A 229294-nucleotide genomic window follows, 5' to 3' on the forward strand; every position below is an offset into this window, starting at 1 on the left:
ACGAATTCGACGTGCAAATCACCTCGCCGCACTACATCGATGACCCGAAAGAATCGCACGTGGTGCCGCCGGAGGACTGGTTCAGGGCGCCGGCGCACAAGCCGGAGGACGGGGCCAGGTAAGGTCGCGCGGCATGATGCTCGGCCATGGCGCTCCACATGAAATACCAGTGCCAGCCCGTGGTGTCCTGTGGTATTGGCCAGGCGCAAGGCCTGCGCGCTTGCGTTAAGATGCCGGCGTTTCGAAAAAAAGAAAGAGAACCATGTCCAGCCCATCGCCCGCCGACACCTCACGCACCGCCCGCAGCCTGGCCGCCGCCCTGATCGGCGATCCGTTCTACCGCACCGTCACGGTGGCCTGTGGTGACGACGAAACGGCGCGGCTGGCGATGCTGGAAGCCTACTTTGCGCTGGCGCTGGCCGAGGGCGGGCAGGCGGGTCGCGTCGACCTGGCCGGCGATGTGTGCAATGAGGCGGGCGCTGGCGCCGCCATCTGGACGACGGACACGCCGGCGGCCCTGCGCCAGGCCGCGTATGCGCAGCGCGAAGCCGCCTTGCGCAAGCTGCTGGGGGAGCAGGGTTTTGCCCATTTCACGGCCATCGTCGGAAACATGGAGCACGCGCTGGCGCCGCATGGTCTGCAGGGCGCATGGTATCTGTCGCTCGCCGGCATCGCGCCCGCCGCGCAAGGGCAGGGCTTGGGCGCGTCCGTGCTGGCGCCTGGCCTGGCGGCCGTCGATGCGGCCGGTGCCGCGTGTTTCCTGGAGACGTACAACGAACGCAGCCTGCCGTTCTATGCCCGCCTGGGCTTCGTCGTGGCAGGGCGCTACGCGGAAGGCGTCACGGGCTGCGATTACTGGCTGATGGTACGGCCCGCAGCAGGAAACGCGCACGCTGCCTGATTGACCATTTTGCCAATTTCTATACACTCGTCTTTTCATTCATTCACTGAAAGACCTGGAGATGGAAATGCCGACCCTGCCCTTGCGCCGCACCCTGCTCACGTTCGCCTGCCTGGGCGCCCTCGGTTGCGCCCATGCCGATACGGTCATCGACAATGCCAACGGCTACACGCTCGATGCACATGGCAAGGTGGTGCGCTTCACGGCGCTGGCCTTTGACGATGCGGGCAAGCTGCTGGCCGTCGGCAGCGCCGCGCAGGTGAAACGCAAGGCGGCCAAAGGCGCGACGCATGTCGACGTGCAGGGCAAGACGGTGCTGCCTGGCCTGATCGATGCGCATGGCCACGTGTTTGGTCTGGGTACCATCGCCAGCGGCGTGATGCTGTACGGTTCCGCGTCGCTGCCGGCCGCCGTGCAAGCCGTGGGCGACTTCGCCCGCGCCCATCCGGAACGCAGCTGGATCATCGGCAGCGGCTGGAACCAGGAAATCTGGAAGCTGGGGCGCTTCCCGACAGCGGCGGAACTCGATGCGGCGGAAAGCGCGCGGCCCGTGTGGCTGCGCAGGGTCGATGGCCACGCGGGCTGGGCCAACAGCCGCGCGCTGGCGCTGGCCGGCATCACGCGCGCCACACCAGACCCGGCCGGCGGCAAGATCGCGCGCGACGCGGACGGCAACGCCACCGGTGTGCTGGTCGACAACGCCATGGACTTGATGGACGCCGTGCTGCCCAGGCCGGGCGACGTGGAAAACCGCGCCGCCCTCGATGGTGCGCTGGCGCAGCTGTCGCAGGCGGGCCTGACCAGCGTACACGACGCGGGCATCGGCCAGATGCAGGACCGATTGTTCCGCGATTACGCGGACCATGGCAAGCTGACGGTGCGCGTGTATGGGATGATTGCCGATACGACGGAAGACTTCGACGCGCTGGCGAAAAACGGTCCCTTGACCAGCTACGCGCGCGACCTGTACGCGCTGCGCGCCGTGAAACTGCTGTCCGACGGCGCCCTGGGCAGTCGCGGTGCGGCACTGCTGGCGCCCTACAGCGATGATCCGACAACCAGCGGCCTGCTGTTTTATAAAGACGACGCCATGCGCGCGAAGATGGAAAAAGCCATGCGCGCCGGCTACCAGGTCAACGTGCACGCCATCGGCGACGCGGGCAACCATCAAATTCTCGACGGCTACCAGGCCTTGATCGCGCAGTACCACAGCGTGGGCCTGCGCCACCGCATGGAGCATGCGCAGGTGGTGCAACTGAGCGACATCCCCCGTTTCAAGCGCTTGGGCATCGTGCCGTCGATGCAGCCGACGCACGCCACGTCCGACCAGAACATGGCGGAGCAGCGCGTTGGCCATGAGCGCATCAAGGGCGCGTATGCGTGGCGCACCTTCCTCAAGCAAGGTTCGCGCATCGCCTGCGGATCGGACTTCCCCATCGAGTCGCCGAACCCGTTCGAAGGCATCCACGCGGCAGTCACGCGGCAAAACAGCGAAGGATTCCCGGCCGGCGGCTGGTATCCGCAGCAAGCCATGACGATCACCGAGGCGCTGCGCTGCTTCACCCTCGACGCGGCCTGGGCGGCGCACCAGGAAAAAGCCATCGGCACGCTGGAAGCGGGCAAATGGGCGGACTTCATCGTCGTCGACCAGGACCTGTTTACCGTGGCGCCAGCGGCCATCGGCAAGACGCAGGTGCTGCAGACGTGGGTGGCGGGCAAGCGCGTGTTCGAGAAAAAATAAAGGCTGGGGTCAGACCCGGCGGGTCTGATCCCAAGGAAAAACCTGTTGACTTGGTTGTATAGACAACCTATGCTGGGAGCACCAGAGCGGACCACGCATGTCCGCTCGCACCCTACGAGGAGACAGCATGAACAGCACAATGGACACCGATCCACGCTTTGATGCCAGCCGTACCATCCGCGCGCCGCGCGGCACGGTCATGGCTTGCAAGAGTTGGCAGGCCGAGGCGGCCTACCGCATGTTGCAAAACAATCTGGACCCGGAAGTGGCGGAAAATCCGCAGCACCTGGTCGTCTACGGCGGCATCGGCCGCGCGGCCCGCAACTGGGCCTGCTTCGACCAGATTCTCGCCTCGCTGCGCGAACTGGAAGACGACCAGACCTTGCTGATCCAGTCCGGCAAGCCGGTGGGCGTATTCCAGACCCACGCGGACGCGCCGCGCGTGCTGATCGCCAATTCCAACCTGGTGCCGAAATGGGCCAACTGGGAACACTTCAACGAACTCGATCGGCAAGGCCTGTTCATGTATGGCCAGATGACGGCCGGCAGCTGGATCTACATCGGCACGCAGGGCATCGTGCAGGGCACGTATGAAACCTTCGCCGAAGCGGGCCGCCAGCATTTCGGCGGCGACTGGACCGGGCGCTGGATCCTGACGGCGGGCCTGGGCGGCATGGGCGGCGCGCAGCCGCTGGCCGCCACCATGGCGGGCGCCGTCTCGCTGAACATCGAATGCCAGCAAAGCAGCATCGACTTCCGCTTGCGCACGCGCTACCTGGACAAGCAGGCCGCCAGCCTGGATGAAGCCCTGGAACTGGTCAAATATCACACGGAACGCAAGGAAGCCATTTCCATTGGCTTGCTGGGCAACGCGGCCGAAGTGCTGCCGGAACTGGTGCGCCGCGCCAAGGCCGGCGGCCTGGTGCCTGACCTGGTGACGGACCAGACGTCCGCGCATGACCTGGTCAACGGCTATCTGCCGCGCGGCTGGAGCGTGTCGGACTGGAAGGCGGCGCAGCAGGATCCGCAGCGCCATGCGCGCCTGACGGTGGCCGCCGCCGATTCCTGCGCAGCCCATGTGCAGGCCATGCTCGATTTCCACGCCATGGGCGTGCACACCGTCGATTACGGCAACAACATCCGCCAGGTGGCGTTCGATCAGGGCGTGCAGAACGCTTTCGATTTCCCCGGCTTCGTGCCCGCGTATATCCGCCCGCAGTTCTGCGAGGGACGTGGCCCGTTCCGCTGGGTGGCCCTGTCGGGCGATCCGGAAGACATCTATAAAACGGATGCGAAGATCAAGGAGCTGTTCCCGCAGCACGCGCAGGTGCACCACTGGCTGGACATGGCGCGCGAGCGCATCGCCTTCCAGGGCCTGCCGGCGCGCATCTGCTGGCTGGGACTGGGCGAGCGCCACATCGCCGGCCTGGCCTTCAACGAGATGGTGCGCACGGGCGAACTGAAGGCGCCCATCGTCATTGGCCGCGACCACCTGGACACGGGGTCCGTCGCCAGCCCGAACCGCGAAACGGAAAGCATGAAGGATGGCACCGACGCCGTCTCCGACTGGCCGCTGCTGAACGCCATGCTCAATACGGCCGGCGGCGCCACCTGGGTCTCGCTGCACCACGGCGGCGGCGTGGGAATGGGGTATTCTCAGCATGCGGGCATGGTCATCGTGGCCGACGGCAGCGAAGCGGCGGCGAAGCGCCTGGCGAGAGTGCTGGTCAACGACAGCGGCTCGGGCGTGATGCGCCATGCCGATGCCGGCTACGAAACAGCGGCCGCCTGCGCCAAGCGTAACAATCTGAACCTGCCGATGCTTAATACGAAGTGAAAGCAAACATGACACTGCACTCCAAAAGTTGGACCCTGAAACCGGGCGCGATGACCCTGGCCGACCTGCGCGCCGTCTGGGCCGCGCCGGCCAGACTGATACTCGCCGCCGAGGCCTATCCCGTCATCGAGGCATCGGCCGCCGCCGTGCAAGCCATTGTCGCCAAGGGCGATGCGGCCTACGGCATCAACACGGGTTTCGGCCTGCTTGCCAAGACGCGCATCCCCGATGAAAAGCTGGAACAATTGCAGCGCAACCTGATTTTGTCGCACTCGGTCGGCACGGGCGAACTGCTGTCGGACGCCGTCGTGCGCCTGATCATGCTGATGAAGATCGGCAGCCTGGCGCGCGGCTTTTCGGGCGTGCGCCCGCTGATCGTCGATACCCTGATCGCGTTGTACAACGCGGGCATCATGCCGGCCATTCCCGCCAAGGGTTCCGTCGGCGCCTCGGGCGACCTGGCACCCCTGTCGCACATGACCCTGGCCATTCTGGGCGTGGGCGACGTGCGCGTGAACGGCGAACTGATGGCGGCGCCACAGGCGCTGGCGCAGGCGGGCATCGCGCCCGTGGTGCTGGCGGCAAAAGAGGGGCTGGCGCTGATCAACGGCACCCAGGTGTCGAATGCGCTGGCGCTGCATGGCCTGTTCATGGCCGAGCGCCTGCTGGAAGCGGCCATGGTCACGGGCGCGCTGTCGCTCGACGCGGCCAAGGGCAGCGATGCGCCGTTCGACGCGCGCGTGCATGCGGTGCGCGGACAACCGGGGCAGATCCTGGCCGCGCAGATGTACCGCCAGCTGGTGGCGCACAGCGCCATCCGCGCCTCGCACCTGGAAGGCGACGAGCGCGTGCAGGACCCGTACAGCCTGCGCTGCCAGCCGCAAGTCATGGGCGCGTGCCTCGATTTGCTGGGCAATGCGGGCCGTACCTTGCTGATCGAAGCCAATGCCGTCACGGACAATCCGCTGATCTTCCAGGATGGTCCGAACGGGCAGGCGGAGATCGTCTCGGGCGGCAATTTCCATGCCGAGCCTGTCGCCTTTGCGGCCGACACACTGGCGCTGGCGATCGCTGAAATCGGCGCGCTGGCCGAGCGCCGCATCGCGCTGCTGATCGACGCCACCTTGTCCGGCCTGCCGCCGTTCCTGGTGCGCGATCCTGGCGTCAATTCCGGTTTCATGATCGCCCACGTGACGGCGGCCGCGCTGGCGTCTGAAAACAAGTCGCTCGCGCATCCGGCCAGCGTCGACAGCCTGCCGACGTCCGCCAACCAGGAAGACCACGTAAGCATGGCCACGTTCGCCGGGCGCCGCCTGGACGACATGGCGCACAACACGGCCGTCATCGTCGGCATCGAGCTGCTGGCCGCCGCGCAGGGCATCGATTTCCACCGCCCGCTGAAAACCTCGCCGCACCTCGAGCACGTGCATCAACAGCTGCGCCAGAAAGTGCCGTTCTTCGACGCCGACCGCTTCTTCGCGCCCGATATCGAAGCGGCCAAACAGATGGTCTTGCGCGGTGAGTTGAGCAGCACCTGCAAGAGCCTGTTCGCGCCGCTGTACGCCTAGAAAACCGACGCCCGGCCGGCCTGGGGCAAGCGCCGGGCGCAAGGAGACAAGCATGGATTTCCGTTTCAATGAAGGCAGCATTCCCCTGCTGGTGTCGATGCCCCACGTGGGCACCGACATACCCGACGATATCGCCGCGCGCATGACGCCGCAGGCCTTGCTCAAGGCCGATACGGACTGGCATTTGCGCGAACTGTATGGCTTTTTGCACCAGATGGATGCGTCCGTGCTGTCGGCGCGCTGGTCGCGCTACACCATTGACTTGAATCGCCCGCAGGAGGATACGAATCTGTATCCGGGCCAGGACACGACGGGCTTGCTGCCCAGCGATACCTTCCACCGCGAGCCGCTGTACCTGCCGGGCCGCGAACCTGATGCGCAGGACGTGCAGCAGCGCCTGCAGCGCTACTGGGCGCCGTATCACCGGCAGCTGCGCGCGGAGCTGGACCGGCTGCTGCGCGTGCATGGCGCCGTGGTGCTGTGGGATGCGCATTCCATCGCCTCGCACGTGCCGCGCTTTTTCGACGGCAAGCTGCCCGACCTGAACTTCGGCACGGCCGATGGCGCCAGCTGCGATGGCGGCCTGAAGTCCGCCGTGGTCGATATCGCGCGCGCGCAGGACCAGTTCACGGTGGCGCTGAACGGCCGCTTCAAGGGCGGCCATATCACGCGCCACTACGGCCAGCCGCCGCAGCGCGTGCATGCGATCCAGCTGGAGATGTGCCAGTGCCTGTACATGAATGAACCTGGCATGGATGACGCGGCGCCTTTCGGCTACCGGCCCGACCTGGCGGCACAGGTGCAGCCGCTGCTGCGCCAGATGATGGAAGCGGCCGTGGCGTGGGTGCGGCGTTGAGTTCCCGTCTGTTTGCGCGCCACGCGCTGCTGCCGCAGGGCTGGCGCCGCGACGTGCTGCTGGAATGGGACGCGGCCGGCGATTTGAGGACCGTGACGGAGAACGCCGCGCCGCCCGCCGGCGCGGAAGTGGGGCAGTACGTCTTGCCCGGCATGGTCAACCTGCATTCGCATGCGTTTCAGCGGGCGCTGGGCGGCATGACGGAGATGGCAGGCGATGGCCCTGACAGTTTCTGGACGTGGCGCGAGCTTATGTACCGTTTCGCGCGCCATATCACGCCGGAGCAGATGGAAAGCATCGCCGCGCAGCTGTTTGCCGAATGCCTGCGCCATGGCTACACGGCCGTGTGCGAATTTCATTACCTGCAGCGCGATGCGGCCGGCGCGCTGTATGCGCGCCCTGCGGAAACGGCGGAACGGGTGCTGGCCGCGGCGCGCACCAGCGGCATCGGCATGACCATGCTGCCGGTGCTGTACAGCCATGCGGGTTTCGGCGCACAGCCCCTCAAACCCGAACAGGCGCGCTTCCGCACCGGTGCGGATGACGTGCTGCGCATCATCGAGGCGCTGGCGCCGCTGCGCAATGGACAGGTGGAGGTGGGCTTTGCGCCGCATTCGCTGCGTGCGGCCGGCGTGGCGCAGATCCGCGAGGTGGCGCAAGCGCTGCCGCAGGGCCGTCCCATCCACATCCATATCGCCGAGCAGCAGGGCGAGGTGCGCCAGTGCCTCGATGTCAGCGGGCGGCGCCCGGTGCAATATCTGTACGATCACCTTGACGTCGACGCGCGCTGGTGCCTGGTACACGCCACGCACGTGCAGGCCGATGAGGTGGCGCGGATGGCCGCCAGCGGCGCCGTGGCGGGCCTGTGCCCGACGACGGAAGCGAACCTGGGCGACGGCCTGTTTCCGCTGGCCGAATTCATCGCCGCCGGCGGGCGTTTCGGCATCGGCAGCGACAGCCATGTGTCGCAGTCGCCGGTGGAGGAATTGCGCTGGCTCGAATATGGCCAGCGCTTGCAGCGCCAGCAGCGCAATGTCGCCGCGACGGCGGATGAACGCCGCGTGGGCGACTACCTGTGGCAAGCGGCCCTGCAAGGGGGCGCGCAGGCGGCCGGGCGCAAGCTCGGCGCGCTGGCGCCTGGCTGCCGCGCCGACCTGCTGGTGCTGGACGACGCGCACGTGAACCTGTGCGGCGTGGCCATCGAGAATGTGCTGGGCAGCGTGCTGTTCTGCGGCAACGACAACCTGGTGCGCGACGTACTGTGCGGCGGCCAGTGGCAGGTGCGCGGCGCACGCCATGTGGCGCAGGACGCCATCGCTACCGCCTACCGGCGCACGCTGGCGCAACTGAGGACGCTCTGATGGCCACCTTTCTTGCCCACGAATGTCTGCGCGCCGCGCCGTGGAAAAACGGCGGCGGCAGCACCATGGAAATCGCCATTTTCCCGCCCGAGGCAGGCCTGATGGCATTCGACTGGCGCATCAGCCTGGCGACCATCACGGCCGACGGGCCGTTTTCCAGCTTTCCCGGCATCGACCGCAGCCTGATGCTGGTCGATGGCGACAGCGTGCAGCTGACGCTGGATGGCGCGCGCAAGGTGGTGTTGAATGCAGCGCAGCCCATGCTGTGGTTTCCCGGCGAAGCGGCCGTGCATGCGCAGGTCAAGGGCGTCACCACGGACTTCAATGTGATGACGCGGCGCGACCGCTGCCGTCACCAGCTGGAAAAGATCACGGCGCCCGCCAGGCTGGTGCGGCGCAGCGGGATGACTTTGCTGTTCGTCGCTGGCGATGGCGCCGTGCTGGCGCGCGGTGGCGAGCAGCAGTTCGCGCTGGCCCGCCATGATGCGCTGCTGCTCGATGCCGACGATGCGCAGGAGTGGCGGCTGGAAGCCTTGCAGCGTTCGGCCGTGTTGCGCGTCGACCTGTTCACCTGACAAGGACATAGCATGCAAGACTGGGATATGGTCATCCACAACGTCCACCTGGCCACCATGGAGCAGGGCTACGGCGAACTGCTGGATGCGGCCATCGCCGTCAAGGATGGCCGCATCGCCTGGTTCGGCCCTGGCGACGAACTGCCGGCCAGTGGCGCGGTGCTGATTGACGGCCAGGGCTGCTGGCTGACGCCCGGCCTGATCGACTGCCACACGCACATCGTCCACGCGGGCAACCGCAGCGACGAATTCGAAGCGCGCCTGAATGGCGCCAGCTATGAAGACATCAGCCGCGCCGGCGGCGGCATCATGTCCACCGTGCGCGCCACGCGCGCGGCCAGCGATGATGAACTGCTGCGGCAAAGCCTGCCCCGCGTGCTGGCGCTGCTGGCCGAAGGCGTGACCACGCTGGAGATCAAGTCCGGCTATGGCCTTGATGCGGACAGCGAAGCGAAGATGCTGCGCGTGGCGCGCAGGATAGGGCAAGAGCTGCCCGTATCTGTGCGCACCACCTTCCTTGGCGCGCACGCGCTGCCGCCCGAATTTGCGGGCCGCGCCGACGCATATATCGAGCTGCTGTGCGGGCAGATGCTGCCCCAGCTGGCGAGCGATGGACTGGTTGATGCCGTCGACGCCTTCTGCGAGCGCATCGGCTTTACGCCAGCGCAGACGCAACGCATGTTTGACGCGGCGCAGGCGCTGAACCTGCCCGTGAAACTGCATGCGGAGCAGCTGTCGGACCTGGGCGGCGCGGCCCTGGTGGCGCGCTACGATGGCTTGTCGGCCGACCACCTGGAGTTCCTGTCGGCCGATGGCATCGCCGCCATGGCGCAACACGGCACGGTGGCCGTGCTGCTGCCGGGCGCGTATTATTTTCTGCGCGAAGTACAGCAACCTCCTGTCATGGCCTTGCGCGCGGCCGGCGTGCCGATGGCCGTGTCAACCGATTGCAATCCGGGCACCTCGCCGATGACGTCCCTGCTGCTGGCGATGAACATGGCGTGCACCCTGTGGCGCTTGACGCCGCAGGAAGCGCTGGCCGGTGCTACCTGCCACGCGGCGCGCGCGCTGGGCCTGCAGCGGGAAACGGGCAGCCTGGCGGTGGGCAAGCGCGCCGATTTCGCCCTGTGGCGCATCGCCCGCCCGGCCGACCTGGCGTATGCGCTGGGCCTGAACCCGTGCGCGGGCGTGGTGCATGGCGGTGTCTGGCGCGCGCCGGTGGTAAGCTTGCCGGATTGATCATCCGTCCGGAGCGCCGCGTGCGTCTTGCCTACTTGCTGTTGTTACTTGTCTTCGCCGCCGCTCCCATGCCGTCCCATGCCATGGATGGCGGCACGCTGAAGGTGGGCTCGAAGCGCTTTACGGAATCGTATATCCTCGGCGAGATCGTCATGCAGAGCGCCGCACCGCACGTCAGGGCGGAACATCGCCAGGGACTGGGCAACACGGCCATCGTGCTGGCCGCGCTGCAGGCGGGCAGCATCGACGTGTATGCCGAATACATGGGCACCATCGCCAGTGAAATCCTCAAGCACGACAAGCCGATTGACCTGGAGCAGATGCGCCGCGAACTGGCGCCGCTGGGCCTGGGCGTGGCCGTGCCGCTGGGCTTTAACAATACCTATGCGCTGGCCATGCGCGGCGATGATGGTTCGATCACGCAACTGGGACAGCTGGCCGGCCAGCCCGCGCTGAAATTCGGCCTGTCGCATGAATTCATCGGACGTGTCGATGGCTGGCCGGGCCTCGCCGCCCGCTATGGCTTGCCGCAGCGCCCGCGCGGCCTCGATCACGGCATCGCCTACGAGGCGCTGGCGCAGCGCCAGGTGGACGTGATCGACATCTATTCGACGGATGCGAAAATCCGCCAATACGGCTTGCGCGTGCTGGCCGACACGCAGCAGTATTTTCCCCGCTACGACGCCATGCTCTTGTACCGCCTGGATCTGCCGCCGCGCTTTCCCGCCGCCTGGCAGGCTTTGCAAGGCCTGCAGGGGCGCATCAGCGAGAGCGCCATGATCGCCATGAATGCGGCCGTGGAAATCGATGGCAAGACGTTTGCGCAGGTGGCGCGAGGGTGGCTGGCCTCGGGTGCGCCGGCGAGCGCGCCGGTCGCCGCGCGCAGCAGTTTGCTAAATAAAATCATCGGCGACGATCTGTGGACCCTGACGCGCCAGCATCTGACCCTGGTGCTGCTGTCGGTGGCCCTGGCCTGCGTGATCGGCATCCCGCTGGGCGTGCTGGCGGCGTTTTCCGCGCCGCTGCGGCAAACGGTGCTGGCGTTCGTCGGCGTGCTGCAGACGGTGCCGTCGCTGGCCTTGCTGGCGATATTGATACCCGTGCTGGGCATGATCGGCACCGTGCCGGCGCTGCTGGCGCTATTCGTGTACGCGCTGCTGCCCATCGTGCGCAACACGTGCACGGGCATCTTGCAGGTGCCGCAAGGCTTGCGCATGGCGGCCCTGGCGCTGGGCTTGAGCAAGCGTGACCGCCTGCTGCACGTGGACTTGCCGCTGGCCTTGCCGGTGATGCTGGCGGGCATTAAAACGGCGGCCGTGATGAGCGTGGGCACGGCCACCATCGCCGCCTTCATCGGCGCGGGCGGCTACGGCGAACGCATCACCATCGGACTGGCATTGAATGACAACGACATGCTGCTGGCCGGCGCCATCCCCGCAGCCGTGCTGGCCCTCTTGACGCAAGGCTTGTTCGAGCTGGTGGAGCGCTGGGCCGTGGCCGGCCGGCAGCGCTGACGGCACCACGGCTACAGCGAGTGCAGTTTCGAGCGCACCGAGACGACGGCCTGGTGCAGGATGCGTTCGGCCTGGAAGTCGTTTTCGCGCTGTTCCGCGATGGCTTGCAAGTCGCGCGTGTAGCGTTCCAGGCGGGAACGCAGATAGGCGCGGTACAGTTTCATGACGAGCGGTTTGGCAGAGACATTCATGATGAGGCTCCAGTGCGTAGCGATTCGTTCATTTTGTGTGAGCGGAATGCCGCCATTTTGCGGCGTATCAAACACGGTCCGGCCGCCAAATAGGCACGTTTGATATTCCGCAATGCCCCACTGGCCGAAGATGCCACACTGAATCTTTCCTGCTGGCCAAGTCATGATTCAGCCGCAGACCCTGATACCCAAAAGCACATTCAAGGAGATCGTCGCATGGTCATTTTTGCCGTGGTTGCTGGCTGCATCGCCTGCCTGACAGTGTACCAAATCCATAGAAAATCGCAGGGTAGCAATGGGCTTGCGCCACAACATATCGGCTTGCATGGCACATTGATTGAGCCACGGAAATAAAGTGTGGCAAATGATGGACAGTTACTTGCCAACTGTCACTTTAAGGAAAATGTAAGGCCCGGTAAGCAAATGTAAAGGTGGGCGCGGTAACAAGTCGTAGCGTTTATATTGATAACCGTTGATTGCATTCTCCCCCTCCCACTTGACAATGGGTTCCACCCCGCGGTGCCGCTAGCCCGCGGGGATTTTTTTTGGCACTTACGCTTACCGTTCCCGCCAATCAGGCAAGCTTTGGAATGCCTGCCGACAATTGCGTCAATGCATCGCCAGCGACGCGGCAGATGCGCCAGTCCGGCATCACGTCCGCGCCCATGCCCTTGTAGAAATTGATCGCGTTCTCATTCCAGTCCAGCACCGACCATTCGAAGCGGCCGCAGTCGCGCTCGACGGCCAGTTGCGCCAGGGCCACCAGCATCTGCTTGCCATAGCCCTTGCCGCGCACCGACTGTTTCACATACAGGTCTTCCAGGTACAGGCCCTTGCGGCACAGGAAGGTGGAAAAATTGTGGAAGAACAGGGCGAAGGTCACGACCGTGCCGTCTTCCTCGCCGACCAGCGCTTCGCACGCGCGATGCTGGCCGAACAGGCTGTCGTGCAGCATGGATTCCTTGGCGATCATCATGTGTTCGAGTTTTTCAAACACGGCCAGTTCGTGGATCATGCCGAAGATGGCGGCCACGTCGGATGCGGTCGCGGGACGGATGGCGAGGGTGGAAGTGCTCATGTTGCCTTTGCAGAGGAAGGGGTGGAAAGGGAGGCTGCGGCCGCTGTCTTGCGGGCGCCCGAGGTCAGTGCCCAGGCCACGCTGGACAGGCACAGGGCCATGCCCAGCCACTCGATGGGGGCGGGCCGGTAATGCTCGAACTGCACCGACAGCAGCACGGAGATGACAGGCGTAACGACGCCGATATACACGGTCTTTTGCGTGCCGATGCGGGCGATTAAGGTGAAATAGGCGCTAAAGGCGATCACCGAACCGAAGATGGCCAGGTACAGCAATCCCAGCCAGTAGCTAGGGCGCGCCGGCAGCTGCCAGGACTGGCCCGTGGCGATGGCCCAGGCGGCCACCATCAAGGTGCCCCACAGCATGGTCCAGGCCATGGTCAGCATCACGTTGCCGGAGTGGGCGCGCACTTTCATGACGAGGGCGTTGCCTGCCGTGCTCGAGATGGTGGCAACCAGTGCCAGCATGAAGCCCAGCAGGAAATGCCCGTTGCCGCCGCCCAGAATATCTTGCAGCGCGGCGCCGATCGACTGGTAAAACAGCAGCACGATGCCGCAGATGGCGACCATGGCCGCGCAGCAGGTGCTCCAGGTGATCGGTGTGCCGAAGGCGAGGCGGTTAAGCAACGGCGTCCAGAACACCATCAGGGCGAACAGCACGCTGACGAGGGCCGAGACCAGGTACTGTTCCGAGCTGTAGGTGCACACATAACTGAGCGCGAACGAGGCCAGGCCTTGCAGCAGCATCCATTTTTGCGCGCGCCAAGGCAGGCGCAGGGTATCGCCGCGCAGCGCGCACCAGGCAAACAGGGTGGCGGACGCGAGGCCGAAGCGGTAGACCACGGAAACGGCGGGGGCCACATCGCCCAGCTGCAAGGTGATGGCCCAGAAAGTGGAGCCCCAGATCAGGCAGGCAATGATGAAGAGGAAAGGAGAGGACATCGCGCAAGTATACGGGCATCGCGCGGGGATGGCGAGTGCCGGTCGAGCTTGCAACGAGCTTGCCGCTTAGAGACGGGGAAAACTGGTGGCGCGGTACGCAGCCAGGTGCCGGCATTGAGCCAGCGCAGTGCTTCAGGAAAATATTGAATTTATGAAAATATTTACATTATGATTAATTAACTATTTTCCCAATTGCATCGCGAAGTGCCTCGCCCAAGGAGAATGCCATGCCAGCCTCACTGCAGATCAAAGTATGGAGCGTGCTCGTGTATGTGATCGTCGCTACAGTGATCGCCATCTGGCTGCATGAGGGCATGTCGCCCTCGGCCCTGCTGCTCGCTGCCGGCGCATTCGGCTGAGCGCATGCGCCGGCAAGCGGATCAGTGCGTCACGCGGGTCTTGCGGCCATCCGACAGCAGGCGCACACGCTCGCCTGGGCGGAACAGTTCATCGGCATCCTGCACGATGGCGCGCATGTCGCCATTGTCCAGACGCACGGTGATTTCCAGGCCAAGCTTGTTCGAGGCATTCGCTTCGATGCTCTGGCCGGCGATGCCGCCTGCGACCGCGCCGAGGATGCTGGCCGCGATGGCGCCCTTGCCGCCGCCGACAGCCGAGCCGGCCACGCCGCCCAGCGCCGCGCCAGCCAGCACGCCGGTGCCGGTTTCGCCCTTGTCGATGGTTACCTGGCGTACGGATTCAACCGTACCCATGCGGACCGATTGCTCATTTTGCGCCTGGCGCGCATTGTAGACATTGGCCGAGTTCGGTTGTACGGCGCAGCCGGCCAGTGTGGCCAGCAAGGCCACGGCAATAATTGGTGCTTTCATATGGAACTCCCTTGGACAAAAGTTGGTGTGCCGATTACGTCGACCGGCAGGAAAATTCTGGTATTACTTATCATAAGGACACTTGCTACAGATAACTAGTTGCGAATAGTAAGAATCTGTTACCGCGCATTCGCCATCAATAGACAAGCCGCAGGCGCCGGTACAGGAAGCCCAGCACGAACAGCGGCCCCACCAGCAGGAAACGCAGGTCGTCCAGGAACGACGGCTTTTTGCCTTCGATCTGGTGGCCGATGAACTGGCCGATCCACGCCAGCACGAAGACGGCCAGCGACACGGGCAGGATGGTCAGCGGCGGCATGATCAGCAACACGCCGAGCATGACGGCCAGCATCAGCAGCATGCCTGCGGCAAACGGACGCGACAGTGTGTAGTAGTATAAAGCCAGAATACTGCCGAGCAGCGCCACGCTGGCGTGCACGCTCCACAGCAGGCCCAGCAGGCTGAACACGATCAGCGGCACGCACACGATGTGTACCCATTCATTGACATGGTTGCGGTGGCTTTCGCCATACCGGGCCAACAGGGTGTCGATGGTGCGCATGGGCGTCTTTCTATTGTGACGTTCTGGCTGGAAATTCTACACCGGAACCCAAGTGGGCGAACGCGGTGAATCGCTGCGGAATTGTTGTATTGGTAATTGTAGGATATTATTTCCTATTGGAAATATTTCTACACATTACATACATTCACTAAAGGCATCCGTGACATTGCAAGCCAGCCAACCTGACTACCAGCGCTATTCGATGGCGTCCCTGCAGCAAGCCCTGTCCGGCGCCGACGGCGCCGATGCGGCACGGCGCCAGCGCATCGAAGCAGAAATTGCCCAACGCCAGCAGGATGACGAGGCGGCAGCACAGCGCCAATGGGCGGCGCGGCCGCAGGACAAGCCGCTCGATCCCGCCACCGCGGCACTTGCGGAAGCGGCCGCCCCATTCTTGCGGTCCGCAGGCTACGTGCTGTTGTTCGCCTGGGTGGTGCTGCGCGCCGCAGGCTTGCTAGAAACCTTGCAGACGGGTATCCGGAGCTATGTGTTTGCCTATCTCGGTTTGCTGATCTTTGGTGTCTGCCTGCTGCGCGGCAAGCTGCGCGCGGCAGTATGGCTGCGCTGGCTGGCGGTATTCTGGATCGTGCCCACCGTGCTGGCGCTCGACTTCCTGTTCCTGCAGCCGCTGTCCCTGACGGTGATGCAATTCAAGCTGGCGCCCGGCTATCGCCTCTGGTCGGTGCTGGAAGCCGTGCTGTCATTGTGGGTCATTTATTATTTGTATCGCCAGCTGGGTATGCCTGCCGTGGTGGCCGCCTGCGATGCCAGGGGCTACACGCGGCGCGACCTGCGCATCCCCGCCATCCTCGGCCTGATCCTTGGCATGGCTGGCGTGGCGTTCCAGCTGCATGCCTCGCACGGTGATGTAGCCATGCAGGCGCGCACGATCGTGGCGCAACGCTATGGACCTGGCTACGCCTACCATGTCAGCGGCGTTGGCCAGAGCGTCACGCCGCAGCGCACATTGCACACGGCACTGGTGCAGGTGTGGGATGACAAGCGCATCTTGCAGGTGCCGGTGCGGTGGCCACAGTAAAATACGCAACCTCCATCGCACAGGACGCCACTTTTGAGTCTGCATCTAAGCCGCGCAGCGGCAACTTCCGAGCCCCGCAAGCGCTGCTTCGATCCGGTCGTCGACGCCAACACGCGCTTGCTGATACTGGGTAGTTTGCCCGGCGAAAAATCCCTGGCGCACAGCCAGTACTATGCGCATCCGCAAAACAAGTTCTGGATGCTGGTCGGCGCAGTGCTGGGCGTCGACCTGGCCAGCCTGCCTTACGACAGCCGCCTGGCGACCTTGCTGGCGCACGGCGTGGGCCTGTGGGACGTGGTGGCGCAGGCGCAGCGCGCGGGTAGCCTCGACAGCAACATCCGCGCACGCGACGACAACGACCTGGTGGCGCTGGCGGCCAGCCTGCCACGGCTGCACACGATCGCCTTCAACGGCGGCACGGCTGCCAAGCTGGGCATCAAGGTGCTGGGCGAGCACGCGCGGCGCTACCGCATCGTCAGCTTGCCGTCGAGCAGTCCGGCGCACACGCTTGCGTATGCGCAAAAGCTGCACGCGTGGCTGCAGTTGCACGGCCAACCGGAGCCGGCCGCGCCTTGAGCATGTCGCCAGCTTACGCCGGCGCGTAGGCCTGCACTTCCAGCGGCTGGCCCTTGGCATCGAACTTCAGCGCCACCGATAATTGCGTCACGCCGATGGTGGCCAGCGCGTCGCAGATGTCGTCGACTTCGTCCTGCAGGTCGGCGGCCAGGTCGAGCGGCTTGTCGGCGCTGTGCAGCAGTGCGCCATCCGCCGCATACACATTCACGCGCAACAGCATGTCGCCGTGCTCGTCGGCCGGGCCGGCCACCACGGCAACGTCGGCGGCGTCCAGCTTGTTTTCTGCCAGGGCATGGTTGATGCCGGACATCATTTGCAGCATGGTATATTCGCTCATGCCTTGTTCCTTGCCGCCGTGGAACAGATCCTGGTACAGGAAGCTCACTTCCAGCGCATTGCCGGCCGGCGCCAGACAGCGCTTGACGAGCTCGCCCACTTCCGTCGTCCACTGCTGGTAGCGCGCCATGCGCGCGTCGAACCAGGCGTCAAGCGCCGCTTCGTCCTTCGGTTCCACATAGAAGGGATCGTCCACGCGCTTCAGGGCAAAGCCCAGCAGGAAGCGCAGTTCGACGGCCGTGTCCTGCGCACCGAAGGCCGTCTCGCTCCAGCCGGCGATGCTGCGTTCCAGGCCCGGCGTGGCGGTGATTTTCTTGTCCGTCATCGAGCTGTAGGCGTCGCGCACCATTTCATGCAGATGGCTGTAGGTGATGCGGTCGATCTCGTCGAGGTCGTAGGCATGGCTCATCAGGACAACCTTGGCCTTGGCGCTTTCCAGCTGCGCCTGCTGGAAACTTTTCACCAGCGCCTCGAACGCCTCCTGGTCCTGGAAGCCGTCCGCTTCCTTCAGGCCGCCCGTGCTTTGCACCAGCAGGGGCACGACGAAGGCATTGATTTCCATGGCGGGCGCATTGTCGCGGCGGATCACGGCGATGGATGCGGCCTCCTCGACATGGCTGCGCAGGTACTGGTAGGCGCCCACGTCTTCGTATTTCGCCCGCTCGACGGCGTCGTACAGCACTTCATCTTTCTTTTGATTCAAGGCCTTGCGGATCAGGCGGCCAAATTCCACGGCTTGTTCGGCCAGCACCGTGCCCTGCGAATCGCTGTCTTCCTGCTCCGCCAGGTTCAGGGCCATGGTGCACAGCATGCGCGTGACGGCTTCATCCTTGTCTTCGGGCGTGTTGGCGGATTTACGGGGAACAGGGCGCTTATTTTTGGGCATGGCGATCAACAGGTTAAGTAAAACGGGTCAGGCAAACGGAAACGGGCGCCAAGGCTCTTGCCTGGCGCCGGACAGATCATACAGGCGGACGCGGCCGCCAGATACATCAATGGTCGGTATCGAACATCTCGTGCAGCTCGTCGAGCAGGTCGGCCGCTTCTTCTTCCGACAGGCCGAGATGCTGGCAGGCAAGGCTACCGCCCTTGTCCCACTCCAGCGAGGTACTGTTGCCATGGTAGCGCTGAATGCCCTTTTCGGCCAGCAAGGACAGGGCAACGAGCGAGCGGATGGCGTCGTCCGTGGACGGGTCGGCCAGTACCGTGTAGTCGTGGTGGTGCAAGATGGCCCAGGAGACATCGGAGGACAGGCCCCAGTTGCGCGCCAGCAAGCAGCCGATGGCCGCGTGGTTGGTCTGGTGGCGCGCATCTTCCAGTGTCGTAAAACAATTGTGCGCATCGTTGGCCGCCGCCGCGTACGTGTTGACGTAGTCGGGGAAGCGGTTCATCAAGAGGGGCACGCCGATATCGCAGAACAGGCCGAAAGTATGCGCGATGTCGGGCGGGGCGATGCGCAGCTTGCGCGACGTAAATACCAGGGCGCGCGCGCGCTTGGCGGAGACATCCCAGAAATTGGTCAGCTCGACGCCTTCCGCTTCCAGCGCCTGGCGCGCCAGCAAGCCCGTCATCATGGCGCTGCACTGGTTGATGCCCAGAAAATTGATGCCTTGCTCGACGGACTTGGCCTTGCGCGCGGCGCCATAGAACGGCGAATTGGCCAGTTTGAGCAGGGCGCCCGACATGCCGACGTCATCGGCGATGATGCGCGCGATGCGGCGCGGTGACGGGTCGTCTTCGGCCAGTTCGCGCTGCAGGTCGACCAGCAGGCTGGGGCGTGGCGGGATACGGATGGAGCGCATCAAGGCGTCAACCGGATCTTCCTGCACTACCTGCACTTGCGCTGCCGCTCTCATCATCATTGCCTTGCCTGGTGGTTATCGTGTTGCGCGACTGCTGCCCTCGCATGGGCGGGCTGTGCAGTGCCGGACGATTATCGCTGTTTATGGATGGCAATAGTTCATCTCAGCAATAGATTGTCGAAAAAATCCCCACTTTTTGCCATTTTGTGGCGGTCGGGACGGTGATTTTCATGGTTGAAACAGTAATTTTTATTTGTTTTCAAGTGGCCAGGCGGCGTGCGGCGGCCGGGGTGGCGCTACAATTGCTGCATGAAAAACATCCTTGCCGGTATCGATTTCGCGGACGATTCCCATGCCGTGGCGCGCCAGCTGATCGGCGTCACCGTGCTGGTCGACGGCGTGGGCGGACGCATCGTGGAAACGGAAGCGTATGACCGGCTGGACCCGGCGTCGCACACGTATGGCGGCTTGACGCCGCGCAACGCGGCCATGTTCGGCCCGCCCGGCCACGCCTATGTGTACCGCTCGTACGGCATCCACTGGTGTCTGAATTTTGTGTGCCGCGAACCGGGCCATGGCGCTGGCGTGCTGATCCGCGCCATCGAACCGCTGGCGGGCATCGATGCCATGCGTGAACGGCGCGGCGTGGCGGACTTGCGGCTGCTGTGCTCGGGGCCGGGCAAGGTCTGTCAGGCGCTGGGCGTGAGCCATCTGCACAATCGCCTGGCGCTCGATGCGCCACCGTTCGCCTTGCGCGCGCGCGAGGAAGCGGTGGCGGTGCAGGCGGGACCGCGCATCGGCATTTCCAAGGCGATGGAGACGCCGTGGCGTTTCGTGCTGGCCGGGTCGCCGTATTTAAGCAAACCCATGCGCGTGCCCGCCGCGTAGCGAAGGGCTCAGGTGGCGCGCTGCTTGCGCGCTGCGCCACCTGCGGCCTTGCCGTGGGGCGTACCGCGCAGCGCACTGTGCAGCGCGCGGCGTTCCGCGTGTGTGCCGCGCGCGGCGCTGGCCGGGTCCTGGAACGCCTGCTCATCCGCGCTGCCATGCGCGGCCGGCGCCTGGCTGTCCAGGGTAAACACGGCCACGGCCGCCGACAGTTTCACGGCCTGATCCTGCAGGCTGGCCGCGGCGGCGGCGGCCTGTTCCACCAGGGCCGCATTTTGCTGGGTGACATCATCCATTTGCGTGACGGCCTGGTTCACTTCCGTGATGCCCGACGCCTGCTCGGCGCTGGCCTGTTTGACGCGCTGGATGATGTCGTTGACTTGCTGCACCGAGGCCACGATGGCGCCCATGCGCTCGCCCGCCTGCTGCACGGCCACGCTGCCGCCATCGATGGTGGTCACGGACGTGGCGATCAGGGTCTTGATTTCCTTGGCCGCCTGCGCGGAGCGGTGCGCCAGGGTGCGCACTTCGGAAGCGACGACGGCAAAGCCACGGCCCTGTTCGCCCGCGCGCGCCGCTTCCACCGCCGCGTTCAGGGCGAGGATGTTGGTCTGGAAGGAAATACCGTCGATCACGCCGATTATGTCCACGATCTGGCGCGAATTGGCGCGGATGGTCGCCATCGTCGCCACCGCCTGCTGCATCGCCGTACCCCCTTGCACGGCCAGGTCGGACGCTTGCGCCGCCAGGTCGCAGGCCAGCTGGGCATTGTTGGCATTGTCGTTGACGGCTTCCGTCAGGGTTTCCATGGCGCTCGACGTTTCTTCCAGTGAACTGGCTTGCATTTCCGTGCGCGCCGACAAGTCCAGGTTGCCGCTGGCAATTTCATGCGAGGCCGTGTCGATCGATTGCACGGCCTCCATGATGGTGCGCAGCGTCTGGTTCAAGTTGGCGATGGTCTGGTCCAGCACGCGCGACGTGTCGGCGATCTCGTCATTGCCCTGCTTGGGCGCGCCGGCCGTCAGCTTGCCGGCCGCCAGGTCTTGCACGGCGTCGGCGATGCCGCGTATCTCGGCCAGCATGGCGCGCCGCACCAGCATGGTCACCACGATGGACAGCACGATGGACAACAGCACGGTCAGCAGCAAGCTCCAGCCCAGGCTGCGAAATTCCGCGCTGGCCGTCGCGTGCGCCTGGCTGCTGAGGGTGGTTTCCAGCGCCGACAGCTGCGCCAGCTGTGCATTGAACTGGACGAACTGCGTCTCCGCCTTGAGCATGGAATTGGTGGCGATCGATTGATCCATCTGCGCCATTTCCATGGTTTCCAGCACCGCTTTGCGGTAGCCGGCCAGCGCCGTGATGGCCGCATCGACCAGGCTGCGCTCGGCGCCCGTGGCCGTGCCGCGCAGCGCCGCCAGCTGGGTGCCGATGGCGGCGTGGCGCAGCTTGATCTGCTGCTCCAGCGTATCGATACGGGCCTTGGCGAAACTGCCATTGGTCCATGACAGCAGCTGGTACATATTGCCGTGCACATGCTTGGCGTCGCCCGCCACGTCGGCGGCGGCCTTCAGGTGCGTGATGCGTACCTGCACCATGTTTTCCAGCGAGGCATTTTGCCGCACCATGCCATACCAGGCGCCGGCCGAACTGAGTATCAGCAGCAGCAGGACCAGCGCGGGCGCCAGCAGCAATTTTGGTCCGATGCGTAGTTTATTGAGCATGTCTGACTCCTGCCAGTGGCTGTGCACGCCGCAGGGCCGCGGCAGCCAGCCGCCGCGCCCGCACTGCGCCGGGGATGGCTATTTTTTGTAGATGCCCGCTTCCAGCACCACGTCGTTGACGCGCAGGATGTAGGTGGTCTTCGGCTCGATCTTGCCGCTGGTGGGATTCTTGTACTGGTAATCGACCCAGCCCTTGCCCTGTTTTTGCGCCAGCTCGATGATTTCACGGCGATACTTCTTGCCATTCGCATCCGGCACATCCGTCAAATCCTTACCCACGATGGACGGGTTGATGGGATGGGCCAGCACGATGCCTGTCTTGATGTCGCGCATGTCCACATACAGCGAACCCTGGACGAAATCGGGATCCTTCGCCGTGATTTTCTTCATCATTTCTTCCTTGCCATGCGCCTTCATGTAGGCGGCACCCCGTTCGGCCATGGCGATGGCATCTTTTTCCGTGGGCTCGACGGCGGCGCTGGCGCTGGCAAATGCCAGGCACAGCAGGCTACCCGTGAATAAGCGTTTCATGAAAGCTCCTTGTGAATATCGATGGATGTGTTGCCAAGCCGTAATTTACGTCGCGCTGGTCCCCCTCAAGTTGCGCTGGCACAAACTAAGGTGTTGCTCACAGGCAGCTTGCGGCGTATTGCCATGGTTGTTGATATGCGGCAATTTGGTTCCGCATGGCAAGAACTATGATGACTTTCGCAGCATGCCAAGTATTCGCCGCATGCGGAAAAATAGGCTGGAACTGGCCGGAATCGGGCCGGTTTCATGGAAGTTATCGATCTTTACTGGCAAGGAGCCGACCGTGTCCGCACTCATTACCGAGCCGTTCTCACCCAAGTTCAAACCATATACGCGGCAAACCATCCAGCAGGCGCGGCAGTGGGCCTGGATGCCGGACGAGCAGCGCGAAGCCGTGCAAGTGGTCTCGCATGTGTTGCCATTTCGCACGAATGAATACGTGCTCGACCAGCTGATCGACTGGAACAATATTCCGGACGATCCCATCTATCGTCTGGTCTTTCCCCACCGCGACATGCTGCCGCCCGAGCAGTACGCGCATTTGCGCGAGCTGGTGCTGGTCAAGCGGGACAAGGCGGCCATTGATGCCTATGTGCACGGCTTGCGCCTGGGCATGAATCCCCATCCGGCCGGGCAGATGACGCACAACGTGCCACGTGTCAACGATGCGCCCGTGCGCGGCCTGCAGCATAAATATGCGCAGACGGTGCTGTTCTTCCCCAGCGCCGGCCAGACCTGCCACGCATATTGCACTTTCTGTTTCCGCTGGCCCCAGTTCGTCGGCATGGACGATATGAAGTTCGATGCGCGCGAGTCGCATGAGCTGGCCGCCTACCTGAAGCTGCATCCGGAAGTAACGGACGTGCTGATCACGGGCGGCGACCCGATGATCATGAACACGCGGCAACTGGCCGCCTATCTGGAGCCGCTGCTGGAGCCGGGTCTCGAGCACATCCAGAACATTCGCATCGGCACCAAGGCGGTGGCGTATTGGCCGCAGCGCTTTGTCTCCGACCGCGATGCGGATGATTTGATGCGCCTGTTCGAGCGCATCGTCAAGGCGGGCAAGAACCTGGCCGTGATGGGGCATTACAGCCATGCTGTCGAGTTGCGCCAGGACATCGCCCAGCAAGCCGTGAAGCGCATCGTTTCCACGGGTGCCACCTTGCGCATGCAGGGGCCGCTGATCCGCCACATCAATGAAGACCCGAACAGCTGGGCCGAACTGTGGCAGACGGGCACGCGGCTGGGAGCGATTCCGTATTACATGTTTGTCGAACGGGACACGGGTCCGCGCGGCTATTTCGAGTTGCCCCTGGCAAAAGCGCACGAGATTTTCCAGGCTGCCTACCAGATGGTGTCCGGCCTGTCGCGCACGGTGCGGGGACCGTCCATGAGCGCGTTTCCCGGCAAGATCGTCATCGACGGCATCGTCACCATCAATGGCGAAAAACTGTTCGCCCTGCAGTTCTTGCAGGCGCGCAATCCGGACTGGGTGCGCCGGCCGTTCTATGCGAAATTCGATGCGGAAGCGACGTGGATGGATCACTTGAAACCCGCGTTCGGCCACGATAAATTCTTCTTCGAGACGGATGAACCTGTGCCACAGGTGCCGCATAAAGTCATCCGCCTGGCGCAGGCTGCCTGAGCATGCACGGCGGCGCAGCAGCGCGCCCCGGCGTGGCCGTGTTTTGCCTGGTGTTCCTGCCGTTCGCGCTTGGGCATTATCTGTCGTGCCTGCTGCGCGGCGTGAATGCCGTGCTGACGGCGGAATTGCTGGGCGCCATCGCCCTGACGCCTGCCCAGCTGGGACTGCTGACCAGCGCCTTCTTTCTCGCCTTTGCACTGGTGCAATTGCCGGTTGGCATGGCGCTCGACCGCTACGGTCCCCGCACCGTGCAAGTGTGGCTGCTGGCGCTGGCGGCCGCCGGCGTGTGGCTGTTTAGCCGGGGCCACAGTTTTACCGAACTGATGTGGGCGCGGGCCATGATGGGCGCCGGGCTGGGCGGCTGCTTCATGGCGGCCGTGAAGGCGATCTCGTGCGCCATCGCCCCCGCGCGCCTGCCGTCCGTGCATGGCTACCTGATCGCCGTCGGCGGCCTCGGCGCGGCCACGGCCACCATGCCTGTCAAGCTGGCGCTGCATTACACGGACTGGCGCGGCATCTTCCTGGGGCTGGCGCTGGCGGTGCTGGCCATCGGCTTGCTGATCCGTATCTTGTCGCCGGCCACGCCCGCGCCTGCCGCCGCGGTCAACAAGGCCAGCGTGTGGAGCGTCTACCGCGACCCGGCTTTTCGCCGCACCATCGGCTTGATCCTGTTGCCGCACACGGTGTTCTTTGGCGTGCAAGGCTTGTGGATAGGTCGCTGGCTGGCCGATGTGGGCGGCCTGTCCGACGACAATGTCGCGTATCTGCTGTACCTGGGCATGGCGGCCGTCATCTTCGGCGCCATCGGCATGGGCATGCTGACGGAGTGGGCGGGGCGGCGCGGCATGGCGCCCATGCAAGTGGCCGCCATGGGTATCGTCCTGTTTGTCGCCGTACAGGTGGCCATGGCGTGCAATAGCGTGCCCAGCCTGCCCTTGCTGTCCGTGCTGTTTACCTTGCTGGGCACGGTGACGGGCCTCGAGTATGCGATCGTCGCGCAAAGCATGCCGGCCAGCTTGACGGGCAGGGCGGCCACCTGCCTGAACTTGCTGATTTTTACGGGCGCTTTTCTGGTGCAGGCGGGCTTTGGCCTGATCCTTGGCTGCTGGCCCCTGAACAGCCAGCTGCAGTATCCGCCGCAGGCCTACCAGGCGGCGTTTGGCGTGCTGGCGGCCTTGCAGCTGCCGGGACTTGCGATGTTTTTCATCCACCGCTACAGGCGTGCCGGGCCATCCGGTAAAATGGCAGACTGCACAGCGGCAATGATCAACTCCAAGGAAGACTATGAAACTCGTTCGTTATGGACGTCCAGGCAAGGAAAAACCGGGCCTGATCGATGAAGAAGGCAAACTGCGCGACCTGTCCGGCGTGATTGCCGATATTGACGGTGCACAACTGTCCGACAAGGCCTTGCGCAAGCTGGCCAAGGTCGATGAAAAGACGCTGCCCCTGGTGCGCGGCAATCCACGCTTCGGCGTGCCGCTGGCCAAGGTCGGGAAATTCATCGGCATCGGCCTGAACTATGCGGACCACGCGGCCGAATCCGGCATGCCGATTCCCGCCGAACCGATCGTCTTCATGAAGGCCATTACCTGCCTGAATGGCCCGGACGACAATGTCGTGCTGCCGAAAGGTTCCAGGAAGACGGACTGGGAAGTGGAGCTGGGCGTCATCATCGGCACGCGCGCGCAGTATGTCAGCGAAGAAGATGCCCTGAAATACGTGGCCGGCTATTGCGTCGTCAACGACATTTCCGAGCGCGCGTACCAGCTGGAGCGGGGCGGCCAATGGGACAAAGGCAAGGGCTGCGACACTTTCGGCCCCGTCGGCCCATGGCTGGTGACGCGCGATGAAGTCATCGACGAGCAAGACCTGGACCTGTACCTGGAAGTCAACGGCAAGCGCATGCAGACCGGCAATACGCAAACCATGATCTTCACGGTGGCGCAGATCGTCAGCTACCTGTCGCAATTCATGACCCTGGAACCGGGCGACGTCATCGCCACGGGCACGCCGCCGGGCGTTGGCCAGGGCCGCAAGCCGCAGCGCTTCCTCAAAAAAGGCGACAGCATGCGCCTGGGTATCGCCGGCCTGGGCGAGCAGCAGCAGGACGTGGTCGCCTGGACCGCCTGATGGCTGGTAGCGCTATCGACCGCCTGCCCGCGCTGCCGCTGAAGCAACTGGATCCGCAGCAGCGCGCCGCCGCGCAAGCCATCATCGACGGTCCGCGCGGGGCGCTGTACGGCCCCTTCGTGCCGCTGATCCGCAGCCCCGAGCTGATGGAAACGGCGCAGCGCATGGGCGAGTATTTGCGCTACCGCAGCGCCATCGGCACGCGGCTGTCGGAACTGGCGATCCTGGTGACGGCGCGCCAGTGGGACCAGCAGGTCGAGTGGGCCATTCACGCGCCGCTGGCCGTGCAAAACGGCATCGCGCAGGCGGCCGTGGACGCCATCGCCGCGCGGCGCGCGCCTGTTTCCTTGAAAGAGGACGAGCAAGCCGTGCACGATTTTTGCATCGAGCTGCAGCAAAACAAGCGGGTCAGCGACGCCACGTATGCGCAGGCGCTGGCCCTGTTTGGCGAGCACGGCGTGGTGGACTTGATGGGGATCAATGGCTACTACACCTTCCTGGCCATGGTCATGAATGGCGCGCAGACGGCGGTGCCGGCATTGGGCGTGGCGCCGTTGCCGGAGTAGCGGCGCTCTTCGCTGGAAGATGGACAAATTGTAATGATTTTGCAATTAATCAATATATAATTTTGATTCCCTTCCATTGCGAAAACGCCCAATGAAAACTCGTTCGTGCTTCACCCTGATGGGCCGTGCCTTGCTGGTACTGGCCTTTTCTTTTTGCCCGTTGATGACAGGGCGTGCACTGGCTGCCGAGAGCGCCGCCGCCAGCGCTTCGGCCCTGGAGAATTCCGTCGTCAAGGTGTTTTCCACCTTGCGCGGCCCCGACCCCTACAAGCCGTGGAGCAAGGCGGCGCCGCAATCGGTGACGGGATCGGGCGTGGTCATCGATGGCCACCGCATCCTCACCAACGCGCACGTGGTGGGCTATGCCAGCCAGGTGCAGATCCAGGCCAATGGCGCCGGCGACAAGATAGGCGCCACCGTGCTGGCCATTTCGCGCGGCATGGACCTGGCCTTGCTGCAAGTCGAGGACGAAAGTTTTTTCGACAGCCACAAGCCGCTGCCGCGCGCCAATGTCCTGCCTGACGTGCGCGATGCTGTGCTGGCTTATGGTTATCCGACGGGCGGCACTTCGCTGTCGATCACCAAGGGCATCGTCTCGCGCATCGAATTCGTGCACTACAACTTTCCCGTGTCCGGCTTGCGCATCCAGATCGATGCGGCCATCAATCCGGGCAACAGCGGCGGGCCGGTGGTCGCCGGCGACAAGATGATCGGCCTGGCGTTTGCCGGCATGCTCAACGCGCAAAATATCGGCTACATTATTCCTAACGAGGAAATCGAATTGTTCCTGCGCGACCAGGCCGCTGGCGCACCGAAGGGCAAGCCGGCCATGCGCGACGTGACGCAGACCCTGGAAAACCCGGCGCTGCGCAGCTACCTGAGGCTGGCCAAGGGCGTCGAAGGCGCGGTGGTGATGAAGCCGGCCAGCAAGGATGCGCAATATCCGCTCAAGGAATTCGATGTCATTACGCACATCGGTGAATTTCCCATCGATAACCAGGGTATGGTCAAACTGAATAGCAATAGCCGCGTGCGTTTCCAGTACCGGGTGCAGCAATTGGCGAAAAATGGCATGCTGCCGCTGACGGTCGTGCGCCAGGGTGCACCGCTGAAAGTCAGCTTGCCCGTGTCGGCCGAGCACCCGATGCTCATTTCCGGCCTGCAGGGGAATTACCCCTCGTATTTCATCTTCGGTCCGATGGTCTTTTCGCGCGCCACGACGGAATTCATGGCCGCGCCAAACGGCAATGCACCCATGTTGTATGGCATGAGCTTTGCCGGCAATCCGCTCGTCACGCGCCGCGGCGATGCGCCCGATGCCGAGCGCGAGGAACTGGTGGTGGTCGCCGCACCATTTTTCCCGCACAAGCTGATGAATGGCTACAGCACCCGCTTCTTCTCCGTCATCGACTCCATCAACGGCGTGCCCGTGCGCAGTCTGGCGCACCTGGTGGCTTTGCTGCGCGACCAGACGGATGAGCTGCTGACTTTCCGTTTCCAGCAGCGCGATGCCGAGCTGGTCGTCGTGCCGCGCAAGGACATGCTGGCCGCCACGGAATCGGTGCTGACGGATAACGGCATCCGTTCGGAAGCGTCGCCCGACATGCTGAAGGTCTGGAATCAAAAAACGCCGGCGAACTGATCGTTCCCGGCGTTCGGCAAAACAGCAGGCGCGGCGCACACCGCGCCTGTTTTATTTTAGGCCAGCACTTTTTTCAGCCAGGCGCCGATGGCGTCGATCTCTTCCTGGCACAGCGAGTGCTGCATCATGTACTCGTGCCATTCCACCTTGTAACCCATACCGGTCAGCAAGTCGCGCGACTGCTGCGCGCGGGCGATCGGCACCACCGGGTCGGCCGTGCCGTGGGCCATGAAGATCGGCGTCTGCAGGCTGGCCGGCGTGCGTTCAAGCGCCGTCTTGTCGGCCAGCGGCAGATAGCCGGACAGGCACATCAGGCCAGCCAGCGGCTCGGCGTGGCGCAAGCCCGTTTGCAGGGTCATGGCGCAGCCTTGCGAGAAACCGGCCAGGATGATGCGGCTGGCGGGAATGCCGCGCGCTGTTTCGCGCGCGATCAGCGCTTCGATCTGCTGCTGCGAGGCGCGCAGGCCGGCTTCGTCTTCGCGGCGCACCAGGTCGCTTACGAGGATGTCGTACCAGGCGCGCATCACATAACCGTTGTTGATGGTGACGGGCATGGTGCCGGCGCTGGGGAAAATGAAACGGATGGCGGGGCAGCCGCGCAGGTCGAGTTCTTTGACCAGGGGCACGAAGTCATTGCCGTCGGCGCCCAGGCCGTGCATCCAGATGATGGAGACGGTGGGATTCGGTGCGCTGTCGAGTTCGATGGTTTCCAGCAAAGTGCTCATGTGTTTTCCTCAGGTAAAGGTTGCGCCGGACGCAGCGCCGATTTGGGGCGGAAGGCCTTGCAGATGGCCGGGTCGGTTTCCATGTAGGGGCCGCCGATGAGGTCGATGCAATATGGCACGGCGGCAAAGATGCCGTTGACCAATTGATTTCCATCAGCATCTTTCAGCCCTTCCAGGGTTTCCTTGATGGCTTTCGGCTGGCCCGGCAAGTTCATGATCAGGGCGGCGCGCTCGGGCGTCTCGCGGATCACGGCCACCTGGCGCGAGAGGATCGCCGTCGGCACGAATTGCAGGCTGATCTGGCGCATCTGTTCGCCGAAGCCGGGCATTTCCTTGGTCCCGACGGACAAGGTCGCATCCGGCGTCACGTCGCGCCGCGCGGGACCCGTGCCGCCCGTCGTCAGGATCAGGTGGCAATGGTTCAGGTCGACCATGTCGATCAGGGTGTTTTCAATCTGCGAACGCTCGTCCGGGATCAAGCGCTTTTCCAGGCGGAATGGCGTACGGATGGCGGCAGCCAGCCAGCTTTCCAGGGCCGGGATGCCCTGGTCTTCATACACGCCGTCGCTGGCGCGGTCCGAAATCGACACGAGGCCGATAATCAATTCGTCTTCTATCGTGGTCATGGGGCACCTGTTTATGTCGTAAAAAAACCGGGCTGATCCCGGTTTTTAGCTACTTTCGGGGTCAGACCCGCCGGGTCTGACCCCAGTTTTTACTCGTCGTCGTCGCCTTCAACGTCATCTTCGTCGGCATCTTTCTTGCCGCCGTTGTTCTTCTTGGCGATCTCTTTCAAGATCTGGAAGATTTCACGGTAGGCTTTTGGCGGCTTGTTCTCGGCCTGCTCCTTGCGGGCATTGCGGATCAGGGTGCGCAGGTGCTGAACGTCCAGTTCCGGGTTTTCCGACAGCAAGACGGTCAGCGCCTTGTCGTCCGTCAACAGCTTGTCGCGGCGGCGTTCCATCGCGTGCATATTCGCCGTGTCGGCTTTCGACAAGCCTTTCCAGCTATCGATGGTGCGTTGGATGGCGGCAACTTCTTCCTCGTCCAGGGTGCGCATTTTCTTGCCCACGTATTGCAGCTGGCGGCGGCGGCCTTCATGATCCTTGATCTGCTGGCACTCGAGAATGGCGTCGCGCACGTCTTCCGGCATCGGAACGCGCTTGACGCGGTCACGTGCCTCATTGACAAGTTCTTCGCCCAGCTTTTGCAGGACGGTCATCTGGCGCTTGAGTTCCGACTTCGAAGGACGTTCATATTCCTGTTCGAATTCGGTGGATTGGAAGCCGCAAGCTCCCCGGTTTGGATTTGGCATGATATAAAGGCGGGAGAGGACTTGTGGACCGCTCCTGTAAACTGTAAACGACTGCTATGATAACCGTTTTAGCGGCTTTCCGAAGAAAACAGCGCATGAACGACTCCGTATTTACCCATAGTCAAGAGCAATTGCAGCAACTGGCCCGTGATGTGTTGTCTTTTGCGCGGGAAGCGGGCGGCACTGATGCCGCCGTCGAAGTCAGCGAAGGCGGCGGCCTGTCCGTGTCTGTCCGAAAAGGCAAGATCGAGACGATCGAGCAAAACAAGGACAAGGGCATGGGCGTGACCGTGTTTGTTGGCAAGAAACGCGGCAATGCCAGTACCTCCGATTTTTCCCCGTCCGCCCTGCGCGCCACGGTGGACGCCGCCTACAACATCGCCCGCTTCACGGCCGAGGACGATTGCGCGGGCCTGGCCGACGCCGAGCTGCTGGAAATGGCACCGCGCGACTTGCAACTGTATTACCCGTGGCTGATATCCGCCGAGGAAGCCGTGGTGCTGGCCCAGCGGGCCGAAGCGGCCGCCTTTGCCGTCGACCCGCGCATCACCAACAGCGAAGGCGCGGGCGTGCACGTGCAGCAATCGCACTTTGTTTCGGCCAATTCGCGCGGTTTCATCGGCGGCTATCCGTTCTCGCGCCACACCCTGTCCGTCGCGCCGATTGCCGGCAAGGGGGCGAAAATGCAGCGCGACGACTGGTATTCGTCCGTGCGCGATGCCTCCACAATGTCGAGTCCTGAAGCCATCGGCCGCTACGCCGCCGAGCGCGCCCTGTCGCGCCTGAACGCGCGCAAGCTCGGTACGCGCACCTGTCCCGTGCTGTTCGAGGCGCCATTGGCTGCCGGCTTGCTGGGTACCTATGTGCAAGCCACCTCGGGCGGCGCCCTGTACCGCAAGTCCACGTTCTTGCTCGACTCCCTGGGCACGCAGGTGCTGCCGTCGCACGTGCAGATCTTCGAGGACCCGCACGTGATCGGCGGCGTCGGCTCGGCGCCGTTCGACGAGGAGGGCGTGAAAACCGTCAGCCGCGACGTCGTCAAGGATGGCGTGGTGCAAGGCTATTTCCTGTCGACCTACACGGCCCGCAAGCTGGGCATGCAGACCACGGGCAACGCCGGTGGTTCGCACAATCTGTACCTGACCTCGACAGAGACGGCCGCCCATGACGGTTTCGTTGCCATGCTGAAAAAGCTGGGTACGGGCTTGCTGGTGACGGAATTGATGGGGCAGGGTACCAACTACGTGACGGGCGACTATTCGCGCGGCGCTTCCGGTTTTTGGGTGGAAAATGGCGTGATCCAGTATCCGGTGGAAGAAATCACCATCGCCGGCAACATGAAAGACATGCTGCGCAACATCGTTGCCGTCGGCGCCGACGTGCTGCGCCGCGGCACCAAACAGACCGGTTCCATCCTCATCGAGAGCATGGTGGTGGCGGGCGGCTGACGTCGTTACTTGCTCCACTACAGGCGCCGCTGGCGCCTTTTTTCATGGGCGTGTGGTTTTTCGCAGCACCGATCAGCTCGTCATACGGATGAAACATTGCCTTCGTATGATGACGCCATCTGACGTTATCTGCGCAATTTAGATGCTTTTAATGTAAGTAAGCCGAACTTCGTGATATTTCATGCAAGATGCGAGTCTTGCCGTGACGCGTCGTTGTTGATCCAACCTGCCAAGTGACTCCCCATGACCTATTTCCGTACCCGCATCGCCCGCGCGGTGGCCCTGATGTGTGGCATGACCGCCGTGTTCGCCAGTCAGGCGCAAGCGCATGGCGATGCGCCCGCCGCCGCTGCCGCCAGCGACTCCCTCGAGGCCCCGCAAGCCGTGATCGTCACGGGCACGCGCGGCAGCAACCGCACGCAATTCGACACCATGGCGCCCGTGGATGTATTCAACCGCGAAGATATCGGCGCCGTCGAGTCGTCGGACTTGAACGATGTGCTGGCGCAACTGGTGCCCTCGTACGTGGTGCAGCGCCTGCCGATGGCCGATGGACAAGTGTTCGTCCGTCCCGCCACCTTGCGCGGCCTGTCGCCGGACCAGACCCTGGTGCTGGTCAATGGCAAGCGCTTCCACCGCAGCGCGCTGCTGGGCGCGCGCGGCGCGCAGGCGCCCGACCTGGCGCAGATTCCCGTTGCCGCCATCAAGCGCATTGAAGTGCTGCGCGACGGCGCCTCGGCGCAGTACGGTTCCGACGCGATCGCCGGCGTGATCAACATCATTCTCGACGACACGGTCGGCACGGAAATTTCCGTACACCACTCGCAATATTCGGAAGGCGACGGCAAGGCCAATGAACTCAACCTGAAGACGGGCTTTGCGTTTGGCGAGACGGGCAAGGCAACGCTTTTCGGCGCGCTGGCCCAGTCCGATCCCACCTCGCGCACGCGTCAGCGGGCCGATGCCATCGCCTTCCAGAATGCCCATCCTGAACTGAAGGTGCCGAATCCCGTGCAGCGCTGGGGCCAGCCTGAGCTCGACAGCAAGCGCATCGGCTTCAATGCCAGCATGGCCCTGTCCGACACGGCGGAACTGTATGGCTTCGGCCTGTTCAGCCGCAGCGACGGCACCTCGGACTTCAACTGGCGCAATCCCGATACCAGCACGGGCGCGTACAAGACCAGCACCCTGTTCCCCGGCTGGGACTTGCGCAGCATCTATCCGCTCGGCTTCAGCCCCAGCTATTCGAACGACCAGGATGACGTACAGGTGGTGGCCGGCGTGCGCGGCCATTTCAACGAGCGCTTCGGCTGGGATGTGAGCGCTTCCTGGGGCCGCAACCGCATCGATTACCACCTGGCCAATTCCATCAACGCCTCGATGGGACCGAGCAGCCCGACGGCGTTCTACCTGGGCCAGTTGTCGCAGACGGAAAAAATCCTCAACGCCAACTTCAACTATGAATTGCCCGTGGCATCCCTGCCGCAGCCGGTGAACATCGCCTTCGGCGCCGAAGCGCGCAATGAAACCTATGGCGTGAAGGCGGGCGATGCGGCGTCCTACCTGGTGGGACCGGGCGCGGCCATCGGCCTCGACGCGAACGCGAACGGCGCCCCCGGCTTCAGCGATCGCCAGGCGGGCAGCTGGGGGCAGGACAGCTATGCGGCCTACCTGGACGTGGAAGTGCCCGTCAGCAAGGCGTTGAGCCTGGGCGGCGCGGCCCGCTATGAGCATTTCTCCGAATTCGGCAGCACCGTCAATGGCAAATTGTCGGCGCGCTATGCGCTGAGCGAGGACATGGCCTTGCGCGGCTCCTACTCGACGGGCTTCCGCGCGCCTACGCCTGGCCAGTCGAATACCAACAGCACCAACCAGGGCCTCGATACCAAGACCCTGCTGCTGTTTACCAGCGGCCGCCTGGCCAACAACGATCCGCTGGCCATGCTGCTGGGCGCCAAGGCCTTGAAGCCGGAAAAATCGAAAAACCTGTCGCTGGGTTTTACTTGGAAGACGCCGGCGGGCTTCTCCGGTTCCGTGGACGTATATGACATCAAGGTCAGCGACCGCTTCAGCACGTCCGCCGCATTTGCCGTGCCGGCCGGCGTGGCCAATCCGCTGCGCTACACGTCCATCAGCTATTTTACGAATGACTTCGATACCACCACGCGCGGCATCGATATCGTCGGCAGCCACCTGAGCCGTATCGGGGATGGCAAGCTGAACCTGACCCTTGCCTACAACTACAACACGACCAAAGTCGATGGCGGCAATTCCAGCCTGGTGACGAATCCGGCCCAGCGCCAGGTCTTCGAGGAACGCCTGCCGCGCCAGAAAGCCACCATCAGCGGCAACTATGACCTGGGCAGCTGGAATACTCTGGCCCGCGTGCGCTACTATGGCGCGTGGACGGACAATTCGGGCAATGCCACGGGCGACATCTTCCAGCGTTTTGGTGCCATGCAATTCCTGGACCTGGCGGCCAGCTACAAGATCAGCGACAAGCAGTCGCTGCGCATAGGCGTCGATAACGTGCTGGATAAATATCCCGATGAAGCAACGTTCCAGGCCAGCCGCGGCTTGATTTATTCGCGCAATGCGCCGTACGACACGGATGGCCGCAACCTGTATGTCGAGTACAAAGTGAAATTTTAAGGGGAAACTTTGAAAATGAATCCACAACGCCGCGCGCTGCTGTGCGCCAGCTCGCTGGCCGCCGCGCTGCCCTTTGCCGCAGGCGCTGCGGACGCCGCGCCGCCGGCCGCCGCCTTGCCGCCGCTGCCAGCCGTGCCGGCCGGCATGACACCGGACATGCTGGCCACGCACCAGGCCTACTGGCAGGCGGTGGTCGCGCAGTACGACACGACGGACGCGGTGATCCAGCTCGACAATGCCTTCTGGGGTTCAATGGCCAGGCCCGTGCTGTCGCATTACGAGCAGCAGCTGAGCATGGTCAACCGCGACAATGCCTGGTATGCGCGCATGCGCTTTCCTGCGGACTTCGAGGCGGCGCGCGCGGCAGCCGCCAGGGCGCTGGGCGTGGGCATCGATGAAATCGTGCTGACGCGGGGCGCGACGGAAGCGCTGCAAGTCTTGATCGCCGGCTATAACCGCTTGCGTCCCGGCGATACCGTGCTCTACGCGGACATCGATTACGACAATATGATCACCGTCACGCGCTGGCTGCGGCAGCGGCGCGGCGCCGAGGTGGTGTCGATCGCCATCCCGGAACCGTTTACGCACGATAGCGTCGTGGCCGCGTATGTTGCCGCCATGGAGCGCCATCCGAAGCTGAAACTGATGCTGCTCACGCATGTGAATCACCGCAATGGCATGGTCTTGCCCGTGGCCGAGATCAGCCGCCTGGCGCGCGAGCGGGGCATCGATGTCATCGTCGACACGGCGCACGGCTTTGGCCAGCTGGACATGACGATACCCGACCTGCAGGCGGACTTTGCCGGTATCAACCTGCACAAGTGGATCGGTGCGCCCGTGGGCGTGGGCGCCATCTACATCAAGCGGGGCAGGGTGGCCGACATTGACCCCTTTATGGGCGAAGTGCGGGACGAAACTGCGGGCGACGACATCCGCACCCGCGTGCACACGGGCACGGTGAATTTCGCCGCCTACCTGAGCCTGCCCACGGCGCTGGACTTGCATGCGCACATCGGCGTGGCCAACAAGCAGGCGCGGCTGCGGCTGCTGCGCAACCGCTGGGTGGAGGCGGCGCGCGGCATCGACGGCATCGAGGTGCTGGCGTCAGCCGATCCACGCCTGACGAGCGCTATCGCGTCGTTCCGCTTGAAAGGCAAGACGAGCGTGGCCGATAATTTTGCCCTGTCGAAAAAACTGGTGCAGGAGCACGGCATCTTTGCCGTGCCGCGCGATGGCCTGGCCAACGGCGCGTGCGTGCGCGTGACGCCGGGCATCTTTACGCCGGAGTCGCATCTGGACAAGCTGGTGGCGGCGCTGCGCAAGGTAGCCAAGGGCTGATGAAGAGGGAAACGCAGGGGAACGCGGCCCGCCTGCGACAGGCGGGCCGCGTGATGGCGGCGCTGTTAATGCATCAACGCTGCGAATACAGCGATCAAGCGCGCAGGGTCGCCAGGATCGGTTGCAGTACGGCAGCACCCAGGGCGGCGCTGCGGGCACCGCTCCAGCCCGTTTGCGGGTCGGGATCGTTAGCATTGTCCTTGAACGGCAGTTCCAGGGTCAGGGCCAGGCAGCCGAAGGCGTGCGTGATGTGGGGCGAACCCATGGTCAGCACTTCCGGCGTGAACGGGCCGTCTTCATAGCCGTACACATCCTGGAAGTCGGGGCTGGCCACCTTGAAATCGGCGATGAAGCGGTCTTGCTCGGCTTTTTGCGCCGGCGTGAAATTCTCCAGCGCATCGCTGCCGGCCACGAATACGTAAGGCAAACCTTCGTCGCCATGCACGTCGAGGAACAGGTCGCAGCCAATTTCATGCATCTTCTGTTTCACCAGGAACACTTCCGGGCTGCGTTCCATCGACGGCGTCATCCATTCACGGTTCAGGTTGGCGCCAGCCGCGTTGGTGCGCAGGTTGCCATGCACGGAACCGTCCGGATTCATGTTCGGCACCACGTAGAAGACGGCGTCCTGCAGGCATTGGCGGGCAAACGGATTGGCCTGGTCCAGCAATGCTTCGAGCATGCCTTCGACAAACCATTCAGCCATCGTTTCACCGGGGTGCTGGCGCGCGATGACCCAGACTTTCGTCTCGGCATCGGCATCGCCCACCACCAGCAGATTCATGTCGCGGCCTTCGACAGTGCTGCCCAGGTCGATCAAGCGCACCAGCGGCGACGCTTGGGCGCTGTCGATCAGGGCCAGGTGGCGGTCCCATGGATACGGCTCGAAGTAGGCGTAGTACACGCTTTCTTCTTCCGGCGTGTGTTCGATGGTCATCACCGTGCCGTCATAGCTGGTCGGCACGCGGAACCACGTTTCGCGGTCGTAGCTGGCGACAGCCTGGTAGTCTTTCCAGCCGTCCGGGTAGGCCGACTTGCCCGCATTCATGAAGCGGATCGTGCACGCCTCGCCCTGCGCGCCTTGCAGGCGGAAGTAAAACCACTGCGTGATGTCGGCGTGGGAATCCTTGCGGATGTTCAGCTCGATGGATTGGGCATCGTCGGCGCGCAGCACCTCGATCGCGCCGGCATCGAATTGCTGGCTGATTTTAATGGTCATGTGTGTTCCTGATAAAAACGTATGGGTTTTGCATCGTGTGCAATGGCGCGATGATACCCGTTTTAGCCGCGCCTTTGTGCTGGCGCAAACGGCGTAGTGCATGCTTTGCTAAGGTGATAGCTCCAACATGGGGAGAGCATCATGGACGACAACGGCAACCACATCCGCGAGCTGGAAAAGAAAGTCAGCGCCCTCAGCGACGCCCTGGCGCATCTGGGCAAGGGCACCACCTTGCAGGAATTGCTGCGCATCCTGCGTTTTCCCGGCTACACGACGCCGGCCGAGTTCACCTTCAACGCGGCCATCCTCGACACCATGCTGGTGCAGACCAATGCGCTGGAAAAGCTGGGGCAGGATTTGCTGGCAGGGGCCAAGCAAGTGGTGGCGAAGCAGTGAACGCCTGAGAAAATGTCCATGGCGGCGTTGCGTTGCCTTGGCGTACTAGTCGTACTGCCTGCGGCCACGCGCCTGGCCCTGAACATTTTTCAGACGTTCAAGTAGTCAGGCCGCCAAAACGTTCAAAAAACCACGGCTCGACGTCGGGGGCATGCTCATCCTCGCGCCGCAATGTCGCCAGGATATGTTCCTCGGCCGCCGCATACGTGATGCGGTACAGGTCGCGCGCCAGCGCGTAGGCTTGCGTGCCGGGCCACGGTTCGGGCAGCAGCTCGACGGGCAGTTGCGGGTCATGCAATTGCACGCGGCGGTAGGCGTGCGTCAGCAGCGAGCGGATGACGAACGCCTGCTCCGCGTCGAACACGGGTTCTTGCTGCAACACGGTCAGCAGCGGCTGGAAGCTGGCAATGAATTTTGCGTAGCCGGCCATCACTTCCGACAGATCCCAGCATTCACCGACCATGTCGCGCAGGGGGCGCGCGCTCACGCCCGGCAATTCCGTGGTGTGGCAGACATACAGCTTGCCTTGGACCTCGTTGCGCACAAGAATGTCTTCCAGCGCTTCCGCATTGCTGGCCGGGTGGCCAAAGATGCCGGGGGAAATCAAACCATAGCCGGCCCACAATAATTCCTTGCGCAGTGCGCCCCGTTCCGCGGCGCCGATGCTGCCGGCCGGGCCGATCACCAGGGTCCAGCTGCCATCCCAGTGCACTACCAATGGCGCATAGATGCGGCGGTAGGCGCGCTCGAAGCGGGCCAGCGCGTCCGGACGTATCGTGTAGGCGCTGCGGCGGCCATCCCTTTGCGAGCTGAGCCAGCCTTCCTGCGCCAGGCGGAACACGCTGGTGCGCAATAGCCGGTCATTCACGCCGAACGGCGCCAGCAGGTCGATCAGACTGCCCAGCCAGATGGCGCCGCCGCGCGGCACGATGGCGTCGCCAAAAATCGTCATCACCAGGGACTTCGAGCGCGGTGGGTCGCTTTCCAGGAAATCGGCTATCCATGCCGTGCAGCGGGTGTTCTTCATGTGGTTCCGGTCTGGCCGTGTTGCGGTCGATTCAATAAAAGCAGCAGTTTACTTGGCTGCGCGGGTAGCGCGTCAATAATTTGCCGGGCGCGCTGGTAGCGCTCCGGAGTGTTTTCTCATAAGCAATATCATACGCACAAAAAAGCTGCACAAGATACGATTTTTTAAAATGATTCACATCAAGTGTATGCAAATTGTTTTTTGTATCGTATTATTACTTCATCGCGCTGCGCTGCTGCGCAACATCAAGACATGGGAGACACATCATGTACGCACAAATGGTTGAAACCGGCCTCAAAAATGTCCGCTCCATCGATGACATGGGGCAGGAAGAACGCGCTTTCCAGGCGCGCATCGACGAAGGCATCAAGATCGAAGCCAAGGACTGGATGCCGGACGCCTACCGCAAGACCTTGGTCCGCCAGATTTCGCAGCACGCGCACTCGGAAATCGTCGGTCAGTTGCCTGAAGGTAACTGGGTCACGCGCGCCCCGACCCTGAAACGCAAGTCCATCCTGCTGGCCAAGATCCAGGATGAAGCGGGCCACGGCCTGTACCTGTATAGCGCTGCGGAAACCCTGGGCGTGTCGCGCGACGATCTGCTGGCCGCCTTGCACTCGGGCAAAGCCAAATATTCCAGCATCTTTAACTACCCCACCCTGTCGTGGGCCGACATGGGCGCCATCGGCTGGCTGGTCGACGGTTCCGCCATCATCAACCAGATTCCCCTGTGCCGCTGCTCGTATGGCCCGTATGCGCGCGCCATGATCCGTGTCTGCAAGGAAGAATCGTTCCATGCGCGCCAGGGCTACGACATCATGATGTCGCTGTGCAAGGGCACGCCGGCACAGAAAGCCATGGCGCAAGATGCCTTGAACCGCTGGTGGTGGCCGTCGCTGATGATGTTCGGCCCGTCCGACGCCGCTTCCGTCAACAGCGCCCAGTCGGCGCAATGGCGCATCAAGCTGTTCTCGAACGACGAATTGCGCCAGCGCATGGTCGACCAGACCGTGCCGCAAATTGAATACCTGGGCTTGACCGTGCCCGATCCCGACCTGAAATTCAATGCCGAAACGGGCCACTATGAATTTGGCGAGATCGACTGGTCCGAGTTCAACAACGTCCTGAAGGGCAACGGCCCGTGCAACCGCGAGCGCCTGCAAACGCGCGTGAAAGCGTATGAAGATGGCGCATGGTTCCGCGATGCCTTGGTCGCGTATGCAGACAAGCAAGCCGCTAGCAAAGCGGCAGCCTGAATATAAATACACAGATAGGGGATAGCAACATGAGCAAAGAATGGCCATTGTGGGAAGTTTTCATCCGCAGCCAGCACGGCCTGGCGCACAAGCATGTGGGCAGCCTGCACGCGTCCGACGCCACCATGGCGGTCAACCATGCGCGCGACGTCTACACGCGCCGCAATGAAGGCGTGAGCATCTGGGTGGTGCGCGCGGCCGATATCGTCGCCAGCAGCCCCGGCGACAAGGGCGCCCTGTTCGAACCGTCGAACAGCAAGGTGTACCGCCATCCCACCTTCTTCCCGATGCCGGAAGAAGTCAAGAACCTGTGATGGGAGCGCCTGTAATGGATGACAAGGTCAATTATCTTTTTCGCCTGGGCGACAACGCCCTGATCCTCAGCCAGCAGCTGTCGCAGCTGTGCGGCAAGGGTCCGGCGCTGGAAGAAGACATGGCGCTGACCAACGTGGCGCTGGACTTGCTGGGCCAGACGCGCTTGTGGTTCAGCTATGCGGCGGAACTGGAAAACGCGGGTCGCGACGAGGACGATATCGCCTTTTTGCGCGACGCCCATGATTTCAAGAACTGCCTGCTGGTCGAACAGCCGAACGGCAATTACGCCGACACCATGATGCGCCAGTTCTTCTTCGACAGCTGGCATTACTTCCAGCTGCTGGAGCTGCTGAAATCGACGGATGGCCGCATCGTCGAAGTGGCGCAAAAGTCGATCAAGGAAGTCACGTACCACCTGCGCCGCAGCGGCGACCTGATCGTGCGCCTGGGCGATGGCACGGCGGACAGCCACGCGAAAACGCAAGCCGCCGCCGACAAGCTGTGGATGTACACGGGCGAGATGTTCAAGTACGACGCCGTCGACCAGGCCATGGTCGCTGCCGGCATCGCGCCGCCATCGGACATCCTGCGCCAGGCCTTCCTCGAACACGTGGCCGAGATCTTCGCTGAAGCCACCTTGACCATGCCGGCGTCCGACGCCTGGATGCAAAAAGGCGGCAAGCAGGGCACGCACACCGAGCACCTGGGTTTTATTCTGGCCGAGATGCAGTTCCTGCAGCGCGCCTATCCCGGGGCGGAGTGGTAATGAACACGGCCGCTGGCGCCGCGACGCTGGATGCCGCCCAGGTCTGGGCCTGGCTCGGCGACGTGCCGGACCCGGAAATTCCCGTCATTTCGGTGGTGGACCTGGGCATCGTGCGCGCCGTCGACGTGGTCAGCAGCGAAGAGTGCATCGTGACGATCACGCCCACGTATTCGGGCTGCCCGGCCATGCAGGTGATCGCCGATGCCGTCACCGAGGCCTTGCGCAGCCATGGCGTGGACAAGGTGACCCTGGTGAACCAGCTGTCGCCCGCCTGGACCACGGACTGGATGAGCGAAGCGGGCAAGGCCAAGCTGAAAGGCTATGGCATCGCCCCGCCGCAGCAGCAGGTGATCGACATCAGCGGCCTGCGTAGCGGAACAGCGGGTGGCGTCAAGCGCCAGCCCATGCCGAAGCTGGACGTGATCTGCCCGAACTGCGGCTCGACGCATACGCAGCTGACCAGCCAGTTCGGCTCCACGCCGTGCAAGGCGCTGTACAAATGCATCGATTGCCGCGAACCGTTTGATTACTTCAAGTGCCACTAAAAAAACCAGGCACACGTTCCGAAGAAACTGGAGATGAAGCATGAGTAAATTTTATCCGCTGTGTGTGGCCAACGTGCGCAACGAAACGCGCGACACCATCGCCGTCACGTTCGACGTGCCGGCGGAACTGCAGCAGCAGTTCCGCTTCCAGCAGGGCCAGCACCTGACCCTGCGCGCCAATATCAACGCGGAAGACGTGCGCCGCTCGTATTCCATCTGTTCCGCGGTGCAGGACGGCAGCCTGCGCGTGGCTATCAAGCGCACGCCCGGCGGCGCCTTTTCCACCTGGGCGAATGACACCCTGAAAGCCGGCGCCACCATCGACGTGATGCCGCCCATGGGCCACTTCAACGTGCCGCTCGACTGCGTCAACCGCAAGCATTACCTGGCATTCGCGGCCGGCAGCGGCATCACGCCCATCCTTTCCATCATCAAGACCACCCTGCTGACGGAACCCCTGAGCCGCTTCACGCTGTTCTACGGTAACCGCGCCTCGTCGTCCGTCATCTTCAAGGAAGAATTGACGGACTTGAAGGACGTGTATCTGGAGCGCCTGAACCTGGTGTACGTGATGAGCCGCGAGCAGCAGGATATCGAATTGTTCAACGGCCGTATCACGCAGGAAAAATGTGAACAGTTCCTGCAGCACTGGATCAAGGTCGAAGACTACGACAACGCCTTCATCTGCGGCCCGGAAGACATGATGCTGGGCGTCTCCGCCGCCCTGCAGGCGGCCGGCATGCCCAAGCAGAATATCAAGATCGAACTGTTCGCCGCCAGCATCCCGAAAAACCTGCATAAGCCGCGCGCCCAGATGGCTGCGGACGCCGTGCAGGAAACGGAAGTGACCGTCATCATGGATGGCAACCACACCACCTTCACGATGGACAAGGACAAGGAATCCCTCCTCGACGCCGGCCTGCGCGCCGGGCTGGACATGCGCTACTCATGCAAGGGCGGCGTATGCTCGACCTGCCGCTGCAAGATACTCGACGGCAAAGTGGAAATGGACGTCAACTACGCGCTGGAAGACTACGAAGTGGCGCGCGGCTTTGTCCTCAGTTGCCAGAGTTTTCCGCTGACCGACAAGGTGGTGGTCGATTTCGACCAGGCTGAATAACATCAGACCCCAAGCGAAGACTGGGGTCGGACCTTAAGGGGGTATTCGGCCCAGTGGGCCGAATAACGATTCCGCAGGACCGACCTTTCTGATCCTTGGGTTGAAAACTAAAAACCGAGACACGCCATGACCTACCAAAATATCCTCTTCACCATCGAACAGGGCATCGCCACCCTGACCCTGAACCGCCCCGACAAACTGAATAGCTTCACCCAGGCCATGCACGAGGAAGTGCGCGATGCGATTGCCAAGGTCAACGCGGACAATTCCGTGCGCGTCTTCGTGCTGACGGGTGCGGGCCGCGGCTTTTGCGCGGGCCAGGATCTGTCCGACCGCGCCGTGGAACCGGGTTCCAAGGGCGTGGACCTGGGCGAATCGGTGGAAAAGAACTATGCGCCGCTGGTGCTGGCCCTGAAAGCCCTGCCGATGCCGGTGATCTGCGCCGTCAATGGCGTGGCGGCCGGTGCGGGCGCCAACCTGGCGCTGGCCTGCGACATCGTCATCGCCGGCAAATCGGCCAGCTTCGTCGAAGTGTTCTGCAAGCTGGGCCTGATCCCGGACACGGGCGGCACCTTCTTCCTGCCACGCCTGATAGGTTCGGCGCGCGCCATGGGCCTGGCCATGCTGGGCGAAAAACTGACGGCGGAAAAAGCCGAAGACTGGGGCCTGATCTGGAAATGCGTCGACGATGCCCATCTGGCGGAAGAAACGCGCAAGCTGGCCGTGCACTTTTCCACCGCGCCGACCAAGGGCCTGGCCTACACCAAGCAGGCATTGGCCGCCAGCGGCGCCAACACCCTGCCGCAGCAACTGGCGCTGGAAGCGCGCATGATGAGCGATCTTGGTAACAGCGACGATTACCGCGAAGGCGTCGCCGCCTTCATGGAAAAGCGCGCACCGCAATTCAAGGGACACTGATATGGCAGCTCTGGACAACAACAGCATCGTCGCCGTCATCGGCAGCGGTGCCATGGGCGCGGGCATCGCGCAGGTGGCGGCCGCCGCCGGCTACCGCGTCAAACTGTACGATACGCGGGCGGAAGCCGTCAGCAAGGCGCTGGCCGACATTGGCAAGATGTATGCGAAGCTGGCCGAAAAGGGCCGCATGACGGCCGATGAAGCCACGGCCGCCACGGCGCGCCTGCAGGCGGCCGGCAGCCTGGCCGATGTGAGCGATGCTGCCCTGGTGGTGGAAGCCATCGTGGAAAACCTCGACGTCAAGCGCGGCCTGTTCGCCGAACTGGAAGCGCTGGTCGGCGACGACTGCATCCTGGCGACAAACACGTCGTCGATTTCCGTCACGGCGATCGCCGCCAAGCTGCGCCGCCCGGAGCGCCTGGTCGGCATGCACTTCTTTAATCCCGTGCCCCTGATGGCGCTGGTCGAAGTGATCAGTGGCCTGGCTACCAGCGCGCAAGTGGCCGCTACCGTGTATGACACCTCGATCGCCTGGGGCAAGAATCCCGTGCATGCGAAATCGACGCCGGGCTTCATCGTCAACCGCGTCGCCCGTCCGTTCTATGCGGAAGGCTGGCGCTTGCTGAACGAACAGGCGGGCGACGCCGCCACCATCGATGCCGTGCTGCGCGAAGCGGGCGGTTTCCGCATGGGGCCTTTCGAACTGATGGACCTGATCGGCCACGACGTGAATTTCTCCGTCACCCAATCCGTGTTTGGCGCTTATTTCAACGACCCGCGCTTCACGCCTTCCGTGCTGCAGCAGGAAATGGTCAATGCCGGTTTCCTCGGCCGCAAATCGGGCCGTGGTTTTTACCCGTACGGCGAAGGCGCGAGCGCTCCTGTGGCACAGGCGGAAAGCGCACAGGCGACCCCGGAATTTGTCGCCCTGGCGGCGGCCATCGGCGGCGATGGCCGTGGCCACAGCGGCATCATTCACAGCCTGGTGCAGCGCCTGGAGCAGGCCGGCATCACCGTCAGCCGCCGCGTCATGCAGGAAGGCCAGGCGCATGACGAGGCGCCGGCCCTGCATTGCAACGGCGCCGCGATTTACCTGAGCGATGGCCGCAGCGCCACCCAGCGCGCGCACGACAACCAGCACCCCGATACGGTGCTGTTCGACCTGGCACTCGACTATGCCGGTGCCAAACGCATCGCCGTGGCGCGCGCCGACCAGTGCAGCGATGCCGCCTACTCGGCCGTCGTCGGCCTGTTCCAGGCGGCCGGTTTCACCGTCACGCGCCTGGACGACGTGCCCGGCCTGGCCGTCATGCGCACGGTCGCCATGCTGGCCAACGAGGCGGCCGACGCCGTCAACCAGGGTGTGTGTACCGTGGCCGCCGTGGATATCGCCATGCAGAAGGGCGTCAACTATCCGCGCGGACCGCTGGCCTGGGCCGATGCCGTCGGCGTCCAGCACATCGTGACCGTATTGCAGCACCTGGCGCTGGGCTATGGCGAAGACCGCTATCGCGTCTCGCCGCTGCTGCGCCGCAAACTTGCCAATGGAGCCCGCTTTCATGCCGAATGATATGTCAGACAAGAACCACAATCTGAGCGCGCAAGCGCTGGCCGAAGCGGCCGCCGCCTCCATGCTGTCGCGCGATAACGCCACCGCCGCCATGGGCATCGCCCTGGCCGACGTGGGCCCGGGCCATGCGCGCATGACCATGACGGTGCGCGCCGACATGCTCAATGGCCACCAGACCTGCCACGGCGGCTTCATCTTTGCCCTGGCCGACAGCGCCTTCGCGTTTGCCTGCAACAGCTACAACATGAATACCGTGGGCGCCGGCTGCACCATCGACTACCTGGCGCCGGGCCGCGAAGGCGACGTGCTGACGGCGCACGCCGTCGAACAGGCGCTGGCCGGCAAGAGCGGCGTCTACGACGTCAAGGTCAGCAACCAGGAAGGCCGCGCCATCGCGCTCTTCCGCGGCAAGTCGATCCGCGTGGCGGGTGAAGTCATCAGCAATTGAAGTGACAAGAGCAGGCTTGAACTGCCGCAACGAATTACATAGTTAAAGAACCGATTCAGGAGACAGAGATGGTCCAGAGAACCCCAGCACCGAATGACCTCGAGCCGATCGAGCGCGCCAGCAAGGATGAACTGCAGGCGCTGCAGCTCGAACGCATGAAATGGTCGCTCAAGCACGCCTATGACAACGTGCCCCATTACCGCGCCGCTTTTGACGAAGCGGGCGTGCATCCGGACGACCTCAAATCGCTGTCCGACCTGGCCAAATTTCCGTTCACCGATAAAAAAGTCTTGCGCGACAATTATCCGTTCGGCCTGTTCGCCGTGCCGCGCGAGCAAGTGGTGCGCATCCACGCGTCGAGCGGCACCACGGGCAAGGCCACGGTGGTTGGCTACACGCAGAACGATATCGATACCTGGGCCAATGTGGTGGCGCGTTCGATCCGCGCCGGCGGTGGCCGCGCGGGCGACATGGTGCACATCTCCTACGGCTACGGCCTGTTCACGGGCGGCCTGGGCGCGCATTACGGCGCCGAGCGTCTCGGTTGCACGGTCATTCCGATGTCCGGCGGCCAGACGGAAAAGCAGGTGCAATTGATCCAGGATTTCAAGCCATCGATCATCATGGTCACGCCGTCCTACATGCTCAACATCATCGAGGAATTCACGCGCCAGGGCCTGGACCCGGCGGAATCGTCGCTGAAGGTGGGCATCTTTGGCGCCGAGCCGTGGACGGACGCCATGCGCTCGGAAATCGAAGCGCGTGCCGGCATCGACGCCGTCGATATCTACGGCTTGTCGGAAGTGATGGGCCCTGGCGTGGCCTCCGAATGCATCGAGAGCAAGGACGGCCCCGTTATCTGGGAAGACCATTTTTACCCGGAGATCATCGACCCTGAAACGGGCGAAGTGCTGCCGGACGGCGAAGAGGGCGAACTGGTGTTTACCTCGCTGTCGAAAGAGGCGCTGCCCATCATTCGCTACCGCACGCGCGACCTGACCCGCTTGCTGCCGGCCACCTCGCGCTCGATGCGCCGCATCGGCAAGATCACGGGCCGTTCCGACGACATGCTGATCATCCGCGGCGTGAACGTCTTCCCCACGCAGATCGAGGAACTGATCCTCAAGATGCCGCGCCTGTCGCCGCAATACCAGCTGGTGGTCACGCGTGACGGCCATCTGGACAAGCTGGAAGTGGTGGCCGAACTGCGCATCGACCTGACCGCTACCATCTCGGCCAGCGAGACGGATGCCCTGGCGCGCGAACTGGAACACCGCATCAAGACGCACGTGGGCGTGAGCACGCGCGTGCGCCTGGTCGCCGCTTCCGGCATCGAACGCACCCTGACGGGCAAGGCCCGCCGCGTGATCGACCAGCGCCCGAAAATTTTCTCCTGATAGCCCGAACAAGGAAGCAGACATGAACGAAGCCTTTATTTGTGACGCCGTACGCACACCGTTTGGCCGCTATGGCGGCGCGCTGTCCAGCGTGCGCGCCGACGACCTGGGCGCGCTGCCGATCGCCGCGCTGATCGCCCGCAACCCGTCCGTCGACTGGTCCGCCATTGATGACGTGTTTTATGGTTGCGCCAACCAGGCGGGCGAGGACAACCGCAACGTGGGCCGCATGGCCGCGCTGCTGGCCGGCTTGCCGGCGGCCGTGCCGGGCAACACCATCAACCGCCTGTGCGGCTCCAGCCTGGACGCCGTCGGCATGGCGGCCCGCTCCATCAAGGCAGGCGAAGCGGAACTGATCATCGCCGGCGGCGTGGAAAGCATGACGCGCGCGCCGTTCGTCATGGGCAAGGCCGACAGCGCATTTTCGCGCGCGGCGAAAATCGAAGACACGACCCTGGGCTGGCGCTTCGTCAATGGCAAGATGAAAACGCAGTACGGCATCGACACCATGCCGGAAACGGCGGAAAACGTGGCCGTGGAATTTGGCATCAGCCGCGCCGATCAGGATGCGCTGGCCTTGCGCAGCCAGCAGCGCTGGGCAGCCGCCCACGCCGCTGGCGTGTTCGAGCGCGAGATCGTGCCCGTCGCCGTACCGCAAAAAAAGGGTGATCCGAAAATGGTCATCAGCGACGAACATCCGCGCCCGGACACCTCGATCGAGATGCTGGCGAAACTCAAGGGTGTAGTGAAAGCGGATGGCACCGTCACGGCCGGCAATGCTTCGGGCTTGAACGACGGTGCCTGCGCCATCCTGCTGGCGTCCGCCGCCGCCGTCGACAAATACAAGCTGACGCCGCGCGCAAAAGTGCTGGGCATGGCCACGGCTGGCCTGGCGCCGCGCATCATGGGTTTTGGACCGTCGCCAGCGTCGCGCAAGGTGCTGGCGCAGACGGGACTCACCATCGCGCAGATGGATGTCATTGAACTCAATGAGGCGTTTGCGGCGCAGGCCCTTGCCGTGACGCGCGACCTGGGTCTGGCTGACGATGCGGCCCACGTGAATCCGAATGGCGGCGCGATCGCCATCGGCCACCCGCTGGGCGCATCGGGCGCGCGCCTGATGATGGCCGCGTTGAACCAGCTGGAACGGACTGGCGGGCGCTATGCGCTGTGCACCATGTGCATCGGCGTGGGGCAGGGTATTGCTGTAGTAATTGAACGCGTATAAAAACGAAAATAAAAGGCGCAGGCTTGTAAAAAAGCGCCGACCATAATTGACCGTAGTGCCAACCTGGTGGAGACCATAATGATTGCCAATATCTTCAAGAAAACCCTGATCGCCGGCGTGCTGGCCATGTCCGCCGCGGGCGCGTATGCGGCCGATAACATCAAGATCGGTTCCGTGCTGTCTGTCACGGGCCCGGCCGCCTTCCTGGGCGACCCGGAACTGAAAACCCTGCAGCTGTACATCGAGAAGATCAACGCTGCCGGCGGCGTCCTGGGACGCAAGCTGGAACTGGTGCATTACGACGACGGCAGCGATGCGGCCAAGGCCAACGGCTTTACCAAGCGCCTGATCGAGTCGGACAAGGTCGACGTGCTGATCGGCGGCACCACCACCGGCGCGACGATGGCCATGGCGCCATTGGTCGACCGCGCCAGCATGCCTTTCATTTCGCTGGCAGGCGCCGTGGTGATCATCGACCCGGTCAAGAAATGGGTCTTCAAGACGCCGCATACGGACCGCATGGCGGCCGAGAAGGTATTCGAGGACATGAAGAAGCGCGGCATCAGCAAGGTGGGCCTGCTGTCGGAAACGAGCGGCTTCGGCGCCTCGGGCCGCAAGGAATCGCAGATCGTCGCCGCCAAATACGGCATCACCCTGGTGGCCGATGAAACCTACGGTCCGAAGGACACGGACATCACGGCGCAGCTGACCCGCATCAAGAATACCAAGGGCGTGCAAGCCGTCTTCGTCTTCGGCCTGGGCCAGGGCCCGGCGGTAGTGACCAAGAACTACGGCCAGCTGGGCATGGCCGCGCTGCCGCTGTACCAGTCGCATGGCGTGGCGTCGGACGAGTATCTGAAACTGTCGGGCAAGTCCGCCGAAGGCGTGCGCCTGCCGACGCCAGCCCTGCTGATTGGCGCCATGCTGCCGGACAGCGACGCGCAAAAGGCCGTCGTTGTCGGCTACGACAAGACGTATAAAGAGCGCTACAAGATCGATCCGTCGACCTTTGGCGGCTATGCGCTCGACGCCCTGAACCTGTCGGTCGACGCCATCAAGCGCGCCGGCGGCACGGACCGCGAAAAAGTGCGCGCGGCGCTGGAGTCGACCAAGGGATTTGTCGGCACGACGGGCGTCTTCAACATGTCGGCAAAAGACCACATGGGTCTGGACCTGTCGGCCTTCCGCATGGTCGAAGTGAAGAACGGCGAATGGCAATTGTCGAAATGATGTAAGCCGGAAGCACCTGTGCGAGGCCGCCCTCGAAGGCGGCCCGCGCGTAGCCGAACATAATGGAGACACCATGGAAGTCGCTCAATTTCTGCAATTTTTGTATTCCGGGATGACGGTCGGTTCCGCCTACGCGCTGGCGGCGCTGGGCTTTACCATCATCTACAACACCAGCGGCGTGATCAATTTCGCCCAGGGCGAGTTCATCATGCTGGGCGGGATGCTGGCCGCCGTGATGTCGGCCGCCGGCGTGCCGCTGCCGCTGGCCATCATCCTGGCCGTCATCGCCACCGGCATCGTGGGCCTCTTGATGGAAAAAACCGTGATCGAACCGGCGCAGAACGCGCAGGTCATCACTCTGCTGATCATCACCATCGGCGCCTCGCTCGTGCTGCGCGGCCTGGTGCAAATCTGGCTGGGCAAGGATACGCATTCGCTGCCAGCCTTTTCCGGCGACGCGCCGATCGAATTCCTTGGCGCCAGCCTGCTGCCGCAAAGCCTGTGGGTGCTGGGCGTGACGGTCGTCATCGTGCTGGTGCTGGGTTGGTTCTTCGGCCGCACTCTGATGGGCAAGGCCATGCTGGCCACCTCGCACAACAAGCTGGCCGCGCAACTGGTGGGTATCAACACGCGCAAGGTGCTGCTGTTCTCGTTCGGCCTGTCGGCCCTGCTGGGCGCGGCGGGCGGCATTCTGGTCGCACCGATCACGTATACCTCGTATGACGCGGGCATCATGCTGGGCCTGAAAGGCTTTGTCGCCGCCGTCCTTGGCGGCCTCGGTGGCGGCGCCGGCGCAATCGCCGGTGGCCTGATCCTCGGCATCGCCGAAGCCATGACGGCCGGCTACATCTCGTCCGCCTACAAGGACGCGGTGCCGTTCGTGCTGATTCTGTTAATCCTGTTCTTCCTGCCGCAAGGCCTGTTTGGCGCTAAAAATTCGGAGCGTGTATGAGCAACTTTTTGACACGTTCGCGCCACGGCGGCTTGATACTGCTTGCGCTGATCCTGGCCATCCTGCCCCTGTTCCTCAGCAACGCCTTCTACTATGACGTGGCGATCCGCATCGCCCTGAACGCCATCGTCGTCATCGGCCTCAATCTTTTGATGGGCTACACGGGCCAGATCAGCCTGGGCCACGCCGGTTTCTATGGCCTGGGCGCGTATGCGTCGGCCGTGCTGACCACGCACTACGGCTGGCCGCCGCTGGCCGCGCTGGCCGCCGGCGCCGTCGCCACCGGTCTGCTGGCGCTGCTGCTCGCCCGTCCGGTGCTGAAACTCAAAGGCCATACCCTGGCCATGGCGACCCTGGGCCTGGGCATCATCATTTCCATCGTCATCAACAACGAGACGCAGTGGACGGGCGGCCCGGACGGCATCGGCGTGTCCGCCTTCACCTTGGGCGGGCTGGAAATCGCCGGTGAAAAATCCTGGTACCTGGTGTGCGCCGTGCTGCTGTTGCTGGTCACGTGGCTGGCCCTGAACCTGATCGATTCGCCTGTCGGCCGCGCGCTGCAGGCGATCCACGGTTCGGAAGTGGCGGCCCGCGTGGTCGGTGTCGACACGACCCGCTTCAAGGTGCGCGTGTTCGTGCTGTCGGCCGTCATTGCCAGCATCGCGGGCAGCATCAGCGCCCATTACATCGGTTTCATCACGCCCAACCTGGCCGGCTTCTTCCACTCGATCGAGCTGGTGACGATGGTGGTGGTGGGCGGCATGGCGTCGATCTTCGGTTCCATCATCGGCGCGGCCCTGCTGACGATTCTGCCGCAACTACTGTCCAGTTTTGAAGGCTGGGAAACGGTGGTGTTTGGCGTGATCCTGATGGCCACCATGATCTTCATGCCCAAGGGCCTGGTGCCGAGCCTGGCCAGCCGTTCGCGCAAGCGGGCAGGGCTGCCGCAGGCACCCAAAGCCCCTGAAGGCGCGGCAAAACCACCGGCACAGGAGGTGTGAGATGCTGACGATTAATAATCTGAGCAAAAGCTTTGGCGGCGTGCACGCGGTGCAGGATGTCAGCTTCACGGTCAAGGAAGGCAATATCCATTCCGTGATCGGGCCGAACGGGGCCGGCAAGACGACCCTGTTCAACCTGATCACGGGCGTGTACACGCCGAGCAAGGGCGAGATTTTGCTCAATGGCGAGAACGTGGCCGCCATGCCGCCCGATGCGCTGGCGCGGCGCGGCATGAGCCGCACCTTCCAGAACCTGCAAGTGTGCATGAACATGACGGCCATCGACAATGTGATGGTGGGTGCGCATCTGCGCCTGAACCAGAACCTGTTCGCCTCCATGCTGCGCCTGCCGTCCGTGCGCCGCGCCGATGCGGCCTGCCGCGACGAGGCGGCGGGCCTGATGGAGTTTGTCGGCGTGGGCCGGCACATCGGCGACGAGGCGGGGCAGATGTCGTATGGCGCCTTGAAACGCCTGGAAATCGCGCGCGCGCTGGCAGCCAAGCCGAAAGTGCTGCTGCTCGATGAACCGGCGGCGGGCCTGAACCACACGGAGACGGGCGAGATTGAAGCGCTGATCCGCAAGGTGGCGCAGTCGGGCGTGACGGTGGTGCTGGTTGAACATGACATGAAACTGGTGATGAATCTGTCGGACCATATCCTGGTGCTCGACTATGGCAAGAAGCTGGCCGAAGGGACCGCCGCCGAAGTGCGCGCGAACCCCGACGTGGTGGCGGCGTATCTGGGAGTGGCGGCATGATGAAGATGGAAAAACCTCAGACACCGCTGGTGCTCGACATCCAGGGATTGACCAGCCACTATGGCCGCATCCAGGCCCTGCACGGCATCGACCTGCAGGTGCGCCAGGGCCAGCTGGTGGCGCTGGTGGGCGCCAACGGCGCCGGCAAGACGACCCTGCTGCGTGCCATCTCCGGCGTGCAGCCGATCAGCGCCGGCAGCATCGCTTTCGCCGGCCAGGACGTCAGCCGCATGAGCGCAGACAAGCGCGTGCGCAGCGGCATCTGCCAGGTGCCGGAGGGCCGCCAGGTGTTCGGACCCATGACGGTGGAAGACAACCTGCGCCTGGGCGCCTTTACGCGCCCGCCGCAGGACGTGGTGGGCGACATGGAGCGCATGTACGGCCTGTTCCCGATTCTGAAGGAAAAGCGCTTGCTGCTGGCCGGGACTTTATCGGGCGGACAGCAGCAGATGCTGGCCATGGCGCGCGCGCTGATGGGCCGCCCGCAACTGCTGCTGCTCGATGAGCCGAGCATGGGCCTGGCGCCGCTCCTGATCGCGGAAATCTTCCGCATCGTGGCCGAACTGCGCGACCAGGGCATCACCATCTTCCTCGTCGAGCAAAACGCCCACGCGGCCCTGTCGATCGCCGACGTGGGTTACGTGATCGAGACGGGCGCCATCACCCTGTCCGGGCCGGGGCCTGAATTGCTGCATAACGAGCAGGTGCAGAGCGCCTACCTGGGCATGTAAGGACGTAGGTCGGATTAGCGCGTAGCGCGTAATCCGACAACATTGTTGGCGCTACAGGTGTTTGTCGGATTACGCCGTTCCGGCTAATCCGACCTACGCACATGGCACGATAGTTAAAAGGAAAACACCATGGTCAAAGTCTACGAAATCAACGGCGTCACCCCCGTCGTCCACCCCAGCGCCTACGTGCATCCGTCGGCCGTGCTGATCGGCGACGTGATCATCGGGCCGCGCTGCTATATCGGCCCGCTGGCGTCGATCCGTGGCGACTTCGGCCGCTTGATCCTGGAAGAAGGCGCGAACCTGCAGGACACCTGCGTCATGCACGGTTTCCCCGGCTGCGACACGGTGGTCGAAGTCGATGGCCATGTGGGCCATGGCGCCGTGCTGCATGGCTGCCGCATCGGCCGCAATGCGCTCGTCGGCATGAATGCCGTGGTGATGGACAACGCCATCATCGGCGAGGAATCCATCGTCGCCGCCATGAGCTTTGTGAAGGCAGGCATGATCGTCGCGCCGCGCAGCATGGTGGTCGGCACGCCGGCGAAAATCATCCGCGCGCTGACCGACGATGAAATCCAATGGAAAAGCTCGGGCACGGGACAGTACCACGAACTGGCCGTGCGCTCGATGCAGACGATGCGCGAGGTGGAAGCCCTGACGGAAGTCGAGGCAAACCGCCAGCGCCTGAATTTTGAATCCGCATTGCCGCTGCATTTGCACAAGAACGCCGCCGCGCAATAAGCAATATGGGCGTAGGTCGGAATAGCGGGGCCAAGCCCCGCGTAATCCGACGCCACCGCCAACATCATTTATGGAGAAAAAAATGGCTCATGTTTCAACCCTGCAAAGCCTGATCGCCGGCCGCTGGCTGGGCGACAGCGCCGCCGTGCCACTGCACAGCGCCTTGAATAACCGCGTCATCTATCACACGCACGCGGAAAAGATCGACTTCGACGAAGCGGTGACGTATGCGCGCAGGACGGGCGTTCCGGGCCTGATGGCGCTGGACTTCCAGCAGCGCGCCGCGCGCCTCAAGGCGCTGGCCCTGTACCTGGTCGAGCGCAAGGAAGAACTGTATGCGATCTCGCACCTGTCGGGCGCCACGCGCGCCGACAGCTGGGTCGATATCGAAGGCGGCACGGGCACCCTGTTCGCCTATGCCAGCATGGGCAGCCACGAGCTGCCGTCGTCGAACGTGCTGCACGAAGGACCGGCCATCGCGCTGGGCAAAAAAGGCGGTTTCGCCGGCACGCACATCCTGGTGCCGCGCGGCGGCCTGGCCGTGCACATCAACGCCTTCAACTTCCCCATCTGGGGCTTGCTGGAAAAGTTCGCGCCGAGCTTCCTGGCGGCCATGCCCTGCATCGCCAAGCCGGCCACGGCGACGAGCTACCTGACACAGGCCGTCGTGCGCATGATGCATGAATCGGGCTTGCTGCCGGCCGGCAGTCTGCAGCTGGTGATCGGCTCCACGGGCGACTTGCTGGACCGCCTGAATGGCCAGGATTTCGTCACGTTTACAGGGTCGGCCGCCACCGCCGCCAAGCTGCGCACGAATCCGAACCTGATCGCCCAGTCCGTGCCTTTCAACGGCGAAGCCGATTCGCTCAACTGCGCCATCCTGGCGCCGGACGTCACGCCCGACGACGTGGAATTCGATCTGTTCGTCAAGGAAGTCGTGCGTGAAATGACGGGCAAGTCGGGGCAGAAATGTACGGCGATCCGCCGCATCATCGTGCCGGAGCACCTGATGGATGCCGTTGGTACGCGCCTGCGCGAACGCCTGGCCAAGGTGGTGGTGGGCGACCCGTCCATCGAGGGCGTGCGCATGGGCGCGCTGGCCTCGAAAGAGCAGCAGAACGACGTGGCCGAGCGTGTCGCCACCCTGTCGCAGGGTAATGAAGTGGTGTTCGGCGCGGCCGACGGTTTCAGTCCTTTGGGCGATGGCGCCCATGACGGCAGCTTCTTCTCGCCGACCCTGCTGCTGTGCCGCGACGCGTTCGGCAACGACGCCGTGCACGACGTGGAAGCATTCGGCCCTGTCAGCACCATGATGGGCTACAAGGACATCGACGAGGCGCTGGCCCTGGCCGCGCGTGGCAAGGGCAGCCTGGTGAGCACCCTGGTGACGCGCGATCCGAAGATCGCCGCGCGCGTGGTGCCGCAAGTGGCCGCCACGCATGGCCGCGTGCACGTGCTCGAACGCGTGGCATCCGTCGATTCGACGGGCCATGGCTCGCCCCTGCCGCAACTGAAGCACGGCGGCCCTGGCCGCGCGGGCGGCGGCGAGGAGCTGGGCGGCGTGCGCGCGGTGCGCCATTACCTGCAGCGGGCGGCCGTGCAAGGCTCGCCCACCATGCTGGCGGCCATCACGGGCGAATACGTGCGCGGCGCGGACGTCAATGAAAGCCCGATCCACCCGTTCCGCAAGCACTTCGAGGACTTGAAGACGGGCGACTCGCTGCTGACACACCGCCGCACCGTCAGCGAAGCGGACATCGTCGCCTTTGGCGGCATCTCCGGCGATTTCTTCTACATGCACTTCGACGAAATCGCCGCCAAGGAATCGCAGTTCGGCAAGCGCATCGCCCACGGCTACTTCGTGCTGTCGGCCGCCGCCGGCCTGTTCGTCTCGCCTGGCGTCGGCCCCGTGCTGGCCAACTATGGCCTGGATAATCTGCGCTTTGTCGCGCCGGTGGCGATTGGCGACACCATCCGCGCGCGCCTCACATGCAAGCGCAAGGTCGACCGCAACCGCAAGGACGTGTTTGGCGTGGGCCAGGGCGTGGTCGCGTGGGACGTGCAGGTGACGAACCAGAACGAGGAACTGGTCGCCAGCTATGACATCCTGACCCTGGTCTCGAAGCGCGAATAAGCGTTAGCTACAGCACTGCCAGCACTGGCGCCGCCCGCGATCTGTTACGCGCGGGCGGCGTTTTTCATGGCCGAACGGCAGCCAGGTGCCGGTCAGGTCATTTTGTCTTGAATTATCCATAAGTGTATGAAAAATATAGCGAAAGTGTGGTTTTGCACCGCGTGCTATTTAGATAAAACCCTCTAGAACGCGTGCTTTTTCCTGGAAAATGGGGGAAATCTCTCATTGCCTCAAGAAAACTTTCCTAAGCAAAACCTTTTCTCTGTAGCATGGTTTGACTCACTGGTCACACGCCATGCACGCCTCCAGGGGCGATGGCGGCGCGAAAAACGGACCCGGCCTGCCACGGCCGGTGAGCCACCGACCTCGAGTCCAATTCCACGATTATCGTTCACCGCTACGGGTATTTAATTACTATGAATAAACACGTCCTGATTTTACTGCTGGCCATGCCCCTGGCCATCAGCCATGCCTATGCCGAAGAAGTCGATGGCCCCGCGATCAAGATCAGCGGTTACGGCACGGCCGCGCTGACCATGGCTGACACAGACAATGCACAGTTTGCGCGTCCGAACCAGGCCAGCGGCGCCGGTCGCACCGCGCGCACGGGCGTCGATTCCAATGTGGGCCTGCAGGCCAACGTCACCGTCAATCCCTGGCTGTCGGCGACGGTACAGGGCCTGGCGCGCAAGGATGGCGAAAACGACTTCGGCGCCGAACTGGCGTGGGCCTTTGCCAAGGCCAAGGTGTCGGACAGCTTCAGCGTGCGCGTCGGCCGCATGGGCCTGCCCGTCTTCATGATTTCCGACTACCGCAATGTGGGCTATGCGAACACCATGCTGCGTCCTCCCGGCGAGATGTATTCGCAGGTGCCGCTGAACAGCATCGACGGCATCGACGGCACCTACCAGTTCAGCGCGGGCGACACCACCGTGACCACGCAGCTGGCGCTGGGCCGCACCAAGGCTACCCTGGCCACGGGCCCCGATTCGACCGTGCATGTGGAAGGCAAGTCCATCGTCGCCCTCAACGTGGTGGCTGAACACGGCCCTGTGACGCTGCGCTTCGGCCGCGCCGAGACCAAGTTGAGCATCAACGATTCGCCCAGCCTGAATACCCTGATGGGCGGCTTGCGCGCGGCTGGCAGCGGCTACCGGATCGCCCAGCTGGGCGCCCTGGCCGATGCGCTGGAAGTGAAGGACAAGAAGGCGTCGTTTACCTCCGTCGGCCTGGGCCTGGACTGGAACAATGTGCTGGTGCAGTCCGAATATGCGAAGCGCAAGACGGACAGCTATGTCAGCGACAGCACCTCGTGGTACGTGATGGGCGGCTACCGCATGGGCGCCTTTTTGCCCTACTACAGCCACGCCAGCCTGAAGGCCGATGGCCGCGTCAACAACAGCGTGCCGGCGGCCTGCCCTGCGGGCTACCCGGCTGCCTGCACGCCGACCCTGCGCGCCCTGTCGGCCGGAGTCGACACCCTGGCTTACACGCGCAACCAGCTCGAGCAAACGACGCATAGCATCGGCGTGCGCTGGGACTTCCACCGTTCGGCGGCACTGAAAGTGCAGATCGACCGCATCAAGCCAAAAAATGGCCCTGGCCTGTTCGTGCAAGCCAAGCCGGGCTTCCATGGTCCCGTCACGGTGGCTGCCGCCGCCATCGATTTTGTTTTCTAAGGAGCGCCGCATGAAACCTATTATTTTTGCGGCTGCCTTGCTGGCCCTGTCGAGCGCCGTTCCTGCCATGGCCGAAGTGGTCGTGGTGGTCAATGCTAAGAGCGGCGCCGGCGCCATGACGAATGAACAGGTGGCGCAATTCTTCCTCGGTAAATCGACGGCCATGACGCCGATCGACCAGCCGGAAAGCGCTCCCGTGCGCGCCGAGTTCTACAAGAAGGTGGCGGACAAGGAGCCATCGCAGGCCAAGGCCCTGTGGTCCAAGCTGGTCTTCACGGGCAAGGCCACCTTGCCGAAAGAGGTGGCGAATAGCGCCGATGTGAAGAAGGCCGTCGCCGCCGATCCGAAAGCCATCGGCTACATCGAGAAGAGCGCTGTCGACGGCAGCGTCAAAGTGGTGCTGACGGCGCCATAACGCCGTCCCGGGCCGCGCGCCCTGCCGCGGCCCGATACAAATAGATCAGGAGACAGCAATGAGCATCAAACGCAAGATATGGGCGCTGCCTGTCGTCTCGGCCGTGATTTTCGGACTGGGCCTGGCCGTCAGCGCCTATCTGTCGACGGCCACGCTCAATTCCATCCACGCCACCGAAAGCGCCGACTATCCGGTGCTCGACCTGGCCAAGTCGCTGACCCTCGACCTGGCCGCCGTCGGCGACGCCTTGCGCGATGCCGTCAGCGAAGGCGACAAGGAGCGCATCGGCCAGGTCGATGGCCAGGCCGTCAAGCTGCGCGAAAAACTGGCCGCCTTTGCGGCCATCCCCGGTCAGCGCGAGCACGGCGCGCGCCTGGCCAAGGAATTCGATGCCTACTATGCGCCTGCCCTGGGTGCGGCGCGCATCATGCTGGAGATGGAGGAAGGCGATCCGCAAGCGACGGTGACGCGCATGCAGGCTGCGCTGGCCGTGCTCAATACGGACCTGGCGAAGACCAACGAACAGGCGCAATTACAGTTCAAACAGGGCATCGAGCGCAGCGCCGCGAACGTGCGCAATGCCCTCAATACCAGCATTGCCGTGGCGCTGGCCGTCATCGTCTGCCTGGTGGCCGTGTCGCATTTCGTCGTGCGCGCCATCTGGCAGCAGCTCGGTGGCGAGCCCGAATATGCACGCCAGATCGCGCGCGCCGTGGCCGACGGCGACCTCTCGATGGAGATCGCCACCGAGGCGGGCGACCAGGCCAGCCTGCTGGCGGCGCTGAAGGAGATGCGCGGCCGGCTGGCCGGCATGGTATCCGGCATCAAGGCTTCGGCCGAAACCATCCAGGTGGCCAGCGCGGAAATCGCCCAGGGCAATGCGGACCTGGCCGCGCGCACGGAATCGCAGGCGGGCAGCCTGGACCAGACGGCGCGCAGCATGGACAGCCTGACTTCCACCGTGCGCGACAACGCCGCCAATGCGGGCCAGGCGCATGAACTGGTGGTGTCCGCGTCGTCGGTGGCGGTGAAGGGTGGGCAGGTGGTCAGCCAGGTGGTCACCACCATGGGCGAGATTAACGATTCATCGAAACGCATCGTCGATATCATTGGCGTCATCGACGGCATCGCTTTCCAGACGAACATCCTGGCCTTGAATGCGGCCGTGGAAGCGGCGCGCGCGGGCGAGCAGGGACGCGGCTTTGCCGTGGTGGCATCCGAAGTACGCAACCTGGCGCAGCGCAGCGCGGCAGCGGCGCGCGAGATCAAGCAACTGATCGGCGACTCGGTGGCCAAGGTCAACGCGGGCTCGAAGCTGGTCGACGAGGCGGGGCTGACCATGGGCCAAATCGTCGATTCCGTGAAAAAGGTGGCCGACATCATGGCCGACATCAGCGCCGCCAGCCAGGCGCAGAGCGCCGGCATCGGCGACATCGGCGTGGCCATCGGCAGCATGGACCAGATGACGCAGCAAAATTCCGCGCTGGTGGAAGAAGCGTCGGCGGCGGCCGAATCGCTGCAGGAGCAAGCCGTGCAACTGGGCACGGCGCTGGCCGTGTTCAAGCTGGCGCAGGGCGCGGTGGTGACGGATTACGCGCGCAGCGCACCTGCGGCTTACCTGGCGTTGCGGTGATGTCGGATTGCGCGCAAGGCGCTCCTGCGGCTTGTCCGGCATTGCGGTGATGTCGGATTACGCGCTACGCGCTAATCCGACCTGCCTGACATTACAGTTGATTGGATTAGCGCAGCGTAATCCAACAAAGGAACATCAAGCTAGCTAGCGGTAGGTTGGATTAGCGCAGCGTAATCCAACAAAGGGACATCAAGCTAGCGGCAGGCTGGATTAGCGCAGCGTAATCCAACACTCGGCCTAAGCCTGCAAGCCGAACGGATCGTCGATGCTGTGCGCCGGCTGCGTGAACCAGCGCGGACCGTTTTCCGTCATGTAGAAATGGTCTTCGTGGCGGATGCCGAATTCGCCGGGGATGCAGATCATCGGTTCGTTCGAGAAGCACATGCCCACGTCGAGCGGCGTGGTGTCATTGCCGACCAGGTAAGGCCATTCGTGGATATCGAGGCCGATGCCGTGGCCGGTGCGGTGCGGCAGGCCTGGCAGCTTGTAGCCGGGGCCGAAGCCGTCCGCTTCCAGCGAGACGCGGGCGGCGCGGTCCACGTCGCCGCAGGGCACGCCCAGCCGGGCGGCGGCAAACGCCGCGGCCTGCGCCGCCTTTTCGCTGTTCCACACGCTGCGCTGTCGCTCGCTGATGGCGCCAAACACATAGGTGCGCGTGATGTCGGAGATGTAGTTCATCACCTGGCAGCCCGTGTCGATCAGCACCGTGTCGCCCGCCTTCAGGGTCTGCACGTAATTCACGCCGTGCGGATACGCCGTCGCCTCGCCGAACAGCACGATGCAGAAATACGAGCGGGGCGCTCCCACCTTGCGGTGCGCGCGCTGGATGAATTCTTCCACTTCCACCGTCGTGATGCCTTCATGCAGCATGCTGGCCGTGGCCACGTGCACGGCCAGGGTCATGTCCATGACGCGCTGCATCAGGGCGATTTCCGCGGCTGACTTGCGGCTGCGGCAGTACGCGGTGACGGTGCGCGCATTTTCCAGCGCGTAGCCGGGCGCCAGCGGCTTGATGCCGTCGTAGATGAAGAAGGCGGCGCTTTCGCAGATGCCCACGCGCGGCGGCGTAGCTTCATCCTGGACGACGCCCATGCGCGCCAGCACGTCGACGAACAGCTGGTACGGACTTTCGTGCTCCTCCCAGCAATTGACCTTGCCTGCTATGACCATGAAACCTGTCAGGGTACTTTCTTCGAAGGCGGGCGCGATGTATTCGATGTCGCCGCTGGCTGGCAGGATGGCGCCGACCATGCGTTCGCTGGCATACCATTTGGTGCCCGTGAAATAGGTGAGGTTGGCGCCCGCGTTCAGGTAGATCGCGGCGATGCCCTGCTGGCGCATGAAGGCCTGCGCCTTTGCGATGCGTTGCGCGTGTTCGTCCTTGCCGATGGCGACCATGCCAGACGTCATGTCCGACAGCGATGCCAATGCCTGTTCGATGGAAGTGCCGCCTATGCTCATGCCTGTTCCTTTGTCCTGTGCGTGCCGATGAAAGACGCATGATATCAGTTTGCGCCTTTCGGCTTGAGGCCAGGCGTACCGCCTGCCGCATCGGGCGGCGCCAGCACCAGGTCGTGCGGATAGGTAAATTGCCAGTCCGCGTAGCGCTGCTTGCGGCGCAGGCTGGCGTCTTCATCGAGAAAATTGTCCTGCTTGATGGGCAGCTGCGGCGACAGCGAATGAATGCCGACGATGCGTCCCTCCTGCCGCAGCAGGCCCCATTCCGCCTTGCCCGTGACGGGGTCGGCATACACGCGGCGCAAATGGCGCCGGGCATTGGCGAAGCGGGGATCTTTCAGCAGTTCCTGCAGGGTCAATGGATAGCGCGGGCGGCCGTCGGCCGGCGTGCTGTCATAGTAGCGCCCCAGCGCATTGCGGAATTCATGGCCGATGAACAGCAGTTCGCGCTCCTTGTCGCGCCGCGCGGCCGTGGCAAACAGTTCGCTGGCCACGACCAGGCCGACGCCCATGAAGGCCACCAGCAGCAGGGTCCAGATGTAGGCGAAGCCCCGCGCGCGGTATTGATAACTAGAGCTGCTCAAAGGGGATGCCCTCGCGCGTCTTGCCCTTGGCGCCGCTGCGCACGTCGGCCACGCCGCTGATTTCGCCATTCGGCGACGGCACCAGCCGCCACGTGGCGCTGGACTCCGTAACGGGGTCGAGCGGCACGCTGCGGAAGTAATGGTGGGTGACCAGGTCGGCCAGCGCGGCCGGATACTCGCCCTTGTCGGCATAATATTGATCGAGGCCGCTCCTGAGCACTTGCAGGTTTTCCTTCAGGGCCACTTCCTTTGATTTTTCCACCGAGCCGAAATAGCGGGGAATGGCGATCGTCAGCAGCAGCGAAATAATCGCCAGCACCACCAGCAGTTCGACCAGGGTAAAGCCGCGCCGCAGGGCAGTTGAATGCATGGGCATCACCATTGGTTGAGCGGCACGCCGTTCAGGCCCGCCCTGGTTGCGTGCGAGGCGACGTCGAACACGTCTTCGCCTTCACTGGGGTTGTCGGGTGGCGAGGCGTAGGCGCGCTTGCTCCAGCTGTCGGCCGCGCTGCCTTCTTCCCTGGGCTGGAACGGGTCGCGCGGCAGGCGGCGCAAAAAATAGATGTTCTGTTTGGATGGACTGCGCTGGTCGGGCACGCCCTCGACCAGCTCATCGAGCTTTTTCGGATAGCCGGAGCCTCCCAGCGACAGCTTGATGCGGCCATTGTCCGAGGCGCGCTTGTAGCCGTCGATGGCTTCGCGGATCTCGATCAGTGCGCTGCGCAGTTCATGTTCCTTCGCGCGTTGCAAGGCTACCTGGGCCATCGGCACGGCCACCGTGGCCAGGGTCGCCATGATCGCCAGCGTAATCATCAGCTCGATGAAGGTAAATCCCTGCTGCCTCATTGGCCACCCTTGACGGTGGCGGTGGCGGTGGGCGTGGCGGCAGGCTTGTCGCCAGCGGCGGGTGCTTCGTCGCCGCCCGTCATCGGCGAACCGGCGCGCGGCGTGGCCTGCTCCGGCGCGGCGATGGCTTCGGGCGCGCCGCCCACGCTGCCACGCCCGCCCACGGCCGCCTCGGTGCCGGAATTGAATTCGGCCGTCATCAGGTCGGGGCGGCGGATGCTGCGCAGCAGGCGCGGCGTGATCGACAGCACGATCTCGCTGCGCATGGCGTCGTCCTTCTGGCTGCCGAACAGGCGGTTCAGCACGGGCAATTCGCCCACGCCTGGCACCTTGTTGGCCGTGCCCCGGTCCTCGTCGCTGATCAGCCCCGCCAGCACCTGCGTCTCGCCATCCTTCAGGCGCAGCACGGTCGACGCGCTGCGCGTACCGATCTGGTAAGCCTGCGTGCCCGTCTTGCTGATGACTTCCTTGACGACGTTCGACACTTCCAGGTTGATCTTGATGGCCACTTCGTCGTCCAGGTACACGTTCGGTTCGACGTCGAGTTTCAGGCCCACGTCGATGTAATTGACGCTGTCGGAACTGACGCCGTTGTTGGTCGTGACGGTAATCACGGGCACGCGGTCGCCGATGAGGATCTTGGCCTTTTCCTTGTTGCGCACGCGGATGCGCGGGTTGGCCAGGATATTGCTGTCGCTATCGGTCTTGTTGGCGTTCAGGGTCACGCCGCCGATGCCCAGGTTGATATTCTCGCCATTGATGCGGCGCAGGTCGGCCACTTTCAGGCCGCCCAGGCCCGTGCCGCTGCCGGCCAGGGTCAGGCTGGCCTGGTCGGGCCAGCGGATGCCCAGTTCCATCAGGCGCGTGCGCTTGACTTCCAGCACCTCCACTTCCAGCATCACTTCCGGGTCGGCCAGGTCCTGCACGTTGATGATGCGTTCGGCCATGCGCACCATTTCCGGCGTATCGCGCAGCATGATGATGCCCAGGCGTTCATCGGTGACGACATCCTTGGCCTTGAGCAGGGTCTTGATGGAAAACGCCACCGTCTTGACGTCCGCATTGGCGAGGAAGAAGGTGCGCACCACCAGCTGCTGGTAATCCTTCACCTTTTGCGGCGTGTTCGGGTAAATCGTGATCGACTTGTCGCTGGTGACGCTTTGCTCCAGCTGGTTCGCCCCCAGCAGCATGGCGATAGCTTCCTCGATGCTGGTGTCGCGCACGGAGATCGTGGCGCGCAGGGCGGGATCGACTTCCTTGTCGAAGACGAAGTTCAGGCCCGAGACCTTGCTGATGAAATCGAACACGGAGCGCAGCGGCGCGTCGCGAAATTCCAGGGTCACGGGTTTGCGGTAGGCGGCCGCCAGCTTGCCGCCGGCCGGCCTGGCCTTGGCCTGCTCATCGCCGATGCGGCTCTTCAAGGCCAGCGCCTCGCGCTGCGCGGGACGCTCCTGCAGCACCTGGCGCAAGGCTTCCTGCGCCTGCGCCACATTCGCTTCGCCGCCGCGCTGGTAGCTGGCCTGCGCTTCCTGCACCAGCTTGCGGTGCCGCTCATCCTGCGCCACGCTGGCCAGGCCCCGCTGCGCCACGTCATCGCTGGCGTCGATGGCCAGCGCTTGCCGGTACAGCGTTTGCGCCTCGGCCAGGCTGCCTTGCTGGCGCAGCGCTTCCGCGCGGCCATTCAGGCTGTTCAGCGCGCGCATCTTGCCGTTGGTGACGGCGATGCGGTACTTGGCATTCGTCGGTTCCGCCTGCGCCGCCTGTTCCAGCAGGGCCAGTCCCTGTTCCGTGCGGCCCGCACCCAGCATGGCCTGGCCATCGTTGTAGGCCTGGTTGCCGGCGCAGGCGGCCAGCAGGGACAGCAGCGGCAGCAGTTTGATGAGATTGCGAGGCATACGTGCGGCGCGTCGTTTCAATTGAGGTCCCCTACGGCGAGTGTCTGTTTCAGGTTGAGCGGCAGATAGGTAAATTGCAGGGAACCCTGCACCACGCCGTCGAAGCGGTAGCGCTCTTCCAGCATGTCGCCGGGCCGCGCCACCACGTTGCGTTCGCCCGCCTGCAGGAAGTAGGCGGCCTTGCCTTCGTCGGCGAAGCGGCCGAGGAATTGAAAGGGCAGCGGTGGCGGCGCGTGCGCGTCGATGGCGGCGACAGTGCGGCTGGCCTGCGCCGCCTGCTGGTCGAGCATGATTTTTTTCGGTGTCTCGGGCTGCCAGCTTTGCTTGGCAAACAGGGTCGCCGCCTCATCATCGTCGAGCGCCCGGCGCCGCTCGATGACCAGCGCCGCACGGGCAGGCGGGGCGCTGGCCGGCGTGACGAGGGCCGCTAGCGCCACGCGGTCCGCCTGGCGCGGCGTGGCAGTGGCCGGCCCGACGATGCTGCCTTCGTCCTCTGGCGCGAAGAGGGCGGCCAGCAGGGTCGCCACGGCCGCTGCCGCCAGCACGGCTTTTTTCATGGACGCACCTCCGGCTTTTTCACCAGCAGGATGAACTGGATGCGCGCATCGATCTCGCCGGCCTCGATCTGTTCGCGCTTGAACAGCACGGAGTCGAGCGTCAGGGTGGGCAGTTCCTGCAGGGCGTCGACGATGAAGGCTTGCAGCTGTGCGTATTCGGCCTTTACGGGCAGGGTGATCTGATAGCGCAAAAAGGCGGCGTTGCCGTCTTCCTGCGGCTTGTAGTCGGCCTTGGCCAGGGTGACGCCGCTTTTTTGTGCCACCTCCAGCAAGGTTTTCAGCTGCTCGGGAATGCTGTCATGCCGGGGCAGATAGGCGTGGAAGGCGGCCAGGCTATCGGCGTCCGCATCGAGCGTGGAGGCGGTGGATGGCATGGCAGACTGCCTTGCCGCTGCCGCCAGCTGCGCCGTCAGTTGTTGCTGGCGCAGCGCCAGCGCCTCGCCCTGCTGCACGGCGACGACTGCCAGCGCCAGGCTGGCGGCACCGATGGCGCAGGGCCAGCCCAGCTGGCGCCACAGGCGCTGCGCTTCCCACCGCAGGCGCGGTGGCATGCGCAGTTGCAGCCGCGACCGCGCCGGGCGCGCTTGCACTGTCAACACGGGTTTTATTGCCGCCATTGTGCCTCCAGCTGAAAACGGTACGGATGTTCCGGGGCGTCCGCGTTGCTGCTCATCTCGTGCTTGAGCAGATACACGGAACTGAACATGGGTTGCTGGTTCAAAAAGGCCAGGTAGTTGAGCATGTCCTGTGGCGTGGCCGCTTCGGCGGCGATCTTGAGGGCGCTGGCGCCATCCTGGCCCTGCTGCGCGTTCAGGTCCAGTCCCAGCAGGGCCACGCGCACGTCGCGCGGCGCCTGCACCGTCCTGACCAGGCGCGTGACGGGCAGGTTGAGCTGGCGCACGGCGACGGCGACCTGTTTCAGTTCGATGTCGCGTTCGCGCTGGGCGCTGGCGGACAGCGGTGCGCGCACGGTGCGCGCCGGTTGCAGCTGCGCCAGCTGCGCTTCCAGGCGCCGCGTTTCCTGCGCCTGCACCAGCCAGTACACGGCGGCCGGCAGCAGCGTCAATGCACCCGCCAGGCACAGGATCAGGCGCCAGCCACTGAAGGTCTGCGCCGCGCTGGCGGGCAGGAAGTCGATGCGGCTCAGGCCCATGCGGCCTCCCGCATCAGGTGCGCGGCGCTGGCCACCGGCATGGCCTGGAAGCGCGCCGGCAGGTCCGGCTGCGGTACGCCGCTCAGGTTCAGCAGCGCCACGTGCTCGATCGTGTCGAGCTGCGGCGCGCGCAAGTTCCAGCGCCGCCATGCCCGTTCCAGTTCAGCGCCCCAGGCCGCGTCGCAGGACTGGCTGTGCAGGGCCGTGATGCGCCCGCCGCCGCTGGTCGCCAGCAGCAGCCGTCCCGCTTCCACCAGGGCGAAGGCGGCGGGTTTGCCAGCGGCGATGCTGCGCCAGGCCGGACCCACGATGGGTTCGACGGACAGGCAGCGCCGGCCTTGCGCGCCGGCTGCGTCCTGCACGCCTTGCAGCAGGGCCGCATCGATGCCGCAGGCCAGGCGCGGCTGGCCAAAGGGGGCGTCGTCGGCGGTCAGGCGCCAGGCGCGCGCACTGTCGCCGTAGACGGCAGCGAACTGGCCATGCAAGAAGCGCTGTGCGCTGGCCGTGTCGAGCAGGGCGCCGCTCCACGGCACGATCAGCATGGCGCACCAGCGGCTGGCCAGGCTGACGGCCAGCGGGAGTTTTTTGCCGCTGTCTTGCTCCAGCCAGCCGCACAGGGCGGCCAGTGCCACTTCCCAGCTGGCGCCGGGGTTCACGATGGGCAGGTGGAAAGCGCTGCCGGCCACGGGACGGCCGGCGCGGCGCTGCACGCCGTGGAGCGCGTGCGGCGCCAGGTGCAGGCACACGGTGGTGCGGGCAAGGCGTTCAATAAGTGACACGATTGAGCTCCGCTAACGTGGTTTCACCGCGCCGTACCAGATCCAGGCCCGCTTCGCGCGCCAGCCTGAAACCGTTGCGCGCCGCTTCTTCCTTCATCTGGCTCAGGGGCGCGCGCGTGCAGATCAGTTCGCGCATCGCGTCGCTGAGCATCAGCACTTCGGCCACGGCCTTGCGGCCCTTGTAGCCGGTGCCGCGGCAATGCCCGCAGCCCTTGCCGGCCATGAATTGCCAGTCCTGTACCTGATGCAGGGCCAGGCCGCTATCGCGCAGTTGCTGTGCATCGGCCAGCACCTCGGCGCTGGCGTCGATGGCGCAATGGGCGCAATTGAGGCGCAGCAGGCGCTGCGCCACGATGCCGTTCAGGGCCGCCGTAAAGCTGTAGGCGTCCACGCCCATGTGCAGGAAGCGTCCCACCACGTCGAAGACATTATTCGCGTGCACCGTGGTAAACACCAGGTGGCCCGTTAGCGCCGCCTGCACGGCGATCTGCGCCGTCTCGTCGTCGCGGATTTCGCCGATCATGATCTTGTCGGGATCGTGGCGCAGGATGGAGCGCAGGCCGCGCGCAAAGGTCAGCCCCTTTTTTTCATTGACGGGTATCTGCAGCACACGCGGCAGCCGGTATTCGACGGGGTCTTCGATGGTGACGATCTTGTCGCGTCCCGTGTTGATTTCCGTGATGGCCGCATACAGGGTGGTGGTCTTGCCGGAACCCGTGGGACCCGTCACCAGCAGCATGCCGTGCGGCTTGGCGGCCAGGCGGCGTATCTGTTCGATGGCGTCCTCGTTCAGGCCCAGGCTTTCCAGGCGCAGCGCCTGCGCCGCTTCCGTCAGCGCGCGCCGGTCCAGCAGGCGCAGCACGGCATCTTCGCCAAAGATATTCGGCATGATGGAGACGCGGAAATCGATCTCCGCCCCTTTCACGCGCACCTTGAAGCGGCCGTCCTGGGGGATGCGCCGTTCGGCGATGTCGAGGTCGGCCATGACCTTGATGCGCGAGATAATCTGTTCGGCCATCTGCAGCCCCTGCACCTGGCCCGCCTGCACCAGCACGCCGTCGACGCGGTACTTGATGACAAGGCTGGCCACGTCGCATTCGAGGTGGATGTCGCTGGCCTGGAATTTCAGGGCGTCGTAGATGGTGGAGTTCACCAGTTTCACCACCGGGCTGCTGTCTTCGCTGATGCGGATCAGCGAGATATCCTCGATGCTCTGGTCGAGGCCCGGCACATCATCACCGTGCTGCATTTCCTGCATCGCCTGCTGTACGCTTTCCTGCTGCAGCAGATAGGCGGCCAGGTCGTCCGGGTGCGCCAGCGCCACCGTGAACGGCGTGCGCAGGGCGAAGTCGGCCCACTGCAGCAGGTCTTCGGCAAACGGGTTGCCGATGATGAGCACGGGCGGCGCGTCCGGGACACCGGCTTGCAGCAGCACGCAGTCGCGCTGCGCGCAATCGGTGTAGGGCAGCAGGCCAAAGGCGGGCAGGCTGGCCTGCAGCTCGGCCATCGTCCACGCCGGGTAGCGGAACAGGGCGGCCAGCTGGCGCAGGAAGACGTCGGGTGGCAGGGCTGCCGTTTCCTGCAGCACGGCCATCTGCGGGCGGCCCTGTGCCAGCGCGCTGGCGTGGGCCTGGCGCAGCATGGCCGCATCGAGCACGGCCCGTTCTTCTTCGCGCGCGTTCATGGCAGGCACCGCATGGTCAAGACCCTCAAGATAAACTCCCGGCCAGTTCAAAGATCGGCATATACATCAGCACCACCACGCCGCCGATGACGACGCCGATGATGGTCATCAACAGCGGTTCGAGCAGGCGCGAGGCCCAGTCCACCCAGCGGGCGAATTCCTCGTCGTGGAATTTGGCCGAACGTTCCAGCATGTCGCCCAGGCGGCCCGTGTTCTCGCCCACTTTCAGCAGCGACTGCGCCACCGGCGTGGCCATCCCGGCCTGCTCCAGCGCGGTGGAAAACGGCATGCCTTCCTGTACCGCGCGGCGCGCCTGCGCCAGCTGCTCCTGCTGCGCCGGCAGCAGCATGGGCGCGACCATGGCCAGTGCCTTGTGCAGCGGGATGCCCGCATGCAGCAGCAGGCTGAGGGCGCGGTAGAAACGCGCCAGGCGAAACTCGGCCGCCTTCTCCGCCAGCACGGGCAGGCGCAACAGGCGCAGCACCAGTGCCTGGCGCGCGCCGGCATTGCCAGCGCCGAACAGCACGGCGGCCACCACGCCGGCCAGGGCGCTGGCGCACAGCAGCGGATGCGCGGCCAGGGTCTGGCCAAAGCCCAGCAGCATTTGCGACATCCACGGAATGTCGCGGCCCGAGCTTTCATACACGACGCTGAACTTCGGCACCACGTAGCCGAGCAGGAACAGGGTCACCAGGCCGCCGACGACGAGCAGCATGCACGGGTAGATGGCGGCGGAAATGAGTTTCTTGCGGATGGCGTCGAACTGCAGCTGATAGCCGACGAAGCGCGCCAGCGCCTCGGGCAGGTTGCCCGAGCGCTCGGCCGCATGCACGGTGGCGATGTAAATGTCGGGGAAGATATCGGGGAAACCGGCCAGGGTGTCGGAAAAGCTTTGCCCTTGCTGCAGGGTGAGCACGATGGCGGCCAGGGTCGCCTTGGCGCCGGCGCGCGTTTCCTTGTTGTGCAGGGTGGCCATGGCCTCGCCCAGGTTCAGGCCCGCTTCGAGCAGGGCCAGCAGCTCCTGGCTGAATTGCAGCAGGGGCAGGCCCTGCTTGCCCGTCCGCGCCACGGTGCCCGTGCCCGTGTCCAGGGCAGTGCTGTCATCGACGGCCAGCACGCGCCAGCCGCCGCGCACGGCCGCGCGGATCGCCTCGGCCTCGCTGGCGGCGTCGATGGCCAGCGCCTGGCTGCCCGCCGGGCCCTGCACCTGGAGGTGGAACTGCATCGTCGGCTCAGGCGAGCATGGTGAGGGCCTTGGGCGTGAAAACGGGGTGAGATGAAAAGGCGAAAGCGCGTGCGGACAAGGTCGAAGTAGGCATCGGTCAGGAACAATCCAAAAAAAGTTCAATGCGTCGCGGGTACCGGCAGCAAAAGTGCAATCACTGCCTCAGGGTAGACTGGAATTGCCAGAAAATCAATCGTGCGGTGCGGGCAAGCCTTGTATCGACGGCTTGCCCGCATCTTCAAGCGCTTACTGCGTGACCAGGCTGACCTTGTCGATCACGAACGAGGTTTGCAGCGAGGCGTCCTCGGTCGCGGCAAACGACAGCTGCACCGTCTGGCCCTTGTAGGCGATCAGATCAAAGGTGCGTATCTGGTAGCCGGCCGCCTTGTTCACGTTCGAGTACGTGGCCAGGGTGCCCAGCACGGTGCCGGCGCTGTTCTTCACCGTCACCACCAGCTTGTCGTACACGGTGTTGCCCGTTTCGGCCGTGTCGATATGCAGCGCGAACGTCAAGCTGGCGGCGGTGGCGGCGGCCGGAATGGCCACGCTTTGCGTCAGCGATTCGCTGGCCGTGGTGCCATTGCCGCCCAGCCAGGCGTACTTCGTGCCTTCATACGCGGTTTGCCCCGTGAAGGTGCCGATGGCGCCGGTGGTGCCGCTCCAGCCCGTGGCGCCCGACTCGAAGCCGCCGTTCGTCACTCGTTCCGTGGCCGAACTGGTGCCCACGGTCAGGGTGGCGTTGTTCGACGTTGCCGTCACGGCGGGCGACGAGGAATCCGTCACCGTGGCCTTGAAGACGGCGCCGCTGTCGGCCGCCACGGTCGTGAAGCTGTAGGTCGGCGAGGTGGCGCCGCTGATCACGGCGCCGTTGCGGAACCACTTGTAGGTGTACGGTGCCGTGCCGCCACCGGCGCCGACGGCGAACGAGGCGCTGGCGCCCGGCGCGACCGTGATGCTGGCCGGCTGGCTGGTGATGGTGACCGCGCCGCCCGTGGTCGATTCATCGACGTCGGTGCCCACGTTGATGGCCGCATACGCGCGCTTGACGGCGGTCGCTTCGGCGCTGCCCACGCCATACAGTTCCTCGGCTGACTGCAGCACCTTGTTGCGCGCGTCGGCGTAGTTGGTCGACGAGGTGAACTTGGTGGTGGCCGCCTTGAACCAGATGCGGTAAGCCTTGTCGCTGCCGATACCGGTCATGGCCAGCGGGCTTTTGTTCAGGTAGGAGCTGTAGTAGTCGCTGCTGGACGTGGAGTTCGAACCTTGCGACAGGAAGTAGAACATGCGGTTGTTAGGGCCGCTGCTGTAGTGGACGTCGAGGTTCTTGATGGTGCTGCTCCACGCATTCGGGCTGCTGCCATCCTTGCTAGGCTTGTACAGCCAGCGCAGCGGCTGGCCATTCTTGGCGATTTCCTTGCCCGTCATCCAATCGTTGCCCGTGTTGGGGATGCTGGTGCCCGTGCCGCCGGCGCGCGCATACGCTTCCACCATTTCACCGGCGATGTCGGAGCTCGATTCATTCAAGCCGCCCGACTCCTGCGAGTAGATCAGGCCCGAGGTGGCGTCCGTGATGCCGTGGCCCATTTCATGGCCGATCACGTCGATGGAACCGAGGTTGTTGAACGAGCTGCCGCCGTCGCCGATGTACATGCACTTGCAGCTGCTGTCGTAGTAGGCATTGTCGTAGGCCGTGTTGACGTGGGCGGCGATGTGGGTGGCCGTGTTGTTGCCGTCCAGGCTGGACCAGCCCAGCACATTCTTGTGCGTGTCGTAGGTGTTCATCAGGCCCCACATGGCGTTGACTGCCGCCGTCTGGCCATTGGCGTTGGTGGTGCTGCCGCCGTTGATGTACTGCTGGCCATCGCCCCAGGTATTGCTGGTGCTGCTGTACACGCTGCCCGAGGAGGTGCCGTGGTTGGCGTTGGTGATGGCCATGCCGCCGAAGCTGCCGCCGGTGCCGCGGCTCGGGTCTTTCATGGTGTAGGTGCTGCCGGTCAGCGTGGTGTTGAGCGGCACCTGGCCGTTGTACTGGCTGTTGCCGATGCCGGCCACGGTTTTCAGGGCTTTCCACTGGCGCAGGATGCGGCCATCTTTGGCGCTGACGACGGTGTCGTAGTAGATCGGCTTGTTGCCGCTGATCATGCGCGTCTGCACCAGGTAGGCCAGTTCGTAATGGTCGACGACGTCCTGCACGTCGAGGGCGTTCAGGGCCGCTTCCGATTTGTTTTCGGCGCCGGCCACGCGCACGGTTTTCATGACGGGGTAGATCAGCAGCTGCGCCTGTGGCGGCACATGGTCGACGGCGCGCACGCCGATGTTGTCGACGGCGGCGGCGATGGCGGCGGCCGCGCTGATGGCAGGCGTGGTGTCGATATCGGTGGTGGCGCTGCGGGTGACGGAATTGACGCCGCCGCTACCGAGGCCGGAAGCGCGGTCCGACACCGATTCGCTGACGATGTCGCCGGCGCTGTTGCTGACCACGACTGTTTCGGAACCGAAGACGGGCAAGCCCTTGTAGGTGTGCTGCACGCGGCTCACGCGCGTGCCGCTCACGCCAGGATGCTGGGCGCCGACGGCAAAGCCATGCTCGGTGTTCAGGCCGCGGCTGCGTGCCTGTGCCGCCAGTTTATTGACCAGGCTGGCAGTCTCTTGTGGCGACGCCAGGCTGACCGGGGCGGCCATCAGGGTAGATGGCAGCGGCGTGGCGGCATGCGCCGTGGTGGCCATCAGCGGCAGGGCGGCGATGGATGCGGCAACTATCGTCAAACGTAAATTCATTTCTGCTCCAGGGTATCGGTTAGGAAAATGGTGAATGAACTGGCCGCGATTGTCTGATGGCCACCCCGGCGTGCCTGGCGGCGGGCGGATAGCCTGCCGTTGTTGTAATGGGATGGCGCCGGGTAGAGCGACACTAAACTTGTCGATATCGCCATGTCAAAAAATTCAAAAAATGGGTCACGGGGCGTTTATTTGTTAAGAATTGAACATTTATCCGTGATTTATGCAGCGAAGGTTTGATCTGTCGCAAGCCGTAACTTTTGTTTTGGACTACTCCCTCTATTGGGCCGTTCTGTTGGCAAAACACTGTTGCGTTTTTTAAATGTTGCGATCTACACTAGGTCGTCGCATTGCCCCCAGCGGGCAAGGCGACGACAAAAAAAGCGCACGCGGCAATGACCGCGTTCAGGTAGCGCATCGGGAAAAAAAATCGGGAGTCTTCCATGACGTCAGTACTGTTCTCTGCAGTTGGTTTCAGCCATTTCCCCTCTGGAGCGGCGCTGATGCTGCATCCGCCTTCCTAGCCGCCATCACCTGACCCGGCGCCCGCAAGGGTGTTTGTCCAGCTGTGCGGCCCCGCTTCCAGGCGTGGCCGCGGGAGTAGTGCGTCTTTTTTTTAAGGAAGGGTTGCCGGCTCCTGGTGCGTGCACCGGAATCGCCGGCCCGCGGAACTATGCTTTCGATAGCGACTAAAGTGGAACAGATCGTGATGGAATCGGCCTTTCTCAGCGAGGGACTGGGACGGGGCTTGCTCAACCTGTCGGAGCTGGCGCGCCAGCTGCAGCCGCAGCTGGAGACGGACTTATGGAAGCCCGTGGGACAGGCCGCCGTGGTCATGGCGCTGCGCCGCCTGGCCGAACGGATGCCGCCGCAGAAGAGCGGCGAGATCGTGCTGGCGCACCGCGCGGGAGAACTCTCCACGCGCAGCGAATTGATGGTGTTTACTTACCGCTATTCCGACCAGACCTATGCCTGCCAGCGGCAGCTGCTGGCGCTGGCCGCACCGCAGCGGGGCACTTTCATCACCATCACGCGCGGCGTCAACGAGGTGATGGTGATCTGCAGCCGCACCCTGCACGCGCTGGTGGAGGAAGTCTTCGGCAGCGAGCAGGAACTGGCGCGCCTGGAACGGGTGACGGCCGTGACCCTGCACCTGGCGCCGGAAACCTGCTACACGCCGGGCGTGTACCACGCCATCCTGCGGCGCCTGGCGTGGGACCGCATCAACCTGATCAACATCATCTGCACTTACACGGAGCTGACCTTGCTGCTGGAGGCATCGCAGACGGGGGCGGCGTTTTCCGTGCTGTCGAAAATCGCCGCGCAATGAAAAGCGCCCCGCTGCAGTGCTGCAGCGGGGCGCTTTCAGGCGTGAGCCGGTCTTACTTTGCCAGCTGCGTGCGCACGCGGGCAATCGCGGCGCGCACCTGCTTAGGCGCGGTGCCGCCCACGTGGTCGCGCGCGGCCACGGAGCCTTCCAGGGTCAGCACTTCGAACACGTCTTCGCCCGTCAGTGGCGAGAAGGCGCGCAGCTGCTCCAAAGACAGGTCGGCCAGGTCGCAGCCCGCGTCGACGCAGGCGCGCACGGCCAGGGCCACGGCTTCGTGCGCATCGCGGAAGGGCAGGCCTTTCTTGACCAGGTAGTCGGCCAGGTCGGTCGCCGTGGCGTAGCCTTGCAGGGCGGCCGCGCGCATGGCTTCCGGTTTCACCGTGATGCCGCCGGCCATGTCGGCGAAGATGCGCAGGGTGTCGATGACGGTGTCGACGGTGTCGAACAGCGGTTCCTTGTCTTCCTGGTTGTCCTTGTTATAGGCCAGCGGCTGGCCTTTCATCAGGGTCAGGAGGCCAGTCAGGTGGCCGTAGACACGGCCTGTCTTGCCACGCGCCAGTTCCGGCACGTCGGGGTTTTTCTTTTGCGGCATGATCGACGAGCCGGTGCAGAAGCGGTCGGCGATGTCGATGAAGCCGATGCGTGGGCTCATCCAGATCACCAGTTCTTCGGCCATGCGCGACACGTGCATCATCAGCACGGCGGCGGCGGCGCAAAATTCGATGGCGAAATCGCGGTCCGAAACGGCGTCGAGGGAGTTATGGCAGACGTCGTCGAAGCCGAGAGTCTTGGCTACGCGCAGGCGGTCGATGGGGAAGGTGGTGCCGGCCAGCGCGGCGGCGCCCAGCGGCAGGCGGTTGACGCGCTTGCGGCAGTCGGCCATGCGCTCGGCGTCGCGGCCGAACATCTCGACATACGCCAGCATGTGGTGGCCAAAGGTGATCGGCTGCGCCACCTGCATGTGGGTAAAGCCCGGCATGATGGTGTCGGCATGCTGCTCGGCCAGGTCCGTCAGCGCGCTGCGGAAGGTCGCCAGCAGGGTCGTGATGTCGTCGATGGCGGCACGCACGTACAGGCGGATGTCGGTCGCTACCTGGTCGTTGCGCGAACGGCCCGTATGCAGGCGTTTGCCCGCATCGCCGACCAGTTCCGTCAGGCGTTTTTCAATATTCAGGTGGACGTCTTCCAGGTCCAGCAGCCATTCGAACTGGCCGTTGGCGATTTCCTGCGAAATTTGCGCCATGCCGCGCTGGATTTCAGCGTAGTCGGCCGGGCTGATGATGGCTTGCGCATGCAGCATTTCCGCATGGGCCAGCGAACCCTCGATATCGAACAGCGCCAGGCGCTTGTCAAAAAATACAGAAGCGGTGTAGCGCTTGACGAGGTCCGAGACCGGTTCGGAAAACCGGGCCGACCAGGCTTCGCCCTTTTTGGAGAATTGATCAGTCATGAAAGAAGTCCTTTAGTGTAGGGCGATTATAAACAAGGTTGGCCCGCGGTAGGGCTTTTAGGGGCGCGCAAGGCGGGGAAATGGCGCGCAATGGGGCTTGCAGGCGTCAGATGGGCGCGGCTGGGGGCCATTCGCCTTCCATCGCGCGCTTTTGTATTCTGTCCCGCCAATCGTGCGTTTTGTCGCAATCCGGTGGTAGTGCAGGGACGATCGGCCTACAGTTCAATCATCGCAGCACACAACCAGCCACCTAAAGGAAAACATCATGAACATCGCCAAAAACATGGAAGCCATCTTCGTCGCCATCATCGCCATCGCCGCTGCCACCAGCCTGGCCACGGCCGCCGTGCCGAAGTTCCGCGCCGCGCCAGCCGCCCCTGCCGCCCTCATGGCCAGCGCCGATAACGTCACCATGCACACCGTGTATGTGAGCGCCAAGCGCTTGAGCGCCGCGGAAAAAGCCGCGCTGTAAGCGCGGTTATGGCATGCCAGCAGGACCAGTAGTCATCAAGCAGTAGTCAGCAAGCAGCAAGCAGCATCAGTCACAGCATCAGCTCCAGCCATACGGCATCATCGGCAGTCAGGACGGGCGGCGCCCCCGGTCCTTGCCAGCCACCACGCATGCATTCCCTGGCAAGCACACGCCGGCCCGGCGGCACGCACACCTTGTTTCGGCAGTTGCCCCGCATCGCCATTATTTTCCCCCATCGTGCAAGTTTTTTCCGCCCATCCGTACTACCTGTCCATTGATTCAGGCCTGGCGGCCGCGCCACGATCCTGCCAGTTTCCGCGCTTGCCGGCGCACCCGGAAAATCTCGGCAAGAAAAAACGCCACGGGGAGCATGGCTCGCCGTGGCGTTTTTTTACTGCCAGTGCATCAGGCAGGGAGGAATCAGCAGCAGCAGCGCCAGCACCAGGTAGATCAGCTGCAGCGGGATCATCCACTTGGCCCAGGTGATCCAGGGTACGCGCGCCAGCGCCAGCACGCCCACGGTGATGCCGGAGGTGGGGATCATCGGCGTGGTGAATTCGCCGAACTGGAAGGCCAGGATGGCCGTCTGGCGCGTCACGCCCACCAGGTCGGCCAGCGGCGCCATGATCGGCATGGTGAGCGCCGCCTGGCCGCTGCCCGAGTGGATGAAGAAGTTGATCACCGACTGCATGAAGAACATCTTTTGCGCGGCGAAGACGGGGCTCGACGACGCCACCAGCGGCGTCAATGCGTGCAGCATGGTGTCGATGATCTGCGCGTCGCGCGCCAGGATCATGGTGCCGCGCGCCAGGGCGATGACCAGCGCCACGCTGACCATGTCGCGCGCGCCCTGCACGAAAGCGGCCACCAGACTGTCCATGTCGAGGCGGCCGACCAGGCCGACGACGATGGCCATCACCAGAAACAGGGCAGCGATTTCATCGATGAACCAGTCGTACTTGACGACGCCGACGACCATGGTCAGCAAGGTGCCCAGGAAGATCCACAGCACGGCGCGGTGCGTGCGCGTCATACCGGCGAAGCTGTCCAGATCCAGCGTGTGCTCGCTGCGCTTTTCGATGTCGAGCAGGTAGGTCGGGCTTTTTTCCGGGTGGCGCTTGATGCGCGCCGCGTACCACATCAGGAACAGGATGCTGACGGCCGTGGCGATGGCCCAGACGATCAGGCGGTAGCCGATGCCGGAAAAGATCGGCACGCCGGCGATGCCTTGCGCGATGCCGACGTTGAACGGGTTCAAAAAGGCGGCGGAAAAACCCACTTGCGAGCCGATGAAGGGAATCGACACGCCGGTGATGGTGTCATAGCCCAGGGCCAGGGCCAGCGGCACGAAGATCAGGATGAAGGGAATGGCCTCCTCGTTCATGCCGAAGGTGGCGCCGCCCAGCGAAAACATGGTGAAGAAGACAGGGATGATGGCGGCGCGCACGAAGCGCGAGCTGGTGTGCGCCTTGGCTATGGCCTTGATCAGCGAATCGAAGGCTTCGGTTTTTTGCAGCACGGCGAAGGCGCCGCCGACGATCAGCACGAAGCCGATGATCAGGCTGGCGTCGACGAAGCCCTTGATGGGCGCCATCATCAGCGCGGCCAGGCCTTGCGGCTTGTTCTCGACATAGTGGAAGGTGCCGGGAATGATCAGCTGCTTGCCGTTCACCAGCTGGGTGTCGAATTTGCCGCCGGGTACCAGCCAGGTGGCCAGCGCGATCATGGCCAGGATGCCGCAGAGCAGGACGAAGGTATTGGGGAGCTTGAATTTTCTCATGGTGCCTGGGTTCTTTATTGGCTGAGCAGGCTGCCGCCGCGGAAGGCGACGGCACCGGCGACCTTGCCGACATTCATGCCGCGCAGGACGTGGCGGTGGGCGCTGCGCGCGAAGAATACACCAGCGACGGTGCAGCGCAACGTCGTCGTTTCGCCGCTGACCGGGTCGATCAGGTCGGCCAGCGCATCGCCGGCGGCCAGCATGTCGCCCATTTCGCGCAGGTACACCAGCACGCCGTGATGCGGCGCGAGGATAGGCTCCACACCGGCCAGCGGCGTCGGCTCGCATTGCGGCGCGGGCAGGCCGTCGCCGGCGCCGGCGATTTCCAGCACGCCTTCGATGGCCAGGAAGCGCAGCAGGGCGGTGGCGTCGCGTTCTGCCAGGGCGTAGCTCACTTCCACTTCGCCGCGCAACTCGACGGTGGTCGACAGGCAGGCGGCGGGAATCGGGAAGCGGCCGCCAAAGTGCGCGTCGAGATCCCACCACAGGCGGCTGCACGCTTCATCGAATGGTTCTTCGCCGGCCGCCAGTTCCAGCAGCACGGCGCGCGCGCCCAGCAGCGCGGAGAGGGGCGCGATCTGCGCCGCCAGCGGCGTGCCCGTGTAAATGTGCAGGGCCGCCTCGTTATCGCAATGCAGATCGAGCACGATGTCGGCATCGATGGCCATGCCCAGCAAGGTTTTCTTCAGCGTTTCCGCGTCCGTGCCGGGCCGCCAGGCGGCGACGGCGTCGCGCGCGTGTTCGCGTATCAGGGCCACGTTGGCTTGCGCATCCTGTCCCAGCTTGCCAGCGAGCGTGGTTTTCAATTCATCGGCCACGTGGCGGTAGGCGCGGTTGAAATTGATGCCCGTGGTCAGGTCGAAGCGGCCGAACGGCGCGCCATGGATGGCTTGCGCCAGGCCGAGCGGATTGGCGGCCGGCACCAGGATGATTTCGCCATGCACCTTGCCCGCCGCTTCCAGCGCCAGCAGTTCGCGGCGCAGGAATTGCGACACCAGCATGCCCGGTACCTCGTCCGCATGCAGCGCCGCCTGGATATACACTTTCTTGCCGCTGCGGCTGTCGGCCGCCGCGCCGCCGAAGTGAAAGCTGCTCAGTTGGCAGGACACGCTGGCGTGCGGCGTGGAGATCGGATGCTGTTGTACTTGCATGGTGGGTGCCCCGGAAAGGTGCATGGTTGGTGGATTTCGGTCGATTATGTCGCATTATTTTCACTAAGTAAATCAATGAAAATCCATTTACAAAAATTTGTTGAGTTTTCTTTTTGATATGCGTACAGTGAGTTCCAGTATCCATTTTTTATGCAGCGGCACCGCTGCGCCGCACAGACAAGCACAGGCCGCCAGTGATATGAAAGCATCCGCCAGTCCTGCCCGCAGCATCAAGCGCACGCCACGCACGCCGGCGCTGTCCGGCGCGCTGGCGTCGCCCGACGCCGCGTTTGCGCAGTCGCCGCTGGGGCAGGCCTTGATGCATGTACTGGGTGGCGGCTCGGCGTCGCAGCGGCAGATCGCCGACTACCTGCTGCGCAACCAGATGCGCGTCACCGCGCTGGGCATCGAGGAGCTGGCCGACAGCTGCCAGGTGTCGACGGCGACCATCAGCCGCTTCGCGCGCGACATCGGCCAGAAAAATTATTCCGCCATGCGCAGCGCCATGGCGGAAACCCTGCAATCACTATTGCAGCCGGTCGACAAATTGCGCCATACGATAGAGCGGCGCGCGCGCGCCACCTCGCCCATCACGCAAAGCCTGGAATATGCGGCCGCGAATATCGCCGCCACCTCGGGCGCCCTGTCGCTGCCGGAGATGCACGCCGTGGTGCGCCGGCTGACGCGGGCCAGGGTGGTGTATGTGATGGGCTTTGGCCTGTCGGCCAACCTGGCCGGCATGCTGGTACAGCATCTGCAGCCATTTTGCCCGCACGTGGTGGAAGTGGTGGGCATCGGCGGCTCGGAAGTGGCGGCTGGCCACCTGGTCAACCTGACGGCGCACGACGTGCTGGTGGTGATCTCGTTTCCCCGCTACACGCTCGACTGCATCGGCCTGGCCAGCTTCGCGCGCGACCGCGGCGCCTGCATTGTGGCGCTCACCGACTCACCCGCATCCCCCTTGGCCGAACTGGCCGACCACGCGCTGTACGCGCAAAGCACGCATCCCGTCCTGCCCAGCAGCGCCAGCACGGCACTGGCCATGATCGAGGCGCTGGCCGTGGCGCTGATGGTGTCGAACAAGGACAACGTCGACAAGGCCGCCCGCCTGAGCGAGGTGATCGCCGCTTACCTGTATGGCGGCGAGCATGGCATGCAGGGCCCCCGGAAAACAGCAGTCAAGCAGCGCAAGGCAGTGCATAAAAAGCAGTCACTATAAAAAATCAGGGTTAACATCATCGGGAGAGTTGCAATGCATAGGGAAAAACAACACGGCCGCCGCGCACTGCCACGCGAAGCGGTACTGGCACATGCGGTGCGCCTGGCAGTGGCCGCCTTGAGCGTGACGGCGGCGCTGGGCATGCTGGGCAATGGTGCGCTGGCGCAGGAACAGGGCACGGATGCGGAACCGGTACAGAAAAAAATGCAGCGCGTGGAAATCACGGGTTCGGCCATCAAGCGGCTGGAGTCCGAGACGGCGCTGCCGGTGCAAATCATCTCGCGCGCCGACATCGAAAAGGCGGGCGTGACGACGGCGGCCGAACTGATGGCGCGTGTCTCGGCCAACGTGGGCGGCCTGACCGATGGCGCCAGCATCAACGTGGGCGGCGACCAGCGCGGCTTCAACAGCGCCAACCTGCGTGGCGTGGGCACCTCGTCGACCCTGGTGCTGCTCAATGGCCGGCGCATGGCCAACTTTGCTTCTCCCGGTGACGACGCGGGCGTGGACTTGAACAATATCCCCGCCGCCGCCCTGCAGCGCGTGGAAGTGCTGCTCGACGGCGCTTCAGCCCTGTACGGCACGGACGCCATCGGCGGCGTGATCAATTTCATCACGCGCAAGGATTACCAGGGCGTGGAGTTGAATGTGTATGGCAGCGGCACGCAGGAAGGCGGCGCCGGCAAGCGCACTGCCAGCATCACGGCAGGCACGGGCGACCTGGCCGCCGATGGCTACAATATCTTTGCCGTCGTCGACCTGCAGCAAACCGACCGCCTCAGTTCCTCGCAGCGCAAGTTCATTCCGAAGCTGCAGATACCGCAGCGCCTCGGGCATTTGCTGTCGAGCTTTACCAGTCCGGCGAATATCCGCCTCAGCGGCGCCCAGCGCACGCACTTGCAGGACAACGATTTCCAGCTCAACGGCCAGCCGATCACCAACCGGCAGATCAATTTTTCGATCCCGAACTGCGCGCCGCCGGCCAATCTGTACCTGCCGGCGGGGACGGGCGGCGTCGATGCCTGTACCTACGACTACATGGGCGACACGGAGCTGTATCCGAAGACGGACAAGCAGAACCTGCTCACGCGCGGCGTGCTGAAACTGAATAACGAGCACCAGCTGTATGCGGAGGTGGCGTTGAGCCGCTCGCGCAGTTACTACGTGGGTTCTTCCGCGCGCGTCATCGGCTATCTCGATTACAGCAAGGTACCGCAGCTGGCCAATGCGGGCTTCGATACGGCGCTCGATGAGGATGGCGAACCGGTGGGGCGCGAACTGGAACTGCGCATGCGCCTGAATGAGGCGGGCATGCGCACCAGCCAGCTGACCAGCGAGAGCCAGCGTTTCGTGGTGGGCGCCACCGGCACGCTCGCCGGCTGGGATTATGACGTGGGCCTGAACCACAGCGTCAATATGGTGAAGGACAAGGATACGCATGGCTATGTCCTGTATGACAAGCTGTTGGAAGGCATCGCCGATGGCCGCATCAATCCCTTCGGCCCATCGGGCGCGGAAGGCAAGGCGCTGCTCGACAGCATCCAGGTGAACGATGAGGTTCGCCATGCGCGCGGCACCATGGACTCGCTGGATTTCAAGGCATCGCGCGCGCTGATGGCGCTGGGTGGCGGCGACATGGCGCTGGCCGTGGGCGGCGAAGTGCGCCGCGAGCGCACGGAGTTCCGCCCATCGGCCTTGCTGATGAGCGACAACATCAACAACGACGCGGCGCCCGAGGGCGGCGTGGCCACCAGCGACAGCCGCAATGTGCAAGCGATCTACAGCGAATTGCTGCTGCCGTTCAGCAAACAGTGGCAGGCGCAGTTGTCCGGCCGTTACGATCATTACCAGCAAGTGGGCGGCGCCCTGAGTCCGAAGATCGGCCTGACCTACATGCCCAGCAAGCAGGTGCTGCTGCGCGCTTCGGCCGGCAAGGGCTTCCGCGCGCCATCGATGTCCGACCTGCACCGGCCCACTGCCTACAGCAGCACGGCGACCTTGCCCGATCCCGTGTATTGCGCCAGCGAGAACAATGATTACTCCGTCTGCGCCGACAACTGGGATACGCGCCGCTACAGCAACGACAAGCTGAAACCGGAACGCAGCCGCCAGTTCACGGCCGGCCTGGTACTCGAACCGAGTCAGCACTGGACCCTCAGTGCCGACTACTGGAACATCAAGCGCACGAATTTGATCAGTGAAATCGGTGACGACATCATCCTCGCCAACCTGTCCAAATATGGCGACCTGGTACACCGCGATGAAGACGGCTTGATCGACTATATCGAGCTGCGCAAGGAAAACCGCGGCGCGCAAAAAGCGGCGGGCATCGACATCACGGCCGACCTGCACGGCGTGAAGACGGCGTGGGGACGTTTCGGCGGCCACCTGAGCGGCACCTATGTGCTCGACTCGAAGATCCAGACCAGTCCTGGCGATAGCTTTATCAGCAATTTGAACAAGTTCGTCACGGATGGCGTGGTGCAGCGCTGGCGCCACACGATCACGCTGGACTGGGACAACGGCCCGTATTCGGCCAGCCTGTCGAACACCTATTCAAGTGGCTACGACGACCAGAATTCGGCCATCAACGTCGACGATGGCAGCGTCGTCAAGCAGAACCGGGTGAAGGCCTACACGATCTGGGACATGTCGGGCGCCTACGCCGTCAGCAAGCAGTTCAAGCTGCGCGCGGGCATACAGAACCTGTTCAATACCAGCCCGCCATTTTCGAACCAGGCGTACTTTTTCCTTTCCGGCTATGACCCGACCTACACGGACCCGCGCGGCCGGCGCTTCTATGCCAGCGCCAATTACAGTTTCAAGTAGGATGTTTCATCAAGTCGGGAGATACCGCAATAACGCTGCCGTGTGCGGCAAGTAGTATCGTAGTTCGATGGAGTTGGGTTGCAAGCAGCAGTATCGGCAGCAATGGCGCATGCCTGCATCAACCAGCATGCGCCACTTTCCTTGTATTCGAAAGGCACCATGAAATCATCCGCAAGCCTGTATCAACAACTCTGTGCCGCGCTGCTGTTCGCGCTGGCGTGTTGCAGTATCCCCGCCGTGGCAGCGCCCGCCGGCAGTGCCATCGGCACGGCGCCGCAGGGCACCCTCGTCATCATCGGCGGCGGCCTGCGGGCCGACAATGCCGAAGTCTGGCAGCGCATCGTCGCCCTCTCTGGCGGCAAGGGCGCGCGCATCGCCGTGCTGGCTTCGGCCGCGATGAACCCGGAGAAATCCGGTGAAAGCATCATCAGGAAGCTCAATCAGTACGGCGCCGATGCGTTTTTCGTGCCGCTGGCCGTGAAACTGCCGAATAGCGATTACCGCAAGGCGGCCGAGGATCCGTCCATCGTCACGCAGATCAAGTCGGCCACCGGCATTTATTTCGCCGGCGGCGACCAGGGGCGCATCACGCAAGCCTTGCTGCGCCAGGACGGCAGCCGCACGGCCGCGCTGGAAGCCATCTGGTCGGTCTACCGCAATGGCGGCGTGATCGCCGGTTCCAGCGCGGGCGCCGCCATCATGAGCACCACCATGTTCTACGATGCCAAGCCGGTGCTCGACATGCTCAAGATGGGCGTCACGGACGGCCGCGAAATCGCGCCTGGCCTGGGCTTCATCGGCAGCGATGTCTTCGTCGACCAGCATCTGCTGGTGCGCGGCCGCTTCGCCCGCATGATTCCCGTGATGCTGAAGAAGGGCTATCACCTGGGACTGGGTATCGATGAAAACAGCGCCATGGTGGTCGACGCCATGCGTGACGTGGAAGTCATCGGCTACAGCGGCGCCCTGCTGATCGACCTGTCGGGCGCCATCAGCGACCGTGGCGTGAAAAATTTCAATATCAGCAATGCCGCCATCAGCTACCTGGACCGGGGCGACAAATTCAACCTCGTCACGCGCGTGTTTACGCCGTCGCCGGACAAGGCCGACAACAAGCTCGATCCGAATCAGCCGGACATGCGCGAACCCGTGTTTACCAACGATATCCTCGGCAATAATGCCGTGCTCGACCTGATGGGCAACCTGATCGACAATGCGCAGCAGGAAGCCATCGGCATCGCTTTCGGCAACCCGCGCGATCCGTATCCGGACCTGGGCTTCGAATTCCGCTTCAGTAAAACGGTCAACAGCGTCGGCTACAGCTCCACCGAGGCGGAAGCGTATTCCGTGCTGAAGCTGCGCCTGGATATCCGCCCGATCCAGCTGCGCCAGCCGCTGTATCGCTACAAGTAAGCGGCAGCTTACCGCCGCCAGCGCGGCCAGGCGGCGATCGTCAAGGCCCTGAGCAGCCATTCGACGGGGCCATAAGCATGGCGGCGCAGCCACCAGCGGCTCAGTGGCAGCTGCAGGCAAAAGATGGCGGCGGCCAGCGCCAGCGCGCCGAGCGGCGAGACGCTGCCCATCAGCCTGGCGCCATACGCGAGGAAGAGCCAGGCGCAGACGGCCGACTGCAGCAGGTAGTTCGACAGGGCCATGCGGCCCGTGTCGGCCAGCAGGGCATACAGCCCGCCATCGCGCAGGCGCTCGAACAGGGCCAGTGCGATGGCCACGTAGGCGCCGGCCAGCAGTGGCGCCGTCGCCAGGCCCACGGCCAGCCCTGCCACCTGCCATGCCTGGCTGTCGCCATACACGGATGTCCATGCATAAAACGCGGCGCCAGGCAGCCCTGCCAGCGCGCCTGCCCACTGCAGGCGGCGGCGCAGCGGCAGATAGTCAGCGGCATGCAGCAGCAGTTCGCGCTTGCCGGCGGCCAGGCCGCACAGGAACATGGCCAGCGCGCATGGCGCCTGTACCAGCAGCAGCACAATCCAGATTTCACCCAGTTCGCGCACATGCTGCGCCACCACGCTGGCCGGCGTGCCACGGTAGGCCGCCAGCGCGGCCGCCGCTTTTTGCGCCATCGCCAGGGCATGTTCCGCGCCGTCCGCCGGCTGCATGCCTTGCAGCCAGGCCAGCGCCGCCCAGAATGCCACGCAGGCGCCGACCAGCATCAGGGCCAGGCTCAGGGCGGCCCGCTCGCCGCAGCGGTGCAGCGCCAGCAGCACGATGCCCAGCACGGCGTAGGTGGTGAGTATGTCGCCATGAAACAGGACGACGGCGTGCAGGATGCCGATCAGCCACAGGCCCGTCTGGCGGCGCAGCATGCGCGGCGCGAACGGTGCGCCGGCACGCGCGGCCGCCTGCATCTGCAGGGTAAAACTGTAGCCGAATAAAAAGGAGAACAGCAGGTAGAACTTGGTCTCGAACAGCAGCGCGACGAGGAAATGCGTGGCGCGGTCCACGCCGCCGTGAAAGGCCGGGTCGGTCAGGCCCAGGCCGAACCACGGCGTGGCGAAGGCGCAGATATTCACGACCAGGATGCCGAACAGGGCGCAGCCGCGCAGGGCGTCGACGTCGGCGATGCGCACCGGTGCGACCGTCATGGCGGCGCTCATGCCAGGGCAGGGCGCAGGAAGCGCGCCAGCAGTACGTGCAGGCTGTCGCGCTGCGCCAGCGGCGCGTAATGCGGGTCGACGGCGACACGGTTGAAGATGCCGTCGACCAGCGTGGCGATCCAGCTGGCCGTTTGCGCCATGTCGAGCGTGGCATCGGCCTGGCCTTGCGCGGCCGCGTTTTCCAGCAAGGCTTGCACGCCGGCGCGCAAGGTGGCGTCGTTGCGCGCCACGCGGGCGGCGATATCCGCGTCGCGCAGCGCTTCGGCGGCAATCTCCAGTGCCAGACCGGCAAAGTCGCCGTCGGCCGCCAGCGCCAGGACCATGTCCATGAAGTCGAGCAGGGCGCCGTAGGCGTCGGCGCCGCCTTGGCGTTCGTCGAAATACGCGGCCGTCTCGCTGCCTTCCTGCTCGACGATGGCGGCGATGATGGCTTGCTTGGTGGCGAAATAGTGGAACAGGTTGCCCGGGCTCATGCCCGCCTGCGCGCAGATGCCGGCCGTGCTGGTCTGGTGAAAGCCCTTGCGGGCGAAGCAGTGGCGCGCCGCCGCCAGGATGGCGGCGCGGCGCGCGGCGTGCTTGCCGGGATCGATGGTGCGCATGCTGCTTTACTCCATTAGTAGACTGGTCAATCTAATATAATCCGGCCTTGCCGGGAGGTCAAGGACATCTGCTGCAATGGAGGCTTTGCAGGCCTCCAAGCTGTCGCTACAATGTGCCGCAGCGGTTTTTCGCAGGCCCGCCGGCAGGGCCGCCGATTGTTCGGGAAACCGCTCCCTTCACCTGTTTTTCTACCGTTTTAGGAATGCCATGCAGCTGACACCGATCCGATCCTTCCTCTGCGCGCTGGCGCTGGCCGCGGGTATGATACCCGTTGCGCAAGCTGCCAATGGGGCTGCCAATGCGGCGCAGCCGGCCACCATGCGCCTCGATTACCAGCACAGCGGCAATGCGCTGGGCGAACATTATGCGGTCGAGCGCGTGCTGGTCGAACCGCTGCCATGGCCTGGCAACATGGCGCGCACCATCGATGACAGCAACCGTGGCAACAACCTGCTGGAAGTGGTTGACATCAAGTCGGGCAAGGTGCTGTACTCGCGCGGTTTTTCCACCATCTTCGGCGAATGGGCCAGCACCGATGAAGCCAAGACCACCACGCGCGCCTTCCAGGAATCGGTGCGCTTCCCGCAGCCGCAGCAGCCCGTGCGCGTGCGTATCCTCAAGCGCGACGAGCGCGGCCTGTTTTCCATTGTGTGGAGCACGGATGTCGACCCGGCCGCGCAGGACGTGATCCGCAAGCAGCCGCCCGCGCCCGTCAAGCCGATCCCCATCCGCATCAGTGGACCGTCGCCCGACAAGGTCGATCTCCTGATCATGGGCGATGGGTACACGGCGGCTGAAATGGGCAAGTTCGAGGCGACGGCGCGCAAATTGGCCGAGCACCTGTTTACCGTCTCGCCATTCCGCGAGCGCGCCAAGGATTTCAACGTGTGGGCCATGGCCGCGCCGACGCAGGAATCGGGCGTGTCGCGCCCATCGACGGGCGTGCACCACGCTTCGCCGCTGGGCACGCGCTACGACATCTTTGGCAGCGAGCGCTATGTGCTGACGACGGACAACCGCGCCCTGCGCGACCTGGCGCAGTACGCGCCCTACGAATTCATCGAAATCCTCGTCAACAACGATACCTACGGCGGTGGCGGCATCTTCGGCCAGTTCAGCACGGCCGCAGCCAACAGCGACTGGGCCGACTACCTGTTCGTGCATGAATTCGGCCACCATTTCGCCGGCCTGGCCGACGAGTACTACACCTCGCCCGTGGCCTACCAGTCGAATGGCGAGCGCCAGGAACCGTGGGAACCGAACGCCACGGCCTTGCGCGATCCGGCCAGGCTGAAATGGAAAAGCCACGTGAAGGCCGGCACGCCGCTGCCGACGCCATGGCCGAAGGAAGCCTACGACAGCCATGCGCGCGAGTACCAGCAGCAGCGCGCCGCCCTGCGCGCTGCCAATCGTCCGGAAAGCGAAATGAGTGCGCTGTTCAAGGCCGACCTGGCGTACACGCAGCAGCTGTTTTCCAAGGCGCCGCAGCGCCATGCGGTGGGCGCCTTCGAGGGCGCGAACTATGAATCGTCCGGCTACTACCGGCCCGAAATGCAATGCATCATGTTCGACCGCAGCGAGACGTTCTGCTCCGTGTGCCAGGATGGCATCAGCACCATCATCGACCTGTATACGCGTCCGGCCACCGTGCGCTAAGCGAGAATAGTTCCTGCAGTAATCAATGGGATGCCATGTTGCATTGCAATAGCATGGCACCCATTTTCATTTCTTCCGCTCAATTTCCCTCCTGCAATACCATTGCTTCCCCTATTTATACGGCAATACCACTTTGCGTGGCGCGAGCAATTTTCCTTCTCGCCGCACTACAATAGTTATTAAATAAATACCGCGATTCGATTGCTTACAATTTGTTTCATTTAAATACTATTGAGGTAGAATTTGATGTACATCAATGTTGCATCGCCGCAATCGCACTTATAGTTGACCTCGCTCAAAGCCTTCTGCATGCGGATCGGACTTCTTGTAAATCTCGCGTCTAAATGCTGTAGAGTAATTTTCGCCCCGTACCAGCCGCTACACGGCGTGGTGCCGGCCTCGAATTTCAGTGACGGAAGCCAGATACATGAAGATGCATATCCCCGCGCCTGACGCATGCAGCACCCTCCATCCCCACACGCCCATCGTACTGCCGTATGCGCGCGCCGGCGGCGTCACCCTGGCCACCTGTGCCGCTTCCGTGTGCGCCGGCGCCGTGCAATGCGTGAATGCCGCCACGCCGTGGCCCGCGCTGCGTCCGAGCAAGCCGTGAGCGCGCCCTTGCCGCAGTCGCTGCCCTTGCAAGGAAAACGGGGGCTGGTGGTCGGCATCGCCAATGCGCAAAGCATCGCCTGGGGCTGCGCCAGCGCGTTGCGCGCGGCCGGCGCCGAGCTGGCCGTCACCTGGCTCAACGACAAGGCGCGCCCGCACGTGGAACCGCTGGCCCTGCAAGTGCAGGCGGCCATCATGGCGCCGCTCGATGTGTCCGTGCCGGGCCAGCTGGAAGCCATATTCGCGCAGATCGAACGGCAGTGGGGGCGGCTTGATTTTGTCGTCCATTCGATCGCCTATGCGCCGAAGCAGGACTTGCATGGCCGCGTCACGGACAGCTCCGCCGACGGTTTCGCGCAGGCGATGGACATTTCCTGCCACTCCTTCATGCGCATGGCCAAGCTGGCCGAATCCCTGATGCCGCACGGCGGCAGCTTGATGACCATGAGCTATCTGGGCGCCGAAGAAGTCATCGCCGATTACGGCATGATGGGTCCCGTCAAGGCGGCGCTGGAAGCGTCCGTGCGCTACCTGGCGGCGGAGCTGGGCCCTGCCGGCATCCGGGTCAACGCCATTTCGCCGGGGCCGCTCGAGACACGGGCCGCTTCCGGCATCGCCCATTTCGACCGCCTGATGGCCGACGCCATCGAACGCTCGCCCTTGCGGCGTCTGGCCACGATCGAGGACGTGGGCGCGCTGTGCGCCTTCCTCGCCGGCGACGGCGCGTGCGCCATCACGGGCGGCACCCTGTATGTCGATGGCGGCTACAACATTCTGAACTGACTGGAAGATGATGACCATGGCTGTTCCCGTTTTTTCCCCGCGCGCCAGGGTGGCCGCCCTGGCCGCTGCCGTTGCCTCCGCTGTGCTGCTGGCCGGCTGCGCCTCGATGGCGCCGCCGTACGCGCCGCCGCCGCTGCCCGTGGCGGCGCAGTATCCGGAAAACGATCCCGCCGGCGCCCAGGCTGCCGCTATCGCCTGGCAAAGCTACTACACCGATGCGCGCCTGCAGGCCATGATCGCGCAGGCGCTGGCCAGCAACCGCGATATCCGCATCGCCGCCCTGCGCGTCGAAGAGGCGCGCGCCGCGTATGGCATCCAGCGCGCGGAACAGTTCCCCACCGTGGGGCTGGGCGCGGAAGGCAGCCGCACGCGCGTGCCAGGCGACTTGAGCCTGACGGGCCGTCCCATGACAAGCGCGCAGTACCAGGTGGGCTTGAACGTGAGCGCCTGGGAACTTGATTTCTGGGGCAGGGTGGGCAGCCTGAAGGACAGCGCGCTGCAAACCCTGCTGGCCAGCGACGAGGCGCGCCGCGCCGTCGGCATGGCACTGGTGGCGCAGGTGGCGAATGGCTACCTGGGCTTGCGCGAACTCGATGAAAGGGTGGCGCTGGCGCGCGCCACGGTCGACAGCCGCGCCGAATCGCTGCGCATCTTCACGCGCCGCTTTGAAGTGGGGGCGATTTCCAAGCTGGACCTGACGCAGGTGGAAACCCTGCTCAGCCAGGCACTGTCGCTGTCGGCACAGCTGGAACAGGCGCGCGCCGTACAGGCGCACGACTTGTCGCAGCTGGTGGGCGGTCCTGTCGACCTGGCGCCGGTGGCTGGTGAGCTGCGCCGCTTCGACGACGCCAGCGTGCTGCAGCCGCTGCATGCGGGCCTGCCATCGGCCTTGCTCACGCAGCGCCCCGACCTGGTGGCGGCCGAGCATCAGCTGCGCGCCGCGCAGGCGAATATCGGCGCCGCGCGCGCCGCCTTTTTCCCCACCATTTCCCTGACTGCCGCTTACGGCACGGCCAGCGCGGAGCTGGGCGGCTTGTTCGATGCGGGCAGCGGCGCGTGGAATTTCGCGCCGCGCCTGGTGCTGCCGATCTTTGACGCGGGCCGCCTGCGCGCCAATATGGACCTGGTCGAGGTGCGCCGCGACGTGGCCGTGGCCAATTATGAAAAAAGCGTGCAGGGCGCTTTCCGCGAAGTGGCCGATGCGTTGTCGAATCGGCGCTGGCTGGCGCTGCAGGTCGATATCGGCAAGACGACCCTGGCCGCGCAGAGCGAACGCGCGCGCCTGGCCAAACTGCGCTATGACAATGGCGCCGCGCCCTACCTGGAAGTGCTCGACGCACAGCGCGACTTGCTGACGGTGGAACAGCAACTGGTGCAGACGCGCCGCGCGCTGCTGTCCAGCCAGGTCAGCCTGTATGCGGCCCTGGGCGGCGGCGCCCCTGCCAGCGCGCCTGCCAACACTGCCGCCACCGCCGCCACGTCCACCAATTCATTGCGATCGCCGACACCATGACTCCACAACTGAAGAAAAAAATCATTCCCGCCGCGCTGGTCGTGGCCGTACTCGTGCTGGGCTATGTGGCCTGGCAAAAAATGCGTCCCACGGGTCCCGGCGAAGGCTTCGTCAGCGGCAATGGCCGCATCGAGGCGACCGAGATCGATGTCGCCACCAAGCTGGCCGGCCGCGTGAAGGAAATCCTCGTGCGCGAGGGCGACTTCGTCAAGGCAGGCCAGCCGCTGGCCAGCATGCAGGTCGATTCGCTGACGGCCCAGCGCGACGAAGCGCGCGCGCGCCAGCAGCAGGCGTCTGACGCGGTGGTGGGCGCACAGGCGCAGGTGGCCGTGCGCGAAAGCGACAAGGCGGCCGCGCTGGCCATGGTGGCACAGCGCGAAAGCGAACTCGATGCGGCGCGCCGCCGGCTGGCCCGTTCCGAAACCCTGTCGAAAGAGGGTGCTTCCTCGGTGCAGGAACTCGACGACGACCGCGCCCGCGTGCGCAGCGTGGCCGCCGCCCTGAACGCGGCCAAGGCACAAGTGACGGCGGCGCAGGCGGCCATCGACGCGGCCAGGGCGCAGGTGGTCGGTTCGCGTTCGGCCGTCGTGGCCGCCGAGGCAACCACGGCGCGCATCGATTCCGACCTGGCCGATGGCCAGCTGACGGCGCCGCGCGACGGCCGCGTGCAATACCTGGTGGCGCAGCAGGGCGAGGTGCTGGCGGGCGGCGGCAAGGTGCTCAACCTGGTCGACCTGTCCGATGTTTACATGACCTTCTTCCTGCCCGAGACGGCGGCCGGCAAGGTGGCGCTGGGCGGCGAAGTGCGCATCATCCTCGACGCGGCACCCAGTTACGTGATTCCGGCGACGATCTCGTTTGTCGCCGCCAGCGCGCAGTTCACGCCGAAGACGGTGGAAACGGCCAGCGAACGCCAGAAACTGATGTTCCGGGTAAAAGCGCAGATCAGCCGCGAACTGCTGCAAAAGCACCTGGCGCTGGTCAAGGTGGGGCTGCCCGGCGTGGCCTGGGTGCGTCTCGATGCCAAGCAGCCATGGCCCGCTGAACTGACGGCGAAGGTTCCGCAGTGAGTGCAGCGGCCACTTCCTTTGTTGTCAGCATCAAGGGCGTCAGCCAGCATTACGGCAAGACGGTAGCCCTCGACGCCATCGACCTGGACGTGCCGGCCGGGCGCATGGTGGGCTTGATCGGTCCCGATGGCGTGGGCAAATCGAGCTTGCTGTCGCTGGTGGCCGGCGCCCGCGCCGTGCAACAGGGCACTGTCATGGCCCTCGGTGGCGACATGCAGGACGCGCGCCACCGCGACGACGTCTGCCCGCGCATCGCCTACATGCCGCAAGGCCTGGGCAAGAATCTGTATCCGACCCTGTCGGTCGAGGAAAACCTGCAGTTTTTCGCGCGCCTGTTCGGCCATGACGCGGCCGAACGGCGCCGCCGCATCGACCAGCTGACCCTGAGCACGGGCCTGCACCCTTTCCTGGCGCGCCCGGCGGGCAAGCTGTCGGGCGGCATGAAGCAGAAGCTGGGCCTGTGCTGCGCCCTGATCCACGATCCCGACCTGCTCATTCTCGATGAGCCGACCACCGGCGTCGATCCGCTGGCGCGCGCCCAGTTCTGGGACCTGATCGCCGGCATCCGCGTGCAGCGCCCGCAAATGAGCGTGATGGTGGCCACCGCTTACATGGACGAGGCACAGCGCTTCGACTGGCTGGTCGCCATGGATGACGGCAAGGTACTCGACACGGGTACGCCAGCCGAACTGCTGGCGCGCACCGAAAGCGGCAACCTGGAAGCGGCCTTCATCAAGCTGCTGCCCGAGGCCAAGCGCGCGGGCCACCAGCCCGTGGTGATTACGCCGCTGGATGCGGCCAGCGCGCAGGATGTCGCCATCGAGGCAAAAGACCTGACCATGCGCTTTGGCGATTTTACCGCCGTCGACCATGTGAATTTCCGCATCGGCCGCGGTGAAATCTTCGGCTTCCTCGGTTCGAACGGCTGCGGCAAGTCGACCACCATGAAGATGCTCACGGGCCTGTTGCCGGCCACGGAAGGCAAGGCCTGGCTGTTCGGCAAGGAAGTCGATTCCAACGATATCGACACGCGCCGCAGGGTCGGCTACATGTCGCAGGCCTTCTCGCTGTACAGCGAACTGACGGTGCGCCAGAACCTGGTGCTGCACGCGCGCCTGTTCCACGTGCCGGCAGGCGAGATCCCCGCGCGGGTCGACGAGATGGCGCAGCGCTTCGACTTGCGCGAAGTGATGGATGATTTGCCCGACAGTCTGCCGCTGGGCATCCGCCAGCGTTTGTCGCTGGCCGTGGCCATGGTGCACAAGCCGGAAATGCTGATCCTCGACGAGCCGACGTCCGGTGTCGACCCCATCGCGCGCGATAATTTCTGGCGCCTGATGATCGAGCTGGCGCGGCGCGACCACGTCACGATTTTCATTTCCACCCATTTCATGAACGAGGCCGAGCGCTGCGACCGCATCTCGCTGATGCATGCGGGTAAAGTGCTGGTCAGCGATGCGCCGGCCGAACTGGTGAAAAAACGCGGCAGCGCCACCCTGGAAGACGCCTTCATTTCCTACCTGGAGGAGGCGGGCGGCGCCACGCCGCCCCAGGCGCAGAGCACCCTGGCCACGCCAGCGACCGAGGTGGCCAAGCCCGCGCCCGAACACCGTCGCAGCCGCTTCAGCCTGGGCCGCATGCTCAGCTACATGTGGCGCGAAACGCTGGAACTGCGGCGCGACCCCGTGCGCCTGACCCTGGCGCTGGGCGGCTCCGTGCTGCTGCTGTTCGTCATCGGTTTCGGCATCAGCCTGGACGTCGAGGACTTGACGTATGCGGTGCTTGACCACGACCAGACGACCCTGAGCCACAATTATGCGAACAACCTGGCCGGCTCGCGCTACTTCATCGAGCGCCCGCCCCTGCGCGACTACGCCGATATCGACCAGCGCATGCGCAGCGGCGAACTGTCGCTGGCCATCGAGATCCCGCCCGGCTTCGCGCGCGACGTGCAGCGCGGCGCGCCGGCCCAGGTGGGCGCCTGGATCGATGGCGCCATGCCGATGCGCGCCGAAACCGTGCAAGGCTATGTGCAGGGCATGCACCAGCTGTGGCTGGCCGACCAGGCCCTGCACCGCTATGGCGTGACGATGAACAACCCCGTCGCCATCGAGACGCGCTACCGCTACAACCCGGACGTGAAAAGCCTGCCGGCCATGGTGCCGGCGGTGATCCCCTTGCTGCTGCTGATGCTGCCGGCCATGCTGGCGGCGCTGTCCGTGGTGCGCGAAAAGGAACTCGGTTCCATCATCAACCTGTACGTGACACCCGTCACGCGCCTGGAATTCTTGCTCGGCAAGCAGGTGCCGTACGTGGTGCTGGCCATGTTCAACTTCATCCTCATGGCCCTGCTGGCCGTCACCGCCTTCGGCGTGCCGATCAAGGGCAGCCTGCCGACCCTGATCGGCGCCACCTTCATTTTCAATGTCTGCGCCACCGGCATCGGCCTGTTTGCCTCGACGTTTACGCGCAGCCAGATCGCCGCGCTGTTCGTGACCATGATCGGCACCATGATCCCGGCCATCCAGTTTTCCGGCCTGCTCAATCCCGTCTCGTCGATGGAAGGTGTGGGCAAGGCCATCGGCCTGATGTATCCGGCCACGCACATGCTCAATATCAGCCGCGGCGTGTTCAACAAGGCGCTGGGCTTCGGTGACCTGCACGCCTCGTTCTGGCCATTGATCGTGGCAATCCCTGTGATCCTCGGCGTGACGGTGGCGCTGCTGAAGAAACAGGAGAGCTGACATGCGCCACCTTGAAAACATCTACCGCCTGGGCGTGAAGGAAATCTGGAGCCTGATCCGCGATCCCATGATGCTGATCCTGATCCTCTACACCTTTACCCTGGCGATCTACGTGGCCGCCACGGCCAAGCCGGAAACCCTGCACATGGCCTCGATCGCCATCGTTGACGAGGATGGCTCGCCTTTGTCCGGGCGCATCGCCTCGGCCTTCTTCCCGCCGCAATTCACACCGCCGGCCATGATCAACCAGAGCCAGGTCGACGCGGGCCTGGACGCGGGCCAGTACACCTTCGTGCTGACGATCCCGCCCAAGCTGCAGGCCGATGTACTTGGCGGGCGCCAGGCGGAGCTGCAGCTGAACGTGGACGCCACGCGCATGAGCCAGGCCTTCAGCGGCAGCGGCTACATCCAGCAGATCGTCGCCGGTGAAATCTCCGAATTCGCCAAACGCTACCGGGGCGCGACGGTGTCGCCCGTGGAACTGGTGATGCGCGCGCGCTTCAATCCTTCGCTGAGCCAGGCCTGGTTTGGCTCGCTGATGGAAATCATCAACCAGGTGACGATGCTGTCGATCATCCTGACTGGTGCGGCCCTGATCCGCGAGCGCGAACACGGCACCATCGAACACTTGCTGGTGATGCCCGTGACGCCGGCCGAAATCATGCTGGGCAAGGTCTGGTCCATGGGCCTGGTGGTGCTGCTGGCCGCCGCCCTGTCGCTGAATCTGGTGGTGCGCGGCATGCTGCATGTGCCGATCGAAGGCTCGATCGCGCTGTTCCTGTGCGGCGCCGCGCTGCACCTGTTTGCCACCACCTCGATGGGTATTTTCCTTGCCACCGTGGCGCGCAGCATGCCGCAGTTCGGCATGCTGTTGATCCTCGTGCTGCTGCCGCTGCAGATGCTGTCGGGCGGCAGCACGCCGCGCGAAAGCATGCCGCAGCTGGTGCAAAACATCATGCTGATCGCGCCTACCACGCATTTCGTCGAATTGAGCCAGGCGATCCTGTACCGCGGCGCCGGCATCGACGTGGTGTGGAAGCCGTTCCTGGCCCTGCTGGCCATCGGCACGGCCCTGTTCACGTTTGCCCTTGCCCGTTTTCGCAAAACCATCAGCCAGATGGCGTAGCCCCCGCGCCGGAATGGTCCGGCGTGTGTTTGCATGAAAAGGATAGCCATGAAAACCGAAGCTGCACCATTTTTCTCCACCGGCGGCCTGCCGTCGCTGGGCATGCTGGGCGACTATGCGCGCGACTCGTGGCAGCGCATCGTGCTGTATGCGGACGTGATGCGCCGCCGCGGCAACCAGTACCAGGAACACCTGGCCGAAGAAGTACCGAACGTGCTCGATTTCCCCGCCGAACTGGTGATGTCGGGCCTGGAGCTGGCGCGACCCGTCAACTATGGCCTGGCGCGCATCCTGACGCCTGACGCGCCCGAACCTGATCCATCGAAACGCCCGTTCGTCGTCGTCGATCCGCGCGCCGGCCACGGCCCCGGCATCGGCGGCTTCAAGGCGGAAAGCGAGATCGGCGTGGCCCTGCGCGCCGGCCACCCCTGCTATTTCATCGGCTTCCTGCCCGACCCGGTACCGGGGCAGACGGTGGAAGACGTCATGCATGCGGAAGCGCAGTTCCTGGAAAAGGTCATCGCCCTGCATCCGCACAGCGAGGGCAAGCCTGTCGTCATCGGCAATTGCCAGGCGGGCTGGCAAATCCTCATGACGGCGGCCATGCGCCCGGACCTGTTCGGCCCCATCATCGTGGCTGGCGCGCCCGTGTCCTACTGGGCCGGCTGGCATGGCCGCAACCCGATGCGCTATGCGGGCGGCCTGATGGGAGGCAGCTGGGCCACGGCGCTGGCGGGCGACCTGGGCAACGGCCGTTTCGACGGCGCCAGCCTGGTGCAGAATTTCGAGAACCTGAACCCGGCCAACACCCTGTGGAACAAGCAGTACAACCTGTACGCGAACATCGACACGGAAGCGCCGCGCTACCTGGAATTTGAAAAATACTGGGGCGGCCACGTCTTCCTGAACGACGTCGAGATGCAGTACATCGTCGACAATCTGTTCATCGGCAACCGCCTGGCGACGGCCGAACTGATCACCTCCGACGGCGTGCGCCTGGACTTGCGCAATATCCGTTCGCCCATCGTCGTGTTCTGCTCGAACGGCGACAACATCACGCCGCCGCCGCAGGCGCTGGGCTGGATCACGGACCTGTACCGCGACGACAACGATGTGCTGATGCACGACCAGACTATCGTCTACGCCGTGCATGACAGCATCGGCCATCTGGGTATTTTTGTTTCGGCCAAGGTGGGACGCAAGGAGCACCAGAAATTTGCCAGCAATATCGACCTGATCAACCTGCTGCCGTCCGGCATCTACCAGGCGCTGATCGTCGACAAGACGCCCGACACGCCGAACGCCGACCTGGCAAGCGGCGACTATGTGCTGCAGGTGGAGCGCCGCAGCATCGAGGACGTGCGCGCCATCGTGCAGCCCAGCGTGGAAAACGACCGCAAGTTCGCCGCCGCCGCGCGCGTTTCCGAAGTCAACCTGGCCCTGTACCGCACCATCGCGCAGCCCTGGGTGCGCGCCATGGTGACGCCGCAAACGGCGCGCTTGCTGCAGCTGTCGCATCCGCTGCGCGTGTCGTACGAACGCTGGACAGACCATAATCCGCTGGCCAGGCTGGTGGAAAAAGAGGCGGAAAAAGTGCGCGCGCACCGCCAGCCGGTGGCGCCCGACAATCCGCTGCTGGCCATGCAGGAGGCGGTGTCCGGCGCCATCACGGCAGGCTTGAACAGCTGGCGCGACTGGCGCGACAGCATGCAGGAAGCCACCTTCGACATGGTGTACGGCTCGCCGCTGGTGCAGGCCCTGGCGGGCCTGAGCCCCAGCGACGCCACGCCGCCGCGCCCCCATCCCGGCATCTCGCCCGAGCATTGCGAATACGTGCGCTGCGAAACGCGCAAGATGGAAGAAGACATGGAACGGGGCGGCCTGGTGGAAGCGGCCGTGCGCGCGCTGTTCTATATCTACCGCTTCCGCATGATTGCCGACGAGCGCCGCGTCAACCTGGCGCTGAAACTGATCAAGCCGCAGTACCGGCAGGACTTCAGCATGGAGGAATTCCGTCACATCGTGCGCCAGCAGGCGCGCCTGATGATGCATGACTTCGATGCCGCCGTCGCTGCCCTGCCGACACTGTTGTCGGGCGCCGAACCGGAATCCATCCGCGCGCTGGCCGAATGGCTGCAGCAGGTGCTGCAGGTGCCCGAAGCGCCGACACCGGACGAGGAAGCGAGCCTGCGGCAGATGCTCGACGTCTTCGACCGCGCCGCGAAGGCGCAAAACAAGGCGCAACCACCTGCCGTGGCAGAATCAAGGCCAGCAGCCGTACCGACGACGAAGCCAAAAGCCAAACCTGCCAAGAACACTACCACTGCCTAGAAGGCCAAGATGACCACCACCCAAGACGATGATTTGAATATCGTGCGCAACCGCACCTTCGAGCAGATCGCCATCGGCGATACCGCCAGCATCACGCGCACCCTGAGCATGGACGATATCGCCCTGTTCGCGGTGATGTCGGGTGACGACAACCCCCAGCACCTGGATACGGAATTTGCCGCTTCCACCCGCTACGAGGGCGTGATCGCCCATGGCATGTGGGGCGCGGCCCTCATTTCCGCCGTGCTGGGCACGCGCCTGCCCGGCGCCGGCACCGTCTACACGGGCCAGACCCTGCGCTTTTTGCAGCCCGTGCGCGTGGGCGATACCCTGGCCATCAGCGTCACCGTCACGGCCCTCGATCCGCGCAGCCGCCACGTGACCCTGGCCTGCCGCTGCGTCAACCAGCATGGCGCCGTGGTGCTCGATGGCGAGGCGCAGGTGATCGCGCCGGCCGAGCAGATCGAACGCAAACGGGCCACCCTGCCGGAAGTGCGCCTGCACAACGGCGATGGCACGCGCCGCCTGCTGGAGCATGCGCGCACCCTCGGTCCCATCAAGGTGGCTGTGGTCCATCCTTGCGATGAACTGAGCCTGTCCGGCGCGCTTGACGCGTATGCGGCCGGCCTGATCATCCCTGTGCTGGTGGCGCCGCGCGCGCGCCTGGAAGCCGTGGCGCTGGAGGCGGGCCTGAGCCTGGAAGGCATCGCCATCGAGGATGTCGAGCATAGCCATGCGGCGGCCGCGCGCGGCGCCGAACTGGCGGGCAAGGGCGAAGTCGAGGCGATCATGAAAGGCAGCCTGCACACGGATGAACTGATGTCGGCCGTGCTGGTGGCCAGCGCCGGCCTGCGTACCAAGCGCCGCATCAGCCACTGCTTCCTGATGCAGACGCCCGCATATCCGCGTCCGTTCATCATCACGGACGCCGCCATCAATATCGCGCCGAACCTGGCCATGAAGGCCGACATCGTGCGCAACGCCATCGACCTGGCGCACGTGATCGGCGTGGCCCAGCCGCGCGTGGCCATCCTGGCCGCCGTGGAAACGGTCAACGCCGACATGCCGGCCACCCTGGATGCGGCGGCCCTGTGCAAGATGGCCGACCGTGGCCAGATCACGGGCGCCATCCTCGACGGTCCGCTGGCCTTTGACAACGCCGTGTCGATCGCCGCCGCCACCGTCAAGGGCATCGTCTCGGAAGTAGCTGGCCGCGCCGACATCCTGCTGGTGCCTGACCTGGAAAGCGGCAACATGCTGGCCAAGCAGCTTGAATACATGGGCGACGCGGACAGTGCTGGCATCGTGCTGGGCGCGAAAATCCCCGTCATTCTCACCAGCCGCGCCGATTCGCGCGCCAGCCGCATCGCCTCGTGCGCCATTGCCGTGATGCTGGCCAACCATTATCGGAGCACGCCGCCATGAACACCGCCGTCCAACACGCCGATGGCAGCCTGATCTTGGTGCTCAATTGCGGCTCGTCGAGCATCAAGTTTGCCCTCTTCGAACAAAGCGGCGGCGTGCTGCCGCAGCAGGCGCAATGGAGCGGCAAGGTCGAAGGCATCGGCCGCGAAAGCGCCAGCTACCGTGCCGGCGGCCAGCCCGCCGAGGCACTGCAGCTGGACCCGCAGCAGCCGCACCATGCGGCCCTGGCGCATATCCGCGAAAAGGTCGTCGAACGCCTGGCGGGGCGCCCGCTACGCGCCGTGGCGCACCGCGTGGTGCATGGCGGCAGCAAATATTTCGCTCCCGTGCGCATCGACTTCAAGGTATTGGCCGACCTGAAAAGCTTTGTGCCACTGGCGCCCCTGCACCAGCCATTCGCGCTCGAAGCCATCGAGGTGCTGCTGGAATCGCGGCCCGACATCGCCCAGGTGGCGTGCTTCGACACGGCTTTCCACCACACGGTGCCGCAGGTCGAGCAGATGCTGGCGCTGCCGTACGATGCGTGGGAGCGGGGCTTGCGCCGCTATGGCTTCCACGGCCTGTCGTATGAATACCAGTCGCTGGTGCTGGAGCAGCGCTTCGGCGCCGTCGCGCGCGGCAAGGTCATCGTGGCCCACCTGGGCAGCGGCGCCAGCCTGTGCGCCATGGAGAACCTGCACAGCGTGGCCACCACCATGGGCTTTTCCGCGCTGGACGGCCTGATGATGGGCACGCGCTGCGGTTCGCTCGACCCGGGCGCTGTCATCTACCTGATGGAAATCGAAAAGCTGTCGCTGGAAAAAGTGGCGCATGTGCTGTACCACGAATCGGGCTTGCTGGGCGTGTCGGGCGTATCGGCCGACCCGCCCATCCTGCTGGCGCAGCAGGACCGGCAGGATGCGACGGGCGAGCGCATTCGCGCCGCGCTGGCTTTATATATCCGCCGCATCGTGCGCGAGATCGGCGCCCTGACGGCCGTGCTGGGTGGGCTGGACATGCTGGTGTTTACGGCCGGTATCGGCGAGCACAGCGCGGAGCTGCGCCAGCGCATCTGCGCCGAACTGGGCTTCATCGGCCCCGTGCTCGATGCGCATGCCAATGCGCGCAACGCCAGCCTGATTTCCAGCGACGCCAGCCGCATCGTGGTGGGCGTGGAACCGGCCAACGAAGAGTGGGTGGCCGCCCGCCATGCGGCGCTGGCCGTGGGGGCATGAGTTTTTAGGTGGCCTGCGGCGCTCGGCGGGAAATTTGCCGAATTGAACATATTTCCCCTTGAGTGCGCTAACGCACTGTGCGGTGTGGGAGTTATCTTTACTATGAAGTCATGCCATCGCGCTACATCAAGAAACAGCGCGGTGCCTGGCAAATTTGGAACATTTTGCCCGCCTTTAGTAAAAATAACTCGAATCCATATTGAAAGGTCTCATCATGAACAAATTACTCGCCACCCTGATCGCTACCCTGTTTGCCACCGCTGCCATCGCGCAAACGCCAGTTACCCCAGCCGTTGCCAGCGCCCAGGCGTCTGCGCAGCATGACATCAACAAGGCTGCCAACAAGGAAGCCAAAGTCGATGCCAAGGCTGACGCCAATGTCGCCAAGGCGGAAATGAAGGCGGACGAAAAGAAAGCCGACGCCCAGCACAAGGCAAATAAAACCAAGGCCAAGGCCCACGACAAGGTGGTCGACGCCGATCCGGAAGATAAAATGAAGGCGCAAGCCAAGGCTGACAAGTCCGCCGCCAAGGCCGATGCCAAAGCACACAAGGCCGCCGTGAATGCGGACGCCAAAGTGGCCAAGGAAAAAGTGGAGGCGAACCAGGATAAAGCCATCGCCGCCACCAAAACCGAAGAAGCCAAGGCCAAGGCCGATGCTGAAGTCAAGGCCGCCGCCGCCAAGTAATTCCCTGTTTGCGGGCTGCGGCCCGCACACCCAAAAGACAGCTTCGGCTGTCTTTTTTTTCGTCCGTCACCTTGCGCCAAAGCCGCTGCCAGTCTTGATCCCGCGCAAATGCTCGCCTTGTCGCCATGCCATAGTGGGTTGGCAACCAGACCAAGGAGACATCATGAGCACTTCCAAACCGAAAAAAACGCCGGCCACCGGTTCCGCGGCAGGCGCGCCCGCCACGTCCGCCATGCAGCCCATGCCGGTCGAAGGCGATGTGCAGGCCGATGGCAGCGGCACGGATGCCGGCGATGCCATGCCCGGTGCGCGCCCGGGCGTGTCCTATGCCGACCAGGCCGGCGGCGTCGCGCCCAGCGGCATGCCCGCTGGCGGCATGCAGCAGGCGCAGGGATCGCCGGGCATGACGGGCGGCAGTGGCATGCCATCGGCCGATGGCGGCGGCATGGATGCCGGATTCGCTGGCGGTGGCGGCAACGGCGGCAATGGTGGCGGCATGGGGCCAGGTGGCGACGGGCAGGGGGGCCGCACGCCGCAGGTGCGCACCTGCGCCACGATGGACGTGCACCGGCGCCTGCTGAGCGAAGATCCCGGCTATGCGAGCGTGCGCGACGAGATTGAAAACCTGGCCGGCCTGTACGCCGCCGATGGCGCCATCGCCGGGCGCGCGGGGGTGACGCACATCCCGGTGGTGGTGCACGTGGTGTGGAATACGGCGGCGCAGAATATCTCGGATGCGCAGATCGCCAGCCAGATCGATGTGCTCAACCGCGACTTTCGCCGCGTCAATCCGGATGTGGCCAGCACGCCGGCGCCGTTCCTGCCGCTGACGGCCGATGCGCGCGTGGAATTCGCGCTGGCCACGACCGATCCGCACGGCGCGGCCAGCAATGGCATCGAACGGCGCCAGACGACGCTGGCGTCCTTTGGCGCCGACGATGCCGTCAAGGCGCAGGCGACGGGCGGCATGGATGCCTGGCCGGCCGACAGCTACCTGAATATCTGGGTCTGCCAGCTGGGCGGCGGCTTGCTCGGCTACGCGCAGTTTCCCGGCGGCCCGGCCGCCACCGACGGCGTGGTGATCCTGCAATCGGCCTTCGGCACGAGCGGCACGGCCGCGCCGCCCTTCCACCTGGGGCGCACGGCCACGCATGAAATCGGCCACTGGCTGAACCTGAACCATATCTGGGGCGATGACGGCACCGGGTGCTCGGGCACGGATAACGTGGCCGATACGCCGAACCAGGGAGGACCGAATACAGGGCAGCCATCGTTCCCGCACGTTTCCTGCAGCAACGGGCCGAATGGCGACATGTTCATGAACTACATGGATTACGTCGACGATCCCGCCATGTTCATGTTCACCACGGGCCAGGTGGCGCGCATGCAGGCTTGCCTCGACGGCCCGCGCGCGACCATCGGCACGGGTGGCGGCGGTGGCGGCGCTACGCCGCGCCAGAGTTCCTCGCCGGTGCTGGCCTGGGGCGCGAACCGCCTCGATATTTTCGTGCTGGGCACCGACCGCGCGCTGTACCACAAGGCCTGGAATGGCGCGGCCTGGGCGCCGTCCACCACCGGCTATGAAGCGCAGGGCGGCATCGGGACCAGCGCGCCGCAGGTAGTATCGTGGGGAGAAAACCGCCTCGATGTCTTCGTCACGGGCACGGACAGCGGCTTGTTCCACAAATGGTGGAATGGCACGGCCTGGGGACCGTCGCTGACGGGCTACGAAGCCATGGGCGGCCTGTGCGTGGGAGATCCGCGCGCCGTGGCCTGGGGAGCGAACCGGCTCGATGTGTTTGTCGTCGGCACCGACCGGGGCCTGCATCACAAGTGGTGGAACGGCAGCGCCTGGGGACCGTCCTTGACCGGCTACGAGGCCATGGGCGGCATCTGCCTGGGCCAGCCCGAAGCGGTGGCATGGGCGCCGAACCGGCTCGATGTATTTGTGATCGGCAGCGACCGCGCGCTGTACCACAAGTGGTGGGATGGCGCGAAATGGGGACCGTCGCTGACCGGTTACGAACGGCTGGGCGGCATCTGCACTTCATCGCCGAAGGCCGTGGCCTGGGGGCCGAACCGCCTCGACGTGTTTGTCACCGGCACCGATGGCGCGTTGTACCACAAGTGGTGGGACGGCGCCAAATGGGGGCCTTCCAGCGATGGCTTCGAGCGCCTGGGCGGCGTCTGCGTGGGCGAAGTGGAAGCCGTGTCGTGGGCGCCCAACCGGCTTGACCTGTTCGTCATCGGCACGGACAGCGCGCTGTATCACAAGGCGTGGAGTGGCACGGCCTGGTCGCCCTCCCTGACGGGGTTTGAGAACCTGGGCGGCGTGTGCACCTCGCGTCCGCGCGCCACGGCCTGGGCGGACAACCGCCTCGACGTCTTTGTCACGGGCACGAATGGCGCCCTGTTCCACAAGGCCTGGAACGGCACGGCCTGGTCGCCTTCCGTGACTGGCTATGAAAACCTGGGTGGCGTGGTATCGTGCTTCTGAGGGGGGGAATGAGCATGCACGGCATGAACACCGCACTGCCCAGCGGCAGCTGGACGCATTCGTTCGAGGAGGATGCGGACGGCGTCGAAGTGTACCGGCCCACGGCCACCTTTCCTTTCCCGCCCAGCCGCAAGGGGCGCAAGGTGCTGGAATTCGAGGCCGGCGCCGGCAACATGGCCGCCGGCGGCATGCGCATGACCAGCATGTCGCCCGGTCCCGACGACCGGCCCCGCGCCGGGCCGGCCGCACAATTGCTGCCCCTGGGCATGGGCCGCTATGCGCTGGCCGGCACCCGGACGGCGCAGCAGGACGTGATTGAAATCGTCGAAGCCACGCCCGAGATACTGCGCCTGACGCGTCGCCGGGAAGGCAATCCCTAGCATCTGGCCGCTTCCTGGCGAAAAAAAAGACAGGCAAGCCTGTCTTTTTTATGCCGCCGGCTTTTAGCCGATGGCCGCCATCGATACAGGCTTCAGTTTCGCCGCCAGCTGCTTGCCCTTGCGCGCGCGTTTGCCGAAGTGCTCGGCCAGGGCCGTGGCGCCCAGCGACGCATCCTGTGGTTTCGAGGCCCGGCCGATACCGGAAACGACCACGCCGCGCTGCGTGATCGGCTGCACGGCCAGCAGCTTGTCCTTGCCTTCCAGGTCGATCAGTTTTACGCCGGTGCCGCCCTTGGACAGGGTTTTCATTTCATCGAGGCCGAACACCAGCAGGCGCGCGCCTTCCGTCAGGCAGGCCACGGCGCTGGCTGCGTCCGGAATGACTTTCGGTTCGAGCGGCACATCGCCTTCGTCCAGCGAGATGAAGGCCTTGCCGCCTTTCAGACGGCTGACCATGTCGCCCGCCTTGGCGATGAAGCCATAGCCGGCGCTCGATGCCAGCAGCAGGCTGGTGGCGCCATTGCCCGCAAAGTAATGCAGGATGCGCACGGCGTTGCCCGGCGTGCCGCCGCTCAGGTCGCACAGAGTCGTGATCGGCACGCCGTCGCCGCGCGCGTTGGGCAGCGCGGACACGGGCACCGAATAGATCTTGCCGTTGTTGCCAAAGCCCAGCAGGGTATCGACGGTGCGGCACTCGAAGGCGCCATGCAGGGAATCGCCCGCCTTGAACGTGAATTGCGCCGCATCGTGGCCGATGCCGGTGCGCGCGCGCACCCAGCCTTTTTCCGAAATGATGACGGTGACGGGTTCGTCGATCACCTTCTGTTCGGCCACGGCTTTCTGCGCTTCCTCGATCAGGGTGCGGCGCGCGTCGCCGAACTGCTTGGCGTCCGCTTCGATCTCGCGGATGATGGCGCGTTTCATCGAGCCCGGGTTGTCGAGCAGGTCCTGCAGCGACTTTTCTTCCTTGCGCAACTCGGCCAGTTCCTGCTGGATCTTGATCGTTTCCAGGCGCGCCAGCTGGCGCAAACGGATTTCCAGGATATCGTCGGCCTGGCGTTCGGACAGCTTGAATGCGTCGATCAGGGCCGCTTTCGGTTCATCCGAATTGCGGATGATCTGGATCACCTTGTCGATATTGAGCAGGATCGCTTCGCGCCCTTCCAGGATATGGATGCGGTCCTTGACCTTGCCCAGTTTGTAGCCCGTGCGGCGGGTGACGGTCTCGAAGCGGAAATCGATCCACTCGCGCAGGATGTCGCCCAGGCCTTTCTGGCGCGGACGGCGATCGCCGCCGATCATCACCAGGTTGATCGAAGTCGACGATTCCAGCGAGGTATGCGCCAGCAGCATCAGCATGAATTCCGTCTGGTCCTGGTTCTTCGATTTCGGTTCGAATACCAGGCGCACGGGCGCGGCGCGGCCCGATTCGTCGCGGATGGTGTCGAGCGAATTGAGGATCAGCGCCTTCAGGGCCACCTGTTCCGGCGACAAGGCTTTCTTGCCCAGCTTGATTTTCGGATTCGTCAGTTCTTCAATCTCTTCCAGCACCTTCTGCGACGAGGTGCCGGGCGGCAGTTCCGTGACGACAGCTTGCCACTGGCCGCGCGCCAGTTCCTCGATCTTCCAGCGCGCGCGCACCTTCATGCTGCCACGGCCGCTCGCGTACATGTCCTGGATCTGCGATGGCGGCGTGATGATCTGGCCGCCGCCGGGGAAATCGGGGCCGGGCATGATGGCCATCAGTTCGGCGTGCGTGATCTTCGGATCGCGGATCATGGCGACGGTGGCTTTCGCCACTTCCGTCAGGTTGTGCGACGGGATTTCCGTCGCCAGGCCGACGGCGATGCCGGAGGCGCCGTTCAGCAGCACCATCGGCAGGCGCGCCGGCAGCAGCTTCGGCTCCTCCGTCGAACCGTCGTAGTTGGGCTGGAAATCCACCGTGCCCATGCCGATTTCATCCATCAGCAGCTTGGCGATCGGCGTCAGACGCGCTTCCGTGTAACGCATGGCCGCCGCGCCGTCGCCGTCGCGCGAGCCGAAGTTGCCCTGGCCGTCGATCAGCGGGTAGCGCAGCGAGAAATCCTGCGCCATGCGCACCAGCGCGTCATACACGGACTGGTCGCCGTGCGGATGCAATTTACCCAGCACGTCGCCGACCACGGCCGCCGATTTGCGCGGCTTCGCCGTGGAATTGAGGCCCAGCTCATTCATCGCATACAGGATGCGGCGCTGCACCGGCTTCTGGCCATCGCAGACGTCGGGCAGGGCGCGGCCCTTGACGACGGAGATGGCGTAATCGAGATAGGCGCGCTCGGCAAAGGTGGAAAGGGTCAGCGCTTCGCCGTCGAATACCGGTTCATCCGGCTCGATCGGCTCAGGCTGGGCATCGTCAAATAAATTGGTTTGTGTGGACATGGCGCTTGTTTCGGTGTTAAGTGGTTGCGGTTGAATTCATGGAGCTGATTATGACAGCCCGGGTCGGGATAAGGCGGCGCCGTAGCGCAGATAGATGCAGCGTAGGGTGAAGTACAGCACGATCAAGGCCAGTTCGACGCCGTTATGCATCATCGACATGGCGCGCACGGGCGCGGCCTGGCCGGCCAGCAAAAAGCTGCCAAGGGACGGCACCAGCACCAGCGGCCAGACCGTCCGCCAGCGCAAATCGCTGGGCGAGATCAGCAGGCCGGCGCACGACCAGGCATACAGCGCGGCGCCGAGCGGCACGGCTGGCAGCAACTGCAGATACAAAGGCAGCAGCAGGGCGGCGCAGCCGACCAGCCATGCCAGGCGCAGGCGCGGCAAATGCGCCACGGGCAAGCCGCATTCCTCATACAGGCCGCCGGCGCTGCGCAAGGCCAGCAGTAACAGGCAAAACATCATGGGCACGCCATTGGCGATGACGAGTGCCGCGGAGCCCGTGCCGTTCATGAACAGGGCGGCGACCAGCGCCAGGCCCAGCGCAGCGGCGAGCAGCACGCCGTTGAGCAGTTGGCGGTTCATGGCATAGGCCAGCAGCGCCGAGGCGCACAAGCCCACCGAGGTGGCGATGCGCAGCGCCTCGCCCCGTTCGGGCAGGAACAGCGATAGCGCCAACAGCACATAGGGCACGATCCAGGCCAGCTGCAGCAGCCCGTGACGCTGCCGCAGCACGGGCAGGCGTTCGAGCAATGCTTCCTGCAGCGCGTGCAGGCGCGCGAACAGGGGCGCGGGCCAGCGCAGCGCGTGCATGGCCAGCAGGACAAAGGCCAGCGCCTGGCATCCCAGCAGGCTGGCATACGCGCCCATGTCGCCGAGGCTGACGCCGGCGACCTTGAACAGGCTGGACAAAATGAGGTGCAGCACGAAGCCCAGACCCGCCGAGGCGAAGGCCGTCTGCTTGAAATAGCGGCGCGAAAAAACCGCCTGTTCCCATTGTTCGAACAGGTCGATGTCGAGTTTGTAGGCCAGCATTTCGGTGTGATGCCAGCGTATCGTCTGCAGCAGCTCGCGCAGCTGCAGGTTGAATTTTTTGTCCAGCATCTGGCGCGCATAGGCCGACGGCGGCTGCTGCGACATGATGCAGTCCAGGCCGGGATAGCTGTCGCGGTTGTCGTTGAAATGGGCGAACGAGCGGTCGGCGCGGTAGCGCTGCACGGCAGCGCGCACCAGGTCGCCATGGCGGCGCGCCAGGTAGGAAAAATCAAATTCCCAGCCCAGTTGCTCGAACAGGGCGTTGCGCAGCGACAACTCATAGCCGGCGCTGGCGCAATAGCGCAGCGCGCACAGGTCGAATTCCTCGCGCACGTCGAGGTTGAGCAATTCCTCGCGCTCGAGGAAGCCTGCCAGCAGCGCGGCCGCGTCGCGGCGTCGCGACTGCTCCAGGAATGCCTGCCACAGGCTGGCGCCTTCCTGGACGGGATCGATGGCGACCACGCCCCATTTTTCCGGCGGCCGTGCGCGTTCCCGCGCTGCTTCGTCGGGGACGCCCCACAGCTCCGCAGGCGCTTCCTGATGTTCCTGCCCTGCGTCGGCGATCACGCCCCACAGTTCAGGCTGGGCTTCCACGGGCGCTTCGTCTGCCGGCGCTTGCTCCTGCAGTGGTACGGATGGCGCCAGGCCGGCGGCTGTTTGACAGTCGGACGCGGGTGCCGCAGACAGATCCGCCGGATCCGGCTGCGCCAGTTCAGTCGCCGGTGTGGCGTGCATCTGCGCCATTTCTTCGGCAAAGCGCGGCGCATGGCGCAGCGCATATTCATAGGCGTCGCGCAGTTGCTGGAAGGCGGCCGGGTCGTCCTCGGGCCGCGTTACCTTCAGGCGTTTCGCGTAGGCGCGCTTGATGGCGCGCTCGTCGCCCGTCGGCGCCGTGCCGAGGATGTCCCACAGGCTGCGCTGGCCGTTATGCATGCCATCACTCATCGATCACTCCGTCGGCCCATAGCCGGGAAATTAGCAGAAATAATGTTCATCTTGTTCCGCATGATACATATTGGTCAGCATGAAAATCGTCACGATCAGCAGCAAGGGCAGCAGGAAAGCCAGGCGCATATCGGGCAGTGCGTTGAAATAATTGCGTACATGGTCCCAGCCGCCTTTCAGGAACAGCAGCGGCCATATCAGCATGACGGGCGGCAGCTTGGACGGTGTAAAACGCGACAGCAGGATACCGCTCAGGCACCACAGCCAGGTCACGAAGGATGCCAGCGCCGGCGGCAGCAAGTCGAACTCGATCAAGAGCGGCACCAGCGGTGCACTGCATAGCCACGTCAGGCGCATGGCGCGCAGGCGCGCTGGCCGCCAGCCCGATGCCAGGAACAGCGGCAGTCCGCCACGCAGAGCCTGCGCCAGCAAGCAGATACAGAACAACACCAGTACGGTGTTGCCATAGCCGCCAAAGCCGCTTTTCCACATGAGCAAGGCCGATACAAGCCCCAGCAGCATCACCAGCAGCAGGTAATACCAGCGCAGCACGACCGATGCCGCAAACAGTGCAAGCAGTGCGCACACAAGCAGTCCTGGTCGCAGCACGTAAGACAAAGGCCGATAGCTGACAGGCAAAAACAGCGGCAGCGACAGCAGAACGAATGGCACCAGCCAGCCCAGTTGCCAAATGGCCTGGTAGCGGCGCTGATGCAGATAAACGTCCAGATGGCGCTCCTTGAATTGCGTAAGCCAGGCCATCTGCTTGCGTGGCGGCCGCAATGCCAGGGCCGCAAAGGTGCTGAATGCCAGCGCCTGCGTGCCGAAAAAAGCCATCGCCGTGAAGTGTTCGATCTCTTCCCCGCGCCCGATACGCTCGAACACCAGGGCGATGACGAACAGCGCCAGCCCGGCAACGAAGGAGTACACGGCCGTATCGACAAAGTATCGTTTTGCGCCAGCATGCCGCTCCCACCAGTCGAGTACCTCGGGATTGACGCGGCATGCCAGAAAATCCGGGTGCTGCCAGCGCAATCGCGTGATCAGTTCCAGCAGAGTGCGTGTAAAGACCTTGTCGCCGAGCAGTCCCGAATAGGCAGGAGGGCAGGGCGCCAGCAGCGCTTTCAGCGCGGCCCTGTATTGATGGCCGCCATACAGCAGGAATTCATGCGAACGGGCCGCATTGAAACGCGCCATCGCGGCATGGGCGTTTTCACGGTTGATCTTTTCCAGGTGCTGGAGCCGCCGCTGCCAGTCAAAGTGTTCGACCACGGCATCGCGTTCCTCGTCGCCGCAGATCTCGCTGGCGCAGTAGTCCAGCGCCAGGCGTTCGAATTGTTCGCGCACGGCGAAGCTGAGAAAAGCGTCGCTGGCGGCCAGCGTCGCCAGGCTTTCCAGCGGCCGACCATGGTTGCTGTCGCGCCAGGCCAGAAATGCCTGCGTGGCCTGTTGCACGGCATCGGGCGAGCTGCTTGCCACACCCAGCCTGACGGGCTGGTCGGCAAGGGCTGGCGCAGGGGAGCCGTGCGCGTGTTCGTGCGCCTGCCCGGCGCAATGCAAGGCATATTCATAGGCCTGCCGCAGCACTTGGAAGGCAGCCGGATCATCCTCGGGCCGCGTCACTTTCAGGCGACTGGCATATGCGCGCTTGATGGCGCGCTCGTCGCCAGTGGGTGCCGTGCCCAGAATATCCCAATGGCTGCGCAGCCAGCTGTCCGCACCGCTATCCATGCCGTCCATTTACAGGAAGCTCTCGCTCTCGACCTGGCGCAGCACCTCGTCCAATGCCGTGCGCGCCTTGCGGATGGTGGACGAGTCCTGTGATTCCAGCGCGGCCTGGAAATTGGCCGTATGCGCGGCGATGTAGTTGCGCACGTCGCCCAGTGACTGTTCGTACAGGCGGTCGGCGCGCGTGACCAGGGTGCGGTTTTCCAGCTGCTCGCGCGGGTGGATCTTCAGGTCGGCCAGTTCAAGGAAACGCTGTTCGATCTGCTCCGGCGTCATCACGCCCGCATTGTCGCTGATGATCATCTTGTGGCGTTCCTGCGTGGCCAGCACCGTCACTTCCGCTTCCAGCACGCCACTGATGTCATAGGTGAAGCGCACATCGATGCTGATCTCGCCCGCTTTTTTGGCGGGAATCGGAAAGTTGATCTTGCCAAGGAAGACGTTGTCGGCCACCAGGCGTGACTCGCCCTGGAAGATCGCCAAGTTGATTTCCTTCTGGTTGTCTTGGATGGTGGTGATGCTTTCCGTGCGCGAGACGGGCACCACGGAATTGCGCTCGATGATGGGCAGGTAATGGCCGCCTTCATACTGGTTCGGGCCGATCTGGCGCGAAGTCGCAATGCCCAGCGAATATGGCGCCACATCCGTCATGACGACTTCGTCGAGGGCCGCGTCGCGCATTTTCAGGCCCGCCTGCACGGCGGCGCCCAGCGCCACGGCTTCGTCCGGATCCAGGTGAATGGCGGGGAAGCGGCCGAACATGCGCGACACGAGTTTGCGCACCAGCGGCATGCGCGTGGCGCCGCCGGCCAGTACCACTTCATTGAGTTCGGCGGCGCGGATGGTAGCGTCGCGCAGCGCGCGCTCGACCGGCAGGCGCAGGCGCGCCAGCAGCGGCTCGCACAATTGCGCCAGCTTGTCTTCGTTGATCTCCCAGGTGTATTCCTTGTCCTGGTAGCGCGTGGCCATGCGCACGGACGGCTGGTCCGACAGCAGGCGCTTGGCGCGTTCGGCTTCATCGCGCAGCAGCTGCTGCTGGCGCGGGTCGAGCAGGCGGCTGCCAATGGCATCGCGCAGGCCGCTGCCTTCCAAAAAGGCGTCGACCAGCACGGTGACGAAGTCTTCGCCGCCGAGGAAATTGTCGCCGGCCGAGGCGCGTACTTCCATCACGCCTTCGAACAGTTCCAGGATCGATACGTCGAAGGTGCCGCCACCCAGGTCGAAGACGAGGAATTTGCTTTCCTGTTCCTTGTCGCGGATGCCGTAGGCCAGCGCGGCGGCCGTCGGTTCGTTCAGCAGGCGCTCCACGCGCAAGCCGGCCAGCTGGCCGGCGATGCGCGTGGCCTTGCGCTGGGCGTCGCTGAAATACGCGGGCACGGTGATGATGGCCTCTTCGACCTTGTGGCCGAGGAAGGCTTCCGCGTCTTCCTTCAGCGCGCGCAGCACCATCGACGACAGTTCTTCCGGACGGAATTGCTGCGTGCCAAGGGTGATCTTCTTTTCGCTGCCCATGTAGCGCTTGAAGACGGCCGCCGTCAGCTGCGGGTGCGTCTGCAGGCGTTCGCGCGCGGCGCGGCCCACCAGCACGGTGCCGTCGTCATCGATGCTCACGCACGATGGCGTCAGGTGTTCGCCCAGCGCGTTGGGGATGATGGAAGCCTTGCCGTCGCGCCAGAGGGCGACCAGGCTGTTGGTGGTGCCAAGGTCGATGCCGATGATCATCAGATATCCGCCTCCGCCTCATTGCCGTGTTCCTCGATCCAGGCGCGGCGGCCTGCCGCCTCGCCTTTGCCCATCAGCATATTGAAGCGCGCGGCGGACGTCATGTGGTCGATTTCACCGAGCGTCACGGGCAGCAGGCGGCGCGTGTCCGGGTTCATCGTCGTTTCCCACAGCTGCTCGGCGTTCATCTCGCCCAGGCCCTTGAAGCGCGAGATGGACCAGGCGCCCTGTTTCACGCCTTCCTTGCGCAGCTTGTCCTCGATGGCCAGCAGTTCGCCGTCGTCGAGCGCGTAGATTTTCTGCATCGGCTTCTTGCCGCGCGCGGGCGCGTCGACGCGGTACAGGGGCGGACGGGCGATGCAGATATGGCCCTTGTTGATCAGCGCGGGGAAGTGCTTGAAGAACAGCGTCAGCAGCAATACCTGGATGTGCGAGCCGTCCACGTCCGCATCGGACAGGATGCAGATCTTGCCGTAGCGCAGGCCGGACAGGTCGGGCGTGTCGCCGATGCTGTGCGGGTCGACGCCGATGGCCACGGCGATATCGTGGATCTCGTTATTGGCGAACAGGCGGTCGCGGTCCGTTTCCCAGGAATTGAGCACCTTGCCGCGCAGGGGCAAAATCGCCTGGAACTCCTTGTCGCGGCCCATCTTGGCCGAACCGCCCGCCGAGTCGCCCTCGACGAGGAACAGTTCATTGCGCGTGATGTCAGACGATTCGCAGTCGGTCAGCTTGCCGGGCAAGACGGCGACGCCCGAGGACTTTTTCTTTTCCACTTTTTGCAGCGAACGCTGACGCGACTGCGCCTGCTTGATCACGAGATCTGCCAGCTTCTTGCCGTAGTCGACGTGCTGGTTCAGCCACAGTTCCAGCGGCGGCTTGGTGAAGGTCGAGACCAGGCGCACGGCGTCGCGCGAATTGAGGCGTTCCTTGATCTGGCCCTGGAATTGCGGGTCCAGCACCTTTGCCGACAGCACGAAGGAAGCACGCGCGAAGACGTCTTCCGGCAGCAGCTTCACGCCTTTTGGCAGCAGCGAATGCATCTCGACGAAGTTTTTCACGGCGCCGAACAGGCCGTCGCGCAAGCCCGATTCGTGCGTGCCGCCATTCGAGGTGGGGATCAGGTTGACATACGATTCGCGCACGATGGCGCCTTCTTCCGTCCACGCCACGACCCAGGCCGCGCCTTCGCCTTCGGCAAAGCCTTCCGAGTCCGGGCCCGCGTACTGCGCGCCTTCGAACAGGGGAATCAGGGTTTCGCCATTCGACACCTGCGCCAGCGTTTCGGTCAGGTAGCCGCGCAAGCCTTCCGCGTACTGCCAGGTCTGCGTATCGCCGGTTTTCGCGTTGGTGAGGGTGACGGTGACGCCGGGCAGCAGCACGGCTTTCGAGCGCAGCAGGCGTTGCAGCTCGGTCTGCGAAATGTTGGGCGAATCAAAATACTTCGGATCGGGCCAGGCGGTGACGCGCGTGCCGGATTTCTTGCCGTCGCGCGGAGCGGGGCGGGAATTCAGTGGCTCGATCACGTCGCCGTTGGCAAACACCATGTGATGCAAGCCATTGCCGTCGCTTTCCTTGCGCCAGACGGTGATTTCCAGGCGCGAGGACAGCGCATTGGTGACGGATACGCCGACACCGTGCAAGCCGCCCGAGAACGCGTAGGCGCCGCCCGAACCCTTGTCGAACTTGCCGCCCGCGTGCAGCCGCGTAAACACGATTTCCACCGTCGGCACGCCTTCTTCCGGGTGCAGGCCGACGGGAATGCCGCGGCCATTGTCTTCGACGGTGATGCTGCCATCCGTGTTTTGCGTCACGGCGATATGCGTGCAATGACCGCCCAGCGCCTCGTCGGAGGCATTGTCGATCACTTCCTGAATGATGTGCAGCGGATTTTCAGTGCGGGTGTACATCCCCGGGCGCTGCTTGACGGGTTCCAGTCCTTTCAGGACACGGATGGATGATTCGCTGTAGTCGGATGCTGGTTTTTTAGTGGCCATACGTGTTCAAGCTAAATAAAGACTAGGGTTGGAACGCCAGGCCAGGACACTGCGCGGCGCAGTGACAGCGGCGGCGATAACTGTATGAATATACAGTATATCCCGTCCAGCGTCACTGGGGGAGGGCAGTGCGGCAGGCTAGGCGTCCTTGTGCGGACGCTCGCGCATTCTATCTTGTCCGGCGAGCAATAGCGCTACTCCAGGGCAACAACTGTGCGCCACGCGCGTGGTTTTGCGCCAATTGTGAACAATTTTATGCGGCAAAGCCGTCATTTTTACATCTTGTTTACAGGCGCCTTCCCAGTCTTTACGAATTTTTTAGATCCTTTTGGCTAATCTGCTCACTATCAAAACAAACCTGTATGAGGGTGGGAATGGATCTCGTGTATCTCGGCTTGATTGCCGTTTTTTTCGTCGTGGTGGCCGGCTTTGCCGTGGCCTGCGACAAACTGGGGAGCGCCAAATGAATGCGTTTTATGTGCTGGGCGCCGTGGTTTCGGCTGGACTGCTCGTGTATCTGCTGGTGGCGCTGCTGAAGGCGGAGGAACTGTGATGACGACGCAATCGATATTGTTATTGGCCGCTTTCCTGCTGGTGCTGCTGGCGGCCGCCTATCCGCTGGGCCTGTACATGGCCAAGGTCGCCGGCGATGGCCCCGTGCGCGGCATGGGCTGGCTGCAAAAATGCGAAAACCTGCTGTACCGCGCCGCCGGGCTTGGCGCCGACAAGGGCATGGGCTGGAAAAGCTATGCTATCGCCCTGATCGTCTTCAATACCGTGGGCGCCTTCTTTGTGTATGGCTTGCAGCGCCTGCAGGGCTTTTTGCCCTTGAACCCGCAGGGACTCGGCGCTGTCAGCCCCGATTCCTCGTTCAATACCACCGTCAGCTTCGTCGCCAATACCAACTGGCAGGGCTACGGCGGCGAACAGACCATGAGCTATCTGACGCAGATGCTGGGCATGGCGTGCCAGAACTTCTTCTCGGCGGCCACCGGCATCGCCGTGATCTTCGCGCTGGTGCGGGGCTTTGCCTCGCGCTCGGGCAAATCGATCGGCAATTTCTGGGTCGACCTGGTGCGCTCCACCCTGTACATCCTGCTGCCGCTGTCGCTGGCCCTGTCGGTCGTCTTCATGGGCGAAGGCATGATCCAGAATTTTTCGCCATACAAGGAAGTGACCCTGCTCGACCAGGTGGCATATGAGACGCCGAAAATGGCGGCCGATGGCCAGCCCGTGCTGGACGCGGCCGGCAAACCCGTGATGGAAGCGCAAGTGGCGACCACGCAGACCATCGCCATGGGCCCCGTCGCCTCGCAGGAATCGATCAAGCTGCTGGGCACGAATGGCGGCGGCTTCTTCAACGCCAATTCCGCGCACCCGTATGAAAACCCCACCGTGCTGTCGAACTTTTTGCAGATGCTGGCCATCTTTTTGATTCCCGCCGGCCTGTGCTTCACCTTTGGCCGCATGGTGGGCGACCTGCGCCAGGGCTGGGCCGTGCTGGCCGCCATGACGGTGATCTTCGTCGTCATGACGGCCGGCGTGATGAGCGCCGAGCAGCAAGCCAATCCTGCCCTGCAGACGCTGGGCGTGGACCAGCAGGCCAGCAGCCTGCAGTCGGGCGGCAATATGGAAGGCAAGGAAACGCGCTTCGGCATCAGCTCCTCGACCCTGTTCGCGGCCGTGACGACGGCGGCATCGTGCGGCGCCGTCAATTCCATGCACGACTCCTACATGCCTTTGGGTGGCATGGTGCCGCTGCTGCTGATGCAGTTCGGCGAAGTGATCTTCGGTGGCGTGGGCACGGGCCTGTACGGCATGCTGATGTTCGCCATCCTGGCCGTCTTCATCGCCGGCCTGATGATCGGCCGCACGCCGGAATACCTGGGCAAGAAAATCCAGGCCTATGAAATGAAGATGGTCTCGCTGGCCATCCTGGTGACGCCAGCCCTGGTGCTGACGGGCACGGCGATCGCCGTCATGGTGGAGCCGGGCACGGCGGGCGTGGCCAATCCGGGCGCGCACGGTTTTTCCGAGATCCTCTACGCCTTCACGTCGGCCGCCAACAACAACGGCAGCGCGTTTGCCGGCCTGTCCGCCAACACGCCGTTCTACAACGTGATGCTGGCGATTGCCATGTGGTTCGGCCGCTTCGCCGTCATCGTGCCCGTGCTGGCGGTGGCCGGTTCGCTGGCGGGCAAGCAGCGCCTGTCGGCCAATGCGGGCACCATGCCGACGCACGGCCCCATGTTCATCGGCTTGCTGATCGGCGTCGTCGTTCTCGTCGGTGTATTGAATTACGTTCCCGCGCTGGCCCTGGGCCCGATCGTTGAACACCTGCAACTTTTCATCAAATAAGAGGCTACCATGTCACGCACAAGCCTGACTTTGTTCGATTCCGCACTGATCGGCCCCGCCGTCGTCGATGCGTTCAAAAAACTCGACCCCCGCACGCAGTGGCGCAGCCCCGTGATGTTCGTCGTCTACGTGGGCAGCATCATCACGACCCTGCTGGCGACCCAGGCCGGGATCAGCGGTGGCCAGGGTGAAGCGCCGTTCGGCTTCATCGTCGCCGTCGCCGTGTGGCTGTGGTTTACCGTGCTGTTCGCGAACTTCGCCGAAGCGCTGGCCGAAGGCCGCAGCAAGGCGCAGGCGGCCTCGCTGCGCGCCCTCAAGCAGACGGTGATGGCAAAGAAAATGCAGACGCCGAAATACGGCACCTCCTGGCTGCCCACGCCGGCCACCGACCTGCGCAAGGGCATGACGGTGCTGGTCGAGGCGGGCGACGTGATTCCCGCGGACGGCGAAGTGACGGCCGGCGTGGCCTCCGTCGATGAAAGCGCCATCACGGGCGAATCGGCGCCCGTCATCCGCGAATCGGGCGGCGATTTTTCCGCCGTCACGGGCGGCACCCGCGTGCTGTCGGACTGGCTGCTGGTACGCGTCTCCGTCAACCCGGGCGAAGCGTTCATCGACCGCATGATCGCCATGGTCGAAGGCGCCAAGCGCCAGAAGACGCCGAACGAGATCGCCCTGACGATCCTGCTGGTGGCCCTGTCGATCGTGTTCCTGATCGTCACCGTGACGTTGCTGCCGTATTCGCTGTTTTCCGTGGCGGCTGCCGGCAGCGGCACGCCAGTCACCATCACCGTGCTGATCGCGCTGCTGGTGTGCCTGATCCCGACCACCATCGGCGGCTTGCTGTCCGCCATCGGCGTGGCCGGCATGAGCCGCATGATGCAGGCCAATGTGATCGCCACGTCGGGGCGCGCCGTGGAAGCGGCCGGCGATGTGGACGTGCTGCTGCTCGATAAGACCGGCACCATCACCCTGGGCAACCGCCAGGCATCGAGCTTTGTCCCTGCGCCTGGCGTGACGGAGCAGCAGCTGGCCGATGCGGCACAGCTGGCATCGCTGGCCGATGAAACGCCGGAAGGGCGCAGCATCGTCGTGCTGGCCAAGCAGAAGTTCAATATCCGCGAACGCGAGATGGCCAGCCTGCACGCCACCTTCGTGCCCTTCACGGCGCAAACGCGCATGAGCGGCGTGGATATCGCCGGCGAGCAGCAGCTGCGCCAGCTGCGCAAGGGCGCGGCCGACTCCATGAAAAAATACGTCGAAGCGCTGGGCCAGCCGTATCCGGACGAAGTGGCGCGCGCCGTCGACGATATCGCCCGGCGCGGCAGCACGCCGCTGGTGGTGGTCGACGACGGCCGTGTCATGGGCGCCGTGGAGCTGAAGGATATCGTCAAGGGCGGCATCAAGGAGCGCTTCGCGGAACTGCGCCGCATGGGCATCAAGACGGTCATGATCACGGGCGACAACAAGCTGACGGCGGCGGCCATTGCGGCCGAGGCGGGCGTGGACGATTTCCTCGCCGAGGCGACGCCGGAAGACAAACTGAAACTGATCCGCAGCTACCAGTCCGAAGGCCGGCTGGTGGCGATGACGGGCGATGGCACCAACGATGCGCCGGCGCTGGCCCAGGCCGACGTGGCCGTGGCCATGAACTCGGGCACGCAGGCAGCCAAGGAGGCGGGCAATATGGTGGACCTCGATTCGAACCCCACCAAGCTGCTGGAAATCGTTGAAATCGGCAAGCAGATGCTGATGACGCGCGGTTCGCTGACGACGTTTTCGATCTCGAACGACATCGCCAAGTACTTCGCCATCATCCCGGCCGCCTTCGTGGGCACCTATCCGCAATTGAAAGCGCTGGACATCATGCACCTGGCCAGCCCCGCCTCGGCCATCATGTCGGCCGTGATCTTCAACGCGCTGATCATCGTCGTGCTGATTCCGCTGGCCTTGAAGGGGGTGCAGTACCGGGCCATCGGCGCGGCCAGCCTGTTGCGCCGTAATCTGCTGATCTACGGCCTGGGCGGGATCATCCTGCCCTTCATCGGCATCAAGCTGATCGACATGCTGCTGTCCGCTCTCAATCTCGTCTAAAGGAATCATCATGAGCACCATCGTACGTCCCGCCCTGGTCCTGTTTGCCGCGCTCACCGTCATTTGCGGCGCGGTCTATCCGTTTGCCACGGCCGGCATCGGGCAGCTGGCTTTCAACGACGAAGCCAATGGCAGCATCGTCGAACGTGGGGGCAAGCCTGTTGGCTCGCTGCTGATCGGCCAATCCTTCACGTCGCCCAGGTATTTCTGGGGCCGTCCATCGGCCACGGCGCCGATGGCGAACAATGGCGCCGGTTCGGGCGGCTCCAACCAGGGGCCGACGAATCCGGCCCTGGTGGACGCCGTCAAGTCGCGCATCGCCGCCCTGCAGGCGGCCGATCCCGGCAACCGCAAGCCGATTCCCGTCGACCTGGTGACGGCATCGGGCAGTGGCCTGGATCCGGAAATCAGCCTGGCCGGTGCCTTGTACCAGGCGCCCCGCGTGGCCCGCGTGCGCGCCATGCCGCTGGCGCAGGTGGAAAATGCCATCGCCAAGGTGCAGAAGACCGCGTACATCGGCTTTTTTGGCGAAGCGCGCGTGAACGTGCTGGAACTGAATCTGGCGCTCGATGCCATGGCAAAGTAAGCTGGCGAAGATGCGCAGCGTGGCGCAGGCCGGCGCAGGTCGGCGCGGGTCGGCGTAGGTCGGCTTAGCGCAGCGTAAGCCGACATCACCACTGTCCAGGCCAACGATGTTGTCGGATTACGCGCAAGCGCTAATCCGACCTACGAATGCAATAAGGCGGCAACGACGCGTAGGTCGGCTTAGCGCAGCGTAAGCCGACATCACCACTGACGTCGCCGTTTGACGCCACGGCAAAATAACAAGATAGCATTACGCAAGAAGATTAAAATACAACATGCTCCCCAACGACAGCCAACGCCCCGACCCTGACGCCCTGCTGGCGCAAGTGCAGGCGCAGGAACAGAAAGCCGCGCGCGGCAGGTTGCGCATTTATTTCGGCGCTTCGGCAGGCGTCGGCAAGACCTATGCGATGCTGGCCGCCGCCCGAAAACTGCTGGCCGATGGCCAGGATCTGCTGGTGGGCGTGGTGGAAACGCACGGGCGCCAGGATACGGCGGCCCTGCTTGACGGCTTGCCCGTGCTGCCGCTGAAAGCCATCGAGTACCGGGGCAAGACGCTGTTCGAGTTCGATCTGGACGAGGCCTTGCGTCGCGCGCCGCCGCTGATACTGATGGATGAACTGGCCCATTCGAACGTGGCCGGCTCGCGCCATCCTAAGCGCTGGCAGGATGTCGAGGAATTGCTGGCCGCCGGCATCGACGTGCTGTCCACCGTCAACGTGCAGCACCTGGAAAGCCTGAACGACGTGGTGGGCGGGATCACGGGCGTGCGCGTGGCAGAGACCTTGCCCGACACGGTGTTCGACCGCGCCGATGAAGTGGTGCTGGTCGATATCCCAGCCGACGAACTGCTGCGCCGCCTGAAACAGGGCAAGGTGTACCAGCCGCTGCAAGCCGAGCGGGCTTCGCAGAATTTTTTCCGCAAGGGTAACCTGATCGCCTTGCGCGAACTGGCCTTGCGCCGCACGGCGGACCGCGTGCAGGACGACGTGCAGGCTTACCGCGTGGAGAAATCCATCAACCCCGTATGGAAGACGGGCGCCGCGCTGCTGGCCTGCGTGGGGCCGCGCGCCGGGGGCGAACACGTGATCCGCAGCACGGCGCGCCTGGCCAGCCAGCTGAACGCCGAATGGCATGCGCTGTATGTGGAAACGCCGCGTTTGCAGCGCCTGCCCGCGCCCGAGCGCGAACGCATCCTGAAAACCCTGAAACTGGCGCAGGACCTGGGGGCACGCACGGCCATTCTGCCTTCGGCCGACATCGCCGCCGCCGTGGTCGAATACGCGCGCAATGCGAATATCTCGAAAGTCATCGTCGGGCGTGGCCGCGCCGGCGCGCTGGCGCGCCTGTGGAATGCGCCGCCGGCCGCGCGCATGGCCAGCCTGGCGCCCGATATCGACCTGGTCGAAGTGGGCTTGCCGCCCGCCGACAGTGCGCCCCGCCGCGCGGCGGGCGAGGAGGCGCCGGCGCAGCGCCGCCCGTCGCGCCACTGGCGTTACATATTGGCGGCCGGCGCCAGCCTGGCCACGGCCATCGCTTCGGTGCCGCTGCAGCCTTATCTTGACCTGGCCAATATCGCCATGCTGTCCTTGCTGACGGTGGTACTGGTGGCAGTGCGCCTGGGGCGCGGGCCGGCGGCGCTGGCCAGCCTGGTGGGCGTGGCGTGCTTCGATTTTGTCTTCGTGCCGCCGCGCTTTTCCTTTGCCGTGGGCGATTTCCAGTATGTGATTACCTTTGGAGTGATGCTGGCCGTGGGGCTGATCACGGGCCACCTGACGGCGGGATTGCGCTTCCAGGCGCGCGTGGCCTCGCACCGCGAAGCGCGCGCCCGCGCCCTGTACGAGTTTTCGCGCGAATTGTCGGGCGTGCTGCAGACGGAGCAGATTTTTGACATCACGAAAAGCGCCATCGAACGCGCCTTCCGCGCGCGCGCCACCTTGCTGCTGCCCGATGACGAAGGGCGTTTGCAAAGCCCTGCTGGCGCTGAAGCGCTGGACCTGGGCATTGCGCAATGGGCCTTCGACCACGCGCAGGCCGCCGGCACGGGAACCGATACCTTGCCAGGGTCGGCCATTTTCTATCTGCCGCTGATCGCGCCCATGCGCACGCGCGGCGTGCTGGCGCTGCTGCCCTTGCAGGCGCCGCAGCACGGACGCTGGCTGCTGGTGCCGGAACAGCGCCAGCACCTCGACACCTTTGCCGCGCTGGCGGCCATCGCCCTCGAACGCGTGCATTACATCGACGTGGCGCAGGGCGCGCTGCTGCAGATGGAGTCCGAACGGCTGCGCAATTCGCTGCTGGCGGCCCTGTCGCATGACTTGCGCACGCCCTTGACATCGCTGGTGGGCCTGGCCGAATCGCTGGCCCTGTCGCGCCCTGCCTTGTCACCCGCGCAGCTGGACATGGCCCGTTCGCTGCAGTCCGAAACCGTGCGCATGAGCGCCCTGGTGGCGAACCTGCTGGACATGGCGCGCATCGAGAGCGGCCATGTGCGCCTGAACCTGCAATGGCAGGCGCTGGAAGAAGTGGTGGGCAGCGCGCTGCGCGCCAGCGGCCCGCAACTGCAGCAGCACAAAGTGCAGACGCAGCTGGCGCCCGACCTGCCGCTGGTGCGCTACGACGCCGTGCTGGTCGAGCGCGTGCTGTGCAACCTGCTGGAAAACGCCGCCAAGTACACGCCGCCGGGCAGCACCATCACCATCGCGGCCAGGACGCACGGCCAGTTTTTGCAGGTGACGGTGCTTGACGACGGTCCCGGCCTGCCGCCCGGGCGCGAAGAAGCCATCTTTGAAAAATTCACGCGCGGCGAGCGCGAATCGAACAAGCCTGGCGTGGGCCTGGGCCTGGCCATCTGCCGCGCCATCGTAGAAGCGCACGGCGGCAGCATTCATGCGCTGAAGCCTGCGCCGGGGCAGGGCGCGGCCCTGGCATTTACCCTGCCACTGGGCACGCCGCCGGCCTTGCCGGAGCCGGAACTCGATGATGCCCAAGACTTTGAAACAGGAAAACCAACATGAACGAACCTTCCGCCACCGCCTTGCTGGTCGAGGATGAACCGCAAATCCGCCGTTTCGTGCGCTCCGCGCTGGAAGACGAGGGCTGGCAGATTTTTGAATCGGCCACCATGCAGCGGGGCCTGATCGACGCGGGCACGCGCCGGCCAGACCTGATCGTGCTGGACCTGGGCTTGCCCGATGGCGACGGCATCGATTTCATCAGCGATATCCGCAAGTGGTCGGCCGTGCCGATCATCGTGCTGTCCGCGCGGGTCGACGAGCAGGACAAGATCCGCGCGCTTGACGCGGGCGCGGACGATTACCTGACCAAGCCATTCGGTGTGGGGGAATTGCTGGCCCGTGTGCGCGCCACCTTGCGCCGCCAGCGCCAGCCGGCCGCCAATGACGATGGCGTGGTGCAGTTCGGCGAGGTGCGTGTCGACCTGAAAGACCGCCTGGTGACGCGCAACAGGCAGCTGGTGCACATGACGCCGACGGAATTTCGCCTGCTGTCGGTGCTGGTGAAAAATGCCGGCAAGGTGGTCACCAATCCGCAGCTGCTGCGTGAAGTGTGGGGGCCGTCGAACAGCGAAAACGGCCATTACCTGCGCATCTACATGGGCCATCTGCGCCAGAAGCTGGAAGCCGATCCGGCCCAGCCGCAGTATCTGCTGACGGAAACGGCGGTCGGCTACCGCTTGCTGCTGCCGCTCTAAACCGCTCTCCTTCCCCCGTTTGAAAACAGGCGCCGCGCGCGCCGGGGGGACGCTTTACTTAAAATTTTTACCCATTTTTTGCAGCGGCGGGCCAGCTGCGCCATGTTGGCAAAGGCCCATACCACCCATGAAGAAGAAAAAACCATGAACAAAACGCTGCTTGCACTCGCCCTTTCCACCTCCTTCACAGCCTTGACGGGCAGCCTGGCCCACGCGCAGGAGGCCAAGCCGGATAATGAAATCAGTTTCAACGTGGCCGGCGTGTCCGACTACCGCTACCGCGGCATTTCGCAGACGCGTTTGAAACCCGCGCTGCAGGGCGGTGCCGACTACGTCAACAATCCCACCGGCCTGTATGCGGGCGCCTGGGCCTCCACCATCAAGTGGACCAAGGACGCGGGCGGCAGCGGCGACGTGGAAGTGGACCTGTATGCGGGCAAGCGCGGCCAGTTGAACGACGCCATCGGCTACGACGTCGGCGTGCTGGCCTATGTGTATGCGGACAACGGCTTGAAGCATGTGGCCGGCCTGGCCGATGCGGATACGCAGGAAGTCTATGGCCAGTTGTCGTACGGCCCCGCCTACGTCAAATATTCGCATGCCGTCTCGAACCTGTTCGGCATCGTCAACAGCAAGAACAGCGCCTACCTGGACATCGGCGCGAATATCGACCTGACGAATGGCTGGATGGGCAACCTGCATGCGGGCCACCAGAAGGTGAAAAACAATGACGCATCGAGCTATACGGACTGGAAAGTGGGCATCACGCGCGACTTCGGTGTGGTTTCTGGCGCGCTGGCGGTGGTCGGCACGAATGCGGGCAAGACCGCCTACGCCTCGCCCGTGAATGGCAAATTCATGGGCAAGACGGCGCTGCTGCTGACGGTCAGCAAGACGTTTTAACTGGCTGAGTTGAGTGAACAGAAAGGCGGCGCCTGCGCCGCCTTTTTCGTGCCGGAAAGGATGCCAGGCCCGAGGGGCCTGGTGATCTACGCGGCGTGGGGATGGCTGTTAAAAACCGCGCAATACAGCTGCCCCAGGCTGACCACGCGGGCTGCGGGAATTTGCGCTGCCAGCGCGTAAGCGGCAGCCGTCTGCGTGTCTGTTGCCAGCAGCACGCGCAGTGACGGATTGGCGCTGCGCGCATGGGCGATGCGGCGCGCCAGGCCTGTCTGTGCGGCGGCGCCGACGTCACCGTCCAGCGGCACCACCAGCACGCGCGCGGCGCCCAGGGCCGAGCGGCTGCCCATGGAGTCGCGGCCTTCGCTGTCGATGACGATGTCGTGATAGCAGGTCACCAGGTGCTCCAGTTCCGGCTGCAAGCCCTTGGCGCTGATGGCGCGGGCCATCAGGCGGGGCGCGGCCACGCTGCCGCGCATGCCGCCGGCGCGCAGGTTCACGGCTTGCGCCAGGGCGGCCTGGCGCGGATCGGCGTCGAGCAGCAGCACCTTGCGTCCGGCCAGCGCGCGCGAAGCGGCCAGTCGTCCGGCCAGGATGGATTTTTCCATCCCGCCCCGTTCATCCGTGATGGCGATGATCATCTTGGCGCACGGCTGGCATGATATTAGCGGCGGAGACCAGCTGCAGCAGACAGCCTTCGTGCGGCGCCGCCTTGTCGGCGGCCGTCCACACGGGCAGTTGCATCAGCTGCTCCAGCGCATCGGCCAAGGCGGCCTGGCCGGCGGAAGACATGGGCGTCATCGGCAGACGCAAGGCGTTGTGCATCTTGCCCTGCATGGCCAGCGCCGCCTTGACGGGAGCGGGATTCGGTTCGGCAAACAGCAGGCGGATGACGGGCAGCATGGCCTTGAACAGGGCGCCGGCGGCGCCGTGGCGGCCGTGCCTGACGAGGTGGTACAGCTGCGCATACAGGTCGGGCCGCACTTGGGCGGCGGCCGACATGGCGCCATGGCCACCCATGGACAGGCTGGCCAGCAGCAGGGCATCGTCGCCGCACAGCACGTCCAGGCGCGTCTCGAGCAGCAGTTCGGCGAACTGCTGCAGCGAGCCGCCCGCTTCCTTGATGGCGACGAAGTGCGAGTCGCGCGCCAGCAGGGCGGCCGTGGCCGGCGAGATATTGACGCCCGTGCGCGCCGGTACGTTGTACAGCACGATGGACTGGTCGGTGGCGTTGGCGATGGCCTGGAAGTGGCGCACGATGCCGTCCTGCGATGGGCGCACATAGGCGGGCGCGGAGATCAGCAGGCCCGCCAGCGGGTGGTCGTTGTAGCGCTGTACCGTGGCGGCGACCTGGCGTGTATCGCTGCCGCCCACGCCCATGACGACGGGGAAGCGCGGGCCGACGGCTTCGAGCACGCTATCTAGCAGCATGCTCTGTTCATCGGCTGCCAGCATGGCCGCTTCGCCCGTGGTGCCGCAGACCACCAGGCCATCGATGCCGCTGGTGGCCAGGTCGCTGGCCAGCTGCTGGGCCGCATCGAGATCGAGTTCGCCGTCGCCGTCACGGAAAGGCGTGACCATCGGCACCCAGATGCCCTGGAAGTGCGCGGTGATGCGCGCTGAGGACATGGCGTGGTCGCAGGCATGCTGGTTCATGCGGATTTCCCCTGGCTGATGCGGCCAAATTCCGCCGCCGGCAACAGGCGCATGACGGCATCCATGGTCATGCGCAGGGCCGGTTCCGTCACGCACAGCCAGACTTTCATGCGTTCGGCATGGTCGACCGCCTCAATGCGCATGAACGACAGCATCGTGCCGCAGGTCTGTACGACGAGCTGGCGCAGCTGTGCCAGGCAGGCTTTGTCGACGGTGATATGCATGAGGAAAACGGGCAGGCGGGGATGGCGGCGGGGCAGTGCTTGTTGCGTGGTCGGGCGGGAGTGGGCTTCCATGGCGGCTTTGCAGCGGTGGTTGAGGTACGTTCAAGATTAGCAGCGGGGGCGTAAAGATGCTCTAAAAAGCGCGGCCGTTGGCGTAAACAGACTGTATGCGCCCGGTGCCCGGCTGTTGCGTGGATGCCCCGCGGGTATGCTTTTGTTACAAAATTGAATCGTGCTTTTGGAAGCAGGGGTTTATATTGAAAACGTCTCCGCTTTCAGTCAGCCCCGCCATGTCAGACGAAAAAGATCCCCAGCTTCCTCCTTCCTCCGATCCCGCAGCGCCGGCACGGCCAGACCGGGTGGGCCGCCGGGCACCCGATGACGAGCACCGCGCGCGCGACGCCGCGCCGCGCTACCTGAAGGATAACGACACGCCGCTGGCGCTGGCCTGGCGGGTGATTTCGTCGCGCTATCGTTCCATGCGGGACAAGGCCAGCCGCGACTTCATGCGGCGCACGCTGCGCATCGGCATTTCGGCGCGCATTTTCCACCCGGAGCCGGGCGCCACTGGCCTGCGCAGCAAGAATTTGCAGTACCTGGAAGAGTCGATCGCCCAGTGGGTCATGTCGCGCGACGTGCTGGTGTTCATGATCCCGACCGTCAATACCAGCGGCCTGCTACACCCGTCTAACATCACCCTGCGCCACTATGCGCGCCACCTGGATGGCCTGGTGCTGCAGGGCGGCGCCGATGTCTCGCCACAGACCTATTCCGAGACGGCCACGCGGCCCGAATGGAGCGGCGACCGCGCGCGCGACCTGTACGAGCTGGAACTGCTGCACGAATTCGTCGATGCGGGCAAACCCGTGCTGGGCATTTGCCGCGGTTGTCAATTGATTAATGTGGGCTTCGGCGGCACCCTGTACCAGGACATCGCCTCGGACGTGGAAGGCGCCACTTCGCACGTCAACGATCTGTACGACCGCCACCGCCATACCGTCGTCTTCCCGAAAGGCTCGTCGCTGGCCGGCATGTTCCCGAAGGCGGGTGAGGCGCTGGTCAATTCCATCCACCATCAGTCGGTCAAGGATCTGGGACGCGACATCACGGTGGAAGCGTATTCGCAGGGCGACAATATCGTCGAGGCCATCCGCTACCAGCGCGCGCGCTTCGTCATGGGCTTGCAGTGGCACCCGGAATTCCATTCGGCGGGCGGCGTCGAGCTGCTCGACTGCACGCCCATCCTGGATAACTTCCTGCGCGCGGCGCGCGAGACGCGCTTTTGAGTGCGCTGCTGATCCATCGGCGCAGCGTGCTGGCTGCCCTGCTGGCGCTACCCTTCACGGGGCTGCGCGCGGCGCCACGCCAGCGCGATGACGCGCTGGCGTTCGCGCTGACTTCCACTCTGCGCGCCCGCACGCTGAAGGCGCGGGTGGAGCCAGCCGTCGCAGAACAGGTGCGCAAGGCGGCGCGCAAGGATGCGGCGCGGCCCGTGCACCTGATGGCCGAGGTACGCACGGGCGGCTTGCTGAAAGGCGAAGGCGGACGCGAGACCAGCCAGCAGGCGCAGGAAGACTGGCGCCAGGCGCGCTTGCAGGCGCTGGCCTGGCGGCTGTCGGGCGAGATGCCCCATTTCGAGGCGTCGCGCCGGCTGGTGCTGGCCTGGACCAGCGGCTATCAGCCCTCGTTCAGCCCCGTCGACGAGACGGAGCTGGCCAGCCTGCTGATGGGCTTTGACCTGATACAGGAACGCCTGAATGGCGTGGAGCGTGAACAGGTGCGGGCTTTTTGCCGCACCCTGGCGCAGGGCTACCTGAGCGACCCGGTCAAGGTGGGCGGGCCGTCGACGGCGCGCAATAACTGGCATAGCCACCGCATCAAGATCGGCACGGCGGCCGCGTATGTCACGGGCGAGGCGCTGCTGATCGCGCGGGCGAAGGAGCGCTTCCTGGCGCATGTGCCGCGCAATATCGGTGCCGGCGGCGTGCCCTTTGATTTCGAGCAGCGCGACGCCCTGCACTACACCACATACAGCCTGGAGCCGCTGCTGACGACGGCGCTGATGGCGCGGGCGCACGGCGACGACTGGTATGGCGCGCCGGAAGCGCAACGCCTGGCCGAGGCGCTGGCCTGGCTGGCGCCGTATGCGCAGGGTAAAAAGACGCACGAGGAATTCGCGAAAAGCGCCGTGCCGTTCGACCGCAAGCGGGCGGCGGCAGGCGAGAAGGGCTTTACGGGGAACTGGGAAGCGAAGGGCGCCGCCAATGTGTACCTGCTGGCGGCGCGTTTCGATCCCGCCTACTTGCCGCTGGCGCTGGAGCTGCGCCCGCCAGCCTGGGCGCTGGCCTTGTACCGGGACTAGGGGGCTGGCCTAGAACTTCGTGCGCAGGGTGAACATCACATTGCGCGGCTCGCCATAGAAGCCGGTCTGGAACAGGCCCAGGCCCGTCATGTATTTTTTATCCAGCAGGTTGTTCACATTCAGGCTGGCCGTGACGTTCTTGCTGATCTCGTAGCGTGCCATCAGGTTGGCCAGGGCGTAGCTGCCTTGTTCGATGCGCGAATAGTCCTCGATGGCCGGATTCCAGATATTGCCGTAGTAGCCGCTCTGCCAGTTGATGCCGCCGCCCACGGTGATCTTGTCCAGTGACGCCGGCAGGCGCCAGCTGCCTTGTACGCGCACCAGGTGGGCCGGCTGCGTGGTTTGCAGCATGGTGGAAAACACTTGCTTGCCATCGGCGTCGCGGATGTGCGCGTAGGTGTAGCCGGCGCTCAGTTTCACGTCTTTGACCAATTCGCCCGTCACTTCCACTTCCACGCCGCGGCTGGTGATGCCGTCGATGGCCTGGTACGCTTCTTCGCCATTCACGCTGCCCACATAGCTGGCCACATTGCTCTGGCGTACCTGGTACAGGGCGGCGCTGGCGTTGACTCTGCCCTCGAGAAATTCAGCCTTCACGCCCGTTTCAACACCCTTGCCGCGCACGGGCGCGAGAAAATTGCGGTTCACGTCACGGTTGCTTTGCGGCGCGAAGATGCTGGTATAGCTGCCGAAAAGGGACCAGGTCTTGTCGAGGTCATACACGATGCCGGCATATGGCGTGATGACGTTGTTTTCCTCGATGCGCGACTGGATGCGCGCCGTGCCGCTGTCGAAGAAGGTGCGGTCCTGGTCCTGCCGGTAATTGCTCACGCGGGCGCCGACGATGACGGACAGCGCGTCAAGGGGACGCAGGCGCAGCGCGCCGTACAGGCCACTCTGGCGCGTGCTGTCGTTATCGTTGCCCAGGCGGGTAAATGCCGGTTCCGCGTACTGGCCGCGCCAGTCGAAATAGCTGCCTTCTACAGGCGGATAGATTGATTCATACACGGGACCGTCCTGCTTCGCGCTGGAATGGGAGTAGCCGAGCATGGCTTCATGCCGGCGGCCAAACGCGGTAAATGGTCCGCTGGCGTCGACATTGACGGTGCTCTGGCGGCGGTCGCCCTTGTATTTGCCCATGAAGAAATACGCGCCTTCGCCCGTGACGGGGTCGGGATTGCCGCCGCTGGCCGAACCGAGCACGCTGTCATGCTTGCTGCGCAGCTGGTTGGCGTTGATTTTGATTTTCCATTCGTTGGCGAAGGTGTGCTCCAGCGCGGCGAACAGGGTGGTGTTTTGCATGTCGCGCCGGCTCCAGTCTGTGGCCGGGTTCCACGAGGTGGGGAAATCGGTGCGCGAGCCGTCCGCCAGCAGCACGGGGAAACCTGTCCACGTCGAGCCGCGCGGCTTGTAGTTCTGGTGCGTGAAGCCGGCCGTCAGCAGGGTGACGGGTGTCAGGTCCGCCTCGATGATGCCGTAGGCGACGGATTTCTGCTGCGTGTAGCGGTCCAGGTAGGAGTGCTTGTCCTGGTAGGCGCCCACCAGGCGGGCGCGCACCGTGCGGCTGGCGTTCAAGGGACCGGCGACATCGACTTCGCCGCGGTAGTTGTCCCACGAGCCGGCACCCAGGGTGGCCGCGCCCGCGAATTCGGCGGTGGGGCGCTTGCGCACCATGTTGACGGTGGCCGACGGGTCGCCCGAGCCGCTCATCAGGCCAGTGGCGCCTTTCAGCACTTCGATGCGGTCGTAGATGGCCATGTCGCTGTTGGTCGTGCCCCAGTCGTACACGCCGTCATAGATGGCCGAGACGCCGTCGTACTGGAAATTGGTGACGGCAAAGCCGCGCGCCCAGAAGCTCCAGCGGTCGCTGTCGTAGTTCTGCACGTTGACGCCGTTGACGTTCTTCATGACGTCGGAGACGGCATTGCTGTTCTGGTCATCCATCTGCTGGCGCGTGACGATGGTCAGCGATTGCGGTGTTTCGCGCTGCGTCAGGGCCAGGCCCGTGGCGCCGCTGGCGGGGCCGCCCGTGTAGCTGCCCGTGCCGCCCGTGACGGCGCTGCGCTCGGCTGCCGCCACCACGGTGACGCCGCCCATGACGGCCACGCCTCGGCTGTCCGCCGTGGCAGCGCTGGCGGGGATTTTCTGCAGCAGGTAGCCGCCATTCGGCTGCGGCACGGCTTGCAGGCCGCTGCCGGCCAGCAGCACGCGGAAGCCATCGTGCACGGCATAACTGCCTTGCAGGCCGGCGCTGCGCAAGCCTTGCGCGGACTCGCTGGAGAATGACAACAAAATGGCGCTGTCGCTGCCGAAGCGCGTCAGCACGTCGCCCAGCGCACCGGCCGGGATGCTGTAGACGCGCACTTGCTGGCTTTGTGCCTGGGCCAGCGCCGGCAACGCCAGGGCCAGGCCGATCTGCGACAGGGCGCAGGCCAGGACGGTGCGGGTAAGGAGGGAACGCGAAGCGTGATGCATGGAATAAAACCTTTCGTGATTGCGCAAGATGGAGACTGCCTATCTTCCAGGTCACGCGAGCACGCCGAAACAGCTCACTTTGCAGAAAATTTAGTTCAGTGCGCCGCCAGTTCTATCCTGACGACTTGCCGGCCCCAGAAGCGCGTGACGGTATTGCGCCGCAGTTGCAGGCTGGCGCTGACGGCGTCGACGATGGCGTCAACGTCGGCCAGCGGGTAGGAGCCGGAGACGCGCAAGCCGGCGATGGCCGGCGCGCAGCCCAGCGGATGGTCGCTGTAGCGCGACAGCTCGGCGAGGAAATCGGCCAGGCGCATGTCGCGCGCCACCAGCATGCCATTCAGCCAGGCGCCGCCATATGGCGCCAGGGTCTGGCGGTGGGAGCTGGCGCTGTCGAAATGCGCGCCTTCGCCTGGATGCAGCACCAGGCGCTGGCCGCCGTCACCGGCCAGCACGGCGACGGCGCCTTCGAGCACGCCGGCGCTCGCATAGCCATCGTGCAGGCGCACCGTGAAGCGCGTGCCCAGCGCCTGCAGGCTGCCGTGCGGCGTGCCGACGAAGAAGGGGCGCTGCGCCGCATCCTTGCCGGTGGCGATGAAGATTTCGCCGGCCAGTAGCTGAATCTGGCGCTGCGCGCCGCTGTAGTCCACATTCACCGCGCTATGCGTGTTGAGCGTGAGCTGCGTGCCGTCGGCCAGGGTCACGACGCGGCGCTGGTTGACGCCCGTGCGGTAGTCGGCCGTCCAGCTACGCCACGGAGTGCGGCGTTCAAACGCATACAGCGAGGCGCCGCAAGCCAGCAGCAGGGCCAGGGTCTTGACGGCGTGGCGGCGCGGCGCGTTCGCCTGCACGCAGGCGCGCAGCAGGGTGGCGTGCGTGGCGGGCGGCAGGTGTTCATGCTGCGTCTGCAGCTGCCGCCACGCCTGCGTGGCGCTGCCGGCCCGCTGCAAATGGCGTTTCACGGTCGCCAGCGAGATGCCGAGCTGGCGCGCGATGTCTTCCTGCGGCAGTTCGTCGAGCTGGCGCAATAAGAAGGCGCGCTTGACGGGTGGCGGCAAGCCATCGAGCATGCGGTCGAGTTCAAACAGCGTGGCAAGCAGCAAGGTCCGTTCCTCGGGCGGCGGCGCATGCCGGGGCGGCAGCTGCGCCAGCACGTCGAGGTAAGCCTGTTCAAGTTTCTGGCGGCGGTAATGGTTGAACAGCACGCGCTGGGCCACGGTGGCGAGAAAGGCGCGCGGCTCGCGCGCGGCAACAGCGTCTTCGCGGTCGAGCAGGCGCAGGAAGGTATCGTGCGCCACATCGGCCGCGCTGGCGGTGCTGCCCAGCTTCTTGCGCAGCCAGCCTTGCAGCCAGCCGTGGTGGTCGGCGTACAGTGTCGCGATGTCCTGGCGGTGTAGCGGCTCTGCCAGCGGCATCGCATTCCCCTTGCATGGCCGGTCCGGGTGGACTGGTATTTTTAAACAATAATAAGAATCATTCTCACTTATTGTAACAAGCTGGGTAGGTGGCTGTAAATGCCGGTTGCGGCGCGGTGTGGTTTTTTGGGTTGAACAGCGCGTAGGCCGGATGAGGTCCGCAGGACCGTCATCCGGCAACATCGTTGGCCAGGCTTGTCGGATTACGCGGCTGCGCCGCTAATCCAACCTACGTTTCTGCGTTTTGAGGCTGAGCATCCTGCATAGCGTAGGCCGGATGAGGTCCGCAGGACCGTCATCCGGCAACATCGTTGGCCAGGCTTGTCGGATTACGCGGCTGCGCCGCTAATCCAACCTACGTTTTTACGTTTTGAGGCTGAGCATCCTGCAAAGCGTAGGTCGGATTAGTCCGCAGGACGTAATCCGACAACATTATTGGCCAGGCTTGTCGGATTACGCGGCTGCGCCGCTAAGCCGACCTACGTTTCTACGTTTTGAGGCTGAGTATCCTGCAAAGCGTAGGTCGGATTAGTCCGCAGGACGTAATCCGACAACATTGTTGGCCCGGCCGGTGGTGCTGTCGGATTACGCGGCGTACGTTTGCATGCTGTGCAGCGTCAGTAATTCATCGGTTCGCCTCGGAAGCAGCGGATCGCGGAATCGACCATGCCCTCGGCGCTGCCCTGCACATTGCGCTGCTTGCGCAGGTATTGTGCGTCGCTCCACTGCTTGGCCACGTCCGACAGGTGCTTCAGGGCTTGCGTGCTGCCCAGCGCCTCGGCGTGCGGTTCCATCTTGCGCAAGGTGGTCATGATGTCTTCGCGCAGCGACATGGTCTCGTAGGTTTTCGGATGCGTGATGGCGCCATCGAGGCCGAAGCGGCAAGCCTGGAAGCGGTTGTAGTTATAGACGAGGTAATCGTCTTCCACCGGCGGCGCTTCCTTCTGTTCCAGCAGGTAGCGGCACAGCGCCTGCAGGTAGGCGGCCAGCGCGGCGGCCCGTTCCACCGTCAGCGGCGTGTCGCACACGCGCAGCTCGATGGTGCCGAATTCCGGCTTGGGCCGGATATCCCAGTAAAAATCCTTCATGCTCTTGATGATGCCCGTGTTCTCCATCTTGGCGAAATACTCGTTGGAGAACTGCTCCCAGCTCAGGGTGAACGGCGCGCGTCCGCTCATCGGGAACGCGAACACGGAATTGAGGCGGGCCGAGTCGAACAGGGTGTCGCGCCCCTGCACGTAGGGCGAGGATGCCGACAGGGCGATGAAGTGGGGAATGTAGCGGTTCAGCGAGTGCAGCAGGAACATGGCGTCGTCGCCCGAGGCGCAGCCGATGTGCACGTGCTGGCCGAAGATGGTGAACTGCTTGGCCAGGTAGCCGTACAGTTCCGAGATTTCCTGGAAGCGGGGCTTGGAAAAGATCTTTTGCGACGACCATTGCTGGAACGGGTGCGTGCCGCCGCCAGCGATGCCGATATTGAGCTTGTCGCCGGCCGTGATCAGGGTGTCGCGGATTTCCTGCAGCTGTGCCAGCAGGGGGCCGTGATGCGTATGCACGCTCGAATTGATCTCGATCATGCTCTCGGTGATTTCCGGTGTCACGTTGCCGGGGAACGGTTTCTTGTTCAGCAGATGCAGCAGGTCGGGGCTGGCGGCCGTCAGGTCATAGTCCGACAGGTTCACCAGCTGCAGTTCGAGTTCGACGCCGAAAGTCAGCGCGGCCGATTGGCCAAAGGGTTCCAGCGGCATTTAGCGCTCCTTGATTTCGTGGGTTTCTTTTGCCAGCATCAGTACGCGCTGCACCAGTACGGGGCCGACCAGTTCCAGGCCCAGGGTGACGGCGGCCAGGGCATTCAATTCGTCGCCGAAGTTCACGCCGTGCTGGCGCGCGTGCTCCAGCAACAGGATGATGAAGACGGAGACGGGCGTGAGCGCCACGCCCGTCAGCACGCCCTTGCGCCAGGAAATGCCGCTGACATGCGAGAACGCGGCCACGCCGACGACTTTCGTCAGCAGGCGGCCGCCGACGACGGCCAGGGCCAGGCCCGCGCCGGCCGTCACGCTGGCCCATTCCAGGGTCGAGGCGGCGTACACGAACAGCAGCACCGTCAGCAATTCTCCCATGGCGCCGAAGTTGCGCTGGGCCTGGCTGAAGGCGACGCGGCGGTGGCGCGCCACCAGGCCGAAGGTGAGCGTGGCCAGCAGCGGCGACAGGCTGGTGGTGTAGGTCAGGGCGACGAGCAGCATCACCGACAGGGCGAAGGCCACGGTGGCGTCCTGCGCCATGTTGCCCAGGCGGCGCAGCATGGCCGGCACGACGATGCCGAAGACGGTGCCGGCGGCCACGGAAGCGGCCAGCACGGCGGCGCTGCTGCTGATCGCCTCGATCATGTCCGTCGAGCTCTGGAACATCCAGAAGCCGACGATGATGTTGAACATGAAGACGGCCAGCACGCAGTTCAGGGCCGTCAGGTGGACGATGCGTTCCGTCACCTGGCCCGAGCTGCGTTCCTCGTTAATCACGCGCATGATGGTAGCTGGCGAGGTGGACATGGCCAGCGATGCCAGCAGCAGCGCCGTCATCGAGGTCGAGCCGAATTCGATGCCGATGAAGTAGACGACGCCAAAGGTCAGGAAGGACTCGACCAGGCCCGTGACGGCGATCCAGGGATTGTTTTTCAGCCAGCGCAGGTTGATGCGGTAGCCGACCTCGAACAGGATCAGGCCGAAGGCCACGTCGGCCAGCACCAGCATGGGGCCGGCATCCGTCTGCGGCAGGATGCCGACCTGGGTTTGCGCCAGGATGAAACCGATCACGCCATAAAAACTGATGCGCGGCAGGCCAGTCCAGCGGTGACCGAATTCGCCGATGACCCAGGCCAGGGTAATGGCGAACGGCCAGGACAGGTCGGCGGCGATCGAGATCAGACTTTGCATGCTCATTCCTTTGAAATTGCGCTGGCACCGGCCGGCAGCATGGAGGCTGGCGCGGCAACGGCGTGGTGCAGCGATGGTGCATTGTTTGCGCAGCGCGTTGCGCCGATTCTACCGGAGCAGATGGCGCGCACGATGTGCGCAATCGAACAGTGCCACGGCCATGGCGGCCGGCCACAAGATGCAGCAGGGCGGGGCGGGCCAGTATCGCTGGCGCGCCGCCCGCGGCGGAGATGCTCCGCACGCTTGTTTCTACCGCAGTGTACGACATGGCGGCGGCAGGCCGCCATGGACTTTTTGTTGCGCGCTTTTATTTACTGAGCAAGCGCATGCCCCGTTCCAGCCCGTCGATCGACAGGGGGAACATGCGGTCGTTCATCAATTGCCGCATCACGCCGATGGACTGGCGGTACTGCCACAAGCCTTCCGCCTCGGGATTGAGCCAGATGAATTTCGGGAAGGCGCTGGTAAAACGCGCCAGCCAGGTGGAACCCGCTTCCTCGTTGTTGTATTCGACGCTGCCGCCCGGATGCAGGATTTCATACGGACTCATGGTGGCGTCGCCGACAAAAATCAGCTTGGTGTCGGGCGGATACTTGCGCAGCACGTCCCAGGTGGGAAAACGCTCGGCGTTGCGGCGGCGGTTGTTTTTCCATAAATAGTCATAGACGCAGTTATGGAAGTAAAAGAATTCCATGTTCTTGAATTCCGTCTTCGCCGCCGAGAACAGTTCTTCCGTGCGCTCGATATGGTCATCCATGCTGCCGCCCACGTCAAACAGCATCAGCACCTTGATGCGGTTCTTGCGCTCGGGACGCATCCTGATATCGAGATAGCCCGCGTTGTTGGCTGTCGCGGCGATGGTGGCGTCGAGCGCCAGTTCGTCTTCCGCGCCTTCGCGCGCGAATTTGCGCAGGCGGCGCAGCGCCACCTTGATATTGCGCGTGCCCAGTTCGCGCTCGCCGTCGTAGTCCTGGTAGCTGCGTGCTTCCCACACTTTCACGGCCGTGCGGTTGCCGCCCTTGCCGCCGATGCGGATGCCTTCCGGATTCGTGCCGCCATTGCCGAACGGCGAGGTGCCGCCCGTGCCGATCCACTTGCTGCCGCCTTCGTGGCGTTCCTTCTGCTCTTTCAGCAGCTCATTGAGACGGTCCATCAGCTTGTCGTAGCCGAATTTTTCCAGTTGCGCCTTTTGCTCCTCGGTCAGCTCGCGCTGCATGCGCTTCAACAGCCAGTCGAGCGGAATGGCCGCATTCGTGTCGAAGGCCGCGTTGACACCCTTGAAATACTGGCCGAAGGCGCGGTCGAACTTGTCGAAATGCGCTTCATCCTTGACCAGGGTCAGGCGCGACAGATAGTAGAAATCATCCATCGAGGCGCCGATGACGTTCTTTTGCAGCGCCTCAAGCAAGGTCAAAAATTCCTTGATGGAGACGGGAATCTTCGCATCCTTGAGGGTGAAGAAAAAGTCGATCAGCATGATGCTTCCTGTATCCCGGCGTCGCCGGCGCGCGGCAGGGCGGCGATGGGCCGCTGCGCCAGCTTGTAGCGCAAATGGGCGGCGATTTCCGGCCACTCGCCGCGCGTGATGCTGTACATGACCGTGTCGCGCACGGTGCCGTCGCGGCGCAGCGCGTGGTGGCGCAATACGCCATCCTTCTTCGCACCCAGGCGCTCAATGGCCGCCTGCGAGGCATGGTTGAAGTTATCGGTGCGCAGTCCCACCAGCGCGCAGCCCAGGGTCTCGAAGGCGTGCGTCAGCAACAACAGCTTGCAGGTGGTATTGACGTGGCTGCGCTGGCAGCGTTTGGCGTACCAGGTGTAGCCGATTTCCAGGCGTCCGATGGCGGGCACCACGTCATGGTAGCTGGTGGTGCCCAGCACCTCGCCGCTGGCCGTGTCGATGACGGCAAAGGCGAAGCGCGAGGGGCGCATCTCGATGCCCTTGAAGATGTACTGCTCCACCTGGTCCGGCTCGGGCACCGAGGTGACGCGCAGGTTCCACAGCGCGCCATCCATGGCCGCCGCGCGCAGGCCGGGGGCGTGGTGCGGCGCCAGCGCTTCGAGGCGGATGCCGTGCAGTTCCAGGGGAACAAAGACCTGGTCCGGGCTGATGTCGTTCATCGCCGTGCCCTAGCGGTTGGTGCGCGACATGAACATCAGGCGCTCGAACAGGTGCACGTCCTGTTCGTTCTTCAGCAGTGCGCCGTGCAGGGGCGGCACGATGGTCTTGCTGTCCTTGCTGCGCAAGGCTTCGGCAGGAATGTCTTCGGCCAGCAGGAGTTTCAGCCAGTCGAGGAATTCCGACGTCGACGGTTTTTTCTTCAGGCCCGGCACGTCGCGCACCTCGTAGAAGGTTTGCAGCGCCTGCGCCAGCAATTCCTGTTTCAGGTGCGGGTAGTGGACGGCGACGATCTGCTCCATCGTGTCCTTGTCCGGGAATTTGATGTAATGGAAGAAGCAGCGGCGCAAAAAGGCGTCCGGCAATTCCTTCTCGTTGTTGGAGGTGATGATGACCAGCGGGCGGTGGCGCGCCGTGACCATTTCGCGCGTTTCATACACATAGAATTCCATGCGGTCGAGTTCGCGCAGCAGATCGTTGGGGAATTCGATGTCGGCCTTGTCGATTTCATCGATCAGTAGCACCACCGGCTCGGGCGCCGTGAAGGCTTGCCACAGCACGCCCTTGACGATGTAGTTCTGGATGTCGCGCACGCGCTCGTCGCCCAGCTGCGAATCGCGCAGGCGCGAGACGGCGTCGTATTCGTACAGGCCCTGCTGCGCCTTGGTGGTCGATTTGATATGCCACTGCATCAGCGGCATGTTCAGCGCGGCCGCCACTTCCTCGGCCAGCATGGTCTTGCCGGTGCCGGGCTCGCCCTTGATCAGCAGCGGGCGCTGCAGGGTCAGCGCCGCATTCACGGCCAGTTTCAGGTCGGCGGTGGCGACATAGCTGTCGGAACCTTCAAAGCGTTGGCCTTGCTGGGGGTGCTGTGCTTGCATGAGCGGTCTGCCAAAGTAGGGAAAGGACAAGTATAAACAGAACTGTGGCGCACTGCCACGCGGGCGGCCTGTGCCCGCCTGCGACAGTGGATTTTTTGTGAGTGGACTTGCAAGAACATCTTGGTTAGAATCGGCAATTAACAGTTTAATTGTCAACATTTAAAGTCAACACATAAAATCAAAAAAAACCAGCTCTGGCGTTTCTCCGATCACCTTTGTTCACTTTGCCACTATGAAAAAAATATTTGCACTTCTCGTGCTTGCCGGCATCGCCAATGCCGTCACTGCGGCTGACATTGTAGGAAACGCCAAGGCAGCCACTGCCAAGGTGGAAATGTGTATCGGCTGCCACGGCATCCCCGGCTACAAGGCGACCTTCCCCGAAGTTTTCCAGGTGCCGATGATCGGCGGCCAGCCCGCCAAATACATCGAGAATGCGCTGCAAGCCTACAAGAAGGGCGACCGCAAGCATCCCAGCATGAAGGGGATCGCCGCCAGCCTGTCGGACCAGGATATCGCCGACGTCGCCGCCTATTATGCGCAACAAGCCAAGTCGAACTGAGGACTAGCCAGATGAAAAAACTACTCGCCGCCCTGGTGTGCGCCACTGTCTCGTTCGGCGCCAGCGCCGCCGGCAATATCAACACCGGCAAGGCTCTGGCGGAAAAATACAGCTGCGCCACGTGCCACGGCAAGGATTACGGCTCGCCCATCGACCCTTCCTATCCGAAGCTGGCAGGCCAGCACCGGGACTACCTGGAGCATGCGCTGACCGCCTACAAGCGGGGCGACAAGGCCAACGGCCGCAACAATGCCATCATGGCGGGCCAGGTAAAACCGCTGACCAACCAGGACATCAAGGACCTGGCCGCCTACTTCCACAGCTTGCCAGGCACCCTGGTGACGCACCGCTGACGGTAGCGCCGCTTCAGGCTTTCAGGCCCACCCGCCGCGCCAGCTTGTGCAAATTGCTGGCGTCCAGCCCCAGCTGGCGCGCCGCGGCGGCCCAGTTGTCCTGATGCAGGGCCAGCGCGTGGCGGATCGCCTGTCGCTGGCTCGCTTCCACCACCTGATGCATGGTCAATAGCGGTATTTGCCCCCCTTCGGCAGGCGCTGGCACTCCGGCGTGCTGGCCCGTGCCCACCGGCGTGTCCAGCGCATCGAGGTCGAGCATGTCCGTTTCCAGCGTCACAATCTCCTTGCGGTCCGCGCCGCGGATCACGGCTTTCAACGCGGCCCGGCTGATCACATGTTCGAGTTCACGCACATTGCCCGGCCAGCGGTAGTGGCATAGGGCATCCTGCGCGGCGGCGGACAGGCGCAGGCTGCGCAGGCCCAGGCGCGCGCGGTTCAGTTCCAGGAAGCGCCCGGCCAGCAGCAGCACGTCTTGGCCCCGCTCGCGCAGCGGCGGAATCGGCACAGGATACACGGACAGGCGGTGGTACAGGTCGGCGCGGAACGTGCCGTCGCGCACATGCTCGCGCAAGCTGCGGTTGGTGGCGGCGATCACGCGCACGTTGACGCGGCGCGGCCGGTCCGCGCCCAGGCGCTGGATTTCGCCATTTTGCAGGGTGCGCAGCAGCTTGGCCTGTATTGACAGCGGCAATTCCCCCACTTCATCGAGGAACAGGGTGCCCCCTTCGGCCGCCTCGAAACGCCCGGGCCGGTCGCTGACGGCGCCGGAAAACGCGCCGCGCACGTGGCCGAACAATTCGCTTTCGGCCAGCGATTCCGGCAAGGCGGCGCAGTTGACGTGGATCAGGGGCTTGCCGGCACGGCGCGACAGGCGGTGCAGCCGGTGCGCGCACAGCTCCTTGCCCACGCCCGTTTCCCCCAGCAGCAGCACCGGCAGCTCGGCATCGGCCACCACGCGCAGCTCGTGCAGCAACTGCGTGATGGCACCGCTCTGGCCGACGAAATCGCTGTCCTCATGCTGCGCATCCGCGCTCGGCGCCACCGCGCCGCCGGACAGGCGCAGGGCACGGATTTCCGCTTCCAGCCGCGTGACGCGCACGGCCGCCTCGATGGCGCAAGCCAGTTCGCCCAGTGCACGCTGCGCCTGCGTATCGAAGGTGCCTACCCGCAGGGCGTCGAGCGTGATCACGCCCCAGCGCTCCCCTTCCAGATCCAGCGCCATGCCCATGCAGTCGTGCACGGGCAGCGGCTCGCCGGCCCGCTCGGCGACCAGGCCGTCATACGGGTCGGGCAGGGCACTGTCGTGATGGAAGCACAGCACGCCGCGCCGTTGCAGGATGGCGGCCAGGCGCGGATGGTCGGCGATGGCGAAGCGGCGTCCCAGCGCATCGCTGCTCAGGCCTGCCATCGCCACCGGGCGCAGGTGTTCGCCATCGAGCTTGAGCAAGGCCACGGCTTCGCAGCCGAAGTGCGCGCGCAGGCTGCCCACCAGGCGCTGCAGGCGCACGGCCACGGGCAGGTCGGCGACCAGGTCGGTGAGCAGCAGCAGGTGGATGGCGGTGGTGGTCATCATGACCATGCAGGGTACAACGGACCCTGTTTCAGCGGGGTCATTATGACCATGCGATTTTCAAATCATTGATTTAAAACAAGTTTTTCCTGGCATGTGGCTTGCGTAGTCAAGTAGGCCGAACCGGCATACAAGAACAAGGAATGCTTGATGAAAACGATACCTACCCTTAGCGCCATCGCCGCCGCCATCTGCGTGCTGGCTTTGCCCCTGTCCGCCGAGGCGGCACCGACAGCCGCCGCAAAGGCCGGCGCGCCAGTTTCCGCCACCGCCGCCACGCTCAAGCGCTATGAACTGCAAACGAATATTGTCGATGGCAAGATGGTCTTCATCGATGCCAAGGGCCAGGTCAATCCGGTGCTGGCGGCCAATACCGGAGACACGCTGGAACTCGTGCTGAAAAGCGGCGAAGGCGCCGAGCACGATTTTCTGATCCCGGAACTGCATGTCGCGTCGAGCAAATTCAGCGCCAATACGGGCAGCACCACCGTGCGCTTCAAGGTCACGCGCGCCGGCACGTTCACCTATTATTGCTCGATTCCCGGCCACCGGCAGATCGGCATGGAAGGCAAGCTGGAAGTGAGCGGCGCGCCGCTGGCCGAAGCGGCCGCGCCGACGGCCGCTGGCGCCGGCAATGCGGCCAGCGAGTCCAGCCAGGCCGCGCTGGCCCTGTACACGCCGGCGCCATCGCCGATGCGCGGCCCCGACCCGGCGGCCGTCAGCGTGGCAGCCAATCCCGCCTCGGTGCCGGCCGCCATCGGCGCACGCGCGCCGCAGACCCTGAAATACCGCATGGAGACGGTGGAGCTGCCGGGCAAGCTCGATGACGGCACCAGTTTTACCTACTGGACCTTCAACCGGCAAGTGCCCGGCCCCATGCTGCGCGCCCGGGTCGGCGACACGGTGGAGCTGACCCTGTTCAATGCCAGGGACAGCAAGATGATCCACTCGATCGACCTGCATGCGGTGACGGGCGGCCATGGCGGCGGCCAGCACACGCAGGTGGCGCCGGGGCAGGAAAAAACCGTCACCTTCAAGGCGCTCAATCCGGGCCTGTATGTGTATCACTGCGCCACGCCGCTGGTGCCGCAGCATATCGCGGCCGGCATGTACGGCATGATCCTGGTCGAACCGGAAGGTGGCTTGTCGAAGGTCGACCGCGAGTACTACGTGATGCAGGGCGAGATGTACACGGGCCGGCCGCACGGCGCGCCCGTGCACCAGGAACCGAACCTGGAAAAGATGGCCAATGAGCTGCCCGACTACTACGTCTTCAATGGCGAAGTGGGCGCGTTGAGCAAGACGCACAAACTGCAGGCGAAAGTCGGCGAAACCGTGCGCATCTACTTTGGCGTCGGCGGCCCGAACAAGATTTCATCGTTCCACATCATCGGCGAGATCTTTGACAAGGTGTACAGCGAAGGCTCGATCAGCAGCCCGAAACACGATGTGCAAACCACCCTCGTGGCACCGGGCGGCGCCACCATCGTCGAACTCAAGGTGCAGCATCCGGGCAGCTATCTGCTGGTCGACCATGCGCTGTCGCGCGCCGGCAAGGGCGCCGTGGGCGTGCTGGAAGTGACGGGCGAACCCGTGCCCGGCGTCTACCGCGCCGGCGCCGTTCAATAACACCACCACATTCATCATCAAGGAGCATCTATGGAAATGATCGACCAATCGCTGGGCCAGCTGGCCCGCCGCATCCCCGGCGCCACGCGCCTGTTCGATGCGCACCGCCTGGATTTTTGCTGTGGCGGCAACAAGACCCTGCGCGCGGCCGCCGAAGCGGCGGGCGTCGACACGGCGCCCATCGTCAAGGAGCTGCAGCTGCTGCAAGCGCGCGACGATACGCACGGCGAACCTGACTGGCAGAATGCGCCCGCGCCCGAGCTGGTGCAGCACATCCTGGCGCGCTACCACGCCGTGCACCGCGAGCAGCTGCCCGAGCTGATCCGCCTGGCGCGCAAGGTGGAGCAGGTGCACGGCGGCCGCGCCGACTGTCCGCACGGCCTGGCCGAACACCTGTCGGCCATGGCGCAGGAGCTGGAAAGCCATATGCGCAAGGAGGAAGACGTGCTGTTCCCCATGATCGTGCGCGGCCAGGGCCCGCGGGCCGGCGCGCCCATCAACGTGATGCGCATGGAGCACGACGAGCATGGCGTGGCCTTGCGCGCGCTGGAGGACATGACCAACGGCATCTGCGCGCCGGCCGGCGCCTGCACCACCTGGCGCGCGCTGTACACGGGTCTGCGCACCTTCCGCGAAGACCTGATGGCGCACATCCATACCGAAAACAATATCCTGTTCGAGCGCTTTGCGCCGGCCGTGGTGCACTGACAAAGGAAAGACCCATGGGTCCGTATAAAAAACTCTGGTTCACCCTGATCGGCGTGCTGATCGTGACGTTTTCGCTGCTTGGCTACTACGGCACGGAGGTCTACCGCCAGGCGCCGCCGATCCCCGCGCAAGTGCTGTCGCAGGATGGCCGGCAGCTGTTCGACCGCGAGGGCATCCTCGACGGCCAGACGGCCTGGCAATCGGTGGGCGGCATGCAGCTCGGTTCCATCTGGGGGCACGGCGCCTACCAGGCGCCCGACTGGACGGCCGACTGGCTGCACCGCGAACTGACGGCCTGGCTGGAACTGGCCGCCCAGGAGCAGCATGGCAAGGCTTACGCGGCGCTCGACGGCCCCGCGCAGGCGGCGCTGCGCGAAGCGCTCAAGCTCGAATACCGGGCCAACCGCGTCGACGAGGCACAAGTGCTACGCCTGTCGCCGCGCCGCGTGCAAGCCGTCGCCACGACCGCGCATTATTACGACCAGCTGTTCTCGGACGCGCCGGCGCTGCAGCAAAGCCGCGAACATTTCGCCATGAAGGAAAACACCTTGCCCAGTGCCGAGCGGCGCGCGCAGATGACGCAGTTCTTCTTCTGGACGGCGTGGGCGGCCGCCACCGAGCGTCCGGGCCAGAAAGTGACCTATACGAACAACTGGCCGCACGAACCGCTGATCGGCAACCAGCCCAGCGGCGAAAACCTCGTCTGGTCGGTGGCCAGCGTGGTGGTGCTGCTGGCCGGCGTGGGCTTCCTCGTGTGGGGCTGGGCCTTCTTGCGCGACCACGATGAAGCGCTGCCGGCCGCCGGCCCGCGCGACCCGCTCACCACGTTCGCCCTGACGCCGTCGCAGCGGGGGCTGGGCAAATACCTGTTCCTGGTGGTGGCGCTGTTCATTTTCCAGGTCTTCATCGGCGGCTTTACGGCGCACTACACGGTGGAGGGCCAGCGATTCTACGGCATCGACGTGTCGCGCTGGTTCCCGTATGCGCTCACGCGCACCTGGCATATCCAGGCCGCGCTGTTCTGGATCGCCACGGGCTTCCTGGCCGCCGGCCTGTTCCTCGCGCCCCTGATCAATGGCGGCAAGGACCCCAAGTGGCAGCGCCTGGGCGTCGACGTGCTGTTCTGGGCCCTGGTGGCCGTTGTCGTCGGCTCCTTCATCGGCAACTACCTGGCCATCGCGCAAGTGATGCCGCCCGAGTGGAATTTCTGGCTGGGACACCAGGGTTATGAATACGTCGACCTGGGCCGCCTGTGGCAGATCGGCAAATATGTCGGCATCCTGCTGTGGCTCGTGCTGATGCTGCGCGGCGTCGTGCCGGCCCTGCGCCAGCCGGGCGGCGACAAGAATCTGCTGGCGTTGCTGACCGCATCCGTGGGCGCCATCGGCCTGTTCTACGGCGCGGGCCTGTTCTATGGCGAGCGCACGCACCTGTCCGTGATGGAATACTGGCGCTGGTGGGTGGTGCACCTGTGGGTGGAAGGATTCTTTGAAGTCTTCGCCACCACGGCGCTGGCCTTCATCTTCGCGACCCTGGGCCTGGTGTCGGCGCGCATGGCCACGGCGGCCAGCCTGGCCTCGGCTTCGCTGTTCATGCTGGGCGGCATCCCCGGCACCTTCCACCACCTGTACTTTGCCGGCACCACCACGCCCGTGATGGCCATTGGCGCGAGCTTCAGCGCGCTCGAAGTGGTGCCGCTGATCGTGCTGGGACACGAGGCGTGGGAAAACTGGCGCCTGAAGGAACGCGCGCCATGGATGGAGCAGTTGCGCTGGCCCCTGATGTGCTTTGTCGCCGTCGCCTTCTGGAACATGCTGGGCGCCGGCGTGCTGGGCTTCATGATCAATCCGCCCGTGGCCTTGTACTATATCCAGGGCCTGAACACGACGCCCGTGCATGCGCATGCGGCCCTGTTCGGTGTGTACGGCTTCCTGGCGCTGGGCTTTACCTTGCTGGTGCTGCGTTATTTGCGGCCTGATTACCGCTTCAGCCCTGCCTTGATGAAGACGGCCTTCTGGGGTTTGAATGGGGGCCTGGCGCTGATGATCTTTACCAGCCTGCTGCCGATCGGCATCATCCAGTTCCACGCCAGCGTAACGGAAGGCCTGTGGTATGCGCGCAGCGAGGCATTCATGCAGCAGCCGCTGTTGCAGAACCTGCGCTGGGTGCGTACTTTCGGCGACGTGGTCTTCATCGCCGGCGCCATCGCCATGGCGCTGCAGGTGGTGCTGGGGTTGATGGACAAGGCGCCGAAAGCGCCTGTACTGCAGCCGCAGGCGGTGCGGCCCGGTTAACGCCTGCGGACGCAGTCGATGTAGGCTTCAGTATCCGGCGGCAAGCCCGAGCGCTGCGAGGCCCAGATCATCTGGCCCAGGCATTCCATCACTTCGTGCTGGGCCGCATGGGCCGAATCGAGGCGCTGGGTCAGCTGCTGGACGGCCGGGCGGATGCCGCGCGGCTGGTCCACCTGCACCTGCTCCGTGATCGACAGATGCATGGACAGGTGCAGGAAGGGGTTGGCTTGTCCGCCCTCGACGGAGTAGTCGCGCGCCAGCGCCGCTTCCACGTCGGAGAGCTCGTTTTCATACTCGGGGTGTTCGAGTATCCAGTCGAGCGCGATGGCTTCCATCGGCGTGAGGATTTCATGGGCGCGGTGCTTGCGCAAGGTGTCGCAAAAGAAGCGGCGCACGTCGTCGGAAGAGGGGTTGAACATGGCTGAAGGACTATGGCTAAAGGGCAGCCGGCATTGTACCGCGTACATAAATAATGGGCATCGAGGATGCCCTTTTTGCCGTCTGGCGGCCGCTTTCATGACCCGATAGTCACCGAAATTTAATACCCTGCAGTAAGTATTATCCACTACCGCCACGGCCCGGCGGGGCCAAATAACGGTGATAAAATCGCCGCTCTTGATATTTGCTCTGGACACGATGGCGATTTTATTGTCACTCCGTGCTTCCATTGCCCGCACCTTTGCCACCAGATCTTGCTCCTGGTTTATCCCGGAGCGCGGCAGCATGCCTATCACCATCGACCTTGAGCTATCCGGCCGCCCTGGCGTTCCGGCTGGCTGGCTGTTTGCATTCCATACAGCGCTGGTGCCGTCGTGGTGGCGCACAAGAATCATCCTTCAGTATTCATAAACGGAGTTACGTATGCGTAAATCGCTATTACTTTTGATGTCGTGCCTGATCCTGGCGGCATGTGACAAGACACCGCCGGCCTCGTCCGAAAAACCGGTCGACGTGCTGCTGGTGGGCGCCGGCACCATGAGCGCCACCCTGGGCAGCATGCTCAAGGAACTCGACCCGTCGCTGACGATGGAAATGGTCGAGCGCCTCGATTCCGTCGCCGCCGAAAGCTCGGACGCGATGAACAACGCGGGCACGGGCCACTCGGCGTTTGCCGAACTGAACTACACGCCGGAAGCGGCCGATGGCAGCATCGAAACGAAGAAGGCCGTTGCCATCAACGAGCAATTCGAAATTTCCAAGCAGTTCTGGGCCTACCAGGTGGCCAACAAGCACCTGGGCGCGCCGCAAACCTTCATCAACAATGTGCCGCACATGGCTTTTGTCTGGGGCGACGATAATATTGCCTTTTTGAAGAAGCGCTACGCCGCGCTGCAAAAGGAAAACCTGTTCAAGGGCATGCTGTATTCGGAAGACCAGGCGCAGATCGCGCAGTGGGCGCCGCTCGTCATGCAAGGCCGCGACAAGGGCCAGAAAGTGGCGGCAACGCGCATGGACATCGGTACCGACGTCAACTTCGGCAACCTCACGCGCGGCCTGGTGAAATACCTGACGGACAGTCATGGCATGGTCCTGCACCTGCGTCACCAGGTGGAAGATATCCAGCGCGGCGCCGATGGCGTGTGGAACGTCAAGGTCAAGGACCTGGCCAGTGGCCAGGAAAAGACCATGCGCGCCAAGTTCGTCTTCATCGGCGCGGGCGGCGGTTCGCTGCCGCTGCTGGAAAAATCGGGCATTCCTGAAGCCAAGGGCTACGGCGGCGTGCCGGTCGGCGGCCAATGGCTGGTGACGACCAACCCGGGGCTGGTGGCGGCGCATGCGGCCAAGGTCTACGGCAAGGCATCCGTCGGTTCGCCGCCGATGTCCGTGCCGCATCTGGATACGCGCATCATCGATGGCAAGAAAGCCCTGCTGTTTGGCCCGTTTGCCACGTTCTCGACGAAGTTCCTGAAAAACGGTTCGTGGACCGACTTGCCAGGTTCGATCGGCACGGGCAATGTGAAGCCGATGCTGCAAGCCGGCTACGACAATATTCCGCTGACCAAATACCTGGTCGAGCAGGTGATGAATTCGCCGGAAGACCGCCTGAAGACCCTGCGCGAATACCTGCCGACTGCCAAGATGGAAGACTGGACCTTGCAAAACGCCGGCCAGCGCGTGCAGATCGTCAAGGATGACCCTGTCAAAGGCGGCTTGCTGCAGTTCGGCACGGAAGTCGTCGGTGCCGCCGATGGCAGCATCGTTGCCCTGCTGGGCGCCTCGCCAGGCGCGTCGACCGCGCCGCCGATCATGATCAAGGTGCTGCAAACGGCATTCAAGAGCCGTTTGGCCACGCCGGAATGGCAAGCGAAGATGGTGGAAATGGTGCCGTCGTACGGTCAAAAACTGAACAGCGATCCGGCCCTGGCCAACAAGATCCGCCACTACAGCAGCAATATCCTGGGTTTGAAGGCGATCACGCTGGATGTAGCACCAGCACCAGCACCGGCGCCTGCGCCGGCGGCGAACTAAGTCAGCCTGAGCGGCAGGGTAGTTTCCTGCCGGTATGAAAAAAGGGGCAGCCTGGTCAGGCTGCCCCTTTTGCGTGGGAAAGTGCGTTCATTGCGGTGGACTACCCCTTGCCCGGCAAGATCAGTTCCGGCGTGCACCCTTCGGCGGCATCGCCATCGCAGGGCTTGGCCAGTGCCGTACCATCCTGCGCCCTGGGTGCATGGGGCTGGCGCAAGTAGCGCGAGGTATGGCGGTGCGGCTGCTGCGTGTTGCCATGCACGGGCCAGGTCAGGAAGCGCGATAGCTCCTGCAGCGCGCGCTGGTACACATCGCGTTTAAATTCAATCACGACATCGAGCGGGACCCAGTACTCATGCCAGCGCCAGGCGTCGAACTCGGGATGGTCGGTCAGGCGCAGATTGACGTCGTTGTCGCGCGCGCACATTCTCAGCAGAAACCAAATCTGCTTCTGGCCACGGTAATGGCCGCGAATCTCGCGCTTGATGAAGTGGTCTGGCACTTCATAGCGCAGCCAGTCGCGGGTGCGGCCGACAATTTTGACGTGTTCCTGTCTGAGTCCGATTTCCTCTTCAAGTTCGCGAAACATGGCTTGTTCCGGTGTTTCGCCATATTTGATACCGCCTTGCGGAAACTGCCATGAGTGCTCGCGCACCCGCTTGCCCCACCACACCTCGTTCTGGGCGTTTAGCAGGATGATGCCGACGTTGGGCCGAAACCCTTCACGGTCGAGCATAATGCACCTCAAACTTTCTGCGACAGAGCGTCTTTTTTTACATAATTACCCACAACTCCGCAAGCCGGCAGCCTTTTCGGGGTGCGAAAAGGGCCGGAATCGCACCAATTGAGCGCATTTGTGTAAAGTATGGACGCATCAGCCAGCTAATCCTTTAAAATTAGGTTGATTATAACCCTCTCTTTTTAAAAAGAATTCACCGTTATGCGCGCCTCCCGTTTTTTTATTTCCACACTTAAAGATGCACCTTCTGACGCGGAAATCGTCAGCCACCAATTGATGATGCGTGCAGGCATGATCAAACGCCTCGGTTCCGGCATCTATACCTACATGCCGATGGGCCTGCGCGTGATCCGCAAGGTGGAAGCCATCATCCGTGACGAGATGAACAAGGCCGCCGGTATCGAACTGCTGATGCCGCTCGTGCAGCCAGCCGAACTGTGGCAGGAGACGGGCCGCTGGACCAAGATGGGCGACGAACTGATGCGCGTGAAAGACCGCCACGGCCGCGAATACGCGATCCAGCCGACGTCGGAAGAAGTCATCACGGATGTCGTGCGCACGGAAATCAAGTCCTACCGCCAGCTGCCGCTGAACTTTTATCATATCCAGACCAAGTTCCGCGACGAGCGCCGTCCCCGCTTCGGCCTGATGCGCGGCCGCGAATTCACCATGAAGGACGCGTACTCGTTCGACCGCGACCTGGCCGGCATGCAAGCGTCGTACAAGGTCATGTTTGACGCCTACACGCGCATCTTCACGCGCTTCGGCCTGAAGTTCCGCGCCGTGGCAGCCGACAACGGCGCCATCGGCGGTTCCGGTTCGCATGAATTCCACGTCATCGCCCACACGGGTGAAGACGCGCTCGTGTATTGCCCGACCTCCGACTACGCGGCCAACATGGAAGCGGCCGAAGCGCTGCCGCCAGCGGGCGAGCGCCCGGCAGCAGCCCAGGCGCTGACGAAAACGGCCACGCCGGACACCGTCAAGTGCGAAACCGTGGCAGCCCTGCTGGGCATCGATTTGTCGCAAACCGTGAAAACCATCGCCCTGACGGTGGAAACTACGGACAAGGACGAGAAAGTCACGAAACAGCACTTCATGCTGCTGCTGCGCGGCGACCATGAATTGAACGACATCAAGGTGGGCAAGGTTGCCGGCCTGGCCGGTCACCGTTTCTCGACGGAAGCGGAAATCCTCGAAGTCTACGGCTCGATTCCTGGCTACCTGGGCCCGATTGCTACCCGCGCACCCGTCACCGTGGTGGCGGACCGCACGGTTGCCCACATGAGCGACTTCGTGTGCGGCGCGAATGAGGCCGGTTTCCACTACACGGGCGCCAACTGGGGCCGCGACGTGGCCGAGCCTGCCATCGTGGCCGATCTGCGCAATGTCGTCGCCGGCGACGCTTCGCCGGACGGCCAGGGCGCGCTGGCCATCGAGCGCGGCATCGAAGTGGGCCACGTGTTCCAGCTGGGTACGGCGTACTCGGAAAGCATGAAAGCCACCTTCCTCGACGAAAACGGCAAGCCTGCGCCGCTGCAGATGGGCTGCTACGGCATCGGCGTAACGCGTATCCTGGGCGCCGCCATCGAACAGAACTTCGACGACAAGGGCATCATCTGGCCAGCCTCCATCGCGCCATTCGAGGTCGTGCTGTGCCCGATGGGCATGGACCGCAGCGAACTGGTCAAGGAAGAGACGGAGAAGCTGTACGCGGCCCTGCAAGGCGCTGGCGTGGATGTCATCGTCGACGACCGCGGCTTGCGTCCTGGCGCCATGTTTGCTGACTGGGAACTGATTGGCGTGCCGCACCGCATCGTCATCGGCGAGCGCGGCCTGAAAGAAGGCAAGCTGGAATACCAGGGCCGCCGCGACGCGGAAGCCACCGGCGTGGCGCCGGACGAGATCGTTGCCTTCATCCAGGGCAAAATGGCGCAGTGAAGCGCTTATCCGTAAGCAAGACGGCCGGCGCGCTCGCGCTGGCTGCCTGCCTGGCCTGCGCCTTTCCTGCGCAGGCCGGCAACCAGAAGGAGGAGGCGCTGGCCGACTCCGTCCGCCTGGCGCTGTCGCACGCGATCCGCGACGAACGCCCGCCGCAACCCAAATTTGCCACGCCCGCCGACTTGCAGCGCTACCAGCAATGGCTGGCGCAGATGTCCACGCGCCTGCAGCGCAAGCTGCCGGACGCCCAGCTGCGCACGGAATTCCTGGAAACCGTCTGGTACGAATCGCGCCGCGCGGGCCTGGAGCCGGCCCTGGTGCTGGGCCTGATCCAGGTGGAGTCGGCCTACCGCAAATACGCCGTCTCGCTGGCCGGCGCGCGTGGCTACATGCAGGTGATGCCGTTCTGGACTGGTGTCATCGGCGACCATGACCGCAGCAAGCTGTTTCACATGCAGACGAATCTGCGCTATGGCTGCGCCATCCTGCGCATGTACCTGGACATGGAAAAAGGCGATTTATACCTGGCGCTGGGGCGCTACAACGGCAGCCGGGGGCGGGCCGAGTATCCGAATGCGGTCAGGGCGGCTTGGCGGCAGTGGGAATTCAAATGAAGGCTGGGGTCAGAGCCCCGGCAGCGTTGGCGCAGAGCTCTGTGTTAACGGTGTTGAGGGTCTGACCCCGGGCAAATGGCAGCCAAAAAAAATGCCCCGCTCGCAGTAAAGCGGCGGGGCACTCGCTCGGCGTTTGAAGCCGGCGCGTATCTGATTATTTCAAATGATCGGAGATCAGTTTCGTCATTTCAAACATGGAGACTTGGGCTTTGCCGCCGAAAACTGCTTTCAGCTTGTCGTCCGCATTGATCATGCGGCGGTTGGCCGGATCTTGCAGATCGAGTTTTTTGATGTAATCCCATACCTTTTTGGTCACTTCCGTGCGCGGCAGCGGTGCTGCGCCAACAACGGCGGCCAGATCTTTCGATGGCGTCATTGCTTTCATGAATGCTGCGTTTGGCTTGCGTGGTGTTGCCGGTGCTGCCGCTTTCTTCGCCGCTGCTGGTTTAGCTGCTGCTTTGGCTGCGGGTGCTGCTTTCTTGGCGGCTGCAGGCTTGGCTGCTGCTGCTTTGGCTGGCGCTGCTACTGGGGTTTTTTTGGCTGTTGCCATCTTCGAGCCTCCTTAACAAACACATGGGAAATTGCGCAATTAATCGCACGGCTAATATTGGTGTGGATTTACCTAGTATGCAAGTGTTTTTCACGTTTTCACGAGGAAAAAGCAGCGAAATGACGCGCCTGTCTCCCGGGCGCACCGCTTGGGGGCACGCCAGCGCGTTTTTGCCCGTAAATGGCATGGTTGCTGGCTATGCGGGGAGGGGGGCTGCGGAGAGAAGGAAGAGTGATGCCGGACACATGAAAATGCAATCCGGCATTATTTAGAACGATGTTTTTTGACTTGAACTACGCCTCACGCGGCGTAAAAAAGGCCTTCAAAATCACAGCGAGCGGGGATGATTTGTGGTCGAGAAGCGCAAGCGCACTCTAGTGCGCTGAGCATCGCCGGCCGCAAAGCGCCCCGCGCAGCGGATTTTGAAGCCTTCCACTACCTCATGCCGGGCATCATGCCCTTCATGGAACGCATCATCTTCATCATGCCGCCGCCCGACAATTTCTTCATCATCGTCTGCATTTGCTCGAATTGCGTCAGCATGCGGTTTACTTCCTGCACTTGCACGCCGGCGCCGGCGGCGATGCGGCGCTTGCGCGTGGCCTTGATCAGTTCAGGCTTGGCGCGTTCCTGCGGCGTCATCGAGTCGATGATGCCGCACATGCGGCGCACCTGTTTGTCGGCCTGGTCCATGTTCTTGCCGCCTGCCGCCTGCTGGAACTGGGCTGGCAGCTTGTCCATCAGGTTGGCCATGCCGCCCATTTTCTTCATTTGGCCCAGTTGCGCCTTGAAGTCGTTCATGTCGAACTTGCCGCCAACCTTGATCTTTTGCGCCAGGTCGGCCGCCGCCTTGCTGTCGACGCCCTTGCGCGCCTCTTCCACCAGGGCCAGGATGTCGCCCATGCCGAGGATGCGATTGGCCATGCGGGTCGGGTCGAACGCTTCCAGGCCGTCGAGTTTTTCCGAAACACCGGCAAACTTGATCGGTTTACCCGTGATGTGGCGCACGGACAGGGCCGCACCGCCGCGCGCGTCACCGTCGAGCTTGGTCAGCACGATACCCGTCAGCGGCAGCGCATCATTGAAGGCCTTGGCCGTGTTGATGGCGTCCTGGCCCAGCATGGCGTCGACGACGAACAGGGTTTCGATCGGTTTCACGGCGCCGTGGACGGCGGCGATTTCGCGCATCATCTCTTCGTCGATACCCAGGCGGCCCGCCGTATCGATGATCAGCACGTCGTGGTAATGCTTTTTCGCCCAGTCCAGCGCGGCAAGGGCGATATCGACCGGCTTGTCGGTGCTGGTGGACGGGAAGAAGTCGGCGCCCACCTGGGCGGTGACCGATTGCAGCTGGGCGATCGCGGCGGGACGGTACACGTCGGCCGAGACGGTCAGCACTTTCTTCTTCTTTTCTTCCTTCAGGTACTTCGCCAGCTTGCCGACGGTGGTGGTTTTACCCACACCTTGCAAACCGGCCATCAGGATGATGGCGGGCGGCTGCTGGGCAAAGCTGATCTGCGACGCTTCCGGCCCCAGGTCGGCGCCCATCAGGGCGGCCAGCTCGCGCTGCACCACGCCCACCAGGGCCTGGCCAGGCGTCAGCGAGGAAATTACATCCTCGCCCATGGCTTTTTCTTTGACTTTGGCGATGAATTCGCGCACGGCGGGCAGGGCGACGTCGGCCTCGAGCAGCGCCAGGCGCACTTCGCGCAGCATGTCGGCGGTGTTCGCTTCGGTCAGGCGCGCCTCGCCGCGCATGGTCTTGACGACTTTGGCAAGCCGTTGGGTGAGATTATCTAGCATGATGAACCTGCAATGAAAAGCTTGGGAGTGGGCGGCGCCAAGCGCCTATCCCGGCAGGAAATGACTGCATCTGCTGGAGGTAGGCGCGAAACCGGACGATGGGCGCCATTTTACCCCATCGCGGGGCCCCGGCGTTCCCCTGCTGCACAGCCTGGCGGTCGGCGGGCTTTTGATTTAGTTAGTATTTCTGGCAACGCCGCGATTGCACGAATGCCACGAACGCGGTTAAAATGAGAATAATTCTTATTTACATTCCCGGGCGTACAGCGCCTGACCAGGGAGGATGCCATGCCGGCCGCCGATTTTGCCCAGCAACAGGACTTGCACGCGCTCTACAGCAGCCATCACGGCTGGCTGCAGGGCTGGCTGCGGCATAAGCTGGGCAATGCGGGCGAGGCGGCCGACCTGGCGCAGGATACCTTTATCAGTGTGCTGGCCAATGGCATGGCGCCGCAGATCCGCGAGGCACGGCCGTTTCTCGCCACCATCGCGCGCCGCCTGGTGGCGCACCGCTACCGCCGGCAAGTGCTGGAAGACGCCTACCTGGAAGCGCTGTCCTGTTTGCCGCCCGAGGCGGCGCCCGCGCCCGAAGCGCGCCTGCTGGCGCTCGAAGCGCTGCAGGAGATCGATACGGCCCTCGATGGCTTGCCCGGCCCCGTGCGCACGGCGTTCCTGTTGGCGCAGCTGGAAGGCCTCAGCTATGCCGAGATCGCCGCGCGCCTGAACGTGTCTGCCAGTTCGGTCAAGCAATACCTGACACGCGCCAACCGCCAGGTGTTTTTCTCGCTGCCGGCATGAGCAAGTTGGGCGAACGTGCGGCCCCGGCGGCCATCAGCGACGCGGTGCAGCAGCAGGCGGCCGAGTGGCTGACCATGCTGATGTCGGGCGAGATGAATGAAACCGAGCAGGCCGCGTGGCAGCGCTGGCGCGGAGCCGATCCGGAACATGAACGGGCCTGGCAGCATATCGAAGCCGTCTCGCAGCGCTACAAAGGCGTATACGCCGACGGCGCGCAGCGCACGGCGGCCGCCCAGGCACTGGCCAGCGCCGGGCCGCCCGCCAGCGGCAAGCGGCGCCAGCTGCTGGCGTGGCTGGGCGTGGCGGCCGGCGGCGGCTTGCTGGCCGCGCAGACGAACGCCTGGGATGGCGCGCGTAGCTTGCGCGCCGATTACCGCACGGCCACGGGCGAGCGGCGCGATGTGGCGCTGGCCGATGGCAGCGTGCTCAGCCTGAATACGGGATCGGCCGTCAACGTGCGTTTTGACGCCAGACGCCGCCTGATCGAATTGCTGGCCGGCGAAATCCTCGTCACCAGCGGCCAGGGTGCCGGCAGCGACGCGCCTTTGGTGGTGGCCACGCGCGAAGGCCTGGTGCGCGCGCTGGGCACGCGCTTTTCCGTGCGCCAGCAAGATGGCGTCAGCTCCGTGGACGTGTTTGAAAGCGCCGTCGAGATCCGTCCGCGTGACGGCGACGGCGCGCCCTTGCGGCTGGCGGCAGGGCGCGGCGTGGCGTTTTCTCGCCAGGCGCCCGGCGCGCCGCATGCCATCGATGCGTATGCGGATGCCTGGTCGCGCGGGCAGCTGATCGTCGACGACGTGACCCTGGGCGATTTCCTGGCCGACCTGGCCCGCTACCGCCCCGGCATCATCCATTGCGCGCCGGAAGTGGCACAGCTGCGCCTGTCGGGCGTGTTTCCGCTGGCCGACACCGCGCGCATCCTGAACATGCTGCCGAACTCCCTGCCGGTGCAGGTGCGCAGCCGCACCGCCTACTGGGTGACGGTCGAACCGGTCCCATAGCACCCCACAAAATATATTTGCGGCCGGACTGCCCGTTTTTCGTTTTCGCGGCACCTACAGAGTAGGGCGCCTGTTTTTCACCGTCTGATGACGCCACTACTATCAGGAACTTGCATGTTTCACGCTTTGAATTTTGTCAGTTTGCCATTCCCTCACTCCGCACTGCGCCCGCTGGCGCAGGCGGCCGCGGCCCTGTGCCTGGCCGCCAGCCTGCCTGCGCTGGCGCAGCAGGCCGCGCCGGCCATCCCTGCCGCCCCGGCCGCCGAGCAAACCATGCTTGGCGTGTCCGTCACGGCAGGGCGCGATGCGGCAACGGAAGGCAGCGGCTCCTACACCACGGGCGTGAGCAATACTGCAACCAAGCTGAACATGTCGCTGCGCGAGACGCCGCAGTCGGTCAGCGTGCTGACGCGCCAGCAGATCGATGACCTGGGCATCACGACACTGGACGACGCCGTGCAGTCGATCACGGGGCTGGTCATGCAAAAGGGTAATTTCACGGGCGATTCGGGCAGTTTCAGCGCGCGCGGCTTCCCGGTCGATAACATCCTGCTCGACGGCTTGCCTACCAGCCTGGGCGCGAATGGCACTTTCAATGGCGACAATGACGACCTGGCCATCTACGACCGCATCGAGGTGGTGCGCGGCGCCACGGGCCTGACGACGGGGGCCGGCACACCGAGCGCGGCGATCAACCTGGTGCGCAAGCGCCCGACGGCTACGCCGCAAGCGTCCTTTTCGGCCAGCATGGGCAGCTGGAGCAACTACCGCCTGGAAGCCGATGCGGCCAACGCCCTCAATGCAGCGAAGACCCTGCGCGGGCGCATCGTCGTGACGGTGCAGGACAAGCAGGATTTTGTCGACGTGCTGCATGGCCGCAACCACCAGCTGTACGGCATCGTCGAAGCCGACCTGCGTCCCGACACCACCTTGACGGTGGGCGCGCACTACCGCAAGACGGATAACGACGGCGTCACGACGGGCGTGGTCACGGCCGCCGACGGCAGCTTCCTGAACTTGCCCCGTTCGACTTACCTGGGCACCGACTTCGACGAGTGGCGCCAGACGGACAAGACCATCTTCGCCGAACTGGAGCACCGCTTCGCCAACGGCTGGAAGGCCAAGCTGTCGGCCACGCGCAAGACGCCGGAGATCGACACCACGTTTTCCGGCATCAACCGCCGCGGCGACACCCTGCGCTTCAATTCGCAAAGCTACCGCGCCGAACTGGCCAACACCAGCTACGACGCGAATGCCAGCGGCAGCTACAGCCTGTTCGGCCGCCAGCACGAGCTGACCATCGGCGCCAGCCACCGCCGCTCGTCGAAAAACAGCTATGGCGGCTGGGCTCCATACAGCTGGGGTGCGGCCGCGCCGGTGCTCGACCCGTTCAACTGGGACACGGGCAGCGTGGTGCGCCCCGTCATCAACTACGCGCAGTGGCGCACGGCCAGCATCACCGAGCAAAGCGGCGTGTATGCGGGCACGCGCATGCGCCTGGCAGAGCCGCTGTCATTGGTGCTGGGCGGACGCGTGAGCTGGTACAAGGACGATGCGGGCTATTCGGTGGCGCGTGAATTCACGCCGTATGCCGGCGTTGTGTATGACCTCGACAAGCAGCATTCCGTGTACGCCAGCTGGACCGAGATCTTCCAGCCGCAAGCCTCGACCGACGCCAATGCGCAGCCGTTGAAGCCGATCAGCGGCACCAACTACGAAGCGGGCGTGAAGGGCGAATACTTTGGCGGCGCCCTCAATGCCAGCGCCGCCGTGTTCCAGATCCGCCAGCAAAACCGCGCCGTGGACGACCTGGCCGGCCCGAGTCCCTGCCCGGGCAGCACCTGGGGCTATTGCCAGCGCGCGTCGGGCGAAGTGCGCAGCGAAGGCGTGGAGCTGGAAGTGGCGGGCGCGCTGACGCCGAACTGGCAGCTGTCGGCCGGCTACACCTATGTAAAAGCGCAATTTACGCGCGACAGCGACCCGGCCAATATCGGCAAGGATTTCAACAGCCGCTATCCGCGCCAGCAGCTCAAGCTGGCCACCAACTACCGCCTGTCCGGCGCGGCGCAGGGCTGGCGCGTTGGCGCCTCGGTGTACGGGCAGGGCGCGACGGAGTCGAGCGACGGCACCTACCACCTGCGCCAGGGCCGCTACGCGATCCTGGGCCTGAACGCGGCCTGGCAGATCGACAGCCGCGCCGAGCTGCGCCTGAACGTCAACAATGCGCTGGACAAGCACTATTACCAGAGCATTTATTCCGATGTCTTCGGCAACCTGGTCGGCGCGCCGCGCAACCTGATGCTGACGTTGAACTACAAACTATAAATAATCACTTTTGAATGATCTATCTTGATGAAGGATGCAAGGCTTATGGATGTGCAGTTGAATCTGGGCCACGCCAGCCATGGCGTGAGCCAGCGTATGCCACAGGGAGCGCCGCGATGATGAAATCGGCCAACATGATGTTGTTCTCGCGCGTGCTCGCCGCCGTCTTTGGCGGCTATGCGCTGACGTCCGGCGTGGCCGTGCTGCTGGCGGCCCTGCTGCCGCTGTCGCGCGCCGAAGCCGTGCTGACGGCCACCCTGAGCGCCTTTGTCGTGTACACCTGCGCCGTCATCTGGGTCTTTGCCGTGCACGACCTGCGCCGCGCCTGGCTCGGCATGCTGCTGCCGGCCATCCTGTGCGGCGGCTTCGGCCTGCTGCTGTCGCGAGGTGCGGCATGAACGCCGTCAAGGTGGATAAAGTGGTGAAGACACCGCAGCAGGGCGGTTTGCGCCAGGCCATGGCCTGGCTGCACACGTGGAGCGGCCTGTGGATTTCCTGGCTGCTGTTCGCCATTTTCCTGACCGGCACCCTGGCCGTCTTCGACGACCCGATCAGCCACTGGATGACGCCCGAACACGCACTGGAAGAAGCGGCGCATGCGAACGATCCGCCGCAGCCGAAGGTCACGGACCGTGGCCGCCGCCTGGAGCTGGCGCTGGACTTCATGGCGAAAGAGCATCCGAAGGCGGACATGTGGGAAATCTGGCCCGTGCAGCGTCCTGGCCATGGCCTGTCGGCGTACTGGTTCCAGCCCAGCGGCGGTTATGGTTCGGCCGATCTCGATCCGCTGACGGGCGCCGTCGTCGAACATGCGCGCGAGGAAAATGCGCGCGAGACCATCGCCGGCCACCATTTCGTCGATTTCCACTACGAGCTGCACGCTGGCCGCATCGGTGTGTGGATCGTCGGCATCACCACCATGATCATGCTGGTGGCGCTGGTCAGCGGCGTCATCACGCACAAGCGCATCTTCAAGGACTTCTTCACCTTCCGCCCCGCCAAGGGCCAGCGTTCGTGGCTCGACGCGCATAACGCGGTGGCCGTGCTCACTTTGCCGTTCCAGTTCATGATCGCCTACACGGGCCTGGCGTTCTTCAGCGACGATTATGTGCCGGCCCCGGTGGTGGCGCAATACGGCATGGACAATGCCAAGAAGGCCTTTTTGGCCGACTGGAACGACGTGGGCAAGCCTGGCAAGAGTGGCCAGCCGCTGGCCATTCCCGCGCTGGAGCCGTTCGCGCAGCGCGCCGAGCAGGCCATCGGCCAGGACATCCGCGCCGTGGTGCTGGACAACCCGAATGACGCCTCCATGCGCGTGTGCATGTACGGCTGGAATGAAGACACGGACACGATGGAACGTCTCAGCGCCAACACGGGCCGGGCCTGCTATGCGCTGGCCACGGGCGAGCAGGTCGCCTTGCGCCTGCCCGGCGAGTCGGACACGGGCGGCGCCGGCCTGACGCGCTCCGTCATGTCGAACCTGCACATGGCCGGCTTCGGCGGCACTCCAATGCGCTGGCTGTACTTCTTCTGCGGCCTGGCCGGCACGGCCATGATGGGCACGGGCGCCATCCTGTTCATGGTCAAGCGGCGCCAGAAGTCCGGCGCCGAGTTTGGCGCCTACACGCAGCGCGTGTACCGCGTCATCGCCTGCCTGAACGTGGCGGCGATTGCCGGCCTGTCCATCGCCTGCATCGGCTACCTGTGGGCGAATCGCCTGATTCCCGTCGGCATCGAGCACCGCGCCGGCTGGGAAGTGCGGGCCTTTTTCGGCGTGTGGTTTGTGATGCTGGTGCATGCCTGCCTGCGCGCGGAAAAGCGCGCGTGGATCGAACAACTGTGCCTGCTGGCCGCCCTGTGCCTGCTGCTGCCGGTGCTCAATGTCCTGAGCACGGGCGACAACCTGGTGGCGCAGTTCGCGCGCAGCGACTGGGAAAGCGCCGGCGTGGAATTGTGCAGCGTGGCCTTTGGCCTGCTGGCCGCCTGGGGCGCGTGGAAAGTCCACAAGCGCAGGGAAAAACCAGTAAAGAAAGCGGCCGGCAAGGAAAAGGCGGCGCCCTCGGCCAGCCTGCACGTCACCACGGAAGGACAGTCATGATCAATGCCATTCTTTGCGCGCTGGGCCTGTCGTATGCGGGCATGGCCAGCCTGTCATTGGCGATGGACCGCCATCACGGCCAGGTCTGGGGCACGGATGCGGCGCCGAACGTGCGGCGCACCTTGCAGCTGACCGGCGCGCTGTTGCTGGCGCTGGCCATCTGGCCCTGCGTTGCCGGCTGGAGCGCCAGCGTCGGCGTGGTCGCCTGGCTGGGCTTCCTCTCGGCCGGCGCGCTGCTGGTGGCCCTGCTGCTGCCTTACGCACCGCGCTTGCTGTTTCGTAGTTCCCTGCTGGCAGCCGTCGCCGCGCTGGCAGGTCTTGTGACGTTCCTGCAGTAGTACCCACTGCATATTTCAAGGATAGACAGATGCACTTTTCACGCCTGGCGACATTGTTTGACGTTTTGACTTTCCTGAAGGCGGCTTCCTGATGGCGGCCCGCCTGCCTTCCCGCCGCGCCCGCATCCTGGGCGGCGTGGTCTTGCTGGCGCTGTTCGGCGCCGGCGCCCTGTGGGCCACGCGCGGCCCGAAAACCGTGTTCGACACGGCTCCCGTCAAGCGCGGCGACATCGAGGCCAGCGTGACGGCCATCGGCACCCTGCAGCCGCAAACCTATGTGGACGTGGGCGCGCAGGTGTCGGGCCAGATCACGCGCCTGCACGTGCAGCCGGGCAGCGCCGTGGATAAAGGCCAGCTGCTGGCCGAGATCGACCCCAGCGTGCAGCAAGCCACCGTGGACGCGGGCCGCGCCGCGCTGGCGGGCTTGCGCGCACAGCTGGCCGACCAGCAGGCGCAGCACCGCCTGGCGGGCCAGCAGCATGGCCGCCAGAAGCAGATGGCCAAGTTCGACTCGACGCCCTTGGCCGACCTGGAAACGGCGGAAGCCACCCTGGCCTCGGCCGCCGCCAAGATCGACCACCTGAAGGCGCAGATCGACCAGACCCAGGCCAGCCTGAAGGCGGACGAGGCGCGCCTCGGCTACACGCGCATTTACGCGCCCATGGCCGGCAAGGTGGTGGGCCTGGACGCAAAAGAGGGCCAGACCCTGAACGCCACCTACCAGACGCCGAACATCCTGCGCATCGCCGACCTGTCAGCCATGACGGTATGGACGGAAGTGTCGGAAGCGGACGTGCGCCGCGTGCGCCCGGACATGTCCGTGTACTTCACCACCCTGGGCGGCGACCAGCGGCGCTGGAGCGGCAAGGTGCGGCAAGTGCTGCCGGCGCCGCCGGTACCGGGCGGCACCAGCGCCGGCACGGCCCTGGCGCCGTCGTCCAGCAAGGTGATTTTATATACGGTGCTGTTCGACGTGGATAACGCGGACGGCGAACTGATGCCGCAGATGACGGCGCAAGTGGTGTTCGTCACGGCGGCGGCGAAAAACGTGCTGGCCGTGCCCCTGCCGGCACTGAAACCGTCGACGGAAGAAGGCGCCAAGCCCGGGCAGTTCACGGCCCGCGTGATGGATGCGGATGGCAAGGTCGATACGCGCGCCGTCACCGTGGGCGTGCGCAACCGCCTCAGCGCGGAAGTGCTGCAAGGCTTGCGTGAAGGCGAATTGCTGGTGACGGGCGAACAGCCGGCCGGCAGCGGCGCCAGCAGGTTCCAGCTGTGAGCGCCATGAGCGAGGCCAGGTCGCTGGGGCAAGCCGGCGATGCTGGCCAGCCGGCGCCCCTGATCGAGCTTGCCGGCATCCGCAAGCGCTACGGCGGCCATGACGGCGCGCCGGCCGTGGAAGTGCTGCGCGGCGTGACCCTGTCGATTGGCGCCGGCGAATTCGTCGCCATCGTGGGGGCGTCCGGTTCCGGCAAGTCGACCCTCATGCATCTGCTGGGCTGCCTGGACCGCCCCAGCGACGGCACTTACCGTTTTGCCGGCCAGGACGTGGCCAGCCTGAATCCCGATGAACTGGCCTGGCTGCGGCGCGAAGCGTTCGGCTTTGTCTTCCAGGGGTATCACCTGATCGCCACGGAATCGGCGCGCGAAAACGTGGAAGTGCCGGCCCTGTACGCGGGCATGCCGGCGGCGGCCCGCCATGCGCGTTCCGCAGCGCTGCTCAAGCGCCTGGGCCTGGGCGAGCGGCTTGACCACCGGCCGAACCAGTTGTCGGGCGGGCAGCAGCAGCGCGTGTCGATCGCGCGCGCGCTGATGAATGGCGGGCGCATCATCCTCGCCGATGAACCGACGGGCGCGTTAGATAGCAGCAGCGGCGCCGAAGTCATGGCCCTGCTGGGCGAACTGGCCGACGCCGGCCACACCATCATCCTGATCACGCATGACCGCAAGGTGGCGGCCCAGGCGCGCCGCGTGATCGAGATCAGCGATGGCCAGATCGTCGAAGACTCGGGCGCCATCGCCATTCCCGCCACGTCGACGACCCTGCCGCCGCTGGACATGGCGCGCGCCGCCCATGACACGGGGGCGTCGCTGGGCACGGAATTGCTCGACGCGGCGCGCGCCGCCTGGCGCGTGCTGTGGATTAACCGCTTCCGCACGGGCCTGACCCTGCTGGGCATCATCATCGGTGTCGCTTCCGTGATCGTCATGCTGGCCATCGGCCTGGGCACGCGCCAGCAGGTGATGGCGCAACTGGGCGCCTTCGGCTCGAACCTGCTGTACATGGCGTCGCGCGGCGAAAGCTCGCGCATTCCCGGGCGCAGCATCACCCTGGCCGATCTCGATGCGCTCAAGGACGTGCCGGGTATTTCCCACGTGCTGCCTAACGTCACGGGCAACAAGGTGATACGCCATGGCAACCTCGACGTGCAGACCTATGTGCGCGGCACGGGGCCAGCCCTGCCGCAGATCCAGACCTGGCCCGTGGCCAAGGGCGGCTTCTTTACCGAGGAAGACGAGCGCGAGATGGCCACCGTGGCCGTGCTGGGCGCGCACCTGGCGGAAAAACTGATGCCCGACGTGGCCAATCCCGTCGGGCAGAATATCCTGATCGGCAACGTGCCGTTCCAGGTGATCGGCGTGATGAGCGCGAAGGGGGCGCTGACGGGCGAGAAGGATGAAGACGACGTGCTGCTGCTGCCGTTTTCCACAGCCGGCATCCGCGTTTTCGGCCAGCGCGAGCCGACCTACACCGTCATGGCGGTGGCCGACGTCAAGCGCGTGACGGAAGTGGAGGCGGCCGTCGATGCCACCATGTTCGAGCGCCACCGCATCCGCGACTACGGCATCAGCAACGCGGCCGCGTCCATCGCCGCCGAAGCCAAGACGCAGGACAACATGACCATCATGCTCAGCCTGATCGCCGCCGTTTCCCTGGTGGTGGGCGGCATCGGCGTCATGAACGTGATGCTGATGACGGTGCGCGAGCGCACGCGTGAAATCGGCATCCGCATGGCGACGGGCGCGCGCCGGCGCGACATCCTGCGCCAGTTCCTCACCGAAGCCGTGCTGGTGTCGGTGGTGGGCGGCGTGGCCGGCATCGTGGTCGGCGTGACGGTGGCCGGCCTGCTGCTGGTGTGGGACGTGCCCGTGATCTTTTCGCTCAGCGCCATCGCCGGCGCCTTTGGCTGCGCCGTGGTGACGGGACTGGTGTTTGGCTTCATGCCGGCGCGCAAGGCATCGGGGCTCGATCCTGTCGTGGCGCTGGCTGGCCAGTAAGGTCGGCTGTTGTAAAAACGCCGGCGCAGTGCCTGCCATCGCGGCCAGGCATTGCGCCGGCGTTGTTGTTTCGGCTAAAATGAGAATAATTCTTATTTGCATTGGTGCCAGGCGCCTGACAGAAAGGATGCCATGCCGGCCGCCGACTTCGCCCTACCGCAAGACCACTCCTCTCCCATGCCCGCCGCCCAGGCGCTGTACCAGCAGCACCACGGCTGGCTGTATGGCTGGTTGCGCTACAAGCTGGGCAATGCCGCCGACGCGGCCGACCTGGCACACGACACCTTCATCCGCATTCTGGCGGGGCGCGACATCGCCGCCATCAACCAGCCGCGCGCCTACCTGACAACGGTGGCGCGCGGCATCCTCATCAACTGGTACCAGCGCCAGGCGCTCGAACGCGCCTATCTGGACGCCATCGCCCTGCTGCCCGAAGCGCAAGCGCCGTCGTGCGAAGCACAGTATCTGATTCTGGAAACCCTGCACCAGGTCGACGCCATGCTCGACGCCTTGCCGGCCGTGGTGCGGCGCGCTTTCCTGCTTTCGCAGCTGGAAGGCCTCACGTATGATGCCATCGCCGTGCGGCTCGACATCTCGCTGGCCAGCGTGAAACGCTATATGAAGCAGGCCTTCCTGGCCTGCCTGCAACTGGAAGAATAGGGTGGCCGCAGCGGAAAAAGACGGGCGCATCGATCCGCTCGTCCTGGAGCAGGCGGCCGACTGGCTGATGCAGCTGCACGCGGGCGCCGCCAGCACGCAGCTGCGGTGTGAATGCGAACGCTGGCGCGCCAGCGACCCGGAACATGCGCGCGCCTGGCGCCGCGCCGAAGCGCTGCTGGGCAAACTGGGCGGTTTGCCACCGGAGCTTGCCATGCCGGCGCTGGACCGGTCCCGTTCATCGGACCGGACCTCCGCGCGCCGCGCCGCGCTGCTGAAACTGGCCGCCTTGCTGGCCGTGGTGCCCGGCGCCTGGCTGCTGGCCGAACGGCAGGGCTGGCGCCATGACTACCAGACGGCGACGGGCGAGCGGCGTAACATCGAACTGGCCGACGGCAGCCGCATCAGCCTCAATACGGCCACCACCCTGGACGTGCAGTTCGATGGCGCACAGCGTCTGCTGACCCTGCGGCGCGGTGAAATCGCCGTACATACCGCCTCCGATGCGCAGCGCCGGCCCTTCTTCGTCGCCACGGCCGAAGGCAGGCTCGAAGCGCTGGGCACGGTGTTTTCCGTGCGCCAGGAAGCGGGCCGGACGATGCTGGCCGTGCGGGAAAGCCGCGTGCGGGTGCAGGCGCGCAGCGGTGCGCAGCACCTCATTGCGGCGGGTTCGCAGGTGGCCTTCACGGCGGCGGCCATCGGCGAACCGCGAGCGCTGGCTGCCGGAGCGCTGGCTTGGCAGCGCGGCATGCTGCTGGCCGACGCCATGCGCCTGCACGACTTCGCGCTGGAACTGGGCCGCTACCGGCCCGGCATCGTGCGCTGCGATCCCCGCGTCGCCGATGTGCGCGTCTCGGGCGCCTTCCCCATCACGGACACGGATGCGGCGCTGGTGATGCTGGTGTCGACCTATCCCGTGGTGGCGCGCACGCGGCTTGGCGGGTATTGGCTCACCCTGGATGCGCCTGAATAAATAGTTGAAGAAACCTGACACTTTTGTCGCGCCGGGCTGGCAAGGGGAGGAATACCGCCCAATCAAAGGAAACGTCATGCCCGCTGCTCCCCTCCGCTCCATCGTCTTTCTCTCTGTCCACCTGGCCGTGCTGGCCATGGCCGCACCCGCCCATGCGGCGTCGCTCGATACGCCCGCCGCGCGCAGCATCGTACTGCCGGCCGGCCCGCTGGGCCGCAACCTGTCCACCGTCGCCGTTGACGCGGGGATCGCCCTGTCCTTCGATCCCGCGCTGACGGCGGGCTTGAACAGTCCCGCGCTGAGCGGCAGCCATACGCCGCGCGCAGCGCTCGCCCTCCTGCTGGCCGGCAGCGGGCTGGAAGTCGTCGGCCGCAGCGACGGCAGCTATACCTTGCAAAAAGTGGCGCCCGCCGCACCTGCCGCTGCCGCTGCCAGCACTCCTGGCGAGCAAACCCTGGCCGCGATCCGCGTGCGCGCGCGCCGCGCCGCCGATGGCAGCACGGAAGGCACGGGCTCGTACACCAGCCGCGTCACCAGCATCGCCTCGAAGACGGATCAGTCCTTCCGCGAGATTCCCCAGTCGGTGTCCGTCATCACGCGCCAGCAGCTCGATGATCAGGACGTCAAGGATATCGGCGGCGCCATGGCGTTGGCGCCAGGTATCACGTCCAAGCGCGTGAATGGCCACGCCTACAATTTTTATTCGCGCGGCTTCCAGATCGACAGCATGCAGATCGATGGCGGCGCGCCTTTTAATATTGGCAGCTACACCGCCACGGCGATCCAGGACATGGCGATGTACGACAGGGTCGAGGTGATGCGCGGCGCATCCGGCTTGCTGTCCGGTGCCGGCGATCCGGGCGGCGTCATCAACCTGGCGCGCAAGAAACCACTGGAACACCGGCAACTGACGGCCGGCCTGTCGGCGGGCAGCTGGAGCAATTATCGCGCCGACATCGACGCTACGGGCCCGCTCGCCTATGACGGCCGTCTGCGCGGGCGTGTCGTGGCGATGTATGAAAATGATGGCTCCTTCATGCGTCATTTCCGCACGGAAAAGGCGCTCGTGTACGGCGTGCTGGAAGCGGACTTGCCCACGGGATCGCTGTTGACCGTTGGCGGTTCGCACGCCAAGCGCGATACGACGGGCAGCGGTTCCGGCTTGCCCCGCTATGCGGACGGCGCCGATGTACACTTGCCGCGCTCGACCAACCTGAGCCAGCCCTGGGGCTACGTCGACAATGAGGTCACGGAACTGTTTGCCCAGCTCGAACACCGCTTTGTCTCTGGCTGGAAGCTGAAATTGAATGCCAGCCATGTCGAGCAGAGCGCCAGGGGACGCGGCACGTTTACCACGGGTGCGGTGGAGCCGGGCGGCAGCGGCGGCGTCGTGTGGGCCGGTACGCGCAACACTGCCTGGAATCACCAGAATGTGCTGGACCTGAACTTGACGGGCAACTTCAAGTTGCTGGGACGCACGCATGAGTTGCTGCTGGGCGCGGACCGGCAAAAAGTGACGAGCTACTGGGATTCGGCCCGGCAGACGGGGGCGGGCAGTACGCCGGCCAATCCCTTCGATCCCGATGCCACGCCGTGGGCGGGGGGCGACAATGGTACTGTCTGGTATCGTTTCCATCCCTGGGAGCAGGAACAGTATGGCGCTTATGGCACCGTGCGCCTGCACCCCAGCGAGCAGCTGCACGTGGTGCTGGGTGCGCGCCTGGCGCGTTACAAGTTCAAGCAATATGTGTCATCCCTCGATGGCGACACGGGTGTGTGGTCGCCCGATTCGGACAGCCGCTTCAGCGAGCCGACCAAGCTGACGCCGTATGGCGGCATCATCTATGACCTGAACGGGCAGTGGTCGGCGTATGCCAGTTATTCGGCCATCTTCAAGCCGCAGGCGCTGTACAAGGCGGGACCGGTGCCGGGCACCTCGCTCAAGCCCATCACGGGCAAGAGCTATGAAGGCGGCTTCAAGGGCGAGCTGCTCGACGGCCGCCTGAATGCCACCTTCAGCCTGTTCCATGTCGAACGCAGCGGCGAGGCCGTGCTCGATCCCGGCTATCCTGAAGAAACCGATCTGTATGCGGGCAATTGCTGCTATCTGCCACAGGGCAAGGTGACCAGCCGCGGCGTGGATATGGAAGTGGGCGGCGAACTCCTGCCTGGCTTGCAGGCCGCCGCCGGCTATACCTTTAATCACAGCAAGAATGACAGCACGGGCTTGCCTTTCAGCAGCATCACGCCCAAGCATCTGTTCAAGCTGTCCACGGCGTATACCTTGCCTGGCGCCTGGTCGGCCTGGAAGGTGGGCGGCAATGTCGCCATCCAGAGCGCCAACTATACGAGCGGCACGGTGGTCACGCGCGATGGCGCGGAGCAGGACTTCCAGTTTACGCAGGGCGGCTATGCCGTCTGGAGCGCGCTGGCGCAGTACCGCATCGATCCCCGCTGGTCGCTGGCCCTGAACGTGAATAATCTCTTTGACAAGCGCTACTATGAAAAGACGGGTTATACGGGCGGCGGCAACTGGTACGGTGCGCCGCGCAATGCCAGCCTGACGTTGCGCGCCACGTTTTAAACAGGCGGGGCCAGTCCAGGGCAAAAAAAATGTTGCCCTGGCTCTATCACACGGTACTATCTCCCCATAATAAAAAGCAGTGTTTCGCGTGCCCTTGCGGGCACACACCAACCACCACAGGAGAACCCGATGCAGAAAAAATCAACCTTGAACAATGTGGGCTTGAAAAGCGGTATCGCCGCCGCCCTCATGCTGGCGTTTGGCCTGGGCGCCGTGCAGGCGCAGGCGCAGGAAGTCGTGCGCCTGGGCAACCTGAAATTCGCCCATTACGGCGCCGTGTCGTACATCAAGGAAATCGCGCCCAAGTGCGGCATCAAGGTCGAAGAGCATATCTTCGCCAAGGGACTCGACGTGATGCAGGCCATCATCGCGGGCGAACTGGACGTGGGCGCGACGGCATCCGAGGCGGCCATTTCCGGCCGTGCCGGCGGCGCGCCCATCTATGTGGTGGCCGGCTTTGCCAAGGGCGGCGCGCGCCTGGTGGCGGGCGCGGGACAAAAGATCAGCAGCGTCAAGGAATTGAAGGGCAAGCGCGTGGGCGTGACGCGCGGCGGCATCCAGGAAGTGCTGCTGCTGGCCGAGCTGTCGCAGGCGGGCCTGACGTATGCCGAAACCAAGGGCAAGGACGTGCAGCTGGTGTTTCTTGCCTACGCCGACCTGAACCAGGCGCTGATGGGCAAGAATATCGACGCCATGATGCAGTCGGAGCCGCAATCGTCGCAAGCCATCAACAAGGGCTTTGGCACGGAAGTCATCAAGCCGTACGACACGCCGATCGGCGAACCCGTGCGCACCATGGTGATGACGGAGAAGTTCTACAAGGAACGCCGTCCCGTGGCGGAAAAATTCATGCGCTGCTTCGTCGAAGCCACCAAGACCTTTATCGACAACAAGGCGACGGCGGAAAAATACGTGCGCGAAGTGATCTTCCGCGGCCAGATCACCAAGGATGACTTCGACGATGCGATCAGCAATTCGCCGTATTCATATGACATCACGCCCGAGCACATCCAGATCACCACCGATGTCATGGTGAAAACGGGCGTGGGACGCATGACCAAGCCGCCCGTGGCCAAGGACTGGGTCAAGACGGACTTGCTGGAGCAGGCGAAAAAGAGCCTGAACGTGAAGTAAATCAGCCAGCCGTTAAAAAAACCTCCGCGCCAGTGATGGCGCGGAGGTTTTTTCATTGGCGCGGCGCGTGGAGCTTAGCGCGCGTTAAAGCCCATCCAGCCCTTCTCCGTCTGCCGGAAGCTCAGGGTGTAGATGCGCGTCAGTTCATCGCCTTTCTTGAGCTGGCGATTGATGATGGCGCCGTAATTGTCCAGCACGATCTGGTCCGCCCATTGCAGCAGGTTGTCGAAGCGCTCGGCCGTCATGGCTGCCTGGCGCGCCAGCAGTGTTGCGGGAATCGCCTGCTTTTCTTGTTGCTGCGCCCAGAAGTCGCGGAAGGCCTTGTTTTCGCCGCCCATGCCGCGCGCCATCAGGCCCAGCCCCATGCTCATGCCCACGGAGCTGTCCGTCTTGGCTTGCGTTTCGAGCTTGTCGGCCACGTCGGCCAGCAATTCCAGGTAGCCCACCTTGGCGCGCAGGATGGCCGAGCCCTTGATTTCATACTGTTCGTTTTCTTTCCAGCCATTCAGCTTTTCCAGCTTCGCGATCTCAAAGTAATCCTTGTACAGGTCATAGCTTTGGATAGACGTGCGGAAATATTCCTCGTAGGTGGACTGGGACGGTGCGTCTTTCATGCAGCCGCTTAATACAGTGCAGGCGGCCAGCAGGAGGAAAGTCGAGGAAAATTTTTTGAAAGAGAACATGGTCAAGGAGAGTGGTGAAAGGAAGTAACGGTAGTTGAAAGTTGCTCTGTGGATATAATTATAGGACTGGCTAATCAAGATGGCAACATCGCCGGCGCATGCGGTCCGCCAGCCCGGGAAAGATTGGCAAAATCTTGAGGGCACGCCACCCTGTCACGCCTCAGGCGCGATATCATGGCAGGCTGGCGGTGATCGGCTGGCGGCGTCGTGCCTGCCGCCCGGGCTGCCGCTTGAATCGCGCTTGCCGGCTATGGTGTAAACTTAAAACATGCAGACTTATTTCTTTCTCGTCGCCGCGCTCTTGTATACAGTGTGCGCGGTGCTCCCCTCGTCCCGTGGCCGGCTCATTGCCGGGCTGACCGGTGCCGCATGGCTGGCGCATGCCGCCACCTTGTGGTTCGACCTGATGGCGCCAGGCACCTTGCGCTTCGGCTTTTCGGCCATGCTGTCGGCCGCGCTATGGGTGTCGGTTGGCGCGTACTGGATCGAGAACCGCAATTTCAGCCTCGATGGCTTGCGCCGCATGGTCATGCCCAGCGCCGTCATCGCCATCGGCCTGGCCTGGGCCTTTCCCGGCAGCCAGGTCAGCATGGAAGGCAAGTCGGCCGTCTTCGGCTGGCATATTGCCGTGGCCGTGCTTGCCTACAGCACCCTGACGATCGCCGCTTTCCACGCCGTGCTGATGGCGCTGCAGGAATCGCGCCTGCATACGCGCAGCGAAAGCCGCGGCTTCATCGGCACCGCGCTGGACCAGCTGCCGGCCCTGCTGACGATGGAAAAGTTATTGTTCCGCATGATTGGCCTGGGCTTCATTCTGCTCAGCCTGACCGTGCTGTCGGGCATCGTCTTTTCCGAACAGCTGTTTGGCAAGGCGCTGAACTGGGATCACAAGTCCGTGTTTACCATGCTGTCGTGGCTGCTGTTCGCCTCGCTGCTGGCCGGACGCCGCTTTCGCGGCTGGCGCGGCAAGACGGCCCTGAGCTTCACCCTGGCCGGTTTCGCTACCTTGCTGCTGGCCTATGTCGGCAGCCGTTTTGTACTTGAAGTGGTTTTACACCGAGGATTCGCATGACACGTGTTTTGTTTTGGCTGGCGCTGGTCTTCCTGGTGCTGTTTGCGATCCGCAGCAAGATCCGGGGCATGCAGCAGCGCGCCCGCGCGCAACAGCAGCAGCGGCCAAACCCGTTTACGCCGCCCGCGCGGCCGCAGGAATTGCCTGACGCCGAGCTGATGCTGTGCTGCGCCCATTGCGGCGTGTATTACCCGGCCTCCGAAAACGTGCAGGCCAAGGGCCACGATTACTGCAGCCACGCGCACGCCACCTTGTAAGCGGCGTGCCCAGCGGCATCGCTGATCCGGCGTTGCTTGTCCCGCATTGCTCAGCCGTATCGTAACGCCCCCCGCCGTCCGCCAGGCGTAGCATCTGCAGGAAGCGCCGCATCGCGCTTTCGCAGAAAGGCTCGCCGCCATGCCCAGCCACAGCTTCAGCCACAGTGCCACTGCCAGCGCCAGTGCACCCAGCCTGGCCATTGCCGAGAAGAGGGCGACCGGCGCCCTGCCGTTCGCGCCGCCCCTGGTCGGTGACTCGGCCGTCATGCAGGCGCTGCGCGCGCAGATCGGCCGCATCGCCCGTTGCGCCGCACCCGTCGCCATCCGTGGTGAATCGGGCAGCGGCAAGGAGCTGGTGGCGCGTGCCATCCATGCGCAGGGCGCGCGGGCAGCTTGCCCGTTTATCGCTGTCAATTGCGGCGCCATCCCTGAAGCGCTGATGGAAGCGGAATTCTTCGGCTGCCGTCCGGGCGCCTACACGGGCGCCGCGCACGAACGGCAGGGCCTGTTCCAGGCGGCCCATGGCGGCAGCCTGCTGCTCGATGAAGTGGACGACTTGCCACTGTCGATGCAGGTCAAGCTCTTGCGCGTGCTGCAGGAGCGCCGCGTGCGCAAGCTGGGCGGCAGCCGGGATGAGGCCGTCGATGTGCGCATCCTGTGCGCCAGCCAGCAGGGCCTGGCGCGCGGCGTGGCGGCCGGTACCTTCCGCCAGGACCTGTTTTACCGGCTCAATGTGATCGAGCTGGCCGTGCCAGCCTTGCGTGAACGGCTGGCCGATCTGGGAGTATTATGTGAGGCAATTCTGGCGCCGCGCCAGGTGGCGGGCCTGGCGCCCGCCGTGCTGGCGGCGCTGGGCGCGTATGCGTTTCCGGGCAATGTGCGCGAACTGGAAAACGTGCTGGAGCGGGCGCTGGCCTTTGCCGACGGCGGCGTGATCAGCGTCGATGGCCTGGGGTTGCCGGGGGAGGGCGCCGGATTGGCGCCGGTGCTGCCCCTGCGCGCCAGCGCGCCCGGGGCGGAGCGGCAATTGTCCCTGCCGGGCATGCAGGTGCATGGCGAAGCGGCGGCGATGCCACTGGCATTGTATTTGCGTCAAGCCGAGCGCGACATGATCGTGCTGGCACTGGCGCAGGCGCGCTACCACCGCGCGCGGGCGGCGCGGCAACTGGGCATCAGCGTGCGCCAGTTGCGTTACAAAATGCAAAAGTTGACGATACAGGAACCGCGACCTTGATGATGGCATGGACGATAGATGAAGATGGCTGGTGCGATGGCGCCGTGCGCTACGAATCGCCGTACTGCGATGCCCGCCCGGAAGGCGCGCTTGTCGATTTGCTGGTGATCCATAACATCAGTTTGCCCGGCGGAAGCTTTGGCGGGCCGCATGTGTCGGACTTGTTTACCGGCCGGGTAGACTATAATGCCGATCCTTCTTTTGCCGACCTGCGTGGTTTGCAGGTCTCGGCGCACTTTTTTGTGCGGCGCGATGGTGCGCTGTTGCAATATGTTTCGGCTGACCAGCGTGCCTGGCATGCCGGCACGTCCTCGTTTCAGGGACGCCCGCAGTGCAATGGATATTCCATCGGTATCGAAATGGAAGGCTCGGACCACGTGGCGTTCCAGCCGCGGCAGTATCGCGTGCTGGCGGCACTGACGGCGGCGCTGGCGGCGCGCTACGGACTGGCCGAAGTGCGCGGCCATGAGCATATCGCGCCGGGAAGGAAGACGGATCCGGGGCCCTTTTTTGACTGGAATTTATACCAGGAAATATGGCTGGAAAGTCAACGCGAGCGGGCGGCGTTAGCGCTTACTACGCGGGTGTTGGGCTTTCCATCCATGCCCTGAAAAGTCAACCGAAATCGTATAAGAAAAGACAAAAAATTACGCGGACGGATGCCGGAAAACTATTGCATCGCCTTTCGATGGGCACTACAATTAGTGCAGAAATTGAACTTAGCGACTATATGTAGTGCCATCACAGACGTTTCCAGAATTATTATCAAAGCCACCCTACTTGCTGATATGGCAATGAGAACTGGCGGTTTATCACCCTTGATCGTGTTTCGCGCCAGCCGGGCAGTGATGGTTGGCGGCATCAATTCTGACTGTGCATTATTTACTATTTGGCAATAAAAATTAACTGAAGAAACCCTGAACATCGGGCGTTCTATTCAACAACACACGCGGCAGCAAAACTGCAGGCTGACTTTAGCTGACAACGGGAGCTTCAATGCAATCACCACAAGATATTTCCATCCATCCAACGCCAGTATCGCCAGCGCCAGGCGCGGCCAACAGCGTGGCGAGTACGGGCGCGGCCTTGGGCGACTATCGCATCATCCGTCGCAACGGCGCGGTGGTGGCATTTGAGCCTTCGAAGATCGCCATCGCCATGACCAAGGCGTTCCTGGCCGTCAACGGCGGCCAGGGTGCCGCTTCGGCCCGCATCCGCGAACTGGTGGAACAATTGACGGACGGCGTGGTGGCCGCACTGGTACGTCGCCATCCGGGCGGCGGCACCTTCCATATTGAAGACGTGCAAGACCAGGTGGAACTGTCGCTGATGCGTTCGGGCGAGCACGACGTGGCGCGTGCCTACGTGCTGTACCGTGCCAAGCACATGGAAGAGCGCCGCCTGCAGAAGGAGGCGCAAGGTGCCTCCGCGCAAGTGTCCACGCCACAATTGAACGTGCTGGACAACGGTGTACGCCGCCTGCTGGACATGCAGGAAGTGCGCGACCTGATCAACGCTGCCTGCGCCGGCCTGGAAAAGCACGTCGATGCCGACGCCATCCTGGCCGAAACCGTGAAAAACCTGTACGACGGCGTGCCGGTGGAAGAGCTGCACAAGTCGGCCATCCTGGCGGCGCGCGCGCTGATGGAAAAAGACCCGGCCTACAGCCAGGTCACGGCCCGCATCCTGCTGCACACGGTGCGCAAGGAAGTGTTCGGCAAGGAAGTGCCGCAAGCGGCCGCTGCCGCCGAATACCTGACGTATTTCCCGCAATACATTGCCAAGGGTATCGCCGCCGAGCTGCTGAACCCGGTACTCGCCAGCTTCGACCTGGAGCGCCTGGCCAAAGCCATCGTGGCTGACCGCGACTTGCAGTTCGGCTACATCGGCCTGCAAACCCTGTATGACCGCTACTTCCTGCACATCCAGGACGTGCGCATCGAAATGCCGCAAGCGTTCTACATGCGCGTGGCCATGGGCCTGGCGCTGAACGAAGCGGACCGCGAAGCGCGCGCCATCGAGTTCTACAGCCTGCTGTCCTCGTTCGACTTCATGAGCTCGACCCCGACCCTGTTCAACTCGGGCACCCTGCGCTCGCAGCTGTCGTCGTGCTACCTGAGCACCGTCTCCGATGACCTGGAAGGCATCTACGACGCCATCAAGGACAACGCGCTGTTGGCCAAGTTCGCCGGCGGCCTGGGTAACGACTGGACGCCAGTGCGCGCCCTGGGCGCCCACATCAAGGGCACCAACGGCAAGTCGCAAGGCGTGGTGCCGTTCCTGAAAGTGGTCAACGACACGGCCGTGGCAGTCAATCAGGGCGGCAAGCGCAAGGGCGCCGTCTGCGCCTACCTGGAAACCTGGCACATGGACATCGAGGAATTCCTCGACCTGCGCAAGAACACGGGCGACGACCGCCGCCGCACGCACGACATGAACACGGCGAACTGGATTCCCGACATGTTCATGAAGCGCGTCATGGAAAAAGGCGACTGGACCCTGTTCTCGCCATCGGACACGCCAGACCTGCACGACAAGGTCGGCAAGGCGTTTGAACAGGCTTACCTGGGCTACGAAGCCAAGGCCGCCGCCGGCGAAATCCGCGTCTTCAAGAAGATCGCCGCGCTGGACCTGTGGCGCAAGATGCTGTCGATGCTGTTTGAAACGGGCCACCCATGGATCACGTTCAAGGATCCTTGCAATATCCGCAGCCCGCAGTCGCACGTCGGCGTCGTGCACAGCTCGAACCTGTGCACGGAAATCACCCTGAACACCAGCAGCGATGAAATCGCCGTCTGCAACCTGGGTTCCGTCAACATGCCGGCGCACATGAAGGAAGGCAAGCTCGATCACGTCAAGCTGGCCAAGACCGTCCGCACCGCCATGCGCATGCTCGACAACGTCATCGACATCAACTACTACGCCGTCGACAAGGCGCGCAATTCGAACATGCGCCACCGTCCGGTCGGCATGGGTATCATGGGCTTCCAGGACTGCCTGCACATGATGCGCATCCCGTTCGCTTCGGACGCCGCCGTGTCGTTCGCCGACACCTCGATGGAAGCCGTCTGCTACTACGCCTACCTGGCGTCGACGGAACTGGCCGAAGAGCGCGGCCGCTATGAATCGTACGCCGGTTCGCTGTGGGACCGCGGCATCCTGCCGCAAGACTCGGTGAAACTGCTGGCTGAAGAACGCGGCGGCTACCTGGAAGTCGATTCCTCGTCGGCCATGGACTGGACCCCGGTGCGCGAACGCATCGCCAAGTTCGGTATGCGCAACTCGAACTGCGTGGCGATCGCCCCGACGGCGACGATCTCGAACATCATCGGCGTATCGGCCTGTATCGAGCCGACGTTCCAGAACCTGTACGTGAAATCGAACCTGTCGGGCGAATTCACCGAGATCAACGGCTACCTGGTGCGCGACCTGAAGGCGCGCGACCTGTGGGATGAAGTCATGATCTCCGACCTGAAGTACTTCGACGGCTCGCTGGTGAAGATCGACCGTATTCCGCAAGACCTGCGCGATATCTACGCCACCGCCTTTGAAGTGTCGCCAAGCTGGCTGGTGGAAGCGGCTTCGCGTCGCCAGAAGTGGATCGACCAGGCCCAGTCGCTGAACATCTACATGGCTGGCGCATCGGGCAAGAAACTGGACGAAACCTACAAACTGGCATGGCTGCGTGGCCTGAAAACCACATACTACCTGCGTACCATCGCCGCTACCCACATGGAGAAATCGACCTCCAAGACGGGCGCACTGAACGCCGTGGCAGTCGACGGCGGCATGTCGGCCAGCGCGCACAGCGCCCAGGCGGCGGTCGTGGCGGCGGCAGCGGCTGTCGCCGTGGCGCCAGTGGTGGCAGCGGCGGCGGACGACGCCGATGGCGAAGCCTGCTACCTGCGTCCGGGTGATGACGGTTTTGAAGAGTGCGAAGCCTGCCAGTAAAAACCTGCTGCGCAGCCCCCTCTCGGGTTCTGCGGTGCTCACCGTACTAAAGTACGGCTCCGCTACTCGACCCGATATCGGGCTTGCTCGCGACGGTTTTTAAGAAGTTTAAAGTTGTCAGCCCAGAGCTTCTGGGCTGATTCAATGTTGTCAATGTTCGCATTGTCCGATACAACGGGCCTGTTGCGGACCGCCGGCTCGCCGGCATGGAAAGGAAGAAGAATATGTCGTTGTCATGGGATGATGAAACCACGTCGGCAGCTGCGCCGCGTCCGGCGCAGCAAGCGCCACTGGGTAATACCGATTTGAACCTGCCGGCCGGTGCCGAGCCGTCCGAAGCCAACGCCGAGCAAGTCGCGCGCCGCGTGAATGCCGACGACAAGCGCATCATCAACGGCAAGACCGACGTCAACCAGCTGGTGCCGTTCAAGTACAAGTGGGCGTGGGACAAATACCTGGCCGGTTGCGCCAACCACTGGATGCCGCAGGAAGTCAACATGCAGCGCGATATCGAGCTGTGGAAAAACCCGAACGGCCTGACGGACGACGAGCGCCGCCTGGTCAAGCGCAACCTGGGCTTCTTTGTTACCGCCGACTCGCTGGCCGCCAACAACATCGTGCTGGGCACCTACCGCCACATCACGGCGCCCGAGTGCCGCCAGTACCTGCTGCGCCAGGCATTCGAGGAAGCGATCCACACGCACGCCTACCAGTACATCGTCGAATCGCTGGGCCTGGACGAAGGCGAGATCTTCAACGCCTACAACGAAGTCAAGTCGATCCGCGACAAGGATGAATTCCTGATCCCGTTCATCAACACCCTGACCGACCCTGCGTTCGTCACCGGTACGGTGGAAAACGACCAGAAGCTGCTGAAATCCCTGATCGTCTTTGCCTGCCTGATGGAAGGCCTGTTCTTCTACGTCGGCTTCACGCAGATCCTGGCGCTGGGCCGCCAGAACAAGATGATGGGCGCGGCCGAGCAGTACCAGTACATCCTGCGCGACGAATCGATGCACTGCAACTTCGGCATCGACTTGATCAACACGATCAAGATGGAAAACCCGCAGCTGTGGACGGCAGCCTTCCGCGAAGAGATCAAGGATCTGTTCATGAAAGCCGTGGAACTGGAATACGCGTACGCCGAAGACACCATGCCGCGCGGCGTGCTGGGTCTGAACGCGCCGATGTTCAAGGGCTATTTGCGCTTCATCGCCAACCGCCGCGCGCAGCAGATCGGCATCGAGCCGCTGTTCGCCCAGGAAGAAAACCCGTTCCCCTGGATGAGCGAGATGATCGACATGAAGAAGGAACGCAACTTCTTCGAGACGCGCGTGACGGAATACCAGACCGGCGGCGCGTTGAACTGGGAATAATTAGATGAGGAAATGAAAAAGTCCCATGAGTTACAGCTCATGGGACTTTAGGGAAAAGAGAGCCAAACAACAACCTCTGGCTTTCTCTTGATGCTATTTCTATGTACTAGAAGCCGGAGTTTAAACTTCGAAAGCCGATATGGCAAGGCTCAAGTTCATCATCGAGGTATGCGATGAAAGGAACGACACATGAAAACCTGTGCCTATCCCAAGTCCGTGCATGTGACGCAATACTGGCGCTTCCGCTTTGGAAAGCTTGAAATTGTGTGTGAACACTGCCGGTCTCCACGTTTGCGATAGTGGATTAACGAGGACGGTTTTTACCGTCCTCGTTAGGGAATTAGGACAGTTTCATTGATGTAAAAATAACTTGAGTTTTACAGGAGTACCGAACGAATTTGTGAATTTGACTCACTCTTACGTATCTCTTCATATCGACTTAAAAGGTTTCATCATGACATTCAATAGTAAAAAAACCTCATCGGGAATCGCTTCCCAGGCAGCAGAGACATTGAAAAACCCCAATGCCTCTGCCGTGGCTAAGAGTTTGGCTGGTTCCGCATTGTCTCAGGTACAAGGTGCGTATCAGACAGGAAAAGCGATGGAGACAAAGGCATCGCATGTGCTGCAAAGCAGTAAGTACAGCGACGATACCAAAGCCTTAGCCGCTTCATTACTGTCACAGTCGAATAGACTTCGATAATCCTAATGCGCCGTAATTTTACGGCGCATTTTTTTGCCTGTTGGGTAACGATGATGTGGTGAGTTGCATTCACATTGCCAGTGTCCAGGAGCTAGAGGGCTTCTTCGAGACCACCGCCCCGCAGGCCGCCACCAACATCGCGCTGGGCAGTCTCCCTTTAAGAAGCCACATCACGGCGCCCGAGTGCCGCCAGTACCTGCTGCGCCAGGCGTTCGAGGAAGCGATCCACACGCACGCCTACCAGTACATCGTGGAATCGCTGGGTCTGGACGAAGGCGAAATCTTCAACGCCTACAACGAAGTCAAGTCGATCCGCGACAAGGATGAATTCCTGATCCCGTTCATCAACACCCTGACCGACCCCGCATTCGTCACCGGCAAGGCGTAAAACGGCCAGAAGCAGCTGAACTCCCTGCTCGTCTTCACCCGCCTGATGCCCGGCCTGTTCTTCTACGTCGGCTTCACGCAGATCTTGGCGCTGGGCCGCCAGAACAAGATGATGGGCGCGGCCGAGCAGTACCAGTACATCCTGCGCGACGAATCGATGCACTGCAACTTCGGCATCGACTTGATCAACACGATCAAGATGGAAAACCCGCAGCTGTGGACGGCAGCCTTCCGCGAAGAGATCAAGGATCTGTTCATGAAAGCCGTGGAACTGGAATACGCGTACGCCGAAGACACCATGCCGCGCGGCGTGCTGGGTCTGAACGCGCCGATGTTCAAGGGCTATTTGCGCTTCATCGCCAACCGCCGCGCGCAGCAGATCGGCATCGAGCCGTTGTTCGCCCAGGAAGAAAACCCGTTCCCGTGGATGAGCGAGATGATCGACATGAAGAAGGAACGCAACTTCTTCGAGACGCGCGTGACGGAATACCAGACCGGCGGCGCGTTGAACCGGGAATAAGCCAGCGTCCTCCAAAGGCAAAAGCGCCGTCACATGACGGCGCTTTTTTTTCGTCGCTGCGCGCGAAAATCCCGGCTTTGCCGTGCGCTGAAAAGCGCCGCTGGCACGCCGCAAAAATGTGTGCGCATCGGGCACTGCGAAGCGGCGCGCGTATGGTTTTTTGCAGGCCATGCGCGGCCGCACCGCGGGCCGAAAATATCGTTTCCGCATACGCTGGCGACGGCATTTGGCGCGCGATTGTGCGATAGCACGCGTATCGTGCAAAAAAGCCCGCGAAAACGTGTCGTGCCGGTTGCGCATTGACAAGGTTTTCGTGTACTTTATGAGATTGCAAATGCGAGCGTTAGAATGCGGGGTTTTTTAACCAGCGCGGTAACGAAAAAACCTCGCTAAACAGGGATACAGATTTACACGGATATGCACAAAACCACACCGTTTTCGTCTGCCGCCGTGCCCGAATTTTTTCAGGCATGGCGGTTTTTTATTTGACGCATAGGTGTTGTGGCGAGCGCGATGCGAGGAGCGAAAAAACGCACGGCATCGAAAACGAATGACCGAATTCAGACTTTGCCACCAGCTGCGAGATAAAGCAGGGTGGCACCGACGATGGCTGAAGTGCTGCAAACGTGAGGAGTTGCAGCAGTTCAGCTGGTGCCGAATTCATTAGCGCAAACGACCGTTTGTGCCGATGAATAATTCGCCTGGCCTATCCCTGTGGTGGGTCGGACGGGTTTAAATCTTGTAGCTTAAATTTCTCATCTCAGATGAAGGAGAGACAAATGGCAACAGCCGCTAAGAAATCAGAAGTAAAGAAACCAGCCGCCAAGGCTGCTCCTGCCGCGAAGAAGCCGGCAGCCGCAGCAAAAACGGTTGCCGCTAAACCAGCTGCCAAAGCCGCAGCCAAACCAGCAGCAAAACCAGCCGCCAAAGCCGCAGCCAAGCCCGCGGCAAAAGTGGCTGCCAAGCCAGTAGCGAAAGCCGCAGCGAAACCAGCGGCCAAGCCAGCAGCGAAAGTGGCAGCGAAACCTGTCGCCAAGGCAGCGGCCAAGCCAGCAGCGAAAAAAGCCGTTGCCAAGCCGGCGGCCAAGCCAGCAGCAAAAGCGGCAGCAAAACCTGCCGCCAAGGCAGCAGCCAAGCCAGCAGTGAAAAAAGCCGCAGCGAAACCTGCAGCCAAGGCGGCAGCGAAACCGGCAGCCAAGGCAGCCGCCAAGCCAGCAGCGAAAAAAGTCGTCGCCAAGGCAGCCGCCAAGCCAGCTGCCAAGGTAGCAGCGAAGCCGGCAGCAAAAGCGGCGGCCAAGCCAGCAGCGAAAGCCGCAGCGAAGCCAGCAGCGAAAAAAGCCGTCGCCAAAGTAGCAGCGAAACCAGCAGCCAAGCCAGCCAGCAAGGCGGCCGCCAAGCCAGCAGCGAAAGCAGCAGCCAAGCCAGCAGCGAAAAAAGCTGTTGCCAAGGTAGCCGCCAAGCCGGCAGCAAAAGCAGCAGCCAAGCCAGCAGCGAAAGCCGCAGCGAAACCTGCCGCCAAGGCGGTAGCCAAGCCAGCAGCCAAGCCGGCAGCGAAAAAAGCCGCTGCCAAACCGGCAGCCAAGGCAGCAGCAAAACCTGCAGCGAAAGCGGCGGCCAAGCCAGCGGCCAAGGTAGCAGCGAAGCCAGCAGCAAAAGCGGCAGCCAAGCCGGCGGCCAAGGTGGCAGCGAAGCCAGCGGCCAAGCCAGCAGCGAAACCTGCCGCCAAGGTAGCAGCAAAACCTGCAGCGAAACCTGCGGCGAAGCCGGCAGCCAAGGTAGCAGCGAAGCCAGCGGCCAAGCCGGCAGCGAAAGCGGCAGCGAAACCTGCCGCCAAGCCAGCCGCCGCACCTGCCGTGGCAGCAGCGCCAGTCGCCGCAGCACCTGCAGCAGCAGCGCCAGCGGCACCAGCCGCCGTGGCCGCCAAGCCAGCCGTCAAGAAGGCCGCGCCTAAAAAGGCCGCCCCGAAGAAGGCAGCTCCTGTCGCCAAGCCATCGGCGCCTATCGCACCTGTAGCAAAAACCGTGTTGGCACCGGCTGCAGCCTGGCCATTCCCAACCAGCACCCGCCCATCGTAATTCCCACGATACGGATGCCTGGATGAGGCAACACGCCGCTGTGTGACTCAATCACACAGCGGTTTTTTTTTGGAGAATTAGTCGTGCTGATCGTAATCCTTACATTGATCGTTGATACCATCGCCACCTTGCTGGGCGGCGTCCTGCTGCTGCGCTTCTGGATGCAGGCGGTACGCGTGCGGCCGCCCTCGTCCGTGGCGCAATTCACCTTTCAATTGTCCGACTGGCTGGTGCGTCCCCTGCGCCGCGTGGTACCTGGCGTGGGCGGGTATGACTGGGCCAGCCTGATCGGCGCTTTCCTGATCGTCTTGCTGGCCAGTATGGTCCTGCTGATTTCCGGCTATCCGTTCGAGGCCGTGCTGCTCAAGTCGCTGCAACGCTTCCTGCAATGGATACTCTACGGTTTCATGGCCTTGCTGATCATTGAAGCCATCTTCAGCTGGGTCAACCCGCATGCGCCGCTGGCGCCTTTCGTGCGGGCCCTGAACGAGCCGCTGCTGCGTCCGATACGCAAAGTGGTGCCGCTGGTCGGCAGCCTGGACCTGTCGCTGCTGGTGGCGCTGATCCTGCTGCAGATCGCGCAGGTGCTGGTGGGGATGATTTTTGTGGTGAGGTAAAACGAGAGGGATCTGGTTGGCAGTTTAGAACCCAAATGCAGATACCGGGGCCGGACCCTCAGGGTCCGACCCCAGCCTTAATCGGGCTTTGCTGGATTAATAGCGGTAGCCGAACGCCGCTTCAAACTGGTCGGCAATGCTGGCCGGCGTAAACACATGGTTTTGCGCGCCCTGGGTGGCGATCTTGATGGCGCCCAGCAGGCTGGCCAGGCGGCCGCTGGTTTCCCAGCCCAGGTCGTTGGTGATGCCGAACAGCAAGCCTGCACGGTAGGCGTCGCCGCAACCGGTCGGATCCAGCACTTCCTTGGCGGCCACGACAGGAATGTCGATGCGCTTGCCGTCCGTATAGATTTCCGATCCCTTTTCACCGCGCGTGACGATCAGCGCGTCCAGGCGGCTGGCGATTTCCGGCAGGGTCAGGCCCGTGCGTTCCATCAACATTTCCATTTCATAATCGTTGGCCGACACGTAGGTGGCCTTGTTGATGAAGTCGATCAACTGTTCACCGTTAAAGCGTGGCAATTGCTGGCCCGGGTCGAACATGAAGGGGATGCCCAGCTCGGCCAGGTCGGCGGCGTGCTTGAGCATGCCCTGGTCGCCGTCCGGCGAAATGATGGCCACCTTGGCCGGGCCCGCATTGGCGATCGGGTTTTCGTGCGCAAACGCCATGGCGCCCGGGTGGAAGGCATTGATCTGGTTATTGTCCGCATCGGCCGTGACGAAGCACTGCGCATTGTAGCTGTCGGCCTTGATCAGGATGTTGGCGGTGGAAATGCCCAGCTTTTGCAGGCGCTCCAGGTAGGCGGCGCTATCTTGCCCCATGACGCCGACGATGCGCGGATCGCCGCCCAGCATTTTCAGGCTGTAGGCGATGTTGCCCGAGCAGCCGCCAAATTCCGTGCGCATGGTGGGCACGAGGAAGGACACGTTTACTTTGTGCAACTGGTCGGCCAGCAGGGATTCGCCGAAGCGGCCGGGAAATTGCATGATGGTGTCGGTGGCAAGCGAGCCGCAGATCAACGAAGTTTTGGTCATGATAGTGTCGGTTAAGGGTAAAAGATGGCGATATGGTAGCCAGACGCCGTGAGCTGGTCTAATGTGAAATATACTTTGATGGTTTGCTCCGAGCGGGGCGCCAGGCCCTTGCTGACGTCGACATTCGCCGGCAGGTAGTCGCGCGGCGCGATGACGCGGCGCAGCACGGGCTTGTCGTTGGCGTCATTGAGGGTCAGCTCGATGCTGGGCCAGGCTTGCACGCTGCGGCTCTGGTTGCGCAGCATGGACACGTACGAGAAGGTCTGTTCCTTCAAGGTCTGCAATTCGCCCTGCTCGATGGACAGGGCTTCAATCTGCGCTGGCAAGTCGACCTGGCAGCCGCTCACGGAGCACAGCGCCACCAGGGTTGCCTTCCACTGCGGAAACTGCGCCGCCAGCGGATTGCGGAAGGTAGTCATCACTTGCAGCAGCAACAACAGCAGCAGGGCAACAGAGCCGAGGGCCATGGCCACGCGCAAGGCCTTGCCGCTCTGCTCGCGGCGCCGGCCCCGGATGACGAAGGCCGGTTCGTCGTCGGCGGGCAGCACGGGCGCTTCTTCGGCGTCACTTACCTCATCGGCGTGACGGGGGCGATCCGCGTCATCGGGGACGGTGGGCAGCGGTTCGAACGAGTGGTCGGCCAGGGTGGGTTCCTGGCGCGCGGGCGTGGCTGCAAGGGCCGCGACCGGTACGGGCTTGTCCAGGCTGACTTTCCAGGGCGCAGGCAATGCGGCGGCACCAGCTTCCAGGCTCGGTTCGTGGCGGCTGTCGCGCAAATACGTGGCGAAGGCGGGCGCGTCATCGACCTGGCGGCGCTTGAACGGCGCCATCGGCTGGGGCAAGGGGGCTTCCGGCAGGGCTTCCGGCGTTGCGGCCGGCACATTGACGGGTGCCTCGACAGGAGCATGCACAGGGGTGGCGGCAGGCTCGTCGTCCAGCGCTCCGGCGGGCAGGCCGACGTCGAGGTCGAGTTCGATGTGCTCGCCATCGTCAGCGTCGTCCTTCAGCTGGGCCGTTTCCGGCAGGATGCCGAAGGGATCAAACGAGGTGTCGAAATCGAGGGAATAAATGGGTTCGTCGTCCGTGGCGGACGGCAGGCTGTCTTCGGCCGGATACGCGGCGGACAGCGGTGCGGCGGCAGTGGCAGGGCTGGCGGTGACAAACGGCGATGCCGCAGCTGGATCGACCAGTGCGGCATTGCCGTCGAACACTTCCCTGCACGTGCCACAGCGCACGATGCCCCCACGTAACTTCAACTGGTCAGCAGCGACCCGAAATATCGTGTTGCAATGGGGGCATTTGGTGGCGAGGGCCATTGCTGTGCTTATGCACCTTCCGCGCGGGGCGCAGGCGCTTGCGTTGCACCCAGGCGGCCATGCAGCGCCACCCAGCCGTCTTGCTCGGCCCACACACCCAGCTGGATGAACGGCGCGTAGGCAGCGGCCACTTCTTCCGCCTGGCGTGCCAGCACGCCGGACAGGATCAGCGCGCCGCCGTCGGCGACGCGGCCCGACAGCATCGGCGCCATCAGCTTCAATGGGCTCGACAGGATGTTGGCGACGACGATGTCAAACTTGGCCGTAGCGTGTGCCGAGGTGGCAAACGTGTCTGGCAAGAAATATTCGATGTCGCACTGATTGCGTTCGGCATTGTCGCGCGCCGATTCGATCGCCTGCGGGTCGATATCGACGCCGGCCACCGTTTGCGCGCCCAGTTTCTTGGCCACCATGGCCAGGATGCCGGAACCGCAACCATAGTCGAGCACGGTCTTGCCGGGCGCGGGATGCGCTTCCAGCCATTCCATGCACAGGCGGGTGGTCGGGTGGCTGCCCGTGCCGAAGGCCAGGCCCGGGTCCAGTTCCAGGATCAGGCCGTCAGGATCCGGTGCCTCGTGCCAGCTGGGCACGACCCAGATATTCTTGCCGATGTGAATCGGCGCGAATTGCGACTGCGTCAGGCGCACCCAGTCCTGCTCTTCCACGGGGCGCACGCTAAAGGCCGGCGCCTCTGCCATGCCGACCGCTTGCGCGGCAGCGGCCACGATGGCGGCCTGGTCGGCGTCAACATCCGTCAGCGCCACCACGCGGCTGCGTTCCCACGCCGCTTCCTTCGGCTCCATGCCTGGCTCGCCAAACAGCGGCTGCTCGGCATCGGTGCCTTCATCGGCGTCTTCCACCGACACCGACAGGGCGCCCGCTTCCATCAAGGCGTCGGACATCGCCTCGGCGTTGTCGCGGGCGATCTCGATGACGATTTCAGTCCAGCTCATGCGCCCGCCTTGATTTCGGATTTCTTGGCGATGCTGGGGCTGCCGCCATTCAGGTTCTTGCCCAGGTCCGGCATGTCGGCCAGCTTCTGTTCCAGATAGTGAATATTCGTGCCGCCTTCGATGAAGCGCGCGTCGATCATCAGTTCGCGGTGCAGGGCGATATTCGTGTTGATGCCTTCGACCACCATTTCGGACAGGGCGATCTGCATGCGGCGAATCGCTTGCTCGCGCGTGGCGCCGTAAGCGATCACTTTGCCGATCATCGAGTCGTAGTGCGGCGGCACGTAGTAGCCGGCGTAGGCGTGCGAATCGACGCGGATGCCAGGACCGCCCGGTGCATGCCAGGAAACGATCTTGCCCGGCGATGGCGTGAACTTGAACGGATCTTCCGCATTGATGCGGCACTCGACGGCGTGGCCCGACAGCATGACGTCGCGCTGGCGGTAGCGCAGTTTTTCGCCGGCGGCGATGCGGATCTGTTCTTGCACGATATCGATGCCGGTGATCATCTCGGTGACGGGATGTTCCACTTGCACGCGGGTATTCATTTCAATGAAATAGAACTCGCCGTTTTCATACAGGAATTCAAACGTGCCGGCGCCGCGGTAGCCGATCTTGCGGCAGGCTTCGGCGCAACGGTCGCCAATTTTCTCGATCAGCTTGCGCGGGATGCCTGGCGCCGGTGCTTCTTCGATCACCTTCTGGTGGCGGCGCTGCATGGAGCAGTCGCGCTCGCCCAGCCAGACGGCGTTCTTGTGTTCGTCGGCGAGGATCTGGATTTCCACGTGGCGCGGATTTTCCAGGTACTTCTCCATATACACTTCAGGGTTGCCGAAGGCCGTGCCGGCTTCCGTCTTGGTCATCGCCACGGCGTTGATCAGGGCCGCTTCCGTGTGCACCACGCGCATGCCGCGTCCGCCACCGCCGCCGGCGGCCTTGATGATGACCGGGTAGCCGATCTTGCGGGCAATTTGCACGATGGCTTTCGGATCGTCAGGCAACGCGCCTTCCGAGCCGGGTACGCACGGTACGCCAGCCTTGATCATGGTTTGCTTGGCCGATACTTTATCGCCCATCAGGCGGATCGATTCGGAGCGCGGGCCGATGAAGACGAAGCCCGATTTCTCGACGCGTTCGGCAAAGTCGGCGTTTTCCGACAGGAAGCCATAGCCTGGGTGAATTGCTTGTGCATCCGTCACTTCAGCGGCGCTGATAATGGCGGGCATGTTCAGATAGCTCAGGGCGGACTGGGCCGGCCCGATACAAACGGATTCGTCGGCCAGCTTGACGTATTTCGCGTCCTTGTCGGCTTCGGAGTGGACTACAACCGTTTTAATGCCCATTTCGCGGCAGGCGCGCTGAATACGGAGGGCAATTTCACCACGGTTGGCAATCAGGATTTTTTCAAACATGGTAGGTTCGCGTATGTCTGTGAGAGCCGGCGAGCCGGCGAAACAACAAGTGTGAGGGGCTAAAACTGCAAACGGCCGTTGCCGGCCGTGTGGACTGGTTTTTAGCCGATCACAAACAAGGGTTGACCGAATTCGACCGGTTGGCCGTTTTCGACCAGGATCTGGGTCACGACGCCGGCTTTGTCCGAGTCGATTTCATTCAGGAGCTTCATCGCTTCGATGATGCACAGGGTATCACCTTCCTTGACGGTGGAACCCACTTCGACGTACGCGGCGCTGCCAGGAGCGGAGGAACGGTAGAAGGTGCCGACCATCGGCGATTTGACGATGTAGCCGGTTGGCTCGGCGGCAACCACGACGGCGGCAGCAGCCGGGGCTGGCGCGGCGGCTGGGGCGGCTGGCTGGTATTGCGCTTGCATGCCTTGCGGCTGCATCATGACCATCTGGTTTTGCGGCATGGCCGACGATTTGACGATGCGAACCTTGCTTTCGCCTTCGGTAACTTCCAGCTCTGCGATATCCGATTCGGCGACCAGGTCGATCAAGGTCTTGAGTTTTCGTAGATCCATGTAAAACCCCTAGGAATGTAGTTTGTTTTATGAGTGATGCGGTGATGTCCAAGAACCTATCGCCGCGCTAAATGCGTGCAGATCGCGTAGATTAACGTTTTTTAAGCGCAAAGTCGATGGCAAACCGATATCCATCGATACCTAGCCCGCAGATCGTCCCCTGCGCGATCGCGCTGAGAAATGAGTGATGTCGAAACGTTTCGCGTTGATAAATATTCGAGATATGGACTTCCACGAACGGGATGGCGACCCCGGCCAGCGCATCGCGCAAGGCGACGCTGGTATGGGTCAGGCCGCCCGGATTGATGACAATGGCATCGATCCCTTCCGCTCGCGCGGCATGGATACGGTCGATCAGCGCGCCTTCATGGTTGCTTTGAAAGCAGACCAGGTCAGCACCGGCAGCCATGGCTTGCGCCATTGCTGCCTGTTCGATATCGGCCAAGGTGCTGGCGCCGTAGACCTCAGGCTCGCGCGTCCCCAGCAAATTCAGGTTGGGGCCGTTGAGCAGAAGGAGGTTTTTTGCCATGTATGGAAGACCGTTTTAGCGAAAGTTCCGCATTTTGCCGCCAAAGATACGCATTGGCAAGAGAAAAAAGCACGCTCCGAATTTACAAATTGTCCAGATCGGCGCGCAACTGATCAAATTTCAAGCGCCCCAGATAGGTCTTTTTGACTTCGCCATCGGCGCCGATCAGCACCGTAAAGGGCAAACCGCCCGTCGTATTGCCAAAATGGCGCGACAGGTCGGTGCCGCTCATGCCGGACACATACACAGGATAGGCGATCTTGACCTTGCTGGCAAAGGTGGCAATATTGCTGGCCGAATCGATGCCGATACCGATCACTTGCAGATTTTTCGCCGCATAGTGGCCTTGTACTTCGGACAATTCCGGCATTTCTTCCACGCAGGGTGGGCACCATGGCGCCCAGAAATTCACCAGCAGATTCTTACCTTTCCATTGTGACAAGGCTTGCGTGGCGCCGGCCGCATCCGGCAGCGACAGCGCATACAGTGCATTCACGGGTCCCGTGGCCCCGGGCGCGACGGTGGTCGTCAGCGGTGCCGCCTTCTCTTTATGCAAGCCGACATACGCGCCCATGCCGCCAAACATCAGGGCAACGATGGCGCAGGCGATCCAGTTCTTTTTTGTCATGTTCTATCTAGTCTATATCAGTGGTAAGTATTCATTGATCGGCATTGGCCGGCGCTGGCGGCGCGCCATCGGCCAGGCCGGCGGCGAGCAGGCTGCGCAATCCCGCGATATCGGTGCGCAGCACCTTGCCATCCTTGGGCTTCAGGGCGCCGCGCATGTCATCGAGCTCATACATGGCCGCGTGCACGCCTTCGTTTTTCCACAGGAAGCTGGCAGTCTCGACCGCATCATAACGCGCCCCCTTGAAATGCGGGCTTTCCGACATGTCGAGCAGCACATTTTTATTCAGCAGGAAGATGTGGATATCCTTGGCGCTCTCGGCAAACAGCTGCAGGTAGATTTCGTCGTGCGGGCCGGCAGTGCCGTTGAGCACGGGGCCGCTGAGCAGGGGATGAAATTGTTGCAACGCCTCCATCACCTGCAGGGCGATGGTGCGCAGCTGGAACAGTCGCGCCGGCTGGCTGTCGGCCAGGAACAGGGCGTTATATTGCCGCACCTGCTCCTCGATCATGTCGTTGTCCGGCAGCAGATTGGGCCGGCCGGGCGCGTCGCCCAGCACCTGCCGCGCCGCCTTGCGCTTGGCGCTGCCATAGTCGGCGCCATCCTGCGCCACCAGGCGCGCGGCGGCGGCGGCAATTTCCAGGCGCACGAGCGCGCTATCGTCAAATGCATCAGTCGTCATGACCGAGATGATACTCCGAAGCGGAAAAAGCCATGGCGTCGGGTAAAATCTCACACTTGCTGTTTTTTATCCCGGCGTCTTACTGGCTTGACCATTGCCTGACTGTTACTTAACCGCGTTCACCGCGCACCTTTCGCACTGATTACATGCATATTCATATTCTCGGCATTTGCGGTACCTTCATGGGCGGCCTGGCTGTCCTGGCCAAGGAAGCCGGCCATAAAGTTACCGGTTGCGATGCCAACGTCTATCCGCCGATGAGCACCCAGCTGGAATCGCAGGGAATCGAACTGATCCAGGGTTTCGACCCGGAACAAACCAGGCTGAACCCGGATTTGTATGTGATTGGTAATGTGGTGTCGCGTGGCAATCCGCTGGTGGAAGAGATTCTCAACCGCAGCTTGCCGTACGTCTCCGGCCCGCAGTGGATCGGCGAACATATATTACGCAACAAGTGGGTACTGGCCGTGGCCGGGACGCATGGCAAGACCACCACCTCGGCCATGCTGGCGTGGATACTTGAAGACGCCGGCTATGCACCAGGCTTTTTGATCGGCGGCGTGCCGATGAACTTTGGCATTTCCGCCCGCCTCAGCGGCAAGATTGATGGCAAGAGCGCCGATTCCGACTTCTTCGTCATCGAAGCCGATGAGTACGACACGGCCTTCTTCGACAAGCGCAGCAAATTCGTGCACTACCATGCGAAGACTGCCGTCATGAACAACCTGGAATACGATCACGCCGACATCTTCCCCGATCTGCACGCGATCGAGACGCAATTTCACCACCTGGTGCGCACCGTGCCCGGCATTGGCCGCCTCGTCTTCAATGGCGATGAGGCGTCGCTGCAGCGCGTGCTGGCGCGCGGCTGCTGGAGCGAAAAGGAAAGTTTCGGCCAGGATGCCAACTGGCAGCTGCAAGAGCAGGCCGACGGCAGCTTCGATGTGTACTTCAATGGCCGGCAGTCCGGTCATGTGGCGTGGGCCCTGACGGGCAAGCACAACCGCAGCAATGCGCTGGCCGCCATCGCCGCCGCGCGCCACGTGGGCGTGCCGATTGCCCAGGCGTGCGCCTCGCTGGCCACCTTCGAGAGCGTCAAGCGCCGCATGGAAGTGCGCGGCGTCGTCAACGACATTACCGTGTACGACGATTTCGCCCACCATCCGACGGCCATTGCCACCACCGTGGGCGGCTTGCGGCAGAAAGTCGGCGACAGCGCCCGTATCCTGGCCGTGCTGGAACCGCGCTCGAACACCATGAAGCTGGGCGCCATGAAAGATGCGCTGCCGGGCAGCCTGAAGGATGCCGACCTGGTCTTCGGTTTTGGCAGCCATGCCGCGCTGGGCTGGAGCCTGGGCGAAGCGCTGGCGCCGCTGGGCAAGATCGCCAGCGCCCATGAAGACATCGATACCCTGGTGGCGGCCGTGGCGGCCAGCGCCCGTCCCGGCGACCAGATCGTCGTCATGAGCAATGGCGGCTTTGGCGGCGTGCACCAGAAGTTGCTGGAGGCCCTGGGCCGATGATTCTGTATCTGCATGGATTCCGCTCGTCGCCATTGTCGATGAAGTCGCGCCTGCTGGCCGCGCAGATGCAGGCGCTGGGCCGCGAGGCGCAATGGCTGTGCCCGCAATTGCCGGCGTCGCCGAAGCTGGCCATCGAGCTGGCCCTGTCGCTGGTCAAGCATGTGGCGCCGGCAGAGTTGACGATCATCGGCTCCTCGCTGGGCGGCTATTACGCCACCTGGCTGGCGGAACAGCTCGGTTGCCGCGCCGTGCTGCTCAATCCCGCCATCGTGCCCCTGATCGACCTGGAGCAGCATGTGGGCGTGACGACCGAGTTTCATTCGGACAAGCCATTCGAGTTCAAGCGCGAGTATATCGACGAGCTGCGCACGTTTGCTGTAGAGAAAATAACTGAGCCGCAACGCTATTTCCTGATTGCCGCCACCGGCGATGAAGTGCTCGACTACCGCGACATGCTGGCGCATTATCAAGGTGCGCAGCAGATCGTCATCGACGGCAGCGATCACGGCATCAGCGAATTTGCCGATTACGTGGCGCCCGTGCTGGCTTTTGCCGGCATCGACGTGGAAGCGGGCCGGTGAGGCCGGGGTCCTTGCGCCAGGCGCAGTGGCATGCGCATGTGAATGCCGTCAATGCACCTTCCGCCCTGCGCCACTGGCTGACGGGCGGCGGCTCGCTGACGGCCAAGCTGAAAGCGCACAGCCAGGCCTTTCGCGTGCAATGTTTGCATCAGGAAACGGCGCGTTGCCTGAGCGACGAGGCCGCCAGCATCGGCCTGCACCGCGCGGGCCGGGTCTGGGAACGCGAGGTGTTGTTGCGGTGTGATAACAAGCCGGCCGTGTTTGGCCATACGGTCGTGCCCATGCAGGCCACGGCCACGGATTGGCCGCTGTTTTCAGCGCTGGGCGAACGTTCGCTGGGCACGACCCTGTTTGGCGACCGCATGGTACGCCGCGGTGAATTGGAATTTGCCCGCTTGCGCGCCGGGCACCCGCTGGTACAGCGGGCCCAGGCGGCGCTGGCATTGGAAGGGCGGTGCGCCGACGAGCAGGCGCTGTTTTTTGCCCGCCGCTGCCTGTATCAGCGTCACCAGGGATTGCTGCTGGTAACCGAAGTATTTTTGCCGGCGGTGTTTGAGTTGCATCCTGTCACTCGCACCGCTGCAACCGACACATTAATGAACAAAGCATAATAATGAATCTATTTTTTGAAGAATCCGGCGATTTCAAGGTCGGCACGGTCCTGTCGCAAGCGGGTGAGGCCTACCAGGTTGAAATGGCCAGCGGCAAGCGCACCAAGGTCAAGATCAAGGACGTGCTGCTGCAGTATGAAAAACCGGCCCCTGCCGAGCTGCTGGAGCAGGCCAAGGCCGTGGCTGCCGAGATCGACCTCGACTTCCTGTGGGAAGTGGCGGGCGAAGACGAGTTCGGCTTTGCCGAGCTGGGCGCCGAGTATTTCGGCCACGCTCCCTTGCCGCCGGAAGCGGCCGGCCTGATCCTGGCCCTGCATTCGGCGCCCGTGTATTTCTACAAGAAGGGCCGTGGCCGCTACAAGGCGGCGCCGGAAGCGTCGCTGAAAGCGGCCCTGGCCGGCATCGAAAAGAAAAAGCAGCAGGCGCTGGTGCAGGCAAGCTATGTGGAAGAGCTGAAGCAGAACCGCTTGCCCGCATCGATGCAGCCGATGGTGCTGCAACTGCTGTTCAAGCCGGACAAGAACACGATCGAATACAAGGCGCTGGAAGCGGCCTGCACGGAATTGCACACGACGCCGCCGCGCCTGATGCTGGCCGTCGGTGGCATTGCTTCGCCTAAAGACTTGCACCTGTCGAAATTCCTTTTCGAGAATTTCCCGAAAGGCGCCGGCTTCCCGAGCGTGCCCGTGCCGTCCGTGACGGCCAAGCTGCCGCTGGCCGACGTGGCCGCTTTCTCGATCGACGACGTGACCACCACCGAGATCGACGACGCCTTCTCCGTGCAGCCATTGCCGGACGGCACAGTGAAAGTGGGCATCCACATCGCCGCGCCGGGCCTCGGCATCCGCCCGGAAGACGTGATCGACAAGATGGCGCGCCAGCGCATGTCCACCGTCTACATGCCTGGCGACAAGATCACCATGCTGCCCGATGAAGTCGTCAACGCCTTCACCCTGGCGGAAGGCACGACCTGCCCGGCCCTGTCGCTGTACGCCACGCTCGATCCGAAAGCGGAGTGGGCCGTCGTCAGCACGCATACCGTCGCCGAGCTGGTGCCGATCGCCAGCAATTTGCGCCATAACCAGCTCGATGACCTGGTCAACGAGGAAACCCTGGCCAGCGGCGAGGGAGAGTATCCGCACAAGGCCGACTTCGCCATCCTGTGGCAATGGGCGCAGCAGCTGGAACAGGGCCGCATGAAGAAGCGCGAAGCGTTTGGCCTGAAGCCGGAACAGAACAACCGCGTCGATTTCAATTTCTATGTGGAAAACGACATCGTTACCGTGGCACGCCGCAAGCGTGGCGCGCCGCTGGACAAGATCGTCGCGGAACTGATGATTTTTGCCAACAGTACCTGGGGCAAGATGCTGCACGACCATGGCGTGCCGGGCATCTACCGCAGCCAGGGCGGCGGCACGGGCAATAGCTGGGCGGCAAAGATGCAGGTGCGCATGGTTACTCATGCTGCCCCGCACCAGGGCCTGGGCGTGGACCAGTACGCATGGAGCACCTCGCCCCTGCGCCGCTATACGGATCTGGTGAACCAGTGGCAAATCATCGCCTGTGCCGAGCACGGCGTGACGGCGCCGCTGGTGGCGCCGTTCAAGCCGCGCGACGCCAACCTGTTCGCCATCGTCTCGGCGTTTGACGCGGCGTATGCCGCGTATGGGGATTTCCAGTCGAACATGGAACGCTACTGGTGCCTGCGCTGGCTGCACCAGGAAAACGCGCGCCAGGTCGATGCTGTCGTGCTGAAAGACGAAATCCTGCGCCTGGTCGACATTCCGCTGGTCATCAAGCTGCCGGGCATGCCATCGGTGGCGCGCGGCGCGCAAGTGAAACTGGATTTGCTGCGCTGGGATGAAGTCGACCTGAGCATCGAAGCGCGCCTGCTGGAAATCGCTGCCGTGCCGGATGCGGCGGACAATGCCGAGCTCGACTACGAGGAAGAGACGGGCGACGACGCGGCCGATGTTGCCGAGGACGGCGACGCCGCGCCGCAAGCATCGGCGGAAGCGGCCAACCGGGTCAGCGATGCCGACGCGGACGTGGCGGAACTGGCCAGCGAAGACGTGGTCAGCGAACCCGAGGTCAAGTAAGGCGAGCGCAAGGCTGCGAGGCGGTGCCGAAAACTGTTGCCGGCGCCGCCCTTTGACGTAGAATTCAGCCATCTTGCATGGTGTGTTTGAACTGGGTTGCGCGTGAAGTCTTTCCGAGAGAATCGTTTCCTGATGATAGCCGTGGCGGTATCGCTGCTGGCGCACGGCGCCTTGCTGGCGATGCATTTTGTCGCCCCGGCGCCGCAGCGGGCCGTCGCCACCGATCCCGGCCTGGAAGTGATCCTCGTCAATGCCAAGCATGCGAATAAACCGCTGAAAGCCGACGCGCTGGCGCAGGCCAGCCTCGACGGTGGCGGCCAGGCCGACAAGGGCCGCGCCAAGTCGCCCTTGCCCGACATGCGCAAGGTGGAAGAGGGCGACAGCGTCAAGGCCAGCGCGCGGCGCATTGCCGAGCTGGAGCAGAAGCAGCAGGAATTGCTGACGCAGGCGGCCAAGCCCACGCCCTACAGCGCCGCGCCCGTGACGGAAAAAGACAAGCCCAATCCCCTGGCCAGCGGCTCGGACTTGATGGAAAGCAGCAAGGCCATCGCGCGCATGGCAGCCGAGATCAGCCAGACCGTGGAAGACCAGAACAAGCGACCGCGCAAGACCTTCATTACGCCCAGCACGCAGGAGGTCGGCTATGCCATGTATTACAAGACCCTGCAAAAGCGCATCGAGGAAATCGGCACGCTGAATTTTCCGCAAAAGAATGGCCGCAAGATGTATGGCGAACTGGTCGTGTACATCCCCATCTTCCAGGACGGCACGATTTACCAGAAAGAGGGCGGCGCCCGCGTGGAAAAAAGCTCGGGCAACCCGGCGCTGGACGCGGCCGCCCTGGCCATCGTGCGCCGAGCCGCGCCGTTTGGCCGTTTCCCACCGAATATGTTGTCGAGCGATAAAGATGACCTGTGGGTGGTGATCACCCGTTTCAAATTTACCCGCGAAGAAAAAATGGAAGCTAACCTGACTGGCGGCAGCAATTGAGCAAAAAAGAAATGAATCCTGATCATTATTGCGTCTTCGGCAATCCCATCGCCCACAGCAAGTCCCCCCTGATTCACGCCGCCTTTGCCCTGCAGACGGGCGAGGCCATCGTCTATGAACGCCGGCTGGCGCCGCTGGATGGCTTTGTGCTGGCCGCCCGCAGCTTTGCCGCCGAGGGCGGCAAGGGCGCGAACGTGACGGTGCCCTTCAAGCTTGACGCCTGCGCGCTGGCTACCGAGCTCACGCCGAGGGCCAAGGCGGCCGGCGCCGTCAATACCCTGCGTTTCGATGGCGACGCCATTCTTGGCGACAATACGGATGGCGCGGGCCTGGTGGCCGATATCCTGCGCAACGCCGGCGTGGCCATCGCCGGCAAGCGTGTCCTGCTGCTGGGCGCGGGCGGCGCCGCGCGCGGCGTGGTGCTGCCCTTGCTGGAACAGGGACCGCAGGAACTGTTCATTGCCAACCGCACCGTGGCAACGGCCGCCGCGCTGGTGGTGCAATTTGCCGATGCGCTGGCGCATCCGGAACAGCTGCGCGCCGGCGGTTTCGAGCAGCCCGAGGGCGTGTTCGATATCGTCATCAACGCCACCTCGGCCAGCCTGGCGGGCGACTTGCCGCCCGTGCCCGTCACCGTCTTCGGCAGCCAGACCCTGGCGCTGGACATGATGTATGGCGCCCAGCCCACCGTCTTCATGGACTTTGCCGCCCAGCATGGTGCGCAGGTGCGCGATGGCCTGGGCATGCTGGTGGAGCAGGCGGCCGAAGCGTTTTATGTGTGGCGCGGCGTGCGGCCGGACACGCAGGATTTGCTGGCGCAGTTGCGCAACGCCCTGTGAGCGGCGGCAAGAAGGGCAACCGCAAGGGCGGCGGCAGCCGCTACGGCTGGATCAAGTGGCTGTTCATCGTGCCCGTGCTGGCGTTTATCGTCGTGCAACTGTATTTCTTCCTGCAAATCTGGTGGTGGGTCGACCACAATCCATCCAGCACGGCTTTCATGCGCGAACAGCTGTCGGTCTTGCAGGAGAAGAACCCGAACGCCACTATCAAGCAGACCTGGGTGCCGTACAACCGCATCTCGAACAACCTGAAACGCGCCATCATCGCCTCGGAAGACGCTAATTTCTCCGAGCATGAAGGCGTGGACTGGGATGCCTTGCAAAAGGCGTATGAAAAAAACAGCAAGAAGCAGAAGGTCGTGGCCGGCGGCTCCACCATTACGCAGCAGCTGGCGAAAAATCTGTTCCTGTCCGGTTCGCGCAGCTATGTGCGCAAGGGCCAGGAACTGATCATCACCTACATGCTGGAAAGCCTGATGGACAAGCAGCGCATTTTCGAGATTTATCTGAACGTGGTGGAGTTTGGCACGGGCATCTTCGGCGCCGAAGCGGCGGCGCGCCACTACTACCACGTCAGCGCGGCCAGCCTGAGCGCGGCGCAGGCGGCGAAACTGGCCGTCATGCTGCCGAACCCCCGTTTTTATGACCGCCACCGCGACACCGGCTACCTGAACCGGCGCACCGGCGTGATCCTGCGGCGCATGGGCGCGGCCGAATTGCCTTGAGGGCGGCCCGATTCGTTTGCATTAAACCAAAGCTGCCGAATTGGCACTATTGCGGCGCAGCATCGTAATGCGGCATTGCCACACATTTTCCGTGAAAAAGCATGGTGGAGGGGTGGTCGTGAAAAGGCCTTTGCGGGTACACTTGCGCTGTTTTCATTTTTGGCGCCAGCGCCAGCACATCACGATAACCCAACATCCGGCTGAGAGCGCGCATGATCAATGTCTTTGTATTACAGAATGGCCGGCTCAACCAGGTGCCGATCGACAGCCGCGCAGACCTCGAAAATGCCGAACCGGTGTGGGTCGACCTGACCGACCCCACCGATGATGAACGGGCCTGGGTCAAGGCCATCTACAACGTCACCCTGCCGGGCGAAGACGAAGTCAAGGATATTGAAGCGTCGGCCCGCTATTACGAAGCGGAAAACGGCGACTTGCACCTGCGCACGGACTTCCTGCGCGAAGAAGACGACGGCCCCTCGCGCGTCATCACCGTGGCGTTCATTCTTGCCCGCAAGATCCTGTTTTCCATGCATACGGACGACCTGCCCGTGTTCCGCCTGGTGCGCATGCGCGCCCGCTCGCGGCCCGGTTCGATCGCCGACTACATGGATGTGCTGCTCGACCTGTACGCCACCGATGCCGAATATTCGGCCGACGTGCTCGAAGGCATCTACCAGAACCTGGAAGAAGTCAGCACGCGCGTGCTGCAAAAGGAATTTACCGATGCGCACGCGGCCGAAGCGCTGAACGCGATTGCCCACGAGGAAGATTTGAATGGCCGTATCCGCCGCAACATGATGGATACGCGCCGCGCCGTGAGCTTCCTGATGCGCGGTCGCTTGTTGAATTCGGAGCAGTTCGAGGAAGCGCGGCAGATTTTGCGTGACATCGAATCGCTGGATGGCCACACCTCTTTCCTGTTCGACAAGATCAACTTCCTGATGGATGCGACCGTCGGTTTCATTAACATCAACCAGAACAAGATCATCAAGATCTTCTCGGTGGCCAGCGTGGCCTTCCTGCCGCCGACCCTGATCGCCAGCGTGTACGGCATGAACTTCAAGCTGATGCCGGAGCTGGAATGGTCGTTCGGCTACCCGTGGGCCTGGGGCCTGATGATTACCAGCGCCATCGCACCCTTCCTGTATTTCCGCCACCGCGGCTGGCTGAAGTAAGCGCCAGAAACTGGGGCGCGCCCGCGCTCCAGTACCGCCAGCGGGCCTGTCCCGGCTGAGCAGGCAAAGGCAGCCATTTCAAAAATCGGCGATAATCACTGGTATTGCGTGGTATTGAAGTGGTATTGTCGTTGCCCCTGCATGCCCGCCGCCGTGTGCCGCGTACTTTGTCTCATGTCCTTTGCAAAAAAGTATCGCTACCGGCTTGCTTTTGGCGTGGCCATGGCCGCCTGTTCCACCTATGCTCATTGCGGTGCCGGCCTGTGCCGGCTGGCCGCCGCATTTCCCGTCACCGTTGTCTTCTGGAGAATCCATGCCTGATACCGCTACCACCCCATTGCGCTTTACCCACTTGATCAGCGACTGCGATGGCGTGCTGATCGACAGCGAGGCCGTGGCCCTGCAAGCGCTGCTGGAGTTGCTGGGACCGCGTTTACCGAACCTGCCCGAAGGCATCACGCTGCAAGGCTTGATCGAGCCGCGCCTGGGCCAGCGCCTGGTGCCGCTGATGCAGGATATCTACAAGGATCTGGGCCTGCCGCCATTGCCGGCAGATGACATCATGGCCATCGGCAATGCCGTCGATGCGGCCTGCGATGCGCAGCTGCGTGCCGTGCCCGGCGTGGCGCAGGCGCTGGCCGCCATTCCTCTGCCCAAGGCCGTGGCCTCGAACAGCGTCAGCGCGCGCGTGCTGTCGGCGCTGGAACGCACTGGCATGGCGCCCTTGTTCGAGAACCGCGTGTTCACGCCGGACCTGGTCGGCCATGCCAAGCCGCATCCGGGCGTCTACCTGGCGGCGGCGGCCGCCTTCGGCGTGCCGCCAAGCCAATGCTTGGTGCTGGAAGACAGCGTCACGGGCGTGACGGCCGCCGTGGCGGCGGGCATGACGGTACTGGGATTCATTGGCGGCGGGCATATCGCCCCCGGCCAGGAAGCGCGCCTGAAGGCGGCCGGCGCGCATCTCGTGTTCCAGGACATGGCCGGGCTGCCGGCGCTGGTGGCGGCCCTGCTGCAACCGGCTGCCGAGCGGCAATCGGCTTAATTGCAAGTACTTCAGCGGCAGGTATAGCCGCCATCGACCGGCAGGCTGACGCCGCTGATCATGGCGGCGGCGTCGCTGAGCAGGAACAGAATGGGCTTGGCGACCTCTTCCGAGGTGGCGAAACGGCGCAGCGGAATGGCCGCCAGCATGGGGCCGCTTTTTACGGGGTCGCTCCAGTCCCGTTCCGCCATCGGCGTCAGGGTCACGGTGGGATTGACACTGTTGACGCGGATGCCGTGCGGCCCCAGTTCCAGGCACAGGCTGCGGGTGATCGCATCCATGGCCGCCTTCGAGGCGCAGTACGCCAGATGATGCTCGAGCGCCACCAGTGCCGCCTGGCTCGAGACATTCACGATGCTGCCCGGACGCCCTTCGCGCAACATGCCTTGCGCCACATGGCGCGCCATCATGGCCGCGCCGCGCGCATTGACCACCATCACGCGGTCGAAGCTGGCGGCCTCCACTTCCAGGCTGGGACCGAGTTGCGAGATGCCGGAACAATTGACCAGGCCATCGATATTGCGCAGCGGCGCCAGTGCGGCCGCCATGGCATCGCTGTCGCTGATGTCGAGTTGCAGCGGCTCGCAGCCGGTTTCCTCGGCCAGCGCCGCCAGCCGCTCGGCATTTTGCCCGACGGCAATGACGCGCGCGCCGGCCGCGCTGAGCATGCGCGCCGTGACCAGGCCGATGCCGCTGGAAGCGCCCGTGACGATGAATTTCTTGTGGCGGAAATCGAATAGCATGGTGATCCTCAGGTGGGGTTGGTGTTGTTGATGCGGTGCATCAGGGGCCGCAAGGCAGGGTAGGCATCGCGGTAAAGGTCAAAGACGCGGCGGTAGGCTTCGCTGGCGCCCGCTTGCGGGGTGCTGCGCGGCACCAGGGTGACCCAGCCGCGCTGCGCCGCTTCCTTGCCGACCAGGCCGGTTCCCAGCGCCGCCAGCAAGGCCGCGCCCAGCGCCGCCTCGACGTTTTCCGCGATGGTGTAGACGGGGTAATCGGTGATGTCGGCAATGATCTGCATCCACAGCGGCGAGTGCGCGGCGCCGCCGACGACGATCAGCTTGTCGTCGAGCGCGACCGTGCCCATGCCCCGGGTGCCCGTGACGATATTGTGTTGCAGGGCAAAGCTCACGCCTTCGAGCACGGCGCGGTACAGATGGGCGCGGCTGTGGTACAGGCTCAGGCCCAGGAAGGCGCCGCTGGCCCTGGCATCCCAGATGGGGCTGCGCTCGCCCATCAGATAGGGCAGGAACAGCACGCCATCGGCGCCGGGCGGCACGGCCTGCGCCTGCTCTTCCATCAACTGGTGCGCATCGGCATGGCCCAGCCGCCTGGCCGCTTCCACGTCGGCCTGGCAAAACTCGTCGCGGAACCAGCTGACGGACGCGCCGGCCGTGATGGCGCCGCCGAATACATACAGGTCGGACTGGCTGTTGAACACGTGCGGCATGCTGATCAGCCCATGGCGCGCATCGGTCTGCTGGTGGATATAGCCCCAGCACATGCTCGTGCCGATCATGGCCACTTGCTGGCCTGCGCGGCTGGCACCGGCGGCGAAGGTGGCCACGGCCGCGTCGACCCCGCCGGCGATGACGGGCGTGCCCGGCAGCAAACCGAGCTGCTGCGCCGCCAGCGGCAGCAGCGCGCCCACCACCTCGGACGAGTCGAGCAGGCGTTCGGGCATCATGTGCGCGGGGATGCCCAGCGCGTCGAGCATGGGGGCCGACCAGCTGCGCGCGGCCAGGTCGTACACGCCGCCGATATTGCCGGCCGAACTATGGTCGACGGCCACTTCCCCCGTCAGCAGGTAATTGATGTAGCTGTTGGGTGGCAGGAAATAGCGCGTGCTGTCCCACACGTCGGGCCGGTGGCGCTTGAGCCACAGCATCTTGGTGTAGCCGTAATAACTGTCGACGCCGTTGCCGGTGATGTCGTACAAGGTGTCCAGGTCGACATGCTGATTGACCCATTCCACCTCGGCGGTGGCGCGCCGGTCCATCCAGAGCAGGCACGCATGCAGCGGCTGCATGGCGGCATCGACGGGAATGCCTGAGCCGCCGTACAGGCTGCTCACGCAGATGGCCTTGATGCTTGCCGCCGGCACCCCGCCCGTTTGCAGCACGTGTCGCACGCACGCCACCACGGCGTCATACCACACGGCCGGCCACTGTTCAGCCCACAGAGGGCGCGGCGTGTCGACCTGGTAAGCGTGCGCATGCTGGGCGACGATGGCGCCGCCGCTGGAAACCAGCAGGGCCTTGGTGCTTTGCGTGCCGATATCGACACCGATGACGTAATCCATGCCGGCTTCTCCGTTCAAGTGTGTGTCGCTGGTTTCAGCAAAACCTTGATGGAATCGAGCGAGTTGGCCAGCGCGAACGCCTGCTCCCAGTCTTCCAGCGGAAAGTCGTGCGTGACGATGCCTTTCGACGTGACCAGTCCGCGCTCCAGCAGGTCGATAGCGATCGGGTAGCAGTACGGGCCCAGGTGGGCGCCGCGCACGTCGAGTTCCTTGCGGTCGCCGATGATGGACCAGTCGGCGCTGGTTTCCTTGCCGAATACGCTGAATTCCACGAAGCGGCCCAGCTTGCGGATCACATTCAAGCCCTGCGTCACGCCGGCCGGCACGCCCGTCGTCTCGATATACACATCGCAGCCATAGCCGTCCGTCAAGCCGTGGATGATGGCCAGCGCATCGTCGGTGGCGGGGTTAATGGTGACGTGGGCGCCATACTCGCGCGCCAGCGCCAGGCGTTCCGGCACCATGTCGATGACCACCAGTTTCTTTGGCGTCTTGAGGGCGGCGATCTGCGTCATCATCAGGCCCAGCGGCCCGGCGCCGGCGATCACCACCACGTCGTCGAGCTGCACCTCGGCGCGGTTGACCGTGTGGATGGCGCACGCCATCGGCTCGATGATGGCCGCGTCTTCCAGCGAGATGCTCTCGGGAATCTTGTGCACAAGGCCCGTGGGCGGGATGCGCATGTATTCGGCCATGCCGCCATCGGCCACTTCGCGCTGGAAGCCGAAGATATTGTGCACTTCGCACATCCAATATTTGCCCGATTTGCAAAAGCGGCACTTGCCGCAAGGCACGATCTGCTCGGCAATGATGCGGTCTCCCACTTTCACGCCGAAGTGTTCTTCGCCGTGCTCTCCCGCCTCGACCACGTAGCCGAAGAATTCATGGCCGGGCACGACGGGCGGCTTGACCCACGACGGCTGGCCGTCGCCGCCCCAGAACATGGCGGCGCCCGAGTGGCATTTGCAGTCGCTGGCGCAGATGCCGCAGGCGGCGATACGGATCAGCAGCTCGTTCAGGCGCGGCCTGGGGCGGGTGATTTTCTGCAGGCGGTAGTCTTTCGGACCGTGGCAGACCACGGCTTGCATCTCGACTTCGGTGTACTTCATGACAGGCTCCAAATGGTAAAGGTGGTCAGGCGCGCTTGCTGCTGTTGCGGCTGATGTAAATGGCGAGCAGGATGATCACGCCCTTGATGATGTTTTGCAGGTAGGGCGAGACGCCCATCATGTTCAGGCCGTTATTCAGCACGCCGAGCATGACGGCGCCGATCAGGGTGCCGACGATGGCGCCGCGTCCGCCCGTGATGGCCGTGCCGCCCATGACGACGGCGGCAATCGCGTCCAGCTCGAAGCCGATGCCGGCGTTCGGCTGGCCGCTCATCAGGCGCGAGGTCAGCACCAGGCCGGCGATGGCGGCCGTGCCGCCGCTGATGGCGTACACCAGCAGCTTGTAGCGGGCCACGCGCACGCCGCTCAGGCGCGTCGCTTCCTCGTTGCCGCCGATGGCGTAGATATAGCGGCCCAGCGGCGTATGGTCGAGCAGCACATAGGCGATGAGGAACACCAGCAGCATCACCAGGATCGGCGTCTGCACGCCCAGCACGCTGCCGCGGCCAAAGAATTCGAACCAGTCCGGCAAGTCGTTGATCGGGTAGCCGCCCGTGTACAGCAGGGCCAGTCCGCGGGCAATGCCCATGGTGGCCAGGGTGACGATAATCGGCGGCATGTTGGCGTAGGCGACAAAGAAGCCGTTGCCCACGCCAAAGGCGATGCCCACGGCCAGGCCGGCCGCGATGGCCAGCCCGGGCGGCAGGCCGGCCACCATCAGGCCCGCCGTCAGGGTACCCGTCAGCGCCATCACGGAACCGACGGACAGGTCGATGCCGCCGCTGAGGATGGCGCACGTCATGCCGACGGCGATGATGGCGTTGATCGACACTTGCCGCGCGATATTGACCAGGTTATCGGCGGAAAAGAAATGGTCGGTGGTGGCCGCCATGGCCGCCGATACCAGCAGCAGGCCAAGCAGCGGAAAAAAGGCCGGCGACTGCTTCAGCATGACCCACAGCGATGTGGCCGTGGCGGGGGCGGCCCCGCGCGGCGCGGCGAGGGTCTCAGTGTTGGGCGGTTGTTGCATGGCGCATTACCTCGCTCGAGTGTATGGAAGCGCCTTCCAGCAGGGCCACGATGGCACCTTGCCGGAACACGGCGACCCGGTCGCACATGCCGGTGATTTCCGGCAGTTCCGATGAAATCAAAATGATGGAATAGCCATCGCTGGTGAGGGCGCGCATCAGGCGGTAGATTTCCGCCTTGGCGCCCACGTCGATGCCGCGCGTGGGTTCATCGAAGATGAGGATCTTGCAGTGATGGTTGAGCCAGCGGGCGATCACCACTTTTTGCTGGTTGCCGCCGCTCAGGGTGCCCACGCGCGTGCCCGGGCCGGGCGCCTTGACGCCCACCTTGGCCATCACGGCCCGCGTGGCGGCCAGTTCGGCCGGGCGGCGTATCAGGCCCGCGCCCGTGTATTTGCCCAGGTTATTGACGGAAATGTTTTCCATGATGTTGAAATCAAGGATCAGCCCTTCCGTCTTGCGGCTCTCGGGCAGCAGGCCGATGCCGTGCCGCAAGGCATCGGCCGGATCGCGCAGGCTGGCTTTTGCGCCATGGATGCGGATCTCCTTGTGCCAGGCGGGCTGGGCGCCCATCACGGCCAGCGCCAGTTCCGTGCGGCCGGAACCGACCAGGCCCGCAAAGCCGAGGATTTCGCCCTGCCGCAGTGCGAAGCTGTTGCTGGGACCATCCTTGCTCAGGCGCACGTCGCGCGCCTCGAGCACGATGGCCGGCGTGCCGGATGGCAGGGGCTTGGCGGGAAAGTTCGCTTCGAGCTTGCGTCCCACCATCATTTCCACCAGCTGGCCGACATCGGTGGCGGCCACCTCCGTCATGCCCACGTATTGGCCATCGCGCAGCACGGTGATGCGGTCGCACACGTCGAAGATCTCGTCCATGTGGTGCGAAATGAAAATCATCGCCACGCCTTGCTGTTTCAGTTCGCGCATGATGGTGAACAGGTGCCCCGCTTCGCTGGGCGTCAGGGTGGCCGTCGGCTCGTCGAGGATCAGGATGCGGGCATTGAGCGAGAGGGCCTTGCCGATTTCCACGAACTGCTGCTGGGCGATGCTGAGCTGGCTGACCTCGGCCGCCAGGTCGATGGCAATGCCCAGGCGCGCGAAGATGGCCGCCGCTTCCTGCCGCATGGCTTTTTTCGACAGCAGGCCCAGCGCATTCGTCCTTTCGCGTCCGAGGAAGATGTTTTCCACCGCGTTCAGGTAGGGAATCAGCGAGAATTCCTGAAAGATGATGGCGATGCCGGCGGCGATGGCGTCGTTGTAGCTGTGGAAATCGCAGGGCTGGCCATTGACCACGATGCTGCCCGCATCGGGCCGGTAGATGCCACTGAGAATTTTCATCAGCGTGGATTTGCCGGCGCCGTTTTCACCGAGCAGGGCGTGGATTTCGCCCTGGCGGATGTCCAGGTTAATGCCGTTCAAGGCTTTCACGCCAGGAAAGCCCTTGGTGATGTTTTGTAGCTGCAAGATCGTCTGCATGATGGGACCCGGAGGAACGGAGAACGTCCCGCAGCCAGGCCGCGGAAACGGGGAGTGCGCCAGGCGCGGCGCTTACCAGCTGAAGGACTTGGCGCCGGCCTTGTCCACCAGCTTGACGTCGACCGGCACTTGCGGCGGCACGTTGGCGCCCCATTTTTTGGCCATGGCGATGGCCAGCGCCAGGCGCACCTGGTCGCGCGGGTACTGGGCGGCCGTGGCGATGAACTTGGAATTGGGCTTGAGCATGGCCTTGATGGCTTCAGGCGCGCCGTCCACGCTGGTCAGCTTGACGTCCTTGCCGTTCGCCTCGATGGCCGACAGCGCACCCATGGCGCCGCCATCGTTGACGCTGAAGATGCCTTTCAGCTTGGGCTGCGCCTGCAGGATGTTTTCCGTGACCGTCAGGGCCTGGTCGCGTTCCTGCTTGCCATTTTGCGTGCTGACGATCTTGATGCCAGGAAAGGCCGCCAGCGCATCCTTGCAGCCGCGCACCCGTTCCAGGATGGGCACGACGGGGATGCCGTCGAGAATCGCCACGTCGCCCTTGCCGTCCAGGCTCTTGGCCAGGTAGGTGCAGGCCAGCTGCCCGGCATTGAAGTTTTTCGAGCCGACGAAGGAATCGACGGGGCCGTTGGCATTCGCATCGACGGCGACGACGATCACGCCGGCCGCCTTGGCCGACTTGACGGCCGACTGGATGCCCACCGAATCGGTGGGGTTGAGCAGCAGGATGTCGATTTTCTTCTGGATCATGTCTTCCACGTCGCTCGTCTGCTTGGCCACGTCGTGGCGTGCATCGGTGATCACCACCGTGGCGCCGATGCTGGCGGCCGCCTCTTCCAGCGCCTTTTTCATGGTGATGAAATACGGATTGTTGAGTTCCTGGAAGGACATGCCGATCTTCAGCGGCGCGGCGCTGGCGGGCAGGGACAGGGCAGCGGCGCACACGGTGGTCGTGGACAGGACAAGCAGTTTTCTTTTCAACATCATCGTCTCCTGGTTTTTAGTATGGATTTTGGGTGTCGTGGCAGCCTTGCCTTGCCTGCTGCCGGGGCATGAAGCGAAAAATCAGTTGCCTGGCGCCGCCGTTTTCAAGCCGTCGTAGCGGCGGAACTTGGAGGGCGAGATGCCCTTGTGGGCAAGGAACTGGCGGTTGAAATTGGACAGGTTGTTAAAGCCCACCTGGTAGCAGATGTCCGTGATGCTCAAGGCGCTATTGCTGAGCATTTCGCAGGACAGTTTGATGCGCAGCAAGTTCACGTATTGCACAAAGGAAATTCCCGTGTGCTTGCTGAACGAGCGCGAGAACGAGCTGACGTTTTGTCCGATCAGTTCGGCCAGTTCCGATTCGCGCAGGTCGGTCGCCAGGTTCTTGCCGATGTAGGCCAGCGCCAGGTTGATCTTCGACGCCATGTAGCTGTGCGGATCGGGCCGGTAGCTAGGGCTGGATAGCTGGCGGCGCCCGTTGTCGTGCAGCAGCAGTTCCAGCAGCGACAGGAACAGCATGGCCCGGCGGCAGCCGCGCGCTGTCAGCAACTCCCGCATCAGGGGCAGGGCGGCGGCGCCGCTCTCGGGCGCAAACAGCAGGCCGCTGCGCGATTCGTCCAGCAGAGTTTTGACTGTGCGCAATTCCGGAAAGGCGGCGGTGGCCTTGGCCATGAATTCGGCCGTGAATTGCAGGATCAGGCAGCGTTCAGCCACGGGCTGGTTGTCGGGCAGTTCGCTGACCCAGTTATGCGGCAGGTTGGGACCGGACATGACCAGGTTGCCCGGCGTGAAATCGCCGATATAGTCGCCGACGAAGTACTTGCCGCTGGTGTCGGTGATCAGCTGGATTTCATATTCCGGATGAAAGTGCCAGCGCACGGTGCGGTAGGGGTAGCCGTGTGACCAGGCGGTAAACGATTCATCGGCGGGCACGCAGACGACTTCGAGATCGGGTTTCATGATGTGCTCCCTCGCGTCGCTTAACAGGTGACGGCGGGAAAAGGAGAACAAGCGCGGTGGCGGCGAGGCGTGAACGGGGCGAGGCGGATGCTTGGCATGACGTGTCTCCTGCTGGGTTACCGTGCGCTTCGACCCTGTTGCCGGCCGGGCGTGTTTTTAATTTATGGTTCCATTCTATGCAGGCGAACCCGACGGGGCCACTCATTCCATGTGGGTATACCGATACTTTTTTTGCATATTCGTTGCCCCAGAGGATACATAGTCAAATTTTGTGCATTGCGTCAAATGTTGCTGAGCAATACGCTGGCGGAAAAAGATGGCAATTGCACAAAATAGTATCGATAAAACAGGGTCTTTGACGTAGCGCAGGCCCCCGCAGCGCTTGTATGCTGGCCAGGCTGGCTACGTCGGGGCCGGCGTCCCTTCAAGAATATCCATGCCGGAGAGCGCCATGCGAGTACTGAATGTCTGATGTCTATTTAACGCACCTGATCAGCGATTGTGATGGCGTGCTGGTCGACAGCGAAAGCGTGACCTTGTTTTCTCTGCTGAAGCAGTTGCGCCCGTACGTGCCCGCCGATTCGCCGCTGGTCGCCCTGATCCAGCCGCGTCAAGGACAGAACTTCGAGACACTGCTGACCGGCGTGTTCCTCGAACTGGGTCTCGCGCCGCTGGCGCCTGAGGTCTGCGCAGCGATCCGCCAGGGCGTCGAAATCGATTGCGACCGGCTGCAGTGCGCCGTGCCCGGCGTGCTGCGGGCGCTGGCCGCCATCAATATGCCGAAAGCGGTGGCGTCGAATAATACTGGCGCGCGCGTGCGGTCGGCGCTGGAACGGACCGGCATGGCACCGTTATTTGGCGGACGGGTGTTTACGCCGGACCTGGTGGGCCATGCCAAGCCGCATCCTGGCGTCTATCTGGCGGCAGCCGCCTCGTTTGGCGTGCCGCCGGGCCAGTGCCTGGTGCTGGAAGACAGCGTCACGGGCGTGACGGCCGCCGTGGCGGCGGGCATGACGGTATTGGGATTCATCGGCGGCGGGCATGTCGCCGCCGGCCAGGAAGCGCGCCTGAAGGCGGCCGGCGCGCTTCTTGTGTTCAATGACATGGCAAGGCTGCCGGCGCTGGTGGCCGTGGTGATGGACACCGCGGCCGTGTAAAACGCTTATGCCAACTTGGCAAACACCTTGCGCGCGGCGGCGATGGTGGCGTCGATGACGGCATCGTCGTGGCGCGCCGAGACGAAGCCCGCCTCGAAGGCGGCTGGCGCGAAGTACACACCTTCGTCGAGCATGGCGTGGAAGAAGGCGTTGAACTTGCTGCGGTCGCCCGCCATCATCTCCGCGTAGCTCGTCGGCGGCGTTGCGCTGAAATAAATGCCGAACATGCCGCCGATGTAGTCGGCGCAGAAGACCACGCCGGCCTCTTGGGCGGCAGCGGTCAGGCCTTCGGCCAGGCGCTTGGCCGTGGCGCCCAGCTGCTCGTAGAAGCCCGGCTGCTGGATCAGTTTCAATGTCGTCATGCCGGCTGCCACGGCGACCGGATTGCCGGACAGGGTGCCGGCCTGGTAGACGGCGCCCAGCGGCGCCATGTTGTGCATCAGCGCCGCGCTGCCGCCAAAGGCCGCCACCGGCATGCCGCCGCCGATCACCTTGCCCAGGGCCGTCAGGTCCGGCTTGATGCCGTACAGCGCCTGCGCGCCGCCCAGGGCCACGCGGAAGCCGCACATGACTTCATCGAAAATGAGCAGGGCGCCGTGCTGCGTGCACAGCTCGCGCATGGCTTGCAGGAATTCCGGCGTGGCCTTCACCAGGTTCATGTTGCCGGCCACCGGTTCGACGATGACGCAGGCGATGTCCGCGCCGAAGCTGTCGAAGGCGTCTTTCAGCTGTTCCACGTTGTTGTAGTCGAGCACCAGCGTGTGCTTGACAAAATCTTCCGGCACGCCGGCCGACGTCGGGTTGCCGAAGGTGAGCAGGCCGCTGCCCGCTTTCACCAGCAGCGAATCGGCGTGGCCGTGGTAGCAGCCTTCGAACTTGACGATCTTGTCGCGGCCCGTGGCGCCGCGCGCCAGGCGCAGGGCGCTCATGGTCGCTTCCGTGCCCGACGACACCAGGCGGACCTGCTCGATCGACGGCACCAGGCGCGTGATTTCCTCGGCCATCAGCACTTCGCCCTCCGTCGGCGCGCCGAACGACAGGCCCAGGGCGGCGGCATCCTGCACCGCCTTGATCACTTCCGGATGGGCGTGGCCGACGATGGCCGGGCCCCAGGAGCCGATGTAGTCGATATAGCGCTTGCCGTCCGCGTCCCAGAAGTACGGGCCTTCGGCGCGCGTGATGAAGCGCGGCGTGCCGCCCACGGAGCGGAAGGCGCGCACGGGCGAATTGACGCCGCCTGGCGTGGTTTTTTGCGCGCGGGTAAACAGGATGTCGTTCTGGGAAGTCGTCGTCATGATAATCGTGCCTTGAAAGTGGATCGTTGTCTGTGTCGTCTGTCTGGTCTGCTACAGAATTATTCGGCGCCGCGCGGGCGCTGCAGCTGGAACAGCCGGTTCGGCACCAGCTTGCCCATGCCGTGGCGCTGCGCGTGCGCCAGCGCGCCGGAGGTAAATTCCTGCGCCGCTACGACCGCCTGCGGCACGTCGTCTTCATTTTCCGCCAGGGCCAGCAGGGCGGTGGCCGCCGCCGACAGGGTGCTGCCGGCGCCGTTGAAGATGCCCGGCAGGTGGCGCCATTCGTCGTGGCGCACCACGCCGTCTTCGCCGAACAGGGTATTGGCGCGCAGCTTGCCTTCGGCCGTGCCGGCCTTGCTGGCGTCGGCCGGCATGCCGGTGACGAGCACGTATTCGCAGCCCAGCGCCACCAGGTAGTCGACATCGTTCTGCAAGGTGTCGTCCGGATCGGCGTCGCGCCAGGTCTCGGCCAGGCGTTCCAGTTCCACGGGCGAGATGATCAGCAGGGTCGTTTGCGGGATCAGCAGCTGGCGCACGGCGGTGAGGATGTCTTCGTCGTCCATGCCCTGTTCCGGCAGCGCTGAAATGAAGGGATCGAGGATCAGCGGCACGTTCGGATAATCGGAGACGATTTCGGCGATCGCCGTGACGTTTTCCACGCTGCCCAGCGCGCCGATCTTGATGGCTGCCACCGACATGTCTTCGAGCAGCACGCGCGCCTGGTCGGAAACCCAGTCCGGGTCGACCGCCTGCACGTCTTCCACGCGCGCCGTATCGCTGATCAAGAGGCCCGTGGTGACCGACAGGCCATGGCAGCCGAAGGCTGAAAATGTGGCCAGGTCGGCCTGGATGCCGATCGCGCCGACTGGATCGGACACGCCGAAGCTTAATATGAGGGGAGAAGTTTGGTTTTGCACGGCGGGTAGATTAAGATACCTAATTCAGCATTTTACTTGATTGAAGGGTGGCAGAACGTGAGTAGCAACGAAACAACGCAGCAATTCCAAACGTGGATGTGTCTTATTTGCGGCTGGGTTTATGATGAAGCGGCTGGCCTGCCTGACGAAGACATCGCTCCCGGCACGCGTTGGGCCGATGTGCCGATGAACTGGACCTGCCCGGAATGCGGCGCGCGCAAGGATGATTTCGAGATGGTGGCCATTTAATTAATCCTGATCAATTGGCATGCCGCGGTCGCCCGCCTGTGCGGCGACAGCCTATGCTATGGTACGCAAGATTGCCGAAAAATCAAATGACGAGTCCGTTACAGCCCCCGGCATCGTCCGATGGCGCCGCAAGTGCCGGCCTGACGATCCTGGTGATCGACGACAGCGCGACGATACGCAGCGCTGCCGCGAAGATCCTCGGCGACGCCGGATACCGCGTGGTGGTGGCGGAAAATGGCTTCGAGGCGCTGGCCAAGATCGGCGACTGCCGGCCGGCGCTGATCGTATGCGATATCCTGATGCCGCGTCTCGATGGCTACCGCACGTGCGCGCTGATCAAGGCCAGTGCGGCGTTTCACGCCACGCCGGTGCTGATGCTGTCGTCGAAAGAGGGTTTGTTTGACCGAGCGCGCGGCAGCATGGCGGGCGCCAACGCCTGCCTGGCCAAGCCGCTGGCGCCTGAAGCGCTGCTGGCGGCCGTGCGGCAGCATCTGGCCGGGCATTTTTAGTATGATGCATTTAGTATGATTCATTGAGCACGACTCAATCACCGCAGCAAGGAAGTAAAACACAGATGGCCATACACACAATTCTGATCGTCGATGACTCGCCGACAGAGCGCTACTACCTGAGCGAGATGCTGGTGCGTGCCGGTTACGCCGTGCTGACGGCGCAAGACGGCGCCGACGCGCTGGCGCAGCTGAAGCAGGCCAGGCCCGACCTGATCCTGATGGATGTGGTGATGCCCGGTGCGAATGGCTTCCAGATCACGCGCGCCATCGCCCGCGATCCTGAACTGCAGGACGTGCCGGTGATCATCTGCTCCAGCAAGAGCCAGGAAACGGACCGCATCTGGGGCTTGCGCCAGGGCGCGCGCGACTACCTGGTCAAGCCGGTGGTCGAAGCCGACCTGCTGGCGAAGATCGCGGCGCTGTCCTGACGCATGCGTACGATGCCTGGCAATGGCGTGCCTGCCGCGGCTTTGTCGGCCATGCGGCCGTTCGAGCCTGGCGCGCGGCAGGGCCGTTTGCGCCAGTACCAGCTGCAATTGTTCGAACGGGTACAGGCTGCGCGCAGCGGCGCGCTGGCCGCACGCAAGGAACTGGGCGTGCTGCTCGGCGGCCGGCATTGCCTGCTCGACCTGACGCAGCTCGGTGAAATCGTCATTCCCGCCGGCTTGCCCATCCAGGGCGTACCGCTGGCGCAGGACTGGTACCTGGGCCTGGCCGCCATGCGCGGCCGTCTGACGGCCATCATCGACCTGGCTCGCTACATGGGCGAGGCACCCTGCGCGGCTGGCGGCGACAGCCGCATCATCACTTTCTCTCCCCGCCTGGGCATGAACTGCGCGCTGCTGGTCGAGCGCGTGCTGGGCTTGCGCCAGCAGCGCGGCATGCTGTCCGTGCCGGCGCAGGGGAGTACCGCTGGCACGGCGCTGCCATGGGCGAGCCAGACCTTGCGCGACAGCGAAGGGCAGCACTGGCTGCGCCTGGACCTGGCGCAGCTGGCGCAGGCGGAGCGCTTCCTCGATGCCGGCTTTGCCGGCGTGGCCAGCGGCAAGGATGAACACTGATGGGCGCCCATTCCCCTATCCTGGCATCCGGCATGGCCGAGGCGGAGCACGGCCCGGGCGAAGCGGCGCTGGCGGCCGACCTGCCACTGCGCCTGCGCGATGCGCTGGGCCGGCGCAAGTCGCTGGCCAGCGCGCCGGCCGGCGACTGGAAGCTGCCGCTGATCGGCCATCTGCCGCTGCAAAAACAATTGAGCATCCTGTCGACCGTGATGGCCCTGAGCCTGGCCGCCAGCCTGCTGTTCGTCGGCTTGAATACGCGCAGCGGCAATATCGCCTCGGCCCAGACGCAGCTGGCCAGCGATGCGCTGATGCATTCGCAGCGCATCGGCAAGGCCGCGCCGAACGCCGTGCAGGGCAATCCGGAAGCGTTCCGCCAGCTGGAGGAAAGCCGCAATGAGCTGAACCAGGATTTCCGCCTGATGCAGCGTGGCGGCACCTATCACGGGCGCGACATCGGCGAATCGCGCGCCAGCCTGCTGGCGGCCGTGGCCGACGCGCGCAAGAAGTGGGCCAGCAGCGACCGCGCGGCCAGCACCATCCTGCGCCTGAAAACGGAGCTGGGCGAATTCGACAAGACCTTGCAGCAATTGAACGCGCTGTCGCCCGCGCTGCTGGCGCAGACGGAGGAAATCGCCGCCCTGAAGGTGCAGCGCGGCGGCAATGCGCGCGACCTGGCCGTCATCGGCCGGCTGATGATGCTGAGCCAGCGCATGAGCCGCAGCGCCAGCGAATTCCTTTCGTCAGGCAGCATCAGTTCGGAAACGGCGTTCTCGCTGGGGCGCGACACGACGTACTTCCGCACCGCCGTCGAAGGCCTGCTCAATGGCAGCGTGTCGCTGCAGCTGGCGCCCACGCGCGACGCCGAGCTGCGCGAGCGCATGGTGGCGCTGAAGGCCAGCTTCGACACTTACCAGAAGCTGGTCTCGTCGATCCTCGACCGCCTGGATAAATTCAGTTCGGCGAAAAGCGCCGAGCAGCTGATCTTCAGCGAGAACGAAGACCTGCGCCAGCGCCTGACCCTGCTGCAGCAGATGTACCACGCAAACCAGGAAACCCTGGGCCTTGCCTTCTGGCTGATGGTCGCTGGCGTGCTGCTGACATTGATCGCGGCGGCCGGTATTGGCAGGGTGCTGCTGCAGGACTCCGTCAACCGCACGCGCGAGGCCGAGCGGCGGCGCCAGGAAGCGGAAATCCAGCGCCTGCTGTCGCAGGAAAAAGAGGAAGAGGCGAAGGCCAAGAATGACCAGAACCAGGCGGCCATCCTGCGCCTGATGAACGAATTGCAGAAGGTGGCCGATGGCGACCTGACGGTGCAGGCCACCGTCTCGGAAGACATCACGGGCGCCATCGCCGATTCCGTCAACTACACGGTGGAAGAACTGCGCGGCCTGGTGGGGCGCGTGACGGCCACCGCGGAACAGGTGAACCGCGCCTCGACGCAGGCGCAAAGCATTTCCAGCAAACTGCTGATCGCCTCGCAGCAGCAATCGCGCGAAATCCAGGGCGTCAGCGCCACCGTGGTGAAGATGGCCAATGCGATCACCGACGTGTCGAAATCGGCCAGCGTTTCGGCCGACGTGGCGCGCCAGTCGGTGGCGGCCGCGCTGCAAGGCTCGACGGCGGTGGAAAACGCCATCAAGGGCATGCATGAGATCCGCGAGCAGATCCAGGATACCTCCAAGCGCATCAAGCGCCTGGGCGAATCGTCGCAGGAAATCGGCGAGATCACCGAGCTCATTTCCGACATCACCGAACAGACGAATGTGCTGGCGCTGAACGCCGCCATCCAGGCCGCATCGGCCGGCGAGGCTGGGCGCGGCTTTTCCGTCGTGGCCGAGGAAGTGCAGCGCCTGGCCGAACGTTCGGCCGCCGCCGCCAAGCAGATCGGCGCGCTGGTGCGCACCATCCAGGCCGACACGCAAGATGCGACCAGGGCGATGGAAACATCCACCCAGGGCGTGGTCGAAGGCGCGCGCCTGTCCGATGCGGCCGGCGCGGCCCTGAACGACATCAGCCAGGTCTCGAAACACCTGGCCGAACTGATCCAGGGCATTTCGTTCGCTACCGGCACGCAGGCCGGTTCGGCCAGCGGCGTAGCCTTGAATATCCAGCATATCCTGAGCGTGACGGAGCAGACCCAGGATGGCACGCAGCAGACGGCGCAGTCGATCCATAAACTGTCTATGCTGGCGCAGGAACTGAAAAACTCGGTGTCGCGCTTCCGCGTCGCCGCCTGAACGCCGCGCCAGCCGATGGCGCGGCGCGTTGTGCGTACCGATTTTTGCGCTACGTATTCTTTACCGAGGCATGCATGAGTACACCTGATAGTCCGCAGCAGTCCAAGCCGTTCGACAGCGAACCCCTGTCGTGGGTGATGGTGGAAATCCGCGAGGCGCTGGGCCGCTCGAAAACAGCCCTGTTCGAAGCGGGTGGCCGCGAGCGCGAGGAACGCGCCACGGCCCTGCAGCATGCACGCTCGCATTTGCACCAGGCGCATGGCGCGCTGGTGATGGTCGACGTGGCCGGCGCCAGCCTGCTGACGGCCGGCGCGGAACAGGCGCTGGCGCGCTTTCGCGACGGCAGCCTGGAATACACGGTGGATCACGCGCAGGTGGTGGCCGGGCTGTATCAGGCCCTGACCGAGTATCTGGAAGACCTGGTGGCGGGCACGCCACCTCAGCCGGCCCGCCTGTTCCCGTATTACCGCGACCTGCAAAGCATGCTGGGCGCCGAACGCATCCATCCGGCCGACCTGTTCTTTCCGCCCGCGTCGGTGCGCGATGGCCATGCCATCGCGCTGGCCGCGGCGCCGCCTGCGGCCGATTATCCGGCCTGGCGCGGGCGCTTTGAAAAGTCCCTGCTGCCTTTCCTGAAGGCGCCGGATGACGCAACGCGGCGCCAGCATGCGGGCGTCCTGCATGAAACCTTGAACCTGGTGGCCGACGCGCAGCAGGAAGCGCCGGCGCGCACCTTCTGGTTTGCCATGCAGGCCTTCGCCGAACTGGCGGCCAGTGGCGAAGGCATGGGCACCTTGTATGTGAAACAGCTGTTTGGCCTGATCAACCTGCAGCTGCGCCGCCTGGCGCAGGGCACGGCCAGCCTGCCCGAGCAGATGCTGCGCGATGCCCTGTTCTTCATCGCTGCGGCAGCCGAACCGACGCCGGCGGCGCAGCAGCTGCGCGCCGCTTTCGCCCTCGATGGCCTGGTGCCGGCCGACGTGGAAACGCGGCGCTATGGCCAGGTCGACCAGGACGCCCTGCACGGTGCGCGCACGGCCCTGGCGCAGGCGCGCGCCAGCTGGAGCCGTCTGGCGCAGGCCGATCTCGACCCCACGCTGAGCGTGGATTTCGGCGCGGCGCTGCAGGACGTGGCGGTGCATGCGGAGTCCTTGAAGCTGCCGGCCCTGGCCAGCCTGCTGCGCCAGTGCGCGGCCGTGGCGCAGCAGGCCGTGGCCATCGGGCGCAGCGCGGCCCTGGAACAGGAGATCGGCACGGCGCTGCTGTTTGCCGAGACGGGCCTGGAGCAGGTGCGCCGCCTGCCCGACGATTTCGCCGGCAACGCGGAAACCATCGCCGCGCGCCTGCACGCGCTACTGGCCGGTGAGGCGCCGCCGCCTGCCGCCGCCTGGGAACTGTCGCGCCAGATCGAACAGGGGCAAACCGTCGCCACGCTGGCCGACGAGATGAAAACAGGCTTGCGGCAGGTGGAAAAACTGCTCAATGACTATTATGCCGACGGCGCGCGCCAGGCTTGCCTGGACGGCGTGGCGCCCCTGCTGCGGCAATTGCAGCTGCAGCTGGCCAGTCTGGAACAGGAAGACGCGGGCGCTGCCGTGCAGCAGGTCGAGGCGGCCGTGCTGCAGCTGCCAGCCATCGCTGCCCAGGCAGACCAGGCCGAGGCGCTCGACGAGATCGCGCAAAATATCAGCGCGCTGGGCTTCTTTGTCGACATGTTGGGCCGCAATGCGCAAGCGGCCAAGGGGCGTTTCCACTTTGATGCCGCCGCCGGTACCTTCCGCGCGCTGCCGTTTGAAAAAGTCGCCGCCAGCGGCAGCGTGCCCGTGCCCCTGCTCGACCAGGCGCTGGCGCCCGCCGCGCCGTCCGCAGCCGATGCCGCGCCTGCCGATGCCGGCCTGGATGCGGAAATGCTCGACATCTTCATCGCCGAAGCGCGCGAAGTGCTGGCCTTTATCGATACCACCCTGGCCTTGCCGCGCGAGCAGGCGGCCAGCAGCGAACACCTGGCCATGCTGCGCCGTTCCTTCCATACCCTGAAGGGCAGCAGCCGCATGATCGGCCTGGCGCAGTTTGCCGAGGCGGCCGGCGCCATCGAACGCGTCATGAATACCTGGCTGGCCGAGGCCCGCACAGTCAGCGATGATTTGTTTACCTTGCTGAATTATGGCTGGTACCAGCTGAGCGAATGGGTGGCCGAACTGGATGGCGGCGCGGGGCGCGAGCGCGAGGCCGGCATGCTGCTGGCGGCGGCCGAACGCGTGCGCGAAGGCGGACCGTTCGAGCTGCGCAAGCCGCGTCCGGCCGTGCCGCCAGTCAGCAACGGCAATGTGATCGGCTTTCCTTCCGCCACGGCGCCCGCCGCGCACGAGGCGCCCGACGATCACCTGAAGCACGTGGGCGAGCTGCGCATCAGCCTGCCCCTGTACAACATTTACCTGGCCGAGACGGATGAACTGCTGCGCGTGCTCACGCGCGACTTCGGCGAGTGGCGCCACGAGCAGCGCGCCGTCAGCGGCGAGGCGCTGCAAGCCGTGCATACCCTGGCGGGGACGTCGGGCACGGTGGGCTTCCAGTCGCTGCGCGACCTGGCGCATACGCTGGAGACAACCATAGAAACCGTGGTGCCGCCACTGGCCGGCTTGAGCGATGCCCAGCACGATGTGCTGGAACACGCCACGCAGCGCATCGGGCAAATGCTGCAGGCGTTCGCGCTGGGCGACCTGGCGCCCGCGCAGCCGGACATGATCGAGTCGCTCAATACGCTGTGGCGCGCCCTGACGGCGCTGCCGGGCGAGAGCCGGGAAGCGCAGCTCGACGCCCTGTTCGCCGCCACCTACGCCAGCATTGTCGGCACGCCGGTGCCGCCTGCCGAAGCGCTGGCGGAAGATCCGGCTGAAGATACGGCCGACGCGGTGCCGGGCGAATCGGCAGAGCAATTGGCGGCGGTGCCGGCGCCGCAGCTCGAAACTCTGTTCGCGGCCACGTATGCCAGCATCGTCGCCGACGCGCTGCAGCCGGACCTTCCTGCCGCCGCTGCGGAAGCGCCAGTGCCGGACCTGGGCGCCAGCGATGACCTGTTCGACGCCGGCTTCGAGCACGCGCCGCTGCTGGAGCACGCGCTGCCGGAAGCGCTGGTGCCGGCCATCATGCCGGCCGACGCGGCCGCGCTGCTGGCAGCCAGCGCCGGCATCAGCGATGAACTCGATCTGGATCTGCTGTCCGTTTTCCTGGAAGAGGGCGCCGACCTGCTGCCGCAGATCGGCGAAGCGCTGCGCAGCTGGCAGCAGCCGCCGCACGACAGCGGCCAGGCGCAGATGCTGCTGCGCACCCTGCATACGGTGAAGGGCAGCGCGCGCATGGCCGGCGCCATGCGCCTGGGCCAGCATGCGCATGAAATCGAGACGCATATCGAGAACATGCTGCATGCGGGCACCGCCACGCCGCAGGCGTTCGAGGAATTGCTGGCCCATTACGACCATGCGCTGCACCTGTTCGAGCAGTTGCAGCAGCCCCTGCTGCCCTTGCCGGGCATGGAAGACACGCCTGCCGCCGAGCCGAAGGCGGCGCTGGTGCGCGTGCGTGCCGATATTCTCGACCGCCTGGTGAACCAGGCGGGGGAGGTGTCGATCACGCGCTCGAAAATGGAAAACGAGGTCGGCGTGCTGGGCGCTTCGCTGGGCGAGTTTTCCGACAATCTGCAGCGCCTGCGGCGCCAGTTGCGCGAAGTGGAAATGCAGGCCGAATCGCAGATCGCCTCGCGCATGGCCGTGGGCAGCGAACGCGATTTCGATCCACTCGAATTCGACCGTTTTACGCGCCTGCAGGAACTCACGCGCATGATGGCCGAAAGCGTCAACGACGTGGCGTCCTTCCATGAAAACCTCAGTCACAGCGTGAATGCCGTCGGCGACGACCTCGTGCTGCAGGCGCGCCTGACGCGCGAACTGCAGCGCGACCTGATGCAGATCCGCATGGTGCCGTTTGCCAGCATTGCCGAACGCCTGTTCCGCGTGGCACGGCAAAGCGCCAAGGAAGTCGACAAGCGCGTCAACCTGGATATTCGCGGCGGTGGCGTGGAAATCGACCGCAGCGTACTGGAACGCATGGCGGCGCCATTCGAACACCTGCTGCGCAATGCCATCGTGCACGGCATCGAACCGCGCGCGGCGCGCCTGGCGGCAAGCAAGAGCGAAACGGGCGAGCTGCTGGTGCAGGTCAGCCAGCAGGGCAATGAAGTGGCGATCGCCTTTTCCGACGACGGCGCGGGCCTGGACCTGGAACGCATCCGCAGCAAGGCGCACAGCGCCGGCCTGCTGTCGCCGGACGCGCCATTGAGCGATGCGCAGGCGGCCGAGCTGATTTTCGCGCCGGGCTTTTCCACCGCCGACAGCCTGACGGAACTGGCGGGCAGGGGCTTCGGCATGGATATCGTGCGCTCCGAGGCGCTGGCCCTGGGCGGGCGCGTGGAAACGCTGACGCAGGCGGGCCAGGGCATGCGTTTCACCATTCATTTGCCGCTGACCCTGGCCGTCACGCAAGTGGTGCTGCTGGCGGCGAACGGCAAGACCTATGCCTTGCCCTCGGTGCTGGTGGAGCAGGTGCTGCACCTGAAAGGCGAGCAGCTGGAGCAGGTGCAGGCGGCCGGGCATATCGAGTCGCACGGCCACGCCCTGGCGCTGCACCATTTGTCGTCCATGCTGGGCGAGGCGCCGGCGGCGCAAGCGGTACAGCGCCATGCGCCAGTACTGCTGCTGAGGAATGGCAATGACCGTCTGGCGCTGCAAGTGGACGATGTGCTGGGCAACCGCGAGGTGGTGGTCAAGCACGTGGGCCCGCAGCTGGCGCGCATGCCCGGCATCGCCGGCGCCACCGTGCTGGGCACGGGCGACATCGTGCTGATCCTCAATCCGGTGGCGCTGGCGCAGCACCTCGAACACCATCCGGAACTGCTGTCGCAATACGCGCTGGCGTCGGGAGAGCAGCGCGCCGCTTCCAGCACGCTGGCCGCGCCGCGCGCCTGCGTCATGGTGGTCGACGATTCACTGACCGTGCGCCGCGTGATGCAGCGCCTGTTCGAGCGCGAAGGCTACCTGGTGCTGCTGGCCAAGGACGGCGTCGAGGCGCTGGAGCAGTTGCATGCGCTGGAGCCAGCGGCCATGCCGGCCTTGCTGCTGGTCGATGTGGAAATGCCGCGCATGGATGGTTTTGACTTGACGCGCAACGTGCGCAGCGACGACAAGACGCGTGCCATCCCCGTCATCATGATCACCTCGCGCAGCGCCGACAAGCACCGCACGCATGCGTTCGAGCTCGGCGTGAATGCGTATTTCGGCAAGCCGTTCCAGGAGGAGGAATTGCTGGCGGAAGTGGGGCGTCTGCTGGGCGCTGGCGTGGCCTAACCGACGCCGACGCCAACAATGTCGTCGGATTACGCGGGGCTTTGCCCCGCTAATCCCACCTACGTTCTTGTGCGACGGGGCCACCGGCTACCCGATTACCCCACCACCTTCACCACCGCATAGCGCTCCAGCGTTTCCTTGCGCGCCTCGTCGTGCTGCACCAGCGGTTCAGGATAGTCGCGCCCCAGCACGATGTTTTTCTGTTCCAGCAGCATGCGCGGCACCAGCCAGGGCGCGTGGATTTCCTTGTCGCCCAGCGCCTTCAGCTGCGGCAGGTAGCGGCGGATGAAGCGCCCGCTCGCATCGAATTTTTCCGACTGCGTGATGGGGTTGAAGATGCGGAAATACGGCTGCGCGTCGCAGCCAGAGGACGATGCCCATTGCCAGCCGCCGTTGTTCGACGCCAGGTCGAAGTCGTTCAGGTGCAGCGCGAAATACGCTTCGCCACGGCGCCAGTCGATGCCCAGATCCTTGATCAGGAAGCAGGCCGTGACCATGCGCAGGCGGTTGTGCATGTAGCCGGTCTGGTTCAGCTGCGCCATCGCCGCGTCCACCAGCGGATAACCGGTGCGCCCTTCGCACCAGGCGGCAAAGGCGGCGTCCGCCTCGGGGCCCGTCTCCCAGGCGATGGCGTCGTAGGCGGGCTTGAAGGCGCCGCCTTCCACGTGCGGGTTCTGGTACAAAATCATGGCGTAGAAGTCGCGCCAGATCAGTTCCGCCAGCCACACGGGCGCGCCGTCGCCGCCGCCCCGGTCCATCAGGTCGACGATGGTGCGCACCAGGTAGCGCAGCGAGACGGTGCCGAAGCGCAGGTGCATGGACAGGTACGATGGCCCTTTCAGTGCGGGAAAGTCGCGCGCCACGTCGTAGCGGGCCGCGCGCGGCAGGAAATCCTCGAACAGTTTGCTGGCGCCCGACATGCCGGTCGGAATCGCCAGTTCGGCCAGGTTGCTGGGCTCGAAACCCAGTTGCTCCAGGGACGGCAACGCCGCCGGCGTGACAGCGCGCGGCGGCGCCAGGCGGGCCGCGTGCGGTTCGACGTCGAACGGCGCCAGGCAGCCAGGTTCGGCGCGCATTTTCTTCAGCCATGCATTCTTGTATGGCGTATAGACGGTGTAGGGTTTCTGCGAGAGGGTCAGCACTTCGTCTTTTTCAAAGATCACCTGATCCTTGAAACTGAACCACAGGCGCGCGTCCTGCGTCAGCGCGGCGGCCACCGTGGCGTCGCGGGCGATGGCTTGCGGTTCGTAGTCGTGGTTGGCAAAGACGGCGTCGGCCTGCAGCTCGGCCGCCAGGCGGGGAATGGCCTCGGCCGCATCGGCGTGCAGCACGATCAGGTCGCCGCCCAGTGCGCGCAGTTCGGCCGCCAGTTCGGCCACGCTGGCGTGGATGAAATCGACGCGGCGGTCACGCCGCGGCAAGGTGGCCAGGATGGCGCTGTCATAGATAAATACACAATGCACGGCCTGGCTCTGGCGCAGGGCGTGGTGCAGCGCGGCATGATCAAAGGCGCGCAGGTCGCGCCGGAACCATACCAGGGAAGTCTTGATGCTCATTATTTTCGCGTGTTCCGGGTCAAAGATCAGCTATTTTTTGCCGTTCAGGGCGTGTTATGGCCGCTCGCGTCGCGCCTTTGGCGTCGCTGTGGCGGCAATTCAGTGTAAACTAGCAGCTACGTTCGCAGTGCTCATTATGTGCAACAGCGGTGCGACAGCGATTTTGGAATCGATTTTACAATTGATTCCAAAACGGGGCTGTCTGGGAGTGCAATTGCGGTGACATGTGATATTTCGCAATATGCAAGACCGGCATGCGCAGCGAATGTGTGATTGAATTTATAACATAACAAGAATGACGCCTGGCACACAACGGCCCTCCGCCCAAGATTCGCGGCGGGCGCTGCCAGGCGTACGACAGCGGGGTAAGCGAGACTTGCCAGCAAGCCCACAGAGAGAGCATCGCGTATGAAGAAGAGTAAAATCGACCAGACTCTACCAGGACATCGATTGATGCAGGGCGTCGGCGAACCGGCTGCGACCGGTTCCTCCACCCTGAATCTGGCCAACCATTTCCTGATTGCGATGCCGGCGATGCAAGATCCGATCTTCGGCGGTACGGTCGTGTATGTCTGCGAACACAATGAAAACGGCGTGCTGGGCGTCGTCATCAACAAACCCACCGACATGACCATGGAAGTGCTGTTCGAGCGCATCGACCTGAAACTGGCGGCCGGCAGCGACACGCCCATCGTCAACGAGCCCATCATGTTTGGCGGCCCGGTGCAGGACGACCGCGGCTTCGTGCTGCATACGCCGGGCGCGCGCTATTCCTCGTCGCTGACGGTGACCGACGAGATCGCCTTTACCACCTCGATCGACGTGCTCGAAGCCGTCGCCAAGGGCGATGGCCCGGAACGCCTGCTGGTCTCGATCGGCTACTCGGGCTGGAGCCCCGGCCAGCTGGAAGAAGAAATCGGCCGCAACGGCTGGCTGACGGTCGGCGCCTCGGCCGATATCCTGTTCGATTTCCCCATCGAACAGCGCTACGTGGCGGCCATCAAATTGCTGGGCATCGACCCCCTGATGCTGGCAAGCGAGGCTGGCCACGCATGAGCGGTGACGCCATCGACACCATCCTCGCCTTCGATTTCGGCCTGAAACGCATCGGCGTAGCCATCGGCAATACCATGATTTGCCAGGCCAAGCCGCTCAGCGTGATCACGGCCACGGCGAACGAGCCGAAGTTTGCCGCCATCGATAGCCTGATCAGGGAGTGGGGCGCCAGCCGCATCGTGGTGGGCTTGCCCAGCCACCCCGATGGCAAGGAACATGAAATGAGCGCGCGCTGCCGCCGCTTCGCCAACCAGGTCCACGGCCGCTTCAACCTGCCCGTGGAACTGGTCGACGAACGTTATTCCTCGGCCGTCATCGCCGCCAGGCGCGGTGAAGTCATCGATGACCGCGCCGCCGCCATCATCCTGCAGCAGTATTTTGACGCGAATTATTAATCTGAATTTTGACTCCATTCCTGAATGATTAAGAACTCTATGCCGCATCCTACGAATCCATCCCAACTCGACGCCGAGGCCCTGTACGCAGACTTGCTGCAACAGGTGCAAGGCGGCCTGGCGGGCATTCCCAACGTGGCCATCGTCGGCATCCACTCGGGCGGCGCCTGGCTGGCCGAACGCCTGGCGCGCGACCTGAACCTGCTGGACCGCCTGGGCGTGCTCGATGTCTCGTTCTACCGCGACGACTTCGCCGAGAAGGGCCTGCATGCGGACGTCAAGCCGACGAAGATCGCCTTCGACGTGGCCGGCGCCACCATCCTGCTGGTCGACGACGTGCTGTACACGGGCCGCACCACGCGCGCGGCCATCAACGAACTGTTCGACTATGGCCGTCCGGCGAAGATCATGCTGGCCGCCCTGGTCGACCGCGGCGAGCGCCAGCTGCCGGTGGCCGCCGATTTCGTCGCCGCCTACACTGCCGTGCCGGCGGGTCAGGCCCTGGTCCTGAAGCAAGCCGACGATGGAAAATTCACGCTCACCATAGATACCCACCATGCTTAATCCGCAACTGAATAAACACGGCGAACTGCAACATCTGCTGACGATCGAAGGCTTGCCGAAGTCTATCGTCAACCACATCCTCGACACGGCTTCCTCGTTCGTCGGCATTTCCGCGCGCGACGTGAAGAAGGTGCCGCTGATGCGCGGCAAAAGCGTTTTCAACCTGTTCTTTGAAAACTCGACGCGCACGCGCACCACCTTTGAAATCGCATCAAAAAGACTGTCGGCCGATGTCATCAACCTGAACATCCAGGCCTCGTCGGCCAGCAAGGGCGAGTCCCTGCTCGACACCATCGACAACCTGTCGGCCATGCATGCCGACATGTTCGTCGTGCGCCACGCGCAGTCGGGCGCGCCCTACCTGATCGCCAAGCACCTGATCGATACGAAGCAGCCGCACGTCCACGTCGTCAACGCGGGCGACGGGCGCCACGCGCACCCGACCCAGGGCTTGCTCGACATGTACACGATCCGCCACTACAAGAAGGATTTCACCAACCTGACGGTGGCCATCGTGGGCGATATCCTGCACAGCCGCGTGGCGCGTTCCGACATCCACGCGCTGACCACCCTGGGCGTGCCGGAAGTGCGCGCCATCGGCCCGCACACCCTGCTGCCGGGCGGCCTGGAACAGATGGGCGTGCGCACCTTCACCAACATGGATGAAGGCTTGAAGGGCGTCGACGTGATCATCATGCTGCGCCTGCAAAACGAGCGCATGAGCGGCGCGCTGCTGCCGTCGGCGCAGGAATATTTCAAGAGCTATGGCTTGACGCCCGAACGCCTGGCACTGGCCAAGCCGGACGCCATCGTCATGCATCCGGGCCCGATGAACCGCGGCGTGGAAATCGATTCGGCCGTGGCCGACGGTGCGCAGGCGGTCATCCTGCCGCAGGTGACGTTCGGTATCGCCGTGCGCATGGCGGTGATGAGTATTTTGGCTGGTAATCAGGGCTGATGGCCCAAGGACGAGTATAGCGAGCATGACGACACTACATATCAAGAACGGCCACCTGATCGACCCTGCCAACGGCATCGATGGCTTGCAAGACCTGTTCATCGCCGACGGCAAGGTGCTGGCCGTGGGCAGCGCCCCCGCCGGTTTCACCGCCGACACGACGTTCGACGCGGCCGGCCTGGTGGTTTCCCCCGGCCTGGTCGACCTGTCAGCGCGCCTGCGCGAGCCGGGCTACGAATACAAGGCGACCCTGGAATCGGAATTGCAGGCGGCCCTGCAAGGCGGCGTCACGAGCCTGATCTGCCCGCCTGACACCGACCCCGTGCTCGACGAGCCGGGCCTGGTGGAAATGCTGAAATACCGCGCCAAGACGCAGAACAAGGCGCATGTGCACCCGCTGGGCGCGCTGACCATGGGCTTGAAAGGCCAGTCGCTGACGGAAATGGCGGAACTGACGGAAGCGGGCTGCATCGGCTTCGCGCAGGCGGAAGAGCCGATCGAAGACACCACCGTGCTGCTGCGCGCCATGCAGTATGCGAACACTTTCGGCTACACCGTCTGGCTGCGCCCGCAAGACCCGCATATCGGCCGTGGCGGCATCGCCCACAGCGGCCCGCTGGCCTCGCGCCTGGGCCTGTCCGGCGTGCCGGTGATGTCCGAAACCATCGCGCTGCACACGATCTTTGAACTGATGCGCGCCAGCCGCGCGCGCGTGCACCTGTGCCGCATCTCGTCGGCGGCAGGCCTGGAACTGATCCGCGCCGCCAAGGCCGAAGGCTTGCCCGTCACCTGCGACGTGGGCGCGCACCATGTGCATTTGACGGATGCCGACATCGGCTTCTTCGACCCGAATGCGCGCGTGACGCCGCCGTTCCGCAGCCAGCGCGACCGCGATGCGATCCGCGCCGGCCTGCTCGACGGTACGGTGGACGCCATGTGCTCGGATCACACGCCCGTCGACGATGATGAAAAACTGCTGCCGTTCGGCGAAGCCTCGCCCGGCGCCACGGGCCTGGAACTGCTGCTGTCGCTGGCCCTGAAATGGGCCGACGACTACGCCTTGAACCAGCCGCAAGCGGGCGCCCGTCCGCTGGCGCGTGCCGTGGCCAAGGTCACGTCCGACGCGGCCCGCGTGGCCGGCATCCCGGCCGGCAGCCTGGCCGTGGGCGAAGCGGCCGACATCTGCGTCTTCGATCCCGCCGCGCGCTGGACCGTGTCGTCGGCCTCGCTGGCCAGCCAGGGCAAGCACACGCCTTTCCTCGGCTATGAGCTGAGCGGCATCGTCAAGGCAACCATCGTGGCCGGACAGGTGGCGTTTCAGCGCTGATTTTTTTGTACTGGAGTGAAACTCCAGCATACTGCCGGGGTCAGTCCTTTCAGGAGCGGAATTCGCCCCATTGGGGCGGATTCCCCCGCCGGGTCTGACCCCGGAATTTGCTGTGGGTTTGCTTCTTTATCTGGTGTCATTTGAAACTTCTGCTTACCTACCGCCTCGCGCGCATCGCCATCCACCTGAGCTGCGGCATGGCCAAGAGCGCGGTGCTGTTCCCCTGGCTGGACCTGGAGGGGCGCAATCGGCGCATCCGCCGCTGGTCCACGCAACTGCTCGATATCTGCGGCGTGCAGGTGCAGCAGCCGGCCTGCAGCGTGCCGGCCCTCGACCATGCGATGGTGGTGGCGAACCACGTCTCGTGGCTCGACATCTTTGTCATCAATGCCGTCCACCCTTGCCGTTTCGTCGCCAAGGCGGAAATCCGCGCCTGGCCGATCCTGGGCTGGCTGGCGGGGCGCGCCGGCACCATCTTCATTTCACGCGGCAGCAAGCGCGACCTGCGTTTGATCTTCCAGGGACTGGTGGACAAATTGACGGCGGGCGAGCGCATCGCCTTCTTCCCCGAGGGCACGACCGCCGCGCAAGGGCAGATACTGCCGTTTCACGCCAATCTGTTCGAGGCCGCCATCGACGCGCAAGTGCCGGTGCAGCCGTTCGCGCTCGTGTATGTGGATGACAAGGGGGCCTTGCACCATGCCGTCGATTTCATCGGCGAGATGAGCTTTGCGCAAAGCATGGTGGCGATCTTGAGCGGGCCGCCGATCACGGCGCGTCTGACCTGTCTGGCGCCGGTGGCGACGCACGGCGCGCACCGGCGCGAGCTGGCGGCGGCAACGCAGGCGGCGGTAGCCGCCGCGCTGCCGCTGGAAAAGACCGTTTAGGACATCGGCTTAGTTTTTCACGTGCAGCCAGCGCGCATGCGCGGCGCGGGCCAGGTAGTCGAGGATGAAGCCGAGTATGCCGATCAGCACGATGGCGGCCATCAGTTCCGAGTACGCCAGGCGGTCGCGCGTATCGAGGATGAAGTAGCCCAGGCCCGCCGAGACGCCCAGCATTTCCGCTGGCACCAGCACGATCCAGATGATGCCGATGGCCAGGCGCACGCCCGTCAAAATGTCGGCCGTGATGCCCGGCAAAATCACCTTGAAGACAATCTCGCTGCGCGTGGCCGACAGGCTGCGCGCCAGCAGCAGCCAGTTCGGGTCGAGCCGCGCCACGCCGGCCGCCGTATTGAGCAAAATCGGCCAGACGGCGGCAAACGCCAGCAGGAAGTACACGGGCGCGTCGCCGACACCGAGCACCATCACGGCGATCGGCATCCACGACAGCGGCGAAATCATGCGCAGCAGCTGGAACAGCGGCATGGCGGCGCCGGAAAAGCTTTTCGACATGGCCACCAGCACGCCCAGCGGCACGCCGATGACGATGGCCAGCCCCAGGCCCACAGCCACCCGCTGCAGGCTCAGTACCACATGCAGCCAGATATCCGCGCCGCCCAGCATTTCCTTGAACGCCAGCGCCGTGGGCAGGGGCGCGAAGGCGGTGGCGATCGGCGTGGATTTCTCCAGCGCCGTCACGCCCACGGACCACAACAGCAAGGCACAGGCCAGCCCCACCAGGGGCAGGCCGAACTTCGTAAACAGCTTGCTCGTCATCGTCAAACCGCCACAGCTTCGCTGCGCAGCAGGTTGGCCGGCAAGCCGAAGGCGGCCGGGCCGCCGACTGCCGTAATGGCCTTGCGCACGAAGCGGTCATCGACCAGGTCGCGCGCGGCGAATTTCGGATCGAGGTTGGCCAGGAAGCGCGTGTCGCCTTCCACCTTGGTGCGGCCGATGGCGCGCACCAGTTCTTCCGTGTACGAGGCGAATGGATACGGCTGGAAGTCGATGCGGCGCTGCTGCCAGTTCTTGTGCACGATCAGGCCCTGCTTTTCGTAGCCGGCGTAGTCGCTGGTGGCCAGCACCTTGGTCAGCACCTGCAGCGGATGCGGCGTGTAGCGGTGCTCGCCCACGTTCGACAGCAGCTTGGCCGTGTCGACCTGGTTCGAGCGCGTCCACAGCTGCGCCTTGACGATGGCGTTGGTGACCTTTTGCGCCCATTCCGGACGCGTGTTGATGTCACGCTCGGACAGGAAGGTGACGCAGCACGCGTGGTTTTTCCACACATCGCCCGAGAAGCGCAGGATCTTGCCGATGCCGGCGTTTTCCGCCGCCGCATTGAACGGTTCGGCCACGATGTAGCCGGCGATCGACTTGCTGGCCAGGGCGGAGACCATTTCGGCCGGCGCCAGCACGATCAGGTTCACTTCATTCGGCTTGATGGCAGCGTTGCGCGCGCGCGTGACCGGGGTCAAGCCGTTGGCGGACAGGATCTGCTGCAGCAGGATGTTGTGGATCGAGTACCAGAACGGGATGGCAACCGTGCGCCCGCCCAGGTCGGAGACCTTGTTGATCTCGTTGGCCACCGTCAGCGCGGAACCGTTGACGTGGTTCCAGGCGACGACTTTCGCCGGGAATTTGGCGCCGTAGCGCACCCACAGGGTGGCCGGCGACAGCAAATGGATCACGTTGACCTGGCCGGCGACGAAGGCTTCGATGATCTGCGCCCAGCTGCGGAACAGCCGCGGCGTTTCCGCCTGCAAGCCTTCCGCTTCAAACAGCTTGCGCGCATGCGCGACCAGCAGCGGCGTGGCGTCGGTGATCGGTAAATAGCCGATTTTCACCGGCTGATCGTCGCCTTTCGGGCCTTGCTGGGCCATGGCGTCGCCGGCGAACAGCAGGGGCGAGGCGACGCTGGCCGTGGCCAGGGCCGACATGCGCAGGAAGTCGCGCCGCGTCAGGCCGCAGTCGCAATCGGACGAGGCGCAGATGTGCAGGGGTTTGTTGTGGTCTTCGAATGTCATGGGAGAGTTCCGGTCGATTAATTGGAAGCAAAGGCAGGCGCTTGGTCCTGCTTTTGCAGCGCCTGCAGGGCGTCGAGGATGTCCATCTTCAGGGCGATCACGTCGGCGCTGTGGCCGATGCGCGGCTGCGCGATGGCGACGGGCCATTCGCGCACGATGTTGCCCGGCTTGCCGCCCATCAGCAAGATGCGGTCGGCCACGAGAATCGCTTCATCGATATCGTGCGTGACGAGCAGCACGGCCGTGTGCCAGCGGTGCACCACGTCCACCAGCAGCGACTGCATCTCGGCGCGCGTGATGGCGTCGAGCGCGGAAAACGGTTCATCGGCGAACAGCAGTTCCGGTTCGCGCGCCAGCGCACGGGCCAGCGCCACGCGCTGCGCCATGCCGCCCGACAGCGCGGACGGATACAGTTTTTCGCGTCCCTTCAGGCCCACCGCTTCAATGGCTTGCGCCACGCGCGCCTGGTGCGCGTCGCGCGTCAGCCTGGGTTGGTGCTTGAAGTCCAGGCCGAAGCCGGCATTGCCCGTGACGTTCAGCCAGGGCAGCAAACTGGCCTGCTGGAAGACGAGGGCGCTGCGCGGGTCCGGCTCGCGCATGGGCGCGTCGAGGAATTGAATATCGCCTGTCGATGGCGGCTGCAAGCCGGCCAGCACGCGCAGCAGGCTGGATTTGCCGCAGCCGCTGCCACCCAGCAGGCAGACGATTTCGCGCTTGCGCACGCCCAGCGAGACGTGCTGGAACACGGGCGCGGCACCCGGATAGGAAAAGCTCAGGTCCTGCGCCTGCAAGGCCCAATCTGCAACGCTCATGCCGACGCCCCCGCCGCCTTGGCCGCCTGCTGGCTGTCGAACAGCTGCAAGGCCGCCTGCAATTGTGTCAGGCTGGGGGTGACGATGGGGATGAACGACGATTCGCGCCAGCGGCGGGCAAAGCCCTGCTGCTCCGCGTTCAGGTAGGCGCGTCCGCCCATGGCTTGCAGTTCCAGCATCAACGCCTGCTGCAGAATGTCGGCCAGCTGTATGCGCAGGCGGAACATGGCCGGCGCCTGCGTCTTGAAGCGGCCATCGTGCACGCCGTCCAGCAGGGTCGCGACTGCCGCTTCCAGGGTCGCTTGCAGCGCTTCGATGCGCGGCGACAGCTGGTTGCGCGAGCCGGCGGAGATCTGCGCCGCTTTGGCCAGGCTGGCGCGCGCAAGGCCGATCGACAGGCCGCATTGCATGCCCAGGAAAGAAGGGCGCACCTGCGGCAGCCAGGCTGGCGCATTGTCGCTGATGATGTCCGCGGCGGGAATGTGTACCTGCGCCAGCTTGACGGAGGCGGTATTGCTGCCGCGCAGGGCGATCAGGTCCAGGTCATCGCTGCGCTGCACGCCTTGCGCGCCGCTGTCGAAGGCCACGATGACGGGTGGCGCGCCATCGTCAGGTGCCACGGCAGCCGCCGCCACAAAGCCCGCCTTGCGCAAATTCGTCACCCAGGCCAGGCCGCCGTCGACCAGCAAGCCGTCGGCATGGCGCGCACCCGTGATTTGCAGCTGTTCGATGCCGGACAAGAATTTCATGGCGTTCGACAGGCCGCTGGCGCCGGCCTGCGTGCCGGCCAGCAGGCCGGGCAAGCGCCGCTCGGCCAGCGCGCGGTTCTCACTTTGCAGCAGGAATTCGATGAAGCAGCGCTGGCCCCAGAAGACAAAGGCGGCCGTCACGGATTCCTCGGCTACTCTGGCAATGGCGTGGATGGCGTCGCGCACGTCGCCGCCAGCGCCGCCTTGTTCCTGCGGCACGCCGATGCGCAGCAACTGGTCGCCCGCCAGCGCGGGAAGCACGGTTTCAGCCAGTTGCGGCGATTGGTCCAGCTGGTCGGCATGCATGTGCAGCCAGTGATTGAGGTGGCCCATGTCAGACGGCGCCGGGCAAATAGGGCGTCAATTGCGGATTGACGGGCGTGCCGGCCAGGCTGTTGGAGAAATTGCACAGGGTGGCCAGGCTGATGCCCAGCACCACTTCCAGCGCCTGCTGTTCGTTGTAGCCGGCGCCCAGGAAGGCTTGATATTCGGCGTCATTGACGGCGCCGCGCGTGGCGATGACGGCCGTGGCGAAAGCGGCGACGGCGTCCAGTTTGACGTCATTCGTCGGCTGGCCATGCTGCAGGGCGCGCACCGTGTCCGGCGTCTGGCCGGCTTTTTTCAGCGAGATGGCGCTATGGCCGGCAATGCAGAAATCGCAGCCGTGGATGCGCGCGGCCGTGATCTGTACCACTTCGCGTTCCATTAACGTCAGGCTGGCGCGCGCATTGATGCCCGAGACAGTCAAATAGGTTTCCAGGGCCAGCGGCGCGTTGGCCAGCACGCCGATCAGGTTGGGCAGGAAGCCATTGTTGGCGATGGCTTTTTCCACGAAGGGGCGGCTGTCGGCCGGCGCGGTATCGAGAGTATGCAGAGTCAGACGGGACATGGGGCACCTTGCTAAGTTAGTAAGTCACTCAGCCATTATATCGGCCATATCGTGCAGGCAACAGACGTGAGCGTCGCCCTTTTGTGCTCGTTCGTCTGCGATTCGGTATTCCTTGATCCCGGCAGGCGATTAGCTGGCCAGCTGGCGCAGGCGCTGGTCGCGGCGATAGGCGCCCGGCTGCTCGCCCGTGACGCGCTTGAAGGCGCGCGTAAAGGCGGCGTGCGAGCGGTAGCCCACCAGTTCGGCCGCCCGCTCCACGGACGCGCCGTCGTGCAGGCGCCGTGCGGCGATCTTCATGCGCAGCAGGAGCAGGAACTGCGCTGGCGAATGGCCGCTGGCGCTGGCGAAATGCT

199 protein-coding genes and 2 pseudogenes (2 of these 201 running past the window's edge) are annotated in these 229294 nt (G+C 64.0%); 122 read left to right on the forward strand and 79 right to left on the reverse strand.

What is annotated here, in order from left to right; genetic code table 11:
- The 10 genes from ACQ4WR_RS04090 to ACQ4WR_RS04135 all read left to right on the forward strand — a co-directional run.
- On the forward strand, positions 1-122 hold the 3' end of the coding sequence (locus tag ACQ4WR_RS04090; protein ID WP_436485499.1) for a mechanosensitive ion channel family protein. Its footprint begins 1543 nt before the window's first position; only the last 122 of its 1665 coding nucleotides appear in the window; the start codon falls outside the window, past its left edge; it ends in the stop codon at positions 120-122.
- A 140-nt stretch (positions 123-262) separates the two neighbouring features.
- Complete coding sequence (locus ACQ4WR_RS04095) at positions 263-901, forward strand: GNAT family N-acetyltransferase (protein ID WP_436485500.1); 639 nt, start codon at positions 263-265, stop codon at positions 899-901.
- Between the two features lie 67 nt (positions 902-968).
- Complete coding sequence (locus tag ACQ4WR_RS04100) at positions 969-2642, forward strand: amidohydrolase (protein ID WP_436485501.1); 1674 nt, start codon at positions 969-971, stop codon at positions 2640-2642.
- A gap of 127 nt (positions 2643-2769) precedes the next feature.
- On the forward strand, positions 2770-4479 hold the full coding sequence (gene hutU, locus ACQ4WR_RS04105; RefSeq protein WP_436485503.1) for a urocanate hydratase: 1710 nt from the start codon (positions 2770-2772) through the stop codon (positions 4477-4479).
- A gap of 8 nt (positions 4480-4487) precedes the next feature.
- Positions 4488-6047 (forward strand): histidine ammonia-lyase, encoded by a 1560-nt coding sequence (hutH, locus tag ACQ4WR_RS04110; RefSeq protein WP_436485504.1) that lies wholly within the window; start codon positions 4488-4490, stop codon positions 6045-6047.
- Between the two features lie 52 nt (positions 6048-6099).
- Entirely contained in the window at positions 6100-6903 is an 804-nt protein-coding gene (gene hutG / locus ACQ4WR_RS04115; protein WP_436485505.1) for an N-formylglutamate deformylase, read from the forward strand.
- Positions 6900-8264 carry a formimidoylglutamate deiminase gene (locus ACQ4WR_RS04120; RefSeq protein WP_436485507.1) on the forward strand — a complete coding sequence of 455 codons (1365 nt, stop codon included), beginning with the start codon at positions 6900-6902 and terminating at the stop codon, positions 8262-8264. The genes hutG and ACQ4WR_RS04120 overlap by 4 nt, the downstream gene beginning before the upstream one ends.
- Entirely contained in the window at positions 8264-8839 is a 576-nt protein-coding gene (locus ACQ4WR_RS04125) for a HutD/Ves family protein (protein ID WP_102298340.1), read from the forward strand. The genes ACQ4WR_RS04120 and ACQ4WR_RS04125 overlap by 1 nt, the downstream gene beginning before the upstream one ends.
- 12 nt (positions 8840-8851) lie before the next feature.
- The gene (hutI, locus tag ACQ4WR_RS04130) at positions 8852-10078 is read left to right on the forward strand and encodes an imidazolonepropionase (RefSeq protein WP_102298342.1); all 1227 of its coding nucleotides are present in this window, start codon (positions 8852-8854) and stop codon (positions 10076-10078) included.
- Between the two features lie 68 nt (positions 10079-10146).
- On the forward strand, positions 10147-11592 hold the full coding sequence (locus ACQ4WR_RS04135) for a glycine betaine ABC transporter substrate-binding protein (RefSeq protein WP_436486088.1): 1446 nt from the start codon (positions 10147-10149) through the stop codon (positions 11590-11592).
- 11 nt (positions 11593-11603) lie between these two features.
- Here the strand turns inward: ACQ4WR_RS04135 and ACQ4WR_RS04140 are convergent, their stop codons facing one another.
- From ACQ4WR_RS04140 to ACQ4WR_RS04150, 3 genes are all read right to left on the reverse strand, one after another.
- The gene (locus ACQ4WR_RS04140; protein ID WP_092796620.1) at positions 11604-11783 is read right to left on the reverse strand and encodes a hypothetical protein; all 180 of its coding nucleotides are present in this window, start codon (positions 11781-11783) and stop codon (positions 11604-11606) included.
- A gap of 574 nt (positions 11784-12357) precedes the next feature.
- Entirely contained in the window at positions 12358-12861 is a 504-nt protein-coding gene (locus ACQ4WR_RS04145) for a GNAT family N-acetyltransferase (RefSeq protein ID WP_436485510.1), read from the reverse strand.
- The gene (locus ACQ4WR_RS04150) at positions 12858-13802 is read right to left on the reverse strand and encodes a DMT family transporter (protein WP_436485512.1); all 945 of its coding nucleotides are present in this window, start codon (positions 13800-13802) and stop codon (positions 12858-12860) included. Before ACQ4WR_RS04150 ends, ACQ4WR_RS04145 begins: the two co-directional genes overlap by 4 nt.
- A 227-nt stretch (positions 13803-14029) precedes the next feature.
- Here ACQ4WR_RS04150 and ACQ4WR_RS04155 point away from each other — a divergent pair, with 227 nt between their 5' ends.
- Entirely contained in the window at positions 14030-14161 is a 132-nt protein-coding gene (locus tag ACQ4WR_RS04155; RefSeq protein WP_258003153.1) for a hypothetical protein, read from the forward strand.
- Between the two features lie 21 nt (positions 14162-14182).
- On the opposite strand, the gene ACQ4WR_RS04160 is transcribed toward ACQ4WR_RS04155, so the two are convergent.
- Positions 14183-14632, reverse strand: a complete 450-nt coding sequence (locus tag ACQ4WR_RS04160) for an outer membrane lipoprotein (RefSeq protein WP_102298348.1) — start codon at positions 14630-14632, stop codon at positions 14183-14185.
- 136 nt (positions 14633-14768) lie between these two features.
- Positions 14769-15194: an Mpo1 family 2-hydroxy fatty acid dioxygenase gene (locus ACQ4WR_RS04165; RefSeq protein WP_436485514.1), complete on the reverse strand. Its 426-nt coding sequence runs from the start codon at positions 15192-15194 to the stop codon at positions 14769-14771.
- A gap of 160 nt (positions 15195-15354) precedes the next feature.
- Here ACQ4WR_RS04165 and ACQ4WR_RS04170 point away from each other — a divergent pair, with 160 nt between their 5' ends.
- A complete protein-coding gene (locus ACQ4WR_RS04170) occupies positions 15355-16233 on the forward strand; it encodes a hypothetical protein (RefSeq protein WP_436485516.1) in 879 nt (292 codons plus the stop codon).
- Between the two features lie 33 nt (positions 16234-16266).
- Positions 16267-16809, forward strand: a complete 543-nt coding sequence (locus ACQ4WR_RS04175; RefSeq protein ID WP_436485517.1) for a DNA-deoxyinosine glycosylase — start codon at positions 16267-16269, stop codon at positions 16807-16809.
- Positions 16810-16822: 13 nt separating this feature from the next.
- Here the strand turns inward: ACQ4WR_RS04175 and ACQ4WR_RS04180 are convergent, their stop codons facing one another.
- Positions 16823-18031, reverse strand: coding sequence for a hypothetical protein (locus ACQ4WR_RS04180; protein ID WP_436485518.1), 1209 nt, complete (start codon positions 18029-18031; stop codon positions 16823-16825).
- A 106-nt stretch (positions 18032-18137) separates the two neighbouring features.
- On the reverse strand, positions 18138-19004 hold the full coding sequence (locus tag ACQ4WR_RS04185) for an HDOD domain-containing protein (protein WP_102298364.1): 867 nt from the start codon (positions 19002-19004) through the stop codon (positions 18138-18140).
- 252 nt (positions 19005-19256) lie between these two features.
- Here ACQ4WR_RS04185 and ACQ4WR_RS04190 point away from each other — a divergent pair, with 252 nt between their 5' ends.
- Positions 19257-19835 carry a DNA-3-methyladenine glycosylase gene (locus tag ACQ4WR_RS04190; RefSeq protein ID WP_436485520.1) on the forward strand — a complete coding sequence of 193 codons (579 nt, stop codon included), beginning with the start codon at positions 19257-19259 and terminating at the stop codon, positions 19833-19835.
- A gap of 8 nt (positions 19836-19843) precedes the next feature.
- Here the strand turns inward: ACQ4WR_RS04190 and ACQ4WR_RS04195 are convergent, their stop codons facing one another.
- Together ACQ4WR_RS04195 and ACQ4WR_RS04200 are read right to left on the reverse strand one after the other, a co-directional pair.
- Positions 19844-21553: a methyl-accepting chemotaxis protein gene (locus ACQ4WR_RS04195; RefSeq protein WP_436485522.1), complete on the reverse strand. Its 1710-nt coding sequence runs from the start codon at positions 21551-21553 to the stop codon at positions 19844-19846.
- A 78-nt stretch (positions 21554-21631) separates the two neighbouring features.
- Complete coding sequence (locus ACQ4WR_RS04200; protein WP_102297322.1) at positions 21632-22084, reverse strand: cache domain-containing protein; 453 nt, start codon at positions 22082-22084, stop codon at positions 21632-21634.
- Positions 22085-22454: 370 nt separating this feature from the next.
- On the opposite strand from ACQ4WR_RS04200, the gene ACQ4WR_RS04205 reads away from it, so the two are divergent.
- The 5 genes from ACQ4WR_RS04205 to ACQ4WR_RS04225 all read left to right on the forward strand — a co-directional run bounded on the left by ACQ4WR_RS04205 (position 22455) and on the right by ACQ4WR_RS04225 (position 28073).
- The gene (locus ACQ4WR_RS04205) at positions 22455-23732 is read left to right on the forward strand and encodes a KamA family radical SAM protein (protein ID WP_308410634.1); all 1278 of its coding nucleotides are present in this window, start codon (positions 22455-22457) and stop codon (positions 23730-23732) included.
- A gap of 2 nt (positions 23733-23734) precedes the next feature.
- Positions 23735-25072, forward strand: a complete 1338-nt coding sequence (locus ACQ4WR_RS04210) for an MFS transporter (RefSeq protein ID WP_436485524.1) — start codon at positions 23735-23737, stop codon at positions 25070-25072.
- Complete coding sequence (locus ACQ4WR_RS04215) at positions 25017-25865, forward strand: fumarylacetoacetate hydrolase family protein (protein WP_102297317.1); 849 nt, start codon at positions 25017-25019, stop codon at positions 25863-25865. Before ACQ4WR_RS04210 ends, ACQ4WR_RS04215 begins: the two co-directional genes overlap by 56 nt.
- Positions 25865-26431, forward strand: coding sequence for a carboxymuconolactone decarboxylase family protein (locus tag ACQ4WR_RS04220; protein ID WP_436485526.1), 567 nt, complete (start codon positions 25865-25867; stop codon positions 26429-26431). Before ACQ4WR_RS04215 ends, ACQ4WR_RS04220 begins: the two co-directional genes overlap by 1 nt.
- A gap of 91 nt (positions 26432-26522) precedes the next feature.
- Positions 26523-28073 (forward strand): S1C family serine protease, encoded by a 1551-nt coding sequence (locus ACQ4WR_RS04225; RefSeq protein WP_436485527.1) that lies wholly within the window; start codon positions 26523-26525, stop codon positions 28071-28073.
- A 56-nt stretch (positions 28074-28129) separates the two neighbouring features.
- Here ACQ4WR_RS04225 and ACQ4WR_RS04230 read toward each other — a convergent pair whose 3' ends face one another.
- From ACQ4WR_RS04230 to yjgA, 3 genes are all read right to left on the reverse strand, one after another.
- Positions 28130-28798 carry an alpha/beta hydrolase gene (locus ACQ4WR_RS04230; protein WP_436485528.1) on the reverse strand — a complete coding sequence of 223 codons (669 nt, stop codon included), beginning with the start codon at positions 28796-28798 and terminating at the stop codon, positions 28130-28132.
- The gene (gene mog, locus ACQ4WR_RS04235) at positions 28795-29424 is read right to left on the reverse strand and encodes a molybdopterin adenylyltransferase (protein ID WP_436485530.1); all 630 of its coding nucleotides are present in this window, start codon (positions 29422-29424) and stop codon (positions 28795-28797) included. Before mog ends, ACQ4WR_RS04230 begins: the two co-directional genes overlap by 4 nt.
- A gap of 89 nt (positions 29425-29513) precedes the next feature.
- Positions 29514-30113 carry a ribosome biogenesis factor YjgA gene (yjgA, locus tag ACQ4WR_RS04240; protein ID WP_102297305.1) on the reverse strand — a complete coding sequence of 200 codons (600 nt, stop codon included), beginning with the start codon at positions 30111-30113 and terminating at the stop codon, positions 29514-29516.
- Between the two features lie 95 nt (positions 30114-30208).
- Here yjgA and pmbA point away from each other — a divergent pair, with 95 nt between their 5' ends.
- From pmbA to ACQ4WR_RS04255, 3 genes are all read left to right on the forward strand, one after another.
- A complete protein-coding gene (gene pmbA / locus ACQ4WR_RS04245) occupies positions 30209-31561 on the forward strand; it encodes a metalloprotease PmbA (protein WP_436485532.1) in 1353 nt (450 codons plus the stop codon).
- Between the two features lie 243 nt (positions 31562-31804).
- The gene (locus ACQ4WR_RS04250) at positions 31805-34213 is read left to right on the forward strand and encodes a TonB-dependent receptor plug domain-containing protein (protein WP_436485534.1); all 2409 of its coding nucleotides are present in this window, start codon (positions 31805-31807) and stop codon (positions 34211-34213) included.
- 15 nt (positions 34214-34228) lie between these two features.
- Positions 34229-35551: an aminotransferase class V-fold PLP-dependent enzyme gene (locus tag ACQ4WR_RS04255; RefSeq protein ID WP_436485536.1), complete on the forward strand. Its 1323-nt coding sequence runs from the start codon at positions 34229-34231 to the stop codon at positions 35549-35551.
- Between the two features lie 94 nt (positions 35552-35645).
- Here the strand turns inward: ACQ4WR_RS04255 and ACQ4WR_RS04260 are convergent, their stop codons facing one another.
- Entirely contained in the window at positions 35646-36770 is a 1125-nt protein-coding gene (locus ACQ4WR_RS04260) for a M14 family metallopeptidase (RefSeq protein WP_436485538.1), read from the reverse strand.
- 141 nt (positions 36771-36911) lie between these two features.
- Between ACQ4WR_RS04260 and ACQ4WR_RS04265 the strand changes: the two genes are divergently transcribed.
- Positions 36912-37166, forward strand: a complete 255-nt coding sequence (locus tag ACQ4WR_RS04265) for a hypothetical protein (RefSeq protein ID WP_436485540.1) — start codon at positions 36912-36914, stop codon at positions 37164-37166.
- A gap of 97 nt (positions 37167-37263) precedes the next feature.
- Here the strand turns inward: ACQ4WR_RS04265 and paaX are convergent, their stop codons facing one another.
- Positions 37264-38193, reverse strand: coding sequence for a phenylacetic acid degradation operon negative regulatory protein PaaX (paaX, locus tag ACQ4WR_RS04270; protein WP_436485542.1), 930 nt, complete (start codon positions 38191-38193; stop codon positions 37264-37266).
- 266 nt (positions 38194-38459) lie between these two features.
- On the opposite strand from paaX, the gene paaA reads away from it, so the two are divergent.
- From paaA to ACQ4WR_RS04370, 20 genes are all read left to right on the forward strand, one after another.
- Positions 38460-39449, forward strand: coding sequence for a 1,2-phenylacetyl-CoA epoxidase subunit PaaA (gene paaA, locus ACQ4WR_RS04275; RefSeq protein ID WP_436485544.1), 990 nt, complete (start codon positions 38460-38462; stop codon positions 39447-39449).
- Positions 39450-39478: 29 nt separating this feature from the next.
- Positions 39479-39763: a 1,2-phenylacetyl-CoA epoxidase subunit PaaB gene (gene paaB, locus ACQ4WR_RS04280; RefSeq protein WP_034746356.1), complete on the forward strand. Its 285-nt coding sequence runs from the start codon at positions 39479-39481 to the stop codon at positions 39761-39763.
- 14 nt (positions 39764-39777) lie between these two features.
- Positions 39778-40530 (forward strand): 1,2-phenylacetyl-CoA epoxidase subunit PaaC, encoded by a 753-nt coding sequence (paaC, locus tag ACQ4WR_RS04285; RefSeq protein ID WP_436486090.1) that lies wholly within the window; start codon positions 39778-39780, stop codon positions 40528-40530.
- Positions 40530-41075 carry a 1,2-phenylacetyl-CoA epoxidase subunit PaaD gene (gene paaD / locus ACQ4WR_RS04290; protein WP_436485546.1) on the forward strand — a complete coding sequence of 182 codons (546 nt, stop codon included), beginning with the start codon at positions 40530-40532 and terminating at the stop codon, positions 41073-41075. Before paaC ends, paaD begins: the two co-directional genes overlap by 1 nt.
- A gap of 40 nt (positions 41076-41115) precedes the next feature.
- Complete coding sequence (paaE, locus tag ACQ4WR_RS04295; RefSeq protein WP_102294676.1) at positions 41116-42195, forward strand: 1,2-phenylacetyl-CoA epoxidase subunit PaaE; 1080 nt, start codon at positions 41116-41118, stop codon at positions 42193-42195.
- Positions 42196-42321: 126 nt separating this feature from the next.
- Positions 42322-43113, forward strand: coding sequence for a 2-(1,2-epoxy-1,2-dihydrophenyl)acetyl-CoA isomerase PaaG (gene paaG, locus ACQ4WR_RS04300; protein ID WP_436485547.1), 792 nt, complete (start codon positions 42322-42324; stop codon positions 43111-43113).
- A gap of 1 nt (position 43114) precedes the next feature.
- Positions 43115-44683 carry a 3-hydroxyacyl-CoA dehydrogenase PaaH gene (gene paaH, locus ACQ4WR_RS04305; protein WP_436485548.1) on the forward strand — a complete coding sequence of 523 codons (1569 nt, stop codon included), beginning with the start codon at positions 43115-43117 and terminating at the stop codon, positions 44681-44683.
- Entirely contained in the window at positions 44673-45131 is a 459-nt protein-coding gene (gene paaI, locus ACQ4WR_RS04310; protein ID WP_436485550.1) for a hydroxyphenylacetyl-CoA thioesterase PaaI, read from the forward strand. Before paaH ends, paaI begins: the two co-directional genes overlap by 11 nt.
- A gap of 68 nt (positions 45132-45199) precedes the next feature.
- Positions 45200-46528 (forward strand): phenylacetate--CoA ligase PaaK, encoded by a 1329-nt coding sequence (paaK, locus tag ACQ4WR_RS04315; RefSeq protein WP_102294669.1) that lies wholly within the window; start codon positions 45200-45202, stop codon positions 46526-46528.
- Positions 46529-46550: 22 nt separating this feature from the next.
- Positions 46551-47756: a 3-oxoadipyl-CoA thiolase gene (gene pcaF / locus ACQ4WR_RS04320; RefSeq protein ID WP_436485552.1), complete on the forward strand. Its 1206-nt coding sequence runs from the start codon at positions 46551-46553 to the stop codon at positions 47754-47756.
- Positions 47757-47834: 78 nt separating this feature from the next.
- Positions 47835-48986 carry an ABC transporter substrate-binding protein gene (locus tag ACQ4WR_RS04325; protein ID WP_436485553.1) on the forward strand — a complete coding sequence of 384 codons (1152 nt, stop codon included), beginning with the start codon at positions 47835-47837 and terminating at the stop codon, positions 48984-48986.
- 73 nt (positions 48987-49059) lie between these two features.
- Positions 49060-49938, forward strand: a complete 879-nt coding sequence (locus ACQ4WR_RS04330; protein ID WP_034780386.1) for a branched-chain amino acid ABC transporter permease — start codon at positions 49060-49062, stop codon at positions 49936-49938.
- The gene (locus tag ACQ4WR_RS04335; protein ID WP_102294662.1) at positions 49935-50939 is read left to right on the forward strand and encodes a branched-chain amino acid ABC transporter permease; all 1005 of its coding nucleotides are present in this window, start codon (positions 49935-49937) and stop codon (positions 50937-50939) included. Before ACQ4WR_RS04330 ends, ACQ4WR_RS04335 begins: the two co-directional genes overlap by 4 nt.
- 1 nt (position 50940) lies before the next feature.
- Positions 50941-51696: an ABC transporter ATP-binding protein gene (locus ACQ4WR_RS04340; protein ID WP_102294660.1), complete on the forward strand. Its 756-nt coding sequence runs from the start codon at positions 50941-50943 to the stop codon at positions 51694-51696.
- Entirely contained in the window at positions 51696-52427 is a 732-nt protein-coding gene (locus ACQ4WR_RS04345; protein WP_436486092.1) for an ABC transporter ATP-binding protein, read from the forward strand. Before ACQ4WR_RS04340 ends, ACQ4WR_RS04345 begins: the two co-directional genes overlap by 1 nt.
- 129 nt (positions 52428-52556) lie before the next feature.
- Positions 52557-53171, forward strand: coding sequence for a phenylacetic acid degradation protein PaaY (gene paaY / locus ACQ4WR_RS04350; RefSeq protein WP_102294659.1), 615 nt, complete (start codon positions 52557-52559; stop codon positions 53169-53171).
- A gap of 82 nt (positions 53172-53253) precedes the next feature.
- Positions 53254-55305 (forward strand): phenylacetic acid degradation bifunctional protein PaaZ, encoded by a 2052-nt coding sequence (gene paaZ, locus ACQ4WR_RS04355; protein ID WP_436485556.1) that lies wholly within the window; start codon positions 53254-53256, stop codon positions 55303-55305.
- Positions 55306-55721: 416 nt separating this feature from the next.
- Positions 55722-56984 carry a hypothetical protein gene (locus ACQ4WR_RS04360; RefSeq protein WP_436485558.1) on the forward strand — a complete coding sequence of 421 codons (1263 nt, stop codon included), beginning with the start codon at positions 55722-55724 and terminating at the stop codon, positions 56982-56984.
- A 10-nt stretch (positions 56985-56994) separates the two neighbouring features.
- The gene (locus ACQ4WR_RS04365; RefSeq protein ID WP_436485560.1) at positions 56995-57399 is read left to right on the forward strand and encodes a type 2 periplasmic-binding domain-containing protein; all 405 of its coding nucleotides are present in this window, start codon (positions 56995-56997) and stop codon (positions 57397-57399) included.
- 58 nt (positions 57400-57457) lie between these two features.
- On the forward strand, positions 57458-59032 hold the full coding sequence (locus ACQ4WR_RS04370; protein WP_436485562.1) for a methyl-accepting chemotaxis protein: 1575 nt from the start codon (positions 57458-57460) through the stop codon (positions 59030-59032).
- Positions 59033-59269: 237 nt separating this feature from the next.
- Here ACQ4WR_RS04370 and ACQ4WR_RS04375 read toward each other — a convergent pair whose 3' ends face one another.
- The 12 genes from ACQ4WR_RS04375 to ACQ4WR_RS04430 form a co-directional block, all read right to left on the reverse strand.
- Positions 59270-60493 carry a M24 family metallopeptidase gene (locus ACQ4WR_RS04375; protein ID WP_102294653.1) on the reverse strand — a complete coding sequence of 408 codons (1224 nt, stop codon included), beginning with the start codon at positions 60491-60493 and terminating at the stop codon, positions 59270-59272.
- A gap of 44 nt (positions 60494-60537) precedes the next feature.
- Positions 60538-61074, reverse strand: coding sequence for a type II secretion system protein (locus tag ACQ4WR_RS04380; protein ID WP_258002976.1), 537 nt, complete (start codon positions 61072-61074; stop codon positions 60538-60540).
- Positions 61061-61450 carry a prepilin-type N-terminal cleavage/methylation domain-containing protein gene (locus tag ACQ4WR_RS04385; RefSeq protein WP_102294698.1) on the reverse strand — a complete coding sequence of 130 codons (390 nt, stop codon included), beginning with the start codon at positions 61448-61450 and terminating at the stop codon, positions 61061-61063. Before ACQ4WR_RS04385 ends, ACQ4WR_RS04380 begins: the two co-directional genes overlap by 14 nt.
- Entirely contained in the window at positions 61450-61920 is a 471-nt protein-coding gene (locus ACQ4WR_RS04390) for a type II secretion system protein (protein WP_436485565.1), read from the reverse strand. The genes ACQ4WR_RS04385 and ACQ4WR_RS04390 overlap by 1 nt, the downstream gene beginning before the upstream one ends.
- Positions 61917-63815: a secretin GspD/PilQ domain-containing protein gene (locus tag ACQ4WR_RS04395; RefSeq protein WP_436485567.1), complete on the reverse strand. Its 1899-nt coding sequence runs from the start codon at positions 63813-63815 to the stop codon at positions 61917-61919. The genes ACQ4WR_RS04390 and ACQ4WR_RS04395 overlap by 4 nt, the downstream gene beginning before the upstream one ends.
- 17 nt (positions 63816-63832) lie before the next feature.
- Entirely contained in the window at positions 63833-64372 is a 540-nt protein-coding gene (locus ACQ4WR_RS04400) for a hypothetical protein (RefSeq protein WP_436485569.1), read from the reverse strand.
- Positions 64369-64923, reverse strand: coding sequence for a type 4a pilus biogenesis protein PilO (locus ACQ4WR_RS04405; protein ID WP_436485570.1), 555 nt, complete (start codon positions 64921-64923; stop codon positions 64369-64371). Before ACQ4WR_RS04405 ends, ACQ4WR_RS04400 begins: the two co-directional genes overlap by 4 nt.
- A gap of 53 nt (positions 64924-64976) precedes the next feature.
- Entirely contained in the window at positions 64977-65525 is a 549-nt protein-coding gene (locus tag ACQ4WR_RS04410) for a hypothetical protein (RefSeq protein ID WP_102294645.1), read from the reverse strand.
- The gene (locus ACQ4WR_RS04415; protein ID WP_436485572.1) at positions 65516-66304 is read right to left on the reverse strand and encodes a hypothetical protein; all 789 of its coding nucleotides are present in this window, start codon (positions 66302-66304) and stop codon (positions 65516-65518) included. The genes ACQ4WR_RS04410 and ACQ4WR_RS04415 overlap by 10 nt, the downstream gene beginning before the upstream one ends.
- Complete coding sequence (locus tag ACQ4WR_RS04420) at positions 66291-67988, reverse strand: GspE/PulE family protein (RefSeq protein ID WP_436485574.1); 1698 nt, start codon at positions 67986-67988, stop codon at positions 66291-66293. Before ACQ4WR_RS04420 ends, ACQ4WR_RS04415 begins: the two co-directional genes overlap by 14 nt.
- A gap of 25 nt (positions 67989-68013) precedes the next feature.
- Positions 68014-69213, reverse strand: coding sequence for a type II secretion system F family protein (locus ACQ4WR_RS04425; protein WP_436485576.1), 1200 nt, complete (start codon positions 69211-69213; stop codon positions 68014-68016).
- Between the two features lie 246 nt (positions 69214-69459).
- On the reverse strand, positions 69460-71991 hold the full coding sequence (locus ACQ4WR_RS04430) for a M4 family metallopeptidase (RefSeq protein ID WP_436485578.1): 2532 nt from the start codon (positions 71989-71991) through the stop codon (positions 69460-69462).
- Between the two features lie 709 nt (positions 71992-72700).
- Here ACQ4WR_RS04430 and ACQ4WR_RS04435 point away from each other — a divergent pair.
- Positions 72701-73321: a hypothetical protein gene (locus ACQ4WR_RS04435; RefSeq protein WP_436486094.1), complete on the forward strand. Its 621-nt coding sequence runs from the start codon at positions 72701-72703 to the stop codon at positions 73319-73321.
- Between the two features lie 52 nt (positions 73322-73373).
- Here the strand turns inward: ACQ4WR_RS04435 and argH are convergent, their stop codons facing one another.
- Entirely contained in the window at positions 73374-74771 is a 1398-nt protein-coding gene (gene argH, locus ACQ4WR_RS04440; RefSeq protein WP_436485579.1) for an argininosuccinate lyase, read from the reverse strand.
- Positions 74772-75036: 265 nt separating this feature from the next.
- Here argH and ACQ4WR_RS04445 point away from each other — a divergent pair, with 265 nt between their 5' ends.
- Positions 75037-75243 carry a hypothetical protein gene (locus ACQ4WR_RS04445; protein WP_102294634.1) on the forward strand — a complete coding sequence of 69 codons (207 nt, stop codon included), beginning with the start codon at positions 75037-75039 and terminating at the stop codon, positions 75241-75243.
- 391 nt (positions 75244-75634) lie between these two features.
- On the opposite strand, the gene ACQ4WR_RS04450 is transcribed toward ACQ4WR_RS04445, so the two are convergent.
- Complete coding sequence (locus ACQ4WR_RS04450) at positions 75635-77023, reverse strand: YfcC family protein (protein ID WP_102294632.1); 1389 nt, start codon at positions 77021-77023, stop codon at positions 75635-75637.
- A 14-nt stretch (positions 77024-77037) separates the two neighbouring features.
- Positions 77038-78174: a succinylglutamate desuccinylase/aspartoacylase family protein gene (locus ACQ4WR_RS04455; protein ID WP_436485582.1), complete on the reverse strand. Its 1137-nt coding sequence runs from the start codon at positions 78172-78174 to the stop codon at positions 77038-77040.
- 199 nt (positions 78175-78373) lie between these two features.
- Between ACQ4WR_RS04455 and ACQ4WR_RS04460 the strand changes: the two genes are divergently transcribed.
- From ACQ4WR_RS04460 to ACQ4WR_RS04470, 3 genes are all read left to right on the forward strand, one after another.
- A complete protein-coding gene (locus ACQ4WR_RS04460) occupies positions 78374-79393 on the forward strand; it encodes a MurR/RpiR family transcriptional regulator (protein ID WP_258002974.1) in 1020 nt (339 codons plus the stop codon).
- A gap of 33 nt (positions 79394-79426) precedes the next feature.
- The gene (locus tag ACQ4WR_RS04465) at positions 79427-82222 is read left to right on the forward strand and encodes a TonB-dependent receptor (RefSeq protein WP_436485584.1); all 2796 of its coding nucleotides are present in this window, start codon (positions 79427-79429) and stop codon (positions 82220-82222) included.
- 159 nt (positions 82223-82381) lie between these two features.
- Entirely contained in the window at positions 82382-83635 is a 1254-nt protein-coding gene (locus ACQ4WR_RS04470) for a cyanophycinase (RefSeq protein ID WP_102294693.1), read from the forward strand.
- An 8-nt stretch (positions 83636-83643) separates the two neighbouring features.
- Here ACQ4WR_RS04470 and ACQ4WR_RS04475 read toward each other — a convergent pair whose 3' ends face one another.
- Together ACQ4WR_RS04475 and ACQ4WR_RS04480 are read right to left on the reverse strand one after the other, a co-directional pair.
- Positions 83644-84825 carry a DUF418 domain-containing protein gene (locus tag ACQ4WR_RS04475; protein WP_436485586.1) on the reverse strand — a complete coding sequence of 394 codons (1182 nt, stop codon included), beginning with the start codon at positions 84823-84825 and terminating at the stop codon, positions 83644-83646.
- Positions 84826-84833: 8 nt separating this feature from the next.
- Entirely contained in the window at positions 84834-85436 is a 603-nt protein-coding gene (locus ACQ4WR_RS04480; protein ID WP_436485587.1) for a TetR/AcrR family transcriptional regulator, read from the reverse strand.
- Between the two features lie 208 nt (positions 85437-85644).
- On the opposite strand from ACQ4WR_RS04480, the gene ACQ4WR_RS04485 reads away from it, so the two are divergent.
- The 13 genes from ACQ4WR_RS04485 to ACQ4WR_RS04545 all read left to right on the forward strand — a co-directional run bounded on the left by ACQ4WR_RS04485 (position 85645) and on the right by ACQ4WR_RS04545 (position 103476).
- Entirely contained in the window at positions 85645-87093 is a 1449-nt protein-coding gene (locus ACQ4WR_RS04485) for an IgA Peptidase M64 (protein WP_436485589.1), read from the forward strand.
- A gap of 427 nt (positions 87094-87520) precedes the next feature.
- On the forward strand, positions 87521-87706 hold the full coding sequence (locus tag ACQ4WR_RS04490) for a hypothetical protein (RefSeq protein WP_102294623.1): 186 nt from the start codon (positions 87521-87523) through the stop codon (positions 87704-87706).
- 20 nt (positions 87707-87726) lie between these two features.
- The gene (fabI, locus tag ACQ4WR_RS04495) at positions 87727-88488 is read left to right on the forward strand and encodes an enoyl-ACP reductase FabI (RefSeq protein WP_436486095.1); all 762 of its coding nucleotides are present in this window, start codon (positions 87727-87729) and stop codon (positions 88486-88488) included.
- A 16-nt stretch (positions 88489-88504) separates the two neighbouring features.
- Complete coding sequence (locus tag ACQ4WR_RS04500; protein WP_436485590.1) at positions 88505-90001, forward strand: efflux transporter outer membrane subunit; 1497 nt, start codon at positions 88505-88507, stop codon at positions 89999-90001.
- A complete protein-coding gene (locus ACQ4WR_RS04505; RefSeq protein ID WP_436485592.1) occupies positions 89998-91071 on the forward strand; it encodes an HlyD family secretion protein in 1074 nt (357 codons plus the stop codon). Before ACQ4WR_RS04500 ends, ACQ4WR_RS04505 begins: the two co-directional genes overlap by 4 nt.
- On the forward strand, positions 91068-93815 hold the full coding sequence (gene rbbA / locus ACQ4WR_RS04510) for a ribosome-associated ATPase/putative transporter RbbA (RefSeq protein ID WP_436485594.1): 2748 nt from the start codon (positions 91068-91070) through the stop codon (positions 93813-93815). The genes ACQ4WR_RS04505 and rbbA overlap by 4 nt, the downstream gene beginning before the upstream one ends.
- Before the next feature lies 1 nt (position 93816).
- Positions 93817-94941 (forward strand): ABC transporter permease, encoded by a 1125-nt coding sequence (locus ACQ4WR_RS04515; RefSeq protein ID WP_102295099.1) that lies wholly within the window; start codon positions 93817-93819, stop codon positions 94939-94941.
- A gap of 102 nt (positions 94942-95043) precedes the next feature.
- Positions 95044-97272 (forward strand): DUF3141 domain-containing protein, encoded by a 2229-nt coding sequence (locus ACQ4WR_RS04520; protein ID WP_436486097.1) that lies wholly within the window; start codon positions 95044-95046, stop codon positions 97270-97272.
- A gap of 9 nt (positions 97273-97281) precedes the next feature.
- The gene (locus ACQ4WR_RS04525) at positions 97282-98697 is read left to right on the forward strand and encodes a bifunctional enoyl-CoA hydratase/phosphate acetyltransferase (protein WP_102295096.1); all 1416 of its coding nucleotides are present in this window, start codon (positions 97282-97284) and stop codon (positions 98695-98697) included.
- The gene (locus tag ACQ4WR_RS04530; protein ID WP_436485595.1) at positions 98694-99911 is read left to right on the forward strand and encodes an acetate/propionate family kinase; all 1218 of its coding nucleotides are present in this window, start codon (positions 98694-98696) and stop codon (positions 99909-99911) included. The genes ACQ4WR_RS04525 and ACQ4WR_RS04530 overlap by 4 nt, the downstream gene beginning before the upstream one ends.
- A 214-nt stretch (positions 99912-100125) precedes the next feature.
- Positions 100126-100599, forward strand: coding sequence for a hypothetical protein (locus ACQ4WR_RS04535; RefSeq protein WP_102295093.1), 474 nt, complete (start codon positions 100126-100128; stop codon positions 100597-100599).
- Between the two features lie 163 nt (positions 100600-100762).
- A complete protein-coding gene (locus ACQ4WR_RS04540) occupies positions 100763-103096 on the forward strand; it encodes a DUF8189 domain-containing protein (protein ID WP_436485598.1) in 2334 nt (777 codons plus the stop codon).
- 23 nt (positions 103097-103119) lie between these two features.
- The gene (locus tag ACQ4WR_RS04545; RefSeq protein ID WP_436485600.1) at positions 103120-103476 is read left to right on the forward strand and encodes a hypothetical protein; all 357 of its coding nucleotides are present in this window, start codon (positions 103120-103122) and stop codon (positions 103474-103476) included.
- Positions 103477-103539: 63 nt separating this feature from the next.
- Here the strand turns inward: ACQ4WR_RS04545 and parC are convergent, their stop codons facing one another.
- The 5 genes from parC to ACQ4WR_RS04570 are packed head-to-tail and all read right to left on the reverse strand — an operon-like array spanning position 103540 to position 113321.
- Positions 103540-105894, reverse strand: a complete 2355-nt coding sequence (gene parC / locus ACQ4WR_RS04550; RefSeq protein WP_436485601.1) for a DNA topoisomerase IV subunit A — start codon at positions 105892-105894, stop codon at positions 103540-103542.
- 48 nt (positions 105895-105942) lie between these two features.
- On the reverse strand, positions 105943-107874 hold the full coding sequence (locus tag ACQ4WR_RS04555) for a hypothetical protein (protein ID WP_436485602.1): 1932 nt from the start codon (positions 107872-107874) through the stop codon (positions 105943-105945).
- 30 nt (positions 107875-107904) lie between these two features.
- On the reverse strand, positions 107905-109605 hold the full coding sequence (locus tag ACQ4WR_RS04560; RefSeq protein ID WP_436485604.1) for a hypothetical protein: 1701 nt from the start codon (positions 109603-109605) through the stop codon (positions 107905-107907).
- 9 nt (positions 109606-109614) lie between these two features.
- Entirely contained in the window at positions 109615-111324 is a 1710-nt protein-coding gene (locus tag ACQ4WR_RS04565; protein WP_436485606.1) for a molecular chaperone HscC, read from the reverse strand.
- Entirely contained in the window at positions 111324-113321 is a 1998-nt protein-coding gene (locus ACQ4WR_RS04570; RefSeq protein WP_102295083.1) for a DNA topoisomerase IV subunit B, read from the reverse strand. Before ACQ4WR_RS04570 ends, ACQ4WR_RS04565 begins: the two co-directional genes overlap by 1 nt.
- A gap of 463 nt (positions 113322-113784) precedes the next feature.
- On the opposite strand from ACQ4WR_RS04570, the gene kdpF reads away from it, so the two are divergent.
- From kdpF to ACQ4WR_RS04605, 7 genes are all read left to right on the forward strand, one after another.
- On the forward strand, positions 113785-113874 hold the full coding sequence (gene kdpF, locus ACQ4WR_RS04575) for a K(+)-transporting ATPase subunit F (protein WP_034746483.1): 90 nt from the start codon (positions 113785-113787) through the stop codon (positions 113872-113874).
- Positions 113874-115679 carry a potassium-transporting ATPase subunit KdpA gene (kdpA, locus tag ACQ4WR_RS04580; protein ID WP_436485607.1) on the forward strand — a complete coding sequence of 602 codons (1806 nt, stop codon included), beginning with the start codon at positions 113874-113876 and terminating at the stop codon, positions 115677-115679. The genes kdpF and kdpA overlap by 1 nt, the downstream gene beginning before the upstream one ends.
- A 9-nt stretch (positions 115680-115688) precedes the next feature.
- Complete coding sequence (gene kdpB / locus ACQ4WR_RS04585) at positions 115689-117773, forward strand: potassium-transporting ATPase subunit KdpB (protein WP_102295079.1); 2085 nt, start codon at positions 115689-115691, stop codon at positions 117771-117773.
- Between the two features lie 10 nt (positions 117774-117783).
- Positions 117784-118359, forward strand: a complete 576-nt coding sequence (kdpC, locus tag ACQ4WR_RS04590; protein ID WP_436485610.1) for a potassium-transporting ATPase subunit KdpC — start codon at positions 117784-117786, stop codon at positions 118357-118359.
- 274 nt (positions 118360-118633) lie between these two features.
- On the forward strand, positions 118634-121375 hold the full coding sequence (locus tag ACQ4WR_RS04595; protein ID WP_436485612.1) for a DUF4118 domain-containing protein: 2742 nt from the start codon (positions 118634-118636) through the stop codon (positions 121373-121375).
- Entirely contained in the window at positions 121372-122070 is a 699-nt protein-coding gene (kdpE, locus tag ACQ4WR_RS04600; protein ID WP_436485613.1) for a two-component system response regulator KdpE, read from the forward strand. Before ACQ4WR_RS04595 ends, kdpE begins: the two co-directional genes overlap by 4 nt.
- 144 nt (positions 122071-122214) lie before the next feature.
- Positions 122215-122973: a TorF family putative porin gene (locus tag ACQ4WR_RS04605; RefSeq protein WP_436485615.1), complete on the forward strand. Its 759-nt coding sequence runs from the start codon at positions 122215-122217 to the stop codon at positions 122971-122973.
- Between the two features lie 86 nt (positions 122974-123059).
- On the opposite strand, the gene ACQ4WR_RS04610 is transcribed toward ACQ4WR_RS04605, so the two are convergent.
- From ACQ4WR_RS04610 to ACQ4WR_RS04620, 3 genes are read right to left on the reverse strand one after another with little or no spacing between them, the layout of a single operon-like run.
- Positions 123060-123611: a division plane positioning ATPase MipZ gene (locus tag ACQ4WR_RS04610; protein WP_436485617.1), complete on the reverse strand. Its 552-nt coding sequence runs from the start codon at positions 123609-123611 to the stop codon at positions 123060-123062.
- Positions 123589-124626: a 4-hydroxy-tetrahydrodipicolinate synthase gene (dapA, locus tag ACQ4WR_RS04615; protein ID WP_436485619.1), complete on the reverse strand. Its 1038-nt coding sequence runs from the start codon at positions 124624-124626 to the stop codon at positions 123589-123591. The genes ACQ4WR_RS04610 and dapA overlap by 23 nt, the downstream gene beginning before the upstream one ends.
- Positions 124623-124922, reverse strand: a complete 300-nt coding sequence (locus ACQ4WR_RS04620) for a hypothetical protein (protein ID WP_436485621.1) — start codon at positions 124920-124922, stop codon at positions 124623-124625. The genes dapA and ACQ4WR_RS04620 overlap by 4 nt, the downstream gene beginning before the upstream one ends.
- 218 nt (positions 124923-125140) lie before the next feature.
- Between ACQ4WR_RS04620 and ACQ4WR_RS04625 the strand changes: the two genes are divergently transcribed.
- Together ACQ4WR_RS04625 and ACQ4WR_RS04630 are read left to right on the forward strand one after the other, a co-directional pair.
- The gene (locus ACQ4WR_RS04625) at positions 125141-126136 is read left to right on the forward strand and encodes a gamma-glutamyl-gamma-aminobutyrate hydrolase family protein (RefSeq protein ID WP_180979449.1); all 996 of its coding nucleotides are present in this window, start codon (positions 125141-125143) and stop codon (positions 126134-126136) included.
- The gene (locus ACQ4WR_RS04630) at positions 126133-127212 is read left to right on the forward strand and encodes an alginate lyase family protein (protein WP_436485623.1); all 1080 of its coding nucleotides are present in this window, start codon (positions 126133-126135) and stop codon (positions 127210-127212) included. Before ACQ4WR_RS04625 ends, ACQ4WR_RS04630 begins: the two co-directional genes overlap by 4 nt.
- 9 nt (positions 127213-127221) lie before the next feature.
- On the opposite strand, the gene ACQ4WR_RS04635 is transcribed toward ACQ4WR_RS04630, so the two are convergent.
- The 8 genes and pseudogenes from ACQ4WR_RS04635 to ACQ4WR_RS04670 form a co-directional block, all read right to left on the reverse strand.
- Positions 127222-129687: a TonB-dependent siderophore receptor gene (locus tag ACQ4WR_RS04635; RefSeq protein ID WP_436485624.1), complete on the reverse strand. Its 2466-nt coding sequence runs from the start codon at positions 129685-129687 to the stop codon at positions 127222-127224.
- Between the two features lie 95 nt (positions 129688-129782).
- On the reverse strand, positions 129783-130535 hold the full coding sequence (locus tag ACQ4WR_RS04640) for a FecR family protein (protein WP_436486099.1): 753 nt from the start codon (positions 130533-130535) through the stop codon (positions 129783-129785).
- Positions 130536-130616: 81 nt separating this feature from the next.
- Positions 130617-131099, reverse strand: a pseudogene (locus ACQ4WR_RS04645) (sigma-70 family RNA polymerase sigma factor); the annotation flags it as partial.
- Positions 131100-131716: 617 nt separating this feature from the next.
- A complete protein-coding gene (locus ACQ4WR_RS04650) occupies positions 131717-132847 on the reverse strand; it encodes a YbdK family carboxylate-amine ligase (protein ID WP_102295486.1) in 1131 nt (376 codons plus the stop codon).
- Positions 132848-134035, reverse strand: a complete 1188-nt coding sequence (locus ACQ4WR_RS04655) for a cation:proton antiporter (protein ID WP_180979448.1) — start codon at positions 134033-134035, stop codon at positions 132848-132850. It lies immediately after the preceding gene.
- A gap of 307 nt (positions 134036-134342) precedes the next feature.
- On the reverse strand, positions 134343-135512 hold the full coding sequence (locus ACQ4WR_RS04660; protein ID WP_436485626.1) for a vWA domain-containing protein: 1170 nt from the start codon (positions 135510-135512) through the stop codon (positions 134343-134345).
- Positions 135506-136156, reverse strand: a complete 651-nt coding sequence (locus ACQ4WR_RS04665) for a GNAT family N-acetyltransferase (protein ID WP_436485628.1) — start codon at positions 136154-136156, stop codon at positions 135506-135508. The genes ACQ4WR_RS04660 and ACQ4WR_RS04665 overlap by 7 nt, the downstream gene beginning before the upstream one ends.
- A 9-nt stretch (positions 136157-136165) precedes the next feature.
- Positions 136166-137035 (reverse strand): AAA family ATPase, encoded by an 870-nt coding sequence (locus ACQ4WR_RS04670; protein WP_102295479.1) that lies wholly within the window; start codon positions 137033-137035, stop codon positions 136166-136168.
- Between the two features lie 232 nt (positions 137036-137267).
- Between ACQ4WR_RS04670 and ACQ4WR_RS04675 the strand changes: the two genes are divergently transcribed.
- The gene (locus tag ACQ4WR_RS04675; protein WP_102295477.1) at positions 137268-137597 is read left to right on the forward strand and encodes a c-type cytochrome; all 330 of its coding nucleotides are present in this window, start codon (positions 137268-137270) and stop codon (positions 137595-137597) included.
- An 11-nt stretch (positions 137598-137608) separates the two neighbouring features.
- Positions 137609-137950, forward strand: coding sequence for a c-type cytochrome (locus tag ACQ4WR_RS04680; RefSeq protein WP_102295476.1), 342 nt, complete (start codon positions 137609-137611; stop codon positions 137948-137950).
- A 13-nt stretch (positions 137951-137963) separates the two neighbouring features.
- On the opposite strand, the gene norR is transcribed toward ACQ4WR_RS04680, so the two are convergent.
- Positions 137964-139520, reverse strand: a complete 1557-nt coding sequence (gene norR, locus ACQ4WR_RS04685) for a nitric oxide reductase transcriptional regulator NorR (protein WP_436486100.1) — start codon at positions 139518-139520, stop codon at positions 137964-137966.
- A gap of 150 nt (positions 139521-139670) precedes the next feature.
- Here norR and nirK point away from each other — a divergent pair, with 150 nt between their 5' ends.
- From nirK to ACQ4WR_RS04700, 3 genes are read left to right on the forward strand one after another with little or no spacing between them, the layout of a single operon-like run.
- A complete protein-coding gene (gene nirK, locus ACQ4WR_RS04690; protein ID WP_436485630.1) occupies positions 139671-141149 on the forward strand; it encodes a copper-containing nitrite reductase in 1479 nt (492 codons plus the stop codon).
- Positions 141150-141179: 30 nt separating this feature from the next.
- Positions 141180-141857, forward strand: a complete 678-nt coding sequence (ytfE, locus tag ACQ4WR_RS04695; protein ID WP_436485632.1) for an iron-sulfur cluster repair protein YtfE — start codon at positions 141180-141182, stop codon at positions 141855-141857.
- A 14-nt stretch (positions 141858-141871) separates the two neighbouring features.
- Entirely contained in the window at positions 141872-144151 is a 2280-nt protein-coding gene (locus ACQ4WR_RS04700; RefSeq protein ID WP_436485634.1) for a nitric-oxide reductase large subunit, read from the forward strand.
- Here the strand turns inward: ACQ4WR_RS04700 and ACQ4WR_RS04705 are convergent.
- On the reverse strand, positions 144148-144570 hold the full coding sequence (locus tag ACQ4WR_RS04705) for a DUF1841 family protein (protein ID WP_034746547.1): 423 nt from the start codon (positions 144568-144570) through the stop codon (positions 144148-144150). The two genes, ACQ4WR_RS04700 and ACQ4WR_RS04705, sit on opposite strands and share 4 nt — an antisense overlap.
- 442 nt (positions 144571-145012) lie before the next feature.
- Between ACQ4WR_RS04705 and mqo the strand changes: the two genes are divergently transcribed.
- Positions 145013-146620 (forward strand): malate dehydrogenase (quinone), encoded by a 1608-nt coding sequence (gene mqo / locus ACQ4WR_RS04710; protein WP_436485636.1) that lies wholly within the window; start codon positions 145013-145015, stop codon positions 146618-146620.
- A gap of 100 nt (positions 146621-146720) precedes the next feature.
- On the opposite strand, the gene ACQ4WR_RS04715 is transcribed toward mqo, so the two are convergent.
- Positions 146721-147353, reverse strand: a complete 633-nt coding sequence (locus tag ACQ4WR_RS04715; protein WP_102296167.1) for an RNA pyrophosphohydrolase — start codon at positions 147351-147353, stop codon at positions 146721-146723.
- A gap of 204 nt (positions 147354-147557) precedes the next feature.
- Between ACQ4WR_RS04715 and ACQ4WR_RS04720 the strand changes: the two genes are divergently transcribed.
- Positions 147558-149297 carry a proline--tRNA ligase gene (locus ACQ4WR_RS04720; RefSeq protein WP_436485638.1) on the forward strand — a complete coding sequence of 580 codons (1740 nt, stop codon included), beginning with the start codon at positions 147558-147560 and terminating at the stop codon, positions 149295-149297.
- A complete protein-coding gene (locus tag ACQ4WR_RS04725) occupies positions 149294-149911 on the forward strand; it encodes a lytic transglycosylase domain-containing protein (protein ID WP_102296163.1) in 618 nt (205 codons plus the stop codon). The genes ACQ4WR_RS04720 and ACQ4WR_RS04725 overlap by 4 nt, the downstream gene beginning before the upstream one ends.
- 154 nt (positions 149912-150065) lie before the next feature.
- Here ACQ4WR_RS04725 and ACQ4WR_RS04730 read toward each other — a convergent pair whose 3' ends face one another.
- Both ACQ4WR_RS04730 and ffh read right to left on the reverse strand, forming a co-directional pair.
- Positions 150066-150461, reverse strand: coding sequence for an SWIB/MDM2 domain-containing protein (locus ACQ4WR_RS04730; protein WP_071650146.1), 396 nt, complete (start codon positions 150459-150461; stop codon positions 150066-150068).
- 435 nt (positions 150462-150896) lie between these two features.
- The gene (gene ffh / locus ACQ4WR_RS04735; RefSeq protein ID WP_034746567.1) at positions 150897-152264 is read right to left on the reverse strand and encodes a signal recognition particle protein; all 1368 of its coding nucleotides are present in this window, start codon (positions 152262-152264) and stop codon (positions 150897-150899) included.
- 288 nt (positions 152265-152552) lie between these two features.
- Between ffh and ACQ4WR_RS04740 the strand changes: the two genes are divergently transcribed.
- From ACQ4WR_RS04740 to ACQ4WR_RS04795, 12 genes are all read left to right on the forward strand, one after another.
- Positions 152553-153062 carry a sigma-70 family RNA polymerase sigma factor gene (locus ACQ4WR_RS04740; protein ID WP_102296161.1) on the forward strand — a complete coding sequence of 170 codons (510 nt, stop codon included), beginning with the start codon at positions 152553-152555 and terminating at the stop codon, positions 153060-153062.
- Positions 153059-154063: a FecR domain-containing protein gene (locus tag ACQ4WR_RS04745; RefSeq protein ID WP_436485641.1), complete on the forward strand. Its 1005-nt coding sequence runs from the start codon at positions 153059-153061 to the stop codon at positions 154061-154063. Before ACQ4WR_RS04740 ends, ACQ4WR_RS04745 begins: the two co-directional genes overlap by 4 nt.
- A gap of 114 nt (positions 154064-154177) precedes the next feature.
- Entirely contained in the window at positions 154178-156388 is a 2211-nt protein-coding gene (locus ACQ4WR_RS04750; protein ID WP_436485643.1) for a TonB-dependent siderophore receptor, read from the forward strand.
- A gap of 116 nt (positions 156389-156504) precedes the next feature.
- Entirely contained in the window at positions 156505-156786 is a 282-nt protein-coding gene (locus tag ACQ4WR_RS04755; protein ID WP_436485645.1) for a hypothetical protein, read from the forward strand.
- Positions 156783-158486, forward strand: a complete 1704-nt coding sequence (locus ACQ4WR_RS04760) for a PepSY-associated TM helix domain-containing protein (protein WP_436485646.1) — start codon at positions 156783-156785, stop codon at positions 158484-158486. The genes ACQ4WR_RS04755 and ACQ4WR_RS04760 overlap by 4 nt, the downstream gene beginning before the upstream one ends.
- Complete coding sequence (locus tag ACQ4WR_RS04765) at positions 158483-158824, forward strand: DUF3325 domain-containing protein (protein WP_102293252.1); 342 nt, start codon at positions 158483-158485, stop codon at positions 158822-158824. Before ACQ4WR_RS04760 ends, ACQ4WR_RS04765 begins: the two co-directional genes overlap by 4 nt.
- A gap of 91 nt (positions 158825-158915) precedes the next feature.
- The gene (locus ACQ4WR_RS04770) at positions 158916-160103 is read left to right on the forward strand and encodes an efflux RND transporter periplasmic adaptor subunit (RefSeq protein WP_436485647.1); all 1188 of its coding nucleotides are present in this window, start codon (positions 158916-158918) and stop codon (positions 160101-160103) included.
- Positions 160104-160108: 5 nt separating this feature from the next.
- Positions 160109-162103 carry a MacB family efflux pump subunit gene (locus ACQ4WR_RS04775; RefSeq protein WP_436485649.1) on the forward strand — a complete coding sequence of 665 codons (1995 nt, stop codon included), beginning with the start codon at positions 160109-160111 and terminating at the stop codon, positions 162101-162103.
- Between the two features lie 132 nt (positions 162104-162235).
- The gene (locus tag ACQ4WR_RS04780) at positions 162236-162763 is read left to right on the forward strand and encodes a sigma-70 family RNA polymerase sigma factor (RefSeq protein WP_436485650.1); all 528 of its coding nucleotides are present in this window, start codon (positions 162236-162238) and stop codon (positions 162761-162763) included.
- A 1-nt stretch (position 162764) separates the two neighbouring features.
- Entirely contained in the window at positions 162765-163733 is a 969-nt protein-coding gene (locus ACQ4WR_RS04785; RefSeq protein ID WP_258002819.1) for a FecR domain-containing protein, read from the forward strand.
- A gap of 76 nt (positions 163734-163809) precedes the next feature.
- Positions 163810-166317, forward strand: coding sequence for a TonB-dependent siderophore receptor (locus ACQ4WR_RS04790; protein ID WP_102293256.1), 2508 nt, complete (start codon positions 163810-163812; stop codon positions 166315-166317).
- A gap of 129 nt (positions 166318-166446) precedes the next feature.
- Positions 166447-167451, forward strand: coding sequence for an ABC transporter substrate-binding protein (locus tag ACQ4WR_RS04795; RefSeq protein WP_374755228.1), 1005 nt, complete (start codon positions 166447-166449; stop codon positions 167449-167451).
- Between the two features lie 74 nt (positions 167452-167525).
- Here the strand turns inward: ACQ4WR_RS04795 and ACQ4WR_RS04800 are convergent, their stop codons facing one another.
- On the reverse strand, positions 167526-168065 hold the full coding sequence (locus ACQ4WR_RS04800; protein ID WP_436485653.1) for a hypothetical protein: 540 nt from the start codon (positions 168063-168065) through the stop codon (positions 167526-167528).
- Positions 168066-168402: 337 nt separating this feature from the next.
- Between ACQ4WR_RS04800 and ACQ4WR_RS04805 the strand changes: the two genes are divergently transcribed.
- The 8 genes and pseudogenes from ACQ4WR_RS04805 to ACQ4WR_RS04840 all read left to right on the forward strand — a co-directional run.
- Positions 168403-169206 carry a cytochrome C assembly family protein gene (locus ACQ4WR_RS04805; RefSeq protein ID WP_436485655.1) on the forward strand — a complete coding sequence of 268 codons (804 nt, stop codon included), beginning with the start codon at positions 168403-168405 and terminating at the stop codon, positions 169204-169206.
- The gene (locus tag ACQ4WR_RS04810; protein ID WP_102293259.1) at positions 169203-169463 is read left to right on the forward strand and encodes a PP0621 family protein; all 261 of its coding nucleotides are present in this window, start codon (positions 169203-169205) and stop codon (positions 169461-169463) included. Before ACQ4WR_RS04805 ends, ACQ4WR_RS04810 begins: the two co-directional genes overlap by 4 nt.
- A 139-nt stretch (positions 169464-169602) precedes the next feature.
- Complete coding sequence (locus ACQ4WR_RS04815) at positions 169603-170697, forward strand: sigma 54-interacting transcriptional regulator (RefSeq protein ID WP_436485657.1); 1095 nt, start codon at positions 169603-169605, stop codon at positions 170695-170697.
- The gene (gene ampD, locus ACQ4WR_RS04820; RefSeq protein ID WP_102293261.1) at positions 170697-171308 is read left to right on the forward strand and encodes a 1,6-anhydro-N-acetylmuramyl-L-alanine amidase AmpD; all 612 of its coding nucleotides are present in this window, start codon (positions 170697-170699) and stop codon (positions 171306-171308) included. Before ACQ4WR_RS04815 ends, ampD begins: the two co-directional genes overlap by 1 nt.
- A 385-nt stretch (positions 171309-171693) precedes the next feature.
- On the forward strand, positions 171694-174648 hold the full coding sequence (locus ACQ4WR_RS04825; RefSeq protein ID WP_102293262.1) for a ribonucleoside-diphosphate reductase subunit alpha: 2955 nt from the start codon (positions 171694-171696) through the stop codon (positions 174646-174648).
- Positions 174649-174872: 224 nt separating this feature from the next.
- Positions 174873-176024, forward strand: a complete 1152-nt coding sequence (locus tag ACQ4WR_RS04830; RefSeq protein WP_436485659.1) for a ribonucleotide-diphosphate reductase subunit beta — start codon at positions 174873-174875, stop codon at positions 176022-176024.
- 454 nt (positions 176025-176478) lie between these two features.
- On the forward strand, positions 176479-176727 hold the full coding sequence (locus ACQ4WR_RS04835) for a hypothetical protein (RefSeq protein WP_071653673.1): 249 nt from the start codon (positions 176479-176481) through the stop codon (positions 176725-176727).
- 97 nt (positions 176728-176824) lie between these two features.
- A pseudogene (locus ACQ4WR_RS04840) lies at positions 176825-177634 on the forward strand (ribonucleotide-diphosphate reductase subunit beta); the annotation flags it as partial.
- 760 nt (positions 177635-178394) lie between these two features.
- Here the strand turns inward: ACQ4WR_RS04840 and ACQ4WR_RS04845 are convergent.
- Complete coding sequence (locus ACQ4WR_RS04845; protein WP_436485661.1) at positions 178395-178598, reverse strand: hypothetical protein; 204 nt, start codon at positions 178596-178598, stop codon at positions 178395-178397.
- 49 nt (positions 178599-178647) lie between these two features.
- Here ACQ4WR_RS04845 and ACQ4WR_RS04850 point away from each other — a divergent pair, with 49 nt between their 5' ends.
- Both ACQ4WR_RS04850 and ACQ4WR_RS04855 read left to right on the forward strand, forming a co-directional pair.
- Positions 178648-179709 carry a transcriptional regulator gene (locus tag ACQ4WR_RS04850; RefSeq protein ID WP_436485662.1) on the forward strand — a complete coding sequence of 354 codons (1062 nt, stop codon included), beginning with the start codon at positions 178648-178650 and terminating at the stop codon, positions 179707-179709.
- 83 nt (positions 179710-179792) lie between these two features.
- Entirely contained in the window at positions 179793-180326 is a 534-nt protein-coding gene (locus tag ACQ4WR_RS04855; RefSeq protein WP_258002820.1) for a YggT family protein, read from the forward strand.
- A gap of 96 nt (positions 180327-180422) precedes the next feature.
- Here the strand turns inward: ACQ4WR_RS04855 and ACQ4WR_RS04860 are convergent, their stop codons facing one another.
- The 8 genes from ACQ4WR_RS04860 to ACQ4WR_RS04895 form a co-directional block, all read right to left on the reverse strand.
- Complete coding sequence (locus ACQ4WR_RS04860; RefSeq protein WP_436485664.1) at positions 180423-181361, reverse strand: carbohydrate kinase family protein; 939 nt, start codon at positions 181359-181361, stop codon at positions 180423-180425.
- An 11-nt stretch (positions 181362-181372) separates the two neighbouring features.
- Complete coding sequence (locus tag ACQ4WR_RS04865; RefSeq protein ID WP_436485665.1) at positions 181373-182677, reverse strand: DUF3426 domain-containing protein; 1305 nt, start codon at positions 182675-182677, stop codon at positions 181373-181375.
- Positions 182678-182685: 8 nt separating this feature from the next.
- The gene (prmA, locus tag ACQ4WR_RS04870; RefSeq protein WP_102293266.1) at positions 182686-183630 is read right to left on the reverse strand and encodes a 50S ribosomal protein L11 methyltransferase; all 945 of its coding nucleotides are present in this window, start codon (positions 183628-183630) and stop codon (positions 182686-182688) included.
- Positions 183627-185042: an acetyl-CoA carboxylase biotin carboxylase subunit gene (gene accC, locus ACQ4WR_RS04875; protein ID WP_086137069.1), complete on the reverse strand. Its 1416-nt coding sequence runs from the start codon at positions 185040-185042 to the stop codon at positions 183627-183629. The genes prmA and accC overlap by 4 nt, the downstream gene beginning before the upstream one ends.
- 101 nt (positions 185043-185143) lie before the next feature.
- Positions 185144-185611 carry an acetyl-CoA carboxylase biotin carboxyl carrier protein gene (gene accB / locus ACQ4WR_RS04880; protein WP_102293267.1) on the reverse strand — a complete coding sequence of 156 codons (468 nt, stop codon included), beginning with the start codon at positions 185609-185611 and terminating at the stop codon, positions 185144-185146.
- Between the two features lie 91 nt (positions 185612-185702).
- Positions 185703-186140, reverse strand: coding sequence for a type II 3-dehydroquinate dehydratase (gene aroQ / locus ACQ4WR_RS04885; protein WP_034746628.1), 438 nt, complete (start codon positions 186138-186140; stop codon positions 185703-185705).
- Positions 186141-186222: 82 nt separating this feature from the next.
- Positions 186223-186768: a TlpA family protein disulfide reductase gene (locus ACQ4WR_RS04890; protein ID WP_102293268.1), complete on the reverse strand. Its 546-nt coding sequence runs from the start codon at positions 186766-186768 to the stop codon at positions 186223-186225.
- A 31-nt stretch (positions 186769-186799) separates the two neighbouring features.
- Positions 186800-187450 (reverse strand): hypothetical protein, encoded by a 651-nt coding sequence (locus tag ACQ4WR_RS04895; RefSeq protein ID WP_436485668.1) that lies wholly within the window; start codon positions 187448-187450, stop codon positions 186800-186802.
- Between the two features lie 146 nt (positions 187451-187596).
- On the opposite strand from ACQ4WR_RS04895, the gene mpl reads away from it, so the two are divergent.
- The 7 genes from mpl (at position 187597) to mtgA (ending at position 194818) form a co-directional block, all read left to right on the forward strand.
- Positions 187597-188973: a UDP-N-acetylmuramate:L-alanyl-gamma-D-glutamyl-meso-diaminopimelate ligase gene (gene mpl, locus ACQ4WR_RS04900; protein WP_436485670.1), complete on the forward strand. Its 1377-nt coding sequence runs from the start codon at positions 187597-187599 to the stop codon at positions 188971-188973.
- Complete coding sequence (locus tag ACQ4WR_RS04905) at positions 188970-189554, forward strand: YqiA/YcfP family alpha/beta fold hydrolase (RefSeq protein WP_436485672.1); 585 nt, start codon at positions 188970-188972, stop codon at positions 189552-189554. Before mpl ends, ACQ4WR_RS04905 begins: the two co-directional genes overlap by 4 nt.
- Positions 189551-190165 (forward strand): chorismate--pyruvate lyase family protein, encoded by a 615-nt coding sequence (locus ACQ4WR_RS04910; RefSeq protein ID WP_436485673.1) that lies wholly within the window; start codon positions 189551-189553, stop codon positions 190163-190165. The genes ACQ4WR_RS04905 and ACQ4WR_RS04910 overlap by 4 nt, the downstream gene beginning before the upstream one ends.
- 2 nt (positions 190166-190167) lie before the next feature.
- Positions 190168-192264, forward strand: coding sequence for an RNB domain-containing ribonuclease (locus ACQ4WR_RS04915; RefSeq protein ID WP_436485675.1), 2097 nt, complete (start codon positions 190168-190170; stop codon positions 192262-192264).
- Between the two features lie 132 nt (positions 192265-192396).
- Complete coding sequence (locus ACQ4WR_RS04920; protein WP_436486102.1) at positions 192397-193254, forward strand: energy transducer TonB family protein; 858 nt, start codon at positions 192397-192399, stop codon at positions 193252-193254.
- A gap of 11 nt (positions 193255-193265) precedes the next feature.
- Positions 193266-194093, forward strand: a complete 828-nt coding sequence (gene aroE / locus ACQ4WR_RS04925; protein WP_436485676.1) for a shikimate dehydrogenase — start codon at positions 193266-193268, stop codon at positions 194091-194093.
- On the forward strand, positions 194090-194818 hold the full coding sequence (gene mtgA, locus ACQ4WR_RS04930) for a monofunctional biosynthetic peptidoglycan transglycosylase (protein ID WP_102293275.1): 729 nt from the start codon (positions 194090-194092) through the stop codon (positions 194816-194818). Before aroE ends, mtgA begins: the two co-directional genes overlap by 4 nt.
- A 46-nt stretch (positions 194819-194864) precedes the next feature.
- Here mtgA and ACQ4WR_RS04935 read toward each other — a convergent pair whose 3' ends face one another.
- Positions 194865-195032: a hypothetical protein gene (locus tag ACQ4WR_RS04935; RefSeq protein WP_436485678.1), complete on the reverse strand. Its 168-nt coding sequence runs from the start codon at positions 195030-195032 to the stop codon at positions 194865-194867.
- Here ACQ4WR_RS04935 and corA point away from each other — a divergent pair.
- Both corA and ACQ4WR_RS04945 read left to right on the forward strand, forming a co-directional pair.
- On the forward strand, positions 195031-195996 hold the full coding sequence (gene corA, locus ACQ4WR_RS04940) for a magnesium/cobalt transporter CorA (RefSeq protein WP_034746658.1): 966 nt from the start codon (positions 195031-195033) through the stop codon (positions 195994-195996). The two genes, ACQ4WR_RS04935 and corA, sit on opposite strands and share 2 nt — an antisense overlap.
- A 313-nt stretch (positions 195997-196309) precedes the next feature.
- A complete protein-coding gene (locus ACQ4WR_RS04945; protein WP_436485679.1) occupies positions 196310-197038 on the forward strand; it encodes an HAD family hydrolase in 729 nt (242 codons plus the stop codon).
- Between the two features lie 11 nt (positions 197039-197049).
- On the opposite strand, the gene ACQ4WR_RS04950 is transcribed toward ACQ4WR_RS04945, so the two are convergent.
- From ACQ4WR_RS04950 to ACQ4WR_RS04980, 7 genes are all read right to left on the reverse strand, one after another.
- A complete protein-coding gene (locus ACQ4WR_RS04950) occupies positions 197050-197787 on the reverse strand; it encodes an SDR family oxidoreductase (protein ID WP_180979318.1) in 738 nt (245 codons plus the stop codon).
- Between the two features lie 2 nt (positions 197788-197789).
- The gene (locus ACQ4WR_RS04955; RefSeq protein ID WP_436485680.1) at positions 197790-199340 is read right to left on the reverse strand and encodes an FGGY-family carbohydrate kinase; all 1551 of its coding nucleotides are present in this window, start codon (positions 199338-199340) and stop codon (positions 197790-197792) included.
- A gap of 14 nt (positions 199341-199354) precedes the next feature.
- Positions 199355-200449, reverse strand: coding sequence for an alcohol dehydrogenase catalytic domain-containing protein (locus ACQ4WR_RS04960; RefSeq protein WP_436485681.1), 1095 nt, complete (start codon positions 200447-200449; stop codon positions 199355-199357).
- A 25-nt stretch (positions 200450-200474) separates the two neighbouring features.
- The gene (locus ACQ4WR_RS04965; protein ID WP_102293280.1) at positions 200475-201479 is read right to left on the reverse strand and encodes an ABC transporter permease; all 1005 of its coding nucleotides are present in this window, start codon (positions 201477-201479) and stop codon (positions 200475-200477) included.
- Positions 201457-202953, reverse strand: coding sequence for a sugar ABC transporter ATP-binding protein (locus ACQ4WR_RS04970; protein ID WP_436485682.1), 1497 nt, complete (start codon positions 202951-202953; stop codon positions 201457-201459). The genes ACQ4WR_RS04965 and ACQ4WR_RS04970 overlap by 23 nt, the downstream gene beginning before the upstream one ends.
- Positions 202954-203025: 72 nt before the next feature.
- Positions 203026-203943 (reverse strand): ABC transporter substrate-binding protein, encoded by a 918-nt coding sequence (locus ACQ4WR_RS04975; RefSeq protein WP_436485684.1) that lies wholly within the window; start codon positions 203941-203943, stop codon positions 203026-203028.
- Positions 203944-204021: 78 nt separating this feature from the next.
- Positions 204022-204900 (reverse strand): AraC family transcriptional regulator, encoded by an 879-nt coding sequence (locus tag ACQ4WR_RS04980; protein ID WP_436485685.1) that lies wholly within the window; start codon positions 204898-204900, stop codon positions 204022-204024.
- 464 nt (positions 204901-205364) lie between these two features.
- On the opposite strand from ACQ4WR_RS04980, the gene ACQ4WR_RS04985 reads away from it, so the two are divergent.
- Entirely contained in the window at positions 205365-206057 is a 693-nt protein-coding gene (locus ACQ4WR_RS04985) for an HAD family hydrolase (RefSeq protein WP_436485687.1), read from the forward strand.
- Positions 206058-206062: 5 nt separating this feature from the next.
- Here ACQ4WR_RS04985 and hemL read toward each other — a convergent pair whose 3' ends face one another.
- Together hemL and thiD are read right to left on the reverse strand one after the other, a co-directional pair.
- Complete coding sequence (hemL, locus tag ACQ4WR_RS04990) at positions 206063-207352, reverse strand: glutamate-1-semialdehyde 2,1-aminomutase (protein ID WP_102293284.1); 1290 nt, start codon at positions 207350-207352, stop codon at positions 206063-206065.
- Between the two features lie 59 nt (positions 207353-207411).
- A complete protein-coding gene (gene thiD / locus ACQ4WR_RS04995) occupies positions 207412-208269 on the reverse strand; it encodes a bifunctional hydroxymethylpyrimidine kinase/phosphomethylpyrimidine kinase (RefSeq protein ID WP_102293285.1) in 858 nt (285 codons plus the stop codon).
- 96 nt (positions 208270-208365) lie between these two features.
- Here thiD and ACQ4WR_RS05000 point away from each other — a divergent pair, with 96 nt between their 5' ends.
- The 6 genes from ACQ4WR_RS05000 to ACQ4WR_RS05025 all read left to right on the forward strand — a co-directional run bounded on the left by ACQ4WR_RS05000 (position 208366) and on the right by ACQ4WR_RS05025 (position 217727).
- Positions 208366-208518: a rubredoxin gene (locus ACQ4WR_RS05000; RefSeq protein WP_038488910.1), complete on the forward strand. Its 153-nt coding sequence runs from the start codon at positions 208366-208368 to the stop codon at positions 208516-208518.
- Positions 208519-208604: 86 nt separating this feature from the next.
- A complete protein-coding gene (locus tag ACQ4WR_RS05005) occupies positions 208605-209027 on the forward strand; it encodes a response regulator (RefSeq protein WP_102293286.1) in 423 nt (140 codons plus the stop codon).
- Between the two features lie 65 nt (positions 209028-209092).
- Positions 209093-209458, forward strand: coding sequence for a response regulator (locus ACQ4WR_RS05010; RefSeq protein ID WP_086143773.1), 366 nt, complete (start codon positions 209093-209095; stop codon positions 209456-209458).
- Between the two features lie 3 nt (positions 209459-209461).
- Positions 209462-210091: a chemotaxis protein CheW gene (locus tag ACQ4WR_RS05015; RefSeq protein ID WP_436485689.1), complete on the forward strand. Its 630-nt coding sequence runs from the start codon at positions 209462-209464 to the stop codon at positions 210089-210091.
- Positions 210091-212328: a methyl-accepting chemotaxis protein gene (locus ACQ4WR_RS05020; protein ID WP_436485691.1), complete on the forward strand. Its 2238-nt coding sequence runs from the start codon at positions 210091-210093 to the stop codon at positions 212326-212328. The genes ACQ4WR_RS05015 and ACQ4WR_RS05020 overlap by 1 nt, the downstream gene beginning before the upstream one ends.
- 74 nt (positions 212329-212402) lie before the next feature.
- The gene (locus tag ACQ4WR_RS05025; protein ID WP_436485693.1) at positions 212403-217727 is read left to right on the forward strand and encodes an Hpt domain-containing protein; all 5325 of its coding nucleotides are present in this window, start codon (positions 212403-212405) and stop codon (positions 217725-217727) included.
- A gap of 95 nt (positions 217728-217822) precedes the next feature.
- On the opposite strand, the gene ACQ4WR_RS05030 is transcribed toward ACQ4WR_RS05025, so the two are convergent.
- Positions 217823-219283, reverse strand: coding sequence for a cryptochrome/photolyase family protein (locus tag ACQ4WR_RS05030; RefSeq protein ID WP_436485694.1), 1461 nt, complete (start codon positions 219281-219283; stop codon positions 217823-217825).
- A 453-nt stretch (positions 219284-219736) separates the two neighbouring features.
- Between ACQ4WR_RS05030 and ACQ4WR_RS05035 the strand changes: the two genes are divergently transcribed.
- The 6 genes from ACQ4WR_RS05035 to ACQ4WR_RS05060 all read left to right on the forward strand — a co-directional run bounded on the left by ACQ4WR_RS05035 (position 219737) and on the right by ACQ4WR_RS05060 (position 224470).
- Entirely contained in the window at positions 219737-220339 is a 603-nt protein-coding gene (locus tag ACQ4WR_RS05035; protein ID WP_102293929.1) for a YqgE/AlgH family protein, read from the forward strand.
- A gap of 11 nt (positions 220340-220350) precedes the next feature.
- Positions 220351-220734: a Holliday junction resolvase RuvX gene (gene ruvX, locus ACQ4WR_RS05040; protein WP_436486105.1), complete on the forward strand. Its 384-nt coding sequence runs from the start codon at positions 220351-220353 to the stop codon at positions 220732-220734.
- Between the two features lie 39 nt (positions 220735-220773).
- On the forward strand, positions 220774-221298 hold the full coding sequence (pyrR, locus tag ACQ4WR_RS05045) for a bifunctional pyr operon transcriptional regulator/uracil phosphoribosyltransferase PyrR (RefSeq protein ID WP_102293928.1): 525 nt from the start codon (positions 220774-220776) through the stop codon (positions 221296-221298).
- Positions 221291-222256: an aspartate carbamoyltransferase catalytic subunit gene (locus ACQ4WR_RS05050; protein WP_102293927.1), complete on the forward strand. Its 966-nt coding sequence runs from the start codon at positions 221291-221293 to the stop codon at positions 222254-222256. The genes pyrR and ACQ4WR_RS05050 overlap by 8 nt, the downstream gene beginning before the upstream one ends.
- Positions 222257-222281: 25 nt before the next feature.
- Positions 222282-223583 carry a dihydroorotase gene (locus ACQ4WR_RS05055; protein ID WP_102293926.1) on the forward strand — a complete coding sequence of 434 codons (1302 nt, stop codon included), beginning with the start codon at positions 222282-222284 and terminating at the stop codon, positions 223581-223583.
- 140 nt (positions 223584-223723) lie between these two features.
- Positions 223724-224470, forward strand: a complete 747-nt coding sequence (locus ACQ4WR_RS05060; RefSeq protein WP_436485696.1) for a lysophospholipid acyltransferase family protein — start codon at positions 223724-223726, stop codon at positions 224468-224470.
- A 9-nt stretch (positions 224471-224479) separates the two neighbouring features.
- On the opposite strand, the gene ACQ4WR_RS05065 is transcribed toward ACQ4WR_RS05060, so the two are convergent.
- The 6 genes from ACQ4WR_RS05065 to ACQ4WR_RS05090 form a co-directional block, all read right to left on the reverse strand.
- Positions 224480-225244, reverse strand: a complete 765-nt coding sequence (locus tag ACQ4WR_RS05065; RefSeq protein ID WP_436485698.1) for an ABC transporter permease — start codon at positions 225242-225244, stop codon at positions 224480-224482.
- 2 nt (positions 225245-225246) lie between these two features.
- Entirely contained in the window at positions 225247-226491 is a 1245-nt protein-coding gene (locus ACQ4WR_RS05070) for an ABC transporter substrate-binding protein (RefSeq protein ID WP_436485700.1), read from the reverse strand.
- A 17-nt stretch (positions 226492-226508) separates the two neighbouring features.
- Complete coding sequence (locus ACQ4WR_RS05075) at positions 226509-227303, reverse strand: ABC transporter ATP-binding protein (protein ID WP_102293922.1); 795 nt, start codon at positions 227301-227303, stop codon at positions 226509-226511.
- Positions 227300-228385, reverse strand: a complete 1086-nt coding sequence (locus tag ACQ4WR_RS05080; RefSeq protein WP_436485702.1) for an acyl-CoA dehydrogenase family protein — start codon at positions 228383-228385, stop codon at positions 227300-227302. Before ACQ4WR_RS05080 ends, ACQ4WR_RS05075 begins: the two co-directional genes overlap by 4 nt.
- Position 228386: 1 nt before the next feature.
- Positions 228387-228941 (reverse strand): carboxymuconolactone decarboxylase family protein, encoded by a 555-nt coding sequence (locus ACQ4WR_RS05085; RefSeq protein ID WP_102293920.1) that lies wholly within the window; start codon positions 228939-228941, stop codon positions 228387-228389.
- A gap of 129 nt (positions 228942-229070) precedes the next feature.
- Positions 229071-229294 carry the end of an AraC family transcriptional regulator gene (locus tag ACQ4WR_RS05090; protein WP_436485704.1) on the reverse strand. The gene runs 697 nt beyond the window's last position, so only the last 224 of its 921 coding nucleotides appear in the window; its start codon lies off the right edge, out of view — the gene reads right to left on this strand; the stop codon is at positions 229071-229073.

Source organism: Janthinobacterium amylolyticum, assembly GCF_051380655.1.
In the GTDB taxonomy this organism is placed as follows: domain Bacteria; phylum Pseudomonadota; class Gammaproteobacteria; order Burkholderiales; family Burkholderiaceae_D; genus Janthinobacterium.

Coding starts and splice junctions, on each gene's coding strand:
- ACQ4WR_RS04540 (WP_436485598.1), top strand. CDS start 100,763: ATGAGCACTTCCAAACCGAAAAAAACGCCGGCCACCGGTTCCGCGGCA.
- ACQ4WR_RS04660 (WP_436485626.1), bottom strand. CDS start 135,512: ATGCTGATCGACTTTTTCTTCACCCTCAAGGATGCGAAGATTCCCGTC.
- hutI (WP_102298342.1), top strand. CDS start 8,852: ATGCAAGACTGGGATATGGTCATCCACAACGTCCACCTGGCCACCATG.
- paaD (WP_436485546.1), top strand. CDS start 40,530: ATGAACACGGCCGCTGGCGCCGCGACGCTGGATGCCGCCCAGGTCTGG.
- ACQ4WR_RS04770 (WP_436485647.1), top strand. CDS start 158,916: ATGGCGGCCCGCCTGCCTTCCCGCCGCGCCCGCATCCTGGGCGGCGTG.
- ACQ4WR_RS04335 (WP_102294662.1), top strand. CDS start 49,935: ATGAGCAACTTTTTGACACGTTCGCGCCACGGCGGCTTGATACTGCTT.
- paaH (WP_436485548.1), top strand. CDS start 43,115: ATGGCAGCTCTGGACAACAACAGCATCGTCGCCGTCATCGGCAGCGGT.
- ACQ4WR_RS04250 (WP_436485534.1), top strand. CDS start 31,805: ATGACCTATTTCCGTACCCGCATCGCCCGCGCGGTGGCCCTGATGTGT.
- ACQ4WR_RS04215 (WP_102297317.1), top strand. CDS start 25,017: ATGAAACTCGTTCGTTATGGACGTCCAGGCAAGGAAAAACCGGGCCTG.
- ACQ4WR_RS04530 (WP_436485595.1), top strand. CDS start 98,694: ATGAACACCGCCGTCCAACACGCCGATGGCAGCCTGATCTTGGTGCTC.
- ACQ4WR_RS05005 (WP_102293286.1), top strand. CDS start 208,605: ATGACGAGTCCGTTACAGCCCCCGGCATCGTCCGATGGCGCCGCAAGT.
- ACQ4WR_RS04800 (WP_436485653.1), bottom strand. CDS start 168,065: ATGAAAGACGCACCGTCCCAGTCCACCTACGAGGAATATTTCCGCACG.
- pyrR (WP_102293928.1), top strand. CDS start 220,774: ATGCCGCATCCTACGAATCCATCCCAACTCGACGCCGAGGCCCTGTAC.
- ACQ4WR_RS04200 (WP_102297322.1), bottom strand. CDS start 22,084: ATGAAACGCTTATTCACGGGTAGCCTGCTGTGCCTGGCATTTGCCAGC.
- ACQ4WR_RS05075 (WP_102293922.1), bottom strand. CDS start 227,303: ATGAGCGTTGCAGATTGGGCCTTGCAGGCGCAGGACCTGAGCTTTTCC.
- ACQ4WR_RS04860 (WP_436485664.1), bottom strand. CDS start 181,361: ATGACCAAAACTTCGTTGATCTGCGGCTCGCTTGCCACCGACACCATC.
- ACQ4WR_RS04485 (WP_436485589.1), top strand. CDS start 85,645: ATGCAGCTGACACCGATCCGATCCTTCCTCTGCGCGCTGGCGCTGGCC.
- ACQ4WR_RS04905 (WP_436485672.1), top strand. CDS start 188,970: ATGATTCTGTATCTGCATGGATTCCGCTCGTCGCCATTGTCGATGAAG.
- ACQ4WR_RS04205 (WP_308410634.1), top strand. CDS start 22,455: ATGCCGGACGAGCAGCGCGAAGCCGTGCAAGTGGTCTCGCATGTGTTG.
- ACQ4WR_RS04810 (WP_102293259.1), top strand. CDS start 169,203: ATGACACGTGTTTTGTTTTGGCTGGCGCTGGTCTTCCTGGTGCTGTTT.
- ACQ4WR_RS04435 (WP_436486094.1), top strand. CDS start 72,701: ATGGAATCGGCCTTTCTCAGCGAGGGACTGGGACGGGGCTTGCTCAAC.
- argH (WP_436485579.1), bottom strand. CDS start 74,771: ATGACTGATCAATTCTCCAAAAAGGGCGAAGCCTGGTCGGCCCGGTTT.
- ACQ4WR_RS04715 (WP_102296167.1), bottom strand. CDS start 147,353: ATGCTCGACCGTGAAGGGTTTCGGCCCAACGTCGGCATCATCCTGCTA.
- ACQ4WR_RS04520 (WP_436486097.1), top strand. CDS start 95,044: ATGCTGGGCGACTATGCGCGCGACTCGTGGCAGCGCATCGTGCTGTAT.
- ACQ4WR_RS04230 (WP_436485528.1), bottom strand. CDS start 28,798: ATGAGCACTTTGCTGGAAACCATCGAACTCGACAGCGCACCGAATCCC.
- paaI (WP_436485550.1), top strand. CDS start 44,673: ATGCCGAATGATATGTCAGACAAGAACCACAATCTGAGCGCGCAAGCG.
- ACQ4WR_RS04490 (WP_102294623.1), top strand. CDS start 87,521: ATGAAGATGCATATCCCCGCGCCTGACGCATGCAGCACCCTCCATCCC.
- ACQ4WR_RS04945 (WP_436485679.1), top strand. CDS start 196,310: ATGCCTGATACCGCTACCACCCCATTGCGCTTTACCCACTTGATCAGC.
- ACQ4WR_RS04405 (WP_436485570.1), bottom strand. CDS start 64,923: ATGCCACCGCGCCTGCGGTGGGAAGCGCAGCGCCTGTGGCGCCAGCTG.
- paaZ (WP_436485556.1), top strand. CDS start 53,254: ATGGCTCATGTTTCAACCCTGCAAAGCCTGATCGCCGGCCGCTGGCTG.
- norR (WP_436486100.1), bottom strand. CDS start 139,520: ATGACCACCACCGCCATCCACCTGCTGCTGCTCACCGACCTGGTCGCC.
- ACQ4WR_RS04750 (WP_436485643.1), top strand. CDS start 154,178: ATGTTTCACGCTTTGAATTTTGTCAGTTTGCCATTCCCTCACTCCGCA.
- kdpA (WP_436485607.1), top strand. CDS start 113,874: ATGACGACGCAATCGATATTGTTATTGGCCGCTTTCCTGCTGGTGCTG.
- ACQ4WR_RS04915 (WP_436485675.1), top strand. CDS start 190,168: ATGAATCTATTTTTTGAAGAATCCGGCGATTTCAAGGTCGGCACGGTC.
- ffh (WP_034746567.1), bottom strand. CDS start 152,264: ATGCTAGATAATCTCACCCAACGGCTTGCCAAAGTCGTCAAGACCATG.
- ACQ4WR_RS04635 (WP_436485624.1), bottom strand. CDS start 129,687: ATGCATCACGCTTCGCGTTCCCTCCTTACCCGCACCGTCCTGGCCTGC.
- ACQ4WR_RS04755 (WP_436485645.1), top strand. CDS start 156,505: ATGATGAAATCGGCCAACATGATGTTGTTCTCGCGCGTGCTCGCCGCC.
- mpl (WP_436485670.1), top strand. CDS start 187,597: ATGCATATTCATATTCTCGGCATTTGCGGTACCTTCATGGGCGGCCTG.
- ACQ4WR_RS04720 (WP_436485638.1), top strand. CDS start 147,558: ATGCGCGCCTCCCGTTTTTTTATTTCCACACTTAAAGATGCACCTTCT.
- ACQ4WR_RS04410 (WP_102294645.1), bottom strand. CDS start 65,525: ATGGGCCTGAGCCGCATCGACTTCCTGCCCGCCAGCGCGGCGCAGACC.
- ACQ4WR_RS04385 (WP_102294698.1), bottom strand. CDS start 61,450: ATGCCCATGCATTCAACTGCCCTGCGGCGCGGCTTTACCCTGGTCGAA.
- ACQ4WR_RS04330 (WP_034780386.1), top strand. CDS start 49,060: ATGGAAGTCGCTCAATTTCTGCAATTTTTGTATTCCGGGATGACGGTC.
- hutU (WP_436485503.1), top strand. CDS start 2,770: ATGAACAGCACAATGGACACCGATCCACGCTTTGATGCCAGCCGTACC.
- ACQ4WR_RS04470 (WP_102294693.1), top strand. CDS start 82,382: ATGAAATCATCCGCAAGCCTGTATCAACAACTCTGTGCCGCGCTGCTG.
- ACQ4WR_RS04190 (WP_436485520.1), top strand. CDS start 19,257: ATGAAAAACATCCTTGCCGGTATCGATTTCGCGGACGATTCCCATGCC.
- ACQ4WR_RS04430 (WP_436485578.1), bottom strand. CDS start 71,991: ATGAATTTACGTTTGACGATAGTTGCCGCATCCATCGCCGCCCTGCCG.
- ACQ4WR_RS04390 (WP_436485565.1), bottom strand. CDS start 61,920: ATGAGGCAGCAGGGATTTACCTTCATCGAGCTGATGATTACGCTGGCG.
- ACQ4WR_RS04595 (WP_436485612.1), top strand. CDS start 118,634: ATGCTCCCCAACGACAGCCAACGCCCCGACCCTGACGCCCTGCTGGCG.
- corA (WP_034746658.1), top strand. CDS start 195,031: ATGATCAATGTCTTTGTATTACAGAATGGCCGGCTCAACCAGGTGCCG.
- ACQ4WR_RS04740 (WP_102296161.1), top strand. CDS start 152,553: ATGCCGGCCGCCGATTTTGCCCAGCAACAGGACTTGCACGCGCTCTAC.
- paaB (WP_034746356.1), top strand. CDS start 39,479: ATGAGCAAAGAATGGCCATTGTGGGAAGTTTTCATCCGCAGCCAGCAC.
- ACQ4WR_RS04165 (WP_436485514.1), bottom strand. CDS start 15,194: ATGCGCACCATCGACACCCTGTTGGCCCGGTATGGCGAAAGCCACCGC.
- ACQ4WR_RS05065 (WP_436485698.1), bottom strand. CDS start 225,244: ATGACGAGCAAGCTGTTTACGAAGTTCGGCCTGCCCCTGGTGGGGCTG.
- aroQ (WP_034746628.1), bottom strand. CDS start 186,140: ATGGCAAAAAACCTCCTTCTGCTCAACGGCCCCAACCTGAATTTGCTG.
- mqo (WP_436485636.1), top strand. CDS start 145,013: ATGCGTAAATCGCTATTACTTTTGATGTCGTGCCTGATCCTGGCGGCA.
- pcaF (WP_436485552.1), top strand. CDS start 46,551: ATGAACGAAGCCTTTATTTGTGACGCCGTACGCACACCGTTTGGCCGC.
- ACQ4WR_RS04375 (WP_102294653.1), bottom strand. CDS start 60,493: ATGAGCATAGGCGGCACTTCCATCGAACAGGCATTGGCATCGCTGTCG.
- ACQ4WR_RS04830 (WP_436485659.1), top strand. CDS start 174,873: ATGTCGTTGTCATGGGATGATGAAACCACGTCGGCAGCTGCGCCGCGT.
- ACQ4WR_RS05035 (WP_102293929.1), top strand. CDS start 219,737: ATGCAGGGCGTCGGCGAACCGGCTGCGACCGGTTCCTCCACCCTGAAT.
- ACQ4WR_RS05020 (WP_436485691.1), top strand. CDS start 210,091: ATGGGCGCCCATTCCCCTATCCTGGCATCCGGCATGGCCGAGGCGGAG.
- ACQ4WR_RS05025 (WP_436485693.1), top strand. CDS start 212,403: ATGAGTACACCTGATAGTCCGCAGCAGTCCAAGCCGTTCGACAGCGAA.
- ACQ4WR_RS04210 (WP_436485524.1), top strand. CDS start 23,735: ATGCACGGCGGCGCAGCAGCGCGCCCCGGCGTGGCCGTGTTTTGCCTG.
- ACQ4WR_RS04760 (WP_436485646.1), top strand. CDS start 156,783: ATGAACGCCGTCAAGGTGGATAAAGTGGTGAAGACACCGCAGCAGGGC.
- ACQ4WR_RS04605 (WP_436485615.1), top strand. CDS start 122,215: ATGAACAAAACGCTGCTTGCACTCGCCCTTTCCACCTCCTTCACAGCC.
- hemL (WP_102293284.1), bottom strand. CDS start 207,352: ATGACGACGACTTCCCAGAACGACATCCTGTTTACCCGCGCGCAAAAA.
- prmA (WP_102293266.1), bottom strand. CDS start 183,630: ATGAGCTGGACTGAAATCGTCATCGAGATCGCCCGCGACAACGCCGAG.
- ACQ4WR_RS04475 (WP_436485586.1), bottom strand. CDS start 84,825: ATGACGGTCGCACCGGTGCGCATCGCCGACGTCGACGCCCTGCGCGGC.
- ACQ4WR_RS04570 (WP_102295083.1), bottom strand. CDS start 113,321: ATGGCCACTAAAAAACCAGCATCCGACTACAGCGAATCATCCATCCGT.
- ACQ4WR_RS04775 (WP_436485649.1), top strand. CDS start 160,109: ATGAGCGAGGCCAGGTCGCTGGGGCAAGCCGGCGATGCTGGCCAGCCG.
- kdpF (WP_034746483.1), top strand. CDS start 113,785: ATGAATGCGTTTTATGTGCTGGGCGCCGTGGTTTCGGCTGGACTGCTC.
- ACQ4WR_RS04655 (WP_180979448.1), bottom strand. CDS start 134,035: ATGCAAAGTCTGATCTCGATCGCCGCCGACCTGTCCTGGCCGTTCGCC.
- ACQ4WR_RS04620 (WP_436485621.1), bottom strand. CDS start 124,922: ATGGAAGCCCACTCCCGCCCGACCACGCAACAAGCACTGCCCCGCCGC.
- ACQ4WR_RS04160 (WP_102298348.1), bottom strand. CDS start 14,632: ATGAAAGCACCAATTATTGCCGTGGCCTTGCTGGCCACACTGGCCGGC.
- ACQ4WR_RS04505 (WP_436485592.1), top strand. CDS start 89,998: ATGACTCCACAACTGAAGAAAAAAATCATTCCCGCCGCGCTGGTCGTG.
- ACQ4WR_RS04370 (WP_436485562.1), top strand. CDS start 57,458: ATGAGCATCAAACGCAAGATATGGGCGCTGCCTGTCGTCTCGGCCGTG.
- accB (WP_102293267.1), bottom strand. CDS start 185,611: ATGGATCTACGAAAACTCAAGACCTTGATCGACCTGGTCGCCGAATCG.
- ACQ4WR_RS04965 (WP_102293280.1), bottom strand. CDS start 201,479: ATGCAACAACCGCCCAACACTGAGACCCTCGCCGCGCCGCGCGGGGCC.
- ACQ4WR_RS04565 (WP_436485606.1), bottom strand. CDS start 111,324: ATGATCATCGGCATCGACCTTGGCACCACCAACAGCCTGGTCGCCCTC.
- ACQ4WR_RS04955 (WP_436485680.1), bottom strand. CDS start 199,340: ATGGATTACGTCATCGGTGTCGATATCGGCACGCAAAGCACCAAGGCC.
- ACQ4WR_RS04150 (WP_436485512.1), bottom strand. CDS start 13,802: ATGTCCTCTCCTTTCCTCTTCATCATTGCCTGCCTGATCTGGGGCTCC.
- ACQ4WR_RS04765 (WP_102293252.1), top strand. CDS start 158,483: ATGATCAATGCCATTCTTTGCGCGCTGGGCCTGTCGTATGCGGGCATG.
- ACQ4WR_RS04095 (WP_436485500.1), top strand. CDS start 263: ATGTCCAGCCCATCGCCCGCCGACACCTCACGCACCGCCCGCAGCCTG.
- ACQ4WR_RS04895 (WP_436485668.1), bottom strand. CDS start 187,450: ATGACGACTGATGCATTTGACGATAGCGCGCTCGTGCGCCTGGAAATT.
- ACQ4WR_RS04500 (WP_436485590.1), top strand. CDS start 88,505: ATGGCTGTTCCCGTTTTTTCCCCGCGCGCCAGGGTGGCCGCCCTGGCC.
- pmbA (WP_436485532.1), top strand. CDS start 30,209: ATGAACGACTCCGTATTTACCCATAGTCAAGAGCAATTGCAGCAACTG.
- ACQ4WR_RS04745 (WP_436485641.1), top strand. CDS start 153,059: ATGAGCAAGTTGGGCGAACGTGCGGCCCCGGCGGCCATCAGCGACGCG.
- ACQ4WR_RS04650 (WP_102295486.1), bottom strand. CDS start 132,847: ATGCCGCTGGAACCCTTTGGCCAATCGGCCGCGCTGACTTTCGGCGTC.
- ACQ4WR_RS04325 (WP_436485553.1), top strand. CDS start 47,835: ATGATTGCCAATATCTTCAAGAAAACCCTGATCGCCGGCGTGCTGGCC.
- ACQ4WR_RS04835 (WP_071653673.1), top strand. CDS start 176,479: ATGACATTCAATAGTAAAAAAACCTCATCGGGAATCGCTTCCCAGGCA.
- ACQ4WR_RS04360 (WP_436485558.1), top strand. CDS start 55,722: ATGAATAAACACGTCCTGATTTTACTGCTGGCCATGCCCCTGGCCATC.
- ACQ4WR_RS04665 (WP_436485628.1), bottom strand. CDS start 136,156: ATGAACGACATCAGCCCGGACCAGGTCTTTGTTCCCCTGGAACTGCAC.
- ACQ4WR_RS04140 (WP_092796620.1), bottom strand. CDS start 11,783: ATGAATGTCTCTGCCAAACCGCTCGTCATGAAACTGTACCGCGCCTAT.
- ACQ4WR_RS04780 (WP_436485650.1), top strand. CDS start 162,236: ATGCCGGCCGCCGACTTCGCCCTACCGCAAGACCACTCCTCTCCCATG.
- ACQ4WR_RS04265 (WP_436485540.1), top strand. CDS start 36,912: ATGGACGACAACGGCAACCACATCCGCGAGCTGGAAAAGAAAGTCAGC.
- ampD (WP_102293261.1), top strand. CDS start 170,697: ATGATGGCATGGACGATAGATGAAGATGGCTGGTGCGATGGCGCCGTG.
- ACQ4WR_RS04125 (WP_102298340.1), top strand. CDS start 8,264: ATGGCCACCTTTCTTGCCCACGAATGTCTGCGCGCCGCGCCGTGGAAA.
- ACQ4WR_RS04465 (WP_436485584.1), top strand. CDS start 79,427: ATGCATAGGGAAAAACAACACGGCCGCCGCGCACTGCCACGCGAAGCG.
- kdpC (WP_436485610.1), top strand. CDS start 117,784: ATGAGCACCATCGTACGTCCCGCCCTGGTCCTGTTTGCCGCGCTCACC.
- ACQ4WR_RS04145 (WP_436485510.1), bottom strand. CDS start 12,861: ATGAGCACTTCCACCCTCGCCATCCGTCCCGCGACCGCATCCGACGTG.
- ACQ4WR_RS04545 (WP_436485600.1), top strand. CDS start 103,120: ATGAACACCGCACTGCCCAGCGGCAGCTGGACGCATTCGTTCGAGGAG.
- ACQ4WR_RS05015 (WP_436485689.1), top strand. CDS start 209,462: ATGCGTACGATGCCTGGCAATGGCGTGCCTGCCGCGGCTTTGTCGGCC.
- kdpB (WP_102295079.1), top strand. CDS start 115,689: ATGTCACGCACAAGCCTGACTTTGTTCGATTCCGCACTGATCGGCCCC.
- ACQ4WR_RS04960 (WP_436485681.1), bottom strand. CDS start 200,449: ATGAAGTACACCGAAGTCGAGATGCAAGCCGTGGTCTGCCACGGTCCG.
- ACQ4WR_RS04805 (WP_436485655.1), top strand. CDS start 168,403: ATGCAGACTTATTTCTTTCTCGTCGCCGCGCTCTTGTATACAGTGTGC.
- ACQ4WR_RS04195 (WP_436485522.1), bottom strand. CDS start 21,553: ATGCTCAATAAACTACGCATCGGACCAAAATTGCTGCTGGCGCCCGCG.
- ACQ4WR_RS04560 (WP_436485604.1), bottom strand. CDS start 109,605: ATGGATAGCGGTGCGGACAGCTGGCTGCGCAGCCATTGGGATATTCTG.
- paaG (WP_436485547.1), top strand. CDS start 42,322: ATGACCTACCAAAATATCCTCTTCACCATCGAACAGGGCATCGCCACC.
- ACQ4WR_RS04180 (WP_436485518.1), bottom strand. CDS start 18,031: ATGCCCAAAAATAAGCGCCCTGTTCCCCGTAAATCCGCCAACACGCCC.
- ACQ4WR_RS04675 (WP_102295477.1), top strand. CDS start 137,268: ATGAAAAAAATATTTGCACTTCTCGTGCTTGCCGGCATCGCCAATGCC.
- ACQ4WR_RS04460 (WP_258002974.1), top strand. CDS start 78,374: ATGAAAGCATCCGCCAGTCCTGCCCGCAGCATCAAGCGCACGCCACGC.
- ACQ4WR_RS04670 (WP_102295479.1), bottom strand. CDS start 137,035: ATGCAAGCACAGCACCCCCAGCAAGGCCAACGCTTTGAAGGTTCCGAC.
- ACQ4WR_RS05030 (WP_436485694.1), bottom strand. CDS start 219,283: ATGAGCATCAAGACTTCCCTGGTATGGTTCCGGCGCGACCTGCGCGCC.
- ACQ4WR_RS04480 (WP_436485587.1), bottom strand. CDS start 85,436: ATGCGCACCATCGATCCCGGCAAGCACGCCGCGCGCCGCGCCGCCATC.
- ACQ4WR_RS04340 (WP_102294660.1), top strand. CDS start 50,941: ATGCTGACGATTAATAATCTGAGCAAAAGCTTTGGCGGCGTGCACGCG.
- ytfE (WP_436485632.1), top strand. CDS start 141,180: ATGGAAATGATCGACCAATCGCTGGGCCAGCTGGCCCGCCGCATCCCC.
- ACQ4WR_RS04400 (WP_436485569.1), bottom strand. CDS start 64,372: ATGAAAAAAGCCGTGCTGGCGGCAGCGGCCGTGGCGACCCTGCTGGCC.
- paaC (WP_436486090.1), top strand. CDS start 39,778: ATGGATGACAAGGTCAATTATCTTTTTCGCCTGGGCGACAACGCCCTG.
- ACQ4WR_RS04980 (WP_436485685.1), bottom strand. CDS start 204,900: ATGAAACCCGATCTCGAAGTCGTCTGCGTGCCCGCCGATGAATCGTTT.
- ACQ4WR_RS04365 (WP_436485560.1), top strand. CDS start 56,995: ATGAAACCTATTATTTTTGCGGCTGCCTTGCTGGCCCTGTCGAGCGCC.
- ACQ4WR_RS04260 (WP_436485538.1), bottom strand. CDS start 36,770: ATGACCATTAAAATCAGCCAGCAATTCGATGCCGGCGCGATCGAGGTG.
- dapA (WP_436485619.1), bottom strand. CDS start 124,626: ATGAACCAGCATGCCTGCGACCACGCCATGTCCTCAGCGCGCATCACC.
- ACQ4WR_RS04680 (WP_102295476.1), top strand. CDS start 137,609: ATGAAAAAACTACTCGCCGCCCTGGTGTGCGCCACTGTCTCGTTCGGC.
- ACQ4WR_RS04625 (WP_180979449.1), top strand. CDS start 125,141: ATGTCAGACGAAAAAGATCCCCAGCTTCCTCCTTCCTCCGATCCCGCA.
- ACQ4WR_RS05055 (WP_102293926.1), top strand. CDS start 222,282: ATGACGACACTACATATCAAGAACGGCCACCTGATCGACCCTGCCAAC.
- ACQ4WR_RS04395 (WP_436485567.1), bottom strand. CDS start 63,815: ATGCCTCGCAATCTCATCAAACTGCTGCCGCTGCTGTCCCTGCTGGCC.
- ACQ4WR_RS04155 (WP_258003153.1), top strand. CDS start 14,030: ATGCCAGCCTCACTGCAGATCAAAGTATGGAGCGTGCTCGTGTATGTG.
- ACQ4WR_RS04920 (WP_436486102.1), top strand. CDS start 192,397: ATGATAGCCGTGGCGGTATCGCTGCTGGCGCACGGCGCCTTGCTGGCG.
- ACQ4WR_RS04515 (WP_102295099.1), top strand. CDS start 93,817: ATGCGCCACCTTGAAAACATCTACCGCCTGGGCGTGAAGGAAATCTGG.
- ACQ4WR_RS04225 (WP_436485527.1), top strand. CDS start 26,523: ATGAAAACTCGTTCGTGCTTCACCCTGATGGGCCGTGCCTTGCTGGTA.
- ACQ4WR_RS04450 (WP_102294632.1), bottom strand. CDS start 77,023: ATGAGAAAATTCAAGCTCCCCAATACCTTCGTCCTGCTCTGCGGCATC.
- ACQ4WR_RS04610 (WP_436485617.1), bottom strand. CDS start 123,611: ATGATCATCGCCATCACGGATGAACGGGGCGGGATGGAAAAATCCATC.
- ACQ4WR_RS04425 (WP_436485576.1), bottom strand. CDS start 69,213: ATGCAGTTCCACCTCCAGGTGCAGGGCCCGGCGGGCAGCCAGGCGCTG.
- paaE (WP_102294676.1), top strand. CDS start 41,116: ATGAGTAAATTTTATCCGCTGTGTGTGGCCAACGTGCGCAACGAAACG.
- ACQ4WR_RS04255 (WP_436485536.1), top strand. CDS start 34,229: ATGAATCCACAACGCCGCGCGCTGCTGTGCGCCAGCTCGCTGGCCGCC.
- paaY (WP_102294659.1), top strand. CDS start 52,557: ATGGTCAAAGTCTACGAAATCAACGGCGTCACCCCCGTCGTCCACCCC.
- kdpE (WP_436485613.1), top strand. CDS start 121,372: ATGAACGAACCTTCCGCCACCGCCTTGCTGGTCGAGGATGAACCGCAA.
- aroE (WP_436485676.1), top strand. CDS start 193,266: ATGAATCCTGATCATTATTGCGTCTTCGGCAATCCCATCGCCCACAGC.
- ACQ4WR_RS04985 (WP_436485687.1), top strand. CDS start 205,365: ATGTCTGATGTCTATTTAACGCACCTGATCAGCGATTGTGATGGCGTG.
- ACQ4WR_RS04790 (WP_102293256.1), top strand. CDS start 163,810: ATGCCCGCTGCTCCCCTCCGCTCCATCGTCTTTCTCTCTGTCCACCTG.
- ACQ4WR_RS04455 (WP_436485582.1), bottom strand. CDS start 78,174: ATGCAAGTACAACAGCATCCGATCTCCACGCCGCACGCCAGCGTGTCC.
- ACQ4WR_RS04700 (WP_436485634.1), top strand. CDS start 141,872: ATGGGTCCGTATAAAAAACTCTGGTTCACCCTGATCGGCGTGCTGATC.
- ACQ4WR_RS04975 (WP_436485684.1), bottom strand. CDS start 203,943: ATGATGTTGAAAAGAAAACTGCTTGTCCTGTCCACGACCACCGTGTGC.
- ACQ4WR_RS04135 (WP_436486088.1), top strand. CDS start 10,147: ATGCCGTCCCATGCCATGGATGGCGGCACGCTGAAGGTGGGCTCGAAG.
- ACQ4WR_RS04220 (WP_436485526.1), top strand. CDS start 25,865: ATGGCTGGTAGCGCTATCGACCGCCTGCCCGCGCTGCCGCTGAAGCAA.
- ACQ4WR_RS04815 (WP_436485657.1), top strand. CDS start 169,603: ATGCCCAGCCACAGCTTCAGCCACAGTGCCACTGCCAGCGCCAGTGCA.
- ACQ4WR_RS05085 (WP_102293920.1), bottom strand. CDS start 228,941: ATGTCCCGTCTGACTCTGCATACTCTCGATACCGCGCCGGCCGACAGC.
- ACQ4WR_RS04185 (WP_102298364.1), bottom strand. CDS start 19,004: ATGATGAGAGCGGCAGCGCAAGTGCAGGTAGTGCAGGAAGATCCGGTT.
- accC (WP_086137069.1), bottom strand. CDS start 185,042: ATGTTTGAAAAAATCCTGATTGCCAACCGTGGTGAAATTGCCCTCCGT.
- parC (WP_436485601.1), bottom strand. CDS start 105,894: ATGTCCACACAAACCAATTTATTTGACGATGCCCAGCCTGAGCCGATC.
- hutH (WP_436485504.1), top strand. CDS start 4,488: ATGACACTGCACTCCAAAAGTTGGACCCTGAAACCGGGCGCGATGACC.
- hutG (WP_436485505.1), top strand. CDS start 6,100: ATGGATTTCCGTTTCAATGAAGGCAGCATTCCCCTGCTGGTGTCGATG.
- ACQ4WR_RS04420 (WP_436485574.1), bottom strand. CDS start 67,988: ATGAACGCGCGCGAAGAAGAACGGGCCGTGCTCGATGCGGCCATGCTG.
- ACQ4WR_RS05000 (WP_038488910.1), top strand. CDS start 208,366: ATGTGTCTTATTTGCGGCTGGGTTTATGATGAAGCGGCTGGCCTGCCT.
- ACQ4WR_RS04535 (WP_102295093.1), top strand. CDS start 100,126: ATGAACAAATTACTCGCCACCCTGATCGCTACCCTGTTTGCCACCGCT.
- ACQ4WR_RS04730 (WP_071650146.1), bottom strand. CDS start 150,461: ATGGCAACAGCCAAAAAAACCCCAGTAGCAGCGCCAGCCAAAGCAGCA.
- ACQ4WR_RS04445 (WP_102294634.1), top strand. CDS start 75,037: ATGAACATCGCCAAAAACATGGAAGCCATCTTCGTCGCCATCATCGCC.
- ACQ4WR_RS04795 (WP_374755228.1), top strand. CDS start 166,447: ATGCAGAAAAAATCAACCTTGAACAATGTGGGCTTGAAAAGCGGTATC.
- paaX (WP_436485542.1), bottom strand. CDS start 38,193: ATGAAGAACACCCGCTGCACGGCATGGATAGCCGATTTCCTGGAAAGC.
- paaA (WP_436485544.1), top strand. CDS start 38,460: ATGTACGCACAAATGGTTGAAACCGGCCTCAAAAATGTCCGCTCCATC.
- ACQ4WR_RS04705 (WP_034746547.1), bottom strand. CDS start 144,570: ATGTTCAACCCCTCTTCCGACGACGTGCGCCGCTTCTTTTGCGACACC.
- ACQ4WR_RS05010 (WP_086143773.1), top strand. CDS start 209,093: ATGGCCATACACACAATTCTGATCGTCGATGACTCGCCGACAGAGCGC.
- ACQ4WR_RS05050 (WP_102293927.1), top strand. CDS start 221,291: ATGCTTAATCCGCAACTGAATAAACACGGCGAACTGCAACATCTGCTG.
- ACQ4WR_RS04555 (WP_436485602.1), bottom strand. CDS start 107,874: ATGAGTGATGGCATGCATAACGGCCAGCGCAGCCTGTGGGACATCCTC.
- ACQ4WR_RS04970 (WP_436485682.1), bottom strand. CDS start 202,953: ATGCAGACGATCTTGCAGCTACAAAACATCACCAAGGGCTTTCCTGGC.
- nirK (WP_436485630.1), top strand. CDS start 139,671: ATGAAAACGATACCTACCCTTAGCGCCATCGCCGCCGCCATCTGCGTG.
- ACQ4WR_RS04825 (WP_102293262.1), top strand. CDS start 171,694: ATGCAATCACCACAAGATATTTCCATCCATCCAACGCCAGTATCGCCA.
- yjgA (WP_102297305.1), bottom strand. CDS start 30,113: ATGCCAAATCCAAACCGGGGAGCTTGCGGCTTCCAATCCACCGAATTC.
- ACQ4WR_RS05080 (WP_436485702.1), bottom strand. CDS start 228,385: ATGGGCCACCTCAATCACTGGCTGCACATGCATGCCGACCAGCTGGAC.
- ACQ4WR_RS04525 (WP_102295096.1), top strand. CDS start 97,282: ATGACCACCACCCAAGACGATGATTTGAATATCGTGCGCAACCGCACC.
- mog (WP_436485530.1), bottom strand. CDS start 29,424: ATGACCACGATAGAAGACGAATTGATTATCGGCCTCGTGTCGATTTCG.
- ACQ4WR_RS04935 (WP_436485678.1), bottom strand. CDS start 195,032: ATGCGCGCTCTCAGCCGGATGTTGGGTTATCGTGATGTGCTGGCGCTG.
- ACQ4WR_RS04865 (WP_436485665.1), bottom strand. CDS start 182,677: ATGGCCCTCGCCACCAAATGCCCCCATTGCAACACGATATTTCGGGTC.
- ACQ4WR_RS04345 (WP_436486092.1), top strand. CDS start 51,696: ATGAAGATGGAAAAACCTCAGACACCGCTGGTGCTCGACATCCAGGGA.
- ACQ4WR_RS04100 (WP_436485501.1), top strand. CDS start 969: ATGCCGACCCTGCCCTTGCGCCGCACCCTGCTCACGTTCGCCTGCCTG.
- ACQ4WR_RS05070 (WP_436485700.1), bottom strand. CDS start 226,491: ATGACATTCGAAGACCACAACAAACCCCTGCACATCTGCGCCTCGTCC.
- paaK (WP_102294669.1), top strand. CDS start 45,200: ATGGTCCAGAGAACCCCAGCACCGAATGACCTCGAGCCGATCGAGCGC.
- ACQ4WR_RS04890 (WP_102293268.1), bottom strand. CDS start 186,768: ATGACAAAAAAGAACTGGATCGCCTGCGCCATCGTTGCCCTGATGTTT.